At 69.7% G+C, this 230,686-nt stretch carries 176 protein-coding genes and 3 pseudogenes (2 of these 179 cut by a window edge); 98 read left to right on the forward strand and 81 right to left on the reverse strand.

Annotated elements, in window-relative coordinates; genetic code table 11:
* Both POL72_RS26840 and POL72_RS26845 read left to right on the forward strand, forming a co-directional pair.
* A protein-coding gene (locus POL72_RS26840) for a TOMM system kinase/cyclase fusion protein (protein WP_272098449.1) crosses the window boundary here: on the forward strand, nucleotides 1-2,977 show its 3' portion. The gene continues 1,157 nt to the left of window position 1, outside the view; the window shows 2,977 of its 4,134 coding nt (coding positions 1,158-4,134); its start codon lies off the left edge, out of view; the stop codon is at nucleotides 2,975-2,977.
* Nucleotides 2,978-3,068: 91 nt separating this feature from the next.
* A complete protein-coding gene (locus POL72_RS26845) occupies nucleotides 3,069-3,548 on the forward strand; it encodes a BMA_0021/BMA_0022 family TOMM bacteriocin (protein WP_272098451.1) in 480 nt (159 codons plus the stop codon).
* Between the two features lie 21 nt (nucleotides 3,549-3,569).
* On the opposite strand, the gene POL72_RS26850 is transcribed toward POL72_RS26845, so the two are convergent.
* Nucleotides 3,570-5,537 (reverse strand): RiPP maturation radical SAM C-methyltransferase, encoded by a 1,968-nt coding sequence (locus tag POL72_RS26850; protein ID WP_272098453.1) that lies wholly within the window; start codon nucleotides 5,535-5,537, stop codon nucleotides 3,570-3,572.
* A 120-nt stretch (nucleotides 5,538-5,657) separates the two neighbouring features.
* Here POL72_RS26850 and POL72_RS26855 point away from each other — a divergent pair, with 120 nt between their 5' ends.
* Complete coding sequence (locus POL72_RS26855; protein WP_272098455.1) at nucleotides 5,658-7,856, forward strand: TOMM precursor leader peptide-binding protein; 2,199 nt, start codon at nucleotides 5,658-5,660, stop codon at nucleotides 7,854-7,856.
* Between the two features lie 23 nt (nucleotides 7,857-7,879).
* Entirely contained in the window at nucleotides 7,880-9,052 is a 1,173-nt protein-coding gene (locus tag POL72_RS26860) for an amidohydrolase family protein (protein WP_272098456.1), read from the forward strand.
* A 5-nt stretch (nucleotides 9,053-9,057) separates the two neighbouring features.
* On the opposite strand, the gene POL72_RS26865 is transcribed toward POL72_RS26860, so the two are convergent.
* Complete coding sequence (locus POL72_RS26865) at nucleotides 9,058-9,969, reverse strand: LysR family transcriptional regulator (protein ID WP_272098457.1); 912 nt, start codon at nucleotides 9,967-9,969, stop codon at nucleotides 9,058-9,060.
* Between the two features lie 132 nt (nucleotides 9,970-10,101).
* Between POL72_RS26865 and POL72_RS26870 the strand changes: the two genes are divergently transcribed.
* Nucleotides 10,102-10,797: an O-methyltransferase gene (locus tag POL72_RS26870; RefSeq protein ID WP_272098459.1), complete on the forward strand. Its 696-nt coding sequence runs from the start codon at nucleotides 10,102-10,104 to the stop codon at nucleotides 10,795-10,797.
* A 60-nt stretch (nucleotides 10,798-10,857) separates the two neighbouring features.
* On the opposite strand, the gene POL72_RS26875 is transcribed toward POL72_RS26870, so the two are convergent.
* The 4 genes from POL72_RS26875 to POL72_RS26890 form a co-directional block, all read right to left on the reverse strand.
* A complete protein-coding gene (locus POL72_RS26875; RefSeq protein ID WP_272098461.1) occupies nucleotides 10,858-12,132 on the reverse strand; it encodes a Kelch repeat-containing protein in 1,275 nt (424 codons plus the stop codon).
* Between the two features lie 266 nt (nucleotides 12,133-12,398).
* Nucleotides 12,399-12,614 (reverse strand): hypothetical protein, encoded by a 216-nt coding sequence (locus POL72_RS26880; protein WP_272098463.1) that lies wholly within the window; start codon nucleotides 12,612-12,614, stop codon nucleotides 12,399-12,401.
* A gap of 62 nt (nucleotides 12,615-12,676) precedes the next feature.
* Nucleotides 12,677-14,116, reverse strand: coding sequence for an aminotransferase-like domain-containing protein (locus tag POL72_RS26885; RefSeq protein WP_272098465.1), 1,440 nt, complete (start codon nucleotides 14,114-14,116; stop codon nucleotides 12,677-12,679).
* 3 nt (nucleotides 14,117-14,119) lie between these two features.
* Complete coding sequence (locus POL72_RS26890) at nucleotides 14,120-14,707, reverse strand: LysE family translocator (protein WP_272098467.1); 588 nt, start codon at nucleotides 14,705-14,707, stop codon at nucleotides 14,120-14,122.
* Between the two features lie 447 nt (nucleotides 14,708-15,154).
* Here POL72_RS26890 and POL72_RS26895 point away from each other — a divergent pair, with 447 nt between their 5' ends.
* The gene (locus POL72_RS26895; protein ID WP_272098469.1) at nucleotides 15,155-15,694 is read left to right on the forward strand and encodes a hypothetical protein; all 540 of its coding nucleotides are present in this window, start codon (nucleotides 15,155-15,157) and stop codon (nucleotides 15,692-15,694) included.
* Between the two features lie 49 nt (nucleotides 15,695-15,743).
* Here POL72_RS26895 and POL72_RS26900 read toward each other — a convergent pair whose 3' ends face one another.
* Complete coding sequence (locus POL72_RS26900; RefSeq protein ID WP_272098471.1) at nucleotides 15,744-16,592, reverse strand: oxidoreductase; 849 nt, start codon at nucleotides 16,590-16,592, stop codon at nucleotides 15,744-15,746.
* A gap of 98 nt (nucleotides 16,593-16,690) precedes the next feature.
* On the opposite strand from POL72_RS26900, the gene POL72_RS26905 reads away from it, so the two are divergent.
* Nucleotides 16,691-17,674, forward strand: a complete 984-nt coding sequence (locus tag POL72_RS26905; RefSeq protein WP_272098472.1) for a LysR substrate-binding domain-containing protein — start codon at nucleotides 16,691-16,693, stop codon at nucleotides 17,672-17,674.
* Here the strand turns inward: POL72_RS26905 and POL72_RS26910 are convergent.
* The gene (locus POL72_RS26910; protein ID WP_272098474.1) at nucleotides 17,622-19,529 is read right to left on the reverse strand and encodes a M6 family metalloprotease domain-containing protein; all 1,908 of its coding nucleotides are present in this window, start codon (nucleotides 19,527-19,529) and stop codon (nucleotides 17,622-17,624) included. The two genes, POL72_RS26905 and POL72_RS26910, sit on opposite strands and share 53 nt — an antisense overlap.
* 303 nt (nucleotides 19,530-19,832) lie before the next feature.
* On the opposite strand from POL72_RS26910, the gene POL72_RS26915 reads away from it, so the two are divergent.
* Nucleotides 19,833-21,290 carry a sigma 54-interacting transcriptional regulator gene (locus POL72_RS26915; protein ID WP_272098476.1) on the forward strand — a complete coding sequence of 486 codons (1,458 nt, stop codon included), beginning with the start codon at nucleotides 19,833-19,835 and terminating at the stop codon, nucleotides 21,288-21,290.
* Between the two features lie 8 nt (nucleotides 21,291-21,298).
* A complete protein-coding gene (locus tag POL72_RS26920) occupies nucleotides 21,299-24,670 on the forward strand; it encodes a serine/threonine-protein kinase (protein ID WP_272098478.1) in 3,372 nt (1,123 codons plus the stop codon).
* A gap of 31 nt (nucleotides 24,671-24,701) precedes the next feature.
* Here the strand turns inward: POL72_RS26920 and POL72_RS26925 are convergent, their stop codons facing one another.
* Nucleotides 24,702-25,547, reverse strand: a complete 846-nt coding sequence (locus POL72_RS26925) for a hypothetical protein (RefSeq protein WP_272098480.1) — start codon at nucleotides 25,545-25,547, stop codon at nucleotides 24,702-24,704.
* 475 nt (nucleotides 25,548-26,022) lie between these two features.
* Here POL72_RS26925 and POL72_RS26930 point away from each other — a divergent pair, with 475 nt between their 5' ends.
* On the forward strand, nucleotides 26,023-26,745 hold the full coding sequence (locus POL72_RS26930) for a hypothetical protein (protein WP_272098482.1): 723 nt from the start codon (nucleotides 26,023-26,025) through the stop codon (nucleotides 26,743-26,745).
* 72 nt (nucleotides 26,746-26,817) lie between these two features.
* Here POL72_RS26930 and POL72_RS52295 read toward each other — a convergent pair whose 3' ends face one another.
* Nucleotides 26,818-27,285, reverse strand: coding sequence for a DUF3072 domain-containing protein (locus tag POL72_RS52295; protein WP_272098484.1), 468 nt, complete (start codon nucleotides 27,283-27,285; stop codon nucleotides 26,818-26,820).
* Nucleotides 27,286-27,421: 136 nt separating this feature from the next.
* Here POL72_RS52295 and POL72_RS26940 point away from each other — a divergent pair, with 136 nt between their 5' ends.
* The 14 genes from POL72_RS26940 to POL72_RS27005 all read left to right on the forward strand — a co-directional run bounded on the left by POL72_RS26940 (nucleotide 27,422) and on the right by POL72_RS27005 (nucleotide 44,518).
* Complete coding sequence (locus POL72_RS26940) at nucleotides 27,422-28,261, forward strand: SDR family NAD(P)-dependent oxidoreductase (protein ID WP_272098485.1); 840 nt, start codon at nucleotides 27,422-27,424, stop codon at nucleotides 28,259-28,261.
* Nucleotides 28,262-28,596: 335 nt separating this feature from the next.
* Nucleotides 28,597-30,192 (forward strand): SPFH domain-containing protein, encoded by a 1,596-nt coding sequence (locus POL72_RS26945; RefSeq protein ID WP_272098487.1) that lies wholly within the window; start codon nucleotides 28,597-28,599, stop codon nucleotides 30,190-30,192.
* 318 nt (nucleotides 30,193-30,510) lie between these two features.
* Nucleotides 30,511-31,368 carry a hypothetical protein gene (locus tag POL72_RS26950; RefSeq protein WP_272098489.1) on the forward strand — a complete coding sequence of 286 codons (858 nt, stop codon included), beginning with the start codon at nucleotides 30,511-30,513 and terminating at the stop codon, nucleotides 31,366-31,368.
* A gap of 1,125 nt (nucleotides 31,369-32,493) precedes the next feature.
* On the forward strand, nucleotides 32,494-33,813 hold the full coding sequence (locus POL72_RS26955) for a monooxygenase (RefSeq protein WP_272098491.1): 1,320 nt from the start codon (nucleotides 32,494-32,496) through the stop codon (nucleotides 33,811-33,813).
* A gap of 336 nt (nucleotides 33,814-34,149) precedes the next feature.
* Nucleotides 34,150-34,806: a DUF1294 domain-containing protein gene (locus POL72_RS26960; protein WP_272098493.1), complete on the forward strand. Its 657-nt coding sequence runs from the start codon at nucleotides 34,150-34,152 to the stop codon at nucleotides 34,804-34,806.
* A gap of 195 nt (nucleotides 34,807-35,001) precedes the next feature.
* Nucleotides 35,002-35,967 (forward strand): L-histidine N(alpha)-methyltransferase, encoded by a 966-nt coding sequence (gene egtD / locus POL72_RS26965; protein WP_272098495.1) that lies wholly within the window; start codon nucleotides 35,002-35,004, stop codon nucleotides 35,965-35,967.
* Complete coding sequence (locus POL72_RS26970) at nucleotides 35,964-37,253, forward strand: SUMF1/EgtB/PvdO family nonheme iron enzyme (RefSeq protein WP_272098497.1); 1,290 nt, start codon at nucleotides 35,964-35,966, stop codon at nucleotides 37,251-37,253. Before egtD ends, POL72_RS26970 begins: the two co-directional genes overlap by 4 nt.
* Nucleotides 37,250-38,044 carry an ATP-binding cassette domain-containing protein gene (locus POL72_RS26975; protein ID WP_272098499.1) on the forward strand — a complete coding sequence of 265 codons (795 nt, stop codon included), beginning with the start codon at nucleotides 37,250-37,252 and terminating at the stop codon, nucleotides 38,042-38,044. The genes POL72_RS26970 and POL72_RS26975 overlap by 4 nt, the downstream gene beginning before the upstream one ends.
* On the forward strand, nucleotides 38,041-38,898 hold the full coding sequence (locus tag POL72_RS52300; protein WP_272098501.1) for an ABC transporter permease: 858 nt from the start codon (nucleotides 38,041-38,043) through the stop codon (nucleotides 38,896-38,898). Before POL72_RS26975 ends, POL72_RS52300 begins: the two co-directional genes overlap by 4 nt.
* Complete coding sequence (locus POL72_RS52305; protein WP_272100016.1) at nucleotides 38,811-39,560, forward strand: glycine betaine ABC transporter substrate-binding protein; 750 nt, start codon at nucleotides 38,811-38,813, stop codon at nucleotides 39,558-39,560. Before POL72_RS52300 ends, POL72_RS52305 begins: the two co-directional genes overlap by 88 nt.
* A gap of 435 nt (nucleotides 39,561-39,995) precedes the next feature.
* A complete protein-coding gene (locus POL72_RS26990; RefSeq protein WP_272098503.1) occupies nucleotides 39,996-40,259 on the forward strand; it encodes a hypothetical protein in 264 nt (87 codons plus the stop codon).
* A 58-nt stretch (nucleotides 40,260-40,317) separates the two neighbouring features.
* Nucleotides 40,318-40,548 carry a hypothetical protein gene (locus POL72_RS26995; RefSeq protein WP_272098506.1) on the forward strand — a complete coding sequence of 77 codons (231 nt, stop codon included), beginning with the start codon at nucleotides 40,318-40,320 and terminating at the stop codon, nucleotides 40,546-40,548.
* Between the two features lie 86 nt (nucleotides 40,549-40,634).
* Nucleotides 40,635-42,935, forward strand: a complete 2,301-nt coding sequence (locus POL72_RS27000) for an McrB family protein (RefSeq protein WP_272098508.1) — start codon at nucleotides 40,635-40,637, stop codon at nucleotides 42,933-42,935.
* Nucleotides 42,932-44,518, forward strand: a complete 1,587-nt coding sequence (locus tag POL72_RS27005; protein ID WP_272098509.1) for a DUF2357 domain-containing protein — start codon at nucleotides 42,932-42,934, stop codon at nucleotides 44,516-44,518. The genes POL72_RS27000 and POL72_RS27005 overlap by 4 nt, the downstream gene beginning before the upstream one ends.
* Before the next feature lie 65 nt (nucleotides 44,519-44,583).
* On the opposite strand, the gene POL72_RS27010 is transcribed toward POL72_RS27005, so the two are convergent.
* Complete coding sequence (locus tag POL72_RS27010) at nucleotides 44,584-45,606, reverse strand: zinc-dependent alcohol dehydrogenase family protein (protein ID WP_272098511.1); 1,023 nt, start codon at nucleotides 45,604-45,606, stop codon at nucleotides 44,584-44,586.
* A 104-nt stretch (nucleotides 45,607-45,710) separates the two neighbouring features.
* Between POL72_RS27010 and POL72_RS27015 the strand changes: the two genes are divergently transcribed.
* Nucleotides 45,711-46,646, forward strand: coding sequence for a LysR family transcriptional regulator (locus tag POL72_RS27015; RefSeq protein ID WP_272098513.1), 936 nt, complete (start codon nucleotides 45,711-45,713; stop codon nucleotides 46,644-46,646).
* Nucleotides 46,647-46,675: 29 nt separating this feature from the next.
* Here the strand turns inward: POL72_RS27015 and POL72_RS27020 are convergent, their stop codons facing one another.
* Nucleotides 46,676-48,013: a hypothetical protein gene (locus POL72_RS27020; RefSeq protein WP_272098515.1), complete on the reverse strand. Its 1,338-nt coding sequence runs from the start codon at nucleotides 48,011-48,013 to the stop codon at nucleotides 46,676-46,678.
* 332 nt (nucleotides 48,014-48,345) lie between these two features.
* Here POL72_RS27020 and POL72_RS27025 point away from each other — a divergent pair, with 332 nt between their 5' ends.
* Entirely contained in the window at nucleotides 48,346-48,930 is a 585-nt protein-coding gene (locus POL72_RS27025; protein WP_272098516.1) for a histidine phosphatase family protein, read from the forward strand.
* Nucleotides 48,931-48,962: 32 nt separating this feature from the next.
* Here the strand turns inward: POL72_RS27025 and POL72_RS27030 are convergent, their stop codons facing one another.
* From POL72_RS27030 to POL72_RS27065, 8 genes are all read right to left on the reverse strand, one after another.
* Nucleotides 48,963-49,391 (reverse strand): hypothetical protein, encoded by a 429-nt coding sequence (locus POL72_RS27030; protein ID WP_272098518.1) that lies wholly within the window; start codon nucleotides 49,389-49,391, stop codon nucleotides 48,963-48,965.
* A 268-nt stretch (nucleotides 49,392-49,659) separates the two neighbouring features.
* A complete protein-coding gene (locus POL72_RS27035) occupies nucleotides 49,660-50,502 on the reverse strand; it encodes an SDR family NAD(P)-dependent oxidoreductase (protein ID WP_272098520.1) in 843 nt (280 codons plus the stop codon).
* Between the two features lie 256 nt (nucleotides 50,503-50,758).
* Nucleotides 50,759-51,481 (reverse strand): hypothetical protein, encoded by a 723-nt coding sequence (locus POL72_RS27040; protein WP_272098522.1) that lies wholly within the window; start codon nucleotides 51,479-51,481, stop codon nucleotides 50,759-50,761.
* 7 nt (nucleotides 51,482-51,488) lie between these two features.
* The gene (locus tag POL72_RS27045; protein WP_272098523.1) at nucleotides 51,489-52,577 is read right to left on the reverse strand and encodes a TRAFAC clade GTPase domain-containing protein; all 1,089 of its coding nucleotides are present in this window, start codon (nucleotides 52,575-52,577) and stop codon (nucleotides 51,489-51,491) included.
* A 2-nt stretch (nucleotides 52,578-52,579) separates the two neighbouring features.
* A complete protein-coding gene (locus POL72_RS27050) occupies nucleotides 52,580-53,890 on the reverse strand; it encodes a hypothetical protein (RefSeq protein WP_272098525.1) in 1,311 nt (436 codons plus the stop codon).
* Nucleotides 53,890-56,631: a TonB-dependent receptor domain-containing protein gene (locus tag POL72_RS27055; protein WP_272098526.1), complete on the reverse strand. Its 2,742-nt coding sequence runs from the start codon at nucleotides 56,629-56,631 to the stop codon at nucleotides 53,890-53,892. The genes POL72_RS27050 and POL72_RS27055 overlap by 1 nt, the downstream gene beginning before the upstream one ends.
* Before the next feature lie 224 nt (nucleotides 56,632-56,855).
* On the reverse strand, nucleotides 56,856-58,433 hold the full coding sequence (locus POL72_RS27060) for a CotH kinase family protein (RefSeq protein WP_272098527.1): 1,578 nt from the start codon (nucleotides 58,431-58,433) through the stop codon (nucleotides 56,856-56,858).
* 10 nt (nucleotides 58,434-58,443) lie between these two features.
* Complete coding sequence (locus POL72_RS27065) at nucleotides 58,444-58,566, reverse strand: hypothetical protein (protein ID WP_272098528.1); 123 nt, start codon at nucleotides 58,564-58,566, stop codon at nucleotides 58,444-58,446.
* A 99-nt stretch (nucleotides 58,567-58,665) separates the two neighbouring features.
* Between POL72_RS27065 and POL72_RS27070 the strand changes: the two genes are divergently transcribed.
* The gene (locus tag POL72_RS27070; protein ID WP_272098529.1) at nucleotides 58,666-59,949 is read left to right on the forward strand and encodes a monooxygenase; all 1,284 of its coding nucleotides are present in this window, start codon (nucleotides 58,666-58,668) and stop codon (nucleotides 59,947-59,949) included.
* A 52-nt stretch (nucleotides 59,950-60,001) separates the two neighbouring features.
* On the opposite strand, the gene POL72_RS27075 is transcribed toward POL72_RS27070, so the two are convergent.
* The gene (locus tag POL72_RS27075; protein ID WP_272098530.1) at nucleotides 60,002-61,261 is read right to left on the reverse strand and encodes a patatin-like phospholipase family protein; all 1,260 of its coding nucleotides are present in this window, start codon (nucleotides 61,259-61,261) and stop codon (nucleotides 60,002-60,004) included.
* A 26-nt stretch (nucleotides 61,262-61,287) separates the two neighbouring features.
* A complete protein-coding gene (locus POL72_RS27080; protein ID WP_272098531.1) occupies nucleotides 61,288-62,544 on the reverse strand; it encodes a patatin-like phospholipase family protein in 1,257 nt (418 codons plus the stop codon).
* 684 nt (nucleotides 62,545-63,228) lie between these two features.
* Here POL72_RS27080 and POL72_RS27085 point away from each other — a divergent pair.
* The gene (locus POL72_RS27085) at nucleotides 63,229-63,759 is read left to right on the forward strand and encodes a DJ-1/PfpI family protein (protein ID WP_272098532.1); all 531 of its coding nucleotides are present in this window, start codon (nucleotides 63,229-63,231) and stop codon (nucleotides 63,757-63,759) included.
* Nucleotides 63,760-63,998: 239 nt separating this feature from the next.
* Here POL72_RS27085 and nhaA read toward each other — a convergent pair whose 3' ends face one another.
* The gene (gene nhaA, locus POL72_RS27090) at nucleotides 63,999-65,408 is read right to left on the reverse strand and encodes a Na+/H+ antiporter NhaA (RefSeq protein WP_272098533.1); all 1,410 of its coding nucleotides are present in this window, start codon (nucleotides 65,406-65,408) and stop codon (nucleotides 63,999-64,001) included.
* Nucleotides 65,409-66,052: 644 nt separating this feature from the next.
* On the opposite strand from nhaA, the gene POL72_RS27095 reads away from it, so the two are divergent.
* From POL72_RS27095 to POL72_RS27130, 8 genes are all read left to right on the forward strand, one after another.
* A complete protein-coding gene (locus POL72_RS27095) occupies nucleotides 66,053-67,480 on the forward strand; it encodes a hypothetical protein (protein ID WP_272098534.1) in 1,428 nt (475 codons plus the stop codon).
* Nucleotides 67,481-67,543: 63 nt separating this feature from the next.
* Nucleotides 67,544-68,998, forward strand: coding sequence for a sigma 54-interacting transcriptional regulator (locus tag POL72_RS27100; protein WP_272098535.1), 1,455 nt, complete (start codon nucleotides 67,544-67,546; stop codon nucleotides 68,996-68,998).
* Nucleotides 68,999-69,028: 30 nt separating this feature from the next.
* Nucleotides 69,029-72,346: a serine/threonine-protein kinase gene (locus POL72_RS27105; protein WP_272098536.1), complete on the forward strand. Its 3,318-nt coding sequence runs from the start codon at nucleotides 69,029-69,031 to the stop codon at nucleotides 72,344-72,346.
* Between the two features lie 189 nt (nucleotides 72,347-72,535).
* Nucleotides 72,536-72,661, forward strand: a complete 126-nt coding sequence (locus POL72_RS27110; protein ID WP_272098537.1) for a hypothetical protein — start codon at nucleotides 72,536-72,538, stop codon at nucleotides 72,659-72,661.
* 237 nt (nucleotides 72,662-72,898) lie between these two features.
* Entirely contained in the window at nucleotides 72,899-73,555 is a 657-nt protein-coding gene (locus POL72_RS27115) for a DNA-binding protein (RefSeq protein WP_272098538.1), read from the forward strand.
* 247 nt (nucleotides 73,556-73,802) lie between these two features.
* Nucleotides 73,803-75,560 (forward strand): serine/threonine-protein kinase, encoded by a 1,758-nt coding sequence (locus POL72_RS27120; protein ID WP_272098539.1) that lies wholly within the window; start codon nucleotides 73,803-73,805, stop codon nucleotides 75,558-75,560.
* Nucleotides 75,561-75,562: 2 nt separating this feature from the next.
* Entirely contained in the window at nucleotides 75,563-78,328 is a 2,766-nt protein-coding gene (locus tag POL72_RS27125) for an FG-GAP repeat domain-containing protein (protein ID WP_272098540.1), read from the forward strand.
* On the forward strand, nucleotides 78,325-79,608 hold the full coding sequence (locus POL72_RS27130; protein WP_272098541.1) for a PEGA domain-containing protein: 1,284 nt from the start codon (nucleotides 78,325-78,327) through the stop codon (nucleotides 79,606-79,608). The genes POL72_RS27125 and POL72_RS27130 overlap by 4 nt, the downstream gene beginning before the upstream one ends.
* Nucleotides 79,609-79,667: 59 nt before the next feature.
* On the opposite strand, the gene POL72_RS27135 is transcribed toward POL72_RS27130, so the two are convergent.
* Nucleotides 79,668-81,194, reverse strand: a complete 1,527-nt coding sequence (locus POL72_RS27135; RefSeq protein WP_272098542.1) for a hypothetical protein — start codon at nucleotides 81,192-81,194, stop codon at nucleotides 79,668-79,670.
* Between the two features lie 676 nt (nucleotides 81,195-81,870).
* Here POL72_RS27135 and POL72_RS27140 point away from each other — a divergent pair.
* From POL72_RS27140 to POL72_RS51330, 4 genes are all read left to right on the forward strand, one after another.
* On the forward strand, nucleotides 81,871-83,199 hold the full coding sequence (locus tag POL72_RS27140; protein ID WP_272098543.1) for a DUF2403 domain-containing lipoprotein: 1,329 nt from the start codon (nucleotides 81,871-81,873) through the stop codon (nucleotides 83,197-83,199).
* A gap of 23 nt (nucleotides 83,200-83,222) precedes the next feature.
* Nucleotides 83,223-84,314 (forward strand): glycoside hydrolase family protein, encoded by a 1,092-nt coding sequence (locus POL72_RS27145; RefSeq protein WP_272098544.1) that lies wholly within the window; start codon nucleotides 83,223-83,225, stop codon nucleotides 84,312-84,314.
* Between the two features lie 360 nt (nucleotides 84,315-84,674).
* Complete coding sequence (locus POL72_RS27150) at nucleotides 84,675-87,665, forward strand: TIM-barrel domain-containing protein (protein ID WP_272098545.1); 2,991 nt, start codon at nucleotides 84,675-84,677, stop codon at nucleotides 87,663-87,665.
* 484 nt (nucleotides 87,666-88,149) lie between these two features.
* Entirely contained in the window at nucleotides 88,150-89,106 is a 957-nt protein-coding gene (locus tag POL72_RS51330) for a CE1 family esterase (protein WP_272098546.1), read from the forward strand.
* Nucleotides 89,107-89,168: 62 nt separating this feature from the next.
* Here POL72_RS51330 and POL72_RS27160 read toward each other — a convergent pair whose 3' ends face one another.
* Nucleotides 89,169-89,672, reverse strand: coding sequence for a hypothetical protein (locus tag POL72_RS27160; protein ID WP_272098547.1), 504 nt, complete (start codon nucleotides 89,670-89,672; stop codon nucleotides 89,169-89,171).
* 7 nt (nucleotides 89,673-89,679) lie between these two features.
* On the opposite strand from POL72_RS27160, the gene POL72_RS27165 reads away from it, so the two are divergent.
* From POL72_RS27165 to POL72_RS27175, 3 genes are all read left to right on the forward strand, one after another.
* Nucleotides 89,680-89,868, forward strand: a complete 189-nt coding sequence (locus POL72_RS27165) for a glycosyl hydrolase (protein ID WP_272098548.1) — start codon at nucleotides 89,680-89,682, stop codon at nucleotides 89,866-89,868.
* Between the two features lie 118 nt (nucleotides 89,869-89,986).
* A complete protein-coding gene (locus POL72_RS27170; RefSeq protein WP_272098549.1) occupies nucleotides 89,987-92,302 on the forward strand; it encodes a hypothetical protein in 2,316 nt (771 codons plus the stop codon).
* A 152-nt stretch (nucleotides 92,303-92,454) separates the two neighbouring features.
* Nucleotides 92,455-95,640 (forward strand): Kelch repeat-containing protein, encoded by a 3,186-nt coding sequence (locus POL72_RS27175; RefSeq protein ID WP_272098550.1) that lies wholly within the window; start codon nucleotides 92,455-92,457, stop codon nucleotides 95,638-95,640.
* 111 nt (nucleotides 95,641-95,751) lie between these two features.
* On the opposite strand, the gene POL72_RS27180 is transcribed toward POL72_RS27175, so the two are convergent.
* Both POL72_RS27180 and POL72_RS27185 read right to left on the reverse strand, forming a co-directional pair.
* Nucleotides 95,752-97,113 (reverse strand): PQQ-dependent sugar dehydrogenase, encoded by a 1,362-nt coding sequence (locus POL72_RS27180; RefSeq protein ID WP_272098551.1) that lies wholly within the window; start codon nucleotides 97,111-97,113, stop codon nucleotides 95,752-95,754.
* A gap of 140 nt (nucleotides 97,114-97,253) precedes the next feature.
* Complete coding sequence (locus POL72_RS27185; protein ID WP_272098552.1) at nucleotides 97,254-97,664, reverse strand: VOC family protein; 411 nt, start codon at nucleotides 97,662-97,664, stop codon at nucleotides 97,254-97,256.
* A gap of 416 nt (nucleotides 97,665-98,080) precedes the next feature.
* Here POL72_RS27185 and POL72_RS27190 point away from each other — a divergent pair, with 416 nt between their 5' ends.
* Complete coding sequence (locus POL72_RS27190) at nucleotides 98,081-100,396, forward strand: nitric-oxide reductase large subunit (RefSeq protein WP_272098553.1); 2,316 nt, start codon at nucleotides 98,081-98,083, stop codon at nucleotides 100,394-100,396.
* A 154-nt stretch (nucleotides 100,397-100,550) separates the two neighbouring features.
* On the forward strand, nucleotides 100,551-102,041 hold the full coding sequence (locus tag POL72_RS27195) for a flavin-containing monooxygenase (protein WP_272098554.1): 1,491 nt from the start codon (nucleotides 100,551-100,553) through the stop codon (nucleotides 102,039-102,041).
* On the opposite strand, the gene POL72_RS27200 is transcribed toward POL72_RS27195, so the two are convergent.
* Nucleotides 102,038-102,430 carry a hypothetical protein gene (locus POL72_RS27200; RefSeq protein WP_272098555.1) on the reverse strand — a complete coding sequence of 131 codons (393 nt, stop codon included), beginning with the start codon at nucleotides 102,428-102,430 and terminating at the stop codon, nucleotides 102,038-102,040. The two genes, POL72_RS27195 and POL72_RS27200, sit on opposite strands and share 4 nt — an antisense overlap.
* Before the next feature lie 653 nt (nucleotides 102,431-103,083).
* Between POL72_RS27200 and POL72_RS27205 the strand changes: the two genes are divergently transcribed.
* On the forward strand, nucleotides 103,084-103,956 hold the full coding sequence (locus POL72_RS27205) for a hypothetical protein (protein ID WP_272098556.1): 873 nt from the start codon (nucleotides 103,084-103,086) through the stop codon (nucleotides 103,954-103,956).
* Between the two features lie 88 nt (nucleotides 103,957-104,044).
* Here the strand turns inward: POL72_RS27205 and POL72_RS27210 are convergent, their stop codons facing one another.
* The 3 genes from POL72_RS27210 to POL72_RS27220 all read right to left on the reverse strand — a co-directional run bounded on the left by POL72_RS27210 (nucleotide 104,045) and on the right by POL72_RS27220 (nucleotide 107,397).
* On the reverse strand, nucleotides 104,045-105,565 hold the full coding sequence (locus POL72_RS27210) for a hypothetical protein (protein WP_272098557.1): 1,521 nt from the start codon (nucleotides 105,563-105,565) through the stop codon (nucleotides 104,045-104,047).
* Nucleotides 105,566-105,687: 122 nt separating this feature from the next.
* Nucleotides 105,688-106,584, reverse strand: a complete 897-nt coding sequence (locus tag POL72_RS27215) for a fibro-slime domain-containing protein (protein WP_272098558.1) — start codon at nucleotides 106,582-106,584, stop codon at nucleotides 105,688-105,690.
* Nucleotides 106,585-106,725: 141 nt separating this feature from the next.
* A complete protein-coding gene (locus tag POL72_RS27220) occupies nucleotides 106,726-107,397 on the reverse strand; it encodes a hypothetical protein (protein ID WP_272098560.1) in 672 nt (223 codons plus the stop codon).
* Nucleotides 107,398-107,561: 164 nt separating this feature from the next.
* Between POL72_RS27220 and POL72_RS27225 the strand changes: the two genes are divergently transcribed.
* On the forward strand, nucleotides 107,562-113,243 hold the full coding sequence (locus POL72_RS27225; RefSeq protein WP_272098562.1) for an AAA family ATPase: 5,682 nt from the start codon (nucleotides 107,562-107,564) through the stop codon (nucleotides 113,241-113,243).
* Between the two features lie 25 nt (nucleotides 113,244-113,268).
* On the opposite strand, the gene POL72_RS52310 is transcribed toward POL72_RS27225, so the two are convergent.
* The 5 genes and pseudogenes from POL72_RS52310 to POL72_RS27250 form a co-directional block, all read right to left on the reverse strand.
* Nucleotides 113,269-114,003 (reverse strand): biotin/lipoyl-containing protein, encoded by a 735-nt coding sequence (locus tag POL72_RS52310; RefSeq protein WP_307730636.1) that lies wholly within the window; start codon nucleotides 114,001-114,003, stop codon nucleotides 113,269-113,271.
* A gap of 889 nt (nucleotides 114,004-114,892) precedes the next feature.
* A pseudogene (locus tag POL72_RS52315) lies at nucleotides 114,893-116,185 on the reverse strand (biotin carboxylase N-terminal domain-containing protein); the annotation flags it as partial.
* A gap of 2 nt (nucleotides 116,186-116,187) precedes the next feature.
* On the reverse strand, nucleotides 116,188-117,891 hold the full coding sequence (locus POL72_RS27240) for an acyl-CoA carboxylase subunit beta (RefSeq protein ID WP_272098564.1): 1,704 nt from the start codon (nucleotides 117,889-117,891) through the stop codon (nucleotides 116,188-116,190).
* Between the two features lie 229 nt (nucleotides 117,892-118,120).
* Nucleotides 118,121-118,531 carry a CBS domain-containing protein gene (locus POL72_RS27245; protein ID WP_272098566.1) on the reverse strand — a complete coding sequence of 137 codons (411 nt, stop codon included), beginning with the start codon at nucleotides 118,529-118,531 and terminating at the stop codon, nucleotides 118,121-118,123.
* A 191-nt stretch (nucleotides 118,532-118,722) separates the two neighbouring features.
* Nucleotides 118,723-119,514, reverse strand: coding sequence for a CBS domain-containing protein (locus POL72_RS27250; RefSeq protein ID WP_272098568.1), 792 nt, complete (start codon nucleotides 119,512-119,514; stop codon nucleotides 118,723-118,725).
* A 447-nt stretch (nucleotides 119,515-119,961) separates the two neighbouring features.
* Between POL72_RS27250 and POL72_RS27255 the strand changes: the two genes are divergently transcribed.
* Both POL72_RS27255 and POL72_RS27260 read left to right on the forward strand, forming a co-directional pair.
* The gene (locus tag POL72_RS27255; RefSeq protein WP_272098570.1) at nucleotides 119,962-120,636 is read left to right on the forward strand and encodes a universal stress protein; all 675 of its coding nucleotides are present in this window, start codon (nucleotides 119,962-119,964) and stop codon (nucleotides 120,634-120,636) included.
* Nucleotides 120,637-120,867: 231 nt separating this feature from the next.
* Nucleotides 120,868-122,163 (forward strand): sialate O-acetylesterase, encoded by a 1,296-nt coding sequence (locus POL72_RS27260; protein WP_272098572.1) that lies wholly within the window; start codon nucleotides 120,868-120,870, stop codon nucleotides 122,161-122,163.
* Between the two features lie 213 nt (nucleotides 122,164-122,376).
* On the opposite strand, the gene POL72_RS27265 is transcribed toward POL72_RS27260, so the two are convergent.
* Nucleotides 122,377-124,218, reverse strand: a complete 1,842-nt coding sequence (locus POL72_RS27265) for a hypothetical protein (protein ID WP_272098574.1) — start codon at nucleotides 124,216-124,218, stop codon at nucleotides 122,377-122,379.
* A 787-nt stretch (nucleotides 124,219-125,005) separates the two neighbouring features.
* Here POL72_RS27265 and POL72_RS27270 point away from each other — a divergent pair.
* Both POL72_RS27270 and POL72_RS27275 read left to right on the forward strand, forming a co-directional pair.
* Entirely contained in the window at nucleotides 125,006-126,001 is a 996-nt protein-coding gene (locus POL72_RS27270; RefSeq protein WP_272098576.1) for a latent transforming growth factor beta-binding protein, read from the forward strand.
* A gap of 231 nt (nucleotides 126,002-126,232) precedes the next feature.
* Nucleotides 126,233-127,375 (forward strand): aromatic ring-hydroxylating oxygenase subunit alpha, encoded by a 1,143-nt coding sequence (locus tag POL72_RS27275; protein ID WP_272098578.1) that lies wholly within the window; start codon nucleotides 126,233-126,235, stop codon nucleotides 127,373-127,375.
* Between the two features lie 42 nt (nucleotides 127,376-127,417).
* Here the strand turns inward: POL72_RS27275 and POL72_RS27280 are convergent, their stop codons facing one another.
* On the reverse strand, nucleotides 127,418-128,140 hold the full coding sequence (locus tag POL72_RS27280) for an SGNH/GDSL hydrolase family protein (RefSeq protein WP_272098580.1): 723 nt from the start codon (nucleotides 128,138-128,140) through the stop codon (nucleotides 127,418-127,420).
* A gap of 658 nt (nucleotides 128,141-128,798) precedes the next feature.
* Between POL72_RS27280 and POL72_RS27285 the strand changes: the two genes are divergently transcribed.
* Nucleotides 128,799-129,617: a hypothetical protein gene (locus tag POL72_RS27285; RefSeq protein WP_272098581.1), complete on the forward strand. Its 819-nt coding sequence runs from the start codon at nucleotides 128,799-128,801 to the stop codon at nucleotides 129,615-129,617.
* Here the strand turns inward: POL72_RS27285 and POL72_RS27290 are convergent.
* The 9 genes from POL72_RS27290 to POL72_RS27330 form a co-directional block, all read right to left on the reverse strand.
* Nucleotides 129,571-130,806 carry a zinc-binding metallopeptidase family protein gene (locus POL72_RS27290; RefSeq protein ID WP_272098583.1) on the reverse strand — a complete coding sequence of 412 codons (1,236 nt, stop codon included), beginning with the start codon at nucleotides 130,804-130,806 and terminating at the stop codon, nucleotides 129,571-129,573. The two genes, POL72_RS27285 and POL72_RS27290, sit on opposite strands and share 47 nt — an antisense overlap.
* A gap of 409 nt (nucleotides 130,807-131,215) precedes the next feature.
* Complete coding sequence (locus POL72_RS27295) at nucleotides 131,216-133,636, reverse strand: family 43 glycosylhydrolase (RefSeq protein ID WP_272098586.1); 2,421 nt, start codon at nucleotides 133,634-133,636, stop codon at nucleotides 131,216-131,218.
* A gap of 133 nt (nucleotides 133,637-133,769) precedes the next feature.
* Nucleotides 133,770-134,819: a galactofuranose ABC transporter, permease protein YjfF gene (gene yjfF, locus POL72_RS27300; protein ID WP_272098587.1), complete on the reverse strand. Its 1,050-nt coding sequence runs from the start codon at nucleotides 134,817-134,819 to the stop codon at nucleotides 133,770-133,772.
* Nucleotides 134,816-135,874, reverse strand: coding sequence for an ABC transporter permease (locus POL72_RS27305; RefSeq protein WP_272098589.1), 1,059 nt, complete (start codon nucleotides 135,872-135,874; stop codon nucleotides 134,816-134,818). The genes yjfF and POL72_RS27305 overlap by 4 nt, the downstream gene beginning before the upstream one ends.
* Nucleotides 135,871-137,394: a sugar ABC transporter ATP-binding protein gene (locus tag POL72_RS27310; RefSeq protein ID WP_272098591.1), complete on the reverse strand. Its 1,524-nt coding sequence runs from the start codon at nucleotides 137,392-137,394 to the stop codon at nucleotides 135,871-135,873. The genes POL72_RS27305 and POL72_RS27310 overlap by 4 nt, the downstream gene beginning before the upstream one ends.
* Before the next feature lie 48 nt (nucleotides 137,395-137,442).
* Nucleotides 137,443-138,414, reverse strand: a complete 972-nt coding sequence (locus POL72_RS27315) for an ABC transporter substrate-binding protein (protein ID WP_272098593.1) — start codon at nucleotides 138,412-138,414, stop codon at nucleotides 137,443-137,445.
* Between the two features lie 83 nt (nucleotides 138,415-138,497).
* Nucleotides 138,498-139,196 carry an L-ribulose-5-phosphate 4-epimerase gene (locus POL72_RS27320; protein WP_272098595.1) on the reverse strand — a complete coding sequence of 233 codons (699 nt, stop codon included), beginning with the start codon at nucleotides 139,194-139,196 and terminating at the stop codon, nucleotides 138,498-138,500.
* 9 nt (nucleotides 139,197-139,205) lie between these two features.
* Nucleotides 139,206-140,711, reverse strand: coding sequence for an L-arabinose isomerase (gene araA / locus POL72_RS27325; protein WP_272098597.1), 1,506 nt, complete (start codon nucleotides 140,709-140,711; stop codon nucleotides 139,206-139,208).
* 11 nt (nucleotides 140,712-140,722) lie between these two features.
* A complete protein-coding gene (locus tag POL72_RS27330; RefSeq protein ID WP_272098598.1) occupies nucleotides 140,723-142,417 on the reverse strand; it encodes a ribulokinase in 1,695 nt (564 codons plus the stop codon).
* 66 nt (nucleotides 142,418-142,483) lie between these two features.
* Here POL72_RS27330 and POL72_RS27335 point away from each other — a divergent pair, with 66 nt between their 5' ends.
* The gene (locus POL72_RS27335; RefSeq protein ID WP_272098599.1) at nucleotides 142,484-142,759 is read left to right on the forward strand and encodes a hypothetical protein; all 276 of its coding nucleotides are present in this window, start codon (nucleotides 142,484-142,486) and stop codon (nucleotides 142,757-142,759) included.
* 42 nt (nucleotides 142,760-142,801) lie between these two features.
* Here the strand turns inward: POL72_RS27335 and POL72_RS27340 are convergent, their stop codons facing one another.
* From POL72_RS27340 to POL72_RS27355, 4 genes are all read right to left on the reverse strand, one after another.
* Complete coding sequence (locus POL72_RS27340) at nucleotides 142,802-143,368, reverse strand: hypothetical protein (protein WP_272098601.1); 567 nt, start codon at nucleotides 143,366-143,368, stop codon at nucleotides 142,802-142,804.
* Nucleotides 143,365-144,795, reverse strand: coding sequence for a M64 family metallopeptidase (locus POL72_RS27345; protein WP_272098603.1), 1,431 nt, complete (start codon nucleotides 144,793-144,795; stop codon nucleotides 143,365-143,367). Before POL72_RS27345 ends, POL72_RS27340 begins: the two co-directional genes overlap by 4 nt.
* Nucleotides 144,796-144,874: 79 nt before the next feature.
* Nucleotides 144,875-146,311: a DUF1552 domain-containing protein gene (locus tag POL72_RS27350; protein ID WP_272098605.1), complete on the reverse strand. Its 1,437-nt coding sequence runs from the start codon at nucleotides 146,309-146,311 to the stop codon at nucleotides 144,875-144,877.
* A complete protein-coding gene (locus POL72_RS27355) occupies nucleotides 146,308-147,924 on the reverse strand; it encodes a DUF1592 domain-containing protein (protein WP_272098607.1) in 1,617 nt (538 codons plus the stop codon). The genes POL72_RS27350 and POL72_RS27355 overlap by 4 nt, the downstream gene beginning before the upstream one ends.
* 926 nt (nucleotides 147,925-148,850) lie before the next feature.
* Between POL72_RS27355 and POL72_RS27360 the strand changes: the two genes are divergently transcribed.
* Nucleotides 148,851-149,903: a LacI family DNA-binding transcriptional regulator gene (locus POL72_RS27360; RefSeq protein WP_272098609.1), complete on the forward strand. Its 1,053-nt coding sequence runs from the start codon at nucleotides 148,851-148,853 to the stop codon at nucleotides 149,901-149,903.
* Nucleotides 149,904-150,201: 298 nt separating this feature from the next.
* Here the strand turns inward: POL72_RS27360 and POL72_RS27365 are convergent, their stop codons facing one another.
* On the reverse strand, nucleotides 150,202-150,702 hold the full coding sequence (locus tag POL72_RS27365; protein ID WP_272098611.1) for a hypothetical protein: 501 nt from the start codon (nucleotides 150,700-150,702) through the stop codon (nucleotides 150,202-150,204).
* On the opposite strand from POL72_RS27365, the gene POL72_RS27370 reads away from it, so the two are divergent.
* The gene (locus tag POL72_RS27370; RefSeq protein WP_272098613.1) at nucleotides 150,647-151,474 is read left to right on the forward strand and encodes an endo-1,4-beta-xylanase; all 828 of its coding nucleotides are present in this window, start codon (nucleotides 150,647-150,649) and stop codon (nucleotides 151,472-151,474) included. The genes POL72_RS27365 and POL72_RS27370 overlap by 56 nt on opposite strands.
* Before the next feature lie 262 nt (nucleotides 151,475-151,736).
* Here the strand turns inward: POL72_RS27370 and POL72_RS27375 are convergent, their stop codons facing one another.
* The gene (locus tag POL72_RS27375; RefSeq protein ID WP_272098615.1) at nucleotides 151,737-152,948 is read right to left on the reverse strand and encodes a vWA domain-containing protein; all 1,212 of its coding nucleotides are present in this window, start codon (nucleotides 152,946-152,948) and stop codon (nucleotides 151,737-151,739) included.
* Between the two features lie 550 nt (nucleotides 152,949-153,498).
* Between POL72_RS27375 and POL72_RS27380 the strand changes: the two genes are divergently transcribed.
* Nucleotides 153,499-153,660, forward strand: a complete 162-nt coding sequence (locus tag POL72_RS27380) for a hypothetical protein (RefSeq protein WP_272098617.1) — start codon at nucleotides 153,499-153,501, stop codon at nucleotides 153,658-153,660.
* 162 nt (nucleotides 153,661-153,822) lie between these two features.
* Here POL72_RS27380 and POL72_RS27385 read toward each other — a convergent pair whose 3' ends face one another.
* Nucleotides 153,823-155,010 carry an ADP-ribosylglycohydrolase family protein gene (locus POL72_RS27385; RefSeq protein ID WP_272098619.1) on the reverse strand — a complete coding sequence of 396 codons (1,188 nt, stop codon included), beginning with the start codon at nucleotides 155,008-155,010 and terminating at the stop codon, nucleotides 153,823-153,825.
* A gap of 292 nt (nucleotides 155,011-155,302) precedes the next feature.
* Between POL72_RS27385 and POL72_RS27390 the strand changes: the two genes are divergently transcribed.
* The 4 genes from POL72_RS27390 (at nucleotide 155,303) to POL72_RS27405 (ending at nucleotide 161,821) form a co-directional block, all read left to right on the forward strand.
* Nucleotides 155,303-158,074 (forward strand): DUF2961 domain-containing protein, encoded by a 2,772-nt coding sequence (locus tag POL72_RS27390; RefSeq protein WP_272098621.1) that lies wholly within the window; start codon nucleotides 155,303-155,305, stop codon nucleotides 158,072-158,074.
* Nucleotides 158,075-158,314: 240 nt separating this feature from the next.
* Nucleotides 158,315-159,337: an ABC transporter substrate-binding protein gene (locus POL72_RS27395; RefSeq protein WP_272098623.1), complete on the forward strand. Its 1,023-nt coding sequence runs from the start codon at nucleotides 158,315-158,317 to the stop codon at nucleotides 159,335-159,337.
* Between the two features lie 7 nt (nucleotides 159,338-159,344).
* Nucleotides 159,345-160,883 carry a sugar ABC transporter ATP-binding protein gene (locus tag POL72_RS27400; protein ID WP_272098625.1) on the forward strand — a complete coding sequence of 513 codons (1,539 nt, stop codon included), beginning with the start codon at nucleotides 159,345-159,347 and terminating at the stop codon, nucleotides 160,881-160,883.
* Nucleotides 160,880-161,821 carry an ABC transporter permease gene (locus POL72_RS27405; protein WP_272098626.1) on the forward strand — a complete coding sequence of 314 codons (942 nt, stop codon included), beginning with the start codon at nucleotides 160,880-160,882 and terminating at the stop codon, nucleotides 161,819-161,821. Before POL72_RS27400 ends, POL72_RS27405 begins: the two co-directional genes overlap by 4 nt.
* 46 nt (nucleotides 161,822-161,867) lie before the next feature.
* Here POL72_RS27405 and POL72_RS27410 read toward each other — a convergent pair whose 3' ends face one another.
* Genes POL72_RS27410 through POL72_RS27420 form a run of 3 tightly spaced genes read right to left on the reverse strand, consistent with a single transcriptional unit; the run spans nucleotide 161,868 to nucleotide 163,365 of the window.
* Nucleotides 161,868-162,674 carry a phytanoyl-CoA dioxygenase family protein gene (locus POL72_RS27410; protein ID WP_272098628.1) on the reverse strand — a complete coding sequence of 269 codons (807 nt, stop codon included), beginning with the start codon at nucleotides 162,672-162,674 and terminating at the stop codon, nucleotides 161,868-161,870.
* Nucleotides 162,675-162,719: 45 nt separating this feature from the next.
* A complete protein-coding gene (locus POL72_RS27415) occupies nucleotides 162,720-162,860 on the reverse strand; it encodes a hypothetical protein (protein WP_272098630.1) in 141 nt (46 codons plus the stop codon).
* A 52-nt stretch (nucleotides 162,861-162,912) separates the two neighbouring features.
* Nucleotides 162,913-163,365: a hypothetical protein gene (locus tag POL72_RS27420; protein ID WP_272098632.1), complete on the reverse strand. Its 453-nt coding sequence runs from the start codon at nucleotides 163,363-163,365 to the stop codon at nucleotides 162,913-162,915.
* Nucleotides 163,366-163,624: 259 nt separating this feature from the next.
* Here POL72_RS27420 and POL72_RS27425 point away from each other — a divergent pair, with 259 nt between their 5' ends.
* Both POL72_RS27425 and POL72_RS27430 read left to right on the forward strand, forming a co-directional pair.
* The gene (locus tag POL72_RS27425; protein ID WP_272098634.1) at nucleotides 163,625-164,791 is read left to right on the forward strand and encodes a hypothetical protein; all 1,167 of its coding nucleotides are present in this window, start codon (nucleotides 163,625-163,627) and stop codon (nucleotides 164,789-164,791) included.
* Between the two features lie 101 nt (nucleotides 164,792-164,892).
* On the forward strand, nucleotides 164,893-165,846 hold the full coding sequence (locus POL72_RS27430; RefSeq protein WP_272098636.1) for a hypothetical protein: 954 nt from the start codon (nucleotides 164,893-164,895) through the stop codon (nucleotides 165,844-165,846).
* Nucleotides 165,847-165,863: 17 nt separating this feature from the next.
* On the opposite strand, the gene POL72_RS27435 is transcribed toward POL72_RS27430, so the two are convergent.
* The 4 genes from POL72_RS27435 to POL72_RS27450 all read right to left on the reverse strand — a co-directional run bounded on the left by POL72_RS27435 (nucleotide 165,864) and on the right by POL72_RS27450 (nucleotide 169,477).
* On the reverse strand, nucleotides 165,864-166,448 hold the full coding sequence (locus POL72_RS27435; protein ID WP_272098638.1) for a hypothetical protein: 585 nt from the start codon (nucleotides 166,446-166,448) through the stop codon (nucleotides 165,864-165,866).
* A gap of 71 nt (nucleotides 166,449-166,519) precedes the next feature.
* Nucleotides 166,520-167,530: an inorganic phosphate transporter gene (locus POL72_RS27440; RefSeq protein WP_272098640.1), complete on the reverse strand. Its 1,011-nt coding sequence runs from the start codon at nucleotides 167,528-167,530 to the stop codon at nucleotides 166,520-166,522.
* 10 nt (nucleotides 167,531-167,540) lie between these two features.
* On the reverse strand, nucleotides 167,541-168,191 hold the full coding sequence (locus POL72_RS27445; RefSeq protein ID WP_272098642.1) for a DUF47 domain-containing protein: 651 nt from the start codon (nucleotides 168,189-168,191) through the stop codon (nucleotides 167,541-167,543).
* Between the two features lie 245 nt (nucleotides 168,192-168,436).
* Nucleotides 168,437-169,477, reverse strand: a complete 1,041-nt coding sequence (locus POL72_RS27450) for an AraC family transcriptional regulator (RefSeq protein ID WP_272098644.1) — start codon at nucleotides 169,475-169,477, stop codon at nucleotides 168,437-168,439.
* Between the two features lie 222 nt (nucleotides 169,478-169,699).
* On the opposite strand from POL72_RS27450, the gene POL72_RS27455 reads away from it, so the two are divergent.
* Both POL72_RS27455 and POL72_RS27460 read left to right on the forward strand, forming a co-directional pair.
* Nucleotides 169,700-170,668 (forward strand): aldo/keto reductase, encoded by a 969-nt coding sequence (locus POL72_RS27455; protein WP_272098646.1) that lies wholly within the window; start codon nucleotides 169,700-169,702, stop codon nucleotides 170,666-170,668.
* Between the two features lie 178 nt (nucleotides 170,669-170,846).
* Nucleotides 170,847-171,611 carry a M90 family metallopeptidase gene (locus tag POL72_RS27460; RefSeq protein ID WP_272098648.1) on the forward strand — a complete coding sequence of 255 codons (765 nt, stop codon included), beginning with the start codon at nucleotides 170,847-170,849 and terminating at the stop codon, nucleotides 171,609-171,611.
* Between the two features lie 35 nt (nucleotides 171,612-171,646).
* Here the strand turns inward: POL72_RS27460 and POL72_RS27465 are convergent, their stop codons facing one another.
* The 4 genes from POL72_RS27465 to POL72_RS27480 are packed head-to-tail and all read right to left on the reverse strand — an operon-like array spanning nucleotide 171,647 to nucleotide 175,654.
* On the reverse strand, nucleotides 171,647-172,405 hold the full coding sequence (locus tag POL72_RS27465) for a hypothetical protein (RefSeq protein WP_272098650.1): 759 nt from the start codon (nucleotides 172,403-172,405) through the stop codon (nucleotides 171,647-171,649).
* 52 nt (nucleotides 172,406-172,457) lie between these two features.
* Entirely contained in the window at nucleotides 172,458-173,051 is a 594-nt protein-coding gene (locus tag POL72_RS27470; RefSeq protein ID WP_272098652.1) for a hypothetical protein, read from the reverse strand.
* A 9-nt stretch (nucleotides 173,052-173,060) separates the two neighbouring features.
* On the reverse strand, nucleotides 173,061-175,196 hold the full coding sequence (locus POL72_RS27475; protein ID WP_272098654.1) for a xanthine dehydrogenase family protein molybdopterin-binding subunit: 2,136 nt from the start codon (nucleotides 175,194-175,196) through the stop codon (nucleotides 173,061-173,063).
* Nucleotides 175,193-175,654 carry a (2Fe-2S)-binding protein gene (locus tag POL72_RS27480; RefSeq protein ID WP_272098656.1) on the reverse strand — a complete coding sequence of 154 codons (462 nt, stop codon included), beginning with the start codon at nucleotides 175,652-175,654 and terminating at the stop codon, nucleotides 175,193-175,195. Before POL72_RS27480 ends, POL72_RS27475 begins: the two co-directional genes overlap by 4 nt.
* Before the next feature lie 210 nt (nucleotides 175,655-175,864).
* Between POL72_RS27480 and POL72_RS27485 the strand changes: the two genes are divergently transcribed.
* Nucleotides 175,865-177,529 (forward strand): NTP transferase domain-containing protein, encoded by a 1,665-nt coding sequence (locus POL72_RS27485; protein ID WP_272098658.1) that lies wholly within the window; start codon nucleotides 175,865-175,867, stop codon nucleotides 177,527-177,529.
* Here POL72_RS27485 and POL72_RS27490 read toward each other — a convergent pair whose 3' ends face one another.
* Nucleotides 177,530-178,309 carry a hypothetical protein gene (locus POL72_RS27490; RefSeq protein ID WP_272098659.1) on the reverse strand — a complete coding sequence of 260 codons (780 nt, stop codon included), beginning with the start codon at nucleotides 178,307-178,309 and terminating at the stop codon, nucleotides 177,530-177,532.
* Between the two features lie 464 nt (nucleotides 178,310-178,773).
* Between POL72_RS27490 and POL72_RS27495 the strand changes: the two genes are divergently transcribed.
* Nucleotides 178,774-179,343, forward strand: coding sequence for an SgcJ/EcaC family oxidoreductase (locus POL72_RS27495; RefSeq protein ID WP_272098661.1), 570 nt, complete (start codon nucleotides 178,774-178,776; stop codon nucleotides 179,341-179,343).
* Nucleotides 179,344-179,376: 33 nt separating this feature from the next.
* Here POL72_RS27495 and POL72_RS27500 read toward each other — a convergent pair whose 3' ends face one another.
* Together POL72_RS27500 and POL72_RS27505 are read right to left on the reverse strand one after the other, a co-directional pair.
* Entirely contained in the window at nucleotides 179,377-180,621 is a 1,245-nt protein-coding gene (locus POL72_RS27500; protein WP_272098663.1) for a glutathionylspermidine synthase family protein, read from the reverse strand.
* Nucleotides 180,618-181,469, reverse strand: coding sequence for a DUF350 domain-containing protein (locus POL72_RS27505; RefSeq protein ID WP_272098665.1), 852 nt, complete (start codon nucleotides 181,467-181,469; stop codon nucleotides 180,618-180,620). The genes POL72_RS27500 and POL72_RS27505 overlap by 4 nt, the downstream gene beginning before the upstream one ends.
* Nucleotides 181,470-181,629: 160 nt before the next feature.
* On the opposite strand from POL72_RS27505, the gene POL72_RS27510 reads away from it, so the two are divergent.
* From POL72_RS27510 to istB, 5 genes and pseudogenes are all read left to right on the forward strand, one after another.
* Complete coding sequence (locus POL72_RS27510) at nucleotides 181,630-182,535, forward strand: hypothetical protein (protein WP_272098667.1); 906 nt, start codon at nucleotides 181,630-181,632, stop codon at nucleotides 182,533-182,535.
* Nucleotides 182,532-183,890, forward strand: a complete 1,359-nt coding sequence (locus tag POL72_RS27515) for a hypothetical protein (protein WP_272098669.1) — start codon at nucleotides 182,532-182,534, stop codon at nucleotides 183,888-183,890. Before POL72_RS27510 ends, POL72_RS27515 begins: the two co-directional genes overlap by 4 nt.
* 2 nt (nucleotides 183,891-183,892) lie before the next feature.
* Entirely contained in the window at nucleotides 183,893-184,465 is a 573-nt protein-coding gene (locus tag POL72_RS27520) for a hypothetical protein (RefSeq protein ID WP_272098671.1), read from the forward strand.
* A 109-nt stretch (nucleotides 184,466-184,574) separates the two neighbouring features.
* On the forward strand, nucleotides 184,575-186,929 hold the full coding sequence (locus POL72_RS27525) for a serine/threonine-protein kinase (protein ID WP_272098673.1): 2,355 nt from the start codon (nucleotides 184,575-184,577) through the stop codon (nucleotides 186,927-186,929).
* A gap of 530 nt (nucleotides 186,930-187,459) precedes the next feature.
* Nucleotides 187,460-188,187 (forward strand): annotated as a pseudogene (gene istB / locus POL72_RS27530) (IS21-like element helper ATPase IstB).
* A gap of 227 nt (nucleotides 188,188-188,414) precedes the next feature.
* On the opposite strand, the gene POL72_RS51860 reads toward istB, so the two are convergent.
* On the reverse strand, nucleotides 188,415-189,869 hold the full coding sequence (locus tag POL72_RS51860) for a ricin-type beta-trefoil lectin domain protein (protein WP_373372247.1): 1,455 nt from the start codon (nucleotides 189,867-189,869) through the stop codon (nucleotides 188,415-188,417).
* A 1,283-nt stretch (nucleotides 189,870-191,152) separates the two neighbouring features.
* Here POL72_RS51860 and POL72_RS27535 point away from each other — a divergent pair.
* Nucleotides 191,153-191,452, forward strand: coding sequence for a hypothetical protein (locus tag POL72_RS27535; RefSeq protein WP_272098675.1), 300 nt, complete (start codon nucleotides 191,153-191,155; stop codon nucleotides 191,450-191,452).
* A 76-nt stretch (nucleotides 191,453-191,528) separates the two neighbouring features.
* On the opposite strand, the pseudogene POL72_RS27540 reads toward POL72_RS27535, so the two are convergent.
* Nucleotides 191,529-191,600, reverse strand: a pseudogene (locus POL72_RS27540) (sigma 54-interacting transcriptional regulator); the annotation flags it as partial.
* A 389-nt stretch (nucleotides 191,601-191,989) separates the two neighbouring features.
* Here POL72_RS27540 and POL72_RS27545 point away from each other — a divergent pair.
* Entirely contained in the window at nucleotides 191,990-192,295 is a 306-nt protein-coding gene (locus POL72_RS27545) for a hypothetical protein (RefSeq protein WP_272098677.1), read from the forward strand.
* A gap of 3 nt (nucleotides 192,296-192,298) precedes the next feature.
* Here the strand turns inward: POL72_RS27545 and POL72_RS27550 are convergent, their stop codons facing one another.
* Nucleotides 192,299-193,636, reverse strand: coding sequence for a sigma 54-interacting transcriptional regulator (locus tag POL72_RS27550; protein ID WP_272098679.1), 1,338 nt, complete (start codon nucleotides 193,634-193,636; stop codon nucleotides 192,299-192,301).
* A 33-nt stretch (nucleotides 193,637-193,669) separates the two neighbouring features.
* On the opposite strand from POL72_RS27550, the gene POL72_RS27555 reads away from it, so the two are divergent.
* From POL72_RS27555 to POL72_RS27580, 6 genes are all read left to right on the forward strand, one after another.
* Complete coding sequence (locus POL72_RS27555; RefSeq protein ID WP_272098681.1) at nucleotides 193,670-195,970, forward strand: serine/threonine-protein kinase; 2,301 nt, start codon at nucleotides 193,670-193,672, stop codon at nucleotides 195,968-195,970.
* 347 nt (nucleotides 195,971-196,317) lie between these two features.
* Nucleotides 196,318-197,988: a hypothetical protein gene (locus tag POL72_RS27560; RefSeq protein ID WP_272098682.1), complete on the forward strand. Its 1,671-nt coding sequence runs from the start codon at nucleotides 196,318-196,320 to the stop codon at nucleotides 197,986-197,988.
* 1,328 nt (nucleotides 197,989-199,316) lie between these two features.
* Entirely contained in the window at nucleotides 199,317-199,844 is a 528-nt protein-coding gene (locus POL72_RS27565) for a hypothetical protein (RefSeq protein WP_272098684.1), read from the forward strand.
* Nucleotides 199,841-200,608, forward strand: a complete 768-nt coding sequence (locus POL72_RS27570) for a hypothetical protein (RefSeq protein ID WP_272098686.1) — start codon at nucleotides 199,841-199,843, stop codon at nucleotides 200,606-200,608. Before POL72_RS27565 ends, POL72_RS27570 begins: the two co-directional genes overlap by 4 nt.
* 176 nt (nucleotides 200,609-200,784) lie before the next feature.
* On the forward strand, nucleotides 200,785-201,144 hold the full coding sequence (locus POL72_RS27575) for a hypothetical protein (protein WP_272098688.1): 360 nt from the start codon (nucleotides 200,785-200,787) through the stop codon (nucleotides 201,142-201,144).
* A 218-nt stretch (nucleotides 201,145-201,362) separates the two neighbouring features.
* Nucleotides 201,363-201,509, forward strand: coding sequence for a hypothetical protein (locus POL72_RS27580; protein WP_272098690.1), 147 nt, complete (start codon nucleotides 201,363-201,365; stop codon nucleotides 201,507-201,509).
* A gap of 89 nt (nucleotides 201,510-201,598) precedes the next feature.
* Here POL72_RS27580 and POL72_RS27585 read toward each other — a convergent pair whose 3' ends face one another.
* Genes POL72_RS27585 through POL72_RS27595 form a run of 3 tightly spaced genes read right to left on the reverse strand, consistent with a single transcriptional unit; the run spans nucleotide 201,599 to nucleotide 205,829 of the window.
* The gene (locus POL72_RS27585) at nucleotides 201,599-203,155 is read right to left on the reverse strand and encodes a hypothetical protein (protein WP_272098691.1); all 1,557 of its coding nucleotides are present in this window, start codon (nucleotides 203,153-203,155) and stop codon (nucleotides 201,599-201,601) included.
* A gap of 37 nt (nucleotides 203,156-203,192) precedes the next feature.
* On the reverse strand, nucleotides 203,193-204,797 hold the full coding sequence (locus tag POL72_RS27590) for a hypothetical protein (RefSeq protein WP_272098692.1): 1,605 nt from the start codon (nucleotides 204,795-204,797) through the stop codon (nucleotides 203,193-203,195).
* A 39-nt stretch (nucleotides 204,798-204,836) separates the two neighbouring features.
* Nucleotides 204,837-205,829 (reverse strand): hypothetical protein, encoded by a 993-nt coding sequence (locus tag POL72_RS27595; protein ID WP_272098694.1) that lies wholly within the window; start codon nucleotides 205,827-205,829, stop codon nucleotides 204,837-204,839.
* A 344-nt stretch (nucleotides 205,830-206,173) separates the two neighbouring features.
* Between POL72_RS27595 and POL72_RS27600 the strand changes: the two genes are divergently transcribed.
* The 8 genes from POL72_RS27600 (at nucleotide 206,174) to POL72_RS27635 (ending at nucleotide 216,426) form a co-directional block, all read left to right on the forward strand.
* The gene (locus POL72_RS27600; protein ID WP_272098695.1) at nucleotides 206,174-207,253 is read left to right on the forward strand and encodes an RNA polymerase sigma factor; all 1,080 of its coding nucleotides are present in this window, start codon (nucleotides 206,174-206,176) and stop codon (nucleotides 207,251-207,253) included.
* A 155-nt stretch (nucleotides 207,254-207,408) separates the two neighbouring features.
* Complete coding sequence (locus tag POL72_RS27605; protein WP_272098697.1) at nucleotides 207,409-208,284, forward strand: helix-turn-helix transcriptional regulator; 876 nt, start codon at nucleotides 207,409-207,411, stop codon at nucleotides 208,282-208,284.
* Between the two features lie 55 nt (nucleotides 208,285-208,339).
* Complete coding sequence (locus POL72_RS27610) at nucleotides 208,340-208,900, forward strand: sigma-70 family RNA polymerase sigma factor (RefSeq protein WP_272098700.1); 561 nt, start codon at nucleotides 208,340-208,342, stop codon at nucleotides 208,898-208,900.
* Entirely contained in the window at nucleotides 208,897-209,109 is a 213-nt protein-coding gene (locus POL72_RS27615; RefSeq protein WP_272098701.1) for a hypothetical protein, read from the forward strand. Before POL72_RS27610 ends, POL72_RS27615 begins: the two co-directional genes overlap by 4 nt.
* A gap of 1,712 nt (nucleotides 209,110-210,821) precedes the next feature.
* Nucleotides 210,822-211,229: a hypothetical protein gene (locus POL72_RS27620; protein ID WP_272098703.1), complete on the forward strand. Its 408-nt coding sequence runs from the start codon at nucleotides 210,822-210,824 to the stop codon at nucleotides 211,227-211,229.
* Nucleotides 211,230-213,735: 2,506 nt separating this feature from the next.
* A complete protein-coding gene (locus POL72_RS27625) occupies nucleotides 213,736-214,860 on the forward strand; it encodes a hypothetical protein (RefSeq protein ID WP_272098705.1) in 1,125 nt (374 codons plus the stop codon).
* Nucleotides 214,861-215,052: 192 nt separating this feature from the next.
* Entirely contained in the window at nucleotides 215,053-216,000 is a 948-nt protein-coding gene (locus POL72_RS27630; RefSeq protein WP_272098707.1) for a caspase family protein, read from the forward strand.
* A gap of 21 nt (nucleotides 216,001-216,021) precedes the next feature.
* Nucleotides 216,022-216,426, forward strand: coding sequence for a TIR domain-containing protein (locus tag POL72_RS27635; protein WP_272098709.1), 405 nt, complete (start codon nucleotides 216,022-216,024; stop codon nucleotides 216,424-216,426).
* Here POL72_RS27635 and POL72_RS51865 read toward each other — a convergent pair.
* Entirely contained in the window at nucleotides 216,368-217,216 is an 849-nt protein-coding gene (locus tag POL72_RS51865; RefSeq protein ID WP_506377476.1) for a helix-turn-helix domain-containing protein, read from the reverse strand. The two genes, POL72_RS27635 and POL72_RS51865, sit on opposite strands and share 59 nt — an antisense overlap.
* A gap of 437 nt (nucleotides 217,217-217,653) precedes the next feature.
* Between POL72_RS51865 and POL72_RS27640 the strand changes: the two genes are divergently transcribed.
* Nucleotides 217,654-218,046: a TIR domain-containing protein gene (locus POL72_RS27640; protein ID WP_272098712.1), complete on the forward strand. Its 393-nt coding sequence runs from the start codon at nucleotides 217,654-217,656 to the stop codon at nucleotides 218,044-218,046.
* A gap of 49 nt (nucleotides 218,047-218,095) precedes the next feature.
* Here the strand turns inward: POL72_RS27640 and lepB are convergent, their stop codons facing one another.
* The 3 genes from lepB to POL72_RS27655 form a co-directional block, all read right to left on the reverse strand.
* Nucleotides 218,096-220,015, reverse strand: a complete 1,920-nt coding sequence (gene lepB / locus POL72_RS27645; RefSeq protein WP_272098714.1) for a signal peptidase I — start codon at nucleotides 220,013-220,015, stop codon at nucleotides 218,096-218,098.
* Nucleotides 220,016-220,754: 739 nt separating this feature from the next.
* Entirely contained in the window at nucleotides 220,755-222,647 is a 1,893-nt protein-coding gene (locus tag POL72_RS27650; RefSeq protein ID WP_272098715.1) for a DUF4062 domain-containing protein, read from the reverse strand.
* A 261-nt stretch (nucleotides 222,648-222,908) separates the two neighbouring features.
* The gene (locus tag POL72_RS27655; protein WP_272098717.1) at nucleotides 222,909-223,118 is read right to left on the reverse strand and encodes a hypothetical protein; all 210 of its coding nucleotides are present in this window, start codon (nucleotides 223,116-223,118) and stop codon (nucleotides 222,909-222,911) included.
* Nucleotides 223,119-223,137: 19 nt separating this feature from the next.
* Here POL72_RS27655 and tnpA (POL72_RS27660) point away from each other — a divergent pair, with 19 nt between their 5' ends.
* The 8 genes from tnpA (POL72_RS27660) to POL72_RS27690 all read left to right on the forward strand — a co-directional run bounded on the left by tnpA (POL72_RS27660) (nucleotide 223,138) and on the right by POL72_RS27690 (nucleotide 226,623).
* A complete protein-coding gene (tnpA, locus tag POL72_RS27660) occupies nucleotides 223,138-223,476 on the forward strand; it encodes an IS66 family insertion sequence element accessory protein TnpA (RefSeq protein ID WP_272098719.1) in 339 nt (112 codons plus the stop codon).
* Between the two features lie 20 nt (nucleotides 223,477-223,496).
* A complete protein-coding gene (gene tnpB / locus POL72_RS51870) occupies nucleotides 223,497-223,793 on the forward strand; it encodes an IS66 family insertion sequence element accessory protein TnpB (protein WP_373372258.1) in 297 nt (98 codons plus the stop codon).
* The gene (locus tag POL72_RS27665; RefSeq protein ID WP_272098721.1) at nucleotides 223,709-224,311 is read left to right on the forward strand and encodes a hypothetical protein; all 603 of its coding nucleotides are present in this window, start codon (nucleotides 223,709-223,711) and stop codon (nucleotides 224,309-224,311) included. The genes tnpB and POL72_RS27665 overlap by 85 nt, the downstream gene beginning before the upstream one ends.
* Before the next feature lie 61 nt (nucleotides 224,312-224,372).
* Nucleotides 224,373-224,582: a hypothetical protein gene (locus POL72_RS27670; RefSeq protein WP_272098723.1), complete on the forward strand. Its 210-nt coding sequence runs from the start codon at nucleotides 224,373-224,375 to the stop codon at nucleotides 224,580-224,582.
* Nucleotides 224,583-224,999: a hypothetical protein gene (locus POL72_RS27675; protein ID WP_272098725.1), complete on the forward strand. Its 417-nt coding sequence runs from the start codon at nucleotides 224,583-224,585 to the stop codon at nucleotides 224,997-224,999.
* Nucleotides 225,000-225,087: 88 nt separating this feature from the next.
* Entirely contained in the window at nucleotides 225,088-225,666 is a 579-nt protein-coding gene (locus POL72_RS27680; protein WP_272098727.1) for a hypothetical protein, read from the forward strand.
* Nucleotides 225,667-225,840: 174 nt separating this feature from the next.
* Entirely contained in the window at nucleotides 225,841-226,131 is a 291-nt protein-coding gene (locus POL72_RS27685) for a hypothetical protein (RefSeq protein ID WP_272098729.1), read from the forward strand.
* Between the two features lie 81 nt (nucleotides 226,132-226,212).
* Entirely contained in the window at nucleotides 226,213-226,623 is a 411-nt protein-coding gene (locus POL72_RS27690; RefSeq protein WP_272098731.1) for a hypothetical protein, read from the forward strand.
* A 120-nt stretch (nucleotides 226,624-226,743) separates the two neighbouring features.
* On the opposite strand, the gene POL72_RS52320 is transcribed toward POL72_RS27690, so the two are convergent.
* A complete protein-coding gene (locus POL72_RS52320) occupies nucleotides 226,744-227,247 on the reverse strand; it encodes a hypothetical protein (RefSeq protein WP_272098732.1) in 504 nt (167 codons plus the stop codon).
* Nucleotides 227,248-228,095: 848 nt separating this feature from the next.
* On the opposite strand from POL72_RS52320, the gene POL72_RS27700 reads away from it, so the two are divergent.
* Both POL72_RS27700 and tnpA (POL72_RS27705) read left to right on the forward strand, forming a co-directional pair.
* On the forward strand, nucleotides 228,096-229,208 hold the full coding sequence (locus tag POL72_RS27700) for a hypothetical protein (RefSeq protein ID WP_272098733.1): 1,113 nt from the start codon (nucleotides 228,096-228,098) through the stop codon (nucleotides 229,206-229,208).
* A 276-nt stretch (nucleotides 229,209-229,484) separates the two neighbouring features.
* Nucleotides 229,485-229,775, forward strand: a complete 291-nt coding sequence (tnpA, locus tag POL72_RS27705) for an IS66 family insertion sequence element accessory protein TnpA (RefSeq protein WP_272098735.1) — start codon at nucleotides 229,485-229,487, stop codon at nucleotides 229,773-229,775.
* A 28-nt stretch (nucleotides 229,776-229,803) separates the two neighbouring features.
* Here the strand turns inward: tnpA (POL72_RS27705) and POL72_RS27710 are convergent, their stop codons facing one another.
* On the reverse strand, nucleotides 229,804-230,061 hold the full coding sequence (locus POL72_RS27710) for a hypothetical protein (RefSeq protein ID WP_272097398.1): 258 nt from the start codon (nucleotides 230,059-230,061) through the stop codon (nucleotides 229,804-229,806).
* A protein-coding gene (locus tag POL72_RS27715; RefSeq protein WP_272097399.1) for an ExeA family protein crosses the window boundary here: on the reverse strand, nucleotides 230,058-230,686 show its 3' portion. 187 nt of this gene lie beyond the right edge of the window; the window shows 629 of its 816 coding nt (coding positions 188-816); its start codon lies off the right edge, out of view — the gene reads right to left on this strand; it ends in the stop codon at nucleotides 230,058-230,060. Before POL72_RS27715 ends, POL72_RS27710 begins: the two co-directional genes overlap by 4 nt.

A 230,686-nucleotide genomic window follows, 5' to 3' on the forward strand; every position in this document is an offset into this window, starting at 1 on the left:
GAAGGCGCGCGAGGACGACGCCAGGCGCGCGGCCCGCGCGGCGCTCGCGATCGCATCCGAGGTCGCCCGTCGCAGCGCCGCGCTCGAGGCGGCCCGCAGGCTGCGCGTCGATGTCCGGATCGGCATTCACACAGGGCTCGTGGTCGCGCGCGAGCTGCGCGATCCCGCGTCCGCCGGTCTCGGTTACGTCGTTGGCACCACCCCGAAGCTGGCGTCCCGCCTCAGCCTCCTCGCCGAGCCGGGCGGCATTCTCGTCAGCAACGGCACCGAGCGGCTCCTCCGGAAGCAGCTCCTCCTTGAGGAGACCGGCATCCGCGTCACGGACGACTCCACGATGCCGGTCTCGGCCTTCGCGCTGCGCGACGGCGCCTCCTCCGCCGCGCTCCGGGAGGTGCCGCTCGTCGGCCGCGACCGGGAGATCGAGGCGCTGCTCGAACGCTGGGCACGGGCCTCGGATGGCGCCGGGCAGGCCGTGCTGATCAGCGGCGAGCCGGGGATCGGCAAATCCCGCCTCGCCCGGGCGCTCGAGGAGCGGATCGGCGCCCGCCCGCACGCCTGGATCGAGTGCCGCTGCACGCCCGACAGCGTGCACAGCGCGTTCTATCCCATCATCGAGCTGCTCGATCGCATGCTCGACCCGCGGCGCGAGGCGAAGCCCGAGGGCAAGGTGGACAGGCTCGAGGCCCTGCTCTCGCTCTATGGCTTCGAGCTACGCGAGGCGGTCCCGCTCTTCGCGTCCCTCCTCTCGCTCCCGCTGCCGAAGCGGTGGACGCCGCTCGACGTCTCGCCGCAGAGGAAGCGCGAGATGACGCGCAACGCGGTCCTCTCTCTGCTCTTCGAGATGGCCGAGAAAGAGCCCGTCGCGCTCCTGGTCGAGGACCTGCACTGGGGCGATCCGAGCACGGTGGAGCTGCTCGGTCAGCTCGTCAGCGAGATCGGATCGAGCCGGCTGCTCGCGATCTTCACCGCGCGGCAGGAGTTCGTTCACCCGTGGTCGCCCGGCTCGTTGCTCCAGATCCAGCTCGGCCGCTTCGGCAGGTCGGAGGTCGAGCGGATGACGGCGCAGATCACGGGCGGCCGGAGCTTGCCGGCGGAGGTGCTCGACCACATCACGCGCCGGACCGACGGCGTCCCGCTCTTCGTCGAGGAGTTGGTCCTGGCGATGATCGAGGCGGGCGCGCTCGCCGAGCGCGAGGGCGGCTACGCGCTGGTGCGGCCGCTCTCGGATCTCTCGATCCCCGCCACGCTGCGCGATTCGCTGGTGGCGCGCCTCGACCGGCTCGGCCGGGCCAAGGAGACCGCCCAGGTCGCGGCGGCGATCGGGCGGGAGTTCACGTTCGAGCTGCTCCGGGTCGTGAGCCCCCTCGAGGAGGCCGAGGTGCAGGAGGATCTCGACAAGCTCGTCGCCTCGGAGCTGGTGTACCGCAAGCGGCGGATCAAGAACCCAGCGTACGTCTTCAAGCACGCGCTGGTTCGAGACGCTGCGTACGAGTCGCTGCTCAAGCGCACGTGCCGCGAGGTGCACCTGCGCATCGCGAGGGCGCTCGAGGAGCGGTTCCCGGAGATCGCGAGCGAGCGGCCCGACCTCCTCGCGCACCACCACGCGGCCGCGGAGCAGCGGCGGGAAGCGGTCGGGTACGGGAGGAAGGCCGGGGTAGCCGCGCTCCAGCGCTCGGCGTACGCGGAGGCGATCGCGGCGGCCCGGCAGGCGCTCGGGTGGATCGCGTCATCGAAGGAAGACGACGAGCAGGCCGGGGCGGCCGCGGCGGCCGCGCCAGCGCCCGAGCTGCAAGGGCAGCCGATGACGGCGTCGGAGCGGATCCAGGCGGAGCTCGAGCTGCACGGCGTCGTCACGCCCGCGCTGATGGCCAGCCGGGGCTGGGGCGACGACGAGCTCAAGAGCGCCCTGGATCGCGCCCAGGCGCTGCTCGATCTCCTCGGAGACAGCCCTCGATCGATACCGACCGTGTGGGCTCTGATCACCTACCACCACGCCCGCTCGCACCGGGCGGAGGCGCAGTCGCTGGCCGAGCGTGCGCTGCGGCTCGCCGAGCGGTCCAGCGATGTGGGGAACGTGGTCGCGGTCCTGCCGATCTACGCGCAGTGCCTGTTCTTCTCGGGCAAGCACGCCGAGGCGAGGGCGTGCCTCGACCGCGCGCTCGCGAGCTACGATCCAGCCGTCCACCGCGCGCATGCCAGCACCTTCGGTCAGGACTCGAAGGTCTACGCGCTCGCCCTGTCGGGGCTGCAGTGGTGGCTGCTCGGCTACCCGGAGCGGGCGCTCGTGGCCGGCACGGCGGCGGTCGCGTTCGCCCGCGAGCTCAACGACGCGAACAGCCTCGGCATGGCGCTCGGCTACCTGCTCGGCGTCTGGCACTACCGCGGCGAGCGGGAGCCGGCGCGCGAGGTCGCCGCGACGCTCGCCGCCGTCGCAGAGCGGCACGGTCTGCCCCAGTGGGGAGGGCTCGCGGCCATGTTCCAGGGCTGGATCGACGGCGATCCGACGGTGCCTCGGCAGCTCCTCTCCGGGTTCCGGGCGATGGGCTTCGACGTCGCCTTCCCGTACTGGGCGTCGATCGTGGCCGAGTGCGAGGCGCTGACCGGCGACCTCGACGCGGCGATCGCGCGGATCGACGAGTGCCTCGAGAAGGCCGAGCACGACGTCGAGCTCTACTACGTATCCTTGCTCCACAACTTCAAAGGAGAGCTCGTCCTGAAGCGGGATCCGCGCGCCCTCGACGCGGCCGAGCGCTGCTTCCGGGACGCCATCGCCGTGGCGCAGGCGCAGGACGTGAAGATGCCGGAGCTCAAGGCGGTGACGTCGCTCGCGCGCGTCCTCCGGGACCGCGGGCGGCGCGAGGAGGCGCGCGTATCGCTGGCGCCGATCTACGCGTGGTTCAAGGAGGGGCTCGACACGCCGGCGCTGGTGGATGCCAAGGCGCTGCTGGAGGAGCTGGGCGGGGCCGAGCTTCGCTGAGCGCGCTGCGCGGTCCGGAGCGGCTCATCATGGCGCTCTTTCCGGATGATCTTCGAGGGTGAATGCGCCCTGGCAGGCAGGAGACCGAAGAGTGAACGACGAGCACAAGAAGCATCCGACCAAGAACCCGATGCATCACGTGGAGAACTTCTTCGGCGGCGGGATCGCCGCCGAGGTGAACAGCGACAGCAGCCTCGACTCGTGGCTGTCGAACGAGCGATGGAGGTACGTCTGGCTCCAGACGGTCGCGCGCGCATGGAACGATAATGAGTTCAGGGAGAAGCTCCTCGAGAACGCGCGAGAGGCCATCCGGCTGGCGTTCGGCTTCAACCTGCCCGCTTACCTGGACCTCATGGTGCTCGAGCCCCCGCATCCGCCGGCGCACGAGGGCGGGTCGGCGGGCGCTCACGCGCCCATGGGGTGGCATCAGAAAGGGAACTCCGGGAGCTGGAGTCTGCCGCCGACGAAGGTGGTCATGTGGCTCCCGCCGGCGCCGCCCGACGCGGAACAAGCCGTCGCCCTGGCCGATTACGCGCACTCGGGCCGGACCTACCCCTTCTCGACCTGCTGAGCGCTGCTCCCTCGCGGCGCCTCAGCGCCCCGCCGTCGCGCGGGCTCGCCGCGACAGCGCCGCGGGCGTCACGAGGCCCGTGCGCTGCCCGGGGTCCATCGCAGCGCCGCGGGCCCCGGCGGCGGCGCCGTGCTCTCGCTCGAACCGCGCCAGCACGTCGCCGGGCGCCGTCGCCAGGGGGACGTGCCACCCATCCAGCTCCACGGCGTACCGGTTGGCAACGGCCCAGCGCTGCTCCTCGGCCAGCTCGCCGCGGCCGTCCAGCGGGCGCCCCACGAGCACGGCCGCGGCCTGTCGGACCGGGAGCAGCTGCACCTCCGGCGCGCCCGGGAGGCCGCGGGTGTCCGTCAGCAGGTACATGTCCGGCCCGAACCCTTGAATCGACAGCTCCGGCAGGCGAGGAGCCCTCTCGATCCAGTCCGCGTTCCAGCCCCGGATCTCCGCGCGGATGGCCGCGCAGAGCTCCGGGTCCTGGCTGATGATGCTGTCGAAATCCCCCTCGAACTGGTAGGCCAGCCGCCCTGCGTCGGCGCCGTCGGGCAGGACGTCGGCGTACGCCGCAGCCGGGCGGAAGTTCGCGATCCCGTGGCGCTCGGGCCACCTGCCGTAAGGGCTGAACCGGAACAGCGCGAGCGGGAGGAGGTCGCGCGGCGGTTCGAGGTGGCGCAGGAGCGGCAGCAGCGCCAGGTAGTGGTCGTAGTCATCGCGGCCGTCTCCGGGGAACCCGTGGAGCAGGCCCCAGACGAGGTTGACCCGGAGCGCGCGCGCGTAACGCAGGAGCGCGACGTTCTGGCGCGCGAGGAGCCCCTTGTCCATGCGCGCGAGCAGCGACGAGGACAGCGCCTCGATGCCAGGCTGGATGATCGAGACGCCCGCCCGCCGGAGCGCGATCAGCCGCTCCAGCGTGATGTTCGCCTTCTGCTCGTAGAAGATCGTGAGCCCCGGGAGCTCATCGCCGAGGCGCGGTATCAGCGTCCTGAAGTACGTGTGCGGCATGATGTCGTCCGTGAAGTGGATGCGCCGCGACGGGTGCGCAGAAAGCAGCTCCCTCAGCTCCTCGATCACGCGATCGGGCGACTTCTCGCGGTACCGCATGACGGCGACACCGCAGAAGGTGCAGTGGTGCTTTTGCCCCCACCAGCAGCCCCTGCTGCTCTCAACCGAGAGCAGCAGGCCGTCGCGCTCGGCCGGGCCGTCGCCCAGGCAGGCGCGCCGCTGGCGATAGAAGTCGGCGTAATCCGGCGTCGGCAGCCCGTCGAGGTCCATGCACGGCGCGCCCTCGACGATACGGCCGCTCGGCCGGGCACCCGCGAGGAAGGCAGGGAACGCGGCCTCGCTCTCCCCGGAGAACACGTAGTCGATGGATCCGGAGAGCGCGGCGATCCCTCCGGCCATGGCGTCGAAGCAGTTGGCGCCGCCGAGCAGCGTCACCGTCGACGGCCGGAGCCGCTTCAGCCGCGAGAGGAGGGCGATGCTCGCCGCCGTCTGCTCGAACATCGTGGAACACCCCACGATGGGACATCCGATCTCGGCGAGCGCCGCGGCCATCCGGTCTGCCCACCCCTCGGCGTGCAGGGCGAGGCGGCGCAGGAGATCGCGGTCCACGGTGCACCGGCGAGGGCCGTACCCGAGCTCCAGGCGGAGGTCCGCGAGCGCGGCCTCGGCGCGCCGGCCGAGGAGGTCGACCCCGTAGGCGGCGCGGGCGAAGATGCGCTCTCCCAGCAGGTGGGGCGTGGCGCTCTCTGCGATGGCGTAATAAGCGGCGTCGCCGATCTCGCGGGCGAGGTACATGCCGGCATACAGCACCGCGACCTCGAACCCGGCCCGCCTCGCGCACGCCTGGAGGAGGTGCAGCCCGAGGTGCGGGAGGTCGAGACGCGCGAACGGGGGCACGATGAGCAAGGCGTCCGCCGTCGAGATCACGTCCGCCAGCGCGATCGGGGGCGCGCGGCGTTCCGTGACAGGCGGCTCGAGCGTGAGGGCATTCATCGTCGTCTTTTCTGGAGAGGGCGAGTATACTGCCCTGGACTGCCCGACAAAAGGGGACGTCAGGGCCAGCTGCGATCTCGCGCGGCCCGAGCGCGTGGCGTGGTCACGCCGCGAACGCCGATGCTGAACAGGGTCCTCCGGCTCAAAGAGCACCTCCGCCTCCAGCTGCTCGACGACGAGCGTGCCTTCGTCATCGGCGAGCGCGAGCAGTTCATGTTGCATGGGCGCGCCTATGCGCTGGCAGCGCGCCTCGCCGACGGGCGCCGCACCGTCGCGCAGATCATCGACGCGCTCGACGGGCAGAGGGCGCAGGCGGAGGTCCTTTACGCGCTGACGATCCTCGAGCAGCGAGGGTATCTCATCGCGGCAGCAGAGGGGGGCTTGCCCGAGGGCGCAGCCTTCTGGCGCGCGCAGGGCGTCGACCCAGCTCGCGCGGCCGAGCGGCTCGCCGCGACGCCGGTCGCGGTCCACGCGGCCGGCGGAGCGGAGGCCGGGCCGCTCGTCGAGGCCCTCTGCGACGCCGGCGTGCGGGTGGATGCCGAGGCCGAGGTGGAGATCGTCGTCACGCGCGACTACCTGCACCGCGATATCGAGCGCTGGAATCGCCGGGCGCTCGACAGGAAGGCGCGGTGGGCGCTCGTCAAGCCGACGGGCACCCTCCTCTGGGTGGGCCCCATGTTCGGCCCCGGCGGCGGGCCTTGCTGGGCGTGCGTCGCGCACCGCCTCCGGGAGAACCGCCCCGTGGAGGTCTACCTGGAGCGGCGCAGCGGCGTCCCCGGCCCGCTGACGGCGCCGCGGGCGGAGCTGCCCTCGAGCGTGCGCGCCGGCGCCCATTTCGCCAGCATCACCCTGGCGCGCTGGATCGCGGACGGCGGCGCCGGTCGCATCGACGAGCACCTCTTGACCCTGGAGCTGCCGCGCTTCGCGTGCGTGGAGCGCCCGGTGACGCGGCGTCCGCAGTGTCCCGTGTGCGGCGACGGAGAGATGGTGAGGCGACGTGCCCTGTCGCCGGTCGTCCTGCAGAGCCGCCCGAAGCGCTTCACCGACGACGGCGGCCACCGCGTCGCCCCGCCGGAGGACACGCTGGCGCGGATAGAGCGCCACGTCGACGCGCTCACCGGGGCCATCGCCAGCGCCGGGCCCATCCCCGGGCGCGATCACCCGCTGCGGCCGGTGCACGGCGCCGCGTACCGCGTCTGTCCCGCCGGCGATGCTCCCTCGTTCGACGACTTCCACCGGACGAGCATGGGCAAGGGGCGCACCGCCGCACAGGCGCGCGCCAGCGCGCTCAGCGAGGCGATCGAGCGCTACAGCGCCCTCTTCCAGGGGGACGAGGCCCGCGTGCGCGCGCGCTTCGTCGACCTCGGGGACGCGGCGGTCCACCCGGACGCCCTCCAGAACTACAGCCCGGCGCAGCTCCGGGCGCGCGACGCGACGAACGCCGGCGTCAGCGACGAGAAGCGGCTGGTCCCGCTGCCCTTCGACGAGCGGGCAGAGATCGACTGGACTCCCGTCTGGTCGCTCACGCACGAGCGGCGGCGGTGGGTGCCGACAGCTTACTGCTATCAGCACGTGCCGACGCCGCCCGGGGAGCGCTTCTGTTATGTGAACCCCAACGGACACGCCGCCGGAAATTGCGTGGAGGAGGCCGTTCTCCAGGCGTTCTTCGAGCTCGTGGAGCGGGATTCGGTCGCCCTCTGGTGGTACAACCGCGCCCGCCGTCCGGCCGTCGATCTCGACAGCTTCGACGAGCCTTATTTCAGGACGCTCTCGGCCCACTATGCTTCCCTGGGCCATCGGATCTGGGTGCTCGACCTCACGACCGATCTCCGGATCCCGGCGTTTGCCGCGGTGTCGCGGGCCGCCGACACAGGCCGGTTCTGCGTCGGCTTCGGCTGCCATTTCGACGCCCGCCTCGGCGTCCAGCGAGCGCTCACGGAGCTCAATCAGCTCTTCGATCCGGCGCGCAGCCACGCCGCGCCATGGGAGCAAGACGCGCTCGGCGACGGCGCCCTCCTGCTCCCCGACGCCACGGCGGCGCGGCGGCGCGTGGACTTCCTTCAAACCCATCACGGCGACCTGAGGGACGACGTGCGCGCCTGCGTCGAGCGCGCCGCCGGCGCCGGGCTCGAGACGCTGGTGCTCGACCAGACGCGCCCTGATCTCGGCCTCGTCGCCGTGAAGGTCGTCGTGCCGGGCCTGCGTCATTTCTGGCCGCGCTTCGGGCCGGGTCGGCTCTACGACGTCCCGGTCGCGCTCGGGTGGGTGGCGGCGCCGCTCGCGGAGCCCGAGCTCAACCCGGTGCCCCTCTACCTCTAGGCGCGCCCGAGACGAGGTGCCTCATGCGAGACGGACTCCGGATCATCGACGCCGATCGGCACGTCATCGAGCCGATCGAGATGTGGCGGGAGTACCTTGAGCCCGAGTTCAAGGATCACGCGCCTTACCTCCAGCCGGTGGAGCCGTCCGAGCCCATGGCGGAGCGCCTGGCGCGCTACGGCCCCAGGGCGACGATCCCGCTGCCGCCGGTGCCCATGCTGGACGGCCAGTCGCTCTGGCAGAAGGTGTCGCCGCGCGCCCAGATCGAGCTGGCGTGGGCGGCCTTCTGCAGGCCCGGGCACCTCGCGGCGGCCGCCGCGCCCGACGGCCAGCTCCGCGCGATGGATCACGCCGGAATCGACATCTCGTTTCTTTACCCCACGTTCGCCACCTACCTGCTCGGCTTCGATTCTTTGGACCCGCGCCTCGGAAGCGCGTTCGCCCGCGCCTACAACACGTGGCTGCGAGGCTTCTGCCGCCGCGATCCGGAGCGGCTGCGGGGCGTGGGGCTCATCAGCCCGCACGACCCTGCGTCGATGGTCGACGAGCTCCGCCGGGTCGCGGGCTTCGGGTGGACCGCTGTCGTGCTGCGGCCCAACCCGGTCAAGGGCAGGCTGCTCGGCGATCCGGCGTACGAGCCGTTCTGGTCTGCCTGCGAGCAGCTCTCCGTCGCGGTAGCGATCCACGAGGGCACCCACGCGCGGCTGCCCACGGCGGGCGCGGATCGGTTCGAGAGCCGCTTCGCGCTGCATGCCTGCTCGCACCCCATGGAGCAGATGATGGCCCTGCTCGCGCTGATCGAGGGGGGCGTGCTCGAGCGCCACCCGGGGCTGCGCGTCGCGTTCCTCGAGTCCGGGTGTGGCTGGGTACCGTACTGGCTGCACCGCCTCGATGCGGTGGAGTACAAGCACCTGTCGGGCGAGGTGGCCGAGACGGTGCGCCGGGCGCCCTCCGACTATTTTCGACGCCAGTGCATGGTGGGCCTGGAGCCTGACGAGCCCTACCTGCCGGTCCTCGCGGAGCACATCGGAGTGGACAACCTGCTCTTCGGAACGGATTTCCCCCACCTGGATCACGACGACGACATCGTGGACGAGGCGCTCTCGCTCCGACGCTTCCTTCCTGAAGCATCGGTGCGGAAGCTTCTATGGGATAACCCGGCGCGGTTCTATGGTGTGCCCACGGAGAGGCGTTAGCGTGCCTACGCCCCGAACTCCGCCAGCGACCGGCAGACGCGGCGGAGCCGGTCGCGCAGCCATCGGTGCGCGGGGTCGGCGTCGAAGCGGGGGTGCCACGCCTGCGAGATGGTGATGGCCGGCGTGGTCACGGGCAGCGGGAACGTGACGAGATCGAAGCGCGGGGCGGCGTGCGCGAGCCAGTTCGACGGGAACGCGCCGACGAGGTCGGAGCTGGCGAGGAGGCACAGCGCCGCGTAGTGGCCTGACGCCACGGCCGCGGTGGTCCGGGCGAGCCCTTTCTTCTTGAGGGCCTCGTCGATGGGCCCCCAGGTCTTGCCCAGCCTGGAGACGCCGAGGTGCGCGTGCTCGACGAACCGCTGCAGCGTCACCTTGCCGGACGCGAGCGGGCTGCCGCGGCGCACCACGCCCACGAAGCGGTCCTTGACGAGCGCCTGCACGCGGATCTCCGGGCCCATGTCGCCGATGATGCCAATGTCGAGATCGATCCGGCCCTCCCGGAGCGCGGCGACGTCCTCGTCGCCCTCGGGGAGGAAGCGGACCGTGACGCCCGGGGCCTCGGCCCTCAGGGCGTCGAGGAGCGGGGCGCCGACGAGCCCGAGCAAGCCGTCGCTGGTCCTGACGGCGAAGCTGCGGGTGAGCGCGGCGACGTCGAGCGCGCCCCGCTCGCGGAGGACCGCGCTGGCCGAGGCGACCACCGCGCGCACGCGCGGGCGCAGCTCCGCGGCGCGCGGCGTGGGCACGAGCCGCCGGCCGGCGCGCACGAGGATCGGGTCGCCCACGGCCTCGCGGACGCGCGCGAGCGTGCGGCTCATGGCCGAGGGGCTGAGGTGCATCCGCTTCGCGGCCAGGAGGACGCTCTCTTCCTCGAGGAGCACGTCGAGCGCGACGAGCAGGTTCAGATCGATGGAGTGCATGGGACGCAGCAATAACTTACCGTAGATGCACTGGAAGTCATGTCTGTTCGGGCGCAGGTTGGGTGTCGACCAGGGCAGCCGCGAGGGCAGGGGAGCCGTCGCCATGGGCCTGCCGGGAGGAGACCCGTCATCATGAGCACCACCCTCGATTCGCCGCGCGTTCAAAGGACCCTCGACCGCCTCTTCCAGGACGCCGACAGCGGCGATCCGGGCATCATCGCCCGTGTCCGCGGCGACCTGGAGCGCCGCGGGCCGAGCCCCGACCCCGAGAGGCTCGCCCACCTGCTCGCCGACGCGTATCTGCCGGTTTCCCGCGAGGTCGGGCGGCTACTGCACTTGCTCGCCTTCGCGACGAGGGCGCGCACGGTGGTGGAGTTCGGCACGTCGTTCGGGATCTCGACGGTGTTCCTGGCCGCGGCCGTCCGCGATGCCGGGGGCGGCGGGCGGGTGATCGGCAGCGAGATGCACCCGGAGAAGGTTCGGCGTGCGCGGCACAACCTCGAGGAGAGCGGGCTCGGGGAGCTCGTCGAGATCAGGGAGGGAGACGCGCTGGTGACGCTGCGTGACGTGGAGGGGCCGATCGATCTGGTTCTGCTGGACGGATGGAAGAACCTCTATTTGCCGGTGCTCCAGATGCTTGAGCCCCGGTTGCGGAGGGGCGCGCTCATCGTTGCGGACGATCTCGACATCGCGCCGGATGACCTGCGGCCGTACCTCGAGTACGTGCGCGGCGCGGGCAGCGGCTACGGGTCGGTGGAGATCCCGCTGGGGGACAGGCTGGAGGTCTCCTGCTGGCATGGCCGCGACGGGCGCGAGGGCGGGGCGTGAGACAGGTCGCCTCGTTCCTCGCCTCGCGCGAGGCGAGCAGCGCGCAGCGGCGTGTGTGCATCAATGCTTCTTCTCGTTCTTGCACTCGCATCCTCCGTACCGTTCCACGCTCGCGAGGGTTGGCGGATTGCTGAAGTACGTCGCGTCATACCCGCCCGTGATGAGGACCGAGCCGTCTTGCAGGGTCGTCGCGGTGTGGAAGCCCCTCTGGATCGGCTCGTCGATCGCGGTCCAGCTGCCGTTCGCCTCCTTGTAGATCTCGGCGCCGTCGCTGCCGACGGCCATCACGCGGCCGTGGGACATGGGCGCGACGGCGGAAGCCCACGTGTGGAGGAAGTTCGGCGGCGCGGTCAACGTCCACGTGTCGTTCGCGGGATCGTAGATCTCGGCGGTCTCCCCGGCGTCGACGAGGATCTCGATTTCCTCCTCGGTGCCGCCGTAGATCCTGCCGCCGCCGCCCACCACCAGCACGCGCCCGCTCGGCAGCAGCGTGGCCGTGTGCTGCATGCGGGGCAGGTTCGTCGGCGCCGCCGCCGCCCAGGCGCCCGTGGCCGGATCGTAGATCTCCACGCTGGTGCGGCCCTGGGGCATCTCGTTGCCGTTCAACGTGTAGCCGCCGACGACGAGCACGCGCCCGTCCTGGAGCAGCGTCGACGTATGAAGGTAGCGGGTCACCGACATTGACGCTGCGCTGGACCATGTGTTCGTGGCGGGGTCGTAGAGCACGGCCTCCTTGAGGCTCCTGTCGTCGTCGCTGCCGCCCGTGCGCAACACCCGCCCGTCCGGCAGGAGGGTGAGCGCGGTATAAGCGAACTCCCAACCACGGGCCGCCTCGCCGGGCGTGAGCGGGACGCTCGCCGTCGTGCCCGTGCTCGGATCGTAGACAAGCCCGCCTGGGCTGAAGAGCACCCTGCCGTCCTGGAGGAGCGCCGCGCCAACGGGGGACATGGGGTAGGGCAGCGTGTCACCGGTCGTCCACGTGTCAGCGGCGGGATTGTAGAAATCGACCGTCGTGGGGTAGGGATAATCGCCGCTGCCGCCGGCGACCAACACCTGGCCGTCCGGCATGAGCAGGGCGATGTGCCGCTCTCGCGCCACCGGCAGCGGTGCCACCGAGGACCACTCCGCGTGGACGCCGACGTGGCGGCGGCACTTCTTCTTTTTGGCGTGGTGGTGGGCCAATGGCGCCGAGTTCACCTCCAGCGCCCCCTCCGCGAGCGCATCCGAGGCGAGGGGTTCAGGCTCCGCCCCAGCACCGCAGCCTGCGATCGCGAGCACGGCGAGGGAAAGGAAGGGGACCAGACGACGATGATGGCGACGACCGATGGTGGACATGTAGGACCTCGTCAGGAGCTGGAGGAGTGGCAGCCGTCCCGTGCTGGGGACGCGCCATGGAGCGCAACAGAAGACCATACCAGATGGTCGTTAAGCTGGAACGGGGCGCGTCCCGCAGCGCGCTTGACCGGGCGAGCGCTTTGACGGTTCGTATGCTCCGCGATGCGGAGAGTGGACTCTGTACCCCGCTCGCGGGGACCCTCTCCCCCCGCTACGCGCCATAGGCGTTAACCAAGCTTCGCGCCGCGTTCTCCTACATCGAACGTCTACGTGGTCGTAATCGTGGTCGTGGTCGTGGTCGTAATCGTGGTCGTGGTCGTAATCGTGGTCGTGGTCGTGGTCGTGGTCGTCAACGGTTGGCCGTGGACGACCACGACCACGACCACGACCACGTAAACGTTCACGTAAACGTTCACGTAAACGTTCACGTAAACGTTCACGTAAACGTTCACGTAAACGTTCACGTAAACGTTCACGTTCACGCTGGTGATCGATGGGGGGCGGGCTTCGATGACCGAACGAGCTTGGTCAACGCCTATGCCCGCTAAACCCCTACCACCGCCCTCTCCATCGCCCCTCGCGCGCTCGCCACGGCCGCAAACCGCGGCCCCAGGTACTCCGCCACCCGCACGTGCTGGCTGAACACCACATTGAACCGGATATGCGGATCGCCCGCCCCATCCGCCATGAACGTCGCCCCGCGCGCCAGCAGGATCTTGTTGAGGTACGCGTCCTGCACCAGCTCGTCGACGTCCACCCCGCGCGGCGCCGCGCCCCAGAGGAACAGCCCGCCTTCACCCGGGTGGTCCAGCAGCACGCCGGCGTCGCGCAGCCGGCGCGCCGCTGCGTTCCGTGCCGCGCCGAGCTTCTGCTGCAGCCGATCGATGTGCTTGCGCCACCTGCCGGCCGACAGCACCTCCAGGAGCACGAGCTCGTTCAGCGCGCCGGTCGTCAGCACCGAATAGATCTTCTCGCGCAAGAGGGGCTTCAGCCGCCCTGGCTCGGCCGCGATGTAGCCGAGGCGCAGCGCCGGGCTCAGCGCCTTGCAGAAGCTGGAGTAATAGATGACCCCGTCCAGCCCCGAGAGCTGCGCCAGCCGCGTGGGATGCCCGGGGTGGAAGTGACCGTGCACGTCGTCCTCGGCGATGAGGACACCGTGCTGGTGCGCGATCGTCAGCACGCGGTGCAGGTTGGCGGCGCTCGAGCCCCAGCCGGTCGGGTTGTGCAGCACGCTCTGGAGGAACATGAGCTTGGGCCGGTGCTCGCGGCACGCAGCCTCCAGCGCCCCCGGATCCACGCCGTCCGGCGTTCGCGCCACCGGGACGAGGCGGTAGCCCGCCTGCCGCAGGCGGCCGAACAACAGGAAATAGCCCGGGTTTTCCACCAGCACCGCGTCGCCTGGCTGGAGGTAGGCCCGGCAGATCAGGTCGATCGCATGGGTGCCGCCCCAGGTCGTGAGCACGCGGCCCGCGTCGGCCGCGAGGCCCTGGGAGCGCATCAGCATCGCGATGCGCTCCCGCAGCTCGGGTAGCCCCTGCGGCGGACAGCGCGCCGCCATGCCGGCGTCGTTGCGGGCGAGCGCGCGCTGGAGAACCGTCGCAGGGATGGCGTCGCTCAGCCAGCTCGCCGGCAGCGCGCCGCTGCTGGCCAGCAGCACGCCGGCGCGCTGGTCGTTGGACTGCTGCGCCAGCCACACCGGCTCCTGCTCCTCGCCGGCCTCCAGCCACGCCTCGCTGGGCATGGCCGAGGCCGCCTCGCACACGAAGAACCCGGCCGTGCCTCGCGACTCGAGAAGCCCGGCCGCCACCAGCCGATCGTAGGCCGTCACCACGGTGTTGGGGCTCACGCCGAGCTGCGCCGCCAGCTGGCGGATCGACGTCAGCCGCGCGCCGGGCGGCAGCTGCGCGCCCTCGATCAGCGCGCGCAGCCGCGCCTCGATCTGGTCGGCCAGGGGAACGGCGGAGTCGCGGTCGAGCGAGAACATGGGTCAACGCAGGAACAGGAGCGCCAGCACCGCCAGCGCGCCGGCCATGATGCCATTGAACAGCCTGTGCCGTCGCGCATCGGTCAGAAATCGCCGGATCGCCACGCCGAACAGCGCCCACGCCGAGGTGCACGGAAAGGTGATGGCGAGGCTGACGACGGACACGAGCAGGGCGCCGCTCGCCACGCCCATGCCCGACGGCATGAACACCGAGGCCACCGTGATCGCCTTGACCCAGCTCTTCGGGTTGACGGCCTGGAACAGCGCCCCCTGCGCGAACGACAGCGGCCGCGGCACCTCGGCGCCCTTGACCGCGGCGCCGCCGGTCAGCTTCCACGCCAGCACCAGCAGGTACAGCGCGCCGGTCACGCGCAGCACGCCGTGCAGCGCCGGGTAGGCGGCGAACAGCGCGCCGAGGCCCAGGCAGGCGACGAAGGTCTGGACCGCGCCGCCCACGCCGATGCCCAGGAGATGCGGCAGCGATCGGCGGTAGCCGAAGTTGGCGCCCGAGGCGGTGAGCATCATGTTGTTCGGCCCAGGGGTGCTCGACATCACGAAGCAATAGGTCAGAAGGGGCAGCAGCTCGGTCATCGCAGAACGCTCCGGTCGGGGATGGCCCGGAGCGTAAGGAGACGGTGCTCGCCGGTGAAGGCACAGGGGACGCGCCGCACGAAAGCACTGTGTCAGTCGCGCGACCGGTACAGCGAAGGGCCCGGCGCCCGGTGGTGGGGTACTTTGGCCGAAGGTGGGGTCTTTTGAACCGCCAAGGCGCCATGAGACGCCAAGAAAAACACAAAAATCTTGGCGTCTCATGGCGCCTTGGCGGTTCCATCCTTCGGGCAGGGTGGAGTAAGTACCCGACCACCCGGCGCCAGGGGTGCGCATCGGACGTGGACGCCGCCAGCGGCTGCGACGCGCCGGCGGACGCCATCGCGCCGGCCAGACTCCACGTTCCTGCTGGCGCGGAGACGGCTTGATCGCGTACCTGTACCCGTCGGAGCGGCACAGCCGGACGAGGCCCGTGGGCGCAGAGCAGACATGACCGACGAATCCGCGGCAGGCGCGCCCGACAAGGCGGCGTTCTTCCGGCCGGAGAACGAGCGGGAGGGCTCGCGCCGCGAGATCTCGAGCCCCACGGGGAAGTACAGGCTCGTGGTGTCGAGCTTCTCGACGGGACGTGGCACCTGGGACTACGCCCAGGGCGAGGTCTACAGGACCGCCTCTGCCGATCCCATCGCCGTCGTGCAGAGGAACTTCGACTGGTTCCCTTTCCTGTTCGTCGAGGCGCACCCGAACGGCCACGACTACCTGGTGTGCGGCGAGGACTACCAGGGCCAGACCGTGGTGGAGCTCGATACCGGGAGGCGCCGCGACCACCTGCCGGATGACGCGAAGGACGGGATCGCCTTCTGCTGGGCGGAGATGCGCTTCGAACCGTCGGCCGTGATGCTCGTCGTCGAAGGGTGCATCTGGGCGTGCCCGTACGAGTTTCGCTTCTTCGACTTCTCGGACCCGATGTCGGGATGGCCCGAGATCGAGGCGCCCGTGGTGAACGACCCGGAGGCGGCGGGCGCGTGACCCCCGTCTCTCCCTGCGCGCTCGTGCCTCCGGGGGTGTCAACCTCGCTTCATTTGGGAAAGTCCGTCGACTCCGCGACGGCGCGCCACGCGGCGAGCTCCTGCGCCACGAACGCGTTCTTCGCCTCGATCGCGGCGACGGTGTCGCTGCCGAGCGGGAGGCGGAGCGGGGGATTCTTCGCGCGGGAGAGCTCGACGACCACGCGCGCGAGCCGCTCCGGGTCGCCAGGCTGCTGGAGGCTGACCGTCTTCGCGTAGCTCCGGACCTTGCCCGCGGTGTCCGCATAATCGGCGATGACCTTGCCCGTCTCGACGACGGACTTCGCCTCCAGGAACTCCGTCCGGAAGTAGCCCGGCTCGATGACCGTCACCGCGATGCCGAGCGGCGCGAGCTCGGCGTGGAGCGCCTCCGAGAGCCCCTCGATCGCGAACTTCGTCGAGCAGTAAACGCCGAACCCGGCGCCCGACCGGTAGCCGCCGAGCGACGAGATGTTCAGGATCTGGCCGGCGCGCTGCTTCCGGAGCTGCGGGAGCGCGGCGCGCGTCACCGCGAGGAGGCCGAACACGTTCGTCTCGAAGACGCGCCGGACCTCGTCCCCCGAGGTCTCCTCGATCGCGCCCATGACGCCGTAACCGGCGTTGTTCACGAGGACGTCGATCCGGCCGAACCGAGCGATGGCCGCCTCGACCGCGGCGGCGACGGACGCCTCGTCCGTCACGTCGAGCGCGACGGGGAGGAGCGCCTCGGCCCGCCCGAAGCGGTCCGTGATGCTCTTCGGATCGCGCGCGGTGGCGACCACCCGATCTCCGGCGGCGAGCGCCGCCTTCGCGATCTCCGCGCCGATGCCGCGCGACGCGCCCGTGATGAACCACACCCGCTCGTGCTTGCTCGTTTCCATGGGGATCTCCTCTTCGTGGCCGGGGCGCTGCGCCCCTCACACGACGGAAGATGCAACATCCCGAGCATGAAGAAAATGCGCGAAGAGGTTGATGCTTTATGAACCTACGGTTCATGATCGAGCATGACCGACGCGCTCGACGGGCTCACGACGTTCCTCGCCGTGGCCGCCACAAGAGCTTCACCGCCGCGGCCGCCGCGCTCGGCGTCACCCCGACCGCCGTGAGCCAGAAGATCAAGCTCCTCGAGCGGCGGTGCGGCGTTGTGCTGTTCCAGCGGACCACGAGGCGCGTGGCGCTCACGGAGCCGGGCGAGAGCCTCTTTCAGCGCCTGCGGCCCGCGATCGCCGACGTCGAGGACGCGCTCGCCGCGCTCGGCGACTACCGAGGGCGCCCCTCCGGCAACCTCCGCATCACCGCGCCGCGCATCAGCGGCGCGTGGCTCGTCGCCCCGCTCGTGGCGCAGATGCGGGAGGCGTACCCGGAGCTGTCGATCGAGGTCTCGCTCGACGACGCCTTCGTCGATCTCGTGGCCTCCGGCTTCGACGCGGGCATCCGGCTCGGCGACTCGGTCGAGAAGGACATGGTGCGGGTTCCGATCTCGAACCACTCGTCGTGGTCGATCGTCGGCTCGCCGGCCTACCTCGCGAAGGCGGGGCGGCCGCGCGCGCCGGAGGACCTCGTGCGCCATCGCGCGATCCGCCAGCGCCTCCTCGCGAGCGGCGTCGTCTATCGCTGGGAGCTCGAACGCCGGGGCAAGACGATCACGGTCGACGTCCCCGGCGGCATCGTCACCGACGACATCGGGCTCATGGTCGCGCTCGCGTGCGCGGGGGCGGGCCTCGCGTACGTGCCGGACCAGGCCATCGAGCGCGACCTCTCCGATGGCCGGCTGGAGCGCGTGCTCGAGGCGTTCCTCACGAAGGGACCCGGCTTCTGCCTCTACTTTCCCGCGCGCACCCAGGAGCAGCCGAAGCTTCGCGCGCTGATCGAGACGGTCACGAGCTTCCGCGGGCAGGGGGCCAAGCCGCTCACTCGCACTCCCCGATGCTCCACAGACCGGGCGCCTCCACGTGGAGCGTGACGATCTCGTCCTCGTCGAACCCGAGCGCCTCTTGCACGCCCGTCGTGCGGTATCCAAGGAAGATCTGGTTGCCCCCGAGGTCAACGATCTGCTTGTGGGCGCGGCCGTGGATCTCGTGCTCCGCCACGGACGCGGTGATCGCGTTGCAGGCGAAGGGGACGTAGCTCACGTGCGCGAGCATGATCGGCCCGGAAACGTTGAAGTCCGTGACCGAGAGCCCTGTGAACTGCCCGTCCGCGTCGTCGCTGCTCGGGTCGGTGAGCGGCGTGAAGGTCCGGCCCCCCTCGTCGTTGTAGAGGTTGGCGAGGGAGCTCGGTGAGCTGGGGTTGTTCGCCATGACCGCGATCTTCCCTGCGCCCGCCTTCCTGGCCTCGTCGACGCGGTAGATCGCCACGCCGCCGGAGACGTCATCGAAGTCGAACCAGCGCTGCAGGCCGCGGTCGTACCCCTCGTTCTGGCGGTTGTCGATGAGGAAGTACTGGTCCGGATCCGAGGTCTCGAACTTGTAAATCGTCGGCTCGACGCCCTGTCCGAGGAACTCCGCGCCGGCCGTCCGGACGATGGCAATGTCCTGTGGCGGGGCCCCGGGCTCGATCACCGTCGGCGCCAGGAATCCGGCCCGGATCCGGCTCCAGGCGCCCATCGCCACGGGCATCGAGCCCGCGGGCGAGCCGCTCGTACTCCCCCAGCTCCCGCTCGCCATCACGCACCATGACCCGAGCGGGGTCGGGCCCTTGTAGAGATCCGGGAGGCCGACCGCCGCGTGCCCGAGCTCGTGGACGATGACACCCACCGTGGCCGGCATCGTGGTGGGCGCGCCGCCGACGGAGTGGACCTGCCGTTCGCCGAGCGCGGCATAGCCGGTGAGGACCTTCCCGTCGAGGGTGATCGGGTCCTCGAAGCCCTTCGCATGGGCCCAGATGGATGGCGTCTTGCTCGTGTTCGCGGTCTCGTAGCCGGCCACGATGAAGACCACGTTGAGCTCGTCGCCGCGGACCTTGCCGTCTGCATTGGTGTCGTAGGAGGCGAAGTTGACGTAGGGATCCGCCATCACCAGCGCCTCCTTCAGGTAGAGCTGAAGGAGGGAGAAATCCTTCTTGCTGTTGGGGTGCGCGAACGGGAGCTTGATCCGGACGATGCCGTCGTTGGCGGTGCCCTGGGTCTCCTTCGCGCGGGTGAAGGAGAATTTCCCGCGCGACATGTCGGCATAGTAATGGTTCACCGAGCCCGGGAGGCCCCCGTACATCGTCTGTTTCCAGTACGCGATGTCGGTGGTGAAGCTGCCGGTGAACGCGCCTGGCGTGGCGAGCCCGCCCCCCTGGGTGAACTCCAGCAGGATGGTGAGCAGGGGGCGCCGGATCCCGGTGATCACCGTCGGAGCCGCCGCGAACGAGAGCGCGCCCCGGGAACGCGAGATCGCCGCCTCCCACAAGGTATCGAGCGCCTCGTCGTCGATGCGCTGGAGCAGCGCCGGATCCACGGGGCCGCCGTGCCCGCGGAGATCGCGGACCAGCACCCCGGAGGGGACGAGTTTGAGGGCGCCGCGCGCGTCCGATCCGAGCTCCGCGACCTCGTAGTCGCCCGAGAGGTCGTTGAGCACGACGGCGGTGCCGTCCGCCATCCGGAGGTAGTCGAAGTGCTCGTCGCCGATCACCTCGGCGCGGAAGGTCGCGCCGGTCGGGTCGAGCCGGATCTCGCGCAGCCCGGGCTCGGCGCTCACCGCGGCCGCAGGGCGGCTCGCCGAGACGGCGCTCGCCAGCGCGGCGAGCGCGACGAGCCCGAGCCGCCCTCCGCGCCGCGCGCCGGCGATCTCCTGGTGCTCCACGTGGCCTGTGCTGCTGTTCCGAGACGTCATGTCCGTGTCCTCCTCGATCCGCGTTTCGCCGCGTTCGAGGGGCGCATCGCAACGCATGTGCCGGCCTCGGTCTGCTGCACGAATCGGCGCGTTTCGAGGCTGATCCGCGCGTCTTCGGTCAGCGCTGCGCCCCGCGCCGACACGCCGCCGGGACAGCTGTCGCGCGCGCGCGACGGATGCTGTCGCGGCGGCGTGACAGCGGTCCTGCAGGCGCGCCGGCGGCGCGCTGCAGGCGCCGCTGCGGCCCCGCGCGCGCGCCGGTTCCCGGTTGACGCGGCCCCCTCCAGGGGCACCATGGCGATCATGGGCGACGATTCCGGGGAGGCCTGCACGCTCACGAGCTTCGATCAGGGGCGCTCTCTCCGGCTCCCGGCCGTCTCGGTGACCGTCGCCCTCCCGGACCGGCGCACGCTCACGACGCCGCTCGATCTGCGTCCCCTCCTCGTCGGCGCGGGCGCGGACTGCGATCTGGTCCTCGCCGATCCACGCGCGTCGCGCCGGCACTGCGAGATCCGGTTGACCGAGCAGGGGGTGCTCCTGCGCGATCTGGGCAGCAAGAATGGCACGCTGATCCGCGACGTCCGGATCCGCGAGGCCTTCCTCCCGCCGGGCGTCCCCGCCACGGTCGGCGGCTCCGAGATCGTCGTCGGCGCTGCGGGCCCCGCGGCTGTCTTGCCGCTCTCCGCCGCGGACGCGTTCGGCGAGGCCGCGGGGCGGAGCCTCCCCATGCGCGCGCTGTTCGCCCGGCTGGAGCGCGCGGCCCCGACCGACGAGACCCTGCTCCTGCTGGGCGAGTCCGGCACCGGCAAGGAGGTGCTTGCGCGGGCGATCCACGCGCAAAGCCGCCGCAAGGACGGCCCCTTCGTGGTCGTGGACTGCGGCGCCATCGCGCCGAACCTTGTGGAGAGCGAGCTCTTCGGCCACGCCCGGGGCGCGTTCACGGGCGCCGCGGCGGCGCGGCCGGGTCTGCTCGAGCAGGCGAGCCGGGGCACGCTCTTCATCGACGAGATCGGCGAGCTCCCGCTCGAGCTCCAGCCGAAGCTCCTCCGCGCCATCGAGGGGCGGCAGATCCGGCGGATCGGATCGAACGAGTGGCTCCCCTTCGATGCGCGGATCGTGGCGGCCACGCACCGGAACCTGCGCGCGAAGGCCCAGGACGGCTCGTTCCGGGCCGATCTCTACTTCCGGCTCTCGGTGGTGGACGTCCATGTCCCCGCCCTCCGGGAGCGCAAGGACGACATCCCGCTCCTGGTCGAGCGCTTCCTCGTCGCGCGGGATCCGCCGCGCGCGCTCGCCGACCTGCCGCCGGGCGCGCTCCCGCTGCTGGAGGCGTACGACTGGCCGGGGAACGTGCGCGAGCTCCGGAACACCGTCGCGCGGCTCGTCCTCTTCCCCGAGCTGTTCCACGAGATCATCGGCGCTGCGCCGGCGGCGCCGCAGGGGAGCTCCAGCGCGGAAGCGGCGCGCCCCGATCCCCAGGGCGCTGCGCCCTCCGGAGCGGCTTCGTCGGGCGCTGCGCCCTCCGGAGCGGGTTCGTCGGGCGCGGCGGCAGCAGGGCCCGGGGACGCGCGCCTCCGCAGGCTCCTCGAGCTGCCGCTGCCCGAAGCGCGGGAGGTCGTGCTGGAGGAGCTGGAGCGCGCCTACGTCACCGAGAAGCTCCGCCAGCACGGGGGCAACATCTCGCACGCGGCCGACGCGATGGGCGTCTCCCGCCAGCTCGTCCACCGGCTGATCCAGCGCCACGGCCTCCGCGCCAGATGATCCTGCCCGTGGACGGCGACGAGCCCCGCGTCGACGCCCCGCCGTGGCCGCGACGCGGCCGCGACGACGCGACCGTCACCGGCCCGGCCACCGCTGCCGCGCCCGGGGCCGCGCCCGCCGCGCCCGGGGCCGCTTCCGAGGCTTCGCCCGCTGCGTCGGAGGCCACGCCCGCCGCGCCCGACGCCACCTCCGATCTTGGCCTCGGCGAGGAGAGCCGGCGCTCCGCCGCCGCGCGCGAGTCCACGCCCGCCGCGCCCTCGCCGATACCGCCCTCGCTCCACGCGCGCTTCGAAGACTTCCACCTCCTCGGCCGCGGCGGCATGGGCGTCGTCTACCGGGCGCGGGACCTCCGGCTCCGCCGGCGCGTCGCCATCAAGCTCCTCTCGGCGGGCGCGCAGATCGACGGGAGCTTCCTGCGCGAGGCGCGCTCCCAGGCGCGGCTCCGCCACGAGAACGTCTGCGAGGTCCACGAGGCCGGCGTCGCCGATCACGTGCCCTTCCTCGTGATGCGCTGCATCGACGGCCCCTCGCTCCAGGACGCCCGCGGCGACCTGACCCTCGAGGAGAAGGTGCGCGTCGCCCGGGCCATCGCCGCCGCGCTCCACGAGGCGCACCGGCTCGGCCTCGTGCACCGCGACGTGAAGCCGAGCAACGTCATGCTGGAGCGGGGCACGGACGGCGCCTACCGCCCCTACCTCATGGACTTCGGCATCGCGCGCGAGGCGGGGGAGAGCGGGCCCACCCTGACCGGCGCCCTGCTTGGAACCCCCGCGTACATGGCGCCGGAGCAGGCCGCGGGGCGGGTGCACGCCCTCGATCGGCGGACCGACGTCTACGGCCTGGGCGCGACGCTCTACGCGCTGCTCGCCGGCCGCCCGCCGTTCACGGGGGGCGCCGTGATGGACGTGCTCCGCCAGGTGCTGGAGGCGGACGCGACGCCGCTGCGGACCCTGGACCGCGACATCCCCCAGGATCTCGAGGCGGTGGTGATGCGCTGCCTCGAGAAGCAGCCCGGCGCCCGCTACGAGTCGGCGCGCGCGCTCGGCGAGGACCTGCAGCGCTTCCTGGACGGCGATCCGGTGCTCGCGCGCCGCGCCTCCCTCGGCCGACGCCTGGCCCGGGCCGCGCGCCGGCACCGGGCGGCCGTCGCTGGCGTGGCCGCGCTGGTCGTCGCGGCGCTCACCGTCGCCGGCCTCTCCGTCCGGAGCCGGCGCGCCGCCGCGGAGCAGGCGGAGCTCGCGCGCGAGCTCGGCGAGACCGTGAAGGAGATGGAGCTCTTCCTCGTCGGCGCCCACGCGATGCCGCTCCACGACGTCGAGCGCGAGCGCGACGTGGTCCGCGCCCGGCTCAGGGCCGTGGAGGCCCGGATGGCGCAGGCGGGCGAGAGCGGCCGCGGCCCCGGGGAGTACGCGCTCGGCCGCGGCCTGCTGGCGCTCCAGGAGCCGGCCGCCGCCATCGAGCACCTCCGGGCGGCCGAGCAGGCGGGTTACCGATCGCCGGGGCTCGACTACGCCGCCGGCGCGGCGCTCTCCGAACTTTACCGCCGCGGCCTGGAGCAGGCCCGGCGCATCCGCAACCCGGCGCAGCGCGCGGCGCGCATCGCCGCGCTGGAGGCCGAGCTCAAGGCCCCGGCGGTCCTGCACCTCCGCGCGGCGCTCGGCGGCGCCGTCGATGCGCCCGCGTACGCCGAGGGGCTGCTCGCGCTCGCCGAGGGCAGGCACGAGGACGCGCTGGAGAAGGCCCGGGCCGCGTTCGCGGGGGCGCCGTGGCTCTACGCGGCGAAGAAGCTGGAGGGCGACGTGCTCTTCGCGATGGGGAGCCGCTACCGCCACGACGCCGCCTTCGATTTCGAGCGGATGAAGGGCCATTTCGACGGCGCCGCCGAGGCGTACCGGATCGCCGCCGACCACGGCCGATCCGACCCGTCGGTCCACGCCGGCGCGTGCGAGCTCTGGACCCAGACCATGAACGCCGCCGGCAAGCACGGCGCGTCGATGCGCCCGAGCTTCGAGCGGGCGCGGGAGGCCTGCGGGCGGGCGCTCGCGGCGAGCCCGCGGAGCGCCGAGGCGTACGTGAAGCTGGCCTGGGTCCACAGCTGCTTCGCCTGGTGGGTCGCGAGCGGGATGCAGGAGGGCGAGGACGCGGAGGCGGCCCTCGCCGAGGCGACCGCGCGCGCCGAGGAGGCGCTCGCCAGGAGCCCGGACGACGCCATGGCGCGGTACGTGGCCGCCTCGGTCTTCCGCGCGCGGGCCTACCACGCGGACCTGATCGGCCGCGACCAGGGCGAGGCCCTCGAGCGCGCCGTCCAGGGCTACGAGGCCGCGCTCCAGCGCGAGCCGGACTTCGCCTGGGCCCTCAACGAGCTCTGCGTCGTCCACGCCGAGCGCGGCCGCTACGAGTCCCTGCGCGGCCTCGACCCGAAGGGGTCGTTCGAGCGCGCCGAGGATCGCTGCGACCAGGTCCTGGCGCTCGATCCAGGGTTCGGCAGCGCGCGAACGTCGCGCCTGACCACCGGCTTCTACGAGGTCGAGCACCTCGTCCGCGCCGGCCGCTCTCCGGAGGAGGCGGTCCAGCGGGTGCACGCGGTGATCGAGGCGACGCGCCGGAGCGATCCTTCCTGGACCGGGGCTCCCTACTGGCGGCTCTGGCTGGATCACGCGCTGGCGATGCACGCGCTGGACGCGGGGGCCGATCCTGGCCCGGCGCTCGCGCGCGTCCAGGAGAGCGCGCGGGCGATGGCGCCGGGCGCGGCCGCCTATCCGGAGTCGCTGCGGGCGATGCTGGCGATGCTCGAGGCACGCGTGCGGCTCGCGCGGGTCGAGGACCCGGCGGCCGCGCTCCAGGTGGCGCGCGAGACGCTGGATCGCAGGCTCGTCGAGGCGCCCTGGGACGTGTCGGACCGGGCGCAGCGCGCCGAGGCGGAGCTCCTCGCCTTCCGGTGGAGCGCGCAGCGGGGCCGTCCGGACGCGGCGCTGCTCGACGCGGCGCTCGTCCCGCTCCGGCCCGTGCTGCTCGGCGAGCCGCGCGCCGATCCGCGGATCTACGCGCTGCTGGCCGAGATCCACGAGGCCCGCGCCGCCCTGCGGGCGGGCCGCGGGCAGGACGCCGCGGCCGAGATCGACGAGGGGCTCCGGCACGCGGGCGCGGCGCTCGATCTGAACCCGCGCTTCGACAGGGCGCTCGTGGCCCAGGGCGGGCTCTTTCGCCTGCGCGCCGCGGCGGCGCCCGGCGTGGCCGCCCGGAGAGAGGCCACGCTGCGGGAAGTCGAGGCCCTGGAGGCGGCGATCCAGGCGAACCCGCTGCGCGCCCGGACCGTGGGCGCGCGCCTCGTCGAGGCGCGGCGGCACGCGGGCGAGGGGCCTGACACGGTTGCGCGCTGAGGAGTGAGCTGCGCCAGCGGAGCGTTGCGGCTCACTGGGGGTAGCCGGGGGGGAGGGGATCGCACCAGTCGGGCGCGGGGTCCTCCAACCACGTCATCGTGCACGCCTTGCTGTTGCAGTTGTACTGGCCGCTCCCCGGCGCGCCCACGGCCTGGCACTCGGCGTTGAACTCGAGGACATCCTTGTAGACGAGGCCGCAGGTGTTCTTCTGGTAGCAGTACCGCTGAGCCAGCGCCGCCTTGGCGTCGATCCCGCACCCGCGCAGGAACGAGCGCGTCGGGTAGACGTCCACGACGACGTTGCCCGCGACCACGCTCGCGCACCAGACCGCCTCGCTGTGGATGAACCCGCCGTGGTCGCCGCCATCGTCGTTCACGTGGGATCCCGTGAGCAGGATCTTGACGCCATCCTTCTTGTCGTTGACGAACGCGATCACGCACTCCAGCACGTTGTCGATCACGTCGTCGGAGAGCCCCTTCTCCGTCCAGACCGAGGCGCCGCTCACCATCCCCCGTCCCTGGTAGGGCTTGTTGCCGTAGGTCACGACGGTGCCGCTTGCCACGGCGCAGCGGAACGTGTGATTGAAGACCTCCTCGCCGCCCGCGTCGGAGAAGACGCCGGTGACGGTGATCGCCGGGTTGATGGCGCCGTTCTGGAGCAGCGGGTGCCGCAGCCAGCGGGTGACCTCCAGCTTCCAGGTGTGCCACGCGATCTTCGGGGTGCCGTTGGGGTCCTGCGATCCGGGCTTTATCACCGTCGCTTCGAGCCCGGGCCCGTCGAGCTCGGCCTCGATCTCCGACTCCGACGCCGGCCCGCAAGCCGCCATGAGGAGCCCGACGCCCATCACCATCCCGTGCGCACCAGCAGAGCGCTTCATCGCGATCTCCTCGTCCAGAGAGTTTCGAGCCTTCGTTGACGGCAACGGCGAGCTTGCCGGTCATGGACACAAGCGGCCATGATCGCCGCGCTGTGTGCCAGGGACAAGGAGCATACGCCGTGCCACGCGTGAGAGGGGCGCATCGCCGGCGGATCGCCCGCGCCTTGCCTGGCGAGGTGGTACGGCGGCGTGACAGGTGACCGCCGCGCGGACAGCCGCTGTTGCGCCGCCATGACAGGCGCTCATCGGAGCTGCCGGAGCTGCCAGAGTGAGCGAGCGGCGAGAGGGGGCATCGCCGGGCCGCGGAGAGGTGATGTTCTCCTCGCTCCCTGGAGATCCAGGCCACCTCAACGGGAGGGAGCGCGGGAAAGAATCGACCCCGGCCGTGTCGGGTCCGCGGGACCTCTTACGGGAGTAGGGGAAAGAGGGCGCGATCCGCGCGCTCCACGATCGCCTTCTGCCCGAGGTACACGTCATGAACAAGCCGTCGTCGCTCCCCCTTTTCCTCTCGCTCCTTCTCGCTGCGGTCGGCTGTGGCAGCACGGCGCCCGTCGAAACCGAGACGCCCGTGCCGGCGCAGGAGGCCCTGCGGGGGAGCCGTTACTGCGAGATCCTGCTCGGCGACGCGGATCTCGGCGCGAGATCGGTGAGGATCGACGTGTACAACACGCAGGGCTTGAACGAGTGCCCCGAGGCGGCGTGGGTAGCGGTCGATGAGGCCGAGGTGAAGGCCGAGACGATGGCGGACGTGGTGGTCATGAACGGCCCGCGCCACTGGATGATCGACAGCTTCGAGGGCTCGAAGGTGCTCGATCCGGAGGTACGCAGGCTCGGCGGCATCGAGATGCGCAAGACGGGCACGCTCACCGTCGCGCTCGCCGAGGCCTCGAGCAAGGCGAAGCCCTACGAGACACGCACCGTGCGACGCGACACGACGTGGGGCTACGACGCGGGCAAGACCGTCTACGAGCTCGTCGATCCGGAGGGCGCGGTCTACGACATGCAGTCGTACAGCGTGCAGGAGGTGCAGCAGGACGAGGCGTCGCTCGCGAAGCTCGGCGAGACGTTGACGCTCCCCGCCGGCTGGGCCTTTCGAACGCGGGTGATCGACGAAAAGCTCGAGGTGGAGGCGGTGGACGGGCTCGCCGTCGTGGTGCAAGACGGCTTCGGGAATACCTATCAGCGCTCGCAGCAATAGAAGGCGAACGGGGGCGCGGCGTTCAGCGGAGACCCCACGCCTCCGGGGCGGCGAGCTGAAGCGCCCTGTCGGTCACTCCCGCAGCATCTGCCCGCGCCCGGTCCTCGCCTGCAGCTCGTCGATGCGCTTCGACGCCTCCGCCTTGGTCAGGTTCGCCTCGAAGTCCACGCCCGCCTCCTGGGAGAGCGTCTGGAGATACGAGGCCTGCGCGCCTGTCATCGGCTCGTCGCCCGTCTTCCACTGCTCGGGGTCCTTGCGCGTGTTCTCGACGCCGGCGGGCCCTTCCGCGCCGCCGGCGACGCCCACGGCGTCCCGCAATTCGTCGATCTTCTCGGACGCCTCCGCCTTGGTCAGGTCCTCGGGGACCTCTTCGCCCTGCTGCTCCGCGAGCGTGTGCAGGTACGACGCCTGCGCGCCCGTCATCGGCTCGTCGCCCGTCTTCCAGTCGCGCGGATCCTTCTGGACGTTCGACGGCCGCTGTTCGCCTGCTTGCCCCGCAGCCCTGGGATCGGCGGCCTGCTGGTCTTTTTGCGTGCTCATCTCCGGTTTCCTAATCCCGGGAGGGCGCGTGGCAAGCCCGCGAGGACGCCGAACGACGCTCGTCGCGCCCCGAGCCAGGCTGGGGTAACACTCCTCGAACACCACGTCTTCGCGGCGCGAGGGTGAGGAGGGATCGATGTCGAAAATCGCACTCGTTACAGGCGCGAACCAGGGCCTCGGTTACGCGATGGTGGCCCGTCTGTGCCAGGAGCTGCCGCCGGGCAGCACCGTGTACCTGGGGGCGCGGGATCCGGAGCGCGGCGAGGCGGCCGTGGCGCGCCTGCGCGAGCAAGGCCTGCAGCCGTCCCTGGCCCGGCTGGACGTGACCGACGACACCAGCGTCCAGGCCCTGGCGGAGACGGTGGCGCGCCGTCACGGCGGCATAGATATCGTGCTCTCGAACGCGGCCGCGCGCATCGGGAAGGACGTGCCCCAGGCGGTCCAGGTCCGCACCTTCATCGACACGAACAACCACGGCACCTACCGGATGATCCGCGCCTTCGGGCACCTGCTGCGCGACGGCGGGCGGTTCCTCGTGGTCGCGAGCTCCTTCGGCTCCCTCGGCAAGCTGGATTCGCGGCTGCACGACCGCTTCGACCCCGCCACGCGATCTCTCGAGGACATCGAGCGCGTCATGGACGAGTACGTCGAGCTTGTCGAGCGCGGCGAAGCAGAGCTCCACCACTGGCCAGCGTGGATCAATATCCCGTCCAAGGTCGCGCAGGTCGCCTCGATGAAGATCTATGCGCGCCAGCGACAGGCCGAGGCCACAGAGCGCGGGCTCACCATCGCCGCGCTCTGCCCCGGGCTCGTGGACACCGACGCGTCGCGCCCGTGGTTCGACGACATGTCGTCGGCCCAGTCGCCGGCGGATGCCGCAAAGAACGTCCTCTGGATCTGCACGGAACCCGCCGAGTCGGCGCGCGTGGTTCATGGTGAGCTCGTACAGCACCGCCGGGTAATTCCCTGGTTGTGACGCGGCGGTCGATCCGCCGCGCGAAGCGCGCGACGCCGATCGGGTCACGAAAATCGCCCGGACTGTTCGCCGCTACCTGGCGGGCCGGACCCTGGTGGCGGGTGGCCGAGATCGGCGTGATGCCTCGCGGCAGGAGGAGGCGGCCACCGCCGCGGCCGGGCGGCCGGGCGGTCGGGCGACAGCGCTCCATCCTGGATCGGCGCTGCGCTCCATTCTGGATCGGCGCCGCGCCTGTCGCGGGTCGCCGGCGCGCGGCGCGGCCCCGAAACGCCTCCTTCGCCATGCCCCCTGAGTGGCCCGCTTCCTGCGAAAGCCGGACTCGCGAGGTAGAGGTCATGACGCACATCGAGCAGCGCAGGGTCATCATCCACGAGGGCGGCGTGCCGGGCGGCGCCGCGGCGGTCCTCCACGCGGACGATCACGGGAACGGGGCGGCCGGTCGCGGGCGGTACGATCAGGGCTGGCGCGCCGGCAAGCCGGCCGAAGATCCAGAGAAGCTCAAGAAGTGGGGCCGTATCAGCGCGAAGCCGAGCGAGTACCTGATTCACATGCGGCGGGGTAGCCTCCGGCCCACCTCCGGTCAGGGCGCCTCGTGCTTCAAGCTCCCGGGCGACAGCGTCGCCGTCGTGCCGACCACGGTCCAGAAGCTCCAGTTCACGGCGGACCAGGTCACCCTCGAGAAGGTCGGTGTCGAGGTCACTGGGCTCGCCGTTTACCGCATCGTGGAGCCGCTCATCGCGTTCCGGATGCTGAACTTCTCGTTCCCGGAGCGCGCGCAGGAGAAGCTCGAGGCGCTCCTCGTCGACATGTTTGCCGGCGCCGTGCGCCGGCTGGTCGCGAACCTCTCCGTCGAGGAATGCCTGACGCGGCGGAAGGAAGGGCTCGCCAGCGAGCTGATACGAGAGATCGTGCCCGTCGTCTCCGGGCGCGGCAGCACCGAGGACGCCACCGACAAGGGGTGGGGCGTCCTCATCGATACCATCGAGATCCAGGACGTCCGCATCCTCTCTCCGGCGGTGTTCGGCAACCTGCAGGCGCACTATCGCCAGGAGCAGGAGCGGAAGGCCAGGGAGGCGTCGCTGCTCACCGAGCGCGCGGTCCGGCAGGGCGAGGCCGAGGCGCAGCGCGCGATCGAGCTGACCAAGCTCTCCGCCGAGGTCGAGCTGCGCACGCGACGCCAGGAGACCAGCGAGAAGGCCCGGCTCGAGGAGCTCGCCTCCGAGGCGCGGGTGTCGGAGGCGAAGCTCGTGTCCGAGCGGGCGGCCCGGGAGCGGCAGATCACGCTCGACAGCGAGATCGAGCTCAGGAAGCTCGCGGCCGACGTCAGCCTCAAGCAGCAGCGACAGGCGACGAGCGAGCAGGGCAAGCTCGAGGAGCTCGCGGCCGAGGCGCGGCTGAAGGAGACGCGGCTGGCCCACGAGCAGCAGATCGCGGCGCTCACGCTGAGGGCCGAGATCGAGAAGACGACGCTCGAGGCGGAGGCGGCCGCGGCGCGCCACGCGGCGAAGATGGCCGCGAGCGCCCATGAGATCGACCTGCTCAGGCAGCGCGCGGCGATCGCGGGCGCGCGCCGGCTCGTGGCCGAGGCCGAGCTCTCCATCGCCGAGATTGAGGCGAGAAAGGCGCGGCTCACGCAGGAGCTCGAGCTCGACCGCGCGCGGGCGCTCCGGGAGATCGAGAACACCGTGTCGCCGGAGATCATCCGGTTGACGGTCGCGCAGCAGATGCCGGCGCTCGCCGCCGCGTTCCAGCAGCGGATGGGAGAGGTGCACATCACGGCCGTCGATGGGGCGAACCCGTTCGGATACATCGCGGCGGCCGTGGAGGGGGTGATGGGTCTGGCGCGCGCGGCAGGGCTCGAGGTGCCGCCGGCGCGCGCGCAGAAGGCGGAGCTGACCGAGGAGAGCGGGCCGGACAGCAGCCGGCGTTGAGCCCGGCGACGTGAAACGCGACTTCATGCGGATCGGCGAACCCTGTGCGTCGCGAGTCCCCCACACGAGCGGTCGTGACGCGCCGACGGGAGCGTTGCGCAACAGCGCAATCCGTTGCGGATCATGACAGGGCATTGCGCTCAGCTCCTCGCTGTCTGAAGCGTTTCGCCGAGACCTCCACGCATCTCGCGCCGGCACGTGGGTTGCCGTGCAGCCACGCCGCAACGAAACCACGGCGTGTCGCCGCGGCGGCAGGCCAGAACCCATCAGACATCACAGGAGGTTTCCCCCGTGAGTGAATCACCGATGTTTTCGACCATGGTCCTCCCCCAGGAGCTCGTCGCGGACGACGTGATCGGTCTCCGAGATCAGATGAGCGCGCGCATCGCGGCGCTGCTCCGGCCCAAGGGCGGCAAGCGCAAGGAGGGCGACGCGCCGCTGCCCAGGGGGATCGAGCCCATCGCGGCGCTGCCGCCGCACATCGACAGGCCGTGGAAGCGCTTCGACGCGGCCGCGACAGAGCTTCAGGATTTCCGCGGCGTGCGGGCGAGCGCGCAGGCCGACCAGCGCCATTCCGGGACGAGCGAGGCCGAGCGGAGCGCGGCGAACACCGACAGCGACGACCGATGGCGCGCGCTCGAGCAGTGGAACGCGGGCGCCGCCGGGCTCTCCGAGGATGGGCAGACGCCATCGCCTGCCGATGCGCGCTGGCTGTACGGGCAGCTCTTTCCCGCGCCCGAGGGGCTTCGCTTCATCACGCGCCGGCCCCGGGTCCAGTGGGCTGCGATGGTGCAGCGGATGAAGACGCTGGAGGAGGAGCGCGCGCAGGCGGTGATCGAGCAGTTCGGCGGGACCCGGCACTACCGGCAGCTCGTCGCCGCCCACGCGCGCTTCGGCGAGGCCTACGGCTTCACGACCGTGGTCCTCGCCAAGGAGGGCGGGCCGACCGACGGCCGGCCGCAGTGGAGCGCCGCCCGGGATGCGCTGCGGAGCCTGATCCAGAAGATCGAGAGCCACGCCGACCCGGAGATCCCGGGGAGCGAGGCGCTGGCCGCGTTCCTGCTGGCGCCGTACGTCGAGATGGTCGACGACCTCGCGAAGCCCCGTCGAAGAGCCCCCGCCACAAAGCCCGAAGCCGTCCCGGCGCCACCGCTCGGGGCGGGCAGCACGCCGTGAACCCATCCGGGTGAGCCGGCTCCTCCACGCGGGAGACGAGTGGCACTCGTCTCCCGGTGGACGTGGCTCCAAGAAAAGACGAGTGGCACTCGTCTCGCGGTGGACGTGGCTCCAAGAAAAGACGAGTGGCGCTCGTCTCGCGATGGACGTGCCTCCAAGAAAAGACGAGTAGCACTCATCTCGCGGTGGACATGCCTCCAAGACTTCCGCGGCAGCTCGCCCGCTCCAGGCGCAGCGCTGGCGGCGTGTGGCCTCCGGCGGGCACACGTCCCCGTCGCCCCCCTTCCTCGCGCTCGCGTCACGCCGCCTCGCACCCCGCTGGGTCGCGCGCTCGGGCCACGGCCGGCCCCTCGGTCGGCAGCCAAGTGGACCAAGATAGCGGTCACCACCTCGGGATCGTGAAGGTCCGCGATCACCCGACGCCGACCGCCACAAGGGCAGGCGACGACACCTTCGAGGTACACGCGGCGAAGCAAACGGGCCCAGTCGATACGCGCGCCGACGACCTGCGCCACGCCGCTGCCGAGGCTGGTCCTGCCTGGGCTCGAGCGCGGCACGTCGCCCTCCTCGGGCACCTCGTCACGCCTCGCGCCCCCATCGACGAGGGTCGCCGCCGCGTTGCCGTCCTCCTTCTCCTTGCCCTTGCGCCTCTTCCGCTTCGGGGCGTCGTGGGCTGCCTTCGCCGCCGCAACGCCTCCGCGGCCGTACACCACGACGGCGGCGCGCCACGGCGCGTTCGGCCCGAGCACGCCCCGTAGATGGATCCCCGCGCGCGACCCTAGTCCGCAGCCGAGCTTTGACCAGACGGCACCGCGCCTCCTGGCGCGTGAGCGCCTCGATACCTTCCGCGTGAGCGCACCGTTGAACGATCTCAGAGCGGGCGGGCACTCACCGAAGGAGCACCGACGCCAGGTCGCCGGCCCGTCCGTAGACCTGGGTCGCCGGTGCTCTCACGCGCCAAATCTCCCGCTGTTCTCGGGAGCTCGCGGCGCGCGTTCTGCTTCCACCCAATTCGACGGCGTTTTTCGGAATCTCGGTCTTCGACCGCCCTTCCGAAAAGCCGCAGATCAGCGCTCGATACCCTCGAACGCCGGTTCAGGTCGCACTTTTCCCCGAGGAGCTCGCATGAATCGTAGTCGTTATTTGTTCTCGGCGCTGTCCTTCCTATCCGCTCTCGTGGTCGTCGCGTGCAGCGACGCCGAGAAGGGCAGCAGCGGCTCATCCGGCTCCGGTCCGGAGAACGGCAACCCGGAAGCGCTGCCGTGCGACGTCGACAAGATCCTCTCCACGAAGTGCCAGACCTGTCACGGGGCGTCCCCGAAGTTCGGCGCGCCGTTCCCGCTGGTCGACCGGAGCGATCTGGTCGCGCCCGCGGTGAGCGATCCCAACAAGAAGGTCTACGAGCTCGTCGCCGCACGCGCCCGCGACAACGCGCGCCCCATGCCTCCGCCCCCAACCGAGCGCCTGACCGCCGCGGAGCTCGCGATCTTCGATCAATGGATCGCCGCCGGCATGCCGGCCGGTAAAGACACGTGCGTCGACCCGGGCGGCGGCGGAACGATCGACCCTCCGACCCTGAGCTGCACACCGGATGTCCTGCTAGCGCCGTCCGCGCCTTACGTCATGCCGAAGGGCGTCCAGGACCAGTATATGTGTTATGGGGTCGATGTAGAGATCGGCCAGAAACGACACCTCGTCGGGGTCGTGCCCCACATCGACAACAGCACCATTGTACACCATATCCTGCTCTTCAAGGCGGATGAGGCGTCTCCCTCGACGCCCACGCCGTGCAATGGGGGCGACATCATGGGGGCTCTTTTGGCCGTCTGGGCGCCCGGCGGCAAGGCCACGGAGCTGCCGCTAGAGGCGGGCTTCCCGCTGGAAGGCACGGCACACTTCACAATCCAGGTGCACTACAGCAACATCAAGGGCCTCGACGGGCAGCAAGACAGCACCGGCTTCGACGTCTGCACGACGACGGAGCTCCGCCCCAACGACGCCGGCATCTTCATGTTCGGCACAGAAGACATCAACATCCCGCCTCACGGCTCGCTCGACGTGAGCTGCGATTACCAGTTCCCGCCGGATATGGGGGCGCTCTCGGTAATCAGTGTTATGCCGCACATGCACACCCTCGGCAAGCACCTGTCGAGCAACACGGTGCCCACGGACGGCAGCGAGCCGAGCAACCTGGGGCTCGCCGATCCGTGGAACTTCGACAACCAGATCTGGTACGATAACGATACCATCCTTCGAGGCGGCGACACCGTGAGGACGCGTTGCGCGTGGGACAACCCGGGCAACAGTGCCGTGGAATTCGGGGACCGGACGCTGGATGAGATGTGTTATAATTTCGTGATGTACTATCCGTCTCAAGAGCTAGAGTCAACGGTGGGGGACTGGACTTCTCCGGCGGACGACGTGTCCTGTGTGACGACAAAATAGACCAGCTCGTGAAAGACGCGCGGCCTGTGCCCAAGCGGAGGCGCGCGCCGTTCGGTGAGAGCGCTCGTAAGCCTGGCGAACAGGAGCACAGCGCGCGCCGCCGGGCGCCTTCGAGGGTCTCTTCGATCCGCGCGCCACCCCGAACGGCCGCTCGGGCCGCCGGAATCGAGGGCGCCGACAGGGCTCAGACCCTCGACTTTCCGCTTGATGTGCCGCCGCCCCCGCTGGCCGCGTTATGATGGTGCACGGAACACGGCCCCATCCGGTGACCCCGGTGGGGCCGCTGACGGCCCCGCCGCACCGAGCTGACCCGGCGCCCGTACTTCGAGAGACCCCATGCGCAACACCGGAAAAATCGTCCGCTGGCTGGACGACAAGGGCTTTGGCTTTATCGCGCCGGCCGACGGCGGCCCCGAGGCCTTTGTGCACATCAAGTCGCTGCCGCGCGGCCAGCGCCCCGCGGTGGGCGCCACGGTCCGCTATCGTGCGGCTCGCGACGCGCAGGGCCGCGTCCGCGCCGAGGACGTCGAATTGGCCGGCGCCAGCGCCAGCCTGGGCCCGGCGAGCCGCGCCCTGCTGGTGGCGCTGCCCTTCCTCGCGCTGGTGACAGCGCTGGCCGCCCTGGGGCGCGTGCCGCGTGTGCTGCCCTGGCTCTACCTCGGCGCCAGCCTGGTGACGCTGCTGGTCTATTACAAGGACAAGCGCGCCGCCGCGCGCGGCGCCTGGCGCACGCCGGAGCAGACCCTGCACCTGCTGGCGCTGGTCGGCGGTTGGCCAGGCGCGCTGTATGCGCAGCAGTTGCTGCGCCACAAATCCAGCAAGCGCTCCTTCCGCGTCGTGTTCTGGCTGACGCTGGCGCTGAACGTCGCCGGCCTCGGCTACCTGGCCTCCGACCATGGCGCCGGCGCCCGTGCGGGGATCGACCGGGTCACGGCACCGCTGGCCGCCGACCGGGATGCCCTGCCCCTCAATGACTCCCGGAGACTCCCATGAGCGCTACCCCCATCCGCTTTGACGTCGTCTCGCGGTGGACATCCGGCCCCCGTTTCCTGCACACCCCTTGAGTACGTCCGCGCTGCTCGGGTTTCACCGAGCATCGTCCACGGCGGCACGCCGGGAGCCATGCTTGACGTCCGCCGCTCTCCTCCCAATGGACGTGCTGCCCAGCGCTCCCTCAAGGAGGTCCTGTTGAGCTCCACATTCGCGGAGGACGCGTACCCTTCACCCGATGAGCGCGCTCGATTGCGCGAGAGCCTCACACGATCGCTGCCCGAGATCCCTCCCGTCTACCTTTACGACGATCTCGGGAGCGAGCTGTTCGAGCAGATCACCCACCTCGGGGTCTACTACCCGACGCGCACGGAGATCGGCATCCTCGAGCAGCGCGCCGGAGACATTCTGCGCGCCGTCCGGCCGCGGCGCCTCGTCGAGCTGGGCAGCGGCGCGGGCCGCAAGATCCGCATCCTGCTCGACGCCTGGCGGTGGGTGGGCGGCGGCGAGACGTGCACGATGCTGGACGTGAACGGGCTCTTCCTGGAGACGTCGATCAGCCGCCTCCGCACCGACTACCCGGAGTACACGTTCCGCGGCGTGATCGGTGATTTCACCACCGACCTGCCGCGGCTCGGCCGGGGCGGGGGGCGCCTCGTGCTCTTCCTCGCGGGCACCATCGGCAACCTCTACCCCGACGAGCGGCGCGCCTTCTTCCGCGAGGTCGCGCGCGTCATGGAGCCGTCGGACGCGCTCCTCGTCGGCGCCGATCTGGTCAAGGACACGGCCCGGCTGGAGGCCGCGTACGACGATCCGGAGGGCGTGACGGCGGCCTTCAACCGCAACGCGCTCCGCGTGATCAACCGGCGCTTCGGGGCGAATTTCGCGCCCGACGCGTTCGCGCACCGCGCCTTCTACGACGCGGCGCGGGCGTGGATCGAGATGCGCCTCGTGGCCTCGCGGCGGATGCGCGTGCAGATCCCGGCGCTCGATCTGCGGCTCGATCTCGAGCGCGGCGCCGAGATCCGCACCGAGGTGAGCTGCAAGTTCACGCGCGACTCGCTCCAGGCCTCGGCCCGGGCCGGAGGGCTCGTTGTGTCTTCGTGGCACACCGATCCCGACCAGCTCTTCGCGCTGGCCCTGCTCCGGCGGAGCGACGCGTGACGGAGGCCTCGTTCGAGGCGCTCCTCGCCGCCGCGTGGCGCCGCAGCGACGATCTGTTCGCGCTCATCCCGGAGGCGTCGATGGGGCGTCGGCCCATCGCGCAGCGACACCCCTTCTCGTTCTACATGGGGCACCTCCCGGCCTTCGCGTGGAACCAGATCGGCCGAGGCGTCCTCGGGCTCGGGCCCATGCGGAGCGATTTCGACGTGCTGTTCGAGCGCGGCATCGATCCGGCCGGCGAGGACGGCGCCCGCGCCGCGTCGAGGGACGCGTGGCCGGCGATCGCCGAGGTGATCGCGTACCGCGACGAGGTCCGCCGCGCCGTGCGGGCGCGCATCCCCGACGTGCTGGCGCGCGCCGAGGACGTGCTCGGCGCGCGGGGGCGGATCCTCCAGCTCGTGATCGAGCACGAGCGGATGCACCACGAGACGCTGATGTACATGCTCCAGGAGCACGGCGCCGCGCGGCGCCCCGACGGCGCGCCCGCGTTCGTGGGCGGCGGGGGGCGCGCGGCCGAGCCCCGGCGCGTCCCGGCGGGCCGCGTCGTGATCGGCGCGGACTTCGAGGCGATCCCGTTCGGCTGGGACAACGAGTTCGGGCGTGCGGAGATCGATGTCCCGGGCTTCACCATCGACTCGTTGCCGGTGCGGAACGGCGATTACCTGGCCTTCCTCGAGGCGATGGAAGACGGCGCGCGGGCCGCGCTCACGCCCCGTACGTTCGTGCGCCGCGGAGGTGGGCTGGCGGTGAAGACGATCTTCGGGCCGGTCTCCTTCGAGGTCGCGTCGGGCTGGCCGGCGCAGGTCTCGGGCGAGCAGGCGCGCGCCTATGCAGTCTGGCGCGGTGGGCGCCTGGCGACCGAGGCCGAGCTGCGCCGCGCCGCGTTCGGCGAGCCGAGCGGCGGTGTGCGCGCGCGTCCGTGGGGGCACGCGCCGGGCGAGCCGCGTCATGGCCAGTTCGGCTTTCGCGGATGGTCGCCGGTGCCGACGGGCAGCCACCCGGACGGCGCCAGCGCGTTCGGCGTCGAGGAGCTGGTGGGCAATGGCTGGGAGTGGACGTCCACGCCCTTCGCGCCCTTGCCCGGCTTCGTCGCGTACGCCCGCACGTACCCCGGGTACTCGGCGGATTTCTTCGACGGGGAGCACGACGTCGTCTTCGGCGCCTCGTGGGCGACCGACGAGGGGTTCCTCCGGCCGAGCTTCCGCAACTGGTATCGCCGGGACTATCCCTATGTCTTTTCGAGCTTCCGGGTCGTGCGCGAGGAGCCACGCTCTCGGCGGCGATGATCGAGCTCGATCGGGTGACCAAGCGCTACGATGGAATCGTCGCTGTCGACAGCGTCTCCCTGCGCGTCGAGCCGGGCGAGCTGGTGGTCCTGCTGGGCGGGTCGGGATCGGGGAAGACCACGACGCTGAAGATGACGAACCGGCTCATCGAGCCGAGCTCGGGTCGCATCCGCGTCGAGGGCGAGGACGTGACCACCGTGCCCCCGCACGCGCTCCGGCGCCGCATCGGCTACGTGTTCCAGCGGCTCGGGCTCTTCCCGCACCTGACGGTCGCCGAGAACGTGGGCATCACGCCGGCGCTCCTCGGCTGGGACGCGAGGCGCATCCGTGGTCGGGTGGACACGCTGCTGGAGCTGGTCGAGCTGGATCCAGCCGAGGTCCGCGATCGGCGGCCCGACGCGCTCTCCGGCGGCCAGGCGCAGCGCGTGGCCGTGGCGCGGGCGCTGGCGGCCGAGCCGGGCGTGCTGCTGCTCGACGAGCCGTTCGGCGCGCTCGATCCGATCACGCGCGGGCGCCTCCAGCGATCGTTCGCGCGGGTGCGCCGGAGCCTGGGGTTCTCGGCGATCTTCGTCACGCACGACGTCGTCGAGGCGCTGCTCCTCGGCGATCGCGTGGGCGTCATGCGCGGCGGGCGCCTCCTGCAGCTCGCGCCCGGCCGCGAGCTGGTGCGCGCGCCGGCCGACGACTACGTGGCCGATCTGGTGCGCGGCCCGCTCGATCAGGCGCGCGCCGTCGAGTCGCTGATCGCGGGCGCGCCCGCGCGAACGATCGCTGGAGGCGACGCTTCGTGAAGGAGCAGCTCGCCCTCCTCCCGCGCTACCTCGCCGCCCACCTCGGGCTCACGCTGGTCGCCCTGGCGCTGGGCGTGGCCGTGAGCGTCCCGCTGGGCGTGCTGGTCACGCGATCGCGCCGCCTGGAGGGGCCGGTGCTGGGCGTTGCGAGCGTCGTCCAGACCATCCCGAGCCTGGCGCTCCTGGCCTTCATGGTGCCCGTGCTCGCGGCCCTGGGCGCGCGCAGCATCGGTTATCTGCCGGCGCTGATCGGCCTCTTCCTCTACAGCCTCTTGCCGGTCCTCAGGAACACGGCGGCCGGCCTCTCGGGCCTCGATCCGGCGGTGATCGAGGCCGCGCGCGGCGTGGGGATGACGCCCCGCGAGCAGCTCCGCCGCGTCGAGCTGCCGCTGGCGCTCCCCGTGATCGTGGCCGGCGTGCGCACGGCGGCGGTGCTGACGGTGGGCACCGCCACGCTCTCCACGCCGGTCGGGGCGCCGAGCCTTGGTGACTACATCTTCAGCGGGCTGCAGACGCGCAACTACACGGCCGTGCTGATCGGCTGTGTGGCCTCGGCCGGGCTCGCGCTGGTGCTGGACGGCCTGGTGCGTGGCCTGCTCGCCGGCGTCACGCGCCGCAGCCGGCGCCTCGTGCTGCTGTGTCTCGGCGGCTTCGCCGGGCTCGCGGTCTTCGCGGCCACCCGGTCGTGCGCGCCCTCCTCGCGCGCGATCAGGTGTCCATCACCGTCGGCGCCAAGACCTTCACCGAGCAGTACATCCTCGCCGGCATCGTCGCCGGGAGGATCGAGCGCGTCACCGGCGTGCCGGCGCGGACGCTGGGATCGCTCGGATCGACGGTGGTGTTCGACGCGCTGAAGAACGGCGAGATCGACGTCTACGTCGACTACTCGGGCACCCTCTGGGCGAACGTCCTGAGACGGAGCACGGAGAGCGCGGACCGCGCGTCGGTACTGGCCACAGTGGAGAGGGAGCTGCTCGATCGGTACAACCTCCACGTGGCCGCCGCGCTCGGGTTCGAGAACACCTACGCGCTCGCCATGCGGCGGGCCGAGGCCGAGCGGCTGGGGATCCGGCGCATCAGCGATCTCGGGGCGCGCGCGCGATCGCTGCGGGTGGGGGGCGATTACGAGATCTTCCAGCGGCCGGAGTGGCGCGCCATCGAGCGCGTGTACGGCCTCGCGTTCCGCGAGGCGCGGAGCATGGATCCGTCGCTGCTCTACGAGGCGCTGCGGGCGGAGCAGGTGGACGTGATCACCGCCTTCTCGACCGACGGGCGGATCATCGTCGACGATCTGGTGCTGCTGGAGGACGATCGCCGGGCCATCCCGCCGTACGACGCGCTCGTGCTGGTGAGCGATCGGCTCGCGCGCACCCGCCCGGAGGTGCTGGAGGCGCTGCGCGGGCTGTCGGGGACGATCGACGCGCAGAAGATGCGCCAGATGAACGTGGCCGTGGACCAGAAGAAGGGCTCGCCGGCCGCGGTGGCCGCCCGTTTCCTCGATGAATTGCGGCGCTGAATTCTTCTGCGCTGGGCCCCCCCGCGGGCCGGCCGTTGGGGCTCGCACGTTTCGCTCGCAGCAGCACCCGCCGGGCCCGCCGTGATGCCCGCGGCTTGCTCCGTCGAGCGTTCGGGCTCGACGCCCTCCGTTGCGCGTATTGCGCCGGCCGCCTGCGCCTCCTCGCCGCCATCACCGAGAAGGCGACCGCCAGGACGATCCTGGAACACCTCGGCCTGCCGGCCGAGCCGACCTCGCCGCGCTCCCGGATCCGCGACCCGGACGACCCGGCCTCCCGGATGGACGGCGAAATTCCCTCTTCACTTCGGGAAGTCGGTGGGGCTCCCTGTCCGCCGGAGCGCGGACGCGTCGACGGCCCACCTTGAGACTCGGATCCCGCGCAAAGTTGCCGTTGCTGCGAACCTGACACCCTGACCGCCAAGACGAGCGTTCGGCATGTTCCTCAAGATCCTCATCGTCCTTTTGCTTGCGCTGCCAACTCTGTTCTCCCTCTATGTCTTTTCGATTGAAGGAACGAAAATGCTCAAACCGTTGGCGTTTACGTTCACGCTGACCTCTGCGCTCTACGTCCTTGTCGTCAGTCTCGTTCGCGTCCGTCGCCCTTCCACGCCGTACCTCGGTTTCTGGATCGTGTTGCCCATTTGCTCGGCGCTCATTCTCGCTTGCGTGGTGATGGCTCTCTCCGTCGTCGGTCATTGACGAGCGTGAACCCGCACGACGGGATGCCGGCGCCCCCGTTTGGACGAGCTCAATCTGGGTGGCGCGTACAGTAGAGTGGCAACCGTTCAAGGAGCCCGATTGGAGCTCCGCCTGGAGCCAGCTCTCGCGCTCTGCCAACAGGAAGAATGGGGCCGAGCACAAGGTCAGGGTCGGCGGAGATGAATACGCGTATCCTTACTTCGATCTGAATCTCTCCACGCTCGGGGACGAGGGGGCCATCAAGGAGAAGCTGCTCCTCCCGCTCGACAGGTGGCGGCTGGGGGTGTGATCGATCTCGGCAGGCGCCAGCGTCTCGGACACGTCCGGGATCTTGCGTGACCTTTCCACGGTCCGCTACCATCGCAGCGCATCGCCATGCTGACCGACGAACAGCTCACCACCGTCTGGAAGGGCTTCACCCCACCTGCCGGGTGGGCGAAGTGGCAAAGAGACTACCTCGACTTTCTCTCCTGGGTGCGCAACGCCTCCGAGGCCGAGCTGCGGACCGAAGCTGCGCAGAAGAAGCTCTGGAACGCCCGCGCGATCACCCCCGCCGGCTATGGCGACGCCATCAACATCGACGCACTCCTCGCCGACGCCGAGTTCGTCGACACCATCGTCGGACTCCGTGGGCGCGCCTTTTCGTCCGACGTCGCGGTCCGGGCCGCCGAGATCCAGGGCGAGTACGAGCGCATCCTCGGAATGGCCGTGGCGCGCGAGGTCAGGCCCAGGCCGCACGCCAAGCTCCAGCGGCTGGTCGGCGCGCTCTTGCCAGCCGAGCTGAGCTGCGTGCTCAGCTACGATGCCGTCCGGCACATCGCGAAGCTCCTTCTGGGTGACGCGAGCGATCCCCCGCTCGTGGCCCAGGTGAAGATGCGCGCGCGGCTCCGGGCCGTGCTCGGGGAGGAGAAGACCCTGGCCGAGCACGTGCAGCGCTCGACCTTCTGCTGGTGGCTCCACGAGAACTACGAGCGGCTTTCGGCTGGGCAGATGCCGCCGTGGAAAAGCAATGGGCCTGGCGAGGCCGCAGCGACGCCCCCGCCCGACGCCAAGCTGCGTCCGCTCGTGGTCTGGCCCTTCGCCAAGCAGTACGTGGGCTATCTCGCGGTGCGCAACTTCGCGGGCGCGTACCACGCCGTGGTGCAAGCGGCGCTCCCGGGGCTCTCGCAAGACGATCTCGTGGGCGTGCTTCAGGCGAGCGGCAGCTTCGACAAAGTCCCGACGCCGACGCTGCGCCAGCTCATCATCCGCGCCAAGGGCCTCGGGTTCATCGAGCAGCGCGACGGCCTGCTCTACGCCACGAAGGACGGCGACGAGCTGTTGGGGAGTGAGCAGCCGGACATCCTCATCGAACGCTTCCTCCAGCGCGTCTTCGGCTTCGCCCATCTCCTCCGGTACGTCGAGGAGCACCGAGGGGCGACGGACGCAGCTGTTGTCGACGCTCTGCAAAAGATCTATCCAACCTGGACCACCGCTGGGGTCCCCAACGATCTCCGGAACTGGAGCCAATATTTCGGCTTGCTCAAGCGCGACGAGCGCGGCGGCCTCCACCTGACGGAGTATGGCGCCGCGTGGGCCGCCCGGCTTCCGAAGGAGCTTCCGAAGCCTCCGGCCGAGGAGATCATCGATACCAACCCGACCGAGGGCACGGCCGCCGTCGCATCGAAGGAGATCCCGTATCCCGGCTTCGACGATATCCTCGCGCGCTTCAAGTCCGATCCGGAGATCGCCGACTTCGTCTTCGATGACCGCCAGCTCGCCAGCCTCCACGCCGCCTGGCGCAGCAATCCACGAAAGCGCTTCGTGCTCCTCTCCGGCCTCTCGGGCACCGGCAAGACCGCCGTCACGCTCTGCTACTCACGTGCGGTCTGCGACCTGATGGGGCTCTCGCACACCGCGCACCGGGAGATCGTGCCGGTCTCGCCCGACTGGCGGGACCCCTCGGGGTTGCTCGGCTACTTCAACGCCCTGCACGCCAACCCCACCTTCCAGGCCGAGCCGGCGCTCCGCCTCATCCTGCGCGCCGCCGCCGATCCGGGGCGCCCCTATTTCCTCGTCCTCGACGAGATGAACCTCGCCCGCGTCGAGCGCTATTTCGCGCCGTTCCTCTCGGCCATGGAGACGGGCAAAGAGCTCGTGCTCCACGCCAATGGCGCCGAGGTCAATGACGTTCCGCCGCGCGTCCCCTGGCCGACGAACCTCTACATCGCGGGCACCGTCAACATGGACGAGACGACCCATCCCTTCAGCGACAAGGTGCTGGACCGGGCCTTCACGCTCGAGTTTTGGGACGTCGATCTCAAGCTCTTCTTCGAGCGCGCCGCGGCCAGGAGCCCGGGCAAGCGGCTCCCGGACGTGGAGGCGGTGCTGAACGAACTGCACGATGCCATGCGCGCGGTCCGTCGTCACTTCGGCTACCGCACGGCCGGCGAGGTGCTCGCGTTCATGCACGCCGTCCCGGAGCTGGGCGGCGCGGCGCAGGAGACGTTCCTCGACCAGGCCGTGTTCTCGAAGGTGCTGCCGCGCCTGCGGGGCGAGGACACACCGGCGTTCAAGGGCGCGCTCGAGACGCTCCTGGGGATCTGCAAGCGGCGCGGCCTCACCATGTGCGAGGCCAAGCTCACGACGATGATGGATCTGCTCAAGCGCACGGGCGTGACCCGGTTCTGGGCATGAGCCTTCAAGTCCGCGACGCGGACGGCCTGGACCAGCACATCGTCGACGGCGTCCTGCACCTCGAAGAGGCCAGGACCTACCACGTCGATGCGCCTCCTGGTGCCGGCGCGCCGCGGGCGTGGCTCGGACCGCTGGAGCTGCCCTGGAGCCAGGAGCGCGGGTCGTTCACGCTCGAGGTGGGCCACTGGGTCGGCTCGGCGGTGCTCAAGGTGGCGCACGACGCCCAGGAGACGGAGGTCGCCGTCCAGGTGGCCCCGCGCGATGAGAAGCTCTCCGACGGGGCATGGCTCGCGCTCCTCGCGGACCTGGAGGCGTGGTCGCCGGGCCTGGCCATCGGCCTCGAGGGAGGCGGCGTCGGCGCCGTCCAGTCGGAGGGCACCACGGCCACTGTCTTAGCCATAGCCCTGTTGCCACTGATTCCGGCGCTCGTCCGTGCCATTCGCGCCATCGCCGCGGCGCCGCGGGAGCTCGCGGCGTCCACGCGCGAGGACGTCCCGTTGCGAGCCGTGCGGCGCGCGGATCGGGAGACGCTCCACTGGCTGGCGAGACATCCGGCGGCTGCACGTGCGGTGGATCCCTGGTTGGCCGCTCGCGCTGGGCAGCAGGACCCGTACGTGCCGCAGGATGTAACGCACGAGACCATCGATCACCCGGTGAACCGCTACGTTGCCTGGCTCGTCGGGCGGGTCGCTCGCGTGCTCGGTGACCTGAGCGTCGTGCTCGGCGACGCCGCGGTGAAACGACGCCTGCAGCCGGACACCGCGCAATGGTGCCGTGCACAGGCTCGCGCGGCTGCAGGCGCGGCGGACGAGCTGTCGACCACGCTGCGACGGACGTTTCTCGGGTCGCTGACGCCCATGCCCGCCACCGAGGCCGCGCTCCTTGCGGTGCAGGACGATCCTGTCTACGCCCGCGCCCACGCGCTGGCTCGGCCCTTCCTGTCGCCGCGATTCCGCCTGCGCGAATCGCTGAGCGGCAGTGAAGCCCCGGTGCGCCCGAGCTTCGAGCTTTACGAGCTGTGGACGCTGCTCGCCGTGCAGCGGGCGCTCGCCGGGATCCTCGACGGGTGGACGTGGACCTGGAAGCAGGGGAGGGAGAACGATCTGCTCGCCGGCTTCGGGACGGGGGCCGCGTTCACCGCGAGGCATCCGAAGGACGGGGCGCGGATCGACATTCGGTACAACGTGACATTCCCCGGGTACCTCGCCAGGGGCGCCTCGGACCGATACAGCATCTCCGGTGAGCGTCGACCCGACATCGTGATCTCGTTCGATCCACCCGGCGGCCCGCGTTCGTGGATCTGTCTCGACGCCAAGTACCGGGTACGGCGTGATGCGCTCGCAGATTCCTTCACCTCGCTCCACATCTACCGTGACGCGCTCCGGTGGGAGACGTTTGGCGGTCCATGCCGTGCCGGGTTGCTGCTCGTTCCGGCAATCGAGTCGGCATGTCAGCCATGGTTCGCGGGCGATTTCCGCGAGCGGTTCGGAATCGGGGCCTGGCGGCTGACGCCGGGGGAGCCGCCGGACCTCGATCTGGCGAAGCTCATTCTCGCTATGGGAGGTGGCGCCGTCCGAGCGTAGGCGCCAGCGGCGGGCGCGGGCCCGACCGCTCCAACCGCTCTCGCGGGGAACGCCCCCGCTTCGCCTCACTCGAGCCCGATCACCACCTTCCCGAAGTGCTTGCCCGCCGCCAGCTTCGCGAGCGCCTCGTTCGCCCGCTCGATCGGAAAGACCTCATCGACCACCGGCCGGATCCCGTGCAGCTCGAGCGCCGCCACGAGCTCCACGGTCGCCTGCCGCGACCCGACCACCGCCCCCTCGACGCGGATCGCGCGGAACAGGATCGGCATCGGATCGATCTGGCTCCCGACCCCGCTCAGCAGCCCGATCAAGCTCACCACGCCGCCCGTCTTCACCGCCTGCAGCGATCGCGGCAGCGTCCCCGCGCCGCCCACCTCGATCACCCGGTCCACCCCTTCGCCCCCCGTCAGCCGCAGCACCTCCTCGTGCCACTCCGGCTGCTTCCGGTAGTCGATCGCCTCGGTCACGCCGAGCGCGCGCAGCCGCTCGATCTTCGCCGCGCTGGACGACGTGGCGATCACGCGCAGCCCCGCCGCGCGCGCGAGCTGCGCCGCGAACAGCGACACCCCGCCGGTCCCCTGCACGAGCACCGTCGCCCCAGGCGCCGGCCGCGGCCCCGACTCGAACAGCGCCGTCCACGCGGTCACCCCGGCGCACGTCAGCGTCGACGCCTCGTTGAACCCGAGGTGCGCCGGCGCGCGGACGATCGCGTCCTCCCCGAACACCACCAGCTCCGCGAGCACCCCGTCGTTCCCGCCCGCACCGAGCGCCGTGGCACGGTACTCCCCGCGGAACGGCCCCGAAGCCCACGTCGGGAAGAACGTCGAGATCACGCGATCGCCCTCCTTCCAGCGCCGCACCCCGGCCCCGATCGCGACCACCTCGCCCGCCGCGTCGCCCAGCGGGACGAGGTCCTCCTTGCGCTCCCCGCCGTACCGGCCGCGCACGACCATGAGGTCACGGTAGTTGATCGACGCGGCGCGGACGCGCACGAGCACCTGCCCCGGACCGGGCTTGGGCGCGGGGCGCTCGGCGAGCGTCCATGCGTCCGACTCCGAAGCGTTCTTCCGAATGATGACAGTCTTCATGGCGTGTCCTCCAATCTTGCCTGGACACCCCATCCGTAGATCCGTTCCTCCGGGCGCAGTAGTCCGCGCGAGGGAACGTCACCTGTGCTATTTCAGCACAGATCATGATCTCGCTCGCCGCGATCGAGCTGCTCGTCGCCACCGTCGAGACCGGGAGCTTCTCGCGCGCCGCGCGCCGGCTCGGCGTCACGCCGTCCGCGGTGAGCCGGCGCGTGATGCGCCTCGAGCAGGAGCTCGGCGTGGCGCTGCTGGCGCGCACGACGCGCTCGCTCCGCCTGACGGACGACGGGCAGGCCTTCTACGCGCGCTGCGTCCGCATCGTCGAGGAGCTCGGGGAGGCGACCGAGGCAATCGCGCGCGCGAGCAAGAAGCCGGTCGGGCTCCTGCGCGTCGACGCGCCGGTGGCGCTCGGACGGGGCGTGATCGCGCCGGGCCTGCCGCGCTTCGCGGCGCGCTACCCCGACGTGCGGGTCAACCTGACGCTGCGTGATCAGCACGTCGACCCGGTGGCCGAGGGGCTCGACCTGCTCGTGCGCATCGGCCCGCTCGGCGACTCGAGCCTCGTCGCGCGCCGGCTCGGGGCGAGCCGCATCGTCCACTGCGCGGCGCCGTCGTACATCGCGCGTCGCGGCGCGCCCGCGACGCCGGCCGAGCTCGCGGGCCACGACTGCGTCGGGTACCTGCGCGACGGGCGGCCCGCAGGGTTCCGCTTCCTGACCGGAGACGGCGACGCCGTGCTCGAGGTGCCCATCTCCGGGCCGTTCCACGCGAACGACGTCGATGTCCTCAGGCACCTCGCGATCGCCGGGAGCGGGATCATCGCGATGTTCGACTTCCTCGCGAAGGACGCGCTGGCCGAGGGGACGCTCGTGACCGTGCTCGACGAGTATCCGACGACGACCTGGCCGATCCACGCGCTGTATCCGAAGAATCGCCACCTCTTGCCGAAGGTGCGCGTGTTCGTCGATTTTCTCGCGGAGATCATCGCTCCACCCTCGCCCCAGCGCCAGGGCGAGCGCCGGCGGAGCGAGCGGCGTTGAGCGCTCCCTCGCGGGGGCCGCCGGCGCCGTCAGAACTGGTAGAGCCCGCCCGCCTCGACGCCCCAGCCCGTGCGATCGGCGTCCTGCTGCGCTGCGGCCGCCGGATCGAGCTTGTGGCGCGTGAGCAACAGGGAAGGCTCGAGCACGATCGAGAGCCCCTTCATGGGCGCGAAGGCATAACCCGCGCGCAGGGTCACGTTGCGCTCGATGCCGGGACCATTGGCGCCCACGCGCGCGGGAGCGGTGGCCGGCGTGGCGCCCGTCGCAGGGGTTCCGGGCGTGTAGCCGAGCTGCATCTCGTCGGTGCTGAGCACCACCGCGGTCCCGGCGACGAGGTGCAAAGAGTGCTTGTCCAGGAACGTGACCTTCCCCGACACCCAGCCGCCCACCTCGGCGACGTCGTTCGTGCGATAGCCCTGCCCGAGGGTCAGGAGACCCAGGTTGGCGAGGTTCTTCCCGCCGTACGCTTCGGCCCGCACGTTCAGCGAACCGGTCGTGATCTCGCCGAACAGGTTGCCGCCGAGCGCCAGCCGCCCCTCTTCGGTCGGCAGGTTCGCGTCGAAGGCGAGCCGCGTGCCGATCACCGAGGCGCCCACCCACGCGGTCTTCTCGGCGCGATAGCTCGCGCGCAGCGCGACGGTCGGCGTGCGCGAGTACTCGACGTTGTTGAGGATGGCCGTGACGTTCTGGCTGACCAGGCCGAGCGCGGCGCCCACCTCGACGCTGCCGAGGTTCGCCAGGTAGATGAACTGGTGGCGCACGAAGCCCGAGTTCCCGGACTGAAACATCCCACCCACGAGGTTGTACGTGTGCGTGTTCAGCGGCGAGAACAGATCCCAGGTCTGGCCGAGCGTGAGCTTGTGCCCGTCGCCGGGAGTCCATTCCAGGAACGCCTGACGCACGCGAAGGCTCGTCCCCTGGGCCGGCGAGGACTTGCCGAAATCGACGAAATCGACCTCGACCTGCCCCTTCACGGGCGTGCCCTCCCCGACGGCCACGCCGAGGCGCGTCTGCTGCGCCTGAAAGGTGAGGCCGACGGCGTCTGGATCGGCGAGGAACAGCGGGTTCACCGCGGCCGTCGGGGCGGTGTAGTTCGGGTTGCCGAACGACTCGAGGCCGTTCCCCACGACGACCGTGGGCTTGACGATCCCGTAGACACGCACGAGAGGCTTGTCATCGGCCTTCTTCTGCTCGACCGGCGGAGGAGGCGCAGGACGGGGCTCCTCCACGGGCGGCGGCGCGGCCGCGCCCGGCGCAGCCTGCTGAGCCGGCTCCGCCGGCTGCGCGATGCTCGTGGCCGGCGCAGCGACTCCGGCCAGCGAGAGAGAGACGACGAGGGTTGCGCTGGGCGTCTTCCAAGTGCTCATGATCAATCTCCTCCGGCGGTGAATCGGACACGCGGGTTCACGTTCCGACATCCACGAGGGCTGCATCGGCGCCGCCGTCGACCACGCCACTTGTCATCTGGGTGTTCACGTGGGTCTCCCGAGAGCACGGTCCGCGCAACGTGGTTTTCAATGAATCGATAATTCTGTTGTGGGCTGGGAATGACGAGACACCCTATTACCGATCCGTCGGGATGCCAAAAAACACGCCCGAGACTGAGGGGGGCTCCACGCGGCGAGAGCTCGGCGGTCCGCGTCTTGACAGCCAGGAGGGGCTCTGCGATTCCCCTGGACGGACCTCGCGAGGACCGACGTTGAGCGCGCGCATCATCCTGGTCCGTCACGGCCGCTCGGGGCACGTCCACACCGGCTGGATCGACGCCGCCGGGTTCCAGCGCTGGCGCGACACCTACGACGCCGCGGGCCTGGCGCCCGGGGAGCTCCCGCCGCCGGCGCTCCAGCGCCTGGCGACGCAGGCGGGCGCGGTGGTCGCGAGCGATCTACCGCGCGCCCGCGCCTCGGCCGAGCTGCTCGTCCCCGGCGCCGAGATCGCCACGTCGGCGCTCCTGCGCGAGGTGGAACAGCCGGCGCCGCCGTTCGGCGACGCGCGGGCGCCGCTCGCGGTCTGGGCGCTCGCGATCGGGCTCAGGAAGGCCTACGGGGCGCTCCGCGGCGAGGCGCCGCCCGCTGCAGTGCAGCGCCGCGCGGGGGAGGCGGCCGAGTGGTTGATCGAGCTCGCGGCCCAGCGCGGCAGCGTGCTCGCGGTCACCCACGCCTGGCTCCGCGAGGTGCTGGCGCAGGCGCTCGCCGAACGCGGGTGGCGGCGCGTGCACGCCTCCGCGCGTTACGCCCACTGGAGCGCGTGGACGCTGACAGACAAGCATCCATCCGGATCGTAGCTCCCCGCCAGCCGTGCGGGCCGACCCAAGCACTACCCCGTGCCCTCCGGCGCGCGCTGGCGGAGCGCGTCCTCCAGCGCGCGCTGGAACACCGCGCGGGACGGATGGACGGTCAGCTTCCGGATGGCTGTATTCGCGATCTGAACCCCGAAGATGACCACCCTGGATTGGAGCAGAAAGTGACCTCCCTCGATCGCATGGAGGACGGAGACCGCCGCCTCGGTCAGCCGCGTGCGCGTCACGTGCTCGTAATCGGTCATCGCCTCCCAGTCGTTGAAGACCAGCACTCGGCCCTCCTCGGCGACCCGCCGCAACATCACCTCCTCGATCGCCGCTGCGCCCGCCTCCACCAGCACCCCGGTGACACACGTGACCATCAGCGCCGGCGCAGGACACCAGATATTTACCGTGCCCTCGTTGCACCAGTGGGTCTGAAGCGGGCGGGCAGGGAGCGAGACCATACGGCTGGCGGGTAGCCTGGGCCGCGGGCGACCGTTCGTCGAGGACCTCGTCGTACGATCTGCATCACCATGAGGAGCCGCGCGACACGCCAGGATCTCTGCCGTGTCGTGTTGTGAGGGGCCCGACCATCACACGAAGTGAAACATTCAATTCGGGCGGCTGAAAACAACCTGTGCAGTTCTCCTGTTATAGCGACGGATCTTTATGCTGCCCGGGGCCGCGCCCGCCCGAGATGCGCTCGGCGCGCGCTCCGGGCAGCCTGCCCCGTCAGGGCTTCGCCGCGCCCGCCATGAACGCGGCGAACGCCTCGGCGTACTCTGGATGCCAGCGAGACAGCGCAGGTCGGTTCCGGATCAGGTCGTCCGCCGCCCACTGCACGCGGCGCTCGTCCATCTCGCGCGTCACCGCGTTGTCGGGACAGAGCAGATAGAAGTCGCCGCGGGCCATGCCGTCGATCATCCGATCGACCACCTGATCCGCGGTCCAGGCCTCCGCGGGCTTCTCCGGGCCTCTCGCGGTCATCCCGGTGAATGTGTAGCCCGGGATCAGGAGATGGGCGGTGATCTTGCAGCCCGCCACGTTGCGCAGCTCGTGGGCGAGCTGCTCTGTCAGCACCTTCACGCCGGCCTTCGAGACGTTGTAGGCAGCGTCGCCGGGCGGGGTGGTGATGCCCTGCTTCGAGCCCGTGTTCACGATGGCGCAGGGGGTGCCCTGCGCGAGCATCGCCTCGGTGAACGCCTGCACGCCGTGGAGCACGCCCCACAGATTGACCTCGATGAGCCGCCGCCAGCGCTCGACGTCCTTCCACGGCTTGCCGCCGCCGCCGACTCCGGCGTTGTTCATCAGGACCGCCACCTCGCCGAACGCGTCGTAGGCGACCTGCTTCAACCGTTGCACGTCCTCGAGCCTGGCGACGTCGGTCGGCACCGCGCGCACGTCGGCCTCGCCGCCGGGCGCGGCGGCGGCGACGCGCCCGGCGGCCTCGTGCAGCGCCGGTCCGTCCAGGTCGGCGAGACAGACCTTCAGGCCCATGCGCGCGAAGCGCTCGGCGGCCGCGAGGCCGATGCCGCTGGCGGCGCCGGTCACGACGGCGGCACGGCCAGGTGTCAATGCGGGATGGTCATTCACTGCGGATCTCCGTCATGCGTTGATGGCGCGCCGCCTTTGGCGCGGCGATCGGGGCGAGCATAGTAGGCGCCGGCGGGGCGAGCCACGATCATCCGACATCCGGCGTGAGTGGCGACGTCCAGGGATGGCTTGCGTGTCACCGCAGCCGCTCCTACCATGCCATGCGCGCTGGCGGACAGCCGCGCAGGTGCGCGATGAGCGATTGAATTTTCCGGAGAACCTGAGGGATACCTCAGCCTCAACCCCCCACCCATCCGATCATCAGTCGACCGACGGCGACGAGCACCAGCAGACAGGCCGCGAAGCAGCCGAGTCCCGGGCGCTTGCCGTTATCGCCTGCTCCCGCCACCTGCAGGCTCACCGCGCCCGGAGGATCCAGGCGCTTTTTTTTTAGCGTGGGCAACCGCCTCCACCGCGCCGGCGCGGCTTCGCCCTCGAGCAGCGCCACCGGGGGCGTGCGCTTCACGATCGCCATCGCGCGCGCCGCCCGGCTCTCCCGATCACCCCGCCTCGACGCGCGGATCGCCGCCTCGGGCAGCCCGAACACCTCGCCGGAGCCGTACGTCCCAGCGAGGCCGGCGAGCACGCGAAGGTGCCAGTCGGCGGGGATCGCCCCGGGCAGCCCCTCGATCGCCTCCTCCGGGATCGGCGGGAACCAGACGGCGAAGTGCTGGACCCGCCTTCCGGTCCAGTCCTTCCGCGCCGGATCGAGGAACCGCGTCGCCACGTAGGGAAACACGAGAGACCCTCTCGGCCCGGGCTCGTCGATCTCGAGCAGGCCATAACGGAGCTCTCCCGCGCTCGCGTCGGCGTCGCCGATCATGGCCTCGAGCGTCGTGAGCCAGGCGGGGAGCGCCGGGATCTCGGGCACGCAGATGAACTCGTAGTCCCAGTGCTCGCCGCGCGTCCTCCAGAGGAGGCGCGATGTCTCGACGACGGACGCTGGCGCGGGCGCGAGCATGGCTATGCTACTGGTTCTGGTGGTAGGCCCGCGCTCCCTCGTCGTTGCGCAGGGCCGCGGCCATCGCGGTCAGGACCGCCGTGAACGCGTCGCCCCTCCGGATCGCGCCCTCGCGGGTCTTCTGGAGCCTGTCGAGCCGCGTGGTCGCGAAGTCCTTGATCGAGACGAACCGCAGGATCTTGCTCACGATCTGGTATCGCTTCGGGAGGAAGTCGTCGAGGGAGTCGACGAACGTCACCAGATCGCGCAGGCCCTGGAAGAACGTCTCTCCGGCCGACCTCTCCTTCCTTGTGGCCTGCGCCTCGCGGACCGCGCCCTCGACGGTGCTCACCAGGATCGCGGGCGCGAGCGTGCGCACGCCGAGCGAGGTGCCTGGGTCGACCTGCGCGTCGGCGTCGACCGGCGCGGCGACCGACGAGAGCAGCATGAAGCGGTGGCCGAACGCGCTTTCGGCGCGGAGCACGGCGCAGAGCTTCGCGAGCTGATCGTCGGCGTCGCGGCAGACCTCGCGCTCGAAGTCGCTCGCGCTGTACGCCGGCGGGAACAGGTCGGCCTTGCTGAGGGCGAGGATCCACTCGCGCGGGAAGCTCACCTCGTCGCCCGCGGCGGCGCTGGTCCGGCGCAGCCGGTCGCACTCGTCGGCGAAGTGCTCGAAGAGCCAGCGGATGTAGCCGGTCCCCTCGCTGCGGTACTTCGCGCCGTCCGCAAGGAGGATCCCGACGTGGCTCATGCCGAGCTTGAGCAGGCCCTGGCGCATCGCCTCCCGCTCTTCCGCGTCGATCGGCTCGTCCTCCCACCAGCGCCCGGGGTAGTCGTACCAGTGGATGCGGACCGCCGCGTCCGGCAGGTCCCTCGGGAAGAAATCGAACTCGTACGCGTCGAAGCGCGTGCTGCCGTCCGGGAACCTGCCCTCTTCGAGGCGGTAGAAGCGCCCGAGGAGCTGGTTGCCCTGCGCCTTGTTGACCGCCTGGATCTTGTACGCGTGCTCCTGCTGAAACGAGGGCTGCGTCTGCGCCCGGTAGAAGGCCGCCAGGAGGACCGTCTTGCCTGCGCCGGAGGCGCCGAACAGGGCGACGTGCAGATCGAGCGGCGCCATGACTACTTCTTCTCCTTCACCTCGACTTCCACCTGCTTCACGCTCGAGCCGCCCCGGCCGTCGTGGACGACCGCCCACAGCGACACGCGCCCCGGCTTCGAGGGCGGCGTCCAGGTGGTCCCGTGGCGCTGGCCGGGGCCCGTCACCGCGTCGCTCACGAGGCGCCGCGCCCCGTCGAACTCGCCCCCGTCCGTGTAGTAGTCGACCCAGATCGCCTCGCGCGCCGGCGGTCCGCCGAGCCCCGTGGCCTCCACGTCCTCGTCGGCGGCGCCCGGCGGCACGATCACGTCGATGTCGTAGCTCGTGCAGTCGTCGGCGTCCGGCTCTGCCGGGCTGCATCCCTGGGCCTTCGCTTCCGGCCGGACGCACGGCTCCACGAGGGGCAGGCCGCTCTCGCCGAGCGCGACCTCCTTGTCGCCCAGCTTCAGCGTGAAGCCGTCGAGGGGCGGGTTCGTGTTGGGTCGCTGGTCCTGGAAGACATACACCTGCGTGTAGCCCACGACGAAGCTGTCCGGACCGAGCACCTTCCCGTCCTCGTCGACGCACTCCAGTGGAACCGACAGGTCGTCCAGCAGCGCCGCGGACGGCTCGGCGCCTGACAGCACCGCCGCCAGCGCTGCGGACAGCGCCGGGGACGGCCGCGTCTTGCCGGCGCACAAGGCGAACAGCACGTAGGCCGACGAGTACCTCGTGCCGGTCGCGGTGCGCCCTGCGTCCTTGCGCCTGAGGATGTCGTCGGGCAGCGCCCACGTGAACGAGACCGCGTTGGGCTTGCCGCTCAGCTCCGGGTCGATCTCCTGCCGCTCGAAGAGAGAGGTCGGCTCCTCCTGGCCGCCGTTGCCGCCGCCACCACCGATACCGCCGCTGCCGCCGTCGTTGGTGCCGCCGCCACCACCGTCGCCGCCGCTGCCGCCGTCGTTGGTGTCGCCACCGCCGCCGCCGTCGTTGGTGCCGCCGCCTGCTCCTCCCGGCTGCGGGCTCATCCCCGCGATGTAGGTGCCCAGCCACTGCGGGAGGCACCCGAGATGCTCATCCACCCCGACAGGCGGGTTCACGCAGCCCCCGATCCACGCGACCTCGACCTTGCGCGGTTTGCCGTCGGCGTCGCCCAGCGCGTCGGCGTACGTCATCTGAAATGTCACGCGCTCGCCCGGCGCCGCGTACGGCTTGTCCGCCGTCACGGTCAGGACGCGGAGCGCCTCCACCTCGGACGACGGCGCCAGGTCGCTCCCTGCGCAGCAGGGGATGCCGAGGGCCAGGGTCGAGAGCGCGGCGAGCAGCGCGCGGCGAGCGGGCAGTCGGGTCCGTTTCATCAGAAGTCTCCTCGCAGCCCGAGCGTGGGCAGGAAGGGGAGCCCCGTCACGTACTCCCGCTTCGTGTAGTTGAAGTTGTAGCTGATGCCCTCCGCAGCCTGGTAGTTGTAGACGTTCTGCACGTCCAGGTAGAGCCCGAGCTGCCACCTCTTGAATCGCCACGTCTTGTCGACGCGGACGTCGAGCTGATGGAACAGCGGCATCCTCTCGCTGTAGTCGCCCCCGAGCGGGAAGGGCGAGTACTTGCCCGAGGAAGCATGGTAGATCGCGTTCACCCGGTTCGGATCACACCCCTTCTGCTCCGGATCGCAGACATAGGGTGTCTGCAGGTTGCCCGACACGAGGCGGAAGCGCGCGCCGACCTCCCAGCCCCGGCCGAGCTGCATATTCCCGAGCACGGTCAGCACGTGCGTCTGGTCCCACGGCGTGGGGTGCTCCTCCTCGCCGGGGCCGTCCGTGCGCACCGACCGCGAGAGGGTGTAGGCCGCCCAGCCGAAGAAGCGGTCGTCCGGCTTGTACTTCAAGAGCACCTCGCCGCCCACCGCGTACCCGGTGCCGTCGTTGGCATATCCGTCCTTCTCGGCCGAGAAGACGACCTGCCGATCGAGCTGCTTGTAGAACCCGTCCAACGTCACGTCGATCTGCGGCGTGATCTCCTGCTCCACCCCGAGGCCGTAGTGGATGGATCGGTTCGACTTGATATCCGGCGTTCCGAACGGCTCGACGCTCTCCTGGAACTGCGGCGCCTGGTAGTAGAGGCCCACGCCGCCCTTCGCCGTCGTCCGCGGGAAGCCGCTCCGGATGTCGTAGCGCGCGTTGATCCGCGGGCTCACGTCGAGCGTGTGCGTGTCGAGCGCGTAGTCGACGCGCACCCCGGGGACGATCCGCGCGCGCGGCGAGGGGACCACCTCGAACTCGGCGTAGGCGGCCGGCCGGGAGTAGGGGCCGTCGAACGACTGGTCCTGCGCGGGGAGCGTCGAGAACGGCTGGTTCGACGGGTGGCCTGCAGGCAGCCTCGTCGGCGCGTGGAGGTTGACCGTCGCGACGCCGCTCGAGAGGTCGGTCCCGACGTTCATCGTGAGGAACCTGGCGAACCGGTGCGAGTACTCCAGCCGCAGGTCGAGCGAGGCCGTGGTGATGTTGAAGGCGAGGGGAGCGACCCCGAAATCGAAGACGTCCCTGCCGAGGGCCAGCGACCAGAGGATCCTGTCCCGGTTCCCCAGGCGGTTCTCGTAGCTGAGCTGGAAGCGCTGGAAGGCGGTGTGCAGCCCGAAGTCGCCCGTCAGCGCCGGCTCGTCCTCCGGCGGCTTGTCCAGGGTGATCTTGAAGGCGTCGTCCGATCCGTAGAAGCTCGCGCGCACGCGCTCGCTGGCGGAGGGGCGGCCCTCGAGGACGAACTGGTAGTCGTAGTAGACGGGCGCCTGCGTCACGCTGGAGCCCGCCTCCTTGAGCACGGGCCCGAGCCACGCGTCGACCCAGCTCCGCCGGCCCGCCGCGATGAACTTCCAGTCCTTGAGGTACGGGACGGGCCCCTCGAGGAGCACGCGCCCATCGATCAGATCGAGCTGGACGACGCCGTGGTACTTGCCGTCCTGCTTCGGCGAGCGGAGCCCGACGTCGACGATGCCACCCATGGCGCGGCCGTACACGGCGCTGAAATTGCCCGGGTAGAAGTCGATCTTCTCGAGCATCTCGGTCGGCACGACCGAGGAGAGGCCGCCGAAGTGGTAGATGATCGGCACCGGGGTGCGATCGATGAACGTGAGCGTGTCCTGCGGCGCGGACCCGCGCACGATGAGCAGCCCGAACCCGCTGCGCGCGACGCCGGGCAGGCTCTGCAGCGAGCGCAGCGCGTCGCCCCCGGTCCCGGGGATGCGGTCGATCTCGCGGCGCTCGAGCGTCCTCCGGGTCACCTCGCGCGGCGGGCGCTCGCCCTGCACGGTCACCTCGATGCCCTGCGCCGCGCCGTCCTTGGGCTTCGCGAGCGAGATGCGGTAGCGCACCTCGATCGCCTCGCCCTCCGCGATGTCCTCCTCGGCCGTGAACGGCTCGAACCCCGCGGCGGTGACCTCGACGCGGTACTTGCCGGGGGGGAGGTTCTTGAAGCGGAACTTGCCGCGCTGGTCGGTCTTCACGTCCTCGCGGCCGCCGTCGGGCCGGAGGAGGCTGACCGAGATGTCCGGGAGCCCCTCGCCGGTGCTCGCCGACAGGACCGTCCCGACGACGGTCTCGACGTCGGCGGGCGGGGCCGGCGCCGCCTTGTCGGCGGGCTTGGGGGTGAGCGTGAACGCGTACCGGTAGAGGATGCGCGCCGGCGCCGGCGTGCCGTCCGGGCGCCGCGCCGGCTCGAACACGAGGCCGGGCGCGGCGGCGAGCGCGGCCTCGTCGAAGCCGTGTCCGCCCGGCGTCTGGACCTCGGCCTTGGTGACGCGCCCGGTCTTGTCGATGTCGAGCTTGAGGATGACGCTCCCCTCGACGCCGGCCTGCTGGGCTTCGACCGGATACGCCGGCGGGGCGTACGTGATCAGCTTCGGCGGGCTGACGGCGGTGGGCGGCGCCGGCTGGGCCGTGCCCGGCTGGGGGACGACGACCGCGCCGGCCCCGCCGCGAGGAACGGAGGCCCCGCCCACGTCTCCCTCGGGCGGAGGCTCGGGCGGCGGCGCGTCGGCGGGCTGCGCGCGCGCTGCGCTGGCGGTCATCGCGACCGCGAGCAGCAGCGCTTCCGAAACAGCGAGGCGCATCGCAGAGGGCGCTGTGGAAGGCATGCGCGCGCACTCTCGCATGATGCGGACGAAGAGAGAAATATGCATCCGGGACGGGAGTGTGCTCCCGCCATGTGCGTGCATCGGCTCCACGAGGCGCCGGGGCGAGCGCGCGCCGTGATCGCCGGGCGCGCTCCGGGTAACGTGGTTCGCGGCTCAGCCACCCGTCGTTCGCAGCCAGGGCCGAGGCGCGCCGCCGGCGCTCAGTAGAGCGCGTCCTGGTGCTGCCAGCGCTCCGAGATCCACGCCTTCAGGTACGCGATCTCCTCCTCGTACGTCGTGAAGTCGTCGCGCCAGCTCCAGCCCTCGTAGCTCCGGTACGCCTCGCCCCACCGCGCCTCGTCCCGGCGCGCGCTCGCGTCGATGCGCGCCACGTAGCCGTCCACGATCGCCTGGATCTCGGCGTCGTCGAGCGCGCCGCGCAGGACCTCTCCGTACCGGGCGCGCAGCGGATCGCCGATCGAGGGCTCCTCCAGGAGGCGCTGGAAGAGGAGGTTCACGTTGAAGTACTCGACGCGATCCGAGGCCGGCTGGCGCTCCGTCTCCCATGTCTGGCCGAAGCTCGCGTTGAAGTCCCACGGCGCATAGCGGAAGACGCCGCCTCCGGCCGGATCGTGGTAGTGGTAGCTGTTCTTTCCGGCGGAGTCGTCGGCCACGATGAACGTGGCGAAGATCCACCAGTCCTCGTAATCACGCAGATCGATCCGCGACCCGATCTCGGCGGCGAACGTGTCCTTCTCGGACGTGGCGACGAAGCTCACGAGGTCCTCCAGGTCCGCGAACGCCTCCGGCTCACCTTCCTCCGGCGTCCCTTCTTTCTTCTCGAAGCCGTCGTGCAGCGTCTCCTTCGGCTCGTCGCGCGCGGTCAGCGCGAAGTTCGCGGCGTGGCTGACCGCCTTGTAGAGGTTGCCGTCCTGCGAATACCCGTGGTCCTCCATGAGGTAGCCGTCGACGTGATCGGCGACGGTGTAGAGCCCCACGTACTGCCCCTCGAGGTACACAACCGCGCTGTAGGTCTTGATCTGGATGTGCTCCGGATCGAGGCGGTTCCAGAGGTCGTACGCAAGGCGCTGCCGGACATAGGAGTTGTCGTCGAACGTGCTGACGAGCACGACCTTGCGGCGATCGGTGAACCCGCCGGCCTCGTCGGGCTCGTTGAACTTGTCTTCCTTGGGGAACTTGAGGGTGAAGCTGTTCTTCGGATACGAGAGCGAGCTCTCGCCGCGGAGCTCCGCCTCGGCGGCGTACGTGTGGCCGCGGTAGACGACCGTGGCCGGCGCGTACTCCTTCGCCTCGGGGGTCGGCGAGAGGAAGAGCACCGGAAGGCCGTACTCCTCGGGATAGCGGGCCGGATCGACGACAGGCACGTTCGACGGATCGGCCCAGTCGTCGGCGACGCCGATCTTGACGCGCCCGACCTCGGACGTCTGCGCGACGCGGATCTCGATCTCGTAGACGGCGGCCTGGTCGAGCCCGGGTGAGAACGTCACCTCGCGCGCGACCGCGTCGTAGGTGGCGCCGTCGGGGAGCGGGCCGACCTCGATCGCGCCGTCGGGGAGCGCGAGGCCGGTCGCGCACGTCACGGGGAACGTCACGGTCTCGCCCTCGAGGAGCCAGTGCGGTCCGCCGCCCGAAGGCTCGCAGCGCGGCCCCTCGGGGCCCGACGACCCGCCGGCGGTCGCGCCCGCGTCGGCGGGCGACTCGCCGGAGCAGCCGGCACCTTGCAAGGATCCGAGGACCAGGGCCGTCGCCAGCGGCAGGAGAGGGCGGGGGTTGCGCATGGCGGCAATCCTAGCCGAGCGCGCGCGGCGCGGCCCCCCCGTCCTGGATGTGCGCCGGCATCCGCCCGCGCGCCGACACGCGCCGCTCCGTCCTCACGTCGACGCCGCGGTCGTCGAGCTCGGTCCTTGACACATCGCCGACTGGCTATTAAACAAGTGTTTCAAACTGTCGATTGATAGGAGCTCTCGCGGAGATGCGGCTCCTGAGCCGGCCGACGACAGGAGGCGTGGGATGACGAGGGGCGAAGCTGTGCGCACGGCGCGGAGCGTTGTGGTGTTCGTGCTCGGGGCGGTGGGGGCGACGGGGTGTGGGGGCGATGGGGAGGCGCCCGCGTCGCCGGGGCCGGAGGTGACGTGGTTCCGGGACATCCAGCCGCTCGTGGAGCGCTCGTGCGCCTCCTGCCACGACGGCGCGGGCGTCGGCGGGGTGGCGCTGACGGACGCGGCGACGGCGCAGCGGCTGGCCGCGCTCATGTCGCTGCGGGTGAGCGCGGGGGACATGCCGCCGCCGGTGCTGGACCCGAGCTGCCGCAGCTACGAAGGCGCGGAGAGGATGAGCCTCAGCCAGGAGGAGCGCCTCCTCTTCGATGCGTGGGCGCGCGGCGGCGCTCCGCTCGGCGATCCGGTCGATGCGCCGCCGCCGCGGGGCCGGGCGGACACCATCGAGGTGCCCGACGCCGCGCTCGAGATGCCCGAGGAACACGACGTCTCCCTCGACGACGACGGCAACGAGTACTTCTGCACGATCGTCGACAACCCCTTCTCCGAGCCGGCCTGGATCACGGCGTTCGAGGCGGAGGTCGGCAATCCGGCCGTGGTGCACCACATGGCCGTGTACCGGGATCTCGGCGGCGACGCGGGCATCGGCTACGGCGTCCCGCCGGGGACGCGCGCATTCCCGTGCCGCGATCCGGTCATCGAGCTCGACTGGCAGCTGCTCCACAGCTGGGCGCCCGGCGTCGGGGTGACGCGGCTGCCGGAGGGCGCCGGGGTCCGCGTCGAGCCCGGCGAGCAGCTCGTGATGCAGATGCACTATTTCGGGCGCAGGAACTCGGACGCGCGCGACCGGTCCGGCTACCGCCTGGAGCTCTCGCGCGAGGCGCCTCGCGCCGAGGTTTACATGGATGTGTTCGGCCCGGTCCCCTTCACGATCCCCGCGGGCGCCGAGTCGCACACCGAGCGGAGCGCCGCGCCGAACGAGGGCCCGCCGCTGCTCGTGTACGGCGTCATGCCGCACATGCACGTGCTCGGCCGCTCCTACCGGGCCTGGATCGAGCGCGACGGCGGGGCGAGCGAGTGCGCCGCGCGCGGCGAGTTCGAGTTCCACCACCAGGCGCTCTACATGTTCGACGAGCCGATTCGCTGGGGGTCTGGAGATCGCTTCGTCACCGAGTGCACATGGGACAACACGGTGGACAGCGAGGGGCAGTTCTCCCTCCCGCCGCAGGACGTGCCCTGGGGGGAAGGGACGAATCAGGAGATGTGCTTCATGATCGCCTATCTATCGAAGGAGTGAGCCCAGGCGGCGGTCGGTCGTGCGGCGGGGGGACGGGCGGTGTTCCGCAGGCTCATCGGCCTCCTGGCTCCTCGGTCCCTCCCGCGCCGTGCCGCGGACGGACCACCGCCGCCCCCGGCGTTCCTCGCGCTCCGCGTTCGGCCCTGGCTGCGGCAGCGTGCACCGCGCGCCCGCGCTCCAGGAAGTCGGCGCCGAGGGCTCGCTTCATGACGTAGTAACCCCCATTGTAGAGGAGCTCTCTCTCGACAGGCGACAGCGCGAGCGGATTCGTGCTGATTTTGAAGATCGGCGCCGCTTCCGAGTTGACTTCGATCACCCTCGCCCACTTCAGCTTGTCGACCAGCTTTGCTGTATCGCCGACATCGCGCGCCTCCTGCACCGTGGAGCCGAGGGCCCAGAGCGCACGGGCAGCGATGAAAGGAGTGTGAATCGAGTGATACCGAGCCTGGAGGACGCGAATGCCGAGCGTGAGCGTCTCCTCCGGCGCCGGCGCGCCCGTGTCGAACAGGTGTACGGGGAAGTTGCTCAAGAGCCCGCCATCAACGATGTAGCTCGTCACCTTGTCGCGCCCCGTGAGCTGGACCGGCCTGAACACGAAGGGGAAGCTCATGCTCATCCGCATGGCGAGGGCCACCTCCAGATCGTCGGGCTCGACCCCGTAGAGCTTGGCGCTGATGTCGTCCGGGAGGACGAGCATGCGGCCCCTCGTGATGTCGGAGGCGATGAGGTGTACCCGGTACTTGCGGGCCGGGTTTCGTTCGTTCTCGCACCCGGGCATGATGAGGTCGCGGAAGGTCCTGATGCCCTTCTGGTCGAGCTTCTCCCGGAAGAGCGAGAGGAGGGCATCGCCCTTGAGCATCCCGAGCTGCGTGATGGCCCCCCAGGCCATCGCGATGGGCCTGCCCACGACCGGGATGAAGCTCGGCCCGGCTGGATCCGCGACTTTCGCGAACTCAGGGCCACCGAGGATGCTGGCGATCTCCGCGGGCGTATAGCCGGCTCCCAGGAAGGTGGCCACGAGCGCGCCTGCCGAGGTCCCTGCCAGGTACGAGATATACGTGTCCTTGTACTTCTGGGTGAGCGCCTCTGCGAGCGCAGCGACCGCGCCGACGAGCGCGACCCCTCGGAGGCCGCCGCCTTCGAGGACCAGGTTCAACCGCTTGGGAGGATACTGCTCTTCAGCGGTGTCCCCCGCCGGCTCGTCGGGCTCGCACGGCTCGTGGCGGGACAAGAGATCCCGCTCGCTCCGCTCGGGCCCTTCCGCGCATGCGACCGCGCGCGGCTCTTCCTTCTCCATGTGCTGCTCGTCCATGGGTCTCTCCCCGGGCCACGTGGTGATCATGTCTGCGTCGGTCCCGATGCGCTCTGCCCCGTGCTCCCTGCTGCGGCAGCCCGGACCGGGACGCGTCGCTCCAGGACGTTCCCGTCAACGGCTCGCTTCATGGTGAGGTAACCGGCGTTGTACAGGCTCTCCCTCCTCAGCGGTGACAGGTTTTCGAAGGGCGCGGCAGTGCCTGTGTTGATCTGGATTGTCCTCGCCCACTTCAGCTTGTCCACTCGCTTTGCGATCTCGCTCACGTCGCGAGCCATGAACGCCGTGGATATCGCGGCTCTGGCCAGGTGGTAGAACGAGGGGAATTTCACCGCGTGATACCGCTCGGAGCTCACCCGTACTCCGAGGGTCAACGTGTCCTCCGTCTCCGGCGCTACGACGTCGAACAGGTGAATGGGAAAGCCGCTGGTCAGCGCACCGTCCACGATGTAGCTCTCGACCCCGTTCGCGCCCGTGACCCGGACCGGGGGGGACCAGAGGGGCATGCTCGAGCTCATCAGCACGGCCTGCGCGACATCCATGTCGTCCGGCTCGACCCCGTACAGCTCGGCGTTGACGTCATCGGGCAACACCAGCATGCGCCCGCGTGTGATGTCGGAGGCGACGACGTGGACCCTGTACCTGCGCGCTGGATCTCTCTCCCTCTCACATCCGGGCATGATCAGGTCGCCGAAGGTCCTGACGCCTCTGGCTCGCAGCGCGTCCCGGAGCAGCTGCAGGAAAATGTCGCTCCGGAAGAATCCGAGCCGGGTAAGGAGCCCCCAGGCCATGCCGGCGTACATGCCCACGATCGGCAAGCGAGCGAGCCCGGAAGTTCTCGTGAGCTTTGCGGTGTCGATGCTGAACAGATCCGTGATCTCTGTGTGCGTATAACCGGCGCCCAGGAGGGCGGCGACGATGGCGCCAGCGGACGTCCCTGCAAGATAGGAAATGTACGTGTCCTTGTATTTCTCCTCGTTGACGAGCGCCTCCGAGAGCGCGGCGACGGCCCCGACCTCCGCGATGCCCAGGGCGCCAGCCGCCTCGAAGACCAGATTCAGCCGTCGCGGGATCCGCGTCTCTTCGGGGGTCGGGCACGGCGGCGGCGCGCACGCCTCGGACGGCGACAGGAGCGCCCGCTCGCTCCTTCGCTCCGCCGGCCCGCCTCTGCGCGCGCGAGCCTCCGGTCCAGTCCTCTGTGAGATGGGCTCCGGTGCGGGGGCGACCCTTTGCCCGGCGGGCGGCTCCGCGGTGCCGCCGTGCTGTCTCTGACGCTCCTCCATCGCCATGCCTCCGTTGTGCTGTGGAATGCGCGCTGCTCGGGCACGGCGGCGGCGCGCCCGCGCGATCACGAAAGGCAAGGACGCCATGCGCCTGCGCTGCTCGGTCAGCGCATCCCACCGATCATCTGCCGCCGACGATCAGTCCGTTGTGGTCGTCGCGGTCGCGTGAGCGAAGCGCCCTGTTCGAACTCCGTAGGCCCGCGACACCCGCTCGTGCCGGAGAGCCAGGACGGTCCCGTATGGCTGCTTGTCGCCACAAGTATGGATAGGGGACGCGCGGAGCGTCAAGCGATGCTGAACGTGGGTCTCCACGAGACGACGCGGTCCGTCGATGGATGGCTATCATGCCAGGCGCAATCCGAACCCTCGCCGGACTCGAGGTGCGTTCGGCACGCAGCGCCGCTCCGCGCGGCGCCCGGGTCGACGCCCAGCACGCGCGGGGGCTACCGAGCGCGCCAGCTCCCCCCGCGGGTTCACGTTCATGCGACACCGCGCCGCAGGACAACGTGTCGCATGGTCGCGCCGCATGGCAGCGCGTACACAGGCCGCATGAGACGCCGACAAATCTTGGATTTCGCCGCCGTGAGCGCCGCGCTCGCCGCCCTGCAATCGCTCGGAGGGTGCGCGCAAGACGACGCCGGTCCCGGGCGATCGCCCACGACACCTGGAGGAGAGAGCTCGCCGATGAAGCAGTTCGCCATGCTGATTTACCCGGGCTTCACCGCGCTTGACCTCATCGGTCCTCAGACCGTGTTCAGTACGTTCAGGGATGCGAAGATACACCTCGTGTGGAAGACGCTCGACCCCGTGACGACGGATGCGGGGATCACCCTCCTTCCCACGGCGAGCTTCGACACGTGCCCCGAGGAGCTCGAGATCCTCTTCGTTCCAGGCGGCGTCGAGGGCACGATCGCGGTGATGAAGGACGGTGAGGTCCTCGATTTCCTCGCGGCGCGCGCGGAGCAGGCGAGCTACGTGACGAGCGTTTGCACGGGGTCGCTCGTGCTCGGCGCGGCAGGGCTGCTCCGCGGCTACCGTGCGACCACGCACTGGGCCTTTCGCGAGATGCTGCCCCTCCTGGGGGCCGAGCCCGTCGACGCGCGGTATGTCGAGGACCGCAACCGCATCACGGGAGGCGGCGTGACGTCAGGCATCGATTTCGGCCTCCGGATCGACGCTAAGCTGCAGGGCGAGGAGGCCGCGCAGCTGGCGTAGCTCGCCATCGAGTACGCCCCCGACCCGCCGTTCCAGGCGGGGACGCCCGAGTCCGCGCCCGCGGCGGTGGTCGAGCGGTTTCGCGGCATCGCCGCGCCGGCGGTCGCGCAGGCCAGACAGGCGGCGGAGCAGGCCGCGGCGCGCTGGTGAAGCGCGGCGCGCCCGCTCCCGTGGGGCCGCTGAACCGCCGCCCGCCGGACAGGGCCCGTCGGCTCGTCCGGAAGGCGCCGTAGGGCTGGTCACTGCTCCGTCGACGTCTCGGCTTCCTCGAGCGTCAGCGCCGCGCCGGGCGCCGGCGCCCCGGACAGCGCGAGCCTGCCGACGAGGAGGCCCACCACGGCCGCCACGGTCGAGGCGAGCAGGATGCCGAGCTTCGCCGCGGCGAGCATCGCAGAGTCGCCGAACGCGAGGCCCGCGATGAAGATCGCCATCGTGAAGCCGATGCCCGCGACGCAGCCCACGACCGCGATCCCGCGCCAGCCGACGCCGCGCGGCAGGGCGCAGACGCCGAGCCGGATCATCGCGAAGCTCGCGAGGAAGACCCCGAGCGGCTTGCCGACGACCAGGCCGAGCGTGACCCCGAGCAGGATCGTCCCCGAGGCCGCGTGGCCGAGCGAGGAGCCGTCGACGCGGACGCCGGCGTTGGCCAGGGCGAACAGCGGCATGATGCCGTACGCGACCCACGGGTGGAGCGCCGCCTGGAGCGAGACCACGGGCGGCAGCGCCTCGCGCTGGGCCTGCCGGATCCGCCCGAGGGGCTTGAGCAGCTCGTCCGCGCGGTGGTCGTCGCGCTCGGTGAGCGCGGCGACCCTGTCCACCGCGTCGCGCGCCGCGGCGACGAACCCGTGGCTGCCGAACCAGGAGCGCACCGGCGTCAGCAGCCCGATGACGACGCCGGCGATCGTGGGGTGGACGCCGGCGCGGAGCATGCCCCACCAGACGACGGCGCCTGGGGCCACGTAGGCGGCGGGCGAGCGGACGCCGAAGCGCTGGAGCAGCAGCACCGCGAGCACCCCGCCGCCCGCGACGAGCAGGCCGCCCCACGCGACGCCCGACGAGTAGAACAGCGCGATGACGATGATGGCGCCGATGTCGTCGATGATCGCGAGCGCGAGCAGGAGCACGCGCAGGGCAGGGGGCACGCGCTTGCCGAGCAAGGCCAGGACGCCCACCGCGAAGGCGATGTCGGTCGCCGTGGGGACGCCCCAGCCGTGCCGCGTGGCCGGCGAAGCGTTGAGCGACAGATAGACGAGCGCGGGCGCGATCATGCCGCCCACGGCCGCGGCGACCGGCAGCGCCGCGCGCTTGACGTCCGAGAGCTCGCCCTCGTGGATCTCCCGCCGGATCTCCAGGCCGACGACGAAGAAGAAGATCGTCATCAGCCCTTCGTTGATCCAGAAGTGGAGGGGCTGCGTGAACGCCAGCGAGCCGGCGCTGAGCGTGATCGGGACGTGCCAGAGGTGCTCGTAGGCGTCGCCCCACGGCGAGTTCGCCCAAGCGAGGGCGACGGCGGACGCGATCAGCAGGACGATCCCGCTGGCGGCCTCGACGTGCAAGAAGCGCTCGATCGGGCCGAGGACGCGCTCGGCGATGCGGCGCGCAGGGGCCCAGGTTCCGGGGGCGAGCTCATGAGAGGGGGATCGACGCAATGGACCACCGAGGCGCGAGCGACGTCGCGCGAGGGGGGAAGGCGGCCCGACCGTCCCATGAAGACCTGTCGCGGCGCTCTGCCGCCGCGACACCCGCACGGGAGAATACCCGTTCAGGCGGCCGGATCCAGCGCGAAAGGGCTCGCCGGGGCGGGGGCGTCGCTCCGGCGCGGTCAGGGACCGCCCGCGAGGGCTCCAAGCCATGGATGGGAGCGTTCGGGCCAACCCAGGCGCTTGGCACCGGCCATGCGGCGCGGATGACGCCGCTCCCGGTGGAGCGCTCCACGTCGATGTCGCTGCCGTTCGCCGAGGCGATATCCGCGCTGCCATCGCGGTCGACGCCAGCAACCCAGGAGCACTCCGCGGCTCCCCGGGTGACAGAGCGGGAGCAACAGGCAGTGCAACAGGTGCAACAGGTGCAACAGGACCGCCGGAGGCTCGCGCTGCAGCCGTCACGTAGAAAAGCCGCAGCGGCGCGAGAGACGAAGCTCCGAGGCCGCTCTCCAGGGCTCGGCGCTCGAGGGCCCCGGGCGGGGCAGGTGGCACGGCAGTTGCGAATTGCCCTGCCGTGACCGGGGTTGTTCTGGCGTCTTCTCCGGCGCGCTCACCGTCGAGCCGAGAAAGCCGATGAAATGGATGTCGCAATGAACACCTGCACGTCGCGCATGAGCATCGTCTGGCTATCTTCGCTGTGCGCCGCCGCGGGCGCGGCCGGCTGCGCCTCCTGGGATCCCGGCGCCGACTGGACCGGCGGCGACGCGCCGCCCGAGCTCGTCTCCGAGGCGCTCGAAGCGCTCATGCCCCGGAACAGCCTGCCGGCCCAGGCGCTCGCCGCCGGCGCGCTCCTGGAGGACCGACCCCTCCTCGACCTGCTCCGCTCCAGCGCCCTCGGTGACCCTTCGCTGGCGGACGACCTCGCGTCTCCCCAGTTGAACGCCAACGCGAGATCGCTGCTCAAGTACGTCGTCTCCTGCGCGCTCGATCCAGGCCGGCGCGTCTCGGCGTGGGAGGGCGAGCTCGGCCTCTGCGGGGCCGCCTCACCTCACGGGGACTGGTTCGAGCGCCCGCCGAGCGCGTCGTGCCAGGAGGTCGTGTCGGCCTGCGTCCTCGCGCGCACGAACGCCCTCGGGAGGAAGGTCCGCCTCTCCACGCGCAGCAACGAGGACAGCGCGCTCTTTCCGCTCCTGCCCGTCGTGCCCGTGGAGACGGAGTACCGCGACGCGGGCGACCCGCCCATCAAGAGCCTCAATGCCCCCTGCGCCGCAGGCGCCACCGCCGGGGATCCCGCTCGCGACTGCGGCTGGGCCGGGCGCCACGTCGGCACGTGCACGCCCAAGGCGCGGGTCGTGCTGAAGCCGGGCGGCCCCGCCAGCGCATCCACTCGCTACTTCATGGTGCGCGTGTGCAACGGCATCCACGGCTGCGATCATCGGACGATGGCGCCGCGTCCGTGGTACTCGGGCCTCGTCGCCGAGGGCGTCCTGAGCGTGGATGGGCGCTCTGGGACCACCCCCGAGCTGGGCTTCATCTGTCCTGATGCGGGCGTCCCCGGCCCGTCGTCGTTCGCGGTGATGGTGGCCTCGCCCCATCCCGCGGAGGCTCCCCCCGCGGCGGCGGACGTGAGCGCAGCCGGGGCGGCGGCGATCTACCCCGCGCCCGAGGACAAGGTGTTCACGTTCCGGGAAGGCGCGTTCTACGGAAACCTCTTCGGGGCCGTGAACCCGGCTCCGAAGGGGGAGATGCTCTCGTACGGCCAGCACGCTTGTTACAGCAACGTCTGGTCCCGTCCGATGGCGCACTTCACCGACAGGCTGTGCGCCGGCAGGGACGCCGACTGCTTCGGGAACCCGCCCGGCGCCTGCCTCTCCAGCCCCGAGGCGCCGCCCCGGCCCGATCTCGCCCGGGTCTGCAAGGGAGAGCGCAACGGGAGCTATTTCGGCTGCGCCGCCGCTGCGGGACGGACGCCCTGGAACCACGTGATCACCGTGTTCCTCAACCACCCGTGCGATCTCGCCGGCGACCTGATCCGCTGTCAGGACGCGTTCGCGCAGCTCTCGCCCCCCGGGCCTTGATCCGCGCTGCGCGGGTCGCGCGCGAGGATTGACCGCGCCGGTCGGGCTCTGTACCCAGGATCCGTGTCAGGCGGGCTCGAGAGCAGCACCCTCTCCGTGAGCAGGGGGCCGGGGGCCCCGGCTGGAGGGCGCAGCAGCCCGTTCCTGTTCCTCGTCCTGGAGAGCCACCGGCCGCTCGCGCCGCCGGCGCGCATCGCGCTCCACGAGGTGGACGAGGTGACGATCGGGCGCGGCGCGGCCCGGAAGATCGAGCCCACGCGGGACGGCTCGATCCGGCGGCTCGACCTCCGCCTCGACGATCCGTGGCTCTCCTCGAGGCACGCGCGCATCGTCCGGCTCCTCGGCCGCTGGGTGGTCGAGGACAGCGGCTCGAAGAACGGCAGCCTCGTCAACGGGGCCCCGCTCCAGCACGCGCAGCTCGAAGACGGCGACCTCATCGAGCTCGGCCGCACCTTCTTCGTCTTTCGCGACGCCCTGCCGCACCCGGCCGGCGCTCCGGCGCTCCTCGAGGGCGCGCCCGATGCGGCGCCGGCGCCCGGCCTCGCCTCGCTCCTGCCTGCGCTGCTCGACGCGTTCGAGCAGCTCGCGGTCGTGGCGCGCTCCGCGATCCCGGTCCTGCTCCAGGGGGAGACGGGCACGGGCAAGGAGGTGATTGCGCGCGCGATCCACGCGCTGTCGGGGCGGGCGGGCGATCTCGTGGCCGTCAATTGCGGCGCGCTGCCCCGCGAGCTCGTCGAAGGGGAGCTGTTCGGGCACCGGAAGGGCGCGTTCTCAGGCGCCACGGAGGACCGCCCGGGGCTCGTGCGCAGCGCCGACCGCGGGACGCTCTTCCTCGACGAGATCGGCGACCTGCCCGCGGCGGCGCAGGCCGCCCTGCTGCGCGTGCTGCAGGAGCAGGAGGTGCGCCCCGTGGGCGCGACGCGACCCGTCCGCGTGGACCTGCGCGTGCTCGCGGCGACGCACCGCCCCCTCCAGCGCCTCGCTGCGCTGGGCGAGTTCCGCGCCGACCTGCTCGCGCGGCTCTCGGGGTACGTCATCGAGCTGCCGCCGCTCCGCGCTCGCCGCGAGGACCTGGGTCTGATCCTCGGGGAGCTCCTTGGGCGCGCGGCGGCGGAGCGCGCGGCGGGCATGCAGATCCACCCGGACGCGGCGCGCGCGATGCTGATGTACCGGTGGCCCGCCAACGTGCGCGAGCTGGCGCAGTGCGTGACGACCGCGGCCGTGCTGGCGCAGGGCGGCGCGATCGAGCCCCGGCACCTGCCCGACGAGGTCGCGCGCGCGGCAGGCCGCGACGGCGGCGACAGCGGGGACGAGGGGGAGGGCGAAGGCGAGAGCGACGCGCAGGGAGAGGGCGACGCGGGTGGGGAGGGCGACGCGCGCCGGGCGGAGCTCGTGGCGCTGCTCGTCGAGCACCGGGGGAACGTCACCGCGGTGGCGCGCGCCATGGGCAAGGCCCGGATGCAGATCCAGCGCTGGCTGAAGCGATACCGGATCGACCCCGAGCAGTTCCGGCGCTAGATCGCGGTCTCGGCCGGAGGTGCGGGCGCTTTGGTCCGAGGGACGCTCATCGCCGATCGCTACCGCGTCGCGCGGCGCCTCGGCGCGGGCGCGATGGGCGCCGTGTACGAGGCCGTCGACATCGAGACCGACCGCCGGCGCGCGCTCAAGGTGATGCACGCGCACACGATCGAGCGCGCCGATCTCCGGCGGCGGTTCGCGCTGGAGGCGCGGGTCGCGGGCCGGGTCGACAGCCCGTTCCTCGTCGACGTCGTCGACGCGGGGGTCGACCGGGCGACGTCGACGCCCTTCCTCGTGATGGAGCTCCTGGAGGGCGAGACGCTGGCCCAGCGGCTCGCGCGCAAGGGGCGCTGCTCGCCCGCCGACGCGCTCCGCTGGCTCGGGCAGGCGGCGCTCGGGCTCGACAAGATGCACCGCCTCGGGATCATCCATCGCGACCTGAAGCCCAGCAACCTCTTCCTGGAGCGGCGCGAGCACGAGGCGCCCCGCCTCAAGATCCTCGATCTCGGCGTCGCCAAGGTCCTCGACGCCGGCGCCGGCCTCGAGTCGACGGCCGCGGCGGGCACGCCGGTCTACATGGCGCCGGAGCAGCTCCGCGGCGGGAAGCTCACGCCGGCCGCCGACATCCATGCGCTGGGGATGATCGCCTTCACGCTGCTCGTCGGGAGCGCTTACTGGCAGGACGAGGCGGCGCGCAGTCAGGACCCGATCGCCTTCGCGCTGGCCGCGTCTTCCGGCCCCGTGGAGCCAGCGACGGCCCGCGCCGCGCGCCGGGGCGTCTCGCTGCCGCCCGCGATCGATGCGTGGTTCGCGCGAGCGACGGCGGCCGATCCTGCCGCGCGGTTCGCGAGCGCGGTCGCCGCGGTGGAGGCGCTGGCCGGAGCGCTGGGCGAACCCGGCGCGGCGCTTCCGCTCGAAGCGATCTGGTCCGCCCCGCAGGCGTCAGCCGAAGGGCGCGAGCGCGCGCCGGTGCCTGACGCGGGAGACGATGGCGGGACCAGGACCCTCGAGGAGCGCGAGGGCGGGACCAGGACCATCGGGGAGGGCGAGGGCGCGATGGCGGGGCGCGACGGCGCGACCAGGACCGTCTCCGTCGCGCCCGGAGCCATCCCGATCGCGCCCGGAGCCATCCCGATCGCGCCCGGAGCCATCCCGATCGCGCCCGGAGCCATCCCGATCGCTCCGGGAGCCATCCCGATCGCGCCCGGAGCCGTCCCGATCGCCCCCGGAGCCGCCTCGATCGCTCCGGGAGCCGTTCCTGCCACGCCGCATCGGCCTCGCGGGCGGGCGCGTTGGCAGATCGGGCTCGGCGGCGCCGCCGCGGCGCTGGGCGCCTTCGCGCTCGCCGCGGCGCTCGAGGCGCCGCCCGGGGCACCACCGGAGGCGGCGTCACCCCGGACCACGCCGCGCTCGCCGCTCGACGCGCCGGACGCGGTGCTCGCTTGCCCAGTACTCGATGCCGCGGGCGTCGACGCACCCTCGGGCTGGCTCGGCGCCGCCGCGGCGGCGACCGTGTGCGAGCGAGCGCGGATCCTCCTCGGCGGCAGCCCGGCGCGCACCCTGGTGCCGGCCGAGCTGCTCTCGCTCCCGCACCCGCCCGTGGATCGGTTCCCTGTCGATCCCTACGCGGCGCCGGAGGCCCGCGCGCGCTCGGTGGAGGCAGCGCGCCGCCGCGCCGCGGCGCACATCGACGGCGAGGTCGTCCGCGACGGCGCGGCCTTCCGGGTCGCCCTGCGGCTGCACGGACCGGACGGCGCGGAGATCACCCGCGCGCAGGGCGCCGGACGGGCCCTGTTCGAGGCGGTCCGCGAGGCCATGACCCCGATGGTGCAGGCAGGGCACCTCCCCAGGGCGGCGCGCCTCGACCCCGTGGTCGCCGAGTTCTCGCGGGCCGGGGACGTCGACGGGGCCCTCGCCCTGCTCGATCTCTCGATGGCGATGGTGCACAACGCCGGAGGGCTCGCCGAGGAGTGCGCCCGGGTCGAGGCGCAGGGCGGCGCGCTCGCGGAGATGGGGCCGGGAGAGCGCTACCGGTGCGCCTTCGTCCTCGGCCTGCCCGCGTCCGCGATCGCGCTCCCGCCGGCCGAGGCGACCTCGCCCGGCGCGTTCGCGGCGCGGGCGCGCATCGACCAGCTCGCCCATCGCGTGGACGACCCGGCGCTCGCCGCGGAGCTCGTGCGGCGGTTCGAGCAGGAGCCGTCGTCGTGGGGGCGGTCGACGCTGGCCTCGACCGCGTCGTGCCTGCTCCAGCCGTTCGATGCGGGCCGCGCCGCCGAGCTCTCGCTCCTCTCGGTGCAGATCGAGCCGAAGAACCCGACCGGAGAGTTCTGCGCGCCCTGGGTGCAGCTCGCCACCGTCACGCGGGGCACCGCGAGCGCGGAGAGCGCGCTGCGCGCGATGCAGGCGTGGGCGCCCTGGGACGGCTATGCATGGCTGCTCGAGGAGCCTCTGCCCGACGACGCCGGGCGGGCGCTCGCGTTCGCCCGGCGCGCTCACGCGCTGTCGCCGCTCGACGCCTACGTGGCCGACGTCCTCGCCGGCCGTCTGCTCGCGATCGGAGCGCGCGGCATCGCGCTCGCGCTCGCCGCGGGCGGATACCCGAGCCAGCGGGTCGAGAGCGAGCTCCTGCTCCTCCGGGTCGAGGCGAGCGAGGCCCGCTTCGGCGCCGCGCTCGCGCGGGCGACGCGGGCGATGATCCCCTCCGCCGAGGACGCCGGATGGGTGCGCGTCCAGCGGCTCGAGATCGCGTGGCGCGCGCTGGAGATCGGCCTGATCCTGGGCCGGGCCGGCGAGGTCGCCGATCGCGCCGTGGAGCGCTTCCTCGATCCGGAGCCGACGCCGCTCGACGGCGCCCACCACATCGACGTCCCGCTGCGGGTCGCGGCCCTCTGCGCCCACGCCACGGCGGCGGCGTCGCGGCGGTGCTTCGCGCGGCTCCGCGCGCTGCGGCCGAGGCTCTCGGGGGGCATCCTGCCGGGCACCGACGCGTTCATCGACGGCGCCGAGCGGGTCGCGCGGGCGGACCACGCCGGGGCGGCGAGGGCGTGGCGGCCGCTGCTGCGGGACCCGGGGCCGTTCGCGGCGGTGATGGCCGACGCCATGGCCGCGGCGTTCGAGCGGACGGGCGAGGCGGAGCTCGTCGAGCGGCTGGAGAAGGCCGTTCCGGGGGGCGAGCGCCACCTCGGCGGCGCGAGCCTCGCCACGGTGCGCGCCGCGCGCCGGGCCGCGCGACGAGGCAAGGTGGACGAGGCGCGCGCGCTGGCGAGGCAGGTGATCGAGGCGTGGGCCATCGCGGATGAGCCCGTGCCGGCGCTCGACGACATGCGGCGGATCGCGGGGCCGCGGTAGGGCAGCTCGCCGCGGGGACACGATCAGGGCACGCCGCAACTCGTATACCGTGACGGGGCTCCGTTTCCCTGTCTGCGGGCGATAGCGACTGAATGCCCGCCACCCCCGCCACCAGCCGCGGGGGGGATCGGACTCGATAGCTCGCTGCGCGCTGCCGGCGATCGAACCGCTCGGAAGCGTGGGACATTCGTGCGCATCGAGATCGTCGTGACCCAGCTCCTTGAGGAAGCGGGTGAGTTTCGCCGGCAGACGGCGGAGATCTGCGATCGCGAGATCTCCGATGGATTGAAAGGTCATGAATCCGCCATGAGGTGACATGGGGAATCCGCGCGATGACGTGGAGGAGCAGGGGCGCTCCGACCGGCGGGGGCACCGGCGCTATGCCCGATCAACGGGATCGTCCCGCCCGCTCCAGCATGGATTGGTATAGACGCCCACCATGATCCGCGATTATGCTCACTCTCGCAGCGCACAGGCGTTGAACATCTAGGCCGAACCCGGTGGCGCCGACGGTTGCCTATCCGGCCTTCCCCCCAGCGTGAGGAGAAATTCATGCTCTCATTTTTCCGTGGTGCTTCCCGTGGTGCCGCCGCTTTCCTCGCGATCTCAATCACCGCTGGCCCGCTCTTCGCGGCGGGCGACTCGATTCGATTCGCGCGGGACCAGGCCGAGGGAACGGTGGTCACGGTCCAAGGCGTCGTGTCCGTTCCCTCGGGCGCGTTCGCTCCAAACGATGAGGGGTTCGCCATCCAGAAAGGGGACTCGGGGATCTACATCCACGATGCGCTGGGCGGGAGCTATGCGCTCGGGCAGAAGGTCGTCGTGACCGGCGCGGTGGCGAACAGCTACGGCCAGGTCCTCGGCATCCAGCCCACGGCAATCGCCGTCACCGGCTCGCATCCCGTTCACCCCGCCAAGCCGATCGACACGGGCGACGTGGGCGAGGGCTCCGAGGGCACGCTCGTCCGCATCCAGGGCACGGTGGTGGACGACGTGTTTGACGATGGCGCCTACGGCTATCGATTCCACGTCGACGACGGCTCGGGCGAGGTGACCGTGTTCGTCTATACCGGGACGGGCATTGACGTGAGCGGCGTCGCCCTGGGGGACGAGGTGGAGATCACGGGGTTCAGCGGCCAGTTCCTGGATCATTACGAGGTGAACCCGCGCGTCGCCTCGGACATCGAGGAGGTCTCTGGTTGCGATTGACGACGAGGTGAACCCGCGTGTCCCTCGGACATCGCGGAGGGCTCTGGCTGCCTCCGGACGACGCCGCGGTGAAGCACCGCATCGAGGCTGAGGGGGATCGGGGCGAGAGCCATGTTGGCCGGTCGCGCTGCTGCTCTCGCGCGTCGCCGCGCTGACCGCGCCGCGGTGTGCTCGCGAACGCGCGCCTCCGCCCCGCTCGCCGCGCTGTTCATCGCCGGCGACGGCGCCTAGACTGCGGTGACGGTCGATGGCCACCTGCCCCGCGTGTCGCTCGGTCTATCCGGAGGATGTGGCGACCTGCCCCGAGCACGGCGGCGCGCTGCTGCCGGACGAGGCCTTCTCCGACGAGGACGCGCAGCTCCCGCCGGGCGCGATGCTCGGCGAGTACCGCGTCGAGCGGATGCTCGGCGCAGGGACGTTCGGCGATGTCTACGCGGGAGAGCAGCCCCTCATCGGCAAGCGGGTCGCGATCAAGGTGCTGAACCGGCGGTTCGCGTCCGACCCGACCGTCGTCTCGCGCTTCGTCGGCGAGGCGCGCGCGGTGAACCGCATCCGGCACCGCAACATCATCGACATCTTCTCCTTCGGCGTCGTCGACGGGCGGCACTACTTCATCATGGAGCTGCTCGACGGGCTCACGCTCGGCGCGCTGATCCGGCGCGAGGGGCGCCTCTCCCCGGGCCGCGCCGTCCCGATCCTCGAGGGTATCGCCGACGCGCTCGACGCCGCGCACGCGGCGGGGATCACGCACCGCGATCTGAAACCCGAGAACATCTTCGTGGCGATCGAGAAGGGCGGTCGCTACTTCCCCAAGCTGCTCGATTTCGGCGTGGCGAAGCTCGCGGACGAGGCGCTCGCCCACAAGACGGCCACGGGGGTCGCCATCGGAACGCCCGCGTACATGTCGCCCGAGCAGGTCCGCGGCAAGGGCGTCGACCATCGCTCGGACATCTACGCCCTCGGCGTGATCGCCCACGAGGTGCTCACGGGGGCGCTCGTCTTCCAGGGCGAGTCGATGATGGACGTGATGATGATGCACCTCCTCCAGGAGCCGCCGCGGGCGTCGGAGGCCTGCGCGGATCTCCCGCCCGAGCTCGACGCCCCGGTGACGGCGATGCTTGCGAAGCGCGCCGAGGATCGCCCGCCGTCGGCGGGCGCAGCGGTCCAGGCGTTCGTCGAGCAGGTGCGCAAGCTCGGCCTCGAGGGGCTCGACGGCGCGGGCGCCTCGCGGCCCCGGAGCAGCGCGCGCGTGGTGTCCGTCGGGTCGCAGGACGTCAGCTCCGAGGCGGCGACCGCCGTGGTCGACGCGCTCGATCCGGAGGAGGGCAGCGGCGCTGCCGGAGGCGGCGCCTCCGGGAACGGCGGCTCCTCCGGCACGCTGCGCAGCCCTGGCGGGAGCGGGGCCGTCGTGGCGGGGCGGACGCAGCCCATGCCGCCGGGCTCGGTGGCGCCTGCCGATGTCGGCCGGACGGTGGCGCTCGCCCCGCTCGCCGAGCCCGCCCGGACGGCGGCGCTCGCACCGCTCGCCGAAGCCGTCCAGGCGCCGAGGACCCGTGCCCGCCGCGCCGGGGTGCTCGCGGTGCTGCTCCTTGGCGGCGCCATGGCCGTGGCGATCGCGTGGCTCCGCCCCGGCGGCGAAGGTGCCTCGACCCGCGATGCCGCCCCGACGGCGACCACGGGCGCGCCGCCCGGCGCCGCCGACGTCACGGGCGCGCCGTCCAGCGCCGTGGGCCCCCTCGGCGCGCCGCTGGCCGGCGCGGGCGCCACCGGCGCGCCGTCCGGCGCCGCGGATCCTTCGGGCGCGCCGCCCGTCGCAGGCGCCGCGTCCGGTCTCCAGGCGGCTCCGGGCGCAGCCGCGGATGGATCGGCGCCGCCCGCACCGGCCGCCGGGGCGGCCAGCGCGGCGTCGACCACGGCGCCGTCGGGCGTCCGGGCGAGCCACCCGCGCAAGTACCACACCGATCTGGAGAAGCCGGCGTTCGGCAGCTTCCGCGGAGCCCCCTGACCATGAAGGCATCTCACGGAGCGTCGGTCGTCCTGGCGATCGCGGCGGCCGGCTGCGCGAACCTCTCGCTGCTCGAGGAGGACGTCTGCGGCAACCGCGTCGTCGAGGCGCCTGACGAGGCCTGCGACGGGCAGGAAGGCTGCGGCGCGCCCGGGAGCGCGCACCAGTGCCGCTACCTCTGCGGGGGCGCCGAAGGGTTCGTGTGCCCCGGCGGCTACGGGTGCGGCGCGGACGGCGTCTGCCGGCGGCCCACGGGCGTGTTCGAGGAGCTCTCGGCGCGCACCATGGTCACGGCGATGGAGCTCTCGGCCGGCGATATCAACGCCGACGGCTGCGACGAGCTCGTGCACACGACGCTCGAGAGCACCACGATCACGGCGCTCCCGAGCCAGGCCCCTGGCCTGTGCGCGCAAGCGGAGCAGGCGCTCCCGATCGCCCGGGCGGCGTCGAGCGAGGAGACGTCACCCGCCCCGATCCTGCGCGATCTCACGAGCGACGGTCAGCTCGAGCTCATCGTCGCAGGGCGCGGGGACGTGGTCGCCGCGCAGGGGGGCGCCGCGAACGGCCTCTTCGTGTTCTCCGCCTCCGAGAGCGCGGCCATGGCCCCCACGCTCTACGCGACCACGCGCCTCGACAGCGAGGCCGCGCGCCTCCTGTCGGCGCGGCTGCGCGGCCGCGACGCCGCGCTGATCTTCCTCGGGGCAGCCGCCGCGACCGGCGGCGCGAACGGCGGCGGTACGGGCGGCGAGCCGCCGGCGAGCGCCGGCCCCGGCCGTGTCGCCGTGATGTCGGACCCGGCCGCGACGCCGCAGACGCTCGACGGCGACGTCGTGGCCCCCGGCGACATCGCGGCCGCTGTCGCCGCCGATCTGGATGGGGACGCCGCCGCGGACGCCGAGCCGTGCGACGAGGCGATCGTGGCGAAGCGGGGCGACGATCGGATCCGCATCTACGCCGTGTGCGGCCCCGCGGGCTCGAACGCGCTCGCGGCGCTGCCCGAGGTGCAGCTCGGCGGCGGCGCGAGGATCCGCGACGTCAACGCGTCGCTCGCCGTGCACGATCAGAACGGCGACGGCTTCCTCGACATCGTCGTGAACGCCATCCACGGCGATCTCGGCGAGATCCACGTCGCGTACGGCCTCGGCAACGGGCGCTTCCATTCGACCCCGAGCCTCCCGTCCTCCGGCTCGCCCGACCAGCGCACGGGCGCGCTCTCGCTCGGCGACGCGGAGCTCGAGGCCGCGCTCGCCGATCCGGACCGGATCTTCGTCGCCGGCGACTTCGATGCAGACCGCCCCGGGCCAGAGCTCGTGCCGCTCGACTGCCGCCCCGGCGCGCCGTTCCAGTCGCCGGTCTGCGGTTCCATCGGAGGAGGGTGCGAGGCGATCGCCGCCGACGTGAACGCCGACGGCCACCTCGATATCGTCGCCACCGAGACGCAGCTGCCCGACATCACGGTCTACACCGGCGCCTCGGACGGCACGTTCTACACGCAGCGCGTCGCGACGCAGTGCCCGCCTCACTACCTCGCCGTCGGCGACTTCGACGGCGATCGGGTGAACGACATCGCCTACTTCGATCAGCAGGCGCGGCCTTCGTCTCCGCAGCCCTCCACCCGGCTCGACATCGCCTACGGCAACGCCTTCGCCGCGCCCTCCGCGCCGGCCGGGCACGGCCGCCTCGATCTCGCCAGCGGCCTCGTCGCGGGCCGCGTGCTCCAGGAGGCCACGGGCGTGCAGCTCTTCGCGCTGCGCGGCCTCCCGCGGCCGCCCGACGCGCCTGTGGGCTCCGGCTCCGGGCTCGCGCTCATCGAGGGGGGCCGCGATCGCCTCATCCGCGCGCCGTTCTACTTCGCCGCGCCTCCCGGAGCGCCGGGAGGCATGCCGCCTGGTCCTGGCATGCCGCCTGGTAGCGGCGCGTCGAGCTCCATCCTGCCCGTGAGGCTCCTCGCGGTCGCGGGCGGCATGTTCGCGACCGGGGCCGACGGCGAACCCCAGCAGCGCCTTGCCGCGATCACGGAGCTCGCCGTGGAGGGCGGGCCGGGGCCCGTGCCCGAAGGCACGCAGCTCTGGCTGATCTCCGTCTCGCCGGAGGGAGACAACCTGCGCGCCGAGGCGTCCGGCCGGCCCGGCGAGGGAGCGCCGCCGTGCGACGCGTGCGTGCTCGCGCCGATCGACACCGACGGCGACCGCCGCGACGAGCTCGTGTGGCTGAACGACGGCGAGCTCGCGATCTACGCGGCCGACGGCGAGAAGCTCGTCGAGGCGGCCCGGCAGGAGACGGCGCACGTGTTCAAGGCCATCGTCGAGGACGTGAACCCGCCGAAGTACGCGCCGCGCCCCCTCGTCGCGGATCTGGACGGCGACGGGCAGCAAGATCTCCTCGCGCGCGCGGACAGCGGCGAGATCGTCGCGCTCTGGGGCCGTGCCGGCGGGGGCTTCGACGAGACGGCGCTCGTCGCCCCGGAGCCCTGCGAGGGCGACAAGGTCTGCGCGGGCCTCGCCGTGGCGCTGCTCAACGCCGACGCCGACGTCGCGCTCGAGGTCGCCGTGGCCGGGCCCGGGCGGCTCGAGCTCTACGACCTCGACGCCGGCGCGCGGGCGCTTCGCCGTCTCGAGACCACCTTTCCCGGCCCTCCGCCGGAGGCTGGCAGCGATTTCGTCGCGCTGGTCGCGGGCGACGTCGACGGGGATGGCGTCGACGATCTCGCGGTGGCGATGAGCTCCGCGTTCCTGAAGGTGTTCCGCGGCAAGCCGGTGCTGCAATGAGGGCGGCGGCTCGCCCCTTCCGTCCGTTGCTCCTCTGGGCCTCGCTGAGCCTCGCCGCGGCGCCCGCCGCGGCCCAGGCGGACGCGCGCCCGACGCCCGAGCAGGTGGCGCAGGCGGAGAACTACTTCAACGCCGGCGCGCAGGCGTACGAGGCGGGCCAGTACCAGGTCGCAGCGGAGGCGTTCCTGGAGGCTCACGAGCGCGTGCCGAGCCCGTCGCTCCTGTTCTCGGCGGCGCAGGCCTTCCGGCGGCAGTACCTCACGGAGCCGTCGCCGGACGCGCTGCGCCGCGCGATCGCCCTCTACCGCGAGTACCTGCGCCAGGATCCGAAGGCGACGCGCCGCGAGGAGGCGGTGACGGCCCTCGGGTCGCTCGTGCCGCTGGAGGCGCGGCTCGCCGGCGAGGGCGCGGCGCCTGCGGGCGGCGAGGGCTCGACGGCAGAGGGCGGCGGCCCCGCGACAGCCGCGAGGCCGGCGGCGGGCGGGACGCGGCTCTTGCTGTCGTCGCCGGCCGAGGGGGCGCGGGTGTCGGTGGACGGCCAGCCGTTCGTCGCGGCGCCGCTCGTGGCGCCTGTCGCTCCTGGCCCGCACCGCGTGCGGGTGCAGGCGACGGGGCACTACGACGAAGAGCTCACGGTCGTCGCGGTCGCCGGCGAGCTGATGCCGCGGCACGTCGTGCTGCGGGTGAAGCCCGCGCAGCTGCGGGTGACCGGCACGGGCGGCGCGCGCATCGCGGTGGACGGGCAGGTGAGGGGGACGGCGCCGACGGCCGGAGCGATCGCGATCGAGCCGGGGGTTCATGTCGTCGAGGTCTCGCTGCCGGGATACGAGCTCTTCCGGCGGGAGCTCCGCGTGACGCGCGAGCAGGCGGTGGCGCTCGACGCCGAGCTCCGCATGACCTCCCGCCGCGTCGCCGCGTGGACGGCGCTCGGCGTCGGCGCGGCGGGCGCCGTCGCGACCGGCGTGCTCGGTGGCCTCGCCCTCGCGAGCCAGAGCGAGGCGGTCGAGCTGCGGGACAGGAAGGACGCGGACTCGCTCACGCCGTCGGAGCGGGATCGCTACAACGCCGCGGTCGACGCGCGCGGCAGCCTCGGCGCAGCGGCGGCCGTCGCTGGCGGGGTGTCGTTCCTGGCTGCCGCCGCGGGGTTCGGGCTCTTCGCGTTCGACGAGCCGAAGGGCCTTGGCTCCGCCGCTCCCGCCGCGCCGCCGCCGAGGGATCCCGGGGTGGGCGCGGAGTTCACGGTGGGAGTTCTGTCGGCCGGTGTCCGAGGGCGCTTCTAGGTTTCCGTCTCACCGCAGGTCGTCCCCGCGAGCTCGGACCGCGATCAACCGCGCCGCGATCAACCAGGCACGACGACGATCTCGCCGCTCGTGTACAGCGCGGAGGTGTCCCAGGCGAGCCCGGGGGCGAGCGGCACATCGATCGTCACCTCGGAGAACGTCCCCAGGAGGGCGCCGCTCCAGCCGAGCACGGCGATCCTGTCGCCGGCCTGGAAGGGCATGGCCTCATCATCCGCGTGGATCTCCAGCGCCCCGTCGATGCTCACGTCCCCGTCCACGAACAGGAGCGGCGCGGCGCTCGGCCCGGCGACGGTCAAGCTCAGCGTCGCGAACAAGCCCTGGCTGTAGCTCCCGGCGATGCTCGTCGAGGGGTACACCTCGCCCACGACCAGCGTGCCAAGCGCGGGGTTCGCGAGATCGCCCGTGAAGCTGCTGGTCTCGAGGCGCCCCCGGTAGAAATCGATATTGTCGCCGGCCTGGACCTCGATCTCTCCCGCGGTGAGCTCGCCGTCCGCGAGCCGCACCGCCCACCTCGGGCCGCCGGGAGCGCCGGGCAGCGGCGCGAGCCGGAGGAGGCCGTCGATGCGGACGGATCCTCCGCCGTCGATCTGCAGCGCCGGAAAGACCGACGAGTCCGTGGACGCGAGGATCGTGACGTCACCGCTGTTGATCCACGACGCATAGACGTCGGTCACGTAGATGTACGCCGCGCCGCCTCGCGAGCGGATCTCGACCTCCTCTGTGGCCAGGGTCCCCAGCGCTCCGAGGACGATCCCGCCGATTCCATCGTCTCCCCCCACCGACAGCAGCCCCGCGTTCGTCCAGGTGCCGTCCCAGCCGCTCACGCTGACAACGCTGTTCTCGAGCTCGTTTCCGAGGACCTGCGCGTTCACGGTGGAGAGCTCCCCCCGGTAGATGGACAGCTGCGCGGCCCTGCCCGCGCCGACGACGAACTCCCCCGTGCTCACCCACCTCGTCGCGGAGCCTGTGACGAGCGCCTCGATCGGGCGGAAAGGGTCCGGCAGGGCGTTGGCACCGAAATAGACGTTGTGCGAGAAGAAGCTCGCTCCCTTTCGGATCTCGATCCTGCCGCCCCACAGGTCACCGATGTAGGCGTTGGTTCGGCTCGTCAGGGTCGCGTCGTACCCTTCGACGAGCACGTCGCCGTACGCGTGGAAGTACGGCCCGCTGACCAGGAGATCGTCGGTGATGACCCTGGCGCCGGTCCGTACGATGAGCGAGCCCCAGGCGAAGTGGCCTGCGCCGACCGCGAGAGAGCCATTGTTGGTCCACCGCGATCCGTACCCGACCACCTCGACCGTACCGGAGCCCTCGTAAGGCCCGCCGATGATGGCGCCGGGGCTGAGCACCCGCCCTTTGTTGGAGACGAGCACGCTCCCCGAGCGGGGCATCCCCGGTATCGTGCCGCCGACCAGCAGAAGGCTATCGCCGAGGTCCCACGGGTCCGCCGGGCTTGCGGGCGATACATCCCCCGAGATGGTCACCTCCGCCCGGAGCGGCACTGCCACGCTCAGCGACACCGCCGCAAGCAACGCCGAAAGGGCGCATCGAACATGCTGGTTCATAGGCCTCCTGCTCAGCAAGGAATTCGACAACACAAGAATTCCGTCCTCGCTTCCCCCTACTGCCCGAGCCGGGTGGATCGCGAGACCGATATTCCCGCGCGCACTCTAGCAGGTAACAAGTCCGACGATCGCGCGTCCTCGAATGAGCGTTGCGGATGAGCCCGGTGCGATAGGCCTCGCCGCCCGGGCCGCATTGACTGGGAAGGGTGGAGCGGGTCGCCCCTCTGGCGGGAGTTGTTTCGGAGTCGACTCTGCTGTCTCCGCCGCCCGTCGGGCCAGCATGGGAGAGGCGATTGGAGCCGATCTCTTTTTCATCAATCTTGTGTGCGAGCGTGCGAGTTCGACGAGCGTCTGAACGCGTCGGCGCCGAGGTTCTGGAGCGCGAGTTCGTCGAGGGCGCCAGCGTCGAGGCTCATCAGGGCGCGCGCGGCGCAGCGTCGGGTTCCGCGCGCTCGACCTGGGGAACGCCGAGCTCAGCGGCCGGATCGAGGGCAGAGACCTTGAGGGCCCTCGACGGTCATGGCGATCTCGCTCCGGGATGGGTCATGGCTCGACCGCGCTCGATCGGCTCAGGTCGGGCCCGAACGGCGCTCATGTGGGCCTCTCGATCACCTATCCGCGCCGACCCCTCCGTTTTCCATCACGGAACGCGCGCGCGCCGGAGACAGTCACGGGCATGAAGCGCTCGTCGTTGTTCGTGCAGGCTGCCCTCGTCGTCCTCGCGTGCGCCTGCGGTGACGGAGGCGATGCCGGAGGACAGGGCGGCCAGGGTGGCCAGGCGAGCGGAGGTTCGTCCACCGGCACGACGGGCGCCGGCGCAGGCCCGTCCACCGGCACGACGGGCGCCGGCGCAGGCCCGTCCGCCAGCACGACGGGCGCCGGCGGAGGTCTCGGCCCTCACGTCCCTGAGCCGAGCACGCCGACGCGCGGCGGGACGATGACGTTCACGAACATCGGCGCGCCCGGCTGGTGGCCCCGCCGCATCGACCGCGAGCCCGGCGATCCGGCGTGCGACTACAAGGACGGCGACGACACCTGGGGCGGGCACTGCTGCATGACAGAGCACCACGCGACGAGCGACAAGCTCGCCCCGTTCGATGAAGAGATGACCCTCATCATGAAGGCCATCCGCGTGAAGCAGCTCGCCGTCTACCAGCCCGGCAGCGACCCGGCCGCCTGGCAGATGATCTCGTCGTGGGACGCGAAGGACGGCGTTGGCTCCAACCTGCTCGTCACGGAAGGGCAGGCCACGTCCGCCGACTTCACGGGCGACCTCACGAAGAAGGACTGCGTCACGTACTTCACGCAGGACAAGCCCTTCGCGTGCGGTGACGGCAAGGACTACTACTGTCCCGACGATCCGGGCATCATGCACCTCGGCTGGGCGGGCTCGAAGCTCATCGTCTTCCTGGCGTCGATGACGTTCGACGACGCGGGCGTCGAGAAATGCGACGGCGGTGGGCAGGGCCACCCCGGCCCGTGGGTCGCGTTCGTGGCGTCCGAGCTCATTCGCGACGGCGGCCGCAAGTGGAACGGGCTCTGCAACTGCTACTCGAAGACGGGCACGGTCGGCGACGGCTGCGGCGAGATCAACGTGTTCGAGGTCGTGATGGACAACAACGAGTACAGCAATCGCGAGTTCATGAGCACCGGTGTCCGCTCGTACCAGGAGGGGCACATCGGCGGCAGCGTCTGCGGGAGCGGCTGTGATCGCGACGAGTTCGCCGAGGACGTCGAGGTCGTGGATGCGTGCGCGCAGAAGGCCTACGACGAGGGGCCCGTCATCGAGGCCGGCGGGGCCTCGGACGGCTGCCCGACGTGGCGCCGGCCCATCGGCGATCGCTACTTCATGATCCTGCTCGATGAGGCGCAGCGCACGATCCAGGTCGCGGTGATTCACCCCGAGAGGATCCCCTCCGCCGCGGCCGAGATGCTCCCCGATCTGCCGGGCGGGCTCTCACGCGGCTCGATCGACGCCATGCTCTCGATGCGCCTGCCGGAGTGACCCCCATGAAACCGAGGAACACCATGCACAATTTCCGTCAGCTTCCGGTGCGGTGGGTCTTCATCGCCGCGCTCGCGTCCTTCGCCGGCGTGCCGGCGTGCTCTGGCAGCGACGACGAGACACAGGCGTCGTCGGGGTCAAACGGCGCCGGCGTGGGCAGCGCGAGCGGCAGCGGTGGAGCAAGCTCGAGCGGCGCCGGCGTGGGCAGCTCGGGCGGCAGCGGCGGAGCAAGCTCGAGCGGCGCCGGCGCCGGCGCGGGCAGCGCGAGCAGCAGCGGCGCGGGCAGCTCGAGCGGCAGCGGCGGCGCTCAGCCGACGGGCTGCAAGCGCGGCCTCGCGTATGGCTATCACTCGAAGGCCGACATGGATGTCCTCTCCCCGGCGGTGTCCTGGTGGTACAACTGGACCCATGTGCCGGACGAGGGTGTCCGGCCCGATTATTACAGGACGCTCGGCGTCGAGTACGTACCGATGGTGTGGGGCGGGGGCAACCTCGACAGCGCCGCCGCCGGCCGCATCGCCTCCGAGATCCCCGAGGGGGCGAGGTTCCTGCTCGGGTTCAACGAGCCGAACTTCGGGGCTCAGGCCGATCTTTCCGCGGCCGAAGCCGCGGCGCTCTGGCCGCACGTCGAAGCGGTGGCCGACGCGCGCGGCCTCGCGCTCGTGTCGCCGGCCGTGAACTTCTGCGGCGGCGATTGCCAGGAGACCGATCCGTTCAAGTACCTGGACGACTTCTTCGCCGCGTGCAGCGGGTGCCGGGTCGATTACATCGGCATCCACATCTACACCGGCTGCAAGGGAGAAGGCGACAATCAGGCCCAGTGGCTCATCAACCACGTCGAGACGTACAAGTCGCGGTTCGACAAGCCCCTCTGGCTCACGGAGTTCGCGTGCGACAGCGCGGGCTCCCTCGCCGAGCAGAAGGAGTTCCTCGTCGACGCGCTGGCGTACCTCGAGAACGAGCCTCGGATCGCGAAGTACGCGTGGTTCTCGGGCCGCGCCGACAACGTGCGGCACGCGAGCCTGCTCGGCGACGACGGCGAGCTCAACGAGCTCGGTCAGGCCTACGTCAGCGCGCCGCAGCGCGCGTGCGGAGCCTCGACGAATCGAGAGTGACGCGGCGGGCAGGCCGCGGCCGCTGCGTCGGTGGCGATTTCCCGCAGCCGTTGTGGTTGCCGATGGGCAGCTTGCCGCTGGCTGCACGCGTGCGCGGTGCCCACCTCTCTTGACGCGATGCTCCGGAGGAGGCTTGTCTGCCATCGGCGCGTGGCTGATCGCTGGCGCGCCGTTTGGAATTGACATCCGATTTGTGAACGTTCACATTCGGCCCACGACCTCACCGGGGAGGGCGACGAGGGCGGCCGCGGGGGCTTGATCCCAGAGCCTCTGACGCGCCGATCGGCTGGCGCGTCAGAGCGTCTGAACCGGCTCCATCGTTGGCTGGGTGCTGCCAAACGTGAAACAACCCGCGTATTTATGAAATTTCTTACGCACTTCAGCTCGAGTGACGAGCGCCGTGCACGGTGCGTTCGCCCCCGCTGCCTGGTGGCGGCGGTCATCGTGCTCCTCGGCGCCGGGGCTGCGGGATGCGGCACGGACGGCGCGGACGGCGCCCTCAGCAGTAGCAGCAGCAGCAGCAGCAGTGGCGGCGGCGGCGGTAGTGGTGGTGGTGGTGGTGGCGGCGCCGGGGCGCCGGGGGGCGGCGACGGCGTCGGTGGTCCCGCGGGTTCAGACGGGGGCGCCGGGGGGGAAGGCGGCGCCGGCGATGGCGGCGCGCCCGCCGAGCAGCAGGTCACCGTCCCGGTGGGCGCTGGGCTTCTGCGGCTCGAGGCCTGCGCGCCGAACATCGTGCGGGTGGCCTTCTCCCCCACGGGCGACACCGCCTTCTTCTCGCGGTCCACCCCGGCGACGGGCCCGCGCCGCTGCGAGAAGACCGCCGTCGAGGTGACGTCGACCGCGGTCGAAACCGTCCTCTCCACCAGCGCCCTCTCGGCCCGTGTCGACAAGGCGACCGGCGCGGTGTCGTTCACCGATCCCTCGAACGCGTCGCTGCTGGCAGAGGTGCCGAACGGGCGCGCGGTGACGACCGCGACCGTGCAAGGGCAGGCGACCCACAACGTGCACCAGAGGTGGACGCCGGCGGCGGACGAGTCCCTCCACGGCCTTGGCCAGCACCAGCAGGGGCTCGTGGACATCAAGGGCTACGACCTCGACTTCCACCAGTACAACACCGAGGTGTTCATCCCCTTCCTGGTGTCGAGCCGCGGTTGGGGGATCCTCTGGGACAACACCTCGTTCACGCGCTTCGGCGACCTCGACCGCGCCCAGCACGTTCCGGGCGTGGCCTACGCCGATCACGACGACCTGCTCGCCGCCGCCGCCAGCAAGAGCGCCGACATCACCACGACCGTGCAGGCGACGACGGCGGGCGATTACCTGTTCTACACGTATTCATCGGGGGCGATCCGCCTCGACGTCGATGGCCAGCGGGTGATCGACCATTGGCGTCAGGGGTGGCTGCCGTCGACGGACGTGGCGCGCGTGCACCTCGACGCCGGTCAGAAAGTCACCGTGCACCTGCAGTGGACCGCGGACATCGACGTCGGCATCGCCAGCCTGCTCTGGAAGCCGCCGCCCGCGTCGCGCGACATCTCGCTCTGGTCGGAGGTCGGCGACGGCATCGATTACACCTTCGTCTACGGCCCCGAGCTCGACGGCGTGATCGCCGGCTACCGCACGCTGACGGGGCCGGCGGCGCTCTTGCCCAAGTGGGCCTTCGGGTTCTGGCAGTCGTGCGATCGCTATCAGTCGCAGCAAGAGAGCCTGGACGTCCTCCAGCAGTACCGGTCCCGGCACATCCCCATCGATGTGATCGTGCAGGACTGGCAGTACTGGCCGGACGGCACCTGGGGGTCGCACCAGTTCGACCGGACGCGCTTCCCCGATCCCGCCGCCTGGACAGCCGCGATTCACGATCAGCACCACGCCCACCTGCTGATCTCCGCGTGGCCCAAGTTCGTGACCGGCACGGCGAACTACGCCGAGCTCGACGGCATGGGGGCGCTCTACAAGCGGAACATCGCCGACGGCAAGCGCGACTTCCAGGGGAACGTCTTCACCTACTACGACGCCTTCAGCGCGGAGGCGCGCGCCGCCTATTGGTCCCAGGTGAACGACGCCCTGTTCTCGAAGGGGGTCGACGGCTGGTGGGCCGACGGCTCCGAGCCTGACATCGACGAAGACGTCGAGGGCAAGACCAGCCCGGCCACCCACCTCGCGAGCGCCCAGAGCCGCATGACCCCGACGGCGCTCGGTCAGGGCGCGGCTGTGCTGAACGCCTATTCGCTGATGCACAGCCAGGGGATCTACGAGGGGCAGCGCGCGGCTGCCCCCGACAAGCGCCCGCTGATCCTCACCCGCAGCGCCTTCGCGGGGCAGCAGCGCTATGGTGCGGTCGTCTGGTCGGGGGACATCACCTCTACCTGGACGGCGATGCGCAAGCAGATCGCGGCCGGGCTCGGGATCTCGATCTCGGGCCTTCCCTACTGGACCATGGACGCGGGCGGCTACGCCCCGCCGGCGCGCTTCACCGCCGGCACGCCGGCGGCCGCCGATCTCGCCGAGTGGCGCGAGCTGAACGCGCGCTGGTTCGAGATGGCGACCTTCGCGCCGATCCTGCGGGTCCACGGCCAGGCGCCCCTCATCTCCGGCACTCAGCGGGCCGCCCGGCGCGAGATCTACAGCATGGGCGCCGACACCAACGCGCCGGCGTACCTCGCGGAGCTCAAGTTCGATCGCCTTCGCTACCGGCTCTTGCCGTACGTCTACGCGCTCGCCGGCATGGCGACCCAGCGGGGGGGGACGATCATGCGCCCGCTGGTGATGGACTTTCGTGCCGACACGCGGGCGCGCGCGATCGCCGATCAGTACATGTTCGGGCCGGCCTTGCTCGTGTCACCGGTGACCACCTACCGCGCCACCAGCCGGTCCGTGTACCTGCCGCAGGCGCCGGCCTGGTACGACTTCTGGACGGGCACGCGTCACGCAGGAGGCACGACGATCGCCGCCGCCCCCGCGCCCATCGACGCCATCCCCGTCTACGCGCGCGCGGGCTCGATCGTCCCCATCGGACCGGCCCAGGAATACGTCGATCAGCAGGCGGCCGATCCCATCACGTTGCTGGTCTATGGCGGCGCTGGCGGCACCTTCACGCTGTACGAGGACCAGGGGACGAGCACCGATTACGAGCGTGGTGCATTCTCGCTCATCCAGCTGACCTGGGACGACGCGGCGCGAGCGTTGACCATCGGGGCGCGCCAGGGCGCGTGGGAGGGCATGCCGGCGAAGCGAACGTTCCAGGTGGTGCTCGTCACCGATGGCAAGGCGGTCGGCTTCTCGACGACGGACACGCCCACGCCCGATTCCACCGTGACGTACGACGGGAAGGCGGTCACCGTTCGTTTATGAGCCGCTGGCAAGCGCGGAGTCGCCGCTTCCACGATCGAGGGGAGGGGATGCACAACAACTTCGATTGTGCAGACTCGATCCCTGCGACGCCCCCTGGCGCTGCCTTGGCAATGAGCCATCACGACGCTCGCGGTCCCACCCTTTCGCTCTGCCGCGCTACACTTCCTCGCGCAGCGATCGGCTTCTTTTACCTGCGCGCTCGCGGCCGGTATGGTGATGCGCCTATTTTGAGCTGTCGCTTCATAAATGAATCGGCGCGCCACAATCCATTGCTGGTCGAGAGGCCATGAGCTAGTGTCGAGTCTTAGTCGCGCCCTTCGCGCGCGCGGAGTTACCGATGACAAGTGCCCGTTGCTCCTCCCTGGTCCTCGCCCTGTTCTCACTCTCGGGTGTTGCTTGTTCGTCGAGCAGCACCCCTCCGTCGGAAGAACCGGGGGTCGCAGGCGCGGGCGGCCAAGCGCAGGCGGGCGCCGGTGGTAACGCCGTGAGCGCGGGCAGCACCTCGGGCGGTGGCCAGCCCGGCTCCGCGGGCGCGGGTGGCTCCGATTCCGGCGGTACCAGCGGCGGCGCGGGCGGCAGCGCGAGTGGCGCGGGCGTGGGGGGAGCGAGCGGAGGTGGCGGTCAAGCCGGCGGCAGCGCAGGCGGCGCGACAGGGACGGACGCGGTCAAGAGCGCTGGCTGCGGCAAAGCGAATACTCTGCAAAACGGCACGATCGACATCTCGTTCGGCGGCGCCTCTCGCAAGTACATCCTTCGCGTGCCGAGCGATTACGACAAGGACACGCCGTATCGGCTCGTGTTCGCCTTCGCGGAGTCCGGCTCTTCCGCCATGTCGGTGGCGAACCGGAACTACTTCACGATGGCGACGCTCGACACTGGAGCTACCACCATCTTCGTCGCGCCGGACGCCGCGAACGGCGCCGGTTCCTGGAGCAAGTCGGACGTGGAGCTGACGGACGCGATCCTGGAGGAGCTCGAGGGAGATCTCTGCATCGACAAAACTCGGATCTTCGCCACCGGCTTCAGCTTCGGGGGAGCGATGTCGTTGGCTCTCGCCTGCACCCGCGCGGACGTGTTCCGAGGCGTTGCCTTCTTTTCGGGGGCAGATCTCACGGGCTCCTGCACGGCGACGTTGACCAAGCCGATCGCCTACTACGCGTCGCAAGCCAGCGGTGACAGCAGCGGCCCCCCCATGCCGACCAGCGGTCGCGTCAAACAAGCCCAATTCGCGAAGGTCAACGGCTGCATGGAGGAGCCGTCGGCGACCACCTTCCCGGCAGCTGGCCAGCCCCACACGTGTACCGAGTACAAGGGCTGCTCCGCAGGTCACCCCACCAAGTACTGCGTGTTCGACGGCCCGCACGGCTGGGAGCCGAAGGACCCCGGGCAATCGACGAGCTGGAACGCCCCCGAGGCGTGGAAATTCATCACGCAATTCTGATTTCGAGTCGGGGACTGCGTCGGGCGCAACGACGATGGGGAGGCGGTCGCCGGGCGACGCCGTCAAAGCTCGCAGTTGGCGGCGGAGTCGGCGGCCTCTACGAGGCACACGTCGCTGTCGGCGCCGCTGGTGAGTCGGTCGCCATCGAGCGTGTCCGTCCCCGCGACGCCGTCGAGGTAGTCGTCTCCGCCATCGCCGAAGAGCTGGTCGTCCCCGCCGTTGCCGAACAATCGGTCGTTGCCGGCGCCGCCGGAGATGATGTCATTGACGCCCCCACCCTCGATGGTCTCGTCGCCCGCGTGACCACTTGCGGAGGCAGCCCGGGTCGTGCACGAGGCGATCGGCCAGCTGCTCGGGCTGGCGGCCGTACCGAGGTCGCCCGTGGCGCGCAGCTGCGTGAGATAGTTCTGCACCGTGTTCGGGGCGACCTCAAACCGCTCGGCCAGCTCCCGGATACTTCCTTCACGGTTCTGGTAGGCGTCGATGATCCGCTGCCGCAGGTCGATGCTGTACGGGCCCATGCGGTAGGCAGCAGCATCAGCGGTGCCACCGTCCCGCGCGACCATGCTCAGCTTGTACCAAGCTCAACCGCAAATTGCTCTGGAGAACGAGCCTCGGATCGCGAAGTACGCGTGGTTCTCGGGTCGCGCCGACAACGTCCGGCACGCGAGCTTGCTCGGCGACGACGGCGAGCTCAACGAGCTCGGTCAGGCCTACGTCAGCGCGCCACAGGGCCCGTGCGGAGCCTCGACAGACAGGTAGCGTGATGCGGCGGGTAGCCGGGCGGAACATCGGTGCTCGCGCAGACTCGAGCCCTGCGACGCCCCCTGGCGCTGCCTTGGCAATGAATGGCCAGGGGATCGGCGGCATCGAAGGCGCTATGCGCACGAGATCCACCCAGATTGTCGCGGTGTCGTTCGTCGCTCTCCTCGGCTGCTCCGACGCGGGGGGCGGAAACCTCGGCGGAGGCGGAGCTGCTCCTGGAACGACGACCGGTGCGGAGGGCGGCTCCGGGGGCGGAGGCGGAGGAGACGGAGGCTCCGGCGGCGAGATTTCCACCTCTGGCTCCGGAGGCTACGGCGGCGCCGGGGGCTCGGGCGGCGAGATCTCCACGTCGGGCACCGGCGGCGCCGGGGGCTCGGGCGGCGAGATCTCCACGTCAGGCACCGGCGGTGCCGGGGGCTCGGGCGGCGAGATCTCCACGTCAGGCACCGGCGGAGGCGGCGGCGAAGGAGGCAGCGCCGCCTTCGGGCCATGCGGCACTGCAGGCATCTCGTTCGGCCCTCCGGAGGCCTTTCTCGATCTCGGTCACCAGAAAGGCCTCACCCGGCTCTTCGTCTCCGGGAGCCGCGTGCTGAGCTGGGACTACGATCGCTGGATGCTCTGGGATACCGACGCCAGCGCTGCGATCGCCGACGGACACGCGCCGGGCGGCCTCGACCCCGGCGACCCGCTGTTCGGGATCCCGCCGTTCGAGCTGCCGGGCGGCGTGGTCCTCCGCGGCAACATGGTGCTGATCCAGACGGACCCCAAGCACGCCTTCGAGCTGCGCAGCGCCATCGACGGCTCCGTCCTGGCCTCCGTGACGACCGAGTACGACCAGGCGGGGCTCGCGAGCGACGGCAGCTACGCCTGGACGCGCCGCCAGTCCACCAGCACGATCACGCTCTGGAGCAACGCGGGGGTCGAGCGCTGGTCCGCCGCGGTGAGCCACCACGGCGACGTCTACGCGGCGCCGGACGCGCTCCGGATCGCACCGGCGCCTTTGGGCCCCCTGCACAATAGCGTCGCCGTGCTCCCCGCCGATGGCTCGCCTCCCACGGTCACCCCCGAGCTCTCGGGCACATTCCACTCCTGGTTTCAGGATGGCGAGCGATTTCTCACCACCGTCGGCACGACGGTGCGCGTGTACTCGAAGGCGGCGATCCAGGAGGGCATCGTCAACCTGCCGTCGCTCAAGCAACTCGCTGGGACGCGCGACTATTTCTGGATGCTCGCGGACAACAGAGCGGACTCTCCGCTCATGGTCTATCGCGTCGGAGGCGGAGCCGTCCCCGTCGCCGAGTACCCTGACCGCGCCGACTATCGCTACACGTTCGCGCCGACCGAGCGTGCGCTCGCCTTGCTCCACACGCAATCGTCGAGGCTCGACATCATCGATCTCGACGGCCCCGAGGTGACCCTGACCGAACACGCGCCGCCGCTGGTCCAGAACACCCGCGTCGACATCGACAAGGACCTACGCTTGGTGGTCTCGAACGCGTACGGCGCGATCTCGTACAAGGGCACCCTCACCGATCCGGAGGGCTCGGGGCTGCTCGGCTGCGGCGCGCTCCACTCCGTCGCAGGCTCTCCCTCGGGGCACGTGGCCCTCGCGACGGGTTCGGGGAGGACGCTCCTCTATGATACGGCTGCGCTCGACGCCGGGCCCTCGGCGGTCGTTCCGTTCCACAGCAACAAGGTGCTGCTCTCGGCGGACGGCAGCCTGCTCGCGGCGCGCGCCGCCTTCGATCCGCTGGTCACGGACAAATCACTCCGGCTCTTCTCGCTGCCGGACGGCGCGCAGCTCGCCTCGCTCTCGCGCGGGCAGGTGATTCAAGACTTCTCGATGTCCTTCGACGGAAGCACGGTCGGCTGCACCTACCGCCTCGACGAGCACAGGACGGAGCGCGTCGTGAGCGACTGGGCGGGCAGCGCGCCGCTCTTCCAGGACACCGGAAACCGGCCGGCGCCGCTCGTCTCCCCCGACGGTCACCACTTCGTCGTCACGGACTCCGCCCCCTCCGAAGGCTGCGGGTTCACGCAGTTCTACGACGACGGCGCGCTCGTCAACGTGGTGCCCGGCTGCGCGATCGGCTGGCTCGACGACACCCACGTTCTCGTCCAGTCGTACATCCGCCATTTCGAAAGCAGCCGCTGGACGTACCAGGCCTCCGCGATCTACGACGAGCTCGGCAACCCGGTCGACGCGCCGCCGCTGCCGAGGATCCCCATCCGCACCGACTCCGGGGATTCGGACGACGACTACGGGATCCTGCCGGTCTCGGCGACGGCGCTCTACTCGCGCTACGACGGCGTCCTCTACGACATCGAGACGGGGGCGGCGCTCGCGACCTTCCCGGGCTCGCGAAGCGCCGTCGTCGGCGCCTTCATGGTCCATCCGTGCGGCTACGGCGTGTGCGCGGAGACCTACTGAGCGGGCGTGTGGCGCAGCGGGTCGGCGTGGACCCCGGGCATGGAGCCGGGGATGAGCGTCGCGCCGACCGCCCGCGCGCCCGGGAGGACCGGCCGCGCTGGACGGCCGGCGCTGTGTTCGCAGGAGATGCGTTCGCGCGAATCGAGGAGGGTATGGGCTCAAGCGTGATTCCCTGGGCTGAGTCGCGCTTCGCGCGATGGGTGGCGCTGCTCTTGATCGTCCATCTGACCTGCGGGCTCGGCTGCGCCGCGCCTTCGGGCGAAGCGCTCGACGTCGACACGCTGGAGGCGCAGTTCGAGCAGCGCGCCCGCGCCGTGCTCCGCGGCGACGAGGCGCTCGTGCCGACCGCTGGGGGCTTCGAGCTCGCGCCGCGCCCGTCGCGAGCCGGCGCGGCGCTCGCGTTCTCCTCCGACGGGAGCAGCGCGGTGCGGTTCGACCTGCCGGATGGGCTCGGCATCGAGGTGCGCGAGCGCGGCCTGCACGGTGAGGTCCAGAGGGTCGGCGCTGCCATCGCCTACCCGCGCGCGGGCGGCTTCGCGCTCTGGACGGCGCAGCGGCACGGCGCGGAAGAGTGGCTCTGGTTCCCCGAGGGGGCGCCGGCCGGGGCACCGCTGGCCTCGTGGCAGGTCGAGGGGGCGCGCCTCCGCCGCCGTGGCGCGAACGTGGAGATCCTCGACGCGGCAGGGGAGCCGCGGATCCTCGTGGCGGCCCCCGAGGCCTATGCCTCGCCGCTCCGGCGCATCCCGACGCGCCTGGAGGTGCAAGGCGATGAGATCTCGCTCTGGGTCGAGGAGGCGGGCTCGCCGCTCCTCGTGGATCCGTCATGGAGCGTCACGGCGGCCTCGGACGCGACGCTCCGCGCGCAGCACACCGCGACCTTGCTGCCCGACGGCAGGGTGCTCATCGCGGGCGGGGTCAGCGCCGCTGACAGGCGCTCGCACCTCGCCAGCGCGGCCATCTATGATCCCGCGCTCGATGCCTGGCTGCCCGCTGCGCCGATGAGCAAGCAGCGGTCGGTTCACACGGCGACCTTGCTCGCCGACGGCAGGGTGCTTGTCACGGGCGGCGCCAGCGGCGGGGCCGAGTGGGTCTCCAGCGCAGAGCTCTACGATCCAGCGACCGACGCGTGGACCCCCGCCGCGACCATGATCTCGGCGCGCTCGTCACACACCGCGACCTTGCTCGCGGACGGGCGGGTGCTCGCCGCCGGGGGCGCTCCGCCTGGCGGCGCTCCGGGTGCCACGGCCGAGCTCTACGATCCCGTGTCGGACACCTGGTCGCCGACGCCCGCGGCGTCGGTCGCGCGCAGCGGCCACGCGGCGGCGCGCTTGCGGGACGGCCGCGTGCTGATCGTGGGAGGCAGAAACATAGAGACCGGCGTGCTGTCCAGCGTCGAGATCTACGACCCCACGACGGGCGCGTGGACCCCGGGGCCGGACATGCTCCGCGCCCGGTGGATGCACACGGCGAGCTTGCTGGAGGACGGTGACGTGCTGGTGATCGGCTATGACCGGGAAGGCGAGGCCGAGACCTACGATCCCGAAGCCAACGCGTGGACGCTCGCGAGCAACAAGATGAGCTCTCCTCGCGTCTCGAACACGGCGACGCGGCTGTGCGACGGTCGGGTCCTCGTCTCTGACAACGTGCCGCCCGACCTTTACGATCCGAGCACGCGGACCTTCTCGAGGGCGCCCAGGAGCGAAGTGAGCCGCAGCGACGCCACCGCGACGCTGCTCCCGGATGGACGGGTCCTCTTCGTCGGCGGCCATTCGAGCACCGTGGGCGCCGACATCTACGACCCCTCGGTCGCGCCCTCGGGGACGCAGCTCGGCCCCCTGCACAACCTGCGGTATTTCGTGAGGGTCGTGGAGCTGGCGGACGGAAAGGTCCTGATCGCGGGCACCGGCGTCGCGACCACGGAGGTCGCCGAGCTCTTCGACCCCTCGAGCAGGACGTTCTCCGTGGCAGCGCCCTCGAACTTGGAGCGGTATCGTCCCGAGCTGACCCGCCTCGCCGACGGCAGGGTGCTGCTCAGCGGGGGCCTCCTCGACTATTTTGCGGCGGATCTGTACAACGAGATCTACGATCCGGCTGCGGATGCCTGGACGCTGGCCGCGCCCGACGAGGAGCGTCGATACAACCACACGGCGACCTTGCTCGGAAGCGGCGAGGTGCTCATCGCGGGCGGCGAGGTGTGGGACTACCCCATGGAGCCGTACCTCGTCCGCAGGACCGGATCGGCGGCGCTGTATCGTCCGGCCGACGACACCTGGGTCGCCGTCGAGCCGATGAACGCACGGCGGGCGGAGCACGCGGCGACGCTGCTGGACGATGGCAGGGTGCTGGTCGTCGGCGGGATCCAGGGAGACGACGACTACAACACGGAGTACTCGACCGCGGAGCCGCTCGCCAGCGCCGAGATCTACGATCCTGCGACCCGGCGCTGGTCTCTGGTGGCGCCCATGGCGGAGCCTCGGGACAGGCCCACGGCGACGCGGCTCCCGGACGGTCGCGTGCTCGTCGTCGGAGGAGCTGCAGAGGTCTACGACCCGATGACGAACGCCTGGACTGCCACAGGGCCCATGAGCCCGATGTTGGCCTTCAATCATGTTGCCATGCTGATGCCGACAGGCGAGGTGCTGGTCATCGGAGGGGCGACGGCGCAGATCTATAGCCCTGCGACGAACTCCTGGACACCTGCCCCGTCGCCCTTGCTCTCTTACGGCTCTCTCGCCTCCGTGCTCCTGCCGAGCGGCGATGTGCTCCTCGTCGGCTGGTCCTCGTACCCGGAGCTGTACGATCCTCGATGGCACAGCCCCGGGGACAACGGCTGCAGCACGGGCGCTGGCGGAGAGGGCGGCGCCGGCGGCGGTGAGTCCGGTGCCGGCGGCGCCGGCGGGGGCGAGCCCGGAACGGGCGGCGTTGGCGGCGCGGGGGGCGAGGAGTCCGTGACCGGCGGCGCTGGCAGCGGTGGATCCGGGACTGGCAGCGTCGGCGGCGCCGGCGGCGTCGAGTCCGGTACGGGTGGCATGGGCGGCGCTGGCGGCGACGGCGCTGGTGCTGGCGGCCGTGGCGGCGAGGGCGCCTCGGGGACGGCGACCGCGTCCAGCGGCGCTGGCGGCTCGGGGATGGAGACCGCTGCAGGCGCTGGCGGCGATGGAAGCTTGGGCCCGACGAGCACGTCGAGCGGCCCCGGAGCGGGCGATCCGCCGGCGGAGACCGGCTGCTCCATGGCGCAAGGGGCGTCCGGCGGCGGGGCGAGCGGCTTCTACCTCGCCGTGGCCGCGACCGCTCTCCGGCGGAGGCTCCGCCGCTCCAGGGCGGCAATCCCGCGGTGAATTCCGATCACCGCACCCGCTGAACCAGACTCCCGGGATGCAGCTACGGATCGAAGGCGATCGACCGACACTCACCCTTCAGGGGCCCGCCGGCCGCACCGCATCCTGGTCTCACTTGCCGTAGGCCACCCGCCACACGGTGTTGCTCTGGTCGTCGGTCACAAGCAGCGCGCCGTCCTTCGCCACCGCGACGCCGACCGGGCGACCCCACACGTCGCCGGTGCTCGTGACGAAGCCTGTCATGAAGTCTTCGTAGTACCCTGCCGCCTTGCCGTCCTTGACCGGGATGCGGATCACCTTGTATCCGGTGCGCCGCGAGCGGTTCCACGAGCCGTGCTCCGCGGCGAAGATGTGCCCCTGGTAGTCGGCAGGGAACTGCTGGCCCGTGTAGAAGCACAGGTCGAGGGAGGCCGAGTGCGACTGGATCAGCACGTCCGGCACGATGACCTTGTCCCGGAGCTCGGGGTGCTTGCCCTCGTGCCGCGGATCCTGGTGCGCGCCGAGGTAGTACCAGGGCCAGCCGTAGAACCCGCCCTCCTGCACGCGCGTCACGTAGTCGGGGACCAGGTTGTCGCCCAGCTCGTCGCGCTCGTTCACGCTGGTCCAGAGCGCGCCCGTCGCCGGCTCGATGGCCAGGCCGACCGGGTTGCGGATGCCTGACGCATGGAGCGCCTCGTCCTTGCCGTCGGGCGTGAAGGAAAGGATGCACGCGCGCCGGATCTCGCTGTCGTCGTCATCGACGTTGGAGCGGGAGCCCACGGACACGAACATTCGCTGGTTGTCCTTGCTGAAGGCGATATCGCGGGTCCAGTGGCCGCCGCCGCCCACGGCCTCCTTGCCCGAGGGGATGTTGGTGACGAGCGCCTCGGCCGGGCCGCTGGCCCTGGTGTCGCCCGCCTTGTAAGGGAACCTCACCACGCTGTCGGTGTTCGCGATGTAGACGTGCGTCGGCGCCTCGGTGCCGCTCGGATAGAAGGCGATGCCGAAGGGGCGGTTGAGGTCCTCGGCGTAGACGCTGCGGAGGTCGGCCTTGCCGTCACCGTCCGTGTCCCGGAGCACCAGCACCCGGTCCGCCGCGCTCTCGGCCACGAACACGTCGCCGTTCGGCGCCACCTGCACGACGCGCGGCTTCTCCAGACCCCTGGCGAGCTCGGCGACGGTGAATCCCGACGGGACTTTGGGGAACACACCGGCTGGACGATCTGCCTTGCTCGGACTGTTGGTCACCGACTCGCCCTCGTTGGGCGCGGGCAGGTCGGCGACGGTGATCTTGCGCTTCACGCCCGGCGCGTCCGTCGTCCAGTCGCCCAGCGCGTCGGCGCCCGTGAGGATCCTGTCGGTGGGCGCTGGCTGCGGTGTGACCTCGGCGCGCTTGGGCGAGCAGGAGGCCAGCGCGCCCGCGCCGGCGCCGACCAGGAGCACCTGCGCCGCCCCGTGCCGGGCCCACCGGCGGCATGATCTTCGGTTGTCCATGGACTCTGGTTGCCATTCGGCTGCTTCTCTGTCCACCGCGCCTCTAAACCGATGAGCCCGCCGATCTCCTCGCTCCTCGCCACGCGCGAGCGATGGAGCGCCCCGCCATCCAACCCCCGCTGCTGCGCTGTGGCCGGCGGCTACCAGTCCGCCTCGATCACCCCTCCGGTGTACTGCGTGCTGGTCGGCGTGTACTGGTGCACCTCGAACTTGTTGCCGTCGGGGTCCGCCAGCCAGATCTGGTACGTGTTGTCACAGCCGAGCTTCTTCTCGGTGAACGGGACGCCGCGGCTCTTCAGCGTCGCCGTCACGGCGTCCATGTCGTCGGTCTCGAGGCAGAAGTGGGCGATCCCGGTATTGACCACCTCGCCGAGGTTCCGGTCCTCGAACATCTCCATATAGTTGCCGTCGGCGATCTCGAGGTACGCGCCGAACGGCGCGCCTTCTCGGGTGAAGTGGAACTTGGTGGCGAACCCGAGCTTGCCGTAGAAGTCGACCGAGCGCTGCAGATCTCTCACGTTGAGACAGACGTGCGCGATGCGTTTGAACATGGGGAGGGCCTCCGCGACGGCGCCGGGGTAGGGGAGCGGCGCGCGTGGCCGAGGATACCCCAGCCGGAGGCCTCGGCGCGACGGTAGGCCCAGGCTCGTGCCCGGCGCCCGCGCCGCCGCCCGCCGGCGAGCGGCGGCGCCCAGGCCGAGCCGCTCGGCGCTGGGCTCGCGCGCGCCGCCGCGGTCTCCGGCGCGACGCGTCCTGGCCTCGCTCTGGCAGAGGAGGTCGAGCCGCGGGTGCGCCTTCGTGCAAACGGTGCGCCCCCCGCCTCCGGCGCATGGCCGCGCGCCGCGAAAACAAGGGGGCACGCGCGAGGCACGGCGCCTGCTTCATGGCCGGCGTCACGGCCGGAGCTCCCGATGTCGCGCCGCGGAGGCGCGGGCGCGCCGGGGCTCACGCGAACAACGAGGTCGCTATGCATAACCTACGACGACTCTGGCTGGCGCTCGCCGCCGTCATCACCGCTGGATTCTTGATACTCGGCTTCACGGGCCGGGAGGTGTACCGCAAGGCCCCGCCGATCCCCGAGCGGGTGGAGACGCCGTCCGGCCGGGTGCTGCTCACGAAGGACGACATCCTGGACGGGCAGCTGGTCTATCAGAGCATCGGCGGACAGCAGGTCGGCAGCGTCTGGGGGCACGGCGCTTACCAGGCGCCGGACTGGTCGGCGGACTGGCTCCATCGCGAGGCCGAGGCGCAGCTCGCGCTCTGGAGCCAGCGAGAGCACGGCGCGCCGTTCGCGTCGCTCCCGGACGAGGCGCAGGCCGCGCTCAAGGCGCGGCTCCAGCGGACGATGCGCCACAACGGCTACGACGCCGCGACCGGCGCGCTCACGGTCCCCGAGGATCGCGCGCTGGCCATCGAGGAGACCGCGGCGCACTACCGCGCGCTCTTCGGCGACGAGCCGAGCCTCGCCGGCCTGCGCGAGAGCTACGCGCTGCACACGGCCGCGGTCCCCGACGCCGGGCGGCGCGACAAGCTGACGGCGTTCTTCTTCTGGACCTCGTGGGCCGCGGCCGCGGAGCGCCCCGGCACCGGCGCCAGCTACACGAACAACTGGCCTCACGAGCCGCTCGTCGGCAACGTCCCCACGAGCGCCAACGTGATCTGGTCGATCGTGAGCATCGTCCTGCTGCTCGCCGGGATCGGCGCGCTCGTCTGGTACCACGCGTTCCGCCGCGGCGAGGAGCCGTCCGACCCTGCGCCGGCGCGCGATCCGCTCGCGGGGTGGGTGCTCACCCCGTCGATGCGGGCCGTCGGGAAGTACTGCGTCGTGGTGGTCGCGCTGCTCGTGCTCCAGGTCACGCTCGGCGTGCTGACCGCGCACTACACCGTCGAGGGGAACGAGGTCTTCGGGCTGCCGCTCGGGGAGATCCTGCCGTACGCGGTGACGCGCACCTGGCACGTCCAGCTCGGCGTCTTCTGGATCGCGACCGCGTTCCTCGCGACGGGGCTGTTCCTCGCGCCGGCGGTGGGCGGGCGTGAGCCGACGGGGCAGCGGCTCGGCGTGAACGTCCTCTTCGGGGCGCTCGTCCTCGTGGTCTTCGGCTCGCTCGCGGGAGAGTGGCTGGCGATCAAGCAGCGCTTCTCGCTCGAGACCTCGTTCTGGTTCGGGCACCAGGGGTACGAGTACGTCGACCTCGGCCGCGCCTTCCAGATAGCGCTCTTCGGCGGGCTCGCGCTCTGGCTCTTCCTGATGCTGCGCGCGCTCTGGCCCGCGCTCGCCCGGCGCGACATGAGCCGGCACATCGTGCTGCTCTTCACCGGCGCCACGGTCGCCATCGGGATGTTCTACGGCGTGGGGCTCTTCTACGGCGCGAAGACGCACCTGTCGGTCATGGAGTACTGGCGCTGGTGGGTCGTCCACCTCTGGGTCGAGGGGTTCATGGAGGTGTTCGCCACCGCGGCGATCGCGTTCCTGTTCACCCGGCTCGGCCTCGTGCGTCCGGACAGCGCGGCGCGGGCGGCGATCCTGTCGACCTGCATCTTCCTCATCTCGGGCATCCCCGGCACGTTCCACCACCTCTACTTCAGCGGCACGCCGGTCTCGGTGATGGCGGTCGGCGCGAGCTTCAGCGCCCTCGAGGTGGTGCCGCTCGTCCTCGTCGGGATGGAGGCGCACGAGACCTGGCAGATGCAGCACCGGAGCGGGTGGATGCAGGCCTACCGCTGGCCCATCCAGTTCTTCGTCGCCGTCGCGTTCTGGAACTTCGTGGGCGCGGGCGTGTTCGGCTTCCTCATCAACCCGCCGATCGCCCTCTATTACATGCAGGGCCTCAACACGACGCCCGTGCACGCGCACGCCGCGCTCTTCGGCGTCTACGGGCTGTTGTCCCTCGGCCTCGTGCTGGTGATGCTCCGCCGCCTGCGCCCCGACGCGGTGTGGAACGAGGCGCGGCTCCGGGTGGCGTTCTGGGGGATGAATGGCGGCCTCGGCCTCATGATCCTCCTGAGCCTGCTGCCGATCGGGCTCGCGCAGGCGTGGGCCAGCGTCGAGCGCGGGCTGTGGTATGCGCGGAGCGCGGAGTTCCTGCAGCAGCCGGTCCTCGAGGCGCTGCGCTGGATGCGGTTCGTCGGAGACAGCCTGTTCATCGTCGGCGTCGCGGCCTTCGTGGCGTTCGTCGCGGGGGTCTTCACCCGGCGGCCCGCGGGCGCAGCCTCGGCGAAGCCGGCGGCCGGCGAGGTGTCAGGGATGGCCACGCCCGCGGCGAGCGGCGCGCCGGCGACCTGATGCACCCGCGCGCCAGCGCCCGTCAGCTCGCTGGCGCGCCTCCTCGCCGCCGCGCGGCGCCCCGAAATGTGCTCGTGGCGCCGAGCTCAGCCGTGAACCGCCACGCTATGCTCGGGTCCTGGAGCGCCACGGCGCTCGCCCCCGGGAACCCAGCATGTCCACCGAGCACTTCGACGTCCTGATCGTAGGCGCCGGCCTCTCCGGCATCGGCGCCGGCTACCACCTCCAGACGCGTTGCCCGGGCAAGCGGTATGCGATCCTCGAGGGGCGCAGCGCGATCGGCGGTACCTGGGACCTGTTCCGTTACCCTGGAGTCCGCTCCGACTCGGACATGTTCACGCTCGGCTACTCCTTCCGCCCCTGGAAGGAGGCCAAGGCGATCGCGGACGGGAGTTCGATCCGCGACTACGTGCGCGACACGGCCCGGGAGCTCGGCATCGACCGGCACATCCGGTTCAATCACCGGGTTCGATCCGCGTCATGGTCCTCGGAGCACGCGCGGTGGACCGTCGAGGTGGACGTCGGCCCAGGCGAGGAGCTCGTCCGCTACTCCTGCAGCTTCCTTTATATCTGCAGCGGCTACTACCGCTACGAGAGCGGGTATACGCCCAGCTTTCCCGGCCGCGACGACTTCCAGGGACAGCTCGTGCACCCCCAGCAGTGGCCGGAGGATCTCGACTACCGTGGCAAGCGCGTCGTCGTCATCGGCAGCGGCGCCACGGCCGTGACGCTCGTGCCCGCGATGGCCGCCGACGCAGCGCATGTGACGATGCTCCAGCGCTCACCGAGCTACATCGCCTCGTTGCCCTCGGAGGACCCGATAGCGAACGCGATCCGCGAGCACCTGCCGGAGCGGATGGCCCACCGCGTCGCCCGCTGGAAGAACGTCGCGCTCAGCCTGCTCATCTACCAGATCTGTCAACGCGCGCCGCGGCTGGCCAGGCGGATGCTCCGCGGCGGCGTCGCCCGGCATCTGCCGCCCGACTTCGACATCGATACACACTTCAACCCTCGCTACGATCCGTGGGATCAGCGCCTCTGCCTGGTGCCGGACGCCGATCTCTTCCGTGCGGTGAAGGAGGGGCGCGCCTCGGTGGTCACCGACAGCATCCGGACGTTCACGAAGAACGGCGTCCTGCTCGAGTCGGGCAAGGAGCTCCAGGCGGACATCATCGTGACGGCGACGGGCCTGGAGCTCCTGCTCTGCGGCGGCATCCGCATCGCCGTCGACGGCGACGTCCTCGATCCCGGCAGGTCGTTCATCTACAAGGGGTTGATGCTGGGCGGCGTCCCGAACTTCGCGCTCTGCCTCGGCTACACGAACGCCTCGTGGACGCTCCGCGCGGAGCTGGCCTCGACGTACGTCTGCCGGCTGCTCAACCACATGGATCGCCACGGCTACCGGCAGTGCTTGCCGCGCCCTGATGAATCCGTCCTCGATCCTCGGCCGCTGCTCGGCCTGACGTCGGGCTACGTGCGGCGCTCGGTGGACCACCTGCCCAAGCAGGGATCGAAGGCGCCGTGGTACTTCCGCCAGAACTACGTGCTCGATCTGCTCGCGATGAAGCTCGGCCCGGTGGACGACGGCACCATGGTCTTCTCGAGGCGAGGGGACCAGGAACGAACTTGGGGAACGCCGTTCTAGTCTACACAGGGCGCTTCGACAGGGTAGTTGGTACCCGTCCATACCGCCGCGTCGGGGACGTAGTAGCCATTGTCGAGCTTGTACCAGAGGTTGTTGCCATTCACATAATCGCCTCTCGTGTGGCAGACGAGGCTGACCATGGCGCCGACCTGAACGGCCATGGCCACCGGGCCGTTGGCGTTGGGGGTGAAGCGCAGAAAGACACGCCGGACAAAGACATTCGGCCCCGCATAGATGGGCGCCCGGGTGAGGGCGCTCGAGGCCTCTTCGACGATCTCCTCGTTCATCCCCGTCGCTTCGTCGCTCGATCCGGTTGCCGTCATGCAGCCCATGATCCCGGTCGTGGCCAATATCGCCAGCAGCGCCGTGTGTCTCCTGATGTACGTCATGTCGTCCCCCGATGTGGTACTGGTGCAATCGAGTCGAGATGGGCGCAGGACCACGCAAGCGTCCTCTCGCGCCGGCGAGGCTACGCCGACGCTCATCATATAATATCCGGATCCGATCCGTCCACATGCCGCGCACACACCCGGTCGGTCGCGACCCTCATCGTGTGATAGACCTCCGTGAAGTGGAGAATGGAATCGGGAAAGAGAGCTGAGGGCGGAGAGCCATGACGCCCGGCGGCGCCGCGTGAAATCTCGGCGTTCGAGGACAAGGTCGTCCAAGGCGCCATGCGCGAGATGCTGGAAGTTGCTGGATGCGCAGGTCGGTGTCGCGAGCGGAGCTCTGGCGCGGTCCCTGCCAGAAACACGACGCCCTGGCGGGGTCGCGCTGTGAAGGTGCTCGGGGCTTCCTCTGCGCAACAAGGACGCGACGGGGCCTCTGCGCTACGCGGCGCTCGTCGCGCTGCTCTTCGCCGTGCGCATGGGGATGCGGCGGAAAAAATGAGGAGCAGGCGCGTCGGCGCACCTCCAGCGCGCGCGCTTATGCTAACAACCGCGCCGGTCGTCCGAACGTGGGCGAGCTGGCCATGGACGACCGGAAGCGGCCATTTTCACGGCCGCCTCGACGCGCGGGCCAGCGATGCATGGAGCTTTGGATGAGGTACAACCTGTTCGTTGGATTGCTTGCCTTGCCCCTCCTGGGTTGCGGATCGGATCCTGCTGACGCTGACGACGCGGGCGCGACGACGACGGGCGCCACGACGAGCACGGGCTCCGCGGGGACGGGAGGTGGTGCGGGCGGGGAATCCCCGGGCTGCGCTCCGACCGCGGCGCCGGACGTCACGGATGTCTCCGGCACCTGGGCGTACCGCGCCATCGGGTCGCAGCTCACGCAGGCGCAGGGGCTCCCGCCGTTCCAGACGCGCATCGTCAGCGTGATGCTCATCACGCAGCAGCAGAATGGAGACGCCATCTCCTTGCAGGGCACATATTGCGACCATTACACCGAGGACCCGGACGCGATCGTGCACGCCGTCATCCCGGACAGCTTCCGCGGGGCGCTCGCGCCGGTGACCCGCGAGGGCACGTTCGCGGCGGGCGAAGGGGGGCTCCGCTACGAGCTCGGGCCCCTCCACGAGGTGATCGGCGCGGCGCTCGACGACCCGACGCAGGACGAGCTACCCACGGATCCGGCGGACGCTCGCGTCGTCGATCAGGACGAGGATGGACACCCGGGCATGACGGTTCAGCTCCAGGGGCTCATCGACGGGTCGGTGTATGTGGCCGAGCGGGCGCGGACCGAGCTCGACGGCGTTGCGGTCGCGACCGATCGCATCGAGGGTCGACTCGGGTTCGTGTCGGAGCAGAGCGTGCTCGAGACGGATCCTGCGAGCCTCAAGGCGACCATGGCCGCCTCGAGGACGTATCCCGATCCGGAGGAGTGCAACAGCACCTTCGTGATGGTCCGCACACCAGACGACGCGGACTGCGCCTGGATCAAGGAAAGGGCCGACACGCTCTTCCAGTAAAGCCCCTCCCGGCGGTCGCGGCGCGCCGCGTGACCCAGCGCCGCCGGGTCACCGATCCATCAAGAGGACGCCGGCTTCGCTGTGTGGCTCACTCGGGCAGCCGCAGGACGAAGCCGGCGCCGGCCAGCCATCCGCCGCTCGAGAAGCCGGGATAACCCGGGTTGTTCGTCTGCAGCCCCTCGACACCGTCGAGCGGCTCACCGCTCACGATGTCGACCAGGTTGTCGGGGACCTCGTCGAACACGGGGTTCCTGGCGGACGGGCTCTTCGACACCTCCCGCGGCACGAGCAGCTGGCCGTGCAGGAACGCTCCCACCCCGAAGTCGGCGCCGAAGAGCGACACCGGCGTCTCGAACGAGGCGGCGACCGCGAGGCGCGCGTTGTCGACGTGGTTGGTCCTGCCGGTCTGGTCCGGCACCGGAGACGGCGTGAAGGCCACGTCGGCAGAGAGCCTGCGGCTCCCCAGCACGACCGCGCCGCCGAGCCCCACGGACACAGTGCTCGACCACGGGTCCGGCGGGGCCTCGGCGTGCCGATCGCGGTACTCCGACCACCGCGTCAGGAGCGCGTGCCCGCCGATCTCCCAGGCGGGCAGCGCCGGGCCCTTCGAGCGCGCGGCGCGCTCGCCCCCTCGGTCTCCGCTCGGCGGGCCCGTGACCGAGGCCCCGACGCTGACGCGCGTCGGCTGGTGGCCGAGCGTCAAGCGATAGGCCTGCGGGACCGAGCTCTCGCCCTCCGGATAGGTGGTGTTCCAGAAGCGGATCCTGTTCTCACCGTCGGTGTCCGACGCCGAGGCGAGGTGGAGCGTGGCCGAGAGGCGCAGCCAGGGGGCTGGGCTGGTCGCGAAGGCGAAGTAAGGAGCGAAGACGCTCTCGACCTCCACGTCGGGGTTGATGAGGGCGGTCCGCTGGTCGCTCGCGTCGGGCACGTGGACGGCGGTCCGCGCGCTGGTGCCGATCGTGACGTCGACCCCCGCCCCCACGGATAACCAGCGGGTGATCCGGCCCGCCATCGACACGGCCAGGCTGGTGACCGACAAGCGATCTCCCAGCAGCTCGAACTCCAGCCGATTCGAGAAGTACTGCGCGCGCTCGTCGGCGAAGAAGGCCCGCTGCTCCTGGAAGCTCCTGAGCGGCAGCAGGGCGTAGAAGCCCAGGACGAGGCGGTCCTCGTAGAGCGGCCTCACGAACCCGAGGGTCGCGTACGTGTTGGTCTGCCGGTCGCGCGTGTCAGCCCGCGGGCTCGGGAGCTTCGACCCCGGCATGGGCCGGTGGGTGAGCCGTGAGGTCGAGCCGTCCGGATTCCGGATCTGGCCATCGTACACCGACTCGGGCACGTCGACGCCCGGAGGGCGCGCGGCGAGGGTGATGTCGCCGTGCGTGACGAGCACGAAGAAGCCCGCTTGCGTCGTCGCCGCCGCGTACGGCAGGAGCGCCGGGTTGAAGAACGCGGCCTCGGGTCCCCGCGCGAGCGCCCGTGCGTTCAGCCCGTTGGCGCTCGTGGGAGCGCCGGTGATCTCCAGCGCGCCCGACGCGCGGACGGCCTCGGCATGGAGGAGCAAGGCGGACGCCAGCGCGAACGGCGCGGCGACGCAGATTTTGTGCGGCATAGGCGATCGAGGCGCGGGAGTCTGCCGGAAGGTCGGCCGCGAGGTCAAGCCGTGAGACGAGCAATGGCCCCTCTGGCCGCTCGCGCGGCTGAGCCTCGAGGCGCACGTGAGCGCGCTCGGCGCTACCTCAGGATCGGGGCGCAGTTCGTGAACTTGAACGACGTCATGATCGTGAAGCTCGACCCTCCGCCCCGGCGCTCCGCGTAGAAGAAGTCGAGCGGATACTGCTTGCCGGGCTCGATGCCGAGCTCCTCGGCGTTCGCGTCGAGATCGAGCTGCGCCGGGGTCGAGACGTGGAGCCCGCCGAGGTCGATCGCGAGGCGCCTGTTGATGAACACCCAGAGATCGTCGTCACCGACGAACATGAAGACACCGCCGGGCCGGTACTCGAACGTCATGTGGAGCTCGTAGGTGAAGCCGTAGTTGTGCTCCCGCTGCTCGTTGCCCCACCCCTGATCGTCGATCGGGAAGAACTGCGGCGCCGCGAATTCTCCGAGGCCGCGGTCGCTCAGCTCGAGAGGGACGTCGTACCGGATCCGTACGTTGACCGTGGGGTCGTCGTGATACCATTGATAAAACGCCTCGGGCCCGGTCGTCTGCTCCGTGCCGCCCTCATGGGCATAGACCGGCTTGTCGTCGGGGCCGAGCTCCGGCTTGACGATCCCTTTCAGGCCGTCGCCCACGAACGACTCGAAATCGGGGTGCCCGCCGGGAGAGCCGGAGGCCTTGAAGTCGCGCACCAGCCCGGCGAGCTTCGGCTCGCAACGCTCGTCTCCGCCAGCGCCGGCGCTGCCTTGGGCGGAGCCGCCGCCGGCGCCGGGATCGAGGATGCCGGGGTCGTCACCGCCGGCGGTGGACGAGGACGAGGCGGGCGACGACGACGTCGTGGCGCCGAGGTCGCGACCGATGACGGCGATCTCGGTGGTGCACCCCGCGAGCGCCATGCCCGTCGAGAGAAGGAAGGCCAGGAATCGAGGGGTGCTCGCGCGGGTGGCCGCCGCGGGCTGTGCTAGCTTCATCGAGATCGTCTCCTGCCGCATGGATGCCGCCGAGCTTGCCGATCCTTCAGGCAAAACCACGTGAACGCGTCGTTTCATGGGGCGCTGCCTGCAGGGGCCCTGCGTGGCCGCGATCGCTTCACGGACGCTCGCCGCGGAGCCTCAGCTCCAGTGTGCTGTCAACTCGAGGTGATCGTCGTTGTCGCCGCCGCCGGCGATGATGCGCTGGCGGACATGGTTGGCGCCGCCGATCACGAGGAGCTGCTCGCAGGAGCCGATGACTTCGGTCCACATGTTCTCATCGAAGCCGTGGCAGTGGATCCAGAGAGCGCGGGTGAAGCCGCGGCGGGATTCGAGGACCCGGACGTGGCCGGCGGAGTAGTAGTTGGAGAAGACGCGCTGGCCGAGGGAGAAGAGGGTGGAAGGGGAGATGAGGCCAGCGATGACCTTGTAGATGCCGCTCATGTCGTCGTGGGTACACTGGCGGCCAATCTGGTGGATGAGCTCTTTGCCTTCGCCGCTGGCGCGCCGGATGGCCTGGAACAGGTCCTTGTACCAGGCGATCGGGTACCAGCCGGTGGAGACGAGGCTGCCATAGCGGATGCCGTCGCGCAGCGGTTCACACATCGCATCGAGGCTGAGCTTCTGGACAGGCTCGCCGCGCAGCTTGCCAAAGCTCGCATAGACGGAGCGAAACGCCACCCCCTTGACCCTGGGTTCGTCGGTCATCCGATCGCGCGAGCCCCCTCGGCAATAAGGGTACCGCAACGCGCGGGGGTAGGCCAGATTGTTGCCCTTCTCACCGGCGTCGAAGAGTACAATCGTCTCCCACATGTAGCAGCCCGAACCGTTCGATTTTCACGCCGCTTTCCCGCGGCCCGCCTTTTGGATGGCCCCGCCTGACCGGGCCACCACCCTGGAGCGGAGTTCATGGGGGGCAGGCAGCCACAGCCATGGCCCCGAGCGACGTGGAGCGTCGCCACCTCAGGTCATCCCCCATGACTCCAGCCGCACAGTACACGATCCTCGAGACGCTCTCCGGCGGGGGGAGGGCGGTCGTTCATCGCGCGCGGAGGGACGTCGACGGCCACCCGGTCCTCCTCAAGGCGCTCGACCCGCGGCGCAGCGGGCCGAAGGAGCTCGAGCAGCTCAGGCGCGAATACGAGATCGGAGCGCTGTTCGACACCCCCGCCGTCGTCCGGCCGCTTGCCCTCGAGACGTACCAAGGGATGCCCGCCCTCGTCCTCGAGGACGAAGGGGCTGACTCCCTCGATCGCCTGCTCGGCGAGCCGATGCCGATGGATCGGTTCCTCCCGGTCGCCGTCCGCATCGCCGGCGCGGTCGCGGAGATCCACGGCAAGGACATCCTCCACAAGGACCTGAAGCCCCAGAACATCCTCGTGATCCCCGCGAGCGGCGAGGTGAAGATCACCGGGTTCGGCCTCGCGTCCCGTCTCCCCCGGGAGCGCCGGCCCACGCAGCCGGCGCGCCTCATCGAGGGCTCGCTGCCCTACCTCGCGCCGGAGCGGACAGGGCGGACCAACCGGGCGATCGACCGCCGCGCCGATCTCTACTCGCTCGGCGTCACCTTCTTTCAGATGCTCACCGGGAGGCTCCCCTTCGAGGCGAACGATCCCGTCGAGTGGGTCCACTGTCACGTCGCGCACGCCCCGCCGAGCGCCTCGGAGGTCGTCCCCGAGGTGCCCGACGCCGTCGCGCAGATCGTCCTCAAGCTCCTCTCCAAGGCGCCCGAGGACCGCTATCAGAGCGCCCGCGGCCTCCTGCGCGATCTGGAGAGGTGCCTCGCCGAGTGGACCCAGAGCGGGACGATCGAGCCGTTCACGCCGGGGGAGCGCGACGTGTCCGATCAGCTCCAGATCCCCCAGAGGCTCTACGGGCGGGACGCGGAGATCGCCGTCCTGAAGGGGGCGTTCGACCGCGTGGCTGCGACGGGTACACCGGAGCTCGCGCTCGTCTCCGGGTACTCCGGCATCGGCAAGAGCGGGCTCGTCCACGAGATCGAGGCGCCGGTCGTCCGGGAGGGGGGCTTCTTCATCTCGGGGAAGTTCGACCAGTACAAGCGCGACATCCCCTATGCCACGCTCGTCCAGGCCTTCCGGGAGCTCGTGCGCTGGATCCTCGCGGAGAGCGAGGCGCAGATCGCCGCCTGGAGGCGGCGGCTCATCGAGGCCTTGGGAATCCACGCCCAGCTCATCGTCGACGTGATCCCGGAGGTCGCGCTCGCCATCGGGCGGCCGCCGCCTGCCCCGGAGCTGCCGCCGGTCGAAGCGCAGAACCGGTTCCGCAGGGTGTTCCAGCGCTTCATCGGGGTGTTCGCCCGGCACGAGCACCCCCTCGCGCTGTTCCTCGACGACCTGCAGTGGGCCGACTCGGCCAGCCTCGGGCTGCTCCAGGAGATATTGACGCACGCGGAGGTGCGGGACGTCCTCGTCATCGGCGCGTACCGCGACAACGAGGTGTCCGCCTCTCACCCGCTCCTGCGGAGCCTCTCCGAGGTGCGGCAGGCGGGTGCCCGCGTCTCGGACATCGTGCTCGGTCCCATCCCGCCCGCAGCGCTCGCCAGGTTCGTCGGCGAGGCCCTCCACTGCGCCGTCGAGGACGCCGCGCCGCTCGCCGAGCTGATCCAGGACAAGACGGCGGGCAATCCCTTCTTTGCCATCCAGTTCCTCACCGAGCTCCACGAAGAGCGCCTGATCGAGCGCGACGAGCGGAGCGGCCGGTTCCGGTGGGACGTCGCGAGGATCCGCGAGAAGGGCTTCACGGACAACGTGGTCGACCTGATGGTCGCAAAGCTCCGGAGGCTGCCCCCGGCGACGCAGGAGGCGTTGAAACAGCTCGCCTGTCTGGGGAACACCGCGGAGATCGCGCTCCTCGCGATGGTCCACGGCGGCCTGGAAGAGGGCACGCGGGCGGACCTCTGGGAGGCCATCCGGGCGGGGCTGGTCCTCGATCTGGACGGCACGTGCAAGTTCCTCCACGACCGGGTCCAGGAAGCGGCCTACTCGCTGGTGCCGGAGGAGCAGCGGGCCGCAGAGCACCTCCGGATCGGCCGGCTCCTCGCGTCGCGGTTGCCCGAGGACGCGATCGCGGAGCGGATCTTCGACGTCGCGAACCAGTGGAACCGCGGCGCCCATCTCATCACCGATCCGCGCGAAAAGGAGGCGCTCTGCCGGCTCGACTTCCTGGCAGGGACGAAGGCGAAGGCCGCGATCGCCTATGCGTGTGCGCAGATTTACCTCGCCCAGGCTTCATCCCTCTTGCCCGAGGACGCCTGGAGCAGGCGGTACGAAGAGACGCTCGCGATCCACCTGGATCTCGCCGAATGCGAGTGCCTCATCGGTGACTTCCAGCGGGCGGACGATCGGTTCGACCTCATCCTCGCGCGCGCACGCTCACCGCTCGACCGCGCCAAGGCCCATCGGCTCCGCCTGCGCCTTTATCAGATCGCCGGGCGGCTCGGCGACGCCGTGAGCACCATGGTCGAGGCGGTGCGCCTCTTCGGGGTGACCTTCCCGGAGTCCGAAGACGAGATCCAGGCCGCGGTGGAGGCCGAGCTCCAGAGGGTCCCCGTCCTCCTGCGCGGGCGCGCCATCGCCGATCTCGCGCTCGCACCGACGACCACGGACGAGCGCGTGCGGGCCATCATCGGATTGCTCGTCGAGGCGATGGCTCCGACGTACAGCACGCGACCGGCGTACTGGCCCCTGGTCATCGCCAAGGCATTGAGCTTCTCCTTGGAGTATGGAAACTGCGAAGAGTCCGCCTTCGTCTACAGTTGTTATGCCGCCCTGCTGGTATCGAGGTGCGGCGACATATCCTGGGGGTGCCAGTTCTCCGAAATGGCGCTCAGGCTGAACGAGAGGTTCAACGGCCTGGCGCTGAAGGGGAGGCTGCTCTTCCACCACGCGGCCCTCGTCTCTATCTGGCGCGTGCGCTTCGCGACGCTCCTTCCCACGATGGAGCAGGCGTGGGCCGCTTGCTTCGATGTCGGGGACTTCGTCTTTGCTGGTTATGCTTCCTTCAACCTGGTGTGGCTCGTCGTGGAGAGCGGCGGCTCGATCGAGCAGATCATCGAGGCGTCGCGCAAGTACGCGTCGTTGGCCGAGAAGAGCCACCACGACCTGGCGCGCCGCCTCCTCAGGACCGAGGAGCAATTCGCGGCGAGCCTGAAGGGGGCGACACGAGCGCCCACGAGCTTCAACGACGATACCTATGACGAGGTGGAGTGTGTCCTCGCGATGGAAAAGGCTGGCTTCGGGATCGGGGTCGCCTTCTTTCACGTCATGAAGCAGGTCGCGGCGTTCATCGACGGACGATACGCCGAGGCGCGGCAGGCCGCGGCCCGCGCGGCGCCGATGCTGCGCGAGGTGATGGCCCTGGCGAACGAGGCGACGCACCACTTCTACTACGCGCTCACGCTGACGGCGATGTACGCAGATGCACCTGCCGCGGAACAACGGCAATTCGCAGCGCTCCTCGAGGTGCAATCGCGGAAATTGTCCTTCTGGGCAGAGCACTGCGCAGAGAACTTCCAGGACCGTCACGCCCTCGTCCAGGCCGAGGTCGCCCGGATCGAGGGCCGCCATCTCGACGCCGAGCGCCTCTTCGAGGAGGCCATCCGCTCGGCGCGCGACAATGGCTTCGTGCACAACGAAGCCGTGGCCTACGAGGTCGCGTCCCGGTTCTACCGGGCGCGAGGGCTCGAGGAGTTCGCCGATCTGTACCTCCGCAACGCCCGTGCCTGTTACGCCCGCTGGGGCGCCCACGGCAAGGTGAGGCACCTCGACCGGCAGAATCCCCACCTCGTCGAGCGGCGGTTTCCCCCGCCCACCGCCACCGTCGCGGTGGACTCCGATCAGCTCGACCTCTCCTCGGTGACCAAGGCCTCGCAGACCATCTCCGGTGAGATCGTGCTCGACGAGCTCCTGCGCACGCTGCTCCGGATCGTGCTCGAGCAGGGCGGCGCGGAGAGGGCCTGCCTCCTCCTGTGCCAGGATCAGGGCCTCTCGATCGAGGCGGAGGCGAGCCTCGGCGAGCGCGGGGCGACGACGACCCTCCTCGGCTCGGAGCCGCTGGACGGCTCGCTGCGCGTCCCCGCGTCGCTCGTCCACTACGCGAACCGCACCAAGGAGCGGGTCATCCTGAGCGGCGCCGCCGCCCACGCGCGCAAGTTCGCGGGCGACGGCTACTTCGCCCGGAGCCGGCCCAGGTCGGTGCTCTGCATGCCCATCCTCAGGCAGGCCGAGGTGGTCGGGCTGCTTTACCTCGAGAACAACCTCCTCGACGGTGCCTTCACCCCGGATCGGCTCGCCGCCCTGGAGCTGCTCGCCACGCAAGCGGCGATTTCGCTGGAGAACGCGCGGCTCCTCGCCAAGGAGCGGACGGCGAGGACGGCTGCCGAGGAGGCCGAGCGCCGATCCGCGTTCCTCGCCGAGGCGGGCGTCGTCCTGTCGGAATCGCTCGACTACGAGGTGACCTTCGCCCGCCTCGGCGAGTTCTGCGTCCAGACCCTGGCCGACTGGTGCTCGATCGATATCGTGGAAGACGGAGAGCTCCGCCGCCTGGCCTGTGCGCATGGAGATCCCGAGAAGGCGCCTGTCCTCGAGGAGCTTCAGCTCCGGTATCCGCCGCGCTGGGGCTCACCCCACGCGTCGATCACGGTCCTCCGCACGGGCGAGCCGCTCCTCATGCCGGAGCTGCCCGACGAGATCCTGCGGACGATGTGCGACGACGACGAGCACTTTCGGCTGGTCCGGGAGCTCGGCACGCGGACCGGGCTCTCGGTGCCGCTCGTGGTGCGCGGGCAGAGGCTCGGGGCGCTCACGCTCTCCTCGGGCACGCCGGGGCGTCGTTACGGGCGCGCCGACCTCGAGCTGGCGAAGGAGGTCGCGCACCGCGCGGCGCTCGCGATCGACAACGCCCGGCTCTACCGCGCCTCTCAGGAGGCCGTCCGCGCCCGCAGCGAGTTCCTCTCCGTCGCGTCCCACGAGCTGAATACGCCGCTGACCTCGCTCACGCTCTCGGTGCAGTCCCTTCGCCGCGCGGCGGGCGCGGGGCGCCCTGTGGATCCGCAGGTCATGGATCAGCGGCTCGAGCGCCTCTCGCGGCAGACGACCCGGCTGACCCGGCTCATCAACGATCTGCTCGACGTCTCGCACATCGAGTCGAGCCCGCGCGCGCTGGAGCTCGGCGACGTCGACCTCGGGGCCCTCGTCCGCGCGGTGGCTGCGCGCTTCGAGGCCGATCTGGCGAGGGCGCGCTGCTCGATCTCGATCCGCGGCGATGTGCCGGTCGTGGGACGCTGGGATCGGTCACGCCTCGACCAGGTCGTCACCAACCTCCTCGGCAACGCGATCAAGTTCGGCGCCGGCAAGCCCATCGAGATCGCCGTGGGCGCCGAGGACGGCGTGGCCCGGCTCGCGGTCCGGGACCACGGCATCGGCGTGGATCCGGCGCAGTGCAGCCGCATCTTCGAGCGCTTCGAGCGCGCCGTCTCGGAGCGGCACTACGGCGGGCTGGGCCTCGGCCTGTACATCAGCCGCAAGATTGTGGAGGACCACGGCGGCTCGATCCGGTGCGACTGCGAGCCCGGCGCCGGAGCCACCTTCATCGTCGAGCTCCCCTGCGCAGGGCCGCTGCCCCCGCCTCCCGCGGCGTGAGCAGGCTGTCCTGCTCGCAGCGGCCTCAGGTGCCCTCGGCGTCGAAGGTCGCGTCGACGTACCGCAGCGTCGCCTCGCGCCGGCGGCGGGCGCGGTCGGCCGAGTCCTCCTCCACGAGCACCTCGTCGGGCTTCACGCGGAAGAGCGGCTGGCCCTTCTGCACGATCGTCCCGTCGCCGCCGTCGATGAGCACCTCCTCGACAGTGCCGGAGCACGGCGCGAGCACCTTGTTGAACATCTTCATGACCTCGATCACGTAGAGCGGATCGCCGGCAGCGAAATGGCTGCCCTTGGTCACGAACGGAGGCCGGTCCGGCGCCTCCTGCGCGTAGAACATGCCGCCGGTGACCGCGACGATCTCGTTGGCCCGCATGGCGGGCGGCGGCGCGAGGACCTTGCGCATGCGGGCCGAGAGCTCGCGATCGAGCAGGCGCTCGGGGATGGCGACCGTGCCGTCCTCCCGCGCGCGGAGCTCGAAGAAGCGCGCGGCGTCCCCCGCGAGGACCAGCGCGTCGAGGAGCTCCAGGCCCGCCTGGAAGCCGAGGTGGGAGCCGCGAACCCGCCGCCAGAGCTCGGCGTCGTGGCCGTGAGGCGCGGTATCCCGGGACAGATGCGCTCGCAGCTCGGGCCACGGAGGCGCGCCGCCCGCCTGGCCCATCCGCTCGCCGACGCGCCGGTAGAAGCCGAGCGCCCGCGAGAGCACCTCCTGGTCGTGATCCCAGATCACATGGGCAGCGGGCGCCTGCGGCTGCGGCGTCATGTTGAGCAGCCAGTACGTGTCCGCGAGCACCTCGATCGGGTTCTTGCCAGCGCACCCGCCCAGACCGGATCTCGAACGACCCCATGTTCCGGCTGAGCCACGCCGACAGGAGGTGCGGCTCCGCGCAGATCTTCTCCACGGGGCGGCGCACCAGCGTGTCCTTCAGCGTGAAGACCTTCTTCAACGCTCCTCCGCCGCTCGCGTCCGTGGCGCCGGCCCGCGCCGCAAGGCGGCGCTCGTGGCGGACGCCGAGCTCGGCCCACATCGCGTCGAAGTCGAGCCCCCCGAGCTCCACCGCGAGCAGGCCGACCTGCGTGAGGTACGGGACCACGAAGCGCGTCGTCGGCTTCGCCCACACGCTCCGCGCGAGGAACCAGTGCACGAGCCCGTAATGAAACTGGAGGTTCGTGTGGAGATCGCTGCCGCGCAGCGTGGTCGTGCGCAGGATCTCGCAGATCCGCTGGTAGGCCTCCTCGCGCGACGCGCCGTAGGTCACGAGGAGCGCGATGTTGCTGTCGTAGGCGCCGGCGACCCGGTAATGCATGAACACCCCCGTGTCGGGGTTCTTCACGCAGATGCCCTGATCGTCGCGGATCTCGTGCGGGTGCGGATCGCTCCAGGACACGATGATCCCGGCCGCGTGGGGCTCCAGCGCGCCGTTCGTCGCGTTGAGGCGCGCCTCCACCGCGGACCCTTCCCGCCGGACGCGGATCGGCCGGGGCAGCCGCTCCCCGTGGCGCGCGAGGAGGACCATGCACTCGACGAGCGACGTCACCTCGAACGCGTCGGCCGGATCGGCCGGGTTCTCGAAGCGGAGAGCATAACAGAGCTCCGACACCCGGTGCTCGACCTGGATCCGGGTGTTGACCTCCATGAAGTAGTGATGATCCCCCTCGACGATGCACTCGAACGTCGAGGCCGAGTTCAGCCCGACCGCCTGCCCGAACCGCTCCGCCTCGGCCTCCATCCGGGCGAGCGACGCGAGCTCGCGCTCGAGCGACGCCGCGAGCGGAACCTCGCCGGCCGCGCGCGCACGCTCGATCGCCTCGAGCAGCCCCTCCTGCGTCATCGCGACCTCGAGCAGCTTTTGCTCGTGCATCTGCAGCGAGCAGTCGCGCCCGCCCAGCGCGACGCACCACGCGCCGTTGCCGATCAGCTGGATCTCGTTGTGCCGCGTCTCCTCGACGTTGAGCTCGAGCAGGATGTTCTTGTTGTCGCCGACGCCCGCGGCCTTCACCTCCGCGAGGACCTCCCGCGCCAGCGCGGGGACCTCGGCCGCCCGCGCCCGCGCCGCGGCCTCGGGGGCCGCCGCGTCGGGCGCGATGCCGGCGAGGAGCCGCTGCCCCTTGCCGCCGCCGCCGCCGATGGCCTTGAGCCGGATCCGTCGCCCCGGGTGGTGCGCGAGCAGCTCGGCCGCGCCCCGCTCGAGCTCCTCGCAGAGCTCGTCGGTCGTGTAGAGATCCACGCGCCGCGCGTACGCCGCCGCGAGCAGCGCGTCCGCTGCCTCGGCGAGCGGGACCCCGTCGGAGAGCCGCGCGCCCGCGGCGCCCTCGCCGAGCAGCCCGCGGTCTGCCGCGGCCGCGCGCAGCGCCGCGTGATCGGGCCACCTGCGGAGCACGATCCGCCGGGTCGCGTCGTCGATGCCGGGCGTCACGCTGACCGCGGTCGCGAGCGCCGTCCGCTTCGCCTCGTCCTTGAGCCCGGCGGCGCGCTGCACCGACGAGCGCGGGCCGATGAAGACGAGCCCCGCCTCCTCGAGCGTGCGCACGAACTCCTCGTCTTCGGCCATGAAGCCGTAGCCAGCGAACACGTGCGTATAGCCGCCGGCCCGGGCGATCGCGACGATCTCCTGCATCAGCTTGACGCGCTCGTCCTTGGTGGCGCCGGTATAGTCCTTCACCCTGTGCACGTGCGCCGGGTGGATGCAGCGCAGCTCCGGCGCCAGGGCGTGCGTGTAGACGATCGAGTCCTTCTCCGACAGGAGGATGCCGTAATGCTCGATCCCCATCTGGGCGAAGACATCCATCGCCTCTTTCCGGATCGGGCCCCGGCAGACGATCAGCGGCCGCACGTCGTCCGCGGCGAAGGAGCGCGCCCACGCCGAGCCCGAGCGGCCGAGCCTGCGGTCGCGCGCCACCCTCGGGTTGCGGTCGTAACCTCGCCTGGTCTCGAATCCATCCATGATCAATGGAACTCCCGCTGAACACCGGTGAACGGCCCTGGCTGGTAGTGCCGCAGCAGGAACTCGAGGTTCTCTGCGATCACCGAGCGGAGCTCGCGCGGCATCACGAGCCGCGAGATGGATCCCAGGCTGAGCCCCTCGCGCGGGTTCATGAGCTCCCGCTCGTAGCGCGCGCCGAACTCGGCCTCTCTCGCCTTCAGCCACGCCGCGGCCTCGTCGCGGGCCTCGGCCTTCGCCTTCGCCTCGTCGAGGCCGCGGCCGAGCCGCTCCTTGACGCCGGCCTTCTCCCTGGCGCTCGCCTGCGCGCGCACCTTGCGGAGCTCGTCCTTGTAGACGAACTCCTTGCCGGCAGGGCCCATCACCGCGACGCGCGTCGTGGGGAGCGCGAGCACGACGTCCGCGCCGGTCGCGTAGTTGTTGAACGAGGCATAGGCGCCGCCGAACGCGTTGCGCACGAGCAGCAGGATGCGCGGGGTGCGCACGTCGATGATCGCGTCGAGCATGGCCCGGCCGGCCTGCACGATGCCCATCGCCTCTTGCTCCCTGCCCGGGAGGAACCCTGTGGTGTCCTCCATGAAGAGGAGCGGGATGTTGTAGAGGTTGCAGAAGCGGATGAAGCGAGCGTTCTTGTACGCGGCCGCCACGTCGATCTGGCCCGACGCCACCGCGCTGTTGTTCGCCACGAAGCCGACGACGCGCCCGCCGACCCGCCCGAACGCGGTGATCGTGTTGCGCGCGCGCTGCGGCTGCACCTCGAAGTAGTCGCCGTGATCGCAGATGCGCTGGATGATGATGTTGATATCGAGCGGCGTGTTGTATCCCGTCGGCGACGAGATCGTCCTGCGGAGGAGCGTGTCGATCTCGGTCGTCTCCCGGCCCACCGGATCGCTCGTCCGCTGGAAAGGCGCGCTCTCGCGGTTGTTGCTCGGCAGGTAACCGAGCAGCCGGACGGTGGTGCGCAGCGCGCCCACCTCGTCTGGTACCGTGAGATCGGCCACCCCGGAGGCGCCGTGGACGCGCGGGCCGCCGAGGTCGTCGGGCGACACCACCTCCCCGAGGACCGATTTGACGACCGCCGCCCCGGTCAGGCCGAAGAACGTGCCGCCCGGCTGGATGACGAAGCTGCCCTGCCGCGGCAGGTAGGAGCCGCCGCCCGCGTTGAACCCGAACATGCACATGATGCTCGGGACCACGCCGCTGATCTTGCGCAGCGCCGCGAACGCCTCGGCGTAGCCGTCGAGCCCGCCCACGCCCGCGGGGACGTAGGCGCCGGCGCTGTCGTTGAGTCCGATGAGCGGGATCCCCCGCTCTCCCGCGAGCTGGAACAGCCGCGCGAGCTTGCGGCCGTTGGTCGCGTCCATCGACCCGGCGCGGACGGTGAAATCGTGGCCGTACAGCGCCACGTCGCGGCTGCCGATGCGCAGGATCGCCGTGACCAGCGAGGCGCCGTCCAGGTTGGGCCCCCAGTTCTCGAAGACGACCCGCGGCGGCTCGGGCGTGAGCACCCGGATGCGCTCCCAGATCGTCATCCGGCCTTTGCCGTGCTGCCGGATGATGTTCTCGGGGCCCGCGGAGACATAGGGGCGCCTGCGGAGCTCCTCGGCCTCCCGCAGCGCCGCGTCGTACGCCGACGCAGGCGCGGCCGGCGCCCCGGCTCCCTCGTCGAGCGGATCGTCGAGCGAGGGCACGAGGGCGGAGGGCTTCACGGCGACATCGTTGTGATCAAGAGGGCTCATGGACGGGCGAGGCGCTCTATATCACGGCAGGATCGGGAGGCGCACCTCGCGAGCCCGGCGAGGCGCGCCCCGGCGCCGGCATGTGGGGCGCGGCACGGGGCACGGCCCGCGGCGCTGCGCGGTCCGGGTCTGCAACCCCACGCTGCGATGCGGGTTCACCCCGCACGGGCAGCCCGCGCCCAGCTCGACCGGCTCGCCGTCAGGAGATCGCTTTCTCGGTGAGCAGCGCGGCCAGCACGGCGAGCGCGTCGGTCGTCGTGAAGACGCCGACGACCTGCGCGCCGTTCAGCACCACCGCCGATCCGTACTTGTGCTCGGCCATCTCGCGGACCACCTCGGAGAGCGGCGCGCTCGGCGCGACGGCGTAGGGGCACGGCGACATGGCCTCGCTGACGGCGAGCTCATCGCCCTCTTGCTCCTTGAGCGTCTCTATCCAGTAGATGTCCCGCTCGGAGAGGATGCCGACCAGCCGGCCGCCGCTCAGCACCGGCAGGTGCCGGATGCGATGTCCGCGCATGAGCGCGCGGGCGAGGCCGACCTTCTGATCGGCGCCGATCGAGTGGGGGCTCTGGGTCATGCAGTCCTGGATGCGAATGGTGGAAGAGCTCATAACGCCTCCCCTGGCGCTGGACGTCCGCGATGATCTATTCGAGCTGATCGAACCGGCGCCCTTCGATCGAGCTCGGTTTGCCGCGATGGGCCACGAGGCGGGTTTGCAAGATGCGGGCCGCCGGGATCGGCGTTCGCGCTGCGAGGCTCAGCGGGCGTGCGGCGCGTGCGCTTCATCGGCGAGCCATCTCCTCAGGCCCGCTTGCGCGCCGACGGGATCAGGTACCCGCAGCACCGCCCGAACCACCGCAGCACGTCGAGCGACGACAGGATGCCGACGACCTTGCCGTCGTCCGAGACGACCGGCAGCCGGTGCACGCCCTCGTAGGCCATGAGCGACGCGGCCTGCCGGATGCTGGCGCTCTCGTGCAGCTGCACCACCACGGGCGTCATCACGTCGCGCGCGGTGACCCTGACGGGCTCGTAGACATGGAAGCCCTGGCTCATCTCGAGCGGCGCGACCTCGCCCGACCGCGAGGCCACCGGCCGCGACTCCTCGGTGTCGCCGCGCTCCTCTGCTGCACGGAGCACGTCGGCCCGCGACACCATGCCGACCGGCCTGCCCGCCGCGTCCACGACCGGCATCCCGCTGATCTCGTGGCGGACGAGCAGGGCCGTGATGTCGTCGAGGGAGACCTCCGATCGGATGCAGATGACGTCCTTGGTCATGATCTCGGCGAGCGGCGCCTCCGGATTCACGGGCACGTCCACGCCCACGCTGCGCAGCGGATCCGCTTCCACCGCGCCCGACGCCGCGTGGCTGGCATGGCAGACGACCGACGTCGTGCGCGAGCTCTTGTCGAAATGCAGCGCGTGGAAGCGGCGGCACGACTCGCACTGTCGCGCCGTCGTCGAACGCTCCCGCAACGGACAGTAGACGGTCGCCACGACCGATTCCTCGCCGTCGTCTCCAACGATGTGCGCGGTGCGGATCGTGTGGTGCCGGAGCTGGTGCTCTCCGCCGGTAGGTCCAAGGGTTGTCATCGTCGTCTCCCGTTCGCCTCTGCGTCCTTCGCTCGAGGTGTGCTGTGGGATGAGCACCGTTCGTGCCACGCACGCGAGGTCGCCTGCGGGCGGCGGCGGCCCTGGTACGCCGCGGTCATGTCTGCGCCTCCGCGCGCCGTTTGCGCCGCGGCGCAAATGGCTGCGGGCTGCCTCGCGGGGCGCCCGCCCGCAGCGCTCGCGGCGAGAGGAGCTCGCTCTCGGCTCGCGCGGAGCGTCCAGCTCGCGGGAAGAGCCCAGCTCGCGCGAGGGATCCAGCGCGCGCGAAGCGGTTCTCTCCGGCGCCCGGAACGCCTGGCACGCGGCGTGCTGAACGTTGGGCAGAAGGGCAGAAGGGCAGAAGGGCAGATGGTCAGAAGAGCAGAAGGGCAGATGGGTAGAGCGAGGCGACCGCTGGTCGGGCCTCGCATGGAGGCTGAGGAGGCTGTCATGTCGAGCGCAAACGAAACGAATCGGTTCATCGTCGTCGTCGGGATCGACTTCTCGGAGCCGAGCAACCGCGCGCTTGATCAGGCGCTCGAGTCCGCTTGCTGTCGCGAGAACGCCGAGGTGCACGCGGTCTACGCCGAGCCCGAGAGCTGGGTCGGCGTCGGGCTCTCGCGGGTGCCCGTGGTGGCCACCAAGCCCGACGTGGCGCTCCAGCAGCTCCAGCAGCGCGCGAGCGAGCGCGTGAGCGCCATGGGCAACAAGCTCGACGGCGGGCGGCTGAAGCGCGTCGTCGTCCACTTCCGCCGCGGCGATGCGGCCGAGAACATCGCCCAGCTCGCCGCCGACCTGGACGCCGACCTCGTGGTCGTCGGCTCGCACGGCTACCGCGGGCTCGAACGGCTGCTCCTCGGCTCGGTCGCCGAGCGCGTCTCGCGGCTCGCGCGCTGCCCCGTGTGGATCGTCCGGCCGAAAGATCACGCGACCGCCGGCCGGGTCCCCGAGATCGAGCCGCCCTGCCCGGAGTGCGTGAAGCACCGGCAAGAGACGGGCGGCGCAGCGCTCTGGTGCGCGCGCCACGCGGAGCACCACATCCGGCCGCACCGCTACTCGTATGCGACCAACGGGGTCTACGCGCCGTCGAGCGCGGCTTATCAGGCGACGCCCGAAGGGGCATGACCGCGAGGCGAGCTCGACGGGACCTCGCGTCCGTCGGGCACACAAACGCCCGACACGTGTCCTGAGGAGGGCAGGCGTGCGCCTGCCAAACGAGGCTTCCATCCTCGTGAGTCGCGGTCTCCCCGCGCTCGCTCCTCGAACACCTCGGCGCCGGCGCGCCGCGCGCGCTCTCCGGTCGATCGCGATCCCGCCGTGTTGACGTTCCACCGCGCGCGGGGGATAGACAGCGCCATGAAGCGGTCTTGCATCGCCCTGGCGGCTTACGTGCTGTCCCTCTCCGCTCCCGCGATCGCGCAGCCGGTGAAGGTGTTCGTCCTCGCGGGCCAGTCGAACATGGTCGGCTACGGCGTGGGCCGCCAGCTCCCTGTCGAGCTCCAGAGCCAGCCGGACATCTGGTACGACCACTACAACCCGGACGCGCGCGAGGGAGGGCCGTACGCCGAGGCGACGAGCGCCGACTGGGGGCCGCTCGAGCCGAAGGGCGAGGCCCGCCGCTACGGGCCCGAGATCACGTTCGGCCGCGCGATGGCCGCGGCGTACCCGGAGCACCGGATCGCGATCGTGAAGATGGCGCAGGGGGGCACCAACCTCGTCGATCACTGGGGGCGCGGCCTCGCGCCGGACCCCGAGGTGCTCTACAAATCGCAGCTCTACCGCGCGCTCCTCGGCAAGCTGGACTCCGCGACGTACGAGGGCGACCGCGCCCTCCGTTACCCCGAGGAGGTGACGCGGCTCGACGGCGCCCTGGCGCGGCTCGAGTCGGAGGGGCAACCGTACGAGATCGCCGCGCTCGTCTGGATGCAGGGCGAGAACGAGGCGGGGTGGTCGGCCGCGTTCTCCTACGGCGACACGCTGCGCGGCTTCATCCGGGCGATCCGCGAGGACCTCGGCGTCCCCGGGCTCCCTGTCGTGCTCGGCCGGATCAGCGACAACCTCTACCCCGCGAACGGCGGTCCCATCGCCGCAGGAAGAGAGGCCAACATCGACGCCGTTCGCGCGGCGCAGGTGACCGTGGCCGAGGAGGACCCGCGGGTCGCGTGGGTCGACACGGACGACTTCACCGTGCGAGCCCCCGACGACGCGTATCACTTCGACTCGGCCGCGTACCAGCTGCTCGGCGAGCGCTTCGCCGAGGCGTACCTCGCGCTGGTCCGCGAGGAGGGCTCCTCCAGCGCGTCATCGGCGAGCAGCGCCGGGAGCGCGGCCGCAGGGGGAGGGGGCGCCACGGGAGAGGGCGCCACGGGAGGGGGCGCCACGGCCGGATCGAGCGTGAGCACGGCGGCGGGCAGCGCCGGGACCGCAGGCGAGGGGGGAAGGGGCGCCACGGCCGGATCGACCGCGAGCGCGGCGACGACGGGCAGCGCCGAGGCCGCGGCCAGCTCGGGCGGGGTCGCGCCCGGGACCACCGGCGGGAGCGGCGGCTGCGGCTGCCGGACCACCGCCGGCCAGGGCCCCGGGGCGGCAGCAGCGCTTGCGCTCATCGCGCTCGCGGGCCTGCGCCTGCGCCGCTCGCGCGGGCAGGGCTGAGCGCCGAACGGCGCCTATCGAGAGCGGGTAGAGCGACGGAGAGGGCGCGCGCGCCGGCTGCGCCAGGAGTGGTGGAGCAGCCGCGCCGCGCTTCGTGGGAGAGGCCTCGTCGTCGCCTCTCATGGCGACGGAGGTTCATCGCTTCACGGGAGCCGCAGGGGTCCGTCGTCGGGTCGTACGGACCAGCCTGCGAGCCTGCCCGTCATCGGGTCATCATTCCGGGACGCAGCCGTCCGCCGCCGTGCACACGTAGCCGTCGCGGCAATCGGCCGACGTCGCGCACGCCTGGTTGCAGGTCTCGTCCGACGCGCACACCCCGCCGCCGGCGCAGGGGGTCGACGCGTCACAGAAGCCCCAGCAGGAGCCGCCGGGCCAGCCCCACTCCTCCGTGATGCACTGGCCGCCGATGCAGTCGGCGTCGGCCGTGCAAGGATCGCCGTCGGCGCCATCGGGCGGCGTCGGGAGGCAGCCCTCCGGCGTGCACTCATAGCCGTCGCGGCAGTCGGCCGACGTCGCGCACGCGCTGTTGCAGGTGTAGTCCGATGCGCAGACCCCGCCGCCGGCGCAGGGACTCGATTCGTCACAGTAGCCCGAGCAGTAGCCGCCGGGCCAGCCCCACGCCTCGAGGACGCAGAAGAGGCCGGCGCAGTCGCCGTCCGCGGCGCAAGCGTCACCGTCGGTCCCATCGCCGGGCGGCGGGAGGCAGCGACCCAGGTCCACGACGCAGGTAGCGCCCTCGATCGTGCACTGGTCGTCGCTGGTGCAGGCCGCCGCGCAGAGCCCCTCGCTGCACGCATAGCCGACGCGGCAGTCGCTGTCCGTCGCGCACTCGACGACGCAGTAGCCAGAGCCGCTGCAGACGCCGCCGTCGCAGTCGCTGTCCGTCGCGCACTCGCCCGTGCAGAAGCCACCCGGATAGCCGTCCGCGAACTCGGTGGCGCAGAGATAGCTACCGCACTCGGCGTCAGTCTCGCACGGGCTGCCGTCCGGGAGGTAGCAGCCGCCGGACGCCTCGTGGCACGAGCCCACCTCGGTACACTGATCATCGCTGGTGCAGCCCATCCAGCAGGACCCGTCGTCGCACCTGTAGCCGTCGCGGCAGTCCGCCGACGTCGAGCACGCGGACATGCAGATGGCGAGTGTCTGGGCCACCTGGACGCAGACGCCGTCGCCACAGTCGTCGTCCGACAGGCAGGCGGCGGTACAGTAGCCGGAAGGCAAGCCAGACTCTCGCTCCCCGAGGCAGATGTCGCTGGCGCACATCGCATCGCTGGCGCAGGCAGCGCCGGAGCCGCCGAGCTCGCCGCCGCCGGCGCCGGTGGTGACCGCAGTCGTGGAGGTGACGCCGCCGCCGCCGACGCCGGTCGCGACCGAGGTCGTGGAGGTGACGCCGCCGCCGCCGACGCCCGTGGTGACCGAGGTCGTGGAGGAGACGCTGCCGCCGCCGTCGCCGCCAGCGCCCGTGGTGACCGAGGTCGTGGAGGAGACGCTGCCGCCGCCGTCGCCGCCAGCGCCCGCGCTGACCGAGGTCGTGGAGGAGACGCTGCCGCCGCCGTCACCGCCAGCGCCTGCGCTGACCGAGGTCGAGGAGACGCTGCCGCCGCCGTCGCCGCCAGCGCCGGTGGTGGCCGAGGCCGAGGTCGAGGAGGCGCTGCCGCCGCCGTCGCCGCCAGCGCCGGTGGTGGCCGAGGCCGACGTCGAGGAGGCGCTGCTCGATGAGGCCGAGGCCGAGGTGGTGGCCCCGCCCGTACCGCCGCCGCCCGTGTCGCCGCCGCCTGTGCCGCCTGCACCGCCGCCGCCCGTGTCGCTGCCGCCTGTGCCGCCTGCACCGCCGCCGCCCGTGTCGCTGCCGCCGGTGCCGCCCGCACCGCCGCCGCCTGTATTGTTGCCGCCGGTTCCTGTCGTGCTGCTGGCCGAGGCGGCGTCTTCGCCGCCCGTGCCGCTGCCTGCACCCCCGCCGCCCCCAGTCCCGATGACCGACGACTCGTCATCGCCGCACGCCGTCGTCGTCATCAGGCCAAGAACGAAGAGACACACCAAAGATCGCATCTTCATCCGCTGCTCTCCAGCCGGTAGGGGTCCAGTGACGCGGCGCCGGCCGTCGGAGGCGAGGTGCCGCAGCGCGATACGCGCGCAGGCATCTTCTGTCGAAACGGCGCGGATGCCAACGCCTCTTTACTCCTTCTCGGCGCTTTCGGGCAGAGGGGCGCCCGCGCTCTCTCCCCATCCTACCTCGTCCACGCTCCTCCTCGCCCCGGGTCAACGACGAACGCAGCAGCTTTTCGACGGGCGATCGCGCGCGATTGTCGCGTCCGCTACACGCTTGTGGAGCGTGTTTTGGAGGTCGCGACGCCCTCTTCTCCACTCGTTTCTACCCGTTCCACCCCTTGGCGAGCCCTCGTTGCCACCCTGCGCCTTTCTCCTCTCCTCACCACCTCCCCGCGCCTGAGCGCGCCTCCCGATGTCCGTGAGGTTTCGGGCGTCTGCTCCTCAGCTCGTCAGCGAGCCTGAGCGCACCTCCGAGCTTCGCGAGGCTCCTGTCGTTCCGCCCCTATCGCCTCGAGCGCGGCGGCCGCCGCTGCTCCGCCCGCTGCAGGTCCGAGCGTCGCCTCGCCATGTGATTGACCGGCCGCCATTGGAGCTGGTATAGGTAGCCGTTTTCTTCGGGATTGAATTTTACAGTCACAGCCAAAGAGAAAGGCGGTCGAGCGCGGTGTGCGCAAGTGAAGGGTGCCCTGGTGCTTTCCGTGCCAGCGATGTCATCTCGCTCTTGCTGCGTCGCGTCGACGCCCTGCGCCTCGGCGGACGACCTCTCGTTTCAGCCAGAGGATGAGGAGACCCCATGCGTGTCCGACACGTGATGATCACAGCAGCGATCGCCGGTCTATTCGCGGCCTGCGCCAGCTCGGGGGGCGACGGTGGCAAGACCGAGCCGGTCTACGGGACGGTCTGCGAGGCCCGCTGCGCCTGCGAGGGCTGCTCCGACGACCAAGAGGGCCTGTGCGAGGCCGAGCAGGGCGCCATCGCCGAGCGGTCCGAGGAGCGCTGTCAGGACGAGTATACGGCGTACATCGACTGTGTCCGGCTGGAAGGCCGGTGCGTGGACGGTCATCACCTGGCCGAGGTCTGCGACGTCCATGAGGAGGCCCTCCTGGACTGTCTCGATTCCACGGATCGCTGTCCCAGCGCGGGTGACGGCATCTGCGACGAGCCCCAGGGCACCGGCAAATGCCCTGCTGGGACCGATCGAGCCGACTGCCTCTCTTCCTGTCCCTCGACCGGCGACGGCACCTGCGATGAGCCCGAGGGCACGGGCGCGTGCGCGGAGGGCACGGACGTCGTGGACTGCGCGGCCACGACCTGCTCCCGGACGAACAACGGCACCTGCGATGAGCCCGAGGGCACCGGGCTCTGCGAGGAGGGCACGGACGTCGCGGACTGCGCGGTGGACGAGCCGTGCGCGACCACGGACAACGGCGAGTGCGACGAGCCCGGAGGCACCGGGCTCTGCGAGGCGGGCACGGACACCGCCGACTGCAGCGCCCCCCTCACCTGTGACGACCTCGACGAGTGCGGGGACGACTCGAAGGGGTGTATCGGGTGCGCGAACGCGGGGAGCTGCGCCGATGAGCTCGACACATGCATCCTCGACGACGACTGCGTCGAGTTCATCAGGTGCATCGTCACCTGCGCGGACGACGACGACGCCTGCCTCCGCGCGTGCATGGACGCCCATCCGGACGGGAGGAGTCTGTATGCCGACTACGACCGATGCGTGAACTGCAATGAGTGTTATTACTCCTGCGGCAACGCCAGCATCTTCGGGTGCAATCCATGATCTGTCCCGTCGCCGCGGAGGCAATGAGACGGTCAGCGGCGTCGCCACGCGCGGGATCACCGAGACGTGCGAGGGCGACCTGCGCCCGCCCCGCGTCGACGCTGAAGGCCAGATCTGCGTCGTCGACCTCGGCGCCGCGCGTCTGGCCTTCGGCATCGACGCGCGGCCGTCCCCCCTGAGCCGCTCCCGGGCGGCGCGATCCGCGCCCTCGTTCTGGTAGCATCGCCCGCCTTGCCGGAGCTCCCTCTCGCCCCTGCCGATCTCGACGCGGTGCTCGCGCCGCTCCCCAGCGCCCGGCCGCTGCCCGCGCGCGCGTACTGGGACGAGGACGTCTTCGCCTTCGAGCAGGCCGAGATCTTCGGACGCTCCTGGCTCTGCGTCGGCCGCGAGGACGAGATCGCCCGCCCCGGAGAGTGGCTGCTCGCCCCCCTCACGCCGGCGGGGGTCGTCGTCCTCCGCGGCGCCGATCTGGAGATCCGCGCGTTCCACAACGTCTGCCGCCACCGGGCGGCGACGCTGCTCGACGGCCCGTGCGGCCGCCTCTCGCACCTCGAGTGCCCGTACCATGGCTGGACCTACGAGCTCTCCGGCGCGCTGCGCGCCGCGCCCCACGCGCCGCCCGGCTTCGACCGCGGCGCGCACGGGCTCCTCCCGGCGCGCGCCGGCGCCCTCTTCGGCTTCCTCTTCGTGACGCTCGATCCCGGCGCGCCGCCGCTCGAGAGCGCGATCGGCGAGGCGCCGCCGTGGCTCTCGCGCCCCGGGCTGCGCTCGCTCCGGCGGGGCAGGCGGGTGGAGTACGAGGTCGCCGCGAACTGGAAGCTCTGCGTGGAGAACTTCCAGGAGTCTCACCATTTCCCGCGCGTGCACCCCGCGCTCGAGCGGCTGACCCCGTGCCACGACGCCGTTTCCTGGGGCCGGGGCGGCCCGTGGCTAGGCGGCATCATGGACCTCGCGCCCGGCGCCGACACGGTCTCGGTCGGCGCCACGCCCGGCGCGCGGCCGCTCATCGTCCCCGAGGCGGAGCGGCGGCGCGTGCGCGACGCCATGCTCTTTCCGGGCCTGCTCACGAGCCTCCAGCCCGACTACCTGCTCACGTACCGGCTCGCCCCGCGCGCGCCCGATCGGACGCTCGTGATCGCCGACACGCACTTCCACCCAGCGGCGTTCGCGCCAGGCTTCGATCCGGGCGACGTGTTCGCCTTCTGGGACGCGGTGAACCGGGAAGACCGCGCCATCTGCGAGCGCCAGCAGCGCGGGATCCGCGCGCCGGGCTACGCCCCTTCGACGTACGCCATGGTGGAAGACGGCGTCCACGCCTTCGACGGCATGGTCGCGCGGAGGTACCTCGCGGCGCTCCGCGCGAGGACGGCATGAGCAGGCTCTGCGGGCTGGGGGGATCGCCCGTACGATCTCTCGTCACTGCGCGACGCAGCTGGTCTTCATCGCTTCCCAGACTGCATCTCCGGTGGCGACGCTACCGGCGGCGGTGGGGTGGATGCCGTCTTGTGTATACTCGTTGTGTCCGTTCCAGGTCGGACGAAGGTCCAACCAGTAGCACTTCGGCGCCGTGAGCCCGTCGCACAGTGCCTTCATCTTCGGCCGGAGCGCATCGAGGCAGGTCTTGAGCGACGCGTACTGGTTTCCGATGGGGTCTGGATAGAAGAAATAGAGAACCTTTTCGACGCTGTCCTTCTCCATGGTCTCGAACAGCGACTCCGCCGCCGCGAGGGCTGCGTCGCCGTCCCCTCTCAACAGGCAGTCGTTACCGCCCCCATCCATCAGCACGTACTTGATCATGCCGTTCTCCGCGGCTTTGCGGTACTGGCTGGGAATCTGGTCGTTGGCCAACGTCGTGCCGCTGACCGAGTTGTCGATATAGCGCTCGTTCGCGCCGAGGGAGCCGTTGGCCTTGGCCTGCTTTTCGATCTGCTGCGTGATGCCGTGAGTCGCGGCGATGAACGATTCTCCGATGACCGCGACCTGATTTCCCTTGGTCTGGCCCTTGACGCACTCACCCGGGTCCGAGCCCCCGCTCGTGACGCCCGTCTCTCCGCCGGCGGCCGTGCTGCTGGCCTCCCCGGTGCTCGCGCTGCTGCTGCTGCTGCTGTTGCTGCTGCTGCTGCTGCTCGAGGTGCTCACGGCTGCCGAGCTTGCGGCGCCGCCAGTGCCCGTACCGCCCGAGCCGGCCGTGACCGTGGCCCCCCCGCCGCTGGTGGCCCCGTCAGGGCCGCCTCCGCCGGTCGAGGACGTCTCGCCGTCATTCGCCTCACCACAGGCCCAGATGCCGATGCTCAGGAGACCGAGAACGCTCAATTTCGTAGCGACGTAACGACGTGTCGACTTCATTTTATTTCTCCAGTGTCCGTTTGGCGCCGAGGTTTTAAGCGGCGAAAGGCCCTCGTCGCCTTGTATTGACAACTCATCCGCGCATCGAAGGGGCCGCGTTCGCCCGATGCAGGTGACTGCCACGACTTCGTACCCAAGCCGGCTGACTCGATGTATAGGCATACTCGCCTATGCCTCGATGCGAGACGTCACGTTCATGTTGGTGGACTGAACAATTCGGGCGAGAGTCGAACTCGGTGTCTGCGCCACAGCCCATCCTCCTGGGAGGCCCCCGCGGCGCTCGGTCCGGAGCGCTTCACGCCCGAGCGCTGGGCGTCCCGCCCGCGCTGCGCGTCCATGCCGCCCGGCGGTCGACCGCGGCCGTGGATTGGCGGCCCGTTCGCGGACGTGGACGGCGTCCACACGTTTGACGGCATGGTCGCGCGCAGGTACCGCTCGGAGCGAGGACGGCATGAGCAAGCTCTGCGGCCTGTGGGGCCGCCCGTACATCGACCTGTCGCCGCTGCTCGACACGGCGTGCTTCCCCGAGATCGATCGCGAGATCGTGCGCGGCCTCTGCCGCGTCGAGCCCTCGTACACCGGCGGCAGCCTGAAATGGATGGGCGTGGTCGCGCCCTGGGTGCACGACGACCCGTACGTGGATTACGGGGAGGTCATCGGCGGCTTCTCACGCGACGAGTTCTGCGATTTCATCGCGCTCGGCGACGACCCGTCCGCCTTCGATCCCGACCGGCGGAGCGAGTACACGTTCGGAGACGAGACCGATCATCCCCTCACGCGGGCGCAGGTGCTGTACCTGAAGTACCGCTACGGCGTCTATTTTCCCTGGAAGGTCTGCTATCACCTCCTCGAGAACGACCGCTGGGAAGACAAGCACTCGGGCGCCGGCAAGGACTTCTCGGCGGAGGCAAGAGCGGTGTTCCCCCGGACGGTCGAGTTCATCCGGGGCCTGCCGTTCGTCGAGATCGGGCGGTGCGTGATCTTCGGCCTCGAGGCGAACGATCACGCGCCCGCGCACAGGGACACCGAGCCGGGGAGCGCGATCGGCCCGGCGCAGTCCATCTCGTTCGACCCGCGCGGCGACAAGCGGTTCTATCTCTGCGACAGGGAGGGGGAGGAGCGCACGGTCGTCCGCGCGCCCATCTACTGGTTCAACGACATGGATTACCACGGGGTCGAGCCGGACCCGTTCTTCCGGTACTCGATCCGCGTGGACGGCGTGTTCAAGCCGGAGTTCGTGAAGCGGCTCCAGCGCCTGTACGGACGGTAGGCGCCGGCGAGCGCTCTGCCGGTGAGTCCTCCGCCGGCGAGGCCCCGTTCACCACCAGGTGGATGAACTGCAGCTTCGCCACGGCGGGGCGCGGCAGCACGAACGGGTAGAAGTCGTGCTGGCCCATGCTGCGCGACATCTCGTTGAGCACGGCCGTCAGCTCTACCCAGGCGTTCAAGAAGCCCAGGAAGGTCTCGGCCCCTCGGTCGTCCGGGCGCCACAGCGCGTCTGCGCTCCATGGCTCGACGTCGAGCTCCACCTCGTCGGCGTCGATGCCGAAGCTGAGCGCCGTATCGACGGTGTCGACCATGTGGAGATAGTGGGCCCAGGTCTCGGCCCAGTCTTCCCACGGGTGCATGCTGGCGTAGGCGCTGACGAAGCGCTGCGGCCAGTCGGCCGGCGGCCCCTGCTCGTAGTTGGCCTTCAGCGCGGCGGCGTAGTCCTGCTGCTCGTCGCCGAACAGCTCCCTGAACGGCGCCAGCCACCCGGTGTCGCGCACCAGGCGGTCCCAGTAATAATGGCCGACCTCGTGCCGGAAGTGCCCGAGCAGCGTGCGGTAGGGCTCGCGCATCGCGGCGCGGGTGCGCTCGCGCGTGGCGTCGTCCGCCTCCTCGATGTTCAGCGTGATCACGCCGTCGGCGTGGCCGGTCATCACCCTGGGCCCGTCGGGCGGCGAGGCGAGGAAGTCGAAGCAGAGGCCGCGCTCCGGGTCCTCGCCGATCTTGGACTTCACCGGCAGGTTCAGCGCCAGGAGCTGCGACACGAGCCGCCGCTTGGCCGTCTCGAGCAGGCGCCACTGCGTCTGGTGCTCGGCGACGGAGAGATCTGGAATGGTGCGGTTGAGCCGGCACGCGGCGCAGAGCGCGGGCGCCTCCGCCCCCGCCGGGATCAGCCAGTTGCAGCCCGACGCCAGGTCGAAGTTGCCGCAGCGCCTGTAGAGCTGCGGCGGGTCCGCGGTGTCGTGCCAGATGTGCCAGGCGCCCTCGGTCGGACCGGCCTTGAGCGGCACGACCTGGGCGCGCTCGGGCTCGTAACCGAGCGGCGTCTTGCAGGCCAGGCATTCGCTGTTGCGGAAGAACACCGGCCTTTCGCACTGGCAGCGGTAAGCGCGCGGCGCGGTGGGCTGCTTGGTGCGCTTCCATGCGCTGCGCAGGCGCGCGATCAGACTGTCGAAGCGATTGGTCATCATGGGTCGAGCGGTCTCGATCGTGTCGGCCCCGGCTCGCGATCGCAAGGATCGCAAGCCGTATGCCAGGCGTGCGGCCCGACGCTCGCGCCACGAGCGCAGCTCAGCGCGCTGTCGAGCCGTGCGCGAACGTGCGAACGTCGAGGACGTCGCGGAGTGTCTCAGTGTGGCAAGAATGCCGTGAGCCCGACCCAGGTTGGGCAATACCCCCGCGCGCCCGCGTCTCGCGCTGGTCCACGAGCGGGCTCTTGCCCAGGGGCAGCTCCCTCGCTGCCCCCTGGCGTCATGCCACACGTCTTGGAGGTGCAGGTCCAGGGGCAGCTCCCTCGCTGCCCGTGGCGTCATGCCGGCCGGGGAGGGGGCCGCCGTCGACGACTCCGCCGACGGCATCGGGCCGCCCGTGGTGGACAGGTCACTTGGTGGGCACGAAACGCAGCGATGCGAGGCGCACGAGCTCGCCCTGGCCGCCCTTCACCTTCAAGTAGACCTCGTGCGTGCCCGACGTGGGCATCACGTTGCACGTCGTCGTCTTCCACTTCTCCCAGCCGTCGGTACCGGGGAGGGCGCAGGTGCCGATCATCGAGCCGCCTGCCAGCGGATCGATCCAGACCTCCACGGTGCCGCCGGCCCCGGCGCTCGAGGCCTCCAGCGCGATCGCCTTCGACTTTACACCCCCGCTGCCGAGGTCGACGCTCCCGAACATGGCCCAATCGCCGCTCTCCAGATCACCGAGCACCGGTCCCGCCGACGTGCTCGACACGACCTGGGCGCCGGACTGCTGGTCCGCCTCCGCCGCCGGGATCGGGGTGAATCCGTCACGGTAGGTGAACAGGTCGAAGTAGGCACGGTTGTTGGTCGCGAACATGCCGGCCTGGTTGCCAATCCAGGTGTGAGCCATGGCATAGAACCCGTCGAGCGTGGAGATGTCGATCTCGGCGCCTACCTGGGTCCATTCGACTCCATCCGTGCTGAACCAGCCCGTAGCCTTGTGCTCGGAGCGGACCAGCTTCAGCCAGACCGCTTTCCCGGCGGGTGCGGGGACCGAAGCGCCCACCACGACCGGCTCGGCGAGTTCGCTGTACGCGGCCCCCGCCTCGGCCGGGGCCTGCACCGAGCGCGACCGGAAGGAGAAGCGAATCCTGTCTTCCTCGCCCTCCATGACCCGCGCCACCGAGACGTCCATGATGGCGGGGAGCCTGAACTTCTCGCTGTCGGTCATCCACGTCGGGCAGGAAAGCACCTGCTCGTCCTGCCAGTAGCCGTTGCCCACGCGGATGCCGGCCGCGTCCCCGTCGGCCGCGGGCGTGAACTCGACCTTCGCGACCATGCTGCTCGAGTGCAGCGTGTCCTTCTGAACGACCCACGTGGTCCCTCCGGTCCCCGGCGTGATCCGCAGCCACCCCGGGCGATCCGCCACCGAGTACTTGTCCTCCGACGCGCCGTAGGTGGTCCACGCGGAGTTGATCGTGGCCGACGAGAAATCGTCGTTCACGGGCAGCAGGAAGGGCACGCCGCTCTGCGGCAGCTTGGGCGCGGACAGATCGCCCTTCTTGGTCGGGAATCGCGGGACCGGGATCGTCTTCCCGTTCACCTGTTGGTCGACCCAGGTCACCTCCAGCAGCAGCCCCTCGCGGCCAAGCCCCTGCCAGTCGCCGTTCTTTGAGGTCTTGGTGTCGTCGGTGCCCACGTTGCTGCAGTCATACGAGTGGGCAAAGGCCCACCACGAGTCGTCCTTCAGCCCGATGGGCGACGTGATGTGCTGGACGCCGGCGTACGGCTCCTCGCCGGTAAGGACATAGCCGAGCCACGTCCAGTCCTCGGGGGTGCTGCCGACGAGCTTCTTCGAAGCCCAGGCGTGCAGCTGGCCGCCGCAGGCCGTGTGCGTCGAGACGAAGTAGTAGTACCAGTCGCCGCGCTTGGCCATCGTCGGCCCTTCGGCCCACTTGCTCCAGTCAGCATTGGTGAAGTCGCCGCAGCCGCCGGTCGCCTGGTCCCAGTTGACGAAGCTCATGTCGACGCTCGACTCGGGCAGCAGCATCCCGGTCTTGGGATCGATCTCCGTGACCAGGTTGATGCCGAAGTCGTTGGGGTGCTCCGCGTCCCACTTGCACAGACCATTCTTGATGATCATGTACGTCTTGCCGCTGTCGGGATCGACGAACACCGAATTGTCGGAGCCGGTCCCTCGTTCGTACGAGGTCTCGCTGCCGGGCGGCGTGTAGGGGAAGATGTCGACCTTGGTGGGCTCTGACCACGGGCCCTCGAGGCTCGGCGCCGAGGAGAAATGCTGGGTGGCCCCGATCGAGTAATAGACCCGGTACACATCGCCGGCCTTGACGATGAAGCCGCCCCAGGTGCCCTGGCCCGGGCCGAGCTGCGCCTCCAGCGCGGGAGCGGTGGAGTGGGCCACCCGGTTCATGCGCTCCCAGTGGAGGAGATCCGTCGAGTGCAGGATCTCGAAGGCGGGCATCATGTGGAAGTTCGATCCGACCAGGTAGAAGTCGTCGCCTTCCCGGTAGATGTTCATGTCCGGGTGATCGCCGGGCAGAACGGGGTTCTGGTAGGTCGTCACCTCGAAGGCCGCGTCGCCGTCGCCGCCCGCCCCACCGCCGCCGGCGTTCGGAGAGCCACCCGTGCCCCCGGAGCCGCCGTCGCCGCCGCCGCCGCCGTCACCGCCGGTTCCACCGCCGTCACCGCCCTGACCCGCGGAGCTTGTCGAGGTTGGCCCGGACGAGGTGCTAGATCCCGCCGGGGTGGGATTGGGCTCGTCCGAGCCGCACCCGATCGCGATCAATCCAATGAAAGTGACAATCCCTGCTGCATAAGAGCGCACGATGACCTCTCAGTTCCTTGTTGTGGACCCTTGAATTCCCGAGGGCTGCCGAAATGATCAATGAACGGGCACGAAAGTGCCTATCGGCGCCACACGGACCCTGGCGGAAGGAACGCCCTTCATCCCCCTCTTGTCACGCCGTACGGGCGCGTCGCTCGAAGATCCGCTGGAGCAGGCAGGCGACCAGGAGGAGCAGGCCGATGACGATCTTGGTCCACCAAGAGCTGAGCGTGCCCTCGAACATGATGAGGGTCTGGATGGTGCCGTAGATGAGCACACCGAACAGGGTGCCGACGACCGTACCATGGCCGCCGGTCAGCAGGGTCCCGCCGATGACGACGGCGGCGATGGCGTCCATCTCCATTCCGCCGGCGTGCAGCGCGTAGCCGGACACCATGTAGAACGTGAAGGCGACGCCCGCCAGCGCCGAGCAGAACCCGCTCCAGGTATAGATGAGCACCTTGGTCCGCGGCACCGGCAGGCCCATGAGCAGGGCGGATTGTTCGCTGCCGCCGATCGCATAGACCGTGCGGCCGAAGCTCGTGTAGTGGGCGATGTAGATGGCCGCGGCGAACAGCGCGAGCGCGATGACCACGTTCCAGGTGATCGAGGTGTCGAACAGGAACGGGATGCGGTGCGACGAGGCGTCGACGTAGAAACCGTTGTGGATCGTGATGGAGTCGATGCTGATGAGGTAACAGAGCCCGCGCGCAAGGAACATGCCCGCCAGGGTGACGATGAAGGGCTGCACCTTGAAGTACTGGATGACGACCCCCATGACGAGGCCGATGCCCGAGCCCATCGCCAGCACGAGCGGGATGACCACCGCAGGGCTCAAGCCGTGCTTCTCGACGAGCGACGCCGAGACCATCGTGGTCAGCGCGATGACCGAGCCGACCGAGAGGTCGATCCCGCCGGAGAGGATGACGAAGGTCATCCCGATGGCGCTGATCAAGAGAAACGCATTGTCGATGAAGAAGTTGAGGAACACCTGCAGCGAGAAGAAGCCCTTGAACAGGTACGACCCGGCCAAGAACATGAGCACGAACAGGCTGCTGGTGACCGCGAGCGGCAGGTGCCTCGGGTCGATCCGGACGGAGCGCCCGGTCGCGGTGGTGGTGCCGCTCCCTCCGGTCGCGGCGATGGTGCCGCTCCGTCCGGTCACGGCGGCGGTGTCGATCATGGTGTGACCACCCTCCTCGTCCGTTGCTTTGCGATGAGATCCCTGACCTTCTGCGATTGCACGATGGTGATCAGGAAGACGACGAGCGCCTTCACCACCAGGTTGACCTCCGGCGGCACACCGGCGGAGTAGATGGTGGTGGTGAGCGTCTGGATGATCAGGGCGCCGATGACGCTCCCCGCCAGCGTGAACTTGCCCCCGGAGAGCGACGTCCCGCCGAGGACCACGGCCAGGATGGCGTCCAGCTCGAAGAGGAGGCCCGCGTTGTTCCCGTCGGCGCTCTTGACGTTCGAGCTCACGATGAGCCCGGCGATGCCGGCGCACAGGCCGCACACGGCGTAACAGGCGAAGGTGATCGTGCGCGCGCGGATCCCGGCCAGCCGCGAGGCGACCGGGTTCACGCCGATCGCCTCGATGAACATGCCGAGCGCGGTCTTGCGGGTCAGCAGCCAGACGACGGCGCTCACGGCCGCCACGATGAACAGCGAGACCGGGATCCCGAGGAGGAAGCCGTTCCCGATGAAGTGATACGGGCTGTAGTAGATCGTGATGATCTGGCCGCCCGTGATGAGCTGGGCGATGCCTCGCCCCGTGACGAGGAGGATCAGGGTCGCGATGATCGGCTGCATGCCGAAGAGCGACACGAGCGCTCCGTTCCACATGCCGAGCGCCAGCGCCACGCCCAGCGCGCTCCAGATGACGATCGGCAGCGGAACACGCGTCGCGTCCGCCATGCCGGTCCCGCCGCTCGGCGAGAGCTCGCCGCCGATCAGCACCGCCGCGACCGCGCCGGAGATGGCCACGACCGCGCCGACGGAGATGTCGATGCCGCGGGTGGCGATCACCAGGGTGAGCCCCATGGCGATGATCATGAGCGGCGATGCGCGGTTCAGGATGTCGATGACGCTGCCGTAGAGGTGGCCGTCCTTGACCGTGATCGCGAAGAACTGCGGGTTGCTGACGAGGTTGAACAGCAGGAGGAAGCCGAGCATCGCCAGCGGCCAGAACGTGTTCCCGCTGGCGAGCCGGCGCAGGGAGGCGGCGGCGGCGCTCACGGCTGACCTCCCGCGATGATCTGGTAGACCGCCTGCTCGTCGGTCTTGGCCGTGGCGAGCTCCGCCACCTTGCGCCGGTCGCGCAGGACGACGACCTGGTCCGAGTAGCGCAGCGCCTCGGCCATCTCCGAGGAGACGATCACCACCGCCATGCCCCGATCGCAGAGATCCATGACCTGGCCCATGATCTCGCCCTTGGCCGCCACGTCGATGCCGCGGGTCGGCTCGTCGAGGATGAGCATGCGCGGATCGGTCACCAGCCAGCGGGCCAGGAGCGCCTTCTGCTGGTTGCCGCCGCTCAGCTTGGAGATGGGCACCTCCGCGTCGGCGGCCACGATGCCGAGCCGCTGGATGTAGCGGCGGGCGATGTCGTCCTGCTCGTCCCGGGACAGGTTGCGGAAGATGCCGCGCTTGGCCTGGAGGGCGACGACGATGTTCTCGCGCAGCGACAGGTCGCCGAGGATCCCCTCGACCTTCCGGTCCTCGGGGCAGAAGCCGAGGCCGCGCGCGATCGCGTCGAGCGGCGAGCCGATGCGCGCCGGCTCCCCGTCGATCTCGATGGATCCCTGGTCCGCCCCGTCGAGCCCGAACAGGAGCCGCACCGTCTCCGTCTTCCCGGCGCCCAGGAGGCCCGCGAGGCCGAGCGCTTCGCCGCGCTGCACGTCGAGATCGACGTCGCTGACCGAGCCCTTCTTGCCGAGCCCTCGCGCCCGCAACAGGGGCGCTTGCCCGCCCGCCGACGTCGCCTCCCGCGCGCGCTCGGCCCGGGCCGGACCGTCCTCCGCGACCTCGCGCCCGACCATCCGCGTGACGAGCTCCATGCGCGACAGCTCGGCGGCCGGAGTCTCGCTGACCAGCTGACCGTTCCTCAGGACCGTGATCCGGTCGGAGATCTCGAACACCTGATCGAGGAAGTGCGAGATGAACAGGATCGCCATCCCCTGCGCCTTGAGGCGCTGGATGACCGAGAAGAGCGTCTTCACCTCGTCCTCGGCCAGGCTCGAGGTCGGCTCGTCGAGGACGAGGATCTTCGCCCGGGCGCAGAGCGCGCGGGCGATCGCGACGATCTGCTGCACGGCGATGGAGAAGGTCGAGAGCGGCGCGGTGACGTCGACGTGGATGTTGAGGTCCGAGAGCAGGGCGCTCGCCTTCCGGCGCATCTCCCCCCACCGGATCGCGAACACGCCCGCGTCCTCGCGCCCGAGGAAGATGTTCTCGGCCACGGAGAGGTTGGGGCAGAGGTTCACCTCCTGGAACACGGCGCTGATGCCGAGCGCCTGCGCGTCCTGGGGGCTCGAGGGCCGGATCTCCCGGCCCTCGAGAAGGATCTGCCCGTCATCCGGGGGGTGGACGCCGGTCAGGACCTTGACCAGCGTCGATTTGCCCGCGCCGTTCTGCCCCATGAGGGTGTGCACCTCCCCGGGCAGCATGCGAAAATCGACGGAAGAGAGCGCCTGTACGCCAGGAAATCCCTTGGAGATCCGCTTCATCTCGAGCACGGGCACCGCTCCGCTCTGCATCGCTCACGTCCTCCCCGGCGGCCTCCGCGGCGCCACCGTCACGCGCGCTCAGTACTTGCGCTTCGGGAACTCCTGGGCGGCGGTCTCCATCGGGAAGACGCCCTCCTCGGTGACGATGCGCTTCGGCAGCTGCTTGCCCGCCACCAGGTCCTTCACAGCGCTCATCAGCTGCGGCCCGAGGAGGGGGCTGCACTCGACCGTCACGTTCAGCTTGCCGGCCATCATCGCCTCGAACGCGCCCTTCACCGCGTCGATCGAGATGATGAGGATGTCCTTGCCGGGCTTGAGCCCCGCCTCCTCGATGGCCTGGATCGCGCCGATCGCCATGTCGTCGTTGTGGGCGTAGAGGACGTTGATGTTCTTGCCCTCCGCCTTGAGGAACGCCTCCATGACCTCCTTGCCCTTGGCGCGCGTGAAGTCGCCCGTCTGGGAGCGGAGGATCTTGAACTGGGGCTTGTCCTTGATGATCTCCTCGAACCCCTTCTTGCGATCGATCGCGGGGGCCGAGCCGACGGTGCCCTGCAGCTCGACGATGTTGATCGGGTCCTTCTGGTCCTTCGTCTTCTCGACCAGCCACTTCGCCGCGCGGCGGCCCTCCTCGACGAAGTCCGACCCCATGAAGCTGACCCAGAGGGTGTCGTCCTTCGTATCCACGGCGCGATCGGTCAGGATGACGGGGATCTTGGCCTCCTTGGCCTCGCGCAGGACGGGCTCCCAGCCGGTCTCGACCACGGGCGAGAAGGCGATGACGTCGACCTTCTGTGCGATGAACGACCGGATGGCCTTGATCTGGTTCTCCTGCTTCTGCTGCGCGTCGGAGAGCTTGAGGTCGATCCCGGCCGCCTTGGCGGACTCCTCGATCGACTTGGTGTTCGCGGTCCGCCACTCGCTCTCCGCGCCGATCTGGGAGAACCCGAGCGTGATCTGCTTATTTTCCTTTTGACAGCCCGGCCCGACCACGATCAGCGCCAGCCCTGCCAGCGCCATCATCCCCGTGGTGACAAAGTTTCGCCTCTTCATCGCGCAGCTCGTCTCCTCTCGTCCGTCGCCTCGTCCCATGAGGCACCTCGCTCATCCTCGCCGTCGTCCCCCGACGTACGGCGTCACTTCTGCCCGTAGTACGCCTTTTTCCCGTGCTTCCGGTCGAAGTGCTTGCGCACGAGCGCGTCGGGCAGGCGAGCGGCGCCCGGGTGGATCGTGCGGGTGATGAACGCCATCCTCGCGATCTCCTCGAGCACCGCCGCATTGTACACCGCCTTCTCGGCGTCCTCTCCCCACGCGAACGGGCCGTGTCCCGCCACCAGCACCATGGGTGTGTGAAGCGGGTTACGATCCCTGAAGCACTCGATGATCTGCTTCCCCGTCTCCGTCTCGTAGTCGCCCTCCACGGCGTCCGGCCGCATCACCTCGGTGCAGGGTACGTCCTCGGCCAGGTGATCCGCGTGCGTCGTACCGTAGATCGGGATCGGCGTGCCTGTCTGCGCCCAACCGGTCGCGTAGGTCGAGTGCGTGTGCACCACGCCACCCAGCCCGCGGAAGCTCGCGTAGAGAACGATATGCGTCCTGGTGTCCGAGGAGGGGCGGAGGCGTCCCTCCACCACCTTCCCCTCCAGATCGACCACGATCATGTCGTCGGCCGACAGCCGATCGTAAGGGACGCCGCTGGGCTTGATCGCCAGGACGCCCCTGTCGCGATCGAACGCCGAGACGTTGCCGAACGTGTAGATCGCGAGCCCCCGGCGCGGAATCTCCATGTTCGCCGTGAAGGCGCGCTCGCGCAGCTCTCGATAGGTCGCGCTCACGTCTTGGCCTCAGTGCGAAAGCCGGTAGGCGAGATCGTTCCAGCGCAGCTCGTTCTTGAGCGCGCGGATCTCGGTCCCTTCGCCGATGCGGACCAGCTCGACGCCGGCGATGGAGGCGAAGTCCTCCACGTGCGCCATCGTCACGGCGCGGCTGTGGGCACAGTGATGGGCGCCTCCAGCCAAGATCCACGCCTCGCAGGCGAGCCTGAAATCGGGCTTCGGGATCCACACCGCGCGCGCCACGGGCAGCTTCGGCATCGCCCTCTCGGGCGGCACCGACTCGAGCTCGTTGGCGACGATCCGCATGCGGCCGCCCATGTCGATCATGGCAACGTTCACCGCGGGCCCGGCCCCGGCGTCGAAGACGAGCCGGCACGGGTCCGCCTTGCCGCCGATCGAGAGCGGGTGGATCTCCAGCGACGGCCTCCCGGAGGCGATCGAGGGACAGATCTCCAGCATGTGGGCGCCGAGGACGCGCTCTTGCCCCGCGACCAGGTGATACGTGTAGTCCTCCATGAAGGAGACGCCGCCGCGCAGGCCCGTCGCCATGACCTTCAGGGCGCGGACCAGGCCGCAGGACTTCCAGTCGCCCTCCGCCCCGAAGCCGTAGCCGTCGGCCATGAGCCGCTGCACCGCGAGGCCGGGGAGCTGCTTGAGCCCGTGCAGATCCTCGAAGGTGGTGGTGAAGCCGCCGAAGCCGCCCTCCTTCAGGAAGGAGCGCATCGCCGCTTCCTGCCGCGCCGCGTACCGCAGGTCGCCGTGGCGATCTCCGCCCCTCCTCAGGGAGGGGGCGATGGTGTACGCCTCGTCGTACTCCGCCACGAGGCGATCGACCTCGCGCTCGTCGACGTCGGCGATGCGCCCCACGAGATCGCCCACGCCATAGCCGTTCACCGACCATCCGAACTTGACCTGCGCCTCGACGCGGTCGCCGCCGGTGACGGCCACCTCTCTCATGTTCATGCCGCCGAAGCGCGCGATCTTGAGCCGCCGCGCGTCGAGGATGGCGCAGGCGGCGCGCGCCCAGATGTCGAGCTTGGCGAGGACGTCGCCGTCCGTCCAGTGGCCGACGATGACCCTCCGCTCGATCCGCAGGCGAGCGCCGATGTACCCGAACTCGCGGTCCCCGTGGGCCGACTGGTTCAGGTTCATGAAGTCCATATCGATGCTGTCCCAGGGCAGCTCGCGGCCGTACTGCGTGTGCAGGTGCGCGATCGGCTTCTCCAGGCGCTTGAGCCCCGCGATCCACATCTTCGCGGGCGAGAACGTGTGCATCCACGTGATCACGCCGGCGCACCGCGGCGACGCGTTGGCCTCGCGACAGACGGCGAGGATCGCCTCGGAGCTCTTGAGCGTCGGCTTCCAGACGACCCTGACCGGGAGCTTGCCCGAGGCGTCGAGGGACGCGGCGATCTCCCGCGCGTGTTCGGCGACCTGCTTCAGCGCCTCCTCACCGTAGAGGTCTTGACTGCCAGTCAAGAACCACACCTCGAAGCCCTCTCGAAGATCCTGCATCGCGATCCCGCTCATTGCGTCAACTCCCTCTCCACGAACGATCCCAGCGCGACATAATCCCGGTACAGCGCGTCATAGAGCCTGGCGCGCTCGGGATCCGGCAGATACCGGGCCTCGGTCCCAGACGACATCGCGCGCTGCGCGTCCTCGACCGTGGCGTGCAGGCCGGCGGCGGTCGCGGCGAACATCGCCGCGCCCAGCGCGACCGGCTGCTCGCCGGCGCGGACCTCGACGGTCATGTCGAGCACGTCCGAGAGGACCTGCATGGTGAGCGGGCTCTTTCGCGCGACGCCGCCGACACCAATGATGCCGTCGATGCGGAGCCCCTCGGATCGGAAGCGCTCGACGATGGCGCGCGATCCGAACGCGATCCCCTCCACGAGCGCGCGGTAGATCCGCGGGGCGTCCGTGCCCAGATCGAGGCCGACGATGGCGCCCTTGAGCCGCTGGTCCGCGTCCGGGGTCCTGCGCCCGTTCAGCCAGTCGAGCGCCAGCACGGAGCTCCGCGCCGGCGGGATCTCCGAGGCCGCCCGCTCCAGCTCGGGGATGATCCGCTCGATCGCCGCATCGGCGAGGGTCACGTCGGCCAGCGTCGTCCGGAGCGAATGGCCCTCGCCGGGCAGGGCAGGGAGGATGGCGAGGAGCGGCCAGCTAAGGAGCTGCTTGAACCAGGCGAAGACGTCGCCGAAGGCGGACTGCCCCGCTTCGTAGCCGATCGCGCCCGGGAGGATCGAGCCGTCGACCTGGCCGCAGATCCCGGCGACGAGGACCTCCGGCGCGCCGGTCTTCGGGATGACGAGCATATCGCACGTGCTCGTGCCCATGACCTTGAGCAGGCGGTTCGGCTGGATGTTGCCGCCCACCGCGCCCATGTGCGCGTCGAAGGCGCCGACGGCGACGACGACGTCGGCCGGGATACCGAGCGTCGCGGCCCACCCGGGCGAGATCGTCCCGAAGGGCACGTCCGCGGTCCAGGTCTGCGAGCCGAGCGTGGCCTTGAGGGCGGGCAGGCGCGGATGGAGCCTCGCCAGGAACTCGTTCGAGGGGTAACCGTCGAACTCCGGGTGCCACATCGCCTTGTGCCCGGCGGCGCAGCGGCTCCGGCGGATCTGCCTGAGGTCGTCGGTGCCGGTCAGGACGGCGGGGATCCAGTCGCAGTGCTCCAGGACGGTGACCGCCGCGCGCGCGACCGCCGGATTCGTCTCGATGACGTGGAGCGCCTTGGCCCAGAACCACTCGGACGAGTACACCCCGCCCTCGTACTTCGTATAGTCCACGCCGCCCCAGGTCCGGGCGACGCTGTTGATCCGAGCCGCCTCGGCCACCGCGGTGTGGTCCTTCCAGAGGATGAACATCGCGTCCGGGTCCTCCTCGAAGCCAGGGCAGAGCGCGAGAGGTCTGCCCTTCGCGTTGGCCAGGACCGGCGTGGATCCGGTGGTATCGACCGCGATCCCGCGCACCTGCGCGGCGACGTCGCTGCCCGCCTGGTCCAGGGCCGCGCGGACGGACGCCTCCATGGCATGCAGGTAGTCGAGCGGGTGCTGGCGGAACCGGTGTGCGCGCGCGTCGCAATAGAGGCCCTGCGCCCAGCGAGGGTAGGGCGCGACCGAGGCCCCCGCGAGCTCGCCGTTCCGCGCGTCCGCGACGACCGCGCGCACGGAGTCGGTGCCGAAATCGATCCCGATGACGAATGTTCCCTTGCGCATGAAGACCCGTTGGCCGGGCGAAGCCAGTTAAGGATGTGCCCCGCGTTAAATGTGAACGTTCACAACGTGGCTGTCAATCATAATCTACTGGAACGCGACGCTTCCAAGGTCCCGGAGGATGAACCAGGCTGCAACTCTCCTCTCGTGCGGTCAGGCCGGGGAGGGGACGAGGGGCCGCTGGCTGGAGCGAGCACGAGCGCGACCACGACCACGACCACGACCACGACCACGACCACGACCACGACCACGACCACGACCACGACCACGACCACGACCACGACCACGACCGACGTGAACGTTCACGTTGGTGGCCGATGGTGGAGTGAAGGGGGAGTGCCCTGAGCGTGACCGAAGGAGCTTGGCTGATGCCTCGGGGGACGCGGCTCAGCCGCCTTCGAGGCAGATCCTGCGAACGAAGCGCCTCACGGTCGAGGCGCGATGCTCGGCGTAGTAGCCCTCCGCCGCCGCTCTCGACGACTCGCCCGGCGCGTCGAGGCAGTCTGCGATGATCTCGTAGCCGTCCTGGAGATGGTTCGGGTCGCCGGGATGCGTGCGACGATATTCGTGCACGAGCTCCCGCATGCGCGCGCCGTTCCGCGCGCCCATCGCGTCGTTCAGCAGCCCGATCAGGCCGTTCTCATGCTGTATCTCGACGTGGCGCTGCGTGATGGGGTGGGGGTGGGCGGGGCCTTCGTGTCGGTCGTCGGGGCTCGGCCCGATGACAGGCAGGTCGTCGATCGCCGCGGCGAGCGTGGTGCTGCCGGCCGACGCCAGCGGCTCGTTCGTCCCATGGCGCGACGTCGCCTCGCGCGGCGCCGCCTCTCGCGACGCCTCCTGCCGAGAGGGAGGCAGCCGTCGCGCGTCGGGCTCTCGAGAGCGATGCACGAGGTAGAGCGCGGCGACGAGGAGCAGCAGCGCGGCGGCGAACCCGCGCCTGCGCGCCGACCTCATGGAATCGTCACGGTCCACGTCACCGTCTGTTGCGAGCGGGGCCAGTTGTCGCGACCCCAGCAGGGATCGTAGTAACGAGGATCGGTCGAGGGAGGAGGGTCGAGGCACTCGCCGCTGCGGTAGCGCACCAGCTCTTCGCCGGCGTTGTCGTAGGCCTTGGCGACGATGGTGTGGGTGCCCGAAGCGAGGCCCGCCGCGGCGACGTCGTAGACGGGGCCGCCGTCCGTCGCGATCACCTCGCCGTCGAGCGTCCAGTCCACGCTGATGACGTCGGGATCGATCACGTCGAGCGCGAGCGTCTCCGGATCCGTGACGGTCCCTGCGGGCGGATCCGCCGAGTCGATCGGCCTGACGCGCATCCAGATGTCCATGATCATCTTCTCGCGCGAGACCGGATTGAAGCTCGTGTTCTTGTTGTCTCCGAACAGGCTGTTCATCATCGAGTTCGAGGACGGGCGGTACTGCCCGCCATCGACGTAGCGGCTGCCGATGAACGTGCCCTGCACGCCCGTCGCGTCGGCGGCGTCGTACTCCAGCCACTTGTCCCACTTGCCCGCCGTCGTCGCGCAGTTGCCCGTGCTGTTCACCTCGACGTACTCCGTGCCGCTGCCGCTGCACGTGTTCGCGCCGCAGGCGGAGCCCGTCGCCTTGGCGCAATACTCGTCGGCGAGCTGATGGAAGCCGTGGCCACCTTCGTGCAAGGCCGCTCCGGCGGCCTCCTCATGCGCGCCGGACCAGAGCATCCAGGCCGAGCCCGTGTTCCACCAGCGATCGTTGTTCAACACGATGGCGTGCCAGTCGACCTCGAAGTCGTCGGGGAGGTTCGCCTTGAGCGCCTGATCCGCCTTGCGGGTGTCGCACTCTGCGAGGCGGCTCTCGTCGTCGCCCGTGCAGCCGAGCGCTCCAGGGATGCCGTTCGAGGGGCTCACCAGCTTGACGGCGCAGATGTTGACGAACTTGCGATACCTGCCGTACGGCTCGCCGATCGGGCTGCTGAACCGCTTGGCCATCGCCTCCTCGATGTGCTCGATGTACGTGGTGTTCACGGTCGTGGCGTCGTAGCCGTCGCCCACGATGACGTAGTTGACGCGGTTTTCGGGTGGCCCCGCGCTCTCGATGGCCACGCCGTTCGCGCCGCAGTCGAGCACGTAAGCGGGGCCGCCTCCTCCTGTGCCGCCGGGCACGAAGCTCCCCCCGGCGCCCGTGCCGGTGGACCCGCTCTGTGCTGCGCCGCCCGCGCCGCCTGCGCCGCCCGAGCCCGGAGCTCCGCTGCCTGTTGCTCCGCCGCTGGCAGAGCCGCCAGACGCAGAGGTGCCGCTCGCCGACGTGCCGCCGCCGTCGGTCGTCGCCGCGGGGCTGTCCGGTGCCTCGCCGCAGGCGCAGAGCGCCGCCAGGCTCAAGGCGTGCAGGTTGCAGATCGACTTCATCCTCTTCACCTCACGACCCCTCGCAGGCGGCGTCTACGCCCGGCTCGGCTCTACCGTATCCGATCTCCGAGGCCCACGGTCACCCGAACAGCCCCTCGATCGCCGAGGTCCGCTGGTCCTTGTCCCCCATCACGAGATCCGGTGCCCCGAACGAGGCCGCGATCGCCATCCACAGGTCGTTGGTGGAGCGGCCGCCGCGGTTGCCGTTGTTCCACACCTGCCCGCCGCGCAGCTTGGTGCCCTCGCCGCCGAACAGCACCCACGCCATCTTGTCCCAGTTGTGATGCCGCGTGCCGACCTCCGTGATGTACGGGACCAGCGTGGTGTCGAGCAGCGTCCCGCCCGTCACGTCCTTGGTCTCCGCGAGCTCCTTCAGGAAGCCGGCGACGTAGCCGGCGTAGAACTCTTCCACCCGCGTGAGGAACTCGAGCGTGTCGGGTGTATCGGGATCGTGGCTCGTTGTGTGGTGCACCTTGAAGATGGAGGAGTTGGGGGGCCACAGCTCGCCGAAGCTCACGTGGTTCGTTCCAGGGGACCACTGGAACGTGACCACGCGCGTCAGGTCGCAGCGGAACGCCGCCTTGATCACGGCGAAGTGGAGCGCGCCGATGCGCGCGTGCTTCACGTCGTCGCGCTCCGAGACGACGTGCGAGCCGCCGTAGGGATCGATGTGCCCGCTCACCTGGATGACCTCGGGCTCCTGGGGCATACCGCAGGTCGCGGGATCCCTCGGGTCCGCGTCGAACTCCGCCTCGACCTCGCGGATGGCGGCGGCGTGCCCCTCCAGCGCCTCTCGCTGGGAGCTCGGCGCCAGGCTCTGAAGGCGCTTCAGGTCCTTCATCGCGAAGTCCAGCACGCTCTTCTTCTGGAGGCGCGCCCGCGCCAGGGCATCCAGGTTGTCGTTCGTCGGGCCGCCCGGCATCAGCGTGCCGAACACCCGCCGGTACACCTCTTGCGGCTGGTAGTAGGGCGTCATCGGCGCCCGCGCGCCCGAATAGGACATGTGGCGGGTCGACACCTCGGGCGTGTCGGCGCGGTTGTCGCAGGACACCTGGAGCGACGCGATGGGCGTGCCCTGGAGCTCGGCCGACTGCTTCACGAGCAGCTGGTCGATGCTCGGCGCCTCGGCCATCGGATCGTCGCCGCCGTTGCCCGGGTACAGCTGCTTGGTCCGCGTCCCCGTGCACATCAGCACCGTCCCGCGCTCGTGGCCGCCGCCGACGGACCCCTCGTGCGGCAGCTTCAGGTCGCGCATCACGATCATCCGAGACTTCATGGCCTCGAACGGGGTCAGGATGCGGGAGAGCGTGAAGTTGGTCCCGTTGCCTTGCGGCCAGTAGTTCTCGTACACGGTGCCCACGGGGCGCTGCACGATCAGCAGGCGCCTCGGGGGCGCCGCGCCCTCCGCGGCCGACTCGAGGCCCTTGAGCACCGTGACGAGACCCGCGGCGGCGCCGATGCCTTGCAGGAAGCGGCGGCGAGACCATCCATAAGAAAGGTTGTAGCCCACGGTCATTCCTCCTTGGCGCGCTCGGTCAGCGCGGGCGACGTCACGATGGCTTTCACGACGTTGGCCAGCGTCCGCTGGCCCTCTGGCAGCGCCTCGATCACGCGTCCGACCTGACAGTCGCGGACCCCGAGCGTCTCATCGTCCGTGCCGTAGGTCAGCAGGTGCCGCGTGATGCAGGCGGCGAACCCGTCGTTCTGCGCGACGGCCTCGGCGAACTCGACGGCGCTCGCGTAGCTCCCCGCGACCTCGGCGATGTTGCCCAGGTTGACGCGCGCGTCGATCGGCTCCCCGTCGAGGGTGTCGCGGTACCGGCCGACCGGATCGTAGTTCTCGAGCAGCAGGCCGAACGCGTCGAACTGGGCGTGACACGCGGCGCAGGTGGAGTTCGCGGCGCGCGCGTCGGCGCGCTCGCGCTCGGTCATGTCGGCCTCGAGCAGCTCCTTGATCGCGTCCGAGAGCGACTCCGGGGGCGACGGGATCTTCCCGAGGCAGAGCAGGGCGCCGCGCACGAAGAGCCCTCGCGCCACCACGCTCGTGTTGTCGGTCCGGGCCAGCGCCGCGAGCAGGCCGGGCTGCGTGAGGATCCCGGCGCGCTCGTCGGCCGGGAGCTCGACCTTGCTGAACTCCTCCGGGCTCGATCCCGTGTGCTCCACGCCGTAGACCTTCGCGAGCACGGCGTTCACGAACGTCTCCCTCGTGGTGAGCAGCTCCGACACGTCCGCTCCGCGGTTCCACAGGAGGTCGTCCACGAGCAGCTCGGTCTCGTGGAACATGCTCGCCTGGAGCGCGGGGGTGTACTCCGGGAAGAGCCCAGGATCCTTCACCGTGCCGAAGAGGTTGCTGAGCCCCCACGCCGCGATCAGCGTGGTGTTCAGGCTGCTGCGCGTCTCGGGCTTCTCGAGGAGGCGCTCGGCCTGGCGCGCCAGCTCCTCCGGATCGTTCAGGGCCCCGGAGTCGGCGGCGGCGGCGAGCTCCTCGTCCGGCAGGCTGTCCGTCAAGAAGAACGAGAGCTCGCTCGCGACCTCGTGCGCGGCGAGCTTCACCACGTCGCCGTCCGCGTCGCCGCCGAGCTCGGTGCGGTAGGAGAAGGAGGGGGACGCGATGAGCGCCTCGAGCGCGAGCGAGACGCCCCGCTCGTAGCTCGTCTCCTTCCCGAGCGCATAGACCGACCACAGGTTGTCGAGCTCCGCCTGCTCCACGGGCCGGCGGAACGCCCGTTGCGCGAACTTCGTCAGAAACGTCTTGGCGCAGGCGTCGTCTCCGTCGGGGGCGCACCCCGTCACCTGCTCGAAGCGCCCCGAGATGCTCTCGGCCGCGTAGGCAGCCCTCGCGAGCCGCGTATGCACAAGGGAGGTCCCCACGACAAGGCCCTTCTTGGCAAACGGCTTCGTCCGCGCGTCCGGCGCCTGCTCCGCCTCGATGGCCTCGTCCCCCAGGAGACCGCGGATGGCGTTGATGAACTGAAGGTCGGCGAGCAGCACGACCCGTCGTTCGAGCCGCGGGTTGCACAGGGCGTCTCCGCCGCCCGAGGAGCTCGTGCCGCCGCCCGTCGGGTTCGCGCCGGCGCCCGAGGAGTGAGAGGAGCCAGAGGAGCTCGAGTTGCCGCCGATATCACCCACGCACCCTGCAACGAGGAGCGAAGTGCACGCGGCCGCTCGCAGCAGCCGGGAGGCCGCCCCGCTGTGAGTGGATGTTTCCACCTTCCATCGATCACACGCGGCGTTCGGGCCGCTATCGTGAGTGGAAGATTTCATGGCTTCTGCTGCGCGACCTCGGCGATCGAGCCACATCGGCGCTTTGCGGGGCGCACGCCTCAAGGCGGCGGCCAATAAAGAAGATAATTTCACACGATCCCTCCTGTGAGTCCGCCTGCTGTGTGAAAAAGTGCCTTGCTGACGTCCAGGGCTGCGCTAGATGATCTGGCGCCGCACCGCGTAACACCTTCACGAACCGCCGCTGCCGCGCGGGCCGACCCTGGTTGGCCATGGCGTGTGAGGCGAGCGCACGGCGCAGCAGGTCAGACCCGCCGCCTCTCCCCGCGCTGACATCGATGACGAGTGCCCCGCTGCATAGACGTACGACGACGACCTAGCCGGTGCAATGCCTAAGGATGTTCCCCGAATTGTGAGCGTTCACATCTCTCGTGTCAACTGGAATCGGCTGGTACCCCAACGATTTCTGAACCGGTTGAGTACGAGCGCCAGCGGCGTTCCTCCGAAGCCCGCCCTCCAGGGGAGGAGGGGCCGGGCTGTGGACCTGATCGACGGGGCCACGCTCGCCGGCAGCGGCCGGCATGCCGTTCGCATAGGCCAGATGTGAGAGCCGGCGTGAAATCTGCGGGATCGATCGTGGGCCCACCGGGAATGGCATCTACGACGACGAACAGCGTCGGTGCCGCGCTCGATCCCGATGGCGACGATCCCCGGCGCGCACCCGCCCAGTGACGCGAAAGCCGAGTGAAATGAAGAACTCCGACCAGTATGTGAACGCTCACATTGAAGAACTCCGTTCCAATCGACCGCCCCGCGACTATCCTCCCGCGCCGATGGCTGACAAATCTCTTCCGGAGCGCCGCGTCAAAAGGGGCGGCGGGCGGCGGGCCGCGGTCATGGTCGACGTGGCCAAGCTCGCTGGCGTCTCGTATCAGACGGTCTCGCGGGTCCTGCACGACAGCCCCCACGTGCGTCGCGACACGAGGGAGCGGGTGCTGGATGCGATCCGGCAGCTCGACTACCGGCCGAGCTCGGTGGCGCAGGCGCTCGTCACCGGCCGGTCGCGGACGCTCGGTGTGGTCAGCTTCGACACGACGCTCTACGGTCCGGCGTCGACGCTCCTGGGGCTCGAGGAGGCGGCGCACGACGCGGGTTATGGCGTGAGTATCGCCAGCTTGAAGTCGTTCAGCCGCGCGCCGGTGCTGGAGGCCGTGCAGCGGCTGCGCGACCAGGGGGCCGACGGCATCGTCGTGATCGCCCCGCAACGGTCGGCGGTGGACGCGCTGCGGCACGTCACCTCCGATGTGCCGGTGGTCGCGGTCGAGGGCGGTCCGGACGACTCGGTGCCGGTGGTCGCGGTCGACCAGCACGAGGGCGCCGCGTCCGCGACCCGCCACCTGCTCGATCTGGGCCACAAGACCGTGTGGCACATCGCCGGCCCGACCGACTGGCTCGAGGCCGACCAGCGCATCGACGGCTGGCGCTCGGCGCTGCAGGCGGCCGGCGCCGAGATCCCGCCGCTCCTGCGGGGCGACTGGAGCGCGCGCTCCGGCTACGAGCTGGCCCCGCAGCTGACGCGCACGCCGGGCGTCACCGCCGTGTTCGTGGCCAACGACCAGATGGCGCTCGGCCTCCTCCGCTTCCTCCACGAGAGCGGGCGCGAGACGCCGCGGGACATCAGCATCGTCGGCTTCGACGACATCCCGGAGGCCGCCTACTTCACGCCGCCGCTCACCACGGTCCGCCAGGACTTCTCCGAGCTCGGGCGCCGGTGCCTCCACGTCCTGCTCGGGCAGATCGAGAGCGGCCAGCGCTCGTGGGTGCGGGTCGTGGTCGAGACCGAGCTCGTGGTGCGCAAGAGCACGGCCGTCCCCCGACGCCGCTGAGACCGCTCTACCGTACCGGCTCCGTGATGTGTTCACGGACCGGGCCGTCAGCGGGCAAGCCAGGGATAACGAGCTGGGCCGCCGCTCGAAGTGCAAAGTTGCTTCATGATTGCAACATGCGCTGTCGATGCACGTTTCCTCTCAGCTGGGAACTTGAGATGTAGCAGGCTTCGCGCGCCTGTCGTGATCACTTCCAGGCGTGGCGGGAATCATCCGTCGCGAGTTGCACGGCGTGCGTATCGCTGAGCGTGGGCGCTGCCGTTCTTGCCGCCGCCCCTCGGCTTTCCCGCTCCCAGCTTCACCAACGACAATCGTCCGACTTGCGGAACTCCAACATGAACAAGAAGCGTTCTTCTCGATTGCTGTGCAGCACGGCCTGGATCGCGCTCGGAATGGCGACCCTCTTTGGATGCGCGGATGGGGGCGAGGGGGTTGACGACGGCGTGGGCGGCTCGGGCGGAGCGGGGAGCACCGGCACCAGCGCCGGCGTCAGCACGAGCTCCAGCAACAGCACGAACAGCAGCTCCAGCGCCAGCACGACGGCCGGCGTCGGCCCTGCCACCAGCAGCAGCTCGGGCGATCCCCCGACGACCGGCGCCACCTCCGGCGGCGCGACCACGGGGGTCGGCGGCGGGGACGCTTCGACCAGCGCGTCCACCAGCGCGTCGACCAGCGCGTCCACGGGGGCCGGCGGATCCGAGCCCGAGCCGAAGTTCGTCGGCAACATCACGACGAGCGGCGCCGTGCGCGACGGCTTCGCGAAGTACTGGAACCAGATCACGCCCGAGAACGAGGGCAAGTGGGGCTCCGTCGAGAGCAGCCGCGGGAACAAGAACTGGAGCTCGCTCGACAGGACCTACAAGTACGCGCAGGACAACAAGATCATCTTCAAGCACCACGTCTTCGTGTGGGGCAGCCAGCAACCCTCCTGGGTCGGGAGCCTCTCGCCGGACGAGCAGAAGAAGGCCGTGCGGAGCTGGATGGAAGAGTTCTGCAAGCGCTACCCGGACACGAAGTACATCGACGTCGTCAACGAGCCGCCGCCCCACACCACGCCCTCGTACACGGCCGGCCTCGGCGGCAACGGCGCCAGCGGCTGGGACTGGATCGTCAACGCCTTCAAGTGGGCTCGCGAGTTCTGCCCGAACGCCAAGCTCATCCTCAACGACTACAACAACATCGAGTACGAGAACGAGCACAGGCACTTCAAGGACATCGCGAAGAAGGTGATCGACGCGGGCGCACCGGTCGACGCCCTCGGCGCGCAGGCGCACGACGCATTCAAGATCAACACCAACACGGTCAAGGGGTACATCGACTCGCTCGCCGAGCTCGGCAAGCCCGTGTACATCACCGAGTACGACATCGGTGAAACGAACGACAGCAGGCAGAAGCAGATCATGGAGGAGCAGTTCACCATGTTCTGGAATCACCCCAAGATCCCGGGGATCACCCTGTGGGGTTACATCGTCGGCAAGACGTGGAGGAACGGCACCGGCCTCCAGCAGGAAAACGGCACCATGCGGCCGGCGATGCAGTGGCTGATGGACTTCCTCGATCGTGGTAACTGACGTCGCACCGACGCGCTGAGCTGGACGATCTCCCTCGACCGAAGGAGCTCGGGCGCGCCCGCATCTCGTACGGATGCGGGCGCGCTCTCTCCAGGTCTGCGTCGGTCTCTCTGGCCTGGAGCGGGGGGTAGATTCGTGTGATACGGGCTCGGGCGCCAGGCAGGCGAGTGAGGCGTACCCACTCGCCGGCTGCGCACCGGGAGACGAGCGGCTGGCCGGCGCCTCCTCGCGAAGACCCGTGTCGGCCAGCGGGCGTCGTCGATCACTGGGGCACTTGGAGCACGTCCTCGCAGGTGAAGTCGACGCCCAGGGAGACCTCGACGTCGGCCTGGACAACGGCGCAGGTATCGTCGCAGAGGATGATCGCCGTCGGGTTCGCAGGCTCGTCGTAGCGCCATGTGCCTGCGGCCGAGCAGGCCTGATCGTACGTGAGGGTCGTCGGCGTGTTGCTCGCGGCGCTCGTGTAGGTCACGTTGACCTTTTGCTTGTCGAAGCTCCTCCCGTCGGGCGCCGGCGGGATCGGGATCGTGCACGAGACGGCGGCGCCGCGGATCTTATCGATCGCGGTCTTGAACGCGGCCGCCGTCTGCGCGGGGTCGCCGGTGTTCAGCATCGACGCCTCTCCCGTGCCGCCCGCAGCCGCGATCTCGTGCAGGTTGGTGAGGCTAGGCGGCGCGCCTTCCCCCTGCGGACTGTCGACCCCGATCACGAAGGTCGAGATGTTGTTGGAGAGCGCGGCCTCGACGTTGCTCACGACGTCCGCGAGCGCGTTGCCGCCTTGCCGGCACCCCTCCGGATAGCCGTCGGTCACGAGCACGATCGCATATTTCCCGGGGTTCTGCTGGCGCTGCGCTTCGATGTAAGCGGTGAGGCCTTCGACCGCGAATGCCGTCGGCGTGCTGGTGCGCCACGTGCCCATGGTGCTCACCTGCGGCTCGATGACATCGATCGCCTCGCCGAACGCCGGGGAGGGGAGCGGCGTCATCGGTACATTCGGCGTCGAGTAGCCGGTGGCCTGGCACGCCTGGGTCGTCTGAGCCGAGCCCGGGAAGAAGGTGAGCGACGCCCTGAAGCCTTCGGACGCGGGATCCAGGAAGAACTGCTTCGTCGCGGCCACGACGGGATCCCACTTGAGGTCCTTCCTGCGCCACTCCACGTCGCTCGCTGTCATGCTGGCCGATACGTCGAACGCGAACACGAGGTACACCTGTTGAAACCCGGCCTGGGACGACTGGGTGGCGCACGCCTCCCCCGCGCCCGTCGAGCCCCCGCTGCTGCTGCCGGTCGTGCCGGAGCTCCCGCTCGAGCCCACGCCGCTTCCGCCGAAGGTGTCGTCGACGCCGGTGCCGGTGCTGCTGCTGGTGCTGGAGCCGGAGCCGGAGCTGTTGCCGGCGCCGGTGCTGCTCTGCGAGCCAGCGCTGTCCCCGCTGCCCTCGTTGGCCCCTCCGCACCCCGCGCCGATCAAAGCCGCCATTGGCAATGCAATGGCTATCCTAGGCAATCTCATGAGCCGACTCCTTCTCGAACGCGTGCCAGCACGGTCCGCGGGCACGAAGTTAGTTAGCGACGTGAGGTCTCCAGAGGCGGAATTTTCCAGTGCATGCCTCGCCGGAGCCCCGGGATCGACGACGAGTATAGTCGATGACGCTGATCTTTGCGCGGGATACGGTCTGAAAAGACGCAGCGTCGAGTCGCGACCTCATCGGGATGTCAGAAATGTCGCCGTAGCTCTTTGCGGTGGAGGTCTTCATCGTGCAGCGACGCTGCACGCGCTGGTCGCTATGAGCAGCTCGCGTGCGATCCGGCCGCCCGCTGAAAAATCGACCACACCCAAAGATTCATCCACGTGTCGAATTGCCCCGGTCGCGCTGCGGCGCCCTGGGAGAGAACTCGAGTGGTTTCCCGAGCGGCGTATCGACGTCCGCGACGATTCGAGGCAAGATTCCGCCGTGTGCTGGCAAGGGGCTTCCTTGCGGAGGGCACGCTGGTCGTTGGTGAACCGAAGGGTACCTCGCGGAGGTCTCATGAAGATGCGATTCGCGTTCACGAGCTTCTCGTTGCTTCTCGCGTGTTCTGGCGGCGCGATCTCCGAGCAAGCCGCTTCGGAGAGCGGCGGTGCCGCGAGCGCGACGACAGGCGCTTCGAGCGGGGCCGGAGGTGGCGCCACGAAGACGGGGTGGACGTGATCATGGGGTTGAGGCTGAAGGTGAACAGCTGCTCGCCGCGGCCAAGGCCTACTTCGACGTCTTCGGCCCGAGGCGCCTTGAGCTCCAGGTCATCTCGCCGAGCGAGGAGCGCGGGGCCGAGGCTCGGAGCCGGGGGTGGCGCGCGCGCTGGCTCCTGTGCCGTCACGGGGGCGAGGAGGGAGGACCCACCGGGTCGGCTCGACCTGGCCGGCTCCCTCCTGCACGGCGAGGTCGACAAGCGCGGCCATCCTCCTCGCCACATCCGTGAAGGTGTCCTCGGCCTCGGGATCCTGCGGGAGCCGGTCCGGCAGGGTGGCGCGTGCGGTGGATATGATAACGGTCGGAGAGGCGCGCGCCCGGGAAGGCGCGGCGCAGCTCGTCCATCCCGCCGATGAGCGCAACGAGCGAGCCCATGGTCGCCGTGCCGTTGTCGGAGTCCCAGCCGGACAGGGTGCCGATCTGTACGGTGCGCCGGAAGCTCCCCTCACCGAACAGGAGGGCCAGCGTCGCGGTCGCCAGGTTGATCGCGGATTCCGTGTACCCCCGATAGACGAAGCCGTACGCCGAGGCCCGCTCCTGGTAGCGATCCGCAATGGCATCGCGGACGCGCTCCCAGTCGTCGCGATCCTCGGCGCGATCGCTGGTCGATAGATAGGCGGACAGCACGAAGTCGATGACATCGGCTGCCTTGGATTCGTCCGGCAGGTAGCTCCTGGCCTCACGGACGATGCGCACGATCTCCTGTCGCCGCGGCTTCTCCAGATCGACGGTCGCCGCGAGCGAGAAGAGGAGAACATGGAACTGCGCGGCGTGCGCGGCGTGATCGCGCGCGGTGGTCCGTATCGGGAGGTCGGCGATCCGCAGCGCCAGCCCCGGCATGCCGGGCGCGAGGGCGCCGAAGATCTCCGTGGTGAGCTGGGCGTCGATCTGGAGCGCGTCCGGATTGAGCGCTGGATCGCTCGTCGCGGGGGGCAGCACGCCGCGCTCGAGGAGATCCCGCGCCCTTCGGTTGGAGACCCAGATGAAATCGTTGATGTGCGCGCGCCATCCGTCCCGGATTTGCTCGGGGGAGAGGAAGAGCGTCCCCGCCTCGGTCATGAGGTGGAGATAGACATACTCGATGTCGGTGTCATCGTCGGCCGGGCAGGGGTCGAGGAGGACGAAGTCGATCGGCGCCCCGTCGCGCCCCAGGGGCTTTCCCCAGTCAGCGTCGGTGAAGAAGGGGCGCTGGATGCGGACGCCCTCCGTGCGAAGCCCCGTCCAGTTGGCGATGCACGCGCCAATCCACATCGCGCGGAGCCGCTCGGCGTATGCCGCGCGATCGAGCTGGATCCGCGATCTCGGGGACATTCCCGGGCCGTCCCGTTGCTCCAGGGGAGCGGCGAGCGCGCAGCGCGGCGCGTCGCCGGCGCCGGCGAGCGGCGATAGAGAGAGGAGCGCGAGCAGGAGGCCGCGCGCGCATGCGCGAGGCCCGGTGCTGGGCGAGCCTTCGACACGGCGTCGATCGCGGCGGGTGCGCATGAATTGCCCCCCTCGAGTGCGCGATCGGTGCGTCGCGCATGCTCTCGCTTCGCGGTGGTGCAAGGGAGGTGCCTCGCCGAGCCCGCTCCCCTGGCGTTGTTCGCGCCATTAGGTTTCGATCATGAACACCGGAAGCCTCAATGGGCGCGGCGCGGGCGCGTTCCTGGATCGCCTCGTCTCGAGCGCGGCCCGCCATCTCCTCGGCGCGTCCCTCGCCATCGCGCCGGGCGCCGCGTCGATCACGCCGGTGCTGGAGGATCTCCTCTCCTTTCATCCCGGGTGGATCACGCGGAGCGTGACCACGCATGACCCCGCAGGTGGCAACGATGATGGGTATCGCCCGGGGGTCGCGCTCGAGGGGGATCACCAGGTCCTGTTCCACGCCCGCGGGGAGGGGAGAATCGCGCGGATCTGGATGACCGCCCCCCGCGCGGAGCTCGAGAGGCCGGACCAGGAGATATGGATCGAGGTCGACGGACACACGGCGTTCCGCGGGTCGCCCGGCGATTTCTTCGGGGGTAGGGGCCCCTGGAAGTCGCCTCTCGTGCTCGACGTGGACGCGAGCTCGGGCGCATATACAAGCTACGTCCCCTTCGCCTGGTCGAGCGAGGCCAAGGTCCGCTTCCGGGGCGTTCCCATCTACTACCAGGTCACCTACCGCGAGGGCCCTGGGGCCGCGTCGGGACCGACGCCCGAGGCGCTCTCGCGGTTCATGACGGAGGACTGGACAGCCACCCTGCCTGCCCCGTCGCGCCGGGAGAGCCTGGACGCCAGCGCGCCGCTCGTCCTGGCGACAGGGCCCGCGACCGTATCAGGGGTCGACGTCCGGATCCCGGCGGGGAGCTTGAACGACCTGTCGGTGAGGATCGGCGGACAGACGCCCGTACCAGCGTCGTTCTTCTTCGGCCTCGCCAGCTCGGGCACCGACGCCGACGGCGGATGGACAACCTTCCGGAGCGCGCTGCACGCCGCGTGGACACCCGACGCCGCTGGGACCGCCAGGCTCGCGACGCGCCTGCCGATCCCGCTGGCCGAAGGGGAGGTGCTCTCGCTCGAGGCCGCGCCCGGGCAGGAGATCGCGGGTGTGGAGGCGGCCGTCGACCTCGCGCCCGCCCGCCGAGGCGTGCGGCTGATCGCGCAATTCCGCGATCAGATGGCCCCCGGACGCGAGACGACGATGCCCCTCTTCGAGAGCGACGAGCCGCTCCAGCTCGTCGCGCTTGTCGAGGAGATCAGCGGCGGCCGGCCGAACGATCGGACGTACCTCGAGGGGGACGAGATGATCCGGACCGACGGAATGTCGCACCCGCTGCAGATGGGGACCGGCACCGAGGACTACTTCAATGGGGGCTTCTATTTCCTGGGCGCGCACAGCAACCCCTTCAGCGGGCTGCTCCGTTTCCTCGTCATCGATCCCGAGGAGGGATGGAGGAACGCCACGTTCGTCCATTCCCTGTACCGCCTGCACGTGGCCGATCCCATCGTGAGCCGCTCCGGTATGCGCTTCGGCATCGAGGCCGGGCCGACCGGCGCCTACACGCCGCTGCGGGTGCGCTCTCTGGGCCTCGCTTACGCATTCTCGGATCATCAGGTGATCGGTGAGCAGAAGGTCCGTGCGGCCGGGAGGCGGCGGCTGGTGCATTCGGCCGTCGACGCCGAGCGGCTGGAGCTCCGGCGGCGATCCTGGTCCAGCGAGGGGCGCAGGATCACCCGGATCGAGGTCGAATGCCCGTCCGATGCGCGCGGCCTGTTGCTGCTCCGCGCGTACTCCGCGGAGAGAGCCCCCCAGACGGCGCGCGTCAGGCTCGACGGGCGGGAGGTCGGCGTGCTCCACGAGATGCAGGCGAACCCTGTCCGGTCGCTCGCCGAGGACGCGCTCTGGATCGACCTCCCACCCGAACAGTGCAGCGCAGGCAGGCGCCCGGTCCTGGAGATCGACGCGACACACTCCCAGGCGCCCTGGAGCGAGCGGGGGTACACGCTGCGGTTCTTCTCCGGACCTCCCGCGCCTCGGCTCACCCAGGGGCCCGCGGTGAAGATCTTGGACACGGGGAGCCTCCCCGGGGGGCCGTTCTATGTGAACGATCACTCGATAATCCAGCTCGCCGATGGCCGCTGGATCCTCACCGGGATCTTTCACCTCGAGCCTTATCGACCTGACATGGAGCGCGAGTTCGTCCTCGCTACCGCGCCCGGACCCGGACCGGTGCGCTGGATGGAGTCCGTCTCACCGAGCCTCACGCTCGCCCCGGAGCGCTTCTCGATTCACGCCCTCTCTGACGAGCGCTGGATCTGGGCCCCGCACATGGTCGAGGACCGGGACGGCAGCCTGGTCATGATCTTTCATGTGGGCACGCACGACCCCGACCGATCCGGCTTCCGGATCGCGCGCTCGCGCGACGGCTTTACTTGGGGCCGCGAGGGGGGGACGCTCTTCGAGGAGTTCTGCGTCGCCCGCGATCCGATGCTCGCCCGGCTCGGCGATCTGTGGGTGGTGTACTATACGCGCTGCGCGTCGATCGAGGCGCCCCTGAGCGGCGTCGCCTACCGCACGTCGCTCGATCTCGTCCGCTGGAGCCCGCCGGCCATGGCGCTCACGCTCGGGCCGGAGACGGCGATGCGCAACAGCGGTTACACCGAGTCACCGTTCGTGTTCGAGCGGAAAGGGTGGTTTTACCTGGCGGTCACAAGCTATCCTGTCGATTACGACGCCACGTTCGTCTACCGCTCGCGCTCGCCGTTCGCGTTCCCGCCGCATGCGGTTGCCCGGCTGCGCGCCCACGCGGCCGAGTGGGTGGCGGAGGCGGGCGACTTCGAGGCGGGGCGCCTGTTCTTCACGCACGCAGGGGCCGGGAAAGGCGGCGTGTTTCTCCAGGAGCTCTTCGGCCTCTGAGCCGAAGGCCGCGCCGCCGGGCTGACTGAGCGGCGCCGTCCGACCCGGGTCGACCTGCGCGCGCGCTCGTCGGTTCGACCCGGGTGAATGACGGGCTGCACGCGAGCGTCGCGCTGGGATGAGCTTGCCTGCGCCGGGTGCAGCCGAGGACTCAGATGGTGCTTGTCGGACGGATCTGCGCGGACGACGTGCTTGCCCGCGCGAGCGTGGCAGCGATCCGTCGACTATCCTCTCGCGCCCATGAGCGTCCATGTCGTCGTGTGCGCGTTCGCGATTGCCGTCCTCGCCGCGTGCTCCAAGACGTCGTCATCGGCGACGACGTCGACGGATGCAGGCCTGGGCGCGACCGGCGGCGCGCGCCTCCGCATCGCCGTCGTGCCGAAGGGGACGACACACGAGTTCTGGAAGAGCGTTCACGCAGGCGCGGTGAAGGCCTCGCGTGAGCTCGACGTCGACGTCGTGTGGAAGGGGCCGCTCCGGGAGGACGACCTCAAGGCGCAGGTCGATGTCGTCTCGAGCTTCGTCGCGCAGGGCGTGTCCGGCATCGTGCTCGCGCCGCTCGACGCCACGGCGCTGAGGGCGCCGGTGCGGGCGGCGGCGCAGGCGAAGATCCCGGTGGTCGTGTTCGACTCCGATCTCGCCAGCGACGATCACGTGAGCTTCGTCGCCACCGACAACGAGGCGGCCGGCAGGCTCGCCGGAGAGCACCTCGGCAAGGCGATCGGCGAGAACGGCAACGTCGTCGTGCTCCGTTACCAGGAGGGCTCTGCGAGCACGCAGCACCGCGAGAAGGGGTTCCTCGACGCGGTGCGCGCGATGCCCGGCGTCACGGTCGCGAGCGAGAACCAGTATGGCGGTGCGACCACGGAGTCGGCGTTCCACAAGAGCGAGAGCCTGCTGCTCGCGCAGAGGGCGGCGGAAGGGGCCGTCGCCGGGGTGTTCACGCCGAACGAGTCGACGACCTTCGGGATGCTGCAGGCGCTCCGCAAGACGAACGTCGCGAGGAAGGTGAAGTTCGTCGGCTTCGACGCGTCGGAGAAGCTCCTCGGCGCGCTGCGCGAGGGCGACATCGAGGCGCTCGTCGTGCAGAACCCGTTCAACATGGGGTACGTCGCGATCAAGACGATGGTGGCGCACCTCCACGGAGAGAAGGTCGAGGCGCGCATCGACACGGGCTCGCGCGTCGTCACGAGGCAGGACCTCGACGATCCGGCGGTGCAGGCAATCGTGAGACCCGACCTCGCCAGGTGGCTCGGGGAGTGAGCGGCTCGTGGGCGGAGAGCGCGCGCCCCTCCTCGAGGTGACGGGCCTCGCGAAGGCGTTCGGCCCGAACCCGGTGCTGCGCGACGTCTCGCTGCGGGTGGCGCCCGCGAGCATCCACGCGCTGCTCGGAGAGAACGGCGCGGGCAAGAGCACGCTGGCGCGCGTCCTGCTCGGCATGGAGCGCGCGGACGCGGGCGCGATCCTGCTCGGGGGGGCACGGTACGCGCCGGCGTCGGCCGAGGAGGCGCGCCGCGCGGGCGTCGTCCTGGTCCCGCAGGAGCGGACGCTCTGCGCCCACCTCACGGTCGTCGACAACGTGGTGCTCGGGATCGAGCCGCTCGCGCGCGCGCGGCTCGGGATCCGGGACCGCTCGCGCGCGCGCGCCGTGGCGCGGGCGGCGATCGCGCTCGTCACCGCCGATCCGGGCCGCGTGCCGCTCGACGCGCGGGCAGGGGAGCTCGGCGTCGCCGATCAGCAGCTCGTCGAGATCGCGCGGGCGCTCGCGCAGGGCGGCCTCCGCGAGGACGGGCGGCTCGCGGCGCGGCTCCTCGTCCTCGATGAGCCGACCTCGAGCCTCGGTCGGTCGGACGCCGTGCGCCTGTTCGAGCGCGTCCGCGCCCTGCGAGACGCCGGCCTCGCGGTGCTGCTCGTGACCCACTTCCTGTCGGACGTGCGCGCGCACGCCGATCGCTACACGGCGCTCCGCGACGGCCGCGTCGCGGGGGAGGGCGATCCGCGCGAGACCGAGCCGGCCCAGATCGTCCGCGAGATGCTGGGCCGCGCGCTTAACGACACGCGCGCGAGCGCCGACACGCGCGCGAGCGCCGAGACGCGCGCGGGCGCGGTGTCCGAGGCGGCGCGTCCGGACGGCGGCGAGGTGGTGCTCGAGGCCGAGGGCGTCTCCGGCGTGAAGCGGCCGAAGCGCGCGTCGCTGACGCTGCGCCGGGGGGAGATCCTTGGCATCGCCGGCCTCGTCGGCTCGGGGAGGACGGAGCTCCTCCGCATCCTGGCGGGGCTCGATCCCAGGCGCGGCGGGACGGTCGCGCTGCGCGCTCCTCGCGGGATCGGCCTGCTGAGCGAGGATCGCGGCGGGGAAGGGCTGATGCTCGGCCGCTCGCTCGCCGAGAACGTCTGGCTCTCGCCGCGCGCTCCGCGCTTCGCCCGGCCGAGGTCGCTCCTCACGGAGGGGGCGCGCTGGATCGAGAGGCTCGCGATCCGCGCAGGAGGGCCGGAGCAGCGCGTCGGCGAGCTCTCGGGCGGCAACCAGCAGAAGGTCCAGATCGCGCGGCTGCTCCGCGAGGACGTCGACGTGCTGCTCGTCGACGAGCCGACGCGCGGCATCGACGTGGCGAGCAAGGCGCAGGTGCTCGCGCTGCTCCGCGAGCTCGCGCGCGCCGGCAAGGCGATCGTGCTCGTGTCGAGCCAGCTCGACGAGCTCGTCACGACCTGCGATCGCATCGCGGTCCTCCGCCGGGGGACCCTCGACCCGCCGCGGCCCGCGTCGTCGTGGACCGAGGCGTCGCTCCTCCTGGAGGCATCCTCGTGAAGAAGCGTCCGCCGTGGGTGGGCCCGCTCGTCGCGCTGCTGCTCGTCTACGCGCTCTTCGCGGCGCTGACGCCCGACACGTTCCTGCGCAGCCAGAACCTGCTCACGATGGCGCGGCAGACGGTGGTGGTCGGCATCTGCGCCGTCGGCATGACGCTCGTCATCGCGACCGGCGGGATCGACCTCTCCACCGGCTCGCTCGTCGCGTTCACGACGGTCGTCCTCGCGAAGCTCCTGCGCGCGGGGGTGCCGGCGCTCCCGGCGGCGCTCGTCGCCGCGGCGGCGGCGGGCCTCGTGGGCGCCTTGGTCGGGACGCTCGTGGGGCGGGCGCGGATGGTGCCCTTCGTCGTGACGCTGGGCACGATGAGCGCGCTGCGCGGCGCCGCGAAGGGGCTCGCGTCCGAGCAGAAGATCGACGCGGATCCGCGCGGGCTCGACGCGCTGCTGTCGGCCGACCTCGCCGCGCCGGGGCTGTGGGTGACGGCGGCGCTGGCGATCCTGGTCTTCGCCGTGCTCCTGTTCACGCGCTTCGGGCGGCACGTGTTCGCGGTCGGCAGCAACGAGGCCGCGGCGCGCCTGTGCGGCATCGACACGGGGCGCGTGAAGATCGCTGTGTACACGCTGTCGAGCCTCCTCGCCGGCGTCGCGGGGGTGATGGAGTTCGCGACGCTGACGGTGGGCGACCCGACCGACTCGATCGGCCTGGAGCTCGAGGTCATCGCGGCGGTGGTCATCGGCGGCGCGCCGCTCTCGGGCGGCGAGGGGAGCGTCGCGGGGAGCGTGATCGGGGCGCTGCTCATCACGGTCATCCGGACCGGCGGCGTCCACCTCGGGTTGCCGAGCTGGGTGCAGGAGATCGCGACGGGCGCGATCATCGTGGTCGCCGTCGCCGTCGACCGGGTGCGGCGCGCGCGCGGGGCACGCGCTGCCGCGGGCTGACGGTGCTTCGCCGCGCGCGGCCTGCGCGTCGCGGCGTGTCGGATGCTCACGGATCCCGGCGCAGCGCCGCGCGGATGGCTTGCTCGACCGGAGAGCTCTCGCCGTCTTCGCGATCGAGCCGCAGCGGTTCGGTCGGGAGCAGGGGCGGCTGGGCCATGAAGCGTGGGCGCGTGCCGCGGTGCGGCTGCGCTGAGTGGACCAGGAACGGGTGGCACAGGTAGACCGTTCCCGACTCGCCGGTCGCGAGCACCTGCGGTCGGTGGGCCGTCTCGGCGAAGCCGTTCGCGGCCAGCTCACGCAACGTCAGCCCCGGCTCGCCCGCCGGCGCGAGCTGCCTCGCGATGTCCAGGTGGGACCCCGCCCGGATGCGCGTCGGCGCGTCGGATTCGCCGACATCCGAGAAGAGGAACAGCATGAGCAGCGCGCGGCCGCGCGACGCGACGTTCACGCGCCACGACATGAAGTCGGGGTTCTCGGTGCCGAAGCTCACGTCGACGTGCCAGCCCGCATCTCCCGGATCATCGGGCGACGGAAAGCGAACGGGCCAGGTGCCGAGCGCTTTCTGCGGTTGCCAGCGCCCGCGGCCGACAAGCTGATCGAACGCGGAGTGAAGCACTGGCGTGTTCGCGGCGTCAGCGAACGGTCGCTGGCCGTACATCCCGAGTCGAACGACCGGCTTCGTCCAGGTCTTCGGATCCTGCGGATCCATCCCGGTGTCACGCCACAGGATGGCGCGGCCCTCGTCGGCGAGGGCCCGCGGGAACGCCGCGTCGATCCGGACGAATCCATCGGCGATGAAGCGCTCGATCTGTTGATGGCTCAGCTCGACCATGGCGTGCGGGCCAGTCTGCATGGCCGCTCCCGAGGGGGCAAGCGGGTTAGGTCGGGCTCGCCTGGATCAGCCGCCGGGAGGCGGGCCCATGCCGCCGGGCGGCCCTCCCATCCCGCCTGTCGAGCAGAGCTCGTTCGCGAGCGAGGAGCGGATCACGGGCGTCTTCCAGGCGAGCAGCGATCCGTCCGCCGGCTGTTCGGCCGACATCGCTTACCGCGCGGCCGAGCTCCACGGCTCCAGCCTCGGTTTGCGGCCGTCTTCAGGGGATCTGCACCTCGGTGGAGCCGATCTTCTTCGGATCGTTCGGCTCGTTGATGTTGTCCCAGCGGCGGTACAGCTCGACGCCCAAAGCCCCCTTGCTCAGGCCCTTGATGGCCATACCGATGTCATAGCGGCAGTCGCACCCGGCCACGGCCCCGGGGTCCATGTCCACGGGCTGCACGAGCACATCCACCCTGCTGCCGGCGATCCGGACGAACCCCTCCACCTCCTGGTCGCATCGGAACTGCGCGGCGCGGTACTCGAGGCGAACAGCGCCGCGCTCGGGCGTCGCCACGAGCGCCTCCTGCACCGTGTCGTCGTACGCGCCCGCCTTGCACTCGCTCTGGGTGAGGCCCTCGATCGCCTCCGCATCCTCCCAGCCCTCGGGCAAGTCCGCCCCGCCACAGCCGACCACGAGGAGCGCCGCGACCATCCACGCCTTGTTTTGCATCTCGTCCCTCCGGTGAGCGCGCATTGCAACGTGTGTGCCTGGTGTGTGCCCGCAACCTCACAGGGCGCAGCGGCTGATCTCGGGGGACATCCGTGTCGCGGGTGTGCCATGGGCTCTTCGGTCGCCGTGGGATCGATGAGCGGACCGCCGCACGACGGAGGTACCCTGCGATGATGCTGGCGACTGGCCACGCGAGGAGCGACCGGCCCGAGAGGTGTCCACGCCGCTGAGCAACGACCATTGGAGCGAGGAGGGCGTGATGCGGCGATCGCTGGGGCTGATCTTGTGCTTGTCGATGGCGACCGTGGTTGCGGCTTGCGGGGACGACCAGCATGGGGGTGACGGGGGGACGGGCACCGGTGGCGCCGGAGCGACGAGCTCCTCGGGAGCCGGCCCGGGCTCGGGCGGCTCGACGCCGGAGCCTCCAGCGCACGAAGGCGGCGGCCCCGCGGCAGGCAACCCGGATGGCAGCTGCGCTGTTCCGGACGAGGCTCAGGCCGTCGACACCTCGTCACCGAAGACGGTGATCGGCGACGGGACGCCCGAGAGCTGCACCTCCGAGGCGGTCGTCAGCGCCGTCGCGGCCGGCGGCATCATCACATTCGACTGCGGCCCGGAGCCGATCACCATCACGCTCGAGGAGACGGCGAAGATCTTCAACGATACCGGCCCCGAGATCGTGATCGACGGCGGCGGGCTCGTGACCTTGAGCGGCGGCGGGAAGCGGCGGATCCTCTACATGAACACCTGCGACGAGGCGCAGGTCTGGACGACGCCGAACTGCGACAACCAGGACCACCCGCGCCTGACGGTCCAGAACCTCACCTTCCTCGGGGGCAACTCGACGAACGATGACGACGAGGGCGGCGGAGCCATCTTCGCGCAGGGCGGGCGCCTGAAGGTCGTCAACTCACGCTTCTTCAACAACACGTGTGATCCGACCGGCCCCGATCTCGGCGGCGCGGGGATCCGGGCGTTCATGCAGTACAACGGCCTTCCGCTCTACGTGGTGAACAGCACCTTCGGCGGCGCCGAGGGCTACGGGAACGAGTGCGCGAACGGCGGCGGCATCAGCAGCATCGGCGTCTCCTGGACGGTCATCAACAGCCTGTTCTCCCACAACCGCGCGCTCGGCAACGGCGGCAACCCCGCGATGGCCGGGACGCCGGGCGGCGGCAGCGGCGGGGCCATCTACAACGACGGCGACACGATGACGCTCACGCTCTGCGGGACCCGGATCGAGCGAAACGAGGTGAACGCCCACGGGAGCGCGATCTTCTTCGTGAGCAACGATCACTCCGGAAACATCGTCATCGACCGGTCGGTGATCACCAACAACATCGGCGGATCGTGGTACCCGACCTATCCGCAGATCTCGAACCACGACGACACGCCGATCATGGTCACGGCGTCGACCATCGAGTGAGCGCGACCTGTCGCGCCCGGCGGACGCCGCCGGCCGGGCGGCACCGGCTGCCCGACCCGGGTTGCCGGTCACACTCTGCCGCCGCCGCGCGATGGAGGGGTATGCCGAACCGCCGCTCGCCCCCCGGACCGCATCACCTGCTCGCGCTCGCGCTGGCCGCGGCGCTCACCACGCCCGCTGCCCGGGCGCGCGCCGAGACCTGCGCCGCCACCGAGGGCCAGGCGCTCCCGGACGCGCTGCCGATGCGCGACTTCGCCGTCCGCCTCGGCGAGCGCATCGACGCGTGCGCCGCCGATGCGCGGCGCCCCGACGCCGAGCGCTTCTGCGCCGAGCACGGGCTAGAATGCAGCGCCGGGCGGGTCCGCGACTACGTGCGCGTCCGGACGCTCTTCGAGATGACGCGCGACGGCGGTCCGTTCCGGCTGCGCTGGAGCATCACCGATCGCAACCCGACCGCCTGGCACATCTGGGCCGCGTGGAGGCAGAGCCCTCCGCTCGCGTCGTCGGCCGGGCCCTCGGCGACGGCGGAGTGCGACGAGCTCTCGGCGCTCTTCGCCGGGCTCGCGCGCCGGCTCGACGTCCGCGGGGTCGGCCTCTTCTGGCCGACGTGGAACCACACGATCGCCGCCTGGGACGTGGCCCCGTCCGTCCGCGTGCTGGTGCCGACGTCGCAGATCTTCCTCGCGTGCGACGCGACGTTCGATCGGACCACGTTCCTGCCGTCGAAGCAGCGCGTCGTCTACGAGCTCCGCCTGACCGACGCGCTCGACAGCGTGCCCGTGCCGCGGCCCCTGGCGACGTTCCTGCTCGATCAGGTGGCGCACTACGCGGGCGCGTCGCTCGACGTGCTCGCGATGATCCGGACGCACCGGGCGCTGCGCTACGGATCGAGCGTGCCCGCGTCCTGCGGTGAGGGCGCCGCCGAGGCGGCGAAGGCGCTCCGCGCGCGGCCGCTCTCGCCTGCAGACCGCCGGGCGCTCGCGCGCTACGGAGCGACGGAGCTAGGGCTCGCCGCGCCGTCGGCCGAGGCGGCGCTCGCGCAGATCGCGCGCTGAGCGCGCCTCGCGAGCGTTCAGTCCTCGCCCCGGACCCGATGGCTGATGTACATCGCCGTCAGCTTGCCGAGCTGGCTCGCCGCGTCCCGCGCGCGACCTCCGCTCGACGGGTTGAGCAACGAAGCCGGCGACTTCGCCTCGATCAAGAACTCGTCGAACACGCGCCCTGCCGGATCGGTGAGCTGCACCGTCGCCTTGAGGAGCGTGTCCATGTTGAAGACGCCGGTGAAGACGCCGGGCTCGTAGAACGTCACGTTGGCGCGGATGAAGAACGGCGCGTCCGCGGCGCTCCTCGCCCTGACGACGATCGCGTCCTCCGACGCTGCCTTCTCGACGAGCGCCTCGGTGAACGCCTCGTTCATCGCCGACTTGTCCTCCTGCCAGCTCTGCCGCTGCTCGGCGTCCTTCTCCGCCATCCAGTCGGCCTCGGAGCTGTTGCCAACCTGGAGGGCGTTGAACGCGATCGGGACGACCCCGAAGCGCCCCTGGCCGTAAAACGGGTTCGGCATGGCCTGACGGGAGGTCTTCCAGGGGTGCCCGCACGCGGCGAGCAGGGGAGTCAGGCAGAGCATCAGGATCCAGAGCGCATGGCGACGGTGCACGGAGGGGCCTCCTTGGAAAGCGAACAGCAGTGTCAGCAGTGTCAGCAGTGGGCGACGCGGCGCCTCGACGCTCAACCGCCGAGGATCGACGAGAGCCCGCGGTAGCAGGCCCACGCCACCACGGCGCTCACAGGGATGGTGAGCACCCAGGCCCAGAGGATGCGCGTGGTCACGCCCCAGCGCACCGCGCTCACCCGCTGGCTCGCGCCCGCGCCCATGATGCAGCCGGTGATCACGTGCGTCGTCGACACCGGCATCCCGAGGAACGACGAGGTCAAGATGGTCGCCGCAGCGCTGGTCTCGGCCGCGAAGCCATGAATCGGCTTGAGGTCGATGATCTTGGTGCCCATGGTCTTGATGATCCGCACCCCGCCCGCCGCCGTGCCGAGGGCCATGGCCGTCGCGCAGGCGAAGACCACCCAGAGCGGCACGTGGAAGTCGCCGTGGCCCGCAGGGATCACGCCGTACGCGACCAGCGACATGGTGATGATGCCCATCGTCTTCTGGGCGTCGTTGCTCCCGTGCGAGAGCGCCATGAAGCCCGCGGAGACCATCTGCAGGGTCCGGAAGCGCCGATTGACCACCGCCGGCCGGGTGCGCCGGACGATCCAGAAGATGGCGATCATCCCGAAGAAGGAGATCACGAACCCCACGAGGGGGCTGATGACCAGGCTCTTGACCACCTTCAAGAGCCCCGCGCCCTGCACGGCCGCGGTGCCCGCCCGCCCGGCGCCCGCGCCCACGAGCCCGCCCACGAGGGCGTGAGACGACGACGATGGGATACCGAAATACCAGGTGAAGAGGTTCCAGAAGATCGCGCCCACGAGGGCGCTGAGCACGACCACCTGGGTCACCGCGGAAGGGACGATGAGCCCTTTCCCGATGGTGCTCGCCACCGCCGTGCCGGTGAGCGCGCCCCCGAAGTTGAACAGCGCCGCGAGCATCACGGCGGTGCGGATGGGGAGGACACCGGTGCTCACCACCGTGGCAATGGCGTTGGCCGTGTCGTGGAAGCCGTTGATGTAATCGAAGACGAGCGCGACCACGATCACGAGGGTCAGCGTGACGAGGAGAGTGTTCATGGCGCGCCCCTCAGGCGTTCTTGATCACCAGCGCCTCCAGCGCGTTGGCGACGTCATCGCAGGCGTCGAGCGTGTTTTCGAGCCCCTCGAGGAACTCCTTGTGCTTGATGAGGTGGATAGCGTCCTTCTCGGTGTTGAAGAGGTCGACGATCGCCGAGCGGAATATCTGATCGCCGTCGTGCTCGAGCTTGGCGATGGCCTTGCAATGTCGGTTGATCTCGGCGACCCGCTTCATCCCCCGGAGCAGCTTGACGGCGCTGTGGATCTCGCTGCACCCTTCCAGGATCTTGGCGGCGAGCTCCTGGCTCGCCGGCGGGAGATCCTCCATGGCGTGGACCACGACGCGCATCATCGTGGAGTGGACGCGATCGGAGACGTTCTCGAGGTCGGTCGCGAGGGCGTAGATGTCGGAGCGATCGAGCGGCGTGACAAACGTCTTGTTGAGAGCGTCGTAGACGTCGCGGATCACCGCGTCGGCCGCGTGCTCGATGTCGGTGATGCGCGAGACCAGGGCTTGCCTCTCGCTGGCGCTCCGGGCGCTGCAGCACTCCGAGAGGACGTTGGCGCTCTGCAGGGCGCAGTCGGCGCCCCGCTCGAGCAAGTCGAAGAAGTGCTCTTCACGAGGTAAAAGCGATTTAATGACCCGATCGAGCCACATCATGCACCTTTCTTGGCGGGCGGGCGCATCCTAGCACGAGGACGTGACGCTCGATGGGGGCGCTTCGCGCCGGGCAGCCGCCACGGCGGGCTGTGTAAGGTCTTACCGAAGCGTTGTGTAGGGGGGCAGGAAAAATTCGCCCTCGTGTCCATCGTCATGGGCGTCCCGAGCGGGAACGTCGGCGGCCGCGGTGGCTCGGGGCCGGCGCGGCCGGGCGCCGCTCGACGCCGCTTCCACGCCGGAGCAGATCAGCGGCGGCGGGACCACGCGCCGGGCGGCACGCCGTTCCAGCGCTTGAACGCGCGCGTGAACGCGGCGACGTCCGTGAACCCGACAGCGAACGCCGCCTCGGTCACGGTCGCGCGGTGCGCCGCGAGGAGCTCCTCGGCCATCGCGCGCCGCGCGTCGTCGACGATCGCCTGGAAGCTCGTCCCGCGCTCGGACAGGCGGCGCTGGAGGCTGCGCGCGCTCTGGCCGACGGCGCGCGCGACGCGGTCGAGCGTGGCCTCGCCCTGCGGGATCGCCGTGCGCAGCTCGCGCCGCACGCGCGCGAGCACGTCCTCCTCGGCGCGCGGGAGCACGCGGTGCTCGCCCGCGGGCAAGCCGAGCGCGCGCTCGAGCTGCTGGGCGAGGAGCGCGAAGAGCATCGGGTCGGTGGTGCTCATCCGCGCGTCGAGCACCGCCCTCGGGTACTCGACCTCGGCGCGCGGCTCGCCGTAGCGGATGGGCGCGCGAAAGACGCTGCGCGCGAGCGCGTCCTCCGCGGGCGGCGGGCGCACGAGGCGGACGACCGTGGGCTCGCGGGGGGGCGTCGCGGCGCGCCGGAAGCGCAGGACGGTGGTCGCCGCGAGGTAGTCCCACACAGCGCTCGGGGCCGTGTGGCCCGGCGCGAGCGCGAAGCGGAACGTCACGTGGGCCGGCCCCTCCTCGAACGTGTGCGCGGCGGCGTCGTGGATGAGCCGCTGGAAGCGCAGGAACGCCCGCACCGCGCCGCGCACGTCGCCCGCGCTCGCGAACGTGTACTCGACGAGCGACTGCGGCGCGGCGTCGACGAGCACCGCGGCGCGCACGCCGAACGACTCGTCCGCAGCCGAGAGCGCGGCCCACGCGCGGCAGAGCTCGTCGTGCGTCACCCGCGCGTCGGGGCGGCCGAGCACCGCAGGGTCGACGCCGACGCGCGCGCACACCTCGGGCGGCGCCATGCCGTCGCGCTGCGACGCGGTCACGACCGCGATGCCGAGCGCCTGCGCGAAGACCGTGGCCGGCTGGGTCGCGGGGCGCGGGGTCACGGAGGAGGAGCCAGGGTTTCTGCGAGGGGCGGCGGCGTCAAGCGGCGTTCCGCCTGGCCCGCCCTTGGCTCACGGTTTGCAGACTCTGCAGATGCAGATTGCGGGGCGCCCAGCGCTGCCGCGAATCACGCGTCTTGTGTGTGGCGCGTAATACAAACATCCCTCGCTCAGCGGCGCAGCCAGCCGCCGCGACCAGCTCGTGTTCGCTCTCGGAGGAAGACCATGACCGATTTGCCCACTCGCCTGCTCGGACGCACCGGCGTCCGCGTCACCACCCTCGGTTTCGGCGCCATGGAGCTGCGAGGCGCCCCGCGGGGCCCTGAGCTCTCGGATCAGGAGGCGGAGCGCATCCTGAACGACGTGCTGGACTCCGGGATCAACTTCATCGACACCTCCATCGATTACGGTCGCAGCGAGGAGCGGATCGGGCGCTTCCTCTCGCACCGCAGGCACGAGTACTTCCTGGCTTCGAAATGCGGGTGTGTCGTCGGCGGAGCCCAGGGCGAGCACGTGCACACGGCGCAGAACATCCGGCACGGCGTGGAGAACAGCTTGCGCCTGCTGAAGACGGACCACCTCGATCTGGTGCAGTTTCACCGGAGCCTCACCCGGCAGGAGTTCGAGCAGGACGGCGCCCTCGAAGAGGCGCTGAAGCTCAAGAGCGAGGGGAAGGTGCGCTTCCTCGGCGTCTCCGGCACGCTGCCCAACCTGGTCGAGCAGATCGAGCTCGGCGTCTTCGACGCCTTCCAGATCCCGTACTCCGCGCTGCAGCGCGAGCATGAAGAGGTGATCAGCAAGGCCGCCCAGGCCGGCGCCGGGACGATCATCCGCGGCGGCGTGGCGCGCGGCGCGCCCACCGATTGGCAGCGCACGAATTACATGCTGCCGGGCACCACGATGCAGGACCGGTGGGAGCGAGCCAGGCTCGACGAGCTGCTCGATGGCCAGACCCGGATCGAGTTCACCCTGCGCTTCACGCTGTCGCACCCGGGACTCAGCACCACGATCGTCGGGACCCGGGACCCGAAGCACCTGCGCGACAACCTGGAGTTCGCGAGGAAGGGCCCCCTGCCGAGCGAGGTGGTCGCCGAGGCGAAGCGGCGCTTGACCCAGGCGGGATCGACGCCGGAGGCCGTGCCCGCGACGGGCGTACGCGCGGCCGGCGCGGCGCAGGCGACGGCGCAGGCGTAGGCGTAGGCGCAGAGCCGGCTCTGACGAACTGCCGCAGGCGGCACGCCTGCTGCGCGGCGGCCCCTCGTTGCTGCCATGGCAGCAGCCGGTGGTGATCCGCTGCTGCGGTACGGGCACTCCGAGAGGGCCGCTCACCGCTCTTCCGATGGCGCCAGGCGAGCGGGTAAGGTGGTCGTCGATGCTGGCCTTCCTCAGGAAGCGGCGGCGCGACGCCGTCCGCCGCGAGCCCTTTCCGCCCACGTGGCGCGAGATCCTCGACCGGAACGTGCCCTGCTTCAGCCGCCTTCCGGCCGAGGACCAGCAGGAGCTCCTCGGGCATATCCAGGTCTTTCTGGACGAGAAGCCGTTCGAAGGGTGCGGCGGCCTGGAGATCACCGACGAGATCCGGGTCACGGTGGCGGCCCAGGCGTGCCTCCTCCTCTTGCACCGCGAGACCGACTACTACCCTGAGCTCGAGGTCGTCCTCGTTTACCCGAGCACCTACGTGGCCCGCGGCCGGGAGGTGCGGGAGGGGGGCATCGTCGTCGAGGGCGATCGCGCGCGGCTCGGAGAGTCGTGGTCGCGGGGGTCGGTCGTGCTCGCGTGGGACGGCGTGCTCGCGGGCGCGGCGGACATGAGCGACGGTCACAACCTCGTGCTCCACGAGTTCGCGCACCAGCTCGACCAGGAAGAAGGCCCCGCCGACGGCGCGCCCGAGCTGCCCGAGCGCTCGATGTACGCGGCGTGGGCGCGCATCCTCGGCCGCGAGTACGAGCGCCTCCTCCGCGACGAGGCGACCCTCAAGCGCACGGTCATCGATCCGTACGGCGCGACGAACCCGGCCGAGTTCTTCGCTGTCGTCACCGAGGCCTTCTTCGAGAAGCCTCGGAAGCTCAGGGCGAAGCACCCGGAGCTCTACGAGCAGCTGAAGGCGTTCTACTGCCAGGACCCGGCCGGCCGCTAGCGGCGCCGCCCGCCTTCGCCGTCGCCGCGTTCGACTTACGCCTGGACGCACACGCCGGCCGCGGAGCAGACGCAGCATTCTCCGCACCCGCCGCTGTTCACGCAGTCGATGCACCTGCCGGCGCCGTCGCACTGATCTTGCAGGGAGTTGCAGAAGGTGCCCGCCGGCGCGGGCTGCGCCGCGCAGAGACCGTTATCGCAGGTGTATCGGATGCATTCCGTCGAGGCTCCGCACTCGGCGTCACGCGAGCACTCGGCCGCCGGCACGCAGTTGCCAGCGTCGTCGCAGCGTCCGGCCGGGCAGGACCCCGGCTGGGGCGTGTGCTTGGGTGTCGTCCCGACGCAGGTGTCCGCCGTGCACGGGTTGTGATCGTCCTCCGGCTCATCGGCGGCGACGGCGACCTGAGCGCCGCGCCCATCGCAGAGGAGGCGCTGGCAGTCGCCTGCGTTCGGTGCGATCTCGGTCCCTTCGGGCAGCGGCGCTGTGCCGCACCTTCCGGCGACGCACGCCGGGACCTGGCAGGGCTCTGCCGGGGCAGGGCAATCCGATGGCCCCGTGCAGCTGCCGCCGGAACCGGCGCTCGACACAGCGTCGCTGCTCGACGCGGCGTCGCTGCTCGTCTCGCCCGCGCCTGCGCCACCTGTCCCGCCGGCGCCGCCGCCCCCGCCGACGAAGCGGCGCTCCTCGACGCTGCACCCGACGAGCGCCGCGAGCACGAAGAGCTGAAGGAGAGCCGACGACGTGCCGCCGGCGCGCCGACACGGACCCGATGCCGAGGCGGGAGACGACCCCATGCGCCGCATCATAGAGCAGGCGCTGCCCGACGGCGAAGCGCGTGACCGTCGATCATCCACCCGGGCAGGGCGCGCCGGCGCGGGCCCAGGTCTCCCATGCAGCGACGAACTCGGCGCGCGGCGTCGGGATGGGCGTGCGGCCAGCGCCAGGGTTCCAGCCCCAGGTCACGAGGGGATCGTCGAGGTGGACGCGCAACGCCGCCATGTCCTTGCCGCCATTGCGCTTCGGATCCTTGATCTGCTCGCACAGGGCGCCCGGCGCGACACCGACGAACACCATCGGCATCTCGGGCGGCGGCATGTGCCAGCCCTTCGAGACGCCCGGCGGCACGTGCACGCCAAAGCTGTTCGGCGGGTTGGTCGGCCCGTGGCACGTCGTGCACTCCGCGCCTGGCATGCCGTGGCCCGTGGGACCGCGGAGCACGAACTGCGTGTGCAGGCGGCCCTCGTCGCCCTGGAGCGGCACGTCGCCGGCGGGGTGACAGTTCTGGCAGCGAGGGTGCTGGAGGACGCCGCGCACGGTCTCGAACGCAGCGAGGGCGGTCTCGCGGCTGACCGGCGACGGCGACGGCGCCTGCGAGGCCCCGGGCGTCTGTCCCCCGCACGCGGCGAGGAGAGAGGCGAGGACAAGAGAGGATCGGATCATGGTCAGTTCCTAGGCGAGGCGAAACGGAAGGGAGCGCAGCCGCTGCTTGGTCAGCGCGAACACTGCGTTCGCCACGGCAGGCGCGATCGGCGCGGTGGCAGGCTCCCCGATGCCGCCCATCTTGGCCTTGCTCGGGATGAGATGGACGGCGATGCGCGGCATGTCGAACATCCGGAGCATGGGATAGTCGTGGAAGTTGCTCTCCTGGACCTTCCCCTCGGCGATGTTGATCTTGCCGTAGAGCGCAGCCGTGAGGCCGAAGGCGACGCTGCCCTGGATCTGCGCCTCGATGCCGAGCGGGTTCACCGCCGTACCGCAATCGACGCTGCAGGTGACCGAGTGGACGCGGATGCGCCCCTTCTCGATCGAGACCTCGGCGACCTCGGCGATGATGGAGCCGAACGACTCGTGCATCGCGAGCCCCCGCGCCCGTCCCGGCGCGGGCGCGGTGCCCCAGCCGGCCTTCTCGGCGGCGACCTTCAGCGCGTTCGCGTGCCGCGGCTTGTCCTTGAGCAGCTCGAGGCGGTACGCGAGCGGATCCTGCCCTGCGGCGTGCGCCAGCTCGTCGACCATGCTCTCCACCGCGAAGGCCGTGTGGGTGTTGCCGACCGAGCGCCACCACAGCACGGTGACCGGCGTCCTCGGCGAGTGCAGCGACACGCGGAGCGCGGGCGTCCGCTCGACATAGGGCGACTCGGCGATCCCTTCCACCGAGGTGAGGTCCACGCCGTTCTTCGTGACGAACGACTCGAGCGGCGTGCCGGCGACGATCGACTGGCCCACGACCACCTGATCCCATGCCGCCGGCACGCCGCGCGCGTCGACGCCGACCTGGATCCGGTGGACGAAGGCGGGGCGGTAAAAGCCGCCGCGCATGTCGTCCTCGCGCGTCCACACGACCTTCACCGGCACGCCGGCGGCCTTCGCGACGATCACGGCCTCGCCCACGAAATCTGCCGCGGGGCTGGCGCGCCGCCCGAAGCCGCCGCCGAGGAACGTCGTGTGGATCTGGACCTTGTCGGGCGTCGTGCCGAGGATCTTCGCCGCGGCCATCTGGTCGCCGGTCTGGAACTGCGTGCCGGTCCAGATCTCGCAGCGATCGCCGTCGATCTTGACCGTACAGTTGAGCGGCTCCATCGGCGCGTGCGCGAGGTAGGGCACGTCGTACTCCGCCTCGAGCCGCGATTTGGCGGCGGCGAGCGCGTCTTCCACCTTGCCGACGCTGGCGGCGACGACGCCGGGCGTCCGCGCCTGCGCGTGGAAGTCGGCGAGCAGCTTGGCGCTGTCGACCCCGCCGCCCTCGGGCTGCGCCCACTCGGCGCGGAGCGCGTCGCGCCCGAGCTTGGCGGCCCAGAAATGCGCGGCGACGACGGCGACGCCGTTCGCGGTGGGGACGACCTTCTCGACGCCGGGCACCTTGAGGGCGTCGGCGGCGTCGAACTTGACGAGCTTGGCGCCGAACGCCGGCGGGCGGAGCACCACGGCGGTGCGGAGCCCGGGGAAGTGCACGTCGAGCCCGAACTGCGCCTTGCCCGTGACCTTCTCCGGCGTGTCGATGCGGCGCACGAGGGTGCCGATCAGCTTCCAGTCCTTGGGGTCCTTCAGCTTCACCTTGGCCGGCGGGGCCAGCTTCATCGCCTCCTCGGCGAGCTGGCCATAGGTCAGCTTGTCCTTGCCGTGGGTGACGACGCCGTTCGCGGCGGTGCACGCCGCGGGCGCGACCTTCCACCGGGCGGCCGCCGCGCGCAGCAGCATGTCCTTCGCCATCGCGCCGACGGTGCGATACCGCTCGAACTCGCCGTTCGTCGTCGACGACCCCCCGGTCATCTGGAACTGCAACGCCGGATGACCGTAGACCGGCGCCGCCGGCGCGTGCTCCGACCGCACCTTCGACCAGTCGCACTCGAGCTCCTCGGCGATCAGCATCGCGAGCCCGGTCCAGATGCCCTGGCCCATCTCGGAGTGCGCGAGCACCACGGTCACGGACTCGTCGGTGCCGACGCGAACGAACGCGTTCGGCGAGAGCGGCGGCGGCTGCGCAGCCTTCGGCGCGGCGCGGACCCCCTGCGGGACGTAGAAGCTGATCAGGAGCCCGGCCGCCGAGCCCGCGGTCGCTTGCAAGAAGTCACGCCGGGAGACGGTCACTTGCCACCTCGCTTGAGCCTCGACGCGAGGATCACCGCCTCGCGTACACGAACGTACGTCCCGCACCGACACACGTTTCCGGACAGCGCGGCGTCGATGTCGGCGTCGCTCGGATCAGGCTTCTGTTCGAGCAAGGCGACCGCGGTCATGATCTGCCCGGACTGGCAGTACCCGCACTGGACGACGTCGGCCTGCGCCCACGCCTGCTGCACCACGTGCGACCCGTCGGGAGACAGGCCCTCGATCGTCGTCACCTTGCGCGTCCCGACGCTCGACACCGGCAGGACGCACGAGCGCGCAGGTTTGCCGTCGATGTGGACCGTGCAGGCGCCGCACTGGGCCATGCCACAGCCGTATTTGGTGCCGGTCAATCCCAGCAGATCACGGAGCACCCAGAGCAGGGGCATCTCCGGACTGGCATCCACGTCACGAACAACGCCGTTGACATCGAGCTTCATGGCCGTCCAGGCCATACTTTTGAGCCGGCGCGCCGTCAAGCGACTGCGCATGTCCTTATCATTTCTTCACCATCGGCCAGCGGCTCGCCGGCGTCCTGTAACGCAACGCCCGACGGCGAGCGGCCGGGCGGCGTGGAGAGGGTCCGGTCGTCGCCAGCGACGGCGAACGCCCTGGCGGGGGCCTCATGAAGGGTGAATGATGCCGAGCGCATGAACGAGCTTGAGCGGATCGTGCGCGAAGCGGCGACATTGGTAGCAGAGCGGTCCCCGTTTCTCCTCGCGACCGTCGTGCGGGTGTCGGGGTCGTCGTACCGGCGTCCGGGGGCGCGGATGCTCGTCGCCGGCGATCGCTGGGTATCCGGGTGTGTGAGCGGCGGCTGCCTCGAGGGCGACGTGATGCTCCGCGGAGAGCACCGCTGCCGCGATGGCGCCGTGGTGGTCACTTACGACTCGACAACCGAAGACGGAGAGACGTGGGGTGTGGGGCTCGGCTGCAACGGCGTCGTCGATGTCCTGCTCGAGCACGTCGCGGCCGGAGCGACCCACGACGCGCTCGCGTTCGCCGCGGCCTGCTTCGCCGAGGAGACCACCGGCACGCTGGTCACGGTGATCCGCTCGACGGCCGGCGCGGTCCGGGTCGGCGCGCGCCTCGCGTTCGGCCCGCCGTGCGCGCTCGCGCACCCGGTGACCGATCCGGCCGCGCGCTCCGCGATCGAGGCCGCGGCGCGGGGGCCGGCCGGCGTCGTGGAGCTCGACGGGCTCGGGATCACCGTGCTCGTCGAGAAGATCGCGCCGTCGCCGCAGCTCTTCGTGCTCGGGGGCGGTCACGACGCGGTGTCCATCGTCGCGCTCGCGACGTCGGTCGGGTTCCGGGTCACGGTCGCCGGTCCCACGATCCGGCAGGCGTCCCGGTTCCGCGCCGCGGATCGCGTCGTCTCGACCGGCGGCGCGGCGGATCGTCTCCGCGCGCTCATCGACGCCGCGGCCGAGCCGTACGTCGTGATCATGCACCATCAGCTCACGCCGGATCGCGACGCGCTCGCGGTCGCCCTCGCGTCGCGCGCCCGCTACATCGGCGTGCTCGGGCCCGCGCGCCGCACGCGCGATCTGCTCGCCGAGATCGGCCACCCCGGCGACGATCCGCGGATCCACGCGCCGATAGGGCTCGATCTCGGCGCCGAGACGCCCGAGCAGATCGCGCTCTCGATCGTGGGCGAGCTCCAGGCCGTCGCGCGCCGGGCGCAGGGGGGAAAGCTCCGCGCCCGCGCCCGACCTCTGCATGCGCGCGTGGCGCTGGTCGTGCTCGCCGCCGGCGGCTCACGTCGACTCGGTCGCCCCAAGCAGCTCGTCGAGCTCGACGGAGCGCCGCTGGTCCGGCGCGTGGCGACCACGTGCGTCGAGGCCCGATCCGGACCGGTCGGCGTCGTGCTCGGCGCCAACGCCGGCGCGGTCGCGCGCGCGCTCGGCGATCTGGAGGTCGCGCACATCGCGAACGATGGGTGGGAAGAGGGCATCGCCTCCTCGGTCCGCGCCGCGGTCCGGTGGGCGGAGGCCTCGAAGGCCGACGCGCTCTTGCTCGCGCTCGCGGACCAGCCCCTGCTCACGGTCGAGCACCTCACCGCGCTGCGGCAGGCCTGGCTCTCGGGCGCGCCGATCGCCGCGTCGCGGTTCAGCGGCGTCGTGGGCGCGCCGGCGGTGTTCGATCGATCTCGCTGGGACGCGCTCTCGCGCCTCCAGGGCGACCAGGGCGCCGGCCGCCTTCTGCGCGCCGAGGATGTCGCGGCGATCGACTGGGCGGGCGGGGCGATCGACGTCGATACGGCGGACGACGTGCGCGCGCTCGGGGGCCACGCGCCGGCGAATCCGCCGGGTTGATCACCAGCAGCTGTAGTCGTAAACCGTGTGCAACGTCTCCCCGGTACGCTCGACCAGCAGATCGCCGTCGAAGACGTAGGTAAAGGCCGGGATCGATGGGCTAGGCGTGCCGTCGAGCGGGCTCACCCCCTGCTCCCGGCGGACGAGACGACAACCATCGTAGACGATCTCCGTCGTGATGGTCGGCAGATCATCCGTGAAGCGGTCGAACGTCAGCTGAGCGGGGCGCCCCTGGTCATCGTGATCGTATCGGACGAAGTAATCGTCGTTGCCGAAGGTGATCGCCCGCGCGTCGTCGTCGTAGTCGATTTCCAGGACACGGGTGTCGGCCGCGCCGGTCCGGGTCATGCGGATCATTCGACCGCCCTCGTAGTCGAAGGTGTGTGTATGGGTATCGCTGCCCCGCGTCTCGATCGCTCCGATGACATGCTGGCCGTCGTATTCGTAGACGATCGACGTCTCGAGTCCCGTGTCCAGCTCCGTGTCCGTCTGGGCGCACGGTCCGGGATGAGGCCCATACATCCACGGACCGAGCTCCGGCATGGGGACGCGGCCAGCGAGCTCTGGACAGCCCGTCGCGCCGGCGCCGCCGCCTCCATCACCTGACCCGCCCGTGCCGCTCGAGCCTGTCGAGGCCGCCGAGCCTGAAGCGCCGGCGCCCCCGCTCCCCGATGTCGACGTGGACGTCCCGTCGGAGGCCTCGTCGTCACCGCAAGCCACGAGCGCGAGCAGGCACATCGTGGCCACGTATCCGCACGTTCTGAAGACAAATCGATGCATCTCTCTCCTCATCCGTCAACCTGGGTCGGGTCGCCGGGCCGTCGCGCCCCGGTCATGGGAATGTCAACCTGGGGCGCGTTCCTCAGACATCCTGGTACGCGACCGTGATACCGGATATTCGACCTTGGCCCTCAAGCATCATGAGGTCACGCTGAGTTGGCGGCGCGCAGTGAACGCGAGCTCCTTCAGGATGCTGTGAGCGCAAGCGCCGTTCATCGCCTCCAGCGCCGCCGAGCATTGTGCGCAGCGGACCCAGCGGACACCCGAGCGTACCTATCCGCGGTCGTCCTGGCAACATGCGATCCGGCCGAGCGCTGATCCTCGATGACGATGCGAGCGGGTCAACGCCTGTTCCACGTGATCGAGGCAGCTCTACCGGCCGCGGAGACAGCGGGTCGACCCGAAGCCCGATCGAGCGCGGCGCCGGTTGACGTCCCGCGCCGGTTCGCAGTAAGTGGCGTCCCATGCATAGAGCCCTCGCCATGGTCGCGCTGCCGCTCCTTGTCCTCGCGTGCGCGCCCGCGACGCCCCAGCCCGTCGCGCCGGCGGCGCCAGCGCCGGCCAGCGCGGCGGCGGCGCCTGACGCCCGCGAGCAGCAGGCGCTGGGAGAGCAGCTCGTCGCCGCCTTCAACGACGCCTGGAACCGGCACGACATGGATGCGTTCGCCGCGCTTCAAGCGGAGGACGCCGATTTCGTGAACATCTTCGGGATGTGGTGGCATGGGCGGGAGGAGATCCGTGCGAATCACGTCGGCATTCACAAGACCGTCTTTGCAAAGAGCCGCCTCGCCAGCGTGCGTGTCGAGACACGCTTCGTCACGCCGGAGCTCGCTGTCGTCCGCTGGGCATGGGAGCTGACGGGCGTCGTCACCCCGGATGGCCAGCCCGTGCCCGACATGCAGGGCATCCTTGTGCACGTGGCGCGGCGCACGGGGGACCGGCTCCAGATCGTGACGACGCAGAACACGCAGGCCACCGCCGACGCGTTCCGCGCGGTGCGCAGCATGGATGCCCCGGCCCGACCCGCGCAGTAGCCGCCCCCGGGCGCGTCCGGCCTGCGAACGCTCCTACCGCACCAGCGCCGGCGCGCTCAGCGCGGCCGCGTCCGTCATCCCGGCCTGGACGCGCGCGTAGATGCCGCACGCCTCGCCGGCGATTAGATAGATGCCGTAGTTGACCGACTCGCGCCGCGCGTTCTCCAGGGCGGCGAAGTACCGCTGCGCGATCCACCGCCCCTCCCGGGCCTTGGCCAGGGACGCGCGCCAGACGTCGTCGGGGGTGTGGCGCCCGAGGATCACCTCTTCTCCTTCGGCGCCGTAATCGCTCTTCAGGACCCACTCCTCGCGCTGCGCGAGGAGCAGCTCGGGGTGCACCGTCTCCAGCCGCGACGTCACCGGGACGTGACGCTGGATCACCGACTGCGCGTGCGGCGAGAAGCGATGGAGGTGCTCCCACATGAACGCCATCGAGCGCTTGTTCTGCGGCAGCACGGCGCCGAGCGGGTTCAGGATCGCCGCGCGCCCGTCGGCCGCGGCGGACAGCACGGCGCCGAGCGGGCCGGCGAGCGGCTCGGCGTCGGGGATCCGCTCGTCGGTCCACACGCTCGAGCGCTCTCCCCACCAATCCGTCTTGTAATGGCGCAGCAGGACCGAGAAGGGGGCGTCGAAGAGCGACAGGCCGCGATCGTCGTGGCCGAGGTTGTACGGCGAGCCGAGGAGCACGGAATACCCGCGCTCCGTGAGCCAGCGCCGGTAGAGGCGGATGACCGAGAGGTCCTCGGTGAACTCCGTAGGATAAACGAGGCCGAGGCGCCGCGTCGCGGCCTCGCCGAGGAGCGCGCGGGCGACCTCGTCCACCATCGCGCAGAACCGGGCGCCGAGCTCGCCGTTGGGGTCGCGCGCGCCCGGGTGATCCGGGGCCGCGAGCGCGCTCAGCACGACCGCCTCCGCCTCGCCCGTCGGCGTGTCGCAGTTCAGCTCGGCGATCGCGGGGCCCTCGTCCGTCAGGAAGACGTCGGCGCGCGCGATGCCGTGCCACAGCGGCTGTGACGAGAGCCACATCGCCTTCTGGCAGGGCGTCAGACAGAAGAAGTCGTCGAGCAGCGACGGCTCGTCCGCGACGATCAGGCAAAGCTCGTTGTAGACCGCCGCGACCTCCTCGGCGGCGCGGTACAGGGCGCGCTGCTCGGCGGCGGTGACGAACACCGGCTCCTCGCGGAAGCGCGGGGCCCCGTCGAACCAGGGGTCGGTGATGAGGCCCGTGTCGACGATCTTCGCGGCGAAGGCGTCGTAGGCGCGGTCAGCGGAGGTCATAGGAGGCGCGCGATGGCGATCGAGGTCGCGAGGTAGGTCGCCGCCTCGAGCGCGCCGAGCCCCTCGTTGCGGTCGGCCGCGATGCCCGCGTCGAGGCGGCCGCCGCGCAGCGCGAGCGGCGCGCCGAGCAGCACGCTCTGCACGAGGAGCTGCCGCACAGGGTAGAGGGCGAACAGATAGAGCAGCACGCCGCCATAGCCCTTCAGCGAGATGAAGAGACCCTCGAAGTCGCCCTCGAGCGCCCGCGCGATGATGATGGCCACGGCGATCGAGGCGCCGGCGTAGCTCAGCGCGGCGGCGAGGTTCTCTCCCTGGATCTGCTCGGCGTCATCGTACGTGGTGAGCGCCCGGAAGAGCGAGATGAACACGTGCAGCGTGATCTGCGCGAGGAGGAAGAAGCCGAGGGAGATCGCGAGATCGCCGAGATCCTTGCCCGCGATCGCGCGCGAGGTGATGAGCCCGGTCGCCACGTAGTGCGCGCCCGCCGCGAGCCCCGCGGCCGCGTTGCCGCGCTCGATCTCGGCCGGGAGCCGCGCCCTGAGCAGAAGGCGGATCCCGAGGTGGCCGGTCGCGAGCACGAGGAGCAAGCCTACCACGGCGAACGCGCTCACCCAGAGGAGGTCGCGCGCGAAGCCCTCGCCCTCGAGGCAGTTCTTCACGGCGTTGGCGGCGACGAGGAACACCGCGAGGACCTGGCCCACCGTGAGCAGCCGGCGGGCGGCGTTGCTCTCGGTGAGATCGCGGGCGACCGTGTGCGCCGGTGAGAAGACCCTCTGCCCGATGCGCAGCAGGGCGAGCAGAGCGAGCGTGGTGCCCAGCCCGAACCCCATGACGTAGGACAGATCCATGGGACGCACGCTACAGAACGCGCCGCGCCCTCACAAGCCCAAGGTCTCGCGTCACGCCGCCGCGATGCGCAGTCGGCTTTCGGGCTTTTGCGGGGCGCCGTGCGCTTTGTGATATGGGTAGGCCTGCGGGGCGGTGACGCCCGGCTCCGGCGGCGGACCCATGGTCGAACCTCCTTGTGACTCCGGCATCCAGGGCATCTTCGCGCGACCCTATATCGATCTCGAGCCGTACCTCGACCTCGCCCCGCTCGACGAGATCCACGAGGAGATCTGCCTCGGGCTCACGCAGGTGCCGATCGATTACACCGGCGGCAGCCACCGCACGATGGGCATCATGCCGCCGTCGCGCCTTGGCGAGGCGTTCGCCGACTACGGCGAGGTGATCCGCGGCCTCGGCGACGAGGAGTTCGCCACGTTCCAGCGCCTCTCGGACGACCCAGCGTCGATCGATCGTTCCGCGCGCGCCGCGCTCGAGTTCGGTGAGGAGCGTGAGATCCCGCTCTCGCGGCGGCAGATGCTGTGGCTCAAGTTCCGCCATGGGGTGTACTTCCCCTGGAAGGTCTATGTCGAGCTCATCCCGAACCGAACCTGGAGCGACAAGAGCCGGAGTGAAGGCAAGGACTTCACCCGGCTGGCGCGATCGTTCTTCCCGAGGACGATCGCCTACGTGAAGCGCCTGCCGTTCTCGTCGATAGGGCGCTGCAACATCATGGGTCTCGAGGCCAACGACCACGGCACGGTGCACCACGACGGGGAGGGGAGAGCGCCGGACAGCGAGCCCGACCACTTCATCACGCTCTGTCCCGCGGGCAACAAGCGGCTGTTCCTGTGGGACGAGCGGGCGCGGCGGAAGACGGCGGTCGCCGGCCGGGCCTACTGGTTCAACGATCACGATTACCACGGCGTCGAGGCGGACCCGTACTTCAGGTACTCGGTGCGCGTCGACGGCACCTTCACGCCGGAGTTCATCGAGGCGCTCCGGCGCGACCACGCCAGGGCGGCAGGGGCCGCGCCAACGGCGCCGACCGGGCGTGCGCCGCAGGGCGCCGGGGAGGCCGCCGCGTGAGCCGGCTGGACGAGCCGTTCGAGCGCGCCGAGGTGCTCGACAAGCCCGGGATCGTCGGGGCGCGCTGGTGGCACAAGGGCCTGGCCGACGCGCCGAAGGACGCGTCGCGGCGGAACGCGATCCTGGCCGCGCTCGGCGCGGTAGGGCTCGTCGGGGTGGCCGCCGCGATCGCCGTGGCCGCCGACGGGTGCTCGGACGACGAGACAGCGGTGCAGAGGAAGCGGGCGCTCGACATGCAGCGGACGTTCGGCTGGAGCTTCGGCGCCGCGCAGGAGAGCGTGACGTTCGACGGCGAGTCGAAGAAGCCGTTCGACCGCGCCGCGCTCGCGAGGATGTCCACCGACCTCAGGCCGGCGGACGAGGGCGCGCGCGCCTACTACGTGCCCGCGCTGTTCGAGTCGCCGTCGGCCGTGCCAACGCTCGTCGCCGAGGGGGATCCGGCGCCCATCACGCCGCTCGGCGACGTGCTCCGGCCGATCTTCACGCCTGCGATGGACCGCGCCTACCGGAGCGGCAAGGCGCTCGCGTCGCTGCTCCTCGCCGCCCGGACGGACAGCGGCCTCCGCCGCGACATCGCGGTCATCGTGGATCTCGACGGCCCCGAGTCGGTCGCCTTTGCCGCCGGCGCGGCGGAGGCGTTCGATCCGGTGTTCACGTTCGACAACTGGCCGCACCCGCGGGGCGTCGTCAAGGCGCACCTGACGCTCGCCGCGGCGGCGTACTACCAGCCGCTCTTCGCCCGCTCGGTTCCCGGCCCCCGCGCGACGATGTTCGTCCTCGATCGGCAGCGGCTCTCGCCCTATTCGGACGACGCGGCGCAGTTCGACAACCGGCATGTCGCGAGGCTGCCGTCCGCCGATGCGCTCTGGGACAGGGGAGTTCGCCATGTGCTGGTTATCGTGCCCACGGAGAGGGACACGACCGAGTCCGACGACCTCAACGACGACGTCGTTGCGTTCCGGTCGCGCCGCCTCGACGTCGCGTTGATGGCCGCGAGCGTCTTCGCCGCCGACGCGGCGGAGTCGAAGCCCGCGAACGAGTCCGAGGATTGGCCTCCCTACTACTACGGCGGCCGCGCCGCGTCCCACGGCTGGTTCTGGATGGATTATCCGTGGGGGCCGCCCCCTCGCCCGGCGCCGGTCGAGCCGAGCGCGCCGAGGCCGGGCAAATCGTACGTGCCGACGCAGCGCGCGACGCCGTTCTCGAGCGGCACCGCGTCGAGCGGGGTGTCGCCGATCCCGGACGGCTTCGGGACGGTGCCAGTCGTCGTGGCGCTCGGCACCGGCGTGATCCTCGGCGCGGCCCTCAGCCGCAGCGGCTCGTGGAACCGGGCTTCGGGCGGATACGGAGGCTGACCGTGGAGCACTCGATCTTCGCGATGGAGGTGTGCGCGCGCATGGACCCCGGGAGCACGCTGCAGCGCACGCTGCACGAGGCCGTCCAGGTCCAGTTCGAGAAGATGAGCCTGCAATACAAGTGGTACCAGTACCGCCGCGCGCAGATGGCGCTGCTGTCCAATCTGCACGCCATCGAGAAGGGGTGCTGGGACTACTTCGACGACGACTCCCGGGCGCTCAACGATTACGGCATGTGGTCCCGCGGCATGATCACGGAGGAGGGCGCGCGCAAGGGGCCATCGGGGACGCCGGACCCGTACCGCGGCCAGCCCCGCTACCTGACCTTCACGATGGCGTTCCTGCTGATCCAGGGCTCACCCACGGATCGGATGCTCCGCACGGTCTGCGACATCCCCAAGGATCGCCTGTGGCGCCGCGACGTGTTTGGCCACATCCTCCAGAACCTCGGTCACGTGAGCTTCGCCAGCGTCAAATCGGATGTCATCTACCTGATCCCGCGGGACGAGGGGTGGGCGCTGACGGCCGACGATCTGACGGATCCCAAGTTCCATTATCTGCGGAAGATCGTGTAAACCGAGGGATACCGCGCCGAGGAGGTCCACGAGGCGTTGAAGGGCGAGACGCCCTCCCGCCGGCCGACCCGGCCTTTACACCCCGGTCCCGCGCGACGATACTCGCCCCGTGCAACCAGCGACGGTCTTCACGGAGCGCTACCGCCTGGAGCGCCGTGTCGGCGCGGGCGGAATGGGGGAGGTGTGGAAGGCGCTCGACCAGGAGACGGGCGAGCCGGTGGCGGTCAAGGTATTGCTTGGCGGCGCCCTCGAGGACGCGGCCCGGTTCGCGCGAGAGGCGCAGATCCTCGCGGGACTCTCGCATCCGTGCATCGTGCGGTACCTGGCGCACGGCGCCAGTGCCGAGGGGGCTCCTTACCTCGTCATGGAGTGGCTCGATGGCGAGGATCTCTCGGCTCGGCTCGGGCGCGGCCCGCTCGGCATCGACGAGAGCGTCGCCCTCGCCCTGAGGGTCGCGGACGTGCTCGCGTATGCGCACGCGCAGGGGGTGATCCACCGCGATCTGAAGCCGAGCAACCTGTTCTTGCCGGGGAAGCGGCTGGAGGAGGCGAAGGTGCTCGACTTCGGTATCGCGCGGATCGAGCACGCGGCGACGATGACGTGCGCAGGGACGCTGCTCGGAACGCCCGGGTACATGGCGCCCGAGCAGGCGCGGGGCGAGGCGAGCATCGATACGCGCGCGGACGTCTTCTCGCTCGGATGTGTGCTCTTCGAATGTCTGACGGGCGAGCCTGCGTTCGGCGGCCAGCACCTGGCGGCAATCCTGACGAAGGTGCTCTTCGAGGAGACCCCGAGCGTGCGGAGCGCGCGGCCGGAGGTGCCCGAGGCGCTCGACGCGTTGCTGCGAAGGATGCTGTCCAAGGGGAGAGAGGAGCGACCGCTCGACGGCAGGGCAACAGCGGAGGCGCTTCGGGCGCTCGGGGAGCCGCCTGTCAGGCTGCCTTCACGCTCCAGCGGAGCACCGTCGTTGACGAGCAGCGAGCAGCGCGCGGTGGCGGTGATCCTCGTGAGCGCGCCGCCAGGCGTCGAGGCTCGGCGATTCGATGGAAGCTCCACCCTGACGTTGACCCCAGACGACGTGATCATCCTGCGCGAGGCCGAGGTGCATGGCGGCGCGAGCGAGCATCTGATCGACGGGTCGGTGGTCGTGATGATCGCGGGCAGGAGCCTGGCGACGGATCTCGCCGCGCGGGCGGCGCGCTGCGCGCTCTCGCTGAGCGCGCAGGCCGGCGGGCGGAGCGTCGCCCTCGCCATCGGACGCAGCGACCGCTCGGCTCGGTCGCTGGGGCCCGCCATCGACCGGGTGGCGCGGCTCTCTGGCACCATGGCGCGCGACGCTGCGCCGGCGGCGGGCGCGGTGCTGCTCGACGAGGTGGTCGCGGGGCTGCTCGACGCGCGCTTCGATGTGCGCGAGGGCGATGGGGTCTTCGTGTTGCAGGGAGAGCGTGCGGTCGCCGAGGGCACACGCCTGCTCCTGGGCAAGGCCACGCCGTGCGTGGGGCGCGAGCGCGAGCTCGGCATGCTGCGGGCGCTGCTCGCCGAGACCGTGGAAGAGGCGACCCCGCAGGCGGCGCTGGTCGTGGCGCCGCCGGGCATGGGCAAGTCGCGGCTGGCCAACGAGCTTCTGCAGGAGCTCAGGGCGCGGGACGAGCCGGTGTCGATCTGGATCGCGCGCGGCGATACGCTGCGCACAGGCGCTCCCCTCGAGATGCTCGGCCAGGCGCTGCGGAGCGCGTGTGGCATCCACGAGGGCGAGCCGCCGGAGATCCGGCGGGAGAAGCTGCTGGCGCAGGTGGCGGCGTGGATCGCCCCGTGCGAGCAGCGGCGTGTTGCGGAGTTCCTGGGCGAGATCGTGGGCGCGCCGTTCCCGGACGAAGACAGCCTCGCGCTGCGGTCCGCGCGGCGTGACGCGCCGCTCATGGCGGACCAGGTGCGTGAGGCGTTCCTCGACTTCCTCGGCGCGGCCTGCGCGAAGGCGCCGGTGCTCGTCCTGCTGGAGGATCTGCACTGGGGAGATCGGCCGACGGTGCAGCTCCTCGACGTGGCGTTGCGCACGCTGGAGGAGCGGCCGCTCTTCGTCCTGGCCGCGGCGCGCCCCGAGGTGCGCGACGTCTTTCCGAAGCTCTGGGAAGGCCGCCGGCTGCACGAGATACGGCTCGTGGAGCTGAGCCGACGGGCCGGCGAGCGCCTCGCGCGGCACGTCCTGGGCGAGCGGGCGGCCGCCGAGACCATTGCACGCATCGTGCGCTTGTCGGAGGGAAATGCCTTTTACCTGGAAGAGCTGATCCGCTGGACGGCCGAGGGCAAGGGCTCCGACATGCCGGAGACGGTGGTGGCCATGGTCGAGTCGCGGCTCGGAGAGCTCGACGAAGGGGCGCGGCGGCTCCTCCGCGCAGCGAGCATCTTCGGCGAGGTCTTCTGCAAGGGGGAAACAATTCGAATACGCAGAAACAATGCTTATTAATTACAATGGATTGGCAGCTGTGCCCGGCAGGGACGGCGGCTAGTGGACGGCGGCTGGGAAGATGCGCGCGCGCCATCGGGGCGCGCCCGTACGGTCCTGGCGGTCGCGGGTCGTCAAGGGCGTGGCTTGGGATCGCTGTGCCTGGGGTACGCGCTCGGGGCTGTGGTCGTTCACCATCCAGCAGCTCAACGAGGAGGAGCTCCGCGCCGCCGCCGTCGAGCACATGGCACCGGAGCCGATCGGCGCGGTCCCTCGCCGCGCCGCGGGCGTTGGTCGGGGTGCCGCTCGATGCCTAGCCGGCGTCGAGATCCCTGCGCGCGAACTCGAGGCCGCGGTCGTCCACTTCGGCACGCTCGGGGCTGTCGCAGACGTGGAGGTGAACGTCGACCAGCTCGGTGCGGAGGCGCCCCTGAGCGCCTTGGAGGCCATGGGGCGCAGCCTGTCGGACTACGCGGCCGTCATCCGGAGGTGGTCTCGTGAGCCGCGAGATCGTGCATGCGCGCGTTGTCCAGAGCCTGAGTCGGCTTAGGATGCGCTCCATCGCCGAGCGGCTCGACGCCCTGCTCTCCGAGGCGGCCAGGACCGAGCCGACCTACCTGGATTTCCTGGACAAGATGCTCTGCGAGGAGCTCGGGTCCAAGCAGCGCAAGCGGGAGGCGATGGGGATCCAGATCGCGCATTTTCCGGTGATCAAGACCCTCGAGGACTTCGACTTCAAGTTCCAGCCCTCGATCGATCAGAAGCTCGTCCGCGAGCTCGCCACCGGGCGTTTCGTCGCCGAGGCCGAGAACGTGCTGGTCTTAGGCCCTCCCGGGGTGGGCAAGACACATCTGGCCATCGCACTGGGGCGGGCCGCCGTCGAGGCGGGCACTCGGTGCTATTCACGAGCGCGACCGCGCTCCTGGCGACGCTATCGAAGGCGGAAACCGAGGGGTCAGCTCGCGGAGAAGCTCCTATTCTACACGAAGCCGAAGTTGCTGGGCGTCGATGAGCTGGGCTACCTGCCCTTCGACAGGCAGAGCGCCCATCTCTTTTCCAACTCGTGACCAGGAGGTACGAGAAGAGCAGCACCTTGATCACGACAAACCAGGTGGTGACGCGGTGGGGCGCGGTCTTCGGGGATGAAGTCCTCGCCGCCGCGATCCTCGACCCTCTGCTCCACCACAGCCACGCCCTGATGATCTCGGGAGACAGTTATAGGCTGAAACAGAAAAAGAAGGCGGGTCTGCTCGGCGGGAACGCCGCGTCGGCCAGGTGATCCAGGAGCGCAGGCGAGGGGTCAGTTTACTGTCATAATGGGTCAAAGGTTACCGTCACTTGACACAGCGCAGCTACCTGACGCATTCATCGAGGCCGCGCAGTGGTTCGACACGACGGCATTCTGCGCCCCTCACCAACAACCTCCGCCCGCCGAACGTTGCGGTCTGCCGCGGAGGGGGGACGCTGGCCGCCCGTCGGCAGCAGTGCAAATTTGGATTGCATCTCCTACCGATCTCGCTCTCGCCTCTGTTGCTCTTCCAGGTCTTGCAGCTTGCTGCACCCTGAAGGAGAAAGACAGCGGTTCCCTCCGTCGAGTGGGCATACGATCTGGCCGTCTGGGCATGTGCCGAGGCAAGAGTACTGCTGCGCGAGAGAACGGTACGCCATATCAATCTCATAGTGATGCTCCGGCGACGGCGGCAACTCTGCGGCGGAGTAACCAAAGATATCGTTGCCAGAATTGCACTCGTAACCCGAGTTGACCGCAATGATCTCGCTGCCATGAAAGACAGGCCCACCGCTGTCGCCAGGGCACAGCGCAACCGTTTTGCCCAACCTGCCGTTGATGAACGTCTTCGACCCGCCTCCTGATCCGCTGCCCCCGGGACAAGTCGCAGCTCTGCTGGTACAACCATAGCCATACACCGTGATGTCGGCACCCGGCTTCGGGCGGCTGTCAGCAATTTTCTCAGGGGCGATCCCATCTCTGCAGATAGCATCATCAATCATCAAGAACCCGACGTCGTCGTGGCCGGGCGTTCCATCGTGTCTGAACCTCCTGGATCCGATTACGCGTCTGTTGGCGATAGAGGTGCCAGTTGTGGAGAAGAACTGGATTGTGCCGAACGAGTTGGGAATTACGCAATGAGCCGCGGTGATGGCAAGCCGGGATGCCACGAGCGTCGCCGTGCAGCGGGAGTTCGTGGTAGGGCTGGTTGGAAACGTGTACACGCCGATTGCGGGATGTTTCCAGGTCGCCGTGCCAGCCACGAGAGGAAATGTAGTGACCGGAGATTCTACCCCCCCTGTTGCCTGCTCACACGCACTTGATGAACCGACCGGCTCGACCCTCCAGCGGTTGTCGCGGCCGTTGTCAGCCCCACCCGGGTTGCAGGGATAAACTTCGACGCCCGCACCAGGCCCGTGTTGGTCCACGCCTCGAACACCGAGGCACAGGCCGGAGATTCGATTCTCGAGCCGGCTCGAGCCATCGAGATCGCTTTTGACGCGCCACTGATTGTCTCGACCCCCATCAGAGCCCCCCGGCGCGCAGTGATAGACTTCCACCTCCGCTCCTGGACCGTGCTGATCCACCCCGCGGACGCCGAGACACAGGTTGGAGACGCGATTTTTTATGTGAACGAAGCCATCGGTGGTGGACTCCATGCGCCACTGGTTGTCGCAGCCACGATCGGCGCCGCCGGGGTTGCAGGTGTACACCTCCACGCCTGCGCCCGGCCCATGGTTGTCGACTTCTCGGACGCCCAAGCAGAGGTTCGATACCGCGTTGACGAGCGAAACGTACCCAGGAGGTTGGGGTGGAATATCCCTATGCGTTCGGCGACCTGCATACTGTCCTGGGGTCCGAACGCTGCGAACATCCGGTTGACCTTGGGGGTCGCAGCCGATAAATGTGGCGCCGACTGCTGTCAATAAAATTGCTGACATTAACTTAGACATGGTTCACTCCCGGATTGACGTCTGTTTGGGTCGACGGGCGGTCTACAGCAACACGATAAGCTCGACTCGAGGAGCGGCGCGAAGGCCAGTCTATGACATTCCAATTATCAGTCGATTGGTCAAGCGAAGCCTCCCGACCAGGCCTGTCTAGAGCGCATGTGTGCCTTCCCAGCAGAGGGCTACATCCGCTATAGAATGGCCGTATGCGCCGCGACCACGCTCACGACCGTCGCAGGGCGGGCGTCGGAGAACGGACGATCTGGTCGGAGCGGGTTGAGCTCCCGCTTTCCTGTGACTGGTGCCGTACCCGTTTCAGCTCTGTTGTGTCCATCATCCATCCTCCAATCAATCCATACGACACGTTGCGGAACGTGTAGCCCTCGATCGGCACAGGCCCGTCGCAAGAAGCGATCTCCACCGCGTTCCTCGCGCCGTCGCAACACCGGGGCGGCGGAGCGCCGAAGTCGAGCGCACCGCCCTCGAGGAGCGCGGCTCGCCTCGACGAGCGCGGCGCAGAGGGCGGCCGCCTTGGGGCTGCGGATCATAACGACGATCGCTAGAGACGGTTCTGAGGGCGAGGGATGGTATTTCATTCGGAGGGCGACAGCAGCACGGGCCGTGCCGGCCACGCTCGGCGCGTCCATCGCGTCACGCGAGGCGGGGACGTCGCGGTATCGCGACGCCATGTCGCGGCCGCGCGACGCCTGGGAGTTCGCGGGGTCAGGCTGGCAGGAGCCGGAGCCTGAGCACGCACGCGGCGATGGAGAGCACGCCCACTCGAAGGTGCTGAAAGCGCTCCGGGAAGGATTTCACGAGGCTCCGCAACCAGAGGCGCCGTCCGTCACCCATGGTTCCAGCCCGCAGGCTGTGGAGTGAAGGCGGCCCCGTCGATGCAAGCTGTTGATATCGCGTCATTTTTCCAGCAGGGAGGCGGATCGCGTAAGGAGCCCTCTGTCACCTGATGTGAGCGCATCGGTTCGCCCTTGACATTCTCGAATCGTTTTGCTTTTCCTTCTCTCGGCGCATCCGTCGCTGGCGCGTCGACCGTCCATACCGGGCAGTTGATCGGCGCGTGCTCGGCGTGCTCTCGGCTCGATGACGAGCCGATGTGACGCGACGTCGCGCAGCCGGCTCCTCCGCGAGCATCGGCGTGCCCGCTGGCTTCGCGCCCTGGTCTCCGATTTGCTTAAGCCTGGTCTCGCACTGGTTCGACCGACACCGTCTTGTTGCTCGCTGGGCCGGCACGGGGTTCCAGCGGGCCCCCAACATCCGAGGAGATTTCCATGATCGCCAGGGGACTTTTCGACGAGCTTCATATTGGAGAGATCGACCCCGGCCGCTACCACATGGTAGACCGCACAAGCGGCCAAACGGTCGGGGTCATCATGGTCCGGCATCCTGATCTCGTGGTTGTGCTCTTCTCGAGCCTCCCTACGGTTCAGGGGCAAGATCGCGTCCTAGATCTCGTGTACGAGAGTATCGGTGGACACGTGTTCACCGTCGCAGATGCCCTGAGTTTGGCGCCGAACGGAGATTACCGCGTCGTGCATTACTCCGGGCGCATGGTCGCCACGCATCCGTAGTGGTCAGGCTCCTGACCGGGCGCCTCGCGCGGCCTGGTCCCTGTCGGGCGCGCTCCTCTGAAGGAGGCGATAGAGTCACCTCCCGCTCCTGAAGCACGCGCAGGAGCTTGGCCTGCTGCGGTAGCGGCAGTTCGCCGATCTCGTCGAGGAGTTGCTCGATTCCGCGTCACTTTTCCAGTAGGGGGGCGGATCGCGTAAGGAGCCCTCTGTCACCTGATGTGAGCGCAGCGGTTCGCCTTGACATCCTCGAATCGTTTTGTTTTTCCTTTTCTCGGCGCATCCGTCACTGGCGCGCCGACCGTCCATACCGGGCGGTTGATCGGCGCGTGCTCAGCGTGCTCTCGGCTAGATGACGAGCGGGTGCGACGCGACGTCGCGCAGCCGGCTCCTCCGCGAGCATCGGAGTGCCCGCTGGCTTCGCGCCTTGGTCTCCAAATTGCTTAAGCCTGGTCTCGCACTCGTTCGACCGACACCGTCTTGTTGCTCGCTGGACCGGCACGGGGTTCCAGCGGGCCCCCAACATCCGAGGAGATTTCCATGATCGCCAGAGGACTTTTCGACGAGCTTCATATCGGAGAGATCGACCCCGGCCGCTACCACATGGTAGACCGCACAAGCGGCCAAACGGTCGGGTTCATCATGGTCCGGCATCCTGATCTCGTGGTTGTGCTCTTCTCGGGCGTCCCCACGGTTCAGGGGCAAAATCGCGTCCTGGATCTCGTGCACGAGGATCCTGCCGCTGGGAAGGGCGCGTTCACGGTCAAAGAAGCCGTGGCATTGGCGCCGAACGGAGAATATCGCGTCGTGTATTACTCCGGGCGCATGGTTGCCACGCATCCGTAGTGGTCAGGCTCCTGACCGGGCGCCTCGCGCGGCCTGGTCCCGGTCGGGGGCGCTCCTCTGAAGGAGGCGATAGAGCGTGCTGCGATCAATACCGAGACGCTTCGCGGCGCGCGTGTAGTTGCCCGCTTCGCGCTCGAGGGCGTGCCGCGCGAGCCTGAACTCGAGCTCGCGGAGCGCGTCGGCGTGCCTCATCTCGAGGAGGTCCTCGAGGCGGGCGGCGTTCGAGGCGAGCTGCCCAAGGGAACGCGGCGGCGCGAGCTCACCCCGGACGAGGTACCGGTGGATCGTGTGGTGGAGTTCGCGGACGTTGCCGGGAAAGCTTCGCTGCCGCAGGCCGTTGACGACCTCGTCCGGGATGCCGCGCGTCGCCAGCTCGCCCTCGCGTGCGAGGATCTCGTCCACGATCGCTCGGGCAAGCAGGGGCAGGTCATCCAAGCGATCCCGCAGCGGCGGCAGCACGATCTCTTCACCCGCGATGCGGTAGTAGAGGTCTTCGCGGAACCGTCCGGCGTTCACCTCCTCGAGCAGGTCGCGCCGCGTGGCCGAGAGCACCTTGACGTTGACCTTGACCGGCTTCGTCGCACCGACGCGCGTCACCTCCCGCTCCTGAAGCACGCGCAGGAGCTTGGCCTGCTGCGGTAGCGGCAGCTCGCCGATCTCGTCGAGGAATACCGTCCCCCCGTCGGCCAGCTCGAATGGCCCGGGGGTGGATGCCTTCGCGTCCGTGAAAGCGCCCTTCACATGGCCGAAGAGCTGGCCCTCGATGAGGGTCGGCGAGAGCCCCGCGCAATCCACCACGACGAACGGTCCCTTCGCCCGCGGACCCGCCTCGTGGACGGCGCGTGCCGCGACCTCCTTTCCCGTGCCAGTTTCTCCCCGCAACAGCACCGAGAGCTCCTTCGACCTCGCCGCGAAGGCCAGCTCTCGCATCACGTGCTGCATGGCACCCGAACGTCCCGTCAACCCACCGAAGCTCTCGCGGCCGCTGCTCTCGATTTCGCGATCGGCTTCGAGCTCGACGCGGAGCGTTGATTGTCCCACCTCTATCTCGGTCGTGCGCTGGACCTCGATCTCCCGGAAGCGGGCGCCGCCGACGAATGACCCGTTGGTCGTGCCCAGGTCCTCGACGTGAACGCCCTCCGCCGAAGCGTGCAACCGCAGGTGGAAACGGCTCACCGTCGGGTCGGGCAGCACGAGCGAGTTGCCCTCGGCGCTGCCGATCTTGACCTGGGCGATGTTTCCAGGGCTGAATTCTCTCACAGTCGCGTCGCCGCGGACGACCCGAACGCGGTAGCCGCGGATCCGGTACGGCTCCGGCCCCCTCAGCTCCTTCGTCTTCACGCTCGCTCCTCCTCCACCCAGGTCCGCGGCATCATGCCCTCGCTCTTGCACGACCCGCGCACCGAAGACAAGGATGGCCCCTCAACGGGGGCTCGTCCTCCGGCGGTCGTTGCCCGGCGCTACGAGGTAGGGGGCGCCCTTGGTGCGGGCGGCGAGGGGACGGTGTTCGCGGCCATCGACCGCCTGACGGAACGCGAGGTGGCGCTGAAGTGGATCCCGTTCGATCGCTTGCTGCGACCGGCGCGGGTGCAGCTCCAGATCGCCATCCTCCGACGGCTTCAGCGCCCGGAGATCGTTCCCGGCGTCGTGCGTCTCCTCGACGACGGCGTTGGCGCCGAGGACGCGTGGCTCGTCATGGAGAGGATCCAAGGGTCGCTATTTCCAGGAGCTCATGGCGGCCAAGGCTGGGGTGCGCTCGAGCCCCCGCTCGTCTCGCTCCTCGAGACGCTCGCGCGCGTGCATGCCGTCGGCGTCGTTCACTGCGACCTCAAGCCCGAGAACGTGCTGGTCAATCCGTATGGCCAGCCGGTCGTCGTCGACTTTGGCATCGCCTCCCTAGGCGGCGCCGGTGAGATCGGGCGGACGAGCGGTGCTCGCGTTCGGGGTACCCGCCCGTACGTAGCGCCCGAGCGCTGGTCGGCGCCGGCCACCCCTCGCGCCGATCTATTCGCGGTGGGCGTCATGGCGTACCTGGCCCTCGTGGGGGAATATCCGTCCCCCTCGCTTGCAGCGTGCGCTCAGGCGCTCGTCGCGCGCGGAGCGCCGCGCGCTGTTGCGGAGGTGCTCGTGGCCCTGCTCGAGCCGGCCCCCCAGGATCGTCCCGCCTCCGCCGACGACGTCCTCGCGAGGATCGGAGCGGCGCGTCGCGGCACATCGCCTGCCGCGTTCCCGCGAGGCGTGCTTTGCCCGACGACCGATGTTACTAGGCCGGCGTCGTTTCACGGTCCTGCGCGGCTCCTCCACCTGCCGCAGGATGCCGTCGCGCTCCTCGGGCGGCGCGCGCCCTCGGGCGGGGACGCGGCGCGGAACGAGCTGATGCGCTGGATTCATGCGCGGCTCGCGACCGTCGAGAACGGGCGCATCCGGATCGACCGCGCCGCGCTCGATACCCTGGACGCGCCGGCACCTCGCAACACCGTCCGCCCGCGGCGGGACCTCCTCGCGGCCCGCGCTCTCGCTGCTCGCGGTCGCCTCCACAACGCGGAGGCGATCCTGCGCGACGTCATCCGGTATGCCGCTGCTCCTCCGGCCGATCGAGAGACCGTCCTCGGCGCGGCACACCTCTGGACGCAGGTCGTCGTAGCGGCGCGGGACCGGTCACTGACCGCTCGATTCCTGTACGACATCTCGCGTCTGACGGGGCAGAACGACGAGCTCGCTGCCATCGAGGCCCTCACGCGCGCGTACGACGCGACGGTGCACTGGACCGGCGACGGCCTCGAGCGAGCTTGCTCCGTCGCGCCGTTCGCCGACCGGGAGCTCGAGCAGCTCCGATGGCACGTCCGGGTGTTTGCGGCTCGGAAGGTGTCGGTCGAGGCGATGCGCCGGGAGGTCGCGTCCGCCCGCCGCGCGCGCGGACGGTCGCGCCACGCTTCGTGGCGAGGGCAGATCGCCGCGTGGGAAGGCCGCCTCCTCTACGTCGAGGAGCGGTACCGAGCCGCCGCGCAGCGCCACGAGATCGCAGCCCAGCACGCCACCTGGACATCCGCTCGCATCGAGGCGCGACTCAACGCCGCCTCTGCCTGGATGGAAGCGTTCTCGTTCCGCCGCGCGATGCGGCTTGCTGCGCGCGGGCGAGAGGAGGCCGCCGCGAGCCGCCTCCCATTCCTCGAGGGAAGGGCCGAGTGGATCTGGCGCACGGCGGCCGACCGATCCGGCGTGCCTCTTTCGCCTGACGTCGAGCTCGTCGACGCGGCTCGTCACCTCGACGCACCGGATCTGGTCCTCGTGCTCGCGGTCTCGGAAGCGACGCTCGCGTATCGACTCGGCGATGTCGACACCTTCGTGCGGCTTTCGGCGATCGCGCGCGAAGCCGGCGCTCCTCACAACGAGCTGCTCGGTACCGCAACGCTGCGGGCGCTCGAAGTGGCGATGGGGGTGCGAGCACCGGACCACGATGACGCTCAGCTCGCAGATCGCCTCGCTGCGCGAGGCGTGCCCCGGCTCGCGCTCGAGGTCGCAGCCTTGATCGAGGACCCCACAGCCATCGGCGGCGAGCGGCGCCTCTGGTTGCAGAGGCTCGCGAGGTTCGTCCCGAAGCGCTTCCAGCACCTTCGAGTAGGCGTGCTCTCCATCACCGAGTGCCTGCACAGGCTTCGGATTCCGAGCGCCTGATCTCACGAGCCCCAAGGCGTCGCGGGACCGCGACATGGCGTCGCGACACCGCGATGCTCCGGCCTCGGTGCGCCGCAATGGATGCGCCGAGCGTGGCCGGCACGACCCGTGCTGCTGTTGCCCTCACGATGAAACACCTTCCCTCGCATTCAGCACTGCCTCCAGCGACCGTCGTTACGACGCGCAGCCTCGCGGCGGCCGCCCTCCACGCTGCACTCGTTTCGCTCGGGGGCGCGTGCACGTCCAGCGTGGCTGGACCGTGGAGAATCATGACGCTCGAGCCCGACAGGCAATCCCAGAAGAATCCGTCTCATTCCTCCAGCGAACAAACCTGAAAGGAGATCCGCATGACCGTCAACCTGTTGCCTCCTGAACTCGGCATTCCTAGGGACCTCCTGATCGATGTCGGACGATATGACCGAGAACTGGGCCGCATCCCACCGGGGAATCGGCTGCCCCAACTCATCGCCCAACGCGCAGCAAAGCAGCAATGGGTGCGCGCATGCCTCGCTGCGGGAGAGTTTCTGACGAACAGCGCGCTCAATAGCGCCATGCCGCCTGCCCGTGCTCAGGATCCGGCGTGGCGTCCTGCAGAGAACTTCATTCAGAGGGTATGTTCACCGCTGCAACATATGGCGCAGCCTTATCAAGCACAAGTTCGGGCGGAACTCCAGAGGCTCGTGCGCGCGAACGGCACGGGTGGGCTGACCACTCGGTCTGCCAACGCTGCGCGTAGCATCGTCGGCGTCCCGCGCAGCATCTTCAATCGGACGCCCTCAATCTTTGGCGCCATCGCCGATGCGCTCTCGCCGTTTGGGCCGTACAGCCACCTGGATCCAATCCGGCTCAAGGCCGAGAACCCCTTCAAGACCAGCAAGTCCACGCCTGCCCGGACGTTCGACAAAGCATCCGCCGACAAGTACACGACCTATTATGCCCCTCAGCGGGCGACGCTCCGGATGAACATGCTGCGGTGCAATACTCCAACGGAATCCGACGGCGACGAGGCGTACCTCTTGGTTGGGGGTGTTGCAGTAGATCCCATCAAGGTGGCCGCTTATGCAAAATCTGGAGATTCGAAGGATCTTGGCAGATTGGCTCCGGTGATCAAGAGAATCCAAGATGCCAATTTAATGTTGTCGGGGAGCCAATTTGTGCCAAATGACGTCCTGGCAGATGCGCGGATCAACTCTGATGGTGTCGGACTGTGGACGTGCTCCTATGCTCTCTGGGAGGATGATATGGCAGATGCCACGAGGGCGGCGGAGAACGTCAAGATGGCCGGTGAGATGGTAGAAGAAATGTGTTCTGACATCGGCGAAATTCTCGCTTCCACCGGCAACGCATACGCCGAAGCGGCAGGGGCCGCGATCGAAATCGCGGGTGTGATTGCGAATGCCGTATGCCAAATCTACGCCGTTTTGGTCACCCTCACGGCTCGCGAACAGCCCCTCGGAATCGGAAGCATGAGCTCCGACGTGCTGTATGCCTATTACGAAGATCAGCCGTTTGAGGCTACGCGCTATCGCGCCGCGCATTTGAGTGGTACGGGATATGACTATGTCATTCGGTTCGCCGAAGAACGCACGGGGCGGCAGACGTTGCAGCAGCGCGTTCCGCCGGCGGGCACCGTCATCGTACCGAAGGTCGTCAGCGTTCCACCCCCGTTCCACCTTCCGGAGGGGCATGACGTCTCCTACTTCGTTGGTGATAAGGGCGACCTCCCGGTTCATATCGAATGGAAGGGGTACGCTCCTGCTGACGCGAAATGGCAGCTCAATATCCGGGGAGACACGGCGAAGGAGCAGGTGTCCGCAACCGAGCTCCGCAGACGCCACTACAGTCCCGGCGACGTTAGGGAGGCCATTGACGGAGGCGGCAAAGCACAGGTTAATGAGGTCTATGTGGATCTGTCCATTCACTGGTGGTACAACGCCTGGGGAATCTGGTCGCTCAACTCTGCGCTCCAACCCGTCGGTGGAAACGGTCGGTGTGATTTCTCGATCACGGCGACCTGAGCACCAGATGCCGCCCAACTCAGTGCTGGATCCGACGTGGTGGGCCGGCTCGCTCCGCTCGCCAGCCCACCACGCGGCTCATCGCCGATCGTCGTTCGGCGGACATGACGAAGCGGGGCAGTAAAACCCATCGCAGATGAGACACAACATCCGCCGACGATTGACCTCGACGGAGCGCGCCTGCGATGGCCATCAAGCGGCCTGCTCGGCGGACCATCAGCCAGCCTGAGCGTCAACACTCCGGGGCGGTCGCAGGTGCGCGGGGCCGCCGACGGCGCGCTACACGGCGCTCGAGCAGACAGGCCGCAGGGTCGAGGTCCGCGACCGCTCCGCGCGCGGGGGTTGAGGTGGATGCCGACGAGTTCGGGGCCGTCGACGTCCGTGTGCTCAAGCGCGTCGGGCCCGGCCGTCGCTCGTTGCGAGCGTGGGCGTCTAAGCCATGCGTGGTCGCGGCACGGCAGAACCGTGAGGCACCGGCGCGGCCTGCCCTTGTCGCGCGGGCGCCATCGAGCGAAGACGTGCGGATGCGCAGCGGCATGATCGAGCTCTTGAACCGTTTGTTCCCCCGCTCCGCTCGCCGGAGTACCGCGCGCGGTGTGATCGAGGCGATGGCGCTCCTGGGCGATCTGCATCGCCTGCGCGAGGTGATCGGCGTAGGCCGGCTCGGCAGTTCGACGACGCCGAGAGGCTCGCCGGCCGGGGCAACAGCGGCGACGCCCTCGAGCAGCGGCGAGGGCTGCGGGACCGTCCGGGCTGCGGTGCCTGCCGAGCCCCATTGGGCCATCCGTAGCCGGTCTCGTGGCTCCCCGCCGATGGCGCCGCGGCGTGTGGCGCTCGCGGGCGGCTCAGACGCGCGAGCAACGTCGTGCGGCTCCAGGCGCGTGAGCGCTAGCGCGTCGTCGTCGCTGACCGCGCAGGCCACCGCCAAGCGCCGCGCTCGCGGGAAGCGTGGCCGCGCGGGCGACGTGGCGCGGTGGCGACGTGGCGTGGTGCCACGCGCGTGGCCATCACGGCGCGCGGTCACCGCTGCCTGGGCACGGTGCCGCGCTGGGTCGGGCTTGCAGCCGACATCGTGCAGCGCGGGGCGCGTGGCCGGTCGCGCGCACCCGCGGCGGCGCGGCCAGGCAGCTGGCGCCAGCACGTCGACCCGCGCTGGCGCCGCACGGATAGCTGCTCGCTGGCGCACGCTCTGGACGGTACGACCCCTGGCCGGTGTAGTGTGCTCGCCTAGATTCCGTTTGACGCCGATCCTCTGATCAGAAGAATGCCCCGCGTCGGCACGTTGCTCACGAGTTGCGGAAGACGGGAAGGGGACGATGGGCACAAGAATGCGGAGGATCCCATGGGCGATCCTGGTCATCCCGCTGCTCGTCGTCGTACCGACGCACGGAGAGGCCTCCGAGCTGAGCGCTGGTGTGAGCCTCGGGTGGCTCCAGGCCGGTACCGTTCCGCGCCTCGCGGTGGGGCCGCACGCGGGCATATCTTGGCCCATCCAGCGAGACATCCTGTTCACGGTGCACGACCTGTGCACGATCCTACCCCCGATCCAGGAGGACGGGCTCGGGATCTACAACCAGACCTCGGTTGACATCGGGTACGCGTGGAAGGACGGCAACGTCAGCGCGGGGCCGTCTGTCGCGTTCTACCTCATGCCGGCGTGCGGCGTCACCTTGTGCGGCCAGGTCGGTGGCTTGGCCGTAGGCGGCCACGCGCAGACCAACGCGTACGTCGCCGGGCCGCTGGGGGTGTCGGTGAGCGTCAACGTGGATTGGGTCGGTCGGGGCAGTCTGGTGCTCCCGGGCTATGTGTCCGTCGTCGTTGTTGCTGGTCCTGTGCTTCGATGGAGTGAGAAATGAACGCGAGAAAAGTTCTATTATTGATCTTGGTCATCGCGGTTTGGGCGCTGGCGGCGTGCAACATGACGTTCGGCGACTGCTATCCTGTGGGGGAAAGAACTTCGGGTGCAGGTGCCGGTCCGGGCTCCGAGCCACGCCCCGTCTTCACCTCCTCCGCATCCGGTGACTTCGCGGCCGACCCCCAAGGCGGCGGCGAGCGCAAGATCGCGTGCAACGAGTGGGAGCTCGAAGACGAAGAGGAGAGACCGAGCGACAGCTCGGAGACCCCAACGACATACCGCCCGGAGAGCCCGCCAGACGCGTGCCCCGGAGCCGGCGATGTAGCGGGAGCCGGAGCGACCTTCTTGAGCTGTAGCGGTGCATGCAGCTCGAAGTGTCCGAAGCCTGGGATGGCCCACTTCGTCTGGGTAGATTTCGACTCGTCGCTCTTTACGTTTGTTACCATTGTCCCGGATGACGGAACGGATAAAGCCGGAGGGTACCAACAGGCCAAGACAAACCTGAATTTTAAGCATGTAAGTTCAGCCGGCACCAGGGAGTGGTCCTGCGCTGTCACCATCAAAATGCCGCTCCGGACTGAGGCTATGGGAAAAATCGATCCGCTGCGCGCAGCCAACCTCAGCGAAGAGATTACAGAGGAGGTCGCAAGCGCCATGGACCCCAAGCTGCCGCCGGGGATCTTTTGCAAACAGTTTGCCGGCGCGGCGGACGCTGCATTCAAGTTCAAGTATATGGGGCTCGGTGCCTCGGTGACGAATCCATGAAGACAACTCGCTCCGAGCTGCTCGACATTATCTACCGATTCTACCCGCGGGGTGTGCAACAAATCCAGCGCAACTATGTGCCTCCGGGCGACCCCGTTTGGGAGGACACGGAGGAGTACGGCCGCCTGGTGGAGGCCGCAAACAGCGGGCGAGCGGAGTACCCGACGTGGAAAGCGATGATCCGCCGACTGGGGGATCGATACGGCCTTCAGAACGAGTCGCTCAACCTGTTTTCGGGGGGGATCGACCCGGCATACTCGGCCCGCATCTGGCTCACCAAAGAAGCGGCGCTCAGCTTCCACGTGTCCCTGCTCGGCCCATACTACGGGATCCACCTCCCCGGCATCCCCGAGGAGGAGCCGGTGGCGCGCGAGGTCGCCCGGGAGATCGAGGCCACGTACCCCGATTACCAGACGATCCCGCCGGAGATCGGGAACGAGCTGGTGCCAGATGTCGACATGTATTGGTCGTTGATGGGCAAGGCGACGATCTACGTGTGCCTCTTCTCAGGTGTCTGGACTTGGGTGGATCCGTAGCCAGTCCGTGGCGTCCGCCGTCCCATGGCCGGATTCGGCGCCACGGTTTGCGGAGCGGCGGCGCGCGTCGAGGTCGACGCCCGCGGGCGCGCGATGACGCCAGCGTCGCCCATGGCGCCGGATCAGATAGCGGGGCCGCGGCGTCAAGGAATATCGCGGCGTGGTCCGCACCTTCCGGCGGACCGGCGGCGGTGGTTGATGAAAGGGATGGGTGCCTGATGAAAAGAGCGTGTTCTCCCGGGTGCGGCGTGGTGGCTGTCTCCTTCAGCTCGGATCCCCGGGATTGGGTGTGGGTCGCCGTGGCCCTGCTCGTGCTCGTCGGCATGGGCGCCGCGCTCGTCCTCGGCTTCAGGCGCCGTCGCTGACGCGGTAGGCCGCCCGCACCCCGGAGGGGGCCCGCTCCCTTGGGGCGGCGCCAAGCGGGGGAGCAGCCGCGGGGTCGAGTTGGACGATCCTATTCAGGGAAACGCTGCGTCTCGACGGCGATGCCGTCCTCCCCCGTGAGCACGTCGCCAGACCAATCCCAGCTCGTGCCGCCCGGGCCCGGCAGCCCGATGTCCCAGGTGACCCCCTCGAGCGTGAGCTGGTCCTCGTCGAGGTAGGCAATGCCGATCGAGTCGCCGCCGCGCCCGGGGCCGCCGTAGCCGCCGTCGCCTCCGGGGCCGCCGCTGCCACCATGGCAGGACCACATGCCGTCCCCCAAGGCGCCACCTGGAGCGCCTCGGCCGGCTTTGCCGCCTTCCTCCGGCTCTCCGCCGTCGCCGCCTTGGCCCCCGTCCTCGCTGATGATGAAGCTATCGCGCACCGTCACCTTCGCGTGGAGCGCCACGATCGCGATGCTCGGCTGGGCGTTCCCGCCCCCTCGACCGCCCCGCCCCCCGCAACCGCCCGCGCCTCCGGAGCCGCCGCCGGCGCCGCCCTTGGTGGCCACGCCGCACACCGCGAGCCCACCGCGACGCCCGCCGCCGCCGCCGCCGCCTTGGCCCGGCATCCCCCGAGCGCCGTCGCCGGCCCCGTCGCCGTGCCATCCGGTCTCATCGATCCGCCCGCGGCCCTTTCCCGCTGCGCCGGCGGCGCCCCACATGCCGCTTTTTCCGGTGGCGCCGCTGTTGCAGCCACCGTCTGCCCGGTTGCCAGATCCTCCATTCCCCTGGTGTTGTGGGTTCGGCTCGGGTACGGGCTCGCCGTCGTCCCCATCTCCGGCGCCGTCGGCGAGCCCGTCGCCCCCCTTGCCACCGGCGCTCGGGATCCCTCCCTCGCAGGAGTTCACCGCCCGAGCCCCACCTGGGACCGTCGCTGCGGAGCACGCGTCTCCCCCATACTGCCCATCCGGTCCTTCCGCTGCCCGGCCCGGCCACTTGTCCCCGTCGTGGCCCCCCAATCCGTAGTCGGATTCGATCCAGCTTCCGACGATCTCCACCGCGGTGCCCGACCGAACGATCATCCCGACATGCATTTGGCTGCGGACGAACATGTGATCGATGACCGAGACCCCGTCCGCTGCCCCCGTGTCGCCGGCGCGGGCCGGGTCGACGATGAGCGCGATCTGCCCGGCCGAGAGGGGAAGGAGCTTGCTCATGCCCTGCTCCGGGAGTGGAGTCTTCTCCAGGCGTTCCCAATCGACGACATTGAAGCCTCCATAGATATCCACCCCGGAGGGGAGCGTGATGGACTCCTCGAAGCCATCGTTCGCGGCGAACACGCGACCGCGCCCGGTGCGCGCGAGCTCGATGCCGCGCTGGAGGGAACGAACCGGCCTGTCCTTCGTGCCGGGGTTCGTGTCGTCGCCGCCGAAGAACGGATGGTTGACGAACACGCCGCAGCCGTCGACCAGCTGACGCTTCGCAAGCTGCTCCAGGCAGACGGACTCGGGGACCGGATCGCCTCCACACGTCGAGGGTCCGTCGCACGGCGGCGCACCGTTCGGGTCGTCCACCCCCGGTGCGGTCCCACAGCCGGCCGAGGCGAGCGGCAGAGCAACGACGAGGAGGAGCGCGGAATTCAAATTCATGGGCATCCCTCGATGGCCGCGTGTCATGCGGCACCATTCAATGGATCGGCTCGCTTGCCGCGGGAAAGGCAACCAGAGGACCTTGTGGGCCGTTTTCCCCTTTGCCCACCTCGTCCTCCGGACCCGCGTTCCCCGCGAGGCCACCGAGACCGGGGGCTCCGGGAACAATGGAGGTCCCGGGTCGAATGGCGAAGTTGGGCACCACGTAGGCGATGCCAACCGACGCGCCCCCGAGCCCGCCGCCGGCATCACCTCCGCGACCGCCGTTACCTCCCGAGCCGCCATTGCATGCACGCCACATACCATTAGGACCATAACCCAAGCCCCCGTGGGCGCCGGACTGCCCGGCACCGCCCGGTTGGCCCGTTCCGCCGACGCCGCCGTGGCCGCCTTTGCCAGCGAACACGTCGGTGTTCCCGACAGTCAGGTCCGTGCCCTCCAGCGCGACGATACCGATGCTCGCGCCGCCATAGCCGCCGGCATAGCCTCCCTTGCCGCCGCAGCCCCCGCTTCCCCCCGAGCCGCCGGCCGCACCGTTTTGGGGGCGGCTTGTCGGACACGCAAACATGTCCCCGCGCGACTTGCTGCCGCCACCACCGCCGCCGCCATAGCCGACGCCGCCCTTCGTCCCGTCCTTACCACGGACACCGATCCATCCATCGTCGCTGAGGAAGCCTGGACCCAAGGCGCCATCCGCACGACCACCGTCGGCGCCGTCTGCGCCATCGCCCCCGTCCTCGCAGCGCGTTTGATCCGCGCCTAGCCCCGCATGGCTGTCGCGATCGGGATCCTCCGCGAGCGCCGGCTGTCCCGGTGCGCCATCGCCGCCCACGTCGAGTCCGCCGTCACCGCCGTAGCCGCCCGTCGACTCGATGCCGTCGCCGCACACGGTCACCACCGGAAGGGCGCCCACCGCAGCGTCTACAGTGCACGCGTTCGCGCCGTTGCTCCCTACGACGCCGTCCGTCGCCCGCTCGGTGTCCGCGTCCTCTCCCGGCTCCCCGTCCTTGCCGTCGCTCGCCACGATCACGCTGTCCTGCACGATCGCCGTGGCCCCCGTGCTCAAGATCACCGCGATCGACGACTTGCCATCCGGCGCCGAGGCGTCCGCCGCCACGACGCGCACGCCGGCGATCACCGACGTCGTGTCGTCCCCCGCGAGCGCCATACCCTCCGCCCCGAGGACCCGCAGCGGGATCCCACCCGGCGGAGCGATGATCGTCGGGTGATCGGGCCCGCCAAACGAGCCCTCGTACGACCAATCCCCGCCGTCACACAGGCGCCCGCCCCAGAGGTCGACCCCCGACGGCAGCGTGATCGTCTCCTCGAACTCCCCGCCGCACGCATACACGCGCCGGGTCGCTTCCTCGCCGTGGCCTCGCCCGTGCGCGGCGAGCCCGATCGCATGTTGCAGGGTCTTCACCGGCGCGTCCTTCGTGCCGGACCTGCTGTCGTCGCCCTGCTCGCTGATGAACACCCCGCATTCGTCGAGCGCCGGCGCCGTGGTGGGGTCGCCGTCACAGAGAGACGTCGGCGGTGTGAGGCAGAGGCGTCGGTCGTAGCAGCTTTCGTCGTAAGCGCACCCGGAGAGGCCGCCCGCGCCGACCGTGGAGACGGTGCCTACAGCCAACAGCAGCCGCATTCGTCGCGGTTCGAGAAGACGCACGTCCTGGCCCCCTGATCACCACGCGCCGTACGCAACGAGGCCGGCCTGTGTCGGCGCGACCGTCGGCACCAGCGCGACCCGAGCTTTGGTCGGTTCAGCCTGCAGTAAAGAGAAGTCCGTGAAGAACGAAGCCAGAGTCGCAGCGCCCACCACACCGCTCGTCACCACCATCGCCGTGCCGAGCCCGGCGAAGAGATCCCGCTCTCGTTGGAGACTCGTCAGCTCGCCGCACGCGGAGGGTTTCGGCGTTCCCCGACATGCCCCTTGAGAGACGCCCACGGCGTCGAGCTTCGCGTTCCGCTCGTCCAGGTCTCCGTCGGCGGTCCTCGCACGAACCATGAAGACCGCACCGAGCGAGCCTGTCGCCAAGGTCAACCCGATACCGGTGATGCGCAGGGCGCCTGGCCAGGATGTCCAAGGGCTGGACGGCCGGCCCCGCGCTGCAGGCGACGAGCTCCTGGTCTTCGGCGTTTCCTTCGGTGAACCCGGCGCGCTCTCCGGAGCTTGGCTCACCGCCATACGCGCCAACGGCATTCTGACGTTGTACGCCGTTGCGGCCACAGCCCCGAACTCATGGAAACCATCCTGGCGGCCCGGTGCGCGGGCACGCACCATGCGTTGGCCGGGCTCCAAGAACAGCTTGTACGTCCGCGCGACCCGGCCTACCCACTTGCCGTCGACGAGCACCTCGGCATCCGGCGGATCGACCGAGAGCACGAGTGTTGCGACGTGCGATGTTGCCTCGCGCTCTCCTTTCTCGAATCGTAGCTGAAGCGCGAGCGGCAGCGCCGTGCGCTGCTCGAGGCTAAAGGCCAGGTGCTCGGCGGCATCGCGGTACTTGCGCAGCGCGAGCTCGCAGAGCCCAAGCTCGCCGGCGAGCTCCGCGCGCTCTCGCTCCGTGCTGGACGCTGGGTCTGCTGCCTCGAAGGCGGCCTTGAAGGCGGCGTATGCCTCGGTCCACTGCCCGGTGTTGCGTGCCCTGCGACCGCGGCGAACATGGTCCTTCACCGTTGCGCCGTCACGTGGTCCTGGCTCCGGATAGGCGTCCTCCGCGCTGGCCGAGCTCGCAGCGCCGGTTGCGGCGAGGAGCGCAGAGAGGAGCAGAACGCATGCGGAACATCGCATGGTTGGACGGTACTCGCGCCAGCCGCGCGGCGTCAACGGGAGCGAATCGATGCAAAGTGGCCCTGGCAGTGGCAAATTGCGTTCGGGGGCGGCAATGCGATCGCCTCCTCGCGGCAGCGAGGGCTCGATCGCCTGAACACATGTATCGGTGCCACCTGGTGCTACCAAAGTGGCCGCTCCTTGCACTTTCCTGCACCGTTTCGAGTGGGTCAGGGATGCTACCTACCGTGGGCAAGCCAGCGACCCATCTCCTCAGCTTCAGCCGCTTCCGGCGCCTGGCCAGGCTTCACGGCGTGCCGGCGCGCGACGCCGAGGACGTCGCGCAGAACGCGCTGCTGCGGGGATTGGAAGTGGCGAAGCGGGTCGAGCTGAGCGGCGATCCGGCGCGCTACTTCGTCACGATCGTCCTCAACGAGGCACGGAAGCACAGGCGGAACGAGCGCCGCCGCGGAGAGGTGCTGACGCCGTTCGAGGAGCGCGATCCCCGAGACGAATGCCCCACGCCGGAGGAACTGCTGCGCTTGCGGCAGCGGGAAGAGCTGACCCGGGACTTGCTCGACCGGGTCGGCCCCAAGTACCGGGATCTCTTGGTCAAGCACGAGCTCGAGGGGACACCGCTCTCCACGATCGCTGCCGAGCTGAACGTCCCGTTGGACACAGTGAGGGCGCAGCACCGCCGGGCTTGGGAGCGACTCGATGCGGCTTTCAAGCGGTGGAGGGCCCAGCAACCCGCGCACGATAGGGACGAGCGCGCCTGCGTCCCGCTGGTGCTCGGGCTAGACCGCCGTGCGTCGTGGACGGCCTGGCTGCGCCGGCTGGGCGTGAGGATCGTCGTCCAGGTTGCGTTTGTCGTGTTGACCGGCGCGCTCCTCTCGGCGGTGCCGCCGCTGCCCAGCGCGGAATCGTGGCTGCACCCGGCGGCATTCCCCGCACCGGGGCGCGCGCCCGCACCAGACGACGTCACGGCGCAAGGCTCACGTGACAGCGCGCATTCCGCTGCCGCGCCCGCCGCGCCCGAGAGCTCGTCGCTGGCGGCAACAGGCAGTGCGCGCGCTGAGCCTGTGGCGCGCAGCACGCCCGCGCCCGCTGTGACGACAGCACCTCGTATCTCGTCCCCGGGGAGCCCCGTGCGGCCAACTGTCACCGCACGCGAGATGCGCCTGATCAGCCAGGCCCGAAGGGCCATTGAGGACAACGACGGAGAGGGCGATCACGAGGCGCGCCAGCTGCTCGAAGCCCATGCGCGGGAGTTTCCGCGCGGTCGGCTCGCAGCGGAGCGCGAAGCGCTGCTCAGGCTCATTCGCTGAATCATCGGCCGTCGATCGACGGCGAGCTGGCGGTGACGCTGGTGGTGTCTTCAGACCAGACAGCACAGGGCCGAGATCCGCCTTGCGTTCCGACAAGAACGTTCACGTCTAGGAGACGAAACGCGATGACTACGATGGAGGATGTGCTTGGTGCGATGTGGCTTATTTCGCCGCTCGGGCTCGCGATGATCGCCTGCGTCGCGATCGGCTTCGCGGTCACCGCGCGCGAAGCGCTGGGACGAGAGCGCGGGCTTCGCGAGGCGCGCGAGCACGCGCATGACGACGAGGAGGCAGCCCTCACCGATGCGAAGGAGCAAGCCGCGGGGGAGCGGGACCGGTACCGGCGCCTTCTGGACTGTCATGTCGACGCGGCGCTCGCAGAGCTGACAGTCGCCCGCGCGCGCCCCGTCCCCTGGCCAGGAAGGGTCCTCGAGTCGTTCTGTGCGACGATGCCTTCGTGGAGGAGAAAGCTGGCCGAGAGCACGGGGTTGGAACCGAGGGAGGTGGAGCGCTTGCTGAGGAGCGAGCTCCCCATGACGCCCGGCCTCGCGCGGCAGCTGGAAGCCTTCACCGGCACGCCCGCGCGGTACTGGGAGCGCCTGTGGCGGCTACACGACGACTACCGAACGGACGCAGAGGAGACCGTCGTGATCCCAGTCGGCGAGCCCGTCACCAAGCGCGAGAGCTCGGCGCGTCCGGCGGAGTCGCCGGCCCCGAGCTCGGCGCCGCCGACTCCGCCGGCGGTGCCTCCCCGCGCGCTCGACGTTCCTCCGCCCGTGGTGCCGTCTCCCGAGCTTGCGGCCAGGAGCCCGCGGGCGAAGCTCCCGCCGCCTCCGCTGCCGCGGCTTCGGTCGCCGCTCCCTGTCCGTGCCGCGACGGGGGCGGAGCTCGCCCAGCGCGCCGCCACGCTGACGAGCTTCCCGCTACAGCGTGACGAAGGGGGTACGAGCTCCGCCAGCACGCCCGATTGGGAGGACGCAGAGCGCTCTCCGCTGAACACGACGCTTCCGGGAGTAGGGAGCCATGGGTGAGCGCAGCCGTGCCTCGCATTCATCATAGGGTGCGATTTCGCAAGGGGGTAGAATCATGGATTGTCCGGATAAAGGAAAGCGCGCTGCGGCGTACGCGCGCTTGTTTTGCCCGATGCTGGTTCGTGCGGTGTTGCTCTGGTTGGAGAGGATGGGGGTCCCACAGCGCCATCGTGGCGACGTCGCGGGCCAGGTCTGGCTTAACGCCTGCGAGAGCTGGCCCAGGTTCGATCCGAAACGCGGCAGGCCGGAGCGCTGGTTGAACGCGATCACCGTACACGTTGCCTCCCACTACCACGAGCGTGCGCGAAAGCGCAGGGAGGAATTGGTCAGTTCGATCGAGGTGCTTGATCCAGCGCCGGATGCTGCTTCTGTGATGGAGTCCGACAACGTCCGGGCCAGCACCATGGATGCAGTGAATGAGCTCGATCCGGGGCTGCGACTCGTTCTCGTGGCACACGATCTGGGCGGAGTTTCGATGGCCCAGATCGCCCAAGATGCAGGGCTGCCCGTCTCGACGCTTTGCAGGCGACGCGCACGGGCCATCGGTGAGCTGCGTAATATCCTTATGCTTCGGGAAGCCGGCGAGATCTCTTCGCGGGGAGTGGGACTGCAATGAGCGTCAAGGGCCTGGTTGTTCACTTCCGGCGCGACCTGGATGACGACGAGGCGGAGCGAATGATCGACGCTCTGATGATGCTGAAGGGCGTCGCCAAGGTATCATCTGTCAAGGCCGGTTACGAAGACGAACTGAACCGGCAGCGGGTCAAGCGAGAACTGCTAAGCAAGATTGATGGGCTTCTGAGGGATGACGAGACCCCGATCTAGCTGCCGACGAACCCGCGTCGTCGTGGTGTCGACGCAAAAGGCCCGCGGTGCCAGCATCGGGCCGCGCTCGCGGGCGACGCTGGCGCCCGGACGACGTCGTGCCGCTCCAGGCGTGCGCCTCTGATCACGATGCGCGAGCCGAGCGCGGCGAGTCGGCATCGTGTGGGCTCTACGCGCACATGCAAGGGGTCGCGCTGGATTCCATTCCCACAAGAGATGGTGTTCACCGTGCGCAGTTGAAGCCGAGCGGACGCGAGGGAGCTCGGCGAGCCTGCGACGTCGGCCGGCAGCCCCATGTTCTCGTACACGATCGACGGGTGCAGGGCCCCAACGTTGGCGCCCGCGTTCAGCGTCGCCATGCGCGGCCCGGATCGGCGCGCGTGGACGTCCGCGCGCGAGGCGCCCTGGGAGACATTTTCTCGGGAAACAGTCGGAGGCGCCAAGCTGGCCGATCGCGCGCCATCGTCCGGTATGCCCGGTCTGACGTGAAGCGCCGCCGCTGGCGCTTGGCCTCGCGCCCGTGACGGGCGCGGGGAGCGTGGGCGGCGTCACGGACGCGCGCGCCGACCGCCGCGACGCCGGCCCGCTGGCGTGGCGATGACGCCGTCCGTGCGCCAGCGTTGTCCGCCTGCCCGGCCCGGCGTGGCGCCGTGGGCAGGACGGCGCTCGATGGCGTCGGCGGAGTGTTGGCGACCACGCGGCTGGAACTGCACGACGTCGCCCATGCGTGGCCGTGCCGCGCGCGGGCGGCTCGTCGGAGCGCGCCGTGGGGCAGGTCGCGGTCACCGCACGCTGACGGCCGAACGCCTGGGGCTGCGCACGATGCCGCCCGTGCAGCAGCGTCGCTCGCCAGCGCGGCCCGACGACCGCGCGTCTGGAGTCGCCGAGAGCGCGAGGGTAGCTGCTCCTGCCATATACAAACCTCCGTTGTTGTGGTGTTTCGGGTTCGGGACGGAGCCTGAACGAGAGCCCGTGAGGAGGCCCGAAATGGTAATTCTGACGATCCGGTATCTCGTCGCGAGTTACCGGGATCTGGTCAGGTGTGGAAACCGCTCTGGTGACGCGCAGTTAGACCGCTTCGAGGGAGCTCCCGAGGGGCCAATTTGGGGGGGGCGCGAAGGGGTCGATTTGGTAATTTTGCGCGGGGTCGGCTGAGGGGCTCCGGCGAGCCGCCCACCTCCGTTTTGTTGCGTACGTCTTCCACAGGGCGGCGCGCGACGGGCACGACCGCGGGGCGGCCTGACGCGGGGCGAGAACTCGGCGCACGGGGCCGCGGAGCTCGTCCAGGCGGGAGGCTGGCGCACGCGCAAGGCGGAGCTCGCGCAGGTGGATGCCAGCGCGGCTCGCGACCGCGGCGCCGGGCGAGCTGGCCCCCGCTCGACGGCCGGGCCGTGGGATCGCCGGGAGAGTCACCCAGCACACCGAGGTCACGTGATCGGGCCCCAGCGAATGCCAGTCAGGTCACGGTGCCACGTGAGAACCGGCGTCCTCTTGGTCGCACGCTACATCAGTCTTTAATGCCGTCGCCCTCGCCAGGAGCCGACTCTTGTACTGTGCTTTAACGCTCTTTAAAGTTGAACGGAAAATGAAGGCTTCGCTCTGGCAGGTTTGTGGTTCGGTGCTTTTGTAGACGCATGAGCTCGCGGCGCTGGTACGAGCTCGCGTGCGGAGTTGTCCGCGCGCCGAGCCACGTCCTGGAAGAGTGTTTCCAGATGAACAAGCAGACCCGGTGCCACCTGCGCGCGATCGCACGGCTGCACCCCGAGATCGGCAACCTGTGTGATCAGCTTGAAGCGCCCTGGAACGCCGTGCGAAGGATCGCGCACGCGCCGGGGGCGGCGGAGCAGTGGGAGCGCGCGGCGCAGGTGCTCGGTGAGCTCGTGGAGAAGCGCCGGGCGACGGCGCCGCGCCGGTCGAGGCTGGAGGCTGTGCGCCTGGAGGCGCTGAAGCGAATGGGACCGCCGATGGAGGGGGGAGGAAAACTTGAAAGCAGCCTGCGAGCTGCGTGGGAGGCGGCGGAGCGCGGGACGCCCGCGGTCCCAAGCCCACGTCCGGGCGATCGGCATGCTCGTCTGCGGTGCAGCACTGCCCGGCGGGAAGCGCGCCAGTCGAGCACATGAAGCGGCGTCGCGTTGGACTTTCGCCACATACATCTCCCGTGCGTGCCTATCGCGCCTGCTGGCCGATCTTGTTCAGGGAGCGGGCGACGCTGGCGCACGGATGACGTCGTGCAGCTCCAGGTGCGTCAACGAGTGCTGTCACGGCGCTGGTATAGCGCCGCGCTCCTGAGGCAGACCTACGCCCGTCCCGCAACCGGCGAGGGACGAGCCGTGCTGATAATTTTCAAGAGGAGAAGGTAATGCTTCTCGGCCCAGGGTGGAGGACGGCGCTGCCTGGGGGGTTTTGTGCTCAGGCCGAAATTGAGTGATAAATCTGAAAGGCCATCCGGAATGCATGCCCTTGGGGCCTCCGGGTAGCTCAGCGCTCCCCGGCGACGCCTCTGCGCGACAGAGCCACGTCGCTGAGGGTGAGATGCGGCCGGCTGCGCTCCTCGCCATCAAAGAGCCGGATCGACGAACGCGCCGGCACCATCAACGAGAGCGCTCGATAACAGCCGTCCTGGCTCCGGACTTGCAGCGACGGGCGAGGAGCGCCTCCGCCGGGGCTCCTGGCTCGGTGTGGCACACTCGGAGCCCTTGTCCGGGTCCGGCATGGCTGTGCGACTCCGTCCGGAATACGCACCGCGAGCGCGGAGCAGCCGCGGCGTGGACGCCGGCGAGCTCGTAGCCGTCGATGTCTACCTGGGCCGAACTCGGGCCCGTCGCCGGCGACGAGGAGCACGGGTGCGAGCTTGACCAGGCCGACGGCGGCGCTCGGCCTCGACCCGGTGGACATCGACGCGGCCCCTCCGCCATCGACCAGTTGGACATCGACGGCCCCGAGCTCGCTGGCATCAACCTCGACCCCGCGGCCGCTCCTCCGCATGACGCCTCCTTAAGCGAGCGGCAGCCCCTTGCGGGCTACAGCCGGCCTCCCATGTCAGCGACGGCGCCGAATGCCGAGGACGACCGCGGCGCCCATGCCGACGAGCACGAGCAGGGCCACGCCGACCCATGCCCAATCCCAGGGATCCGAGCTAAAGGAGACGGCCACCGCGCCGCACCCGGGAGACCACGCTCTTCCTTTCATCAGGCGGCGCATCCCCTCATAAACAGCCCCCTCCGGTCCGCTGGCAGGTGCGGACCCCGCCGCGGTGCTCCTCGACACCACCACCCCGCCATCTGCTCGGGCGCCGTGTAAGCTAGCGTGAACGCGAGCTCGTCGGCGTCCAGCGCCGCGACGTGGCCGAGCTCGACCAGGTGGACGGCCACGGCCCCGAGCTCGCCGGCGCTAAGCGCCGGTGTCCAGCCACCAGCGCCCGACGTCGCCCTCGACCCGTACGGCCGCCCCGAGCCCGCCGCCGCGCCCCTTGCGGACGTGCTCCCGATCGATGCGGAGCGCCGGCAGGGACCAGAACGCCGATCCCGAGCTCGATCAGGTGGACGTCGACGCCAGCGACGGCCCGAGCTCGGCCAGGTGGACGTCGACGCCAGCGACGGCCCGAGCTCGGCCAGGTGGACGGCGCCCGCGCCGAGCCCGCCGCCGTCCACGTCGACGCCGCGGTCGCTCCGCCCTCGACCCGCGCGTGGGGGAACCGGGGTTTGCGCACAGAGGCGAGGTCGCGCCGCTCGAAGGTGCGCGGCCGTCAGGGCGTCGTCACCGCGGCATACACTCGGCGCCGCGACGTGCCGCGCTCGCACTGAACGATTCCGCACCGCCGGTGTCGCGTAGCTCCAAGCGTAGCGGCGGGACGCGTTCGCGCGGTGGGCCGCCTGGTCCTCCGAGCGACACCCGGACCTGCGGACCACGCGGCGCACTGCAGAACCACTTGACACCTGCACAGAGAAATGACACTGGGACATTTGTCCCAGTGTCTCCGGGACAAAGCGGAGGAATCATGGCTTCTCGCGGACGACCGCATCACGAAATCACCGCCCCTAGCCCCGCCAAACCGCGTATTGACGGAGGGGGCGGCGGACTTTCGCCTGAGAGCCCGTTCTCCAGAAACGCGATTCCGGTCAACCCATCTCCGCCACCGGCTTCGCCGAATACGGGCGGCTCGGGTGGCAGCACGCCGCAAACGACTCCCGGCGGCGGATCGTCGAAAAAGTAGTGATGGAGGACGAACCATGGAATCGAAGGATCAGTCGAACTCGGGCTCACGGGTCAAGACCGATAAGGGTGCAGGGGGAGGACTCACGACGAGTAATCCCTTTTCGCATGGCGCCACTCCCGTGAGTCCCTCGCCTTCGCCGCCGAACAGCGGCGCCACTCCGCAATCGACGCCTTCGGGAGGTGGCGCTGGCTCCTCCGGCTCCAAGAAGTAGTATGCCAACAGGCGGAGCGCGGCTCCATACGACATTCGAGCGTCGAGCCATCATACGCAGGAATGGCGACATCGACGAACTATTCTCCTTGACCATAAGCAACGCTGGTTGCGCCCCGTACAGCTTCATCAAGCATACTCCGTGGGTGGCTTTTCGCGTTACGGATTCTCCGGCAGAATACGTCACTGCTTACGACTCGATGGAAAACAAGCAGTGGATGTGCGAGCGAACTTGGCACGGATTCGTTGTTGGAACGCAGCCACTTACCGAGCTGGCTCCGGGGGGCGTCCGTTCATTCGGCGCTCATATTCATCGACGAGGCCGATTGATCCCGGGGGAGCACGAAATCCACTTTGCGGATCCTTTCCTATTTTCTCCGATGAATCGCGCGCATGTCGAGCGAGACGTGTACCGTGTCATAGCGATTTTTCCGGAATGTACCGCGGGCTGGACTCTATCTACCCCACTACCGGACGGCGATTTTACGAGTCGAACCGTTACATGGGAGTTTTCCTACGACGCGCAGGGCGTTAAGCAACTCTCGGCGACCGCGAGAGCATCAGTATCGGATGCCTCGATGCTTCTGTACGATGACATACTGGCTGAATTGCACGTTCTTGTCGGGCGCGGTGTCTGTGGGCACCCATTTGATGACGCTGATTTGCTGAGAAAAATCCGATACGCAGGTCAGGGTTTCATTCAGGACATCACAGCGCCAGTGTTGGGCATCTCCGAGTTGAGCTGGCGGGAGCGCTTGCTTCGGCTTCGCGCTGCACAGGAGGCAATGGCGGCCGAGCGCGTCTCTTTTTCTCGCAACATCAGGGGCAACGGGCCCAGTCCAGTGATGCTGCTGCAAGGGCATGGATCTCCTAATTGGAGTCGTGCAGACGCTCTTCTTAAGGTCACTGATTTCGATGCCGTCGGACCGTCGCAACATGGGAACGGCCAGCAAGTAGCACAGAGCTCGATCGGAAGAGACCTGATTCAAATTACCCACATTCATGCGGCGCCGGCCTTGGAGGAAACTTCATCCATGCCGGAGCGACCCGCCCGCGGAGAAGGAACTCCGATGCCCAAGAAGAAACCGGAAATGCTCGGTCAGGTGGTTGAGGACGCTTCGTCTGGAGGGAGGATTACTCAACAGACCGATGCGGGCAGTGATGCACAGGCAATAAGGCGGGTTCAAGCGGGGAAGGATATCGCACAGAAGAAGAGCGCGGCGGCGCAGATGTCGTTCAGCTTTGGGCGCGCTACGGGCGCTGGGGTGATCGCTCTGACTGTCGCCTTTCTGGCATGGTTGGCATACCAGTACCTGACGCATTAATGACGGTGAGTGCGGGTCTCCACAACAAGCCAATGGAACCGACCGCGCTTCGCGTCGCGGCACATTCGCAAATCATGGGGCGGGCCGGATGGTAGACGGAACGGCAGACAAAGCGAACGCGCATCCTGGACGCTTGAAGGTTCCGCAGAAATTGCGGAGCGTTGCGAAGCTGAATGATGAAGGGGCGAATCGATGAGGCGAGCACTTGTCGTGGGGATCAACGATTACATGGGAGCACCCCTTGCGGGCTGCGTTAATGACGCGAGTGCAGTTGCGACGATACTAGAAACGCACGGAGACGGGTCCCCCAACTTCGGGGTCAGACTCATCACTGCCCCAAGCTCTTCAATCTCCAGGGGCGAGCTGCGAGAGGCCATCGATAAACTTTTTGCGGATGTCTGTGATATTGCCCTCTTCTATTTTTCAGGTCACGGGCTGATTAAGAGCACTGGCGGGTATATTATCACTCCGGATTACAAGAAGTACGATGAAGGTATCTCTATGGACGAGATTCTCGTGCTCGCTAACAATTCGCGCGCAAGAGATCGAGTCATCCTTCTTGACTGCTGCCATTCTGGTGCGTTCGGTTCGCCCGCCTTATCGGGGTCCAATACTGCTCAACTTGCCGAAGGGCTCTCGGTGATGACGGCAAGCCGATCTTCGGAGTCGGCATTCGAGGTGAACGGCTCAGGTGTCTTCACGAGCCTTGTCACTGAGGCGCTGAAAGGTGGAGCAGCGGATCTGCGGGGCCACGTGACGCCAGGTGGTGTCTACTCGTACGTTGATCGGGCACTCGGACCATGGGATCAGCGACCAATCTTCAAGACAAACGTCACTCGTTTCACATCGCTGCGACAGGTCAGCCCGCCCATCCCACTGGCTACACTTCGAAAGCTCTGCGTGTACTTCCCACACGCATCGGACGAGTACCGGCTCGATCCATCGCACGAGTCCACGTCGCCGAGCGCGGATCCAGCAAACGTCCAAACAATGAAGGATCTGCAAAAATTCGTGAGTGTCGGGCTCGTTGTGCCCGTCGCTGAAGAACACATGTACTTCGCAGCCATGAACTCCAGATCGTGTCGTCTTACCGCCCTCGGGTACCACTATTGGCGGCTCGCTCACGAGAAGAAAATCTAAGTAATAAGCAAAGGGATCGCGATGCCCTACCTCAAGACATACGATCTCTTCATAAGTCATGCATGGGATTACAATGATGAGTACTACCGACTCGTGGCGATGCTCGATGGTGCGCCCAATTTCAAATGGCGGAATTACTCTGTTCCCGAGCATGATCCGCTTGCAGGCGGCCGGCGGCTTGCCCAACAACTAGATGGCCAGATTCGTCCCGTAAATGCGGTCCTCATTTTAGCCGGCATGTACGTCAACCACAGAGGCTGGATTCAGAAGGAGATCGAACTGGCGCAGAGCTACAATAAGCCACTCATCGGTATCAGGCCGTGGGGGAACTACAATGTTCCACAGGTTGTTGCCATGACAGCGGAGACTATTGTCGGTTGGAAGACTGACAGTATCGTAGGCGCTGTGCGAGCCCATGCAATCTGATTAGTGGTGCGCATGGCGCGCTGGATCGAGAGGCCCACCGTCGTCCCGCCGCTTGCCAAGATGATGCACAAGCCGAGCTAGTGCTCTGACACGATTCTGTTGCACCAGTCGGGCCCAAAGATTCGCTTGGCGTCGTGGACAGTGAACTTCCAGCTGATCTTGCGGCGAGCCCGGTCCGCCGAAGCATTCCACTGCCGGACGCGGACCCGGAGCTGCGCGAGCGTCGGGATGCGGTTGCGACCGAGGCACTCCCTAGACACGAGGCTGACTTCGATCTCCGCGGCGTTGAGCCAGCTCGCGTGCTTGGGCGTGTGGTGAAACCTGAAGCGCGAGGCAAGCGCGTGGCCCCGCTCCGCCCCGAATGCCGTGATAAGTGCGTATTCCAGTCGACTCGGCGTAAGCGCCCGACCATCGCCATGGGCATAGCCCCTTGCGGCTCTCGCCGGGGTCGACGATGCTGGGCGCGGGGCGGCGTCGGCCCACGACTCGGCGTGGGCACCGGTGGTCCTGAAAGAGGGCACGGCGAGGCGGCCTCCGCGAGCGAGCGGACGATCTTTCGTCGCTGGGCTTCGTCGGCGACCAGGGGGATGGTCCATCGCGCCCGCCCCTCGGGCGACGGACCGCAGACCATCGCGATGAGCGCAGCGGTCTTGGCACTGTCGAGCAGCTTGGAGCGGCGCCGACGGGGCTCCTCGCTCAGGGCGTGCTCGACCCCGCCCTCCAGGAAGCGGTTGGATACGCGCCGCACTTTGCGGCGGTACGTTCCCGTCGCGTCCGCCGCTTGGGTGATCGTCCAGCCCTATCCAGCAGACGGAGCGCCTGGATCCGCCGCGCTACCAGCGTGCCCAGCGGACCCTGCCGCTCGCGTCGACGCAGAGCCTGCTGGTCCCCCTGGCCGAGCTGGAGCCCTCTGAACCTGGGCCTCGGCTCCTTTCGTTCTTTGCTCACGCTCGCCCAGACGCACGAGCCGGGCGAAACGGATCGTCAAATCTGCGGGGCGGCACTAGCGCTGCCACGATCCCCGCGCCGCCCCGCAAGGACCGCGGTGAGGAGCCAAGCTCCGCCCCGACGCCTCGCCCCCTCAGCTCGCCGAAGCTTTCTCATCGGAGGCTTCCGAGCCCTGTGGTAGGCTCAGCGCCGGAACGTCCTACGGGCGCGTTGATGTCGTCCGGCCGCGAAAGAAGACTTCTGTGAGGCGGCGGAGAATACATCTAATGGAGACTACATATGGCCACAAAAAAAAGGGTTTTCATCAGTTTTGACTTCGATCATGACGAAGGCGCAAAGATCATGCTCGCCGGACAAGCAAAACTACCTGATAGCCCGTTCGACTTTATAGATGCTTCAATTAAGGAGCATCTGACCGGCGACTGGAAGGAAAAGGTCCGGCGTCGAATGGGGAACGTTGATGTGGTTGTTGTGCTTTGTGGCGAACATACCCATACAGCGAGTGGTGTAGCTGCGGAACTGACGATTGCTCAGGAGAAGAATAAAGAATATTTCCACCTCGCTGCTTACTCTGACAAGACTTGCACAAAGCCTACATCAGCGACAGCATCAGATAAGGTCTATAGGTGGACGTGGGACAATCTGAAGACACTTATTGGCGGAGGGAGATGACGATTCATGTGAAAGGCCATTGCAGTCGGAACTAGAGCTAGTAAGAACGTCAGGGCGGAGTTGTCTCTGTAACGGGCGGCCTCTTCCGCATGCACTCGTCGAGGCCGGTCTGGAGGCTCGCTACGAAGGAGCCCGGGAGCGTCGGGTCGCCCATCACGTTCACGAAGAGGCGATCCTGCGCGATGCCGCCGCCCGGCCCGAAGCTCATCCACACGAACATCGCGCGTCCCTTGATGTTCTCGAAGGGCACGCCCCCGCCGAGCCCGCCGCGCCAGCTGCGCGAGTCATGGCTGTTGTTGCGGTTGTCGCCCATCACCCACGCTTCGTCCGCGGCCGCTTTGAAGGGGCCCTGGAGATCGCCGCAGACGCCGCCCCGGCAGGTGGAGCCCAGCGTGCAGTCATTGCTCTCCACGCACATCATCCCGTCGGGGTTCTTTTCGTAGAGCGTGAAGTACGACTTGTCCCCGAGGTACTCGACGAACAGCTCCGCTTGCCGGCCCTCGTAGTGGTAGGGGCCGACGTGACAGTGGGGGACGAGCCAGCCGTTGATGATGGGGCGGCCGTTGATCGCCTCCAGCGTGTCGCCAGGGATGGCGATCGTCCGCTTGATGAAGTCCTGCTCCTTGTTCTCGGGGAACTTGAACACCATCACGTCGCCGCGCGACGGCGGCAGGCGAGGGAAGAGGCGCTGGCCGGTCCAGGGGATGAGCGGGCCGTAGGTGAACTTGTTGACGAAGATGTGGTCGCCGACCATGAGGGTCGGGATCATCGAGGCGCTCGGGATCTTGAATGCTTCGACGACGAAGGCGCGCAGGATGAGCGGCACGGCGATGGCCAACAACAGATTGCCGCGCAGCAGGCGTCGGAGCGGCTCATGGGTGCGCACAGGGTCGACTTGGACCCCGATCCGCGCAGCGCGTGCCAGGGGCAAATCGTTGCCCAGAATGCTTATGACGAGAAACAGGATGGAGTACACGTTGATCACTACAGGGAGAGTCTGCTCAGCAACAAAAACCTCAATCGGCGTAGCGGCATGAATTTGACCATGCGCCGGGGTGAGCGACCAGACGGTGAGCAGAGCGAAGCCGAAGGGAACGGAGACGTACCAGAAGAGGTAAAAGAGCATCCGACGCAGCCCCCAGGTCATCCGGGCGCGGAACCTTCCCGTATCACGCACGGCCGCGTGCTGTCGGAGAGCTCGCTCGATCGCGCGCAGTCGATGGTGAGGACTCGGCGTTCTGGCCACAATCGCGCGTGCCGCGCCGGCCTGTCCGAATTGAACGGCGGCGACGCGTTCATCGATGTCGGGGAGGAATTCGAACGTGTCTTGCAGCGACCGCCACTGGGCGTTCCAATCACGCCAATCCTCATCGACGCGTAGAGGCGGCGCTACAACAAGCACGCGTCCAAGCCCTGGCTCGCTCGCGACGCGCTTCATCTCCCAGCGCAATGCTGGCCTGTCATCCGGCAATATCACGACGAGCGCTGAACGTCGTGCCGCATCCTTGACGCGCTTTTTCCAATCCGATCCGGCAAAAAGGCGCGATGCTCCCTCCGGCTGGGTTTTCTCCACCGGATTTCCCAGCGCGACAACTGGACCGAAGCGCCGAAGCATGTTGGCCAGCGCCTCTTCGAACGTGAGCGCGGGCCAGAGCCGGACCTGCTCCCACGGAAAGGAGCAGAGCAGTTGAAGCCAGAAGAACGGCCGTTTGATCGAAAGCTCGTCACGTCCGAAGGAGCGCAGGAAGAGGATCGGGGGCCGGGGATCCCGCGTGAGCTCCTCCTCGGCAGACAGTCTTCTGAGCCGCCGCGTGTAAACGAAGCCGGCGCTCGCGTACCAGATGAAGGGGAGCGCCAGAAGGTGAGCCGCGGGTAACTCAGTGAACGCTGTGAGCAGTACCGCAAACTGCACCCCTATTACCAAGACAATCTGAAGCGCCGCACCAGCGAGCTTGTGTTGGACGCCCATGCACCACCTTCGGATTGGCGCCGCGGGAGCGCTCGCGCATCGCCCTATCGGATCGGGCCTGCGTCGATACGCTACGCTGGCCACGCAGTGTACCCCCTCAAGATCGGAAATACCATAGATTTGAGATAGGTCGTGCAAAATTCCTATGATCGAATCGCTCTGAGGGACGCGTTCCGACTCTGGGATCCACACGGTCGAGGTCGCAGCGGCGGCGCTACGGCGGTGGGTGCAGCGATGGGTTCGGGCGTAGCGATGGTCGTGCCCGTGTGCGGCGGCGTCGCGCCGCGTCGCCGGCAGCGTCGTCGATGTATAGGGTAGAGACAGTCGACGTCGTGCTCCGCAGCCGCCGGATCGCGTCGCACCCTCGCTTTCGAGCGCGCGGCAAACACTCGATCGTGCGTGAGCAGATGCCGAGCGCCCAGCGGGCGCATGTGGAGTGGACACCCTCGTGCCATGAGGCGCGAGCTAAGAAGACCGGTCCGCCAGCCGGGCAACTCTGCGAGGTGATCCTGGTCGAGCGCGGCCTCACCCTGAGCAGGGCTTCCGGTCCTGCCTGGGCCTGCTGCCTCTCGGCAAGCGCTACGGCCAGGAGCGGCTGGAGGCTGCCTGCGTGCGCGCCGGGCCTGTCCACGATCGCTCATATAGGCACGTCGAGTCGAACCTGAAGAACGGGCCCGATCACGTGCACTTATCCGCGCAGCACGCATCAAAAGCGCTCCCTTACTGCACAGCCCGTAGGCTACGTCGCGTAATATGGTGACCAGTCGTCATCCGCAATACGACACGGCAGCTCTGACCCGTCGGGAAGCCTCGCAAGCTGGACAGGTTGAGTCAGTGTAAAATCGACATAACCAGTTAGCGGATGAACCAACAGAAGACTCTGCAACCCCTCTGTAAAATCGTCAATGCTGGAGATGCGCTGCTTTTGGTCAAAAAGCAAGCACCTCTCCGTAAAATCCAGCCACGGGATACGCGAGCGCCGCGCAACCACGTCATTCTCAGGTGCCATATAGATCCTTGGGTTCTTGAGCAGTCCGATCTTGTTGGGGCCGCGACCGTCGCGCTTTTCAGGAATGACGTACTCGGCAACCTCGCCGGTGAGCGATGCGTTGAGCAGACGAGTCAGCATCAATCCGAGTGGGTAGATGTCGGTTGCCGCGGACACCGGTTGGACCGCCACCTGTTCAGGAGCTGCCCAACCAGGACTGAGTGCAGGAGACAACTCACCGATTGAAAGTGACAGCATATCGATAAGAACCGGACCACACTCAGTTAACAATATATTATGGGGTTTGATGTCGCCATGTATCCGCCCGGAACTATGGATTCCCCGGAGTTGGTCGGCGATTCGCAAGACGATCTCGGCAAGCGCCCGGCGCGACGCAGAAAAGACGATACTATAGCGCACGCGCTCGTCGTAGCGGGTCGCGGATAGGGCCCGCGAAAGAGCGTGCGGGTATTCGGCGAGCACACCTCGGAAGATATCTTCCGACAAGTCGGGCGAACGGTGGCGTGTGATTACGAAACGACACTCGGAAAATCCATGCATTGACTCCTCAATAAATGTTCGCCAGCTTTGGGGTGCCCCGCGGTGCTTTGCTCCGCCGGGGCGCCAGCCCGCAACATAGGTCTCATCGTTGTCGAGGGACAAGGCAATGAATCGGTTTTCGCCCCCGATGGATTGCACCCGCTCGTCGGGGCCGAAGCGTGAGACCAAGATTGAGGCCTGTGTGGTCTGCTCAGTGCTTCTATTGCGGAAATCTCGAACTTCGTTTTGTTGATAGCCGGAGGGGAGCGGAATTGTGAGGGCCAGAAGCGAAGGCGCGAAGAGCGTCGAAAGACTCTTATAGGACACGTAGCATGAGGGCATTGCCCCCGAATCGACAGGAATTTTCCAGATTCCTTTGTTCCGCCAGATTCGCTCTCCTTCTTCTACGAGCACTCTGCTGATCCCGTCTAGCGGAGCAGCCGTCTTTTCCCGCTCAAGAAGCTTCGCGATCCTCGAGAGCATACTGTCCAGCGATTGACTTCGTTTGACTCCAAGGAGGAGCGGCAGCCCGTCCGGCCCCTTACCGATCACGACGCGAGCATTGGCGCGCCTTACAAGGTCATATCGAGGCTGGACAAGCACCAGCGCATCATGCCCCAGGGCAGCGGGCTCGGGAATTTCGATTCTTTGCCGATCGAAGTTGGCGAGAGCTTCCGTTACCAGGACGGCGAGCGATTCGGTAGTTCTAAAGAACTGGCGCACGCACTCCTGTCCTATCCGCGTTTTGAATGCGGCGAGTTTTTCCGCAAGGGGGGCTGGATCGATATAGGGAGGCGGCCAGGGATGCATCGGCTCGATAAAGAAGGCGAGCACGGGGATATTCCGCTTGCGGGCTTCGTCATACTCGGCCTCGACGAAGCTTCGTTCCTCACCGGGGGGTACGGTGCCGTAGCGGTGGGCCAGCACGAGGATGAGCAGATCTGAGGAGGAAACTCTCTCGATGGAGACCGCGAGCGCGGTGCGCTCGTCAGCCGACCAGTAGATCATATCCTCGCCGTGGTTCTGCAGCCGCCGGATGGCAGTGTGGACCGTCTCCCGATAATCGATCAGATCGTCGAAAGTCGAAGAAATGAATATATTCAATGGATTATTTACTCGTCCCATACATCTCTAGCATAACGCAGATGATCCTCACGGAACGCAGTAGCAAAAGCTAACGTTTCCGCCGCCCCCAGGCGAATAGGAAACCGTAAAATCTCCGCCCGAGTCAAGCCCCTTGTAAATGATCTCGGAAACACGCAGGAATTCGGTGAACTTCACCCGTGAGATCGGCCGCGGATGCCGGTGAAGTTTACCGGTGAGGTCCGCACCCTATGCCGGTAAGTTCACCGGTGAAGAGGCCGCTCAGGGCTTCTTGGCGCGGCACCGCCTGGTGCGGGTGGCGTTAAGCTCCTTGCCTTCCTTGCGCCGGTAGTTCTCGGCCTCGATCTCGCTCACCTCGGCGCAGTGCACGAGCCCGTTGACGAGCGCGACGACGCACGCGGCGTGCGGGAAGTAACCGCCCGACCAATGCCATCGTGACCACCCCGTCGGGGGCCGGTTACCAGTCCCCATCGCGACGAAGGAGGAAGCGGTGGCGACGAAGGCGGAGTGGGCCGAGCGGGTGGCGCGATGGCAGCGCAGCGGGCTGAGCGCCGAGAAGTTCGCGCAGCGCGACGGGTACATGCCAAAGCAGCTGTACTGGTGGCGCTGGAAGCTGCGCGCTGACCGGCCTTCCCAGCCCTCGCCGTCGTCGTTGACCGAAGCACCGCGCTTTCTGCCGGTCCACGTGGTGACGGACGTATCGGCCGCCGTGCCGGAGCCGATCGAGATCGCGCTGCCCAGCGGGCGGGTGGTGCGGGTCCGGCCGGGCTCCGACCCGGCCACGATCAAGCGGGTACTGGCGCTCGCCGCCGAGGAGACGCCGCGCTGACGTTGCCTCCGTCGGTGCGGGTGTACGTCGCAGCCGAGCCCACGGATCTGCGCAAGAGCTTCGATGGGCTGTTGGCCTTGGTCTCTCAGCGCTTCGGAGCCGACCCGCTCTGTGGGCATCTGTTCGTGTTCAGAAATCGGCGAGGTGACCAGGTGCGCGTCTTGTTCTGGGACCGCAGCCCGGCCGCTGCAGGCTCTCGTCCCTGTGCGATGCTTGTCGTGAGGAGGGGACGATGGCGACGGACACGGCGACGACCCACGCGAATGAGGCGCCGCAGCAGGCGTGGGTACGCTGGCAGCGCGAGCATGCGGACGTGATGGAGGGGGCGACACGATCACAGCAAGTCCTGCTGGAGGCGGCGATGCGGTTCGTGGCCGTCATCGCGGCCCAGCCGATCCTGCTGCGCGTAGCAGCCTATTTTTCCCTGCATGCGGAGATGGGCCTGACCGCAGCGCAAGTGGGCGCGGCGGTGCGCCGCATTGACCGAGCCATGTGCACCGTGCGCACGCTCACGACGCAGCAGTTGCTCGAGTCGATCTGGGCGGAGATCGGGCGACACCGTCAACCGCGGCTGCGCCCGAAGCATGCTGGTCTGATCGCCAAGTACCTCGTCGACCATCCACGATGTACTCAGCCCGAGGTGGTCGCGTTCATCGAGCGGGAGCTCGGGATCGACATGGAGCAGCAGAGGCTCCGCCGGTTTCTCGACGCCTATGGCCTTCTTGTCTTTCGCCCTGATCACGATCGCGCGGAGGCGCATGTCGCGCGCCCCACCTCGTCGGGCGCGCCCATTTCGGGGGCGCCTTCCTCCTGCTGCCGGCCGCGCTCGCCCTAAGCCGCGTCGCGGAGCGCGCGCTGGTCAGGGCGCTGGGAAGCGGGACAAGGCGTGGCGCCTTGTGCTGTCGCTGTTCTTCCGCGCGGCCCTGGGCATCGCGCGCATCTTTCATTTTGAGACCCTCCACGATCCGGGCTTCGCGATCCTGTCTCGCGGCAAGAAGGTCATCTCTCGATCTCGCCTCGGTGGGCTGGTGCGCGCGGTGACGACGGAAGGGGTCAAGAAGCTGACGCACGCGAGCGAGTCGTGGGGTGCGTTGCGCCACCGCTAGGTGCCACTGAGCCTTGTTGAGCACGTCGTTGCCCGCTCCACGCGCAAATTCAAGATCCCGAAGGGCTTTCACACCCTCCGCAACAAGAAGATGCGCGCCGAGAAGCTCTTCTTCCTGCACTGGCCCGAGGCGCGCCGCTTCCTCGGGCTCGTCGTCACCTGCGGCAACGGCAAGCTCATCGAGCGGATCCTCGAATTTGTCCGCGCTGTTCGTCGGGGCGTCCAGGTCCGTCAGCTTCGCCTGATCATCGAAGCGGGCGCCTCCGCTACCAACGAAGGCCTCCGGCGCCTCGATCACTTCGGCAAGATCGTGTTCTTGATCCGCGCGCCTCGTCGGCCGGGCTACGTGGACGCCTGGAAGCGATTGCCACGAGCACGGTTCACCCCCTACGAGGAGCCCGGCCGGTACAAGGGCTAGGCCCGAGAAGATCGAGCTCGCCGAGACAACCACCACGATCCGCGGCATCGCTCGGCCTCTCCGTACCGTTGTCGTGTGTGAACACGCGATGAAGGGCAAGGACCGCTGGCACGCGCTCTTCGTATTGCACGACAACACGACGCCGGCCCTGGAGCTGCTGCACGAGTACCGCACTCGCCAGCACTACGAGCAAAGCCATCGAATCAGCCGCTACGACCTGTGGAACGATACCTCGGCGAGCGGATATCCCAAGCGCAGCCGGCCCGACCGCCCGGGGTTTCGTCGAGGACCGCTCGCGCTCTGCGCCTGGATCGCCGCGCTCGCCTGGGACGCGCTCCGCGCCCTGGGCGACGGCCTGCCCCCTCGTTTCCACTTCGCCCACCCGCGCACGCTGCGGCGCTGGGTCCTGATGCGCGACGCCGACTTAATCCTCACGCCGTCGCACCTGCTCGTCGTACTGGCCTTCCTGCGGCGTCGGGCCTGGCTCCGCCCCCTCGTCCAACGCTTCAACGCGGCCGAGATCGCCTTGCCAGGGCTCAGCGGGCGCCACGTCGTGATGGGGTTCGCCGCCAGGGGCCGGCCGCCGTCAGACGCACGGCCTGTGCTGCCAAGTACTGCGGAAGTGCGTTCTGGCAGCGGGGAGGGCTATGGGGGCGTTTGGTGCTAGGGACCACTTGCCAAACCAGCCACCCAACGAAATGGCGTTTTCGTCGGGTGGGCCAGCGGCGAGCGCGGACCGAAGCACCCGCAACGGGGAGCCGTGTTGATGCACGATGCACACGAAGATCGCGTTGCGCCCCCAGAGTCCCCGGGCTACCGTGCGCCTGCGACTGGAGGATCCATGCACGGGCGCGCCAATGTTTTTGCAATTCATTCCTGGGATGACGCCGACGCCTTGCGACGTATGGAGGGGCTGCTACGCGTCGCCGACCCTAGCCTCGCCCACTACTCCGTGCTTCCCGAGCGGGCCCTCCAGGGGACGTCCGAGGAGGTAGAGCGGAACATCACCCACCGGATCGCCGTCGCGACGGCAGTCGTGGTGATGAACACGCCCGGGCTCCACCAACGCGAGACGGCGACATTCGAGATGGAGACGGCGGTGCGAATGGGTAAGCGCATCATCGTTGTGTAACCCTACGGGGACTTCGACTCGCCTATTCCGCAAGTACTGGACGGGCACGTCTACCGTTACGCTACCTGGCGGAGCGACGTCGTGGGCAGGGCCATCCGTGGGGAGTATCCCCAGGATGGACGGGTATTCGACCTCGCTGAGATCGCCGACCGTCGGGTGCTCATCAGTATTCTGGCGGCTGGAGTTGCTACGGTAAGCTTCGTCGTCATCGCCCGTGCGGCCAGCGCGTTTCAGGCGCTCCAGCAGGACCTCGCCGCCCGAGGCATCGATCTGCGCTGGGATGGTGAGGCCACGCGCACGGTGGTCGAGCACGCGGTCGTGGGTGCGGGCATTGGTCTGCTTCTCGGGGCGCTCAGCGGAGATGGAAGGACCGCTTTCTACGCAGCAGCGGGAGGCGCGGCGATCGGCGCCGCTACGGGCGTGCACCGCGTGTACAACGCGCGCCTGATCGGCACGACCCATCTGCGCGTCCTCACGATCGAGCCCATATAGTGCCCGGTAACTTCAAGCGAGCACGCCCATATGTCGTTAGGAGGGTTCAATAGCCACGAAGACCGCACCTTCATCAGCTTCGCGATCGAGGACAGGAGCTATCGGGAGCTGCTCGTGCGATCAGCGAAAAACGCCAAGAGCCCTTTCGAGTTCATCGATATGTCCGAAGGAGCCTTGGGACGAGAAGTGGAAGACGAACTGCCGCACGTGGATCAATGGATGCGACGGCATGATTGAGCAGCGCCCCATCATCCGGCTCTTCGTCGGTGGTACGCCGGTCTCTGAGGTCCAGTCCGTCAGCTGTGACACGGCCGGAAGGCCGTGCTGTACGTCGCGCCGGAGGACGTCTCGACCCCGGCGTGGACGCGGGCGAACGACCCGGCGGATGCCGCGCCCGGCCTGAACCGCCACCCGCACCGGGCTGCAGCAGCCGGCGCCAGGAAGAGGCGCGCAGTGGCCGCTGAGGTTCTGAGCCTTGCCGAAGCCCGCCAGCGCCGCGGTGCTGAGGAGCGCGTGCTCGGCGCTCGGTTGGTCGCCACGGCGCTCGACTTCGGCATGGTCGCCGCCGACGGCACCGTGTGCACTCTCATCGACGGCAGCACGAGCTGCGACGTGATCCGACATGTGGGGACGGGTTCACACGCCGACGCCCCGGGTCGGGTGATCCTGGGCACTAGACGGGCGTGTCTCGATCGCGCTTGGCAGACACTACAAGTGCCCCGCGCAGGCGGAGAGCGTGTACCATGGGCTTCATGCAGGGCGTCGAGCGCGCGTGGTGGTCGCGGAAGGGCGGAAAGTTCAGGCGAGCCGCGGCGGCGGTGCTTTGCGGGGTTCGGACGAACGGATCTGGTGAGGCTCGCTTTCGGGCATTAGGCGGTTCTCAGTCGAACGGCTTCGGCGGATCTTCGTAAGGATTTTGAAAGGGATGTCTAATGATAGTGGGGCTGGCGAGCCGCGTGCGAACTCCATCGAAACTGGAAGACCAGCGAAAGACGGTAGGAGTTGCAGCGATTGTTTTGGTAGTTGGCGGCATGGTCATCACGGCGTGCGGCACCGACAGGGACGGTAGCGAGACGGCTGACTCGGGTATGGGAGGTAAGGCGGGAGCATGCACTCCTGGTGCGCAGGTCGCGTGCGCATGCATTGGCGGGGGGCAGGGCGTGCAGCTCTGTAACAGCGGCGGTACAGCACTCGGCCCATGCATGGGCTGTGACGGAATCGGTGGCGCCTCTAGCACCTCGACGTCCGGCGCCGCGTCGTCCAGCAGTTCGTCGCCTACGACCTCGAATTCGGGTTCCAGCAGCAGCGGTACTGGGTTGCCGTGCGCCGCGCCATCCGACTGCCCTTCGCCCGGTAATGTCTGCATCACGGCCACGTGTATGGACGGCAACTGCGGCTTCGCTCATCTCCCGGCTGGAACACCGCTGGCGACGCAGACACCGGGCACGTGCCAGAAGGCTGTCTGCACCGGGATGGGCGGCACGACGATGATCGTCGACAATGAGAACGTACCAACTGCTCTCAGCCCGTGCCAAGTTGGTATCTGCGCCGGTGGTGTGCCCGGGGCCTCGAATGTGCCCGACAGTGCGACGTGCAACGCTGGCGGGACTCAGTGCTGCGGCGGCGTCTGCATCGACACCACCGCCGATGCCAGGAACTGCGGAGCCTGCGGCCACAGCTGTGAGGAGGCGACATGCGCGGGCTCGATCTGCGCCTTCGTTTCCGGACAAAAGGAGCCCTGGGGCATCGCGCTTGACGCGACGTACGTCTACTGGACTAACGTTGGCACCATCAACCAGGACGGCACGGTAATGAAGGTGCCGAAAAGCGGTGGCACGCCGGTAGTCCTCGCCTCAGCGCAGGCTCTTCCCGTCGGCATCGCGGTCGACGCAACCAACGTCTATTGGATTAACAGTGGCACGCCCGACCGGAGTGACGGCGCAGTTATGAAGCTGCCCCTCGCCGGGGGCCAGCCGACGGTACTGGCGTCGGGCCAACATGGACCGCTCAACGTCGCTGTGGACGCGACCCACGTCTACTGGACCAGCAAAGACGGAGGCGCCGTGATGAAGATGCCTATCGCCGGAGGCGTCCCAGTGACGCTTGCCTCAGGGCTACGTAACCCGTGGGATATCGCGCTGGACGCCACCAGTGTCTATTGGACGAACTACAACGGTGGCTCCGTGATGAGTGTTTCCAAGAGTGGAGGTGTCCCGGCGATTCTCGCATCCGGGCAGAATGTTCCATGGGGAATCGCGGTTGATGCAGCCAACGTCTACTTCACGCGCAGCGATAACGGCGGCATCAACGGCGCGGTGCTCCAGATGCCGAAGGGCGGTGGGCACCTCGTCACGCTCGCCGCGAAGCAGAACGGTACTCCTCACGGCATCACGGTGGATGCCACTCACGTCTACTGGGGCTACTACGATGGATCGCTTTTCAAGGTGCCTATTGGAGGCGGAGCGCCCACTGTCATCGCCTCCAATCAGCCTGCCCTGGCGGACTTGGCTGTCGATGAAACAAGTATATATTGGATCAATCAGGTCACCATGTCCAAAGGGACCGTGATGAAGGCGCCGAAGTAGGACGTAGGACTAGGACTGAGCGGCTCGTTGATTTCAGGCGGCGCGTGTAAGTCGTGAAGGATGGCGGGGAGCTGCTCAACAAGCGCGGCGGCAGGTAACCGCCCGCCCATCGCCATGGGCGTGCTCCCTTGCGGTTGCCGCCGGGGTCGAGGATGCTGGACGCAGGGCGGCGCCGGCCCGCGGCCCGCATTGGCACGGGAGGACGGTATGCGTCCGGTGACCCGCATGCTGTTTTGGAGCCTCTGCGCTGCGTAGAAACCCGCGCCGGAGGTGTGGATGGACGAGAGCAGACGCATCTGGCGTGAGCGGGTGGCGCGCTGGCACAAGAGCGGGCAGTCCGCCCGCGTGTTCGCGGAGCAGGAAGGGGTCAGCGCAGGCACGCTCTACTCCTGGAGCCGCCGGCTGGGGATGAAGCGGAGCGAGTACCGGCGGCGCTCGGAGAAGGCGACGCTGCCCGCGTGTTACCGAGCAGGCTGCTTGATGGCCGGAAGATCCGGCTCCGTGATGGCCATCGTCGACCCGGATCTCCGCTCACCGCGATTGCAGCGAGGCGAGGCACCGGGGTGACTGCGGTGGTCGCAGAGCGCCGGTGCGTTCAGTCGGTGTGGAGGGGGAGGCGGTCATCGCCGTCGAGGACGGCGTGGTAGCGAGCGAGAGCGTGGTCGAGCCGATCGAGGTAGTGGAGCACGACGTCGACGGCGTAGAGGCGAGGGCAAAGCGGATCCGGGTCGCTCGGGTAGGGCGCGGTGAGCGCGTCGCGGGCGAGCGCGAGGGAAACGACGAGGGCGGCGACTGCGCTGCCCTCGACGTCACCGCGCCGCGTGTCCCCCTCGGCCAGGGGGGCGGGGTTCATCCGGGCTCCTCTGCGTCCAGTTGCAGGATGCGGCTGAAGACATCGCGCTCGACGAGCTTGCGCTTCTTGCGCGCAGCGGCTCGAAGAGCGGCCGTGGCGAGTCGGTCGGTGTCGCGCAGGCTGCCGGCGGCCGCCTCGTGCAGCATCGCGATCGCGTCGGTGGTGAAGAGCTCTTTCGCGCAGCCGACTCGGTTGAGACGTACACGCAGATAGTCGGCCGTATCGTCCGGCGTGAGCGGATCGATGGTCAATCGGTAATGGAGGCGCGAATACAGGGAGCGATTGCGGCGCACGCGGAGCCGCTCGCCGAGCTCGGGCAAGCCAAGCAACACGAGCGAAAGCAATGCGCGGCTATCCCAGGCGTAATTAAGGAGTATGTGAAGATGATCGAGTGTATCCTGATGAAGTAGATGGGCCTCATCGAGGACGAAGACCGGAAATACTCGTTCCTTCGCGAGTTCCTCGACGTGCGTGCTGACCGCGTAGAAGACGTCTCCAGCGGTGCTGCAGCGCGCGAGACCGAGCGCCAGACAGAGCTGGCGATAGAAGTCCCGGCGTCCAAGCGTCACGTTGGCGCAGTAGGTCAAGCGAAACGTCTGCGGCGAAAGGGCATGACGGAGCGCGC

Origin of the sequence: Sorangium aterium, from assembly GCF_028368935.1 — a bacterium.
Taxonomy (GTDB): domain Bacteria; phylum Myxococcota_A; class Polyangia; order Polyangiales; family Polyangiaceae; genus Sorangium; species Sorangium atrum.

What these genes read in the sequence shown, in the direction of transcription:
- POL72_RS26850 (WP_272098453.1), bottom strand. Translation starts at nt 5,537, where the DNA reads ATGAATGCCCTCACGCTCGAGCCGCCTGTCACGGAACGCCGCGCGCCC.
- POL72_RS26855 (WP_272098455.1), top strand. Translation starts at nt 5,658, where the DNA reads ATGCTGAACAGGGTCCTCCGGCTCAAAGAGCACCTCCGCCTCCAGCTG.
- POL72_RS26860 (WP_272098456.1), top strand. Translation starts at nt 7,880, where the DNA reads ATGCGAGACGGACTCCGGATCATCGACGCCGATCGGCACGTCATCGAG.
- POL72_RS26865 (WP_272098457.1), bottom strand. Translation starts at nt 9,969, where the DNA reads ATGCACTCCATCGATCTGAACCTGCTCGTCGCGCTCGACGTGCTCCTC.
- POL72_RS26870 (WP_272098459.1), top strand. Translation starts at nt 10,102, where the DNA reads ATGAGCACCACCCTCGATTCGCCGCGCGTTCAAAGGACCCTCGACCGC.
- POL72_RS26875 (WP_272098461.1), bottom strand. Translation starts at nt 12,132, where the DNA reads ATGTCCACCATCGGTCGTCGCCATCATCGTCGTCTGGTCCCCTTCCTT.
- POL72_RS26885 (WP_272098465.1), bottom strand. Translation starts at nt 14,116, where the DNA reads ATGTTCTCGCTCGACCGCGACTCCGCCGTTCCCCTGGCCGACCAGATC.
- POL72_RS26890 (WP_272098467.1), bottom strand. Translation starts at nt 14,707, where the DNA reads ATGACCGAGCTGCTGCCCCTTCTGACCTATTGCTTCGTGATGTCGAGC.
- POL72_RS26895 (WP_272098469.1), top strand. Translation starts at nt 15,155, where the DNA reads ATGACCGACGAATCCGCGGCAGGCGCGCCCGACAAGGCGGCGTTCTTC.
- POL72_RS26900 (WP_272098471.1), bottom strand. Translation starts at nt 16,592, where the DNA reads ATGGAAACGAGCAAGCACGAGCGGGTGTGGTTCATCACGGGCGCGTCG.
- POL72_RS26905 (WP_272098472.1), top strand. Translation starts at nt 16,691, where the DNA reads ATGAACCTACGGTTCATGATCGAGCATGACCGACGCGCTCGACGGGCT.
- POL72_RS26910 (WP_272098474.1), bottom strand. Translation starts at nt 19,529, where the DNA reads ATGACGTCTCGGAACAGCAGCACAGGCCACGTGGAGCACCAGGAGATC.
- POL72_RS26915 (WP_272098476.1), top strand. Translation starts at nt 19,833, where the DNA reads ATGGGCGACGATTCCGGGGAGGCCTGCACGCTCACGAGCTTCGATCAG.
- POL72_RS26925 (WP_272098480.1), bottom strand. Translation starts at nt 25,547, where the DNA reads ATGAAGCGCTCTGCTGGTGCGCACGGGATGGTGATGGGCGTCGGGCTC.
- POL72_RS26930 (WP_272098482.1), top strand. Translation starts at nt 26,023, where the DNA reads ATGAACAAGCCGTCGTCGCTCCCCCTTTTCCTCTCGCTCCTTCTCGCT.
- POL72_RS52295 (WP_272098484.1), bottom strand. Translation starts at nt 27,285, where the DNA reads ATGAGCACGCAAAAAGACCAGCAGGCCGCCGATCCCAGGGCTGCGGGG.
- POL72_RS26940 (WP_272098485.1), top strand. Translation starts at nt 27,422, where the DNA reads ATGTCGAAAATCGCACTCGTTACAGGCGCGAACCAGGGCCTCGGTTAC.
- POL72_RS26945 (WP_272098487.1), top strand. Translation starts at nt 28,597, where the DNA reads ATGACGCACATCGAGCAGCGCAGGGTCATCATCCACGAGGGCGGCGTG.
- POL72_RS26950 (WP_272098489.1), top strand. Translation starts at nt 30,511, where the DNA reads ATGGTCCTCCCCCAGGAGCTCGTCGCGGACGACGTGATCGGTCTCCGA.
- POL72_RS26955 (WP_272098491.1), top strand. Translation starts at nt 32,494, where the DNA reads ATGAATCGTAGTCGTTATTTGTTCTCGGCGCTGTCCTTCCTATCCGCT.
- POL72_RS26960 (WP_272098493.1), top strand. Translation starts at nt 34,150, where the DNA reads ATGCGCAACACCGGAAAAATCGTCCGCTGGCTGGACGACAAGGGCTTT.
- POL72_RS26975 (WP_272098499.1), top strand. Translation starts at nt 37,250, where the DNA reads ATGATCGAGCTCGATCGGGTGACCAAGCGCTACGATGGAATCGTCGCT.
- POL72_RS26990 (WP_272098503.1), top strand. Translation starts at nt 39,996, where the DNA reads ATGTTCCTCAAGATCCTCATCGTCCTTTTGCTTGCGCTGCCAACTCTG.
- POL72_RS27000 (WP_272098508.1), top strand. Translation starts at nt 40,635, where the DNA reads ATGCTGACCGACGAACAGCTCACCACCGTCTGGAAGGGCTTCACCCCA.
- POL72_RS27005 (WP_272098509.1), top strand. Translation starts at nt 42,932, where the DNA reads ATGAGCCTTCAAGTCCGCGACGCGGACGGCCTGGACCAGCACATCGTC.
- POL72_RS27010 (WP_272098511.1), bottom strand. Translation starts at nt 45,606, where the DNA reads ATGAAGACTGTCATCATTCGGAAGAACGCTTCGGAGTCGGACGCATGG.
- POL72_RS27015 (WP_272098513.1), top strand. Translation starts at nt 45,711, where the DNA reads ATGATCTCGCTCGCCGCGATCGAGCTGCTCGTCGCCACCGTCGAGACC.
- POL72_RS27020 (WP_272098515.1), bottom strand. Translation starts at nt 48,013, where the DNA reads ATGAGCACTTGGAAGACGCCCAGCGCAACCCTCGTCGTCTCTCTCTCG.
- POL72_RS27030 (WP_272098518.1), bottom strand. Translation starts at nt 49,391, where the DNA reads ATGGTCTCGCTCCCTGCCCGCCCGCTTCAGACCCACTGGTGCAACGAG.
- POL72_RS27040 (WP_272098522.1), bottom strand. Translation starts at nt 51,481, where the DNA reads ATGCTCGCGCCCGCGCCAGCGTCCGTCGTCGAGACATCGCGCCTCCTC.
- POL72_RS27045 (WP_272098523.1), bottom strand. Translation starts at nt 52,577, where the DNA reads ATGGCGCCGCTCGATCTGCACGTCGCCCTGTTCGGCGCCTCCGGCGCA.
- POL72_RS27050 (WP_272098525.1), bottom strand. Translation starts at nt 53,890, where the DNA reads ATGAAACGGACCCGACTGCCCGCTCGCCGCGCGCTGCTCGCCGCGCTC.
- POL72_RS27055 (WP_272098526.1), bottom strand. Translation starts at nt 56,631, where the DNA reads ATGCGCCTCGCTGTTTCGGAAGCGCTGCTGCTCGCGGTCGCGATGACC.
- POL72_RS27060 (WP_272098527.1), bottom strand. Translation starts at nt 58,433, where the DNA reads ATGCGCAACCCCCGCCCTCTCCTGCCGCTGGCGACGGCCCTGGTCCTC.
- POL72_RS27070 (WP_272098529.1), top strand. Translation starts at nt 58,666, where the DNA reads ATGACGAGGGGCGAAGCTGTGCGCACGGCGCGGAGCGTTGTGGTGTTC.
- POL72_RS27075 (WP_272098530.1), bottom strand. Translation starts at nt 61,261, where the DNA reads ATGGACGAGCAGCACATGGAGAAGGAAGAGCCGCGCGCGGTCGCATGC.
- POL72_RS27080 (WP_272098531.1), bottom strand. Translation starts at nt 62,544, where the DNA reads ATGGAGGAGCGTCAGAGACAGCACGGCGGCACCGCGGAGCCGCCCGCC.
- POL72_RS27085 (WP_272098532.1), top strand. Translation starts at nt 63,229, where the DNA reads ATGAAGCAGTTCGCCATGCTGATTTACCCGGGCTTCACCGCGCTTGAC.
- POL72_RS27095 (WP_272098534.1), top strand. Translation starts at nt 66,053, where the DNA reads ATGAACACCTGCACGTCGCGCATGAGCATCGTCTGGCTATCTTCGCTG.
- POL72_RS27115 (WP_272098538.1), top strand. Translation starts at nt 72,899, where the DNA reads ATGCTCTCATTTTTCCGTGGTGCTTCCCGTGGTGCCGCCGCTTTCCTC.
- POL72_RS27120 (WP_272098539.1), top strand. Translation starts at nt 73,803, where the DNA reads ATGGCCACCTGCCCCGCGTGTCGCTCGGTCTATCCGGAGGATGTGGCG.
- POL72_RS27125 (WP_272098540.1), top strand. Translation starts at nt 75,563, where the DNA reads ATGAAGGCATCTCACGGAGCGTCGGTCGTCCTGGCGATCGCGGCGGCC.
- POL72_RS27130 (WP_272098541.1), top strand. Translation starts at nt 78,325, where the DNA reads ATGAGGGCGGCGGCTCGCCCCTTCCGTCCGTTGCTCCTCTGGGCCTCG.
- POL72_RS27135 (WP_272098542.1), bottom strand. Translation starts at nt 81,194, where the DNA reads ATGAACCAGCATGTTCGATGCGCCCTTTCGGCGTTGCTTGCGGCGGTG.
- POL72_RS27140 (WP_272098543.1), top strand. Translation starts at nt 81,871, where the DNA reads ATGAAGCGCTCGTCGTTGTTCGTGCAGGCTGCCCTCGTCGTCCTCGCG.
- POL72_RS27145 (WP_272098544.1), top strand. Translation starts at nt 83,223, where the DNA reads ATGCACAATTTCCGTCAGCTTCCGGTGCGGTGGGTCTTCATCGCCGCG.
- POL72_RS27150 (WP_272098545.1), top strand. Translation starts at nt 84,675, where the DNA reads ATGAAATTTCTTACGCACTTCAGCTCGAGTGACGAGCGCCGTGCACGG.
- POL72_RS27160 (WP_272098547.1), bottom strand. Translation starts at nt 89,672, where the DNA reads ATGGTCGCGCGGGACGGTGGCACCGCTGATGCTGCTGCCTACCGCATG.
- POL72_RS27170 (WP_272098549.1), top strand. Translation starts at nt 89,987, where the DNA reads ATGCGCACGAGATCCACCCAGATTGTCGCGGTGTCGTTCGTCGCTCTC.
- POL72_RS27175 (WP_272098550.1), top strand. Translation starts at nt 92,455, where the DNA reads ATGGGCTCAAGCGTGATTCCCTGGGCTGAGTCGCGCTTCGCGCGATGG.
- POL72_RS27180 (WP_272098551.1), bottom strand. Translation starts at nt 97,113, where the DNA reads ATGGACAACCGAAGATCATGCCGCCGGTGGGCCCGGCACGGGGCGGCG.
- POL72_RS27185 (WP_272098552.1), bottom strand. Translation starts at nt 97,664, where the DNA reads ATGTTCAAACGCATCGCGCACGTCTGTCTCAACGTGAGAGATCTGCAG.
- POL72_RS27190 (WP_272098553.1), top strand. Translation starts at nt 98,081, where the DNA reads ATGCATAACCTACGACGACTCTGGCTGGCGCTCGCCGCCGTCATCACC.
- POL72_RS27195 (WP_272098554.1), top strand. Translation starts at nt 100,551, where the DNA reads ATGTCCACCGAGCACTTCGACGTCCTGATCGTAGGCGCCGGCCTCTCC.
- POL72_RS27200 (WP_272098555.1), bottom strand. Translation starts at nt 102,430, where the DNA reads ATGACGTACATCAGGAGACACACGGCGCTGCTGGCGATATTGGCCACG.
- POL72_RS27205 (WP_272098556.1), top strand. Translation starts at nt 103,084, where the DNA reads ATGAGGTACAACCTGTTCGTTGGATTGCTTGCCTTGCCCCTCCTGGGT.
- POL72_RS27210 (WP_272098557.1), bottom strand. Translation starts at nt 105,565, where the DNA reads ATGCCGCACAAAATCTGCGTCGCCGCGCCGTTCGCGCTGGCGTCCGCC.
- POL72_RS27215 (WP_272098558.1), bottom strand. Translation starts at nt 106,584, where the DNA reads ATGAAGCTAGCACAGCCCGCGGCGGCCACCCGCGCGAGCACCCCTCGA.
- POL72_RS27220 (WP_272098560.1), bottom strand. Translation starts at nt 107,397, where the DNA reads ATGTGGGAGACGATTGTACTCTTCGACGCCGGTGAGAAGGGCAACAAT.
- POL72_RS27225 (WP_272098562.1), top strand. Translation starts at nt 107,562, where the DNA reads ATGACTCCAGCCGCACAGTACACGATCCTCGAGACGCTCTCCGGCGGG.
- POL72_RS52310 (WP_307730636.1), bottom strand. Translation starts at nt 114,003, where the DNA reads ATGACGCCGCAGCCGCAGGCGCCCGCTGCCCATGTGATCTGGGATCAC.
- POL72_RS27245 (WP_272098566.1), bottom strand. Translation starts at nt 118,531, where the DNA reads ATGAGCTCTTCCACCATTCGCATCCAGGACTGCATGACCCAGAGCCCC.
- POL72_RS27250 (WP_272098568.1), bottom strand. Translation starts at nt 119,514, where the DNA reads ATGACAACCCTTGGACCTACCGGCGGAGAGCACCAGCTCCGGCACCAC.
- POL72_RS27255 (WP_272098570.1), top strand. Translation starts at nt 119,962, where the DNA reads ATGTCGAGCGCAAACGAAACGAATCGGTTCATCGTCGTCGTCGGGATC.
- POL72_RS27260 (WP_272098572.1), top strand. Translation starts at nt 120,868, where the DNA reads ATGAAGCGGTCTTGCATCGCCCTGGCGGCTTACGTGCTGTCCCTCTCC.
- POL72_RS27265 (WP_272098574.1), bottom strand. Translation starts at nt 124,218, where the DNA reads ATGAAGATGCGATCTTTGGTGTGTCTCTTCGTTCTTGGCCTGATGACG.
- POL72_RS27270 (WP_272098576.1), top strand. Translation starts at nt 125,006, where the DNA reads ATGCGTGTCCGACACGTGATGATCACAGCAGCGATCGCCGGTCTATTC.
- POL72_RS27285 (WP_272098581.1), top strand. Translation starts at nt 128,799, where the DNA reads ATGAGCAAGCTCTGCGGCCTGTGGGGCCGCCCGTACATCGACCTGTCG.
- POL72_RS27290 (WP_272098583.1), bottom strand. Translation starts at nt 130,806, where the DNA reads ATGATGACCAATCGCTTCGACAGTCTGATCGCGCGCCTGCGCAGCGCA.
- yjfF (WP_272098587.1), bottom strand. Translation starts at nt 134,819, where the DNA reads ATGATCGACACCGCCGCCGTGACCGGACGGAGCGGCACCATCGCCGCG.
- POL72_RS27310 (WP_272098591.1), bottom strand. Translation starts at nt 137,394, where the DNA reads ATGCAGAGCGGAGCGGTGCCCGTGCTCGAGATGAAGCGGATCTCCAAG.
- POL72_RS27315 (WP_272098593.1), bottom strand. Translation starts at nt 138,414, where the DNA reads ATGAAGAGGCGAAACTTTGTCACCACGGGGATGATGGCGCTGGCAGGG.
- araA (WP_272098597.1), bottom strand. Translation starts at nt 140,711, where the DNA reads ATGCAGGATCTTCGAGAGGGCTTCGAGGTGTGGTTCTTGACTGGCAGT.
- POL72_RS27330 (WP_272098598.1), bottom strand. Translation starts at nt 142,417, where the DNA reads ATGCGCAAGGGAACATTCGTCATCGGGATCGATTTCGGCACCGACTCC.
- POL72_RS27340 (WP_272098601.1), bottom strand. Translation starts at nt 143,368, where the DNA reads ATGAGGTCGGCGCGCAGGCGCGGGTTCGCCGCCGCGCTGCTGCTCCTC.
- POL72_RS27345 (WP_272098603.1), bottom strand. Translation starts at nt 144,795, where the DNA reads ATGAAGTCGATCTGCAACCTGCACGCCTTGAGCCTGGCGGCGCTCTGC.
- POL72_RS27350 (WP_272098605.1), bottom strand. Translation starts at nt 146,311, where the DNA reads ATGACCGTGGGCTACAACCTTTCTTATGGATGGTCTCGCCGCCGCTTC.
- POL72_RS27360 (WP_272098609.1), top strand. Translation starts at nt 148,851, where the DNA reads ATGGCTGACAAATCTCTTCCGGAGCGCCGCGTCAAAAGGGGCGGCGGG.
- POL72_RS27375 (WP_272098615.1), bottom strand. Translation starts at nt 152,948, where the DNA reads ATGGCGGCTTTGATCGGCGCGGGGTGCGGAGGGGCCAACGAGGGCAGC.
- POL72_RS27380 (WP_272098617.1), top strand. Translation starts at nt 153,499, where the DNA reads ATGAAGATGCGATTCGCGTTCACGAGCTTCTCGTTGCTTCTCGCGTGT.
- POL72_RS27385 (WP_272098619.1), bottom strand. Translation starts at nt 155,010, where the DNA reads ATGTCCCCGAGATCGCGGATCCAGCTCGATCGCGCGGCATACGCCGAG.
- POL72_RS27390 (WP_272098621.1), top strand. Translation starts at nt 155,303, where the DNA reads ATGAACACCGGAAGCCTCAATGGGCGCGGCGCGGGCGCGTTCCTGGAT.
- POL72_RS27395 (WP_272098623.1), top strand. Translation starts at nt 158,315, where the DNA reads ATGAGCGTCCATGTCGTCGTGTGCGCGTTCGCGATTGCCGTCCTCGCC.
- POL72_RS27410 (WP_272098628.1), bottom strand. Translation starts at nt 162,674, where the DNA reads ATGCAGACTGGCCCGCACGCCATGGTCGAGCTGAGCCATCAACAGATC.
- POL72_RS27415 (WP_272098630.1), bottom strand. Translation starts at nt 162,860, where the DNA reads ATGTCGGCCGAACAGCCGGCGGACGGATCGCTGCTCGCCTGGAAGACG.
- POL72_RS27420 (WP_272098632.1), bottom strand. Translation starts at nt 163,365, where the DNA reads ATGCAAAACAAGGCGTGGATGGTCGCGGCGCTCCTCGTGGTCGGCTGT.
- POL72_RS27425 (WP_272098634.1), top strand. Translation starts at nt 163,625, where the DNA reads ATGCGGCGATCGCTGGGGCTGATCTTGTGCTTGTCGATGGCGACCGTG.
- POL72_RS27430 (WP_272098636.1), top strand. Translation starts at nt 164,893, where the DNA reads ATGCCGAACCGCCGCTCGCCCCCCGGACCGCATCACCTGCTCGCGCTC.
- POL72_RS27440 (WP_272098640.1), bottom strand. Translation starts at nt 167,530, where the DNA reads ATGAACACTCTCCTCGTCACGCTGACCCTCGTGATCGTGGTCGCGCTC.
- POL72_RS27445 (WP_272098642.1), bottom strand. Translation starts at nt 168,191, where the DNA reads ATGATGTGGCTCGATCGGGTCATTAAATCGCTTTTACCTCGTGAAGAG.
- POL72_RS27455 (WP_272098646.1), top strand. Translation starts at nt 169,700, where the DNA reads ATGACCGATTTGCCCACTCGCCTGCTCGGACGCACCGGCGTCCGCGTC.
- POL72_RS27460 (WP_272098648.1), top strand. Translation starts at nt 170,847, where the DNA reads ATGCTGGCCTTCCTCAGGAAGCGGCGGCGCGACGCCGTCCGCCGCGAG.
- POL72_RS27465 (WP_272098650.1), bottom strand. Translation starts at nt 172,405, where the DNA reads ATGGGGTCGTCTCCCGCCTCGGCATCGGGTCCGTGTCGGCGCGCCGGC.
- POL72_RS27470 (WP_272098652.1), bottom strand. Translation starts at nt 173,051, where the DNA reads ATGATCCGATCCTCTCTTGTCCTCGCCTCTCTCCTCGCCGCGTGCGGG.
- POL72_RS27480 (WP_272098656.1), bottom strand. Translation starts at nt 175,654, where the DNA reads ATGAAGCTCGATGTCAACGGCGTTGTTCGTGACGTGGATGCCAGTCCG.
- POL72_RS27485 (WP_272098658.1), top strand. Translation starts at nt 175,865, where the DNA reads ATGAACGAGCTTGAGCGGATCGTGCGCGAAGCGGCGACATTGGTAGCA.
- POL72_RS27490 (WP_272098659.1), bottom strand. Translation starts at nt 178,309, where the DNA reads ATGCATCGATTTGTCTTCAGAACGTGCGGATACGTGGCCACGATGTGC.
- POL72_RS27495 (WP_272098661.1), top strand. Translation starts at nt 178,774, where the DNA reads ATGCATAGAGCCCTCGCCATGGTCGCGCTGCCGCTCCTTGTCCTCGCG.
- POL72_RS27500 (WP_272098663.1), bottom strand. Translation starts at nt 180,621, where the DNA reads ATGACCTCCGCTGACCGCGCCTACGACGCCTTCGCCGCGAAGATCGTC.
- POL72_RS27505 (WP_272098665.1), bottom strand. Translation starts at nt 181,469, where the DNA reads ATGGATCTGTCCTACGTCATGGGGTTCGGGCTGGGCACCACGCTCGCT.
- POL72_RS27510 (WP_272098667.1), top strand. Translation starts at nt 181,630, where the DNA reads ATGGTCGAACCTCCTTGTGACTCCGGCATCCAGGGCATCTTCGCGCGA.
- POL72_RS51860 (WP_373372247.1), bottom strand. Translation starts at nt 189,869, where the DNA reads ATGTCTAAGTTAATGTCAGCAATTTTATTGACAGCAGTCGGCGCCACA.
- POL72_RS27535 (WP_272098675.1), top strand. Translation starts at nt 191,153, where the DNA reads ATGATCGCCAGGGGACTTTTCGACGAGCTTCATATTGGAGAGATCGAC.
- POL72_RS27545 (WP_272098677.1), top strand. Translation starts at nt 191,990, where the DNA reads ATGATCGCCAGAGGACTTTTCGACGAGCTTCATATCGGAGAGATCGAC.
- POL72_RS27555 (WP_272098681.1), top strand. Translation starts at nt 193,670, where the DNA reads ATGCCCTCGCTCTTGCACGACCCGCGCACCGAAGACAAGGATGGCCCC.
- POL72_RS27560 (WP_272098682.1), top strand. Translation starts at nt 196,318, where the DNA reads ATGACCGTCAACCTGTTGCCTCCTGAACTCGGCATTCCTAGGGACCTC.
- POL72_RS27565 (WP_272098684.1), top strand. Translation starts at nt 199,317, where the DNA reads ATGCGGAGGATCCCATGGGCGATCCTGGTCATCCCGCTGCTCGTCGTC.
- POL72_RS27570 (WP_272098686.1), top strand. Translation starts at nt 199,841, where the DNA reads ATGAACGCGAGAAAAGTTCTATTATTGATCTTGGTCATCGCGGTTTGG.
- POL72_RS27575 (WP_272098688.1), top strand. Translation starts at nt 200,785, where the DNA reads ATGATCCGCCGACTGGGGGATCGATACGGCCTTCAGAACGAGTCGCTC.
- POL72_RS27580 (WP_272098690.1), top strand. Translation starts at nt 201,363, where the DNA reads ATGAAAAGAGCGTGTTCTCCCGGGTGCGGCGTGGTGGCTGTCTCCTTC.
- POL72_RS27585 (WP_272098691.1), bottom strand. Translation starts at nt 203,155, where the DNA reads ATGAATTTGAATTCCGCGCTCCTCCTCGTCGTTGCTCTGCCGCTCGCC.
- POL72_RS27590 (WP_272098692.1), bottom strand. Translation starts at nt 204,797, where the DNA reads ATGCGGCTGCTGTTGGCTGTAGGCACCGTCTCCACGGTCGGCGCGGGC.
- POL72_RS27605 (WP_272098697.1), top strand. Translation starts at nt 207,409, where the DNA reads ATGTGGCTTATTTCGCCGCTCGGGCTCGCGATGATCGCCTGCGTCGCG.
- POL72_RS27610 (WP_272098700.1), top strand. Translation starts at nt 208,340, where the DNA reads ATGGATTGTCCGGATAAAGGAAAGCGCGCTGCGGCGTACGCGCGCTTG.
- POL72_RS27615 (WP_272098701.1), top strand. Translation starts at nt 208,897, where the DNA reads ATGAGCGTCAAGGGCCTGGTTGTTCACTTCCGGCGCGACCTGGATGAC.
- POL72_RS27620 (WP_272098703.1), top strand. Translation starts at nt 210,822, where the DNA reads ATGAACAAGCAGACCCGGTGCCACCTGCGCGCGATCGCACGGCTGCAC.
- POL72_RS27625 (WP_272098705.1), top strand. Translation starts at nt 213,736, where the DNA reads ATGGAAAACAAGCAGTGGATGTGCGAGCGAACTTGGCACGGATTCGTT.
- POL72_RS27630 (WP_272098707.1), top strand. Translation starts at nt 215,053, where the DNA reads ATGAGGCGAGCACTTGTCGTGGGGATCAACGATTACATGGGAGCACCC.
- POL72_RS27635 (WP_272098709.1), top strand. Translation starts at nt 216,022, where the DNA reads ATGCCCTACCTCAAGACATACGATCTCTTCATAAGTCATGCATGGGAT.
- POL72_RS27640 (WP_272098712.1), top strand. Translation starts at nt 217,654, where the DNA reads ATGGCCACAAAAAAAAGGGTTTTCATCAGTTTTGACTTCGATCATGAC.
- lepB (WP_272098714.1), bottom strand. Translation starts at nt 220,015, where the DNA reads ATGGGCGTCCAACACAAGCTCGCTGGTGCGGCGCTTCAGATTGTCTTG.
- POL72_RS27655 (WP_272098717.1), bottom strand. Translation starts at nt 223,118, where the DNA reads ATGGGGACTGGTAACCGGCCCCCGACGGGGTGGTCACGATGGCATTGG.
- POL72_RS27665 (WP_272098721.1), top strand. Translation starts at nt 223,709, where the DNA reads ATGGCGACGGACACGGCGACGACCCACGCGAATGAGGCGCCGCAGCAG.
- POL72_RS27680 (WP_272098727.1), top strand. Translation starts at nt 225,088, where the DNA reads ATGAAGGGCAAGGACCGCTGGCACGCGCTCTTCGTATTGCACGACAAC.
- POL72_RS27685 (WP_272098729.1), top strand. Translation starts at nt 225,841, where the DNA reads ATGCACGGGCGCGCCAATGTTTTTGCAATTCATTCCTGGGATGACGCC.
- POL72_RS52320 (WP_272098732.1), bottom strand. Translation starts at nt 227,247, where the DNA reads ATGTCGGATCACGTCGCAGCTCGTGCTGCCGTCGATGAGAGTGCACAC.
- POL72_RS27700 (WP_272098733.1), top strand. Translation starts at nt 228,096, where the DNA reads ATGGGCGGCACGACGATGATCGTCGACAATGAGAACGTACCAACTGCT.
- tnpA (WP_272098735.1), top strand. Translation starts at nt 229,485, where the DNA reads ATGGACGAGAGCAGACGCATCTGGCGTGAGCGGGTGGCGCGCTGGCAC.
- POL72_RS27710 (WP_272097398.1), bottom strand. Translation starts at nt 230,061, where the DNA reads ATGAACCCCGCCCCCCTGGCCGAGGGGGACACGCGGCGCGGTGACGTC.